Origin of the sequence: Microcoleus vaginatus PCC 9802, assembly GCA_022701275.1 — a bacterium.
Classification (GTDB): domain Bacteria; phylum Cyanobacteriota; class Cyanobacteriia; order Cyanobacteriales; family Microcoleaceae; genus Microcoleus; species Microcoleus vaginatus_A.
The window spans coordinates 135001-365686 of record CP031740.1; the positions used below are offsets into that span (position 1 = coordinate 135001).

General features: G+C 45.7%; 174 protein-coding genes, 4 tRNA genes, 1 rRNA gene and 8 pseudogenes (2 of these 187 running past the window's edge). 92 read left to right on the top strand and 95 right to left on the bottom strand.

From position 1 onward, the window contains the following. From D0A34_00620 to D0A34_00630, 3 genes are all read right to left on the bottom strand, one after another. Positions 1-1019: ribosomal RNA gene (locus D0A34_00620) — 16S ribosomal RNA — on the bottom strand; it reaches 489 nt to the left of the window's first position. A 157-nt stretch (positions 1020-1176) separates the two neighbouring features. Continuing rightward, positions 1177-1395 (bottom strand): hypothetical protein, encoded by a 219-nt coding sequence (locus D0A34_00625; protein UNU17552.1) that lies wholly within the window; start codon positions 1393-1395, stop codon positions 1177-1179. Positions 1396-1807: 412 nt separating this feature from the next. Continuing rightward, complete coding sequence (locus D0A34_00630) at positions 1808-3745, bottom strand: serine/threonine protein kinase (GenBank protein ID UNU17553.1); 1938 nt, start codon at positions 3743-3745, stop codon at positions 1808-1810. A gap of 500 nt (positions 3746-4245) precedes the next feature. On the opposite strand from D0A34_00630, the gene D0A34_00635 reads away from it, so the two are divergent. Together D0A34_00635 and D0A34_00640 are read left to right on the top strand one after the other, a co-directional pair. Beyond that, a complete protein-coding gene (locus D0A34_00635) occupies positions 4246-4728 on the top strand; it encodes a (2Fe-2S)-binding protein (GenBank protein UNU17554.1) in 483 nt (160 codons plus the stop codon). Between the two features lie 38 nt (positions 4729-4766). Further along, a complete protein-coding gene (locus tag D0A34_00640; GenBank protein ID UNU17555.1) occupies positions 4767-5237 on the top strand; it encodes a phycobilisome protein in 471 nt (156 codons plus the stop codon). Positions 5238-5254: 17 nt separating this feature from the next. Here D0A34_00640 and D0A34_00645 read toward each other — a convergent pair whose 3' ends face one another. The 5 genes from D0A34_00645 to D0A34_00665 form a co-directional block, all read right to left on the bottom strand. Further along, a complete protein-coding gene (locus tag D0A34_00645; GenBank protein UNU17556.1) occupies positions 5255-6421 on the bottom strand; it encodes a low-complexity protein in 1167 nt (388 codons plus the stop codon). A gap of 241 nt (positions 6422-6662) precedes the next feature. Continuing rightward, complete coding sequence (locus D0A34_00650; GenBank protein UNU17557.1) at positions 6663-7325, bottom strand: 4-vinyl reductase; 663 nt, start codon at positions 7323-7325, stop codon at positions 6663-6665. Between the two features lie 50 nt (positions 7326-7375). Then, positions 7376-7846, bottom strand: a complete 471-nt coding sequence (locus D0A34_00655; protein ID UNU17558.1) for a phycobilisome protein — start codon at positions 7844-7846, stop codon at positions 7376-7378. Between the two features lie 170 nt (positions 7847-8016). Beyond that, entirely contained in the window at positions 8017-8283 is a 267-nt protein-coding gene (locus D0A34_00660; protein UNU17559.1) for a hypothetical protein, read from the bottom strand. A gap of 94 nt (positions 8284-8377) precedes the next feature. Then, on the bottom strand, positions 8378-9079 hold the full coding sequence (locus tag D0A34_00665; protein ID UNU17560.1) for a 4-vinyl reductase: 702 nt from the start codon (positions 9077-9079) through the stop codon (positions 8378-8380). Positions 9080-9361: 282 nt separating this feature from the next. On the opposite strand from D0A34_00665, the gene D0A34_00670 reads away from it, so the two are divergent. The 7 genes and pseudogenes from D0A34_00670 (at position 9362) to D0A34_00700 (ending at position 17055) form a co-directional block, all read left to right on the top strand. Continuing rightward, a complete protein-coding gene (locus D0A34_00670) occupies positions 9362-11194 on the top strand; it encodes a peptidase C14 (GenBank protein ID UNU17561.1) in 1833 nt (610 codons plus the stop codon). A gap of 1508 nt (positions 11195-12702) precedes the next feature. Continuing rightward, entirely contained in the window at positions 12703-12927 is a 225-nt protein-coding gene (locus D0A34_00675; protein ID UNU17562.1) for a hypothetical protein, read from the top strand. Between the two features lie 627 nt (positions 12928-13554). Then, the gene (locus tag D0A34_00680; protein ID UNU17563.1) at positions 13555-13806 is read left to right on the top strand and encodes a TIGR02450 family Trp-rich protein; all 252 of its coding nucleotides are present in this window, start codon (positions 13555-13557) and stop codon (positions 13804-13806) included. A 65-nt stretch (positions 13807-13871) separates the two neighbouring features. Next, positions 13872-14543: a hypothetical protein gene (locus D0A34_00685; protein UNU17564.1), complete on the top strand. Its 672-nt coding sequence runs from the start codon at positions 13872-13874 to the stop codon at positions 14541-14543. A 365-nt stretch (positions 14544-14908) separates the two neighbouring features. Next, positions 14909-15712 (top strand): annotated as a pseudogene (locus D0A34_00690) (ATP-binding cassette domain-containing protein). A 437-nt stretch (positions 15713-16149) separates the two neighbouring features. Continuing rightward, positions 16150-16665 (top strand): SMC-Scp complex subunit ScpB, encoded by a 516-nt coding sequence (gene scpB / locus D0A34_00695; GenBank protein ID UNU17565.1) that lies wholly within the window; start codon positions 16150-16152, stop codon positions 16663-16665. A 42-nt stretch (positions 16666-16707) separates the two neighbouring features. Continuing rightward, positions 16708-17055, top strand: a complete 348-nt coding sequence (locus tag D0A34_00700) for a DUF760 domain-containing protein (GenBank protein ID UNU17566.1) — start codon at positions 16708-16710, stop codon at positions 17053-17055. A gap of 305 nt (positions 17056-17360) precedes the next feature. Here D0A34_00700 and D0A34_00705 read toward each other — a convergent pair whose 3' ends face one another. Together D0A34_00705 and D0A34_00710 are read right to left on the bottom strand one after the other, a co-directional pair. After that, positions 17361-18581 carry a PDZ domain-containing protein gene (locus D0A34_00705; GenBank protein ID UNU17567.1) on the bottom strand — a complete coding sequence of 407 codons (1221 nt, stop codon included), beginning with the start codon at positions 18579-18581 and terminating at the stop codon, positions 17361-17363. Beyond that, complete coding sequence (locus tag D0A34_00710) at positions 18582-18863, bottom strand: hypothetical protein (protein ID UNU17568.1); 282 nt, start codon at positions 18861-18863, stop codon at positions 18582-18584. It abuts the gene before it with no gap. 34 nt (positions 18864-18897) lie between these two features. Between D0A34_00710 and D0A34_00715 the strand changes: the two genes are divergently transcribed. Beyond that, positions 18898-19812: a M23 family peptidase gene (locus tag D0A34_00715; protein ID UNU17569.1), complete on the top strand. Its 915-nt coding sequence runs from the start codon at positions 18898-18900 to the stop codon at positions 19810-19812. Positions 19813-20238: 426 nt separating this feature from the next. Here the strand turns inward: D0A34_00715 and D0A34_00720 are convergent. From D0A34_00720 to D0A34_00730, 3 genes are all read right to left on the bottom strand, one after another. Beyond that, a tRNA-Thr gene (locus tag D0A34_00720) sits at positions 20239-20310 on the bottom strand. A gap of 70 nt (positions 20311-20380) precedes the next feature. Beyond that, positions 20381-20465: transfer RNA gene (locus D0A34_00725), tRNA-Tyr, on the bottom strand. Positions 20466-20664: 199 nt separating this feature from the next. Continuing rightward, positions 20665-22482, bottom strand: coding sequence for an ABC transporter ATP-binding protein (locus D0A34_00730; protein ID UNU17570.1), 1818 nt, complete (start codon positions 22480-22482; stop codon positions 20665-20667). A 23-nt stretch (positions 22483-22505) separates the two neighbouring features. Between D0A34_00730 and D0A34_00735 the strand changes: the two genes are divergently transcribed. From D0A34_00735 to D0A34_00760, 6 genes are all read left to right on the top strand, one after another. Next, complete coding sequence (locus D0A34_00735) at positions 22506-22736, top strand: hypothetical protein (protein UNU17571.1); 231 nt, start codon at positions 22506-22508, stop codon at positions 22734-22736. A 174-nt stretch (positions 22737-22910) separates the two neighbouring features. Then, a complete protein-coding gene (locus D0A34_00740) occupies positions 22911-23117 on the top strand; it encodes a hypothetical protein (protein ID UNU17572.1) in 207 nt (68 codons plus the stop codon). A 13-nt stretch (positions 23118-23130) separates the two neighbouring features. Then, a tRNA-Gly gene (locus D0A34_00745) sits at positions 23131-23202 on the top strand. 249 nt (positions 23203-23451) lie between these two features. Continuing rightward, on the top strand, positions 23452-23856 hold the full coding sequence (locus tag D0A34_00750) for a hypothetical protein (GenBank protein ID UNU17573.1): 405 nt from the start codon (positions 23452-23454) through the stop codon (positions 23854-23856). A gap of 4 nt (positions 23857-23860) precedes the next feature. Then, a complete protein-coding gene (locus tag D0A34_00755) occupies positions 23861-25126 on the top strand; it encodes a glutamate-5-semialdehyde dehydrogenase (GenBank protein ID UNU17574.1) in 1266 nt (421 codons plus the stop codon). 321 nt (positions 25127-25447) lie between these two features. Then, complete coding sequence (locus D0A34_00760; protein UNU17575.1) at positions 25448-26587, top strand: fatty acid desaturase; 1140 nt, start codon at positions 25448-25450, stop codon at positions 26585-26587. A gap of 117 nt (positions 26588-26704) precedes the next feature. Here the strand turns inward: D0A34_00760 and D0A34_00765 are convergent, their stop codons facing one another. The 3 genes and pseudogenes from D0A34_00765 to D0A34_00775 form a co-directional block, all read right to left on the bottom strand. Continuing rightward, positions 26705-28420, bottom strand: coding sequence for a lipoxygenase (locus tag D0A34_00765; protein ID UNU17576.1), 1716 nt, complete (start codon positions 28418-28420; stop codon positions 26705-26707). 309 nt (positions 28421-28729) lie between these two features. After that, positions 28730-29863: pseudogene (locus tag D0A34_00770) on the bottom strand (methyltransferase domain-containing protein). Positions 29864-30232: 369 nt separating this feature from the next. Continuing rightward, positions 30233-31501 (bottom strand): IS701 family transposase, encoded by a 1269-nt coding sequence (locus D0A34_00775; protein UNU17577.1) that lies wholly within the window; start codon positions 31499-31501, stop codon positions 30233-30235. Positions 31502-31782: 281 nt separating this feature from the next. Here D0A34_00775 and D0A34_00780 point away from each other — a divergent pair, with 281 nt between their 5' ends. From D0A34_00780 to D0A34_00790, 3 genes are all read left to right on the top strand, one after another. After that, complete coding sequence (locus D0A34_00780; GenBank protein ID UNU17578.1) at positions 31783-32838, top strand: adenylate/guanylate cyclase domain-containing protein; 1056 nt, start codon at positions 31783-31785, stop codon at positions 32836-32838. Positions 32839-32910: 72 nt separating this feature from the next. Continuing rightward, positions 32911-33303, top strand: coding sequence for an NUDIX domain-containing protein (locus D0A34_00785; protein ID UNU17579.1), 393 nt, complete (start codon positions 32911-32913; stop codon positions 33301-33303). A 65-nt stretch (positions 33304-33368) separates the two neighbouring features. Continuing rightward, positions 33369-33824, top strand: a complete 456-nt coding sequence (locus tag D0A34_00790; GenBank protein UNU17580.1) for a bifunctional (p)ppGpp synthetase/guanosine-3',5'-bis(diphosphate) 3'-pyrophosphohydrolase — start codon at positions 33369-33371, stop codon at positions 33822-33824. A gap of 164 nt (positions 33825-33988) precedes the next feature. Here the strand turns inward: D0A34_00790 and fabG are convergent, their stop codons facing one another. Beyond that, a complete protein-coding gene (fabG, locus tag D0A34_00795; GenBank protein UNU22111.1) occupies positions 33989-34753 on the bottom strand; it encodes a 3-oxoacyl-[acyl-carrier-protein] reductase in 765 nt (254 codons plus the stop codon). A 73-nt stretch (positions 34754-34826) separates the two neighbouring features. Between fabG and trxA the strand changes: the two genes are divergently transcribed. Further along, complete coding sequence (gene trxA / locus D0A34_00800; GenBank protein UNU17581.1) at positions 34827-35144, top strand: thioredoxin; 318 nt, start codon at positions 34827-34829, stop codon at positions 35142-35144. A 175-nt stretch (positions 35145-35319) separates the two neighbouring features. Here the strand turns inward: trxA and ltrA (D0A34_00805) are convergent, their stop codons facing one another. Continuing rightward, positions 35320-37065 (bottom strand): group II intron reverse transcriptase/maturase, encoded by a 1746-nt coding sequence (gene ltrA / locus D0A34_00805; protein UNU17582.1) that lies wholly within the window; start codon positions 37063-37065, stop codon positions 35320-35322. A gap of 959 nt (positions 37066-38024) precedes the next feature. On the opposite strand from ltrA (D0A34_00805), the gene D0A34_00810 reads away from it, so the two are divergent. Then, a complete protein-coding gene (locus tag D0A34_00810) occupies positions 38025-38618 on the top strand; it encodes a hypothetical protein (protein UNU17583.1) in 594 nt (197 codons plus the stop codon). 54 nt (positions 38619-38672) lie between these two features. Here D0A34_00810 and D0A34_00815 read toward each other — a convergent pair whose 3' ends face one another. After that, entirely contained in the window at positions 38673-39563 is an 891-nt protein-coding gene (locus tag D0A34_00815) for a 50S ribosomal protein L11 methyltransferase (protein ID UNU17584.1), read from the bottom strand. A gap of 184 nt (positions 39564-39747) precedes the next feature. Then, entirely contained in the window at positions 39748-41331 is a 1584-nt protein-coding gene (locus D0A34_00820) for a phosphoglycerate dehydrogenase (GenBank protein UNU17585.1), read from the bottom strand. 290 nt (positions 41332-41621) lie between these two features. On the opposite strand from D0A34_00820, the gene D0A34_00825 reads away from it, so the two are divergent. The 3 genes from D0A34_00825 to D0A34_00835 all read left to right on the top strand — a co-directional run bounded on the left by D0A34_00825 (position 41622) and on the right by D0A34_00835 (position 43592). Beyond that, the gene (locus D0A34_00825) at positions 41622-42128 is read left to right on the top strand and encodes a hypothetical protein (protein UNU17586.1); all 507 of its coding nucleotides are present in this window, start codon (positions 41622-41624) and stop codon (positions 42126-42128) included. Between the two features lie 74 nt (positions 42129-42202). Further along, positions 42203-42793 (top strand): Uma2 family endonuclease, encoded by a 591-nt coding sequence (locus tag D0A34_00830; protein ID UNU17587.1) that lies wholly within the window; start codon positions 42203-42205, stop codon positions 42791-42793. Positions 42794-42806: 13 nt separating this feature from the next. Beyond that, positions 42807-43592 carry a photosystem II S4 domain protein gene (locus tag D0A34_00835; protein UNU17588.1) on the top strand — a complete coding sequence of 262 codons (786 nt, stop codon included), beginning with the start codon at positions 42807-42809 and terminating at the stop codon, positions 43590-43592. Between the two features lie 250 nt (positions 43593-43842). Here the strand turns inward: D0A34_00835 and D0A34_00840 are convergent, their stop codons facing one another. The 3 genes from D0A34_00840 to D0A34_00850 all read right to left on the bottom strand — a co-directional run bounded on the left by D0A34_00840 (position 43843) and on the right by D0A34_00850 (position 50455). Continuing rightward, positions 43843-45318 (bottom strand): hypothetical protein, encoded by a 1476-nt coding sequence (locus tag D0A34_00840; protein ID UNU17589.1) that lies wholly within the window; start codon positions 45316-45318, stop codon positions 43843-43845. 90 nt (positions 45319-45408) lie between these two features. After that, entirely contained in the window at positions 45409-48537 is a 3129-nt protein-coding gene (locus tag D0A34_00845; protein ID UNU22112.1) for a CHAT domain-containing protein, read from the bottom strand. Positions 48538-49666: 1129 nt separating this feature from the next. Beyond that, positions 49667-50455 carry an SDR family oxidoreductase gene (locus D0A34_00850; GenBank protein ID UNU17590.1) on the bottom strand — a complete coding sequence of 263 codons (789 nt, stop codon included), beginning with the start codon at positions 50453-50455 and terminating at the stop codon, positions 49667-49669. 97 nt (positions 50456-50552) lie between these two features. Between D0A34_00850 and D0A34_00855 the strand changes: the two genes are divergently transcribed. Further along, the gene (locus D0A34_00855) at positions 50553-51887 is read left to right on the top strand and encodes a hypothetical protein (protein ID UNU17591.1); all 1335 of its coding nucleotides are present in this window, start codon (positions 50553-50555) and stop codon (positions 51885-51887) included. A 58-nt stretch (positions 51888-51945) separates the two neighbouring features. Here D0A34_00855 and D0A34_00860 read toward each other — a convergent pair whose 3' ends face one another. From D0A34_00860 to D0A34_00870, 3 genes are all read right to left on the bottom strand, one after another. Further along, entirely contained in the window at positions 51946-52182 is a 237-nt protein-coding gene (locus tag D0A34_00860; protein UNU17592.1) for a (2Fe-2S)-binding protein, read from the bottom strand. 82 nt (positions 52183-52264) lie between these two features. Beyond that, positions 52265-53731, bottom strand: a complete 1467-nt coding sequence (cobQ, locus tag D0A34_00865; protein UNU17593.1) for a cobyric acid synthase CobQ — start codon at positions 53729-53731, stop codon at positions 52265-52267. 340 nt (positions 53732-54071) lie between these two features. Then, on the bottom strand, positions 54072-55709 hold the full coding sequence (locus D0A34_00870) for a hypothetical protein (protein UNU17594.1): 1638 nt from the start codon (positions 55707-55709) through the stop codon (positions 54072-54074). Positions 55710-56081: 372 nt separating this feature from the next. Between D0A34_00870 and D0A34_00875 the strand changes: the two genes are divergently transcribed. Next, positions 56082-56264 carry a hypothetical protein gene (locus tag D0A34_00875; protein ID UNU17595.1) on the top strand — a complete coding sequence of 61 codons (183 nt, stop codon included), beginning with the start codon at positions 56082-56084 and terminating at the stop codon, positions 56262-56264. Between the two features lie 373 nt (positions 56265-56637). Further along, complete coding sequence (locus D0A34_00880; protein UNU17596.1) at positions 56638-57075, top strand: hypothetical protein; 438 nt, start codon at positions 56638-56640, stop codon at positions 57073-57075. 120 nt (positions 57076-57195) lie between these two features. Here the strand turns inward: D0A34_00880 and D0A34_00885 are convergent, their stop codons facing one another. The 3 genes from D0A34_00885 to D0A34_00895 form a co-directional block, all read right to left on the bottom strand. After that, positions 57196-58698, bottom strand: a complete 1503-nt coding sequence (locus tag D0A34_00885; GenBank protein UNU17597.1) for a high-affinity nickel-transporter — start codon at positions 58696-58698, stop codon at positions 57196-57198. Between the two features lie 242 nt (positions 58699-58940). After that, a complete protein-coding gene (locus tag D0A34_00890) occupies positions 58941-60347 on the bottom strand; it encodes a hypothetical protein (GenBank protein UNU17598.1) in 1407 nt (468 codons plus the stop codon). Positions 60348-60449: 102 nt separating this feature from the next. Further along, positions 60450-61664, bottom strand: coding sequence for a DUF4331 domain-containing protein (locus tag D0A34_00895; GenBank protein ID UNU17599.1), 1215 nt, complete (start codon positions 61662-61664; stop codon positions 60450-60452). Positions 61665-62282: 618 nt separating this feature from the next. Between D0A34_00895 and D0A34_00900 the strand changes: the two genes are divergently transcribed. The 4 genes from D0A34_00900 (at position 62283) to D0A34_00915 (ending at position 65288) form a co-directional block, all read left to right on the top strand. After that, entirely contained in the window at positions 62283-62849 is a 567-nt protein-coding gene (locus D0A34_00900; protein ID UNU17600.1) for a sigma-70 family RNA polymerase sigma factor, read from the top strand. A gap of 143 nt (positions 62850-62992) precedes the next feature. Continuing rightward, positions 62993-63613, top strand: coding sequence for a cupin-like domain-containing protein (locus D0A34_00905; protein UNU22113.1), 621 nt, complete (start codon positions 62993-62995; stop codon positions 63611-63613). A 212-nt stretch (positions 63614-63825) separates the two neighbouring features. Continuing rightward, complete coding sequence (locus D0A34_00910) at positions 63826-64299, top strand: hypothetical protein (GenBank protein UNU17601.1); 474 nt, start codon at positions 63826-63828, stop codon at positions 64297-64299. 170 nt (positions 64300-64469) lie between these two features. Next, entirely contained in the window at positions 64470-65288 is an 819-nt protein-coding gene (locus tag D0A34_00915) for a hypothetical protein (GenBank protein UNU17602.1), read from the top strand. Between the two features lie 92 nt (positions 65289-65380). Here D0A34_00915 and D0A34_00920 read toward each other — a convergent pair whose 3' ends face one another. Next, complete coding sequence (locus tag D0A34_00920) at positions 65381-65968, bottom strand: acireductone dioxygenase (protein ID UNU17603.1); 588 nt, start codon at positions 65966-65968, stop codon at positions 65381-65383. 221 nt (positions 65969-66189) lie between these two features. Beyond that, positions 66190-67398 carry a NupC/NupG family nucleoside CNT transporter gene (locus tag D0A34_00925; GenBank protein ID UNU17604.1) on the bottom strand — a complete coding sequence of 403 codons (1209 nt, stop codon included), beginning with the start codon at positions 67396-67398 and terminating at the stop codon, positions 66190-66192. Positions 67399-67643: 245 nt separating this feature from the next. On the opposite strand from D0A34_00925, the gene D0A34_00930 reads away from it, so the two are divergent. The 7 genes from D0A34_00930 (at position 67644) to proC (ending at position 73639) form a co-directional block, all read left to right on the top strand. Continuing rightward, positions 67644-69005 carry a ribosome biogenesis GTPase Der gene (locus D0A34_00930; GenBank protein UNU17605.1) on the top strand — a complete coding sequence of 454 codons (1362 nt, stop codon included), beginning with the start codon at positions 67644-67646 and terminating at the stop codon, positions 69003-69005. Positions 69006-69166: 161 nt separating this feature from the next. Continuing rightward, positions 69167-70162: an energy-coupling factor transporter transmembrane protein EcfT gene (locus D0A34_00935; protein ID UNU17606.1), complete on the top strand. Its 996-nt coding sequence runs from the start codon at positions 69167-69169 to the stop codon at positions 70160-70162. Between the two features lie 181 nt (positions 70163-70343). Then, positions 70344-70817 (top strand): holo-[acyl-carrier-protein] synthase, encoded by a 474-nt coding sequence (gene acpS / locus D0A34_00940; protein UNU17607.1) that lies wholly within the window; start codon positions 70344-70346, stop codon positions 70815-70817. A gap of 27 nt (positions 70818-70844) precedes the next feature. Beyond that, on the top strand, positions 70845-71114 hold the full coding sequence (locus tag D0A34_00945; protein UNU17608.1) for a DUF3539 family protein: 270 nt from the start codon (positions 70845-70847) through the stop codon (positions 71112-71114). A gap of 72 nt (positions 71115-71186) precedes the next feature. Continuing rightward, positions 71187-71852, top strand: coding sequence for a YggS family pyridoxal phosphate-dependent enzyme (locus D0A34_00950; protein UNU17609.1), 666 nt, complete (start codon positions 71187-71189; stop codon positions 71850-71852). Positions 71853-71969: 117 nt separating this feature from the next. Beyond that, positions 71970-72587 (top strand): cell division protein SepF, encoded by a 618-nt coding sequence (locus D0A34_00955; GenBank protein UNU17610.1) that lies wholly within the window; start codon positions 71970-71972, stop codon positions 72585-72587. Between the two features lie 206 nt (positions 72588-72793). After that, positions 72794-73639 (top strand): pyrroline-5-carboxylate reductase, encoded by an 846-nt coding sequence (gene proC, locus D0A34_00960; GenBank protein ID UNU17611.1) that lies wholly within the window; start codon positions 72794-72796, stop codon positions 73637-73639. Between the two features lie 36 nt (positions 73640-73675). On the opposite strand, the gene D0A34_00965 is transcribed toward proC, so the two are convergent. Next, complete coding sequence (locus D0A34_00965; GenBank protein ID UNU22114.1) at positions 73676-76084, bottom strand: serine/threonine protein kinase; 2409 nt, start codon at positions 76082-76084, stop codon at positions 73676-73678. A 168-nt stretch (positions 76085-76252) separates the two neighbouring features. After that, positions 76253-78601 carry a serine/threonine protein kinase gene (locus D0A34_00970; GenBank protein ID UNU17612.1) on the bottom strand — a complete coding sequence of 783 codons (2349 nt, stop codon included), beginning with the start codon at positions 78599-78601 and terminating at the stop codon, positions 76253-76255. A 178-nt stretch (positions 78602-78779) separates the two neighbouring features. Between D0A34_00970 and D0A34_00975 the strand changes: the two genes are divergently transcribed. Next, positions 78780-79580, top strand: coding sequence for a calcium-binding protein (locus D0A34_00975; protein ID UNU17613.1), 801 nt, complete (start codon positions 78780-78782; stop codon positions 79578-79580). A gap of 97 nt (positions 79581-79677) precedes the next feature. Here the strand turns inward: D0A34_00975 and plsY are convergent, their stop codons facing one another. The 4 genes from plsY to D0A34_00995 all read right to left on the bottom strand — a co-directional run bounded on the left by plsY (position 79678) and on the right by D0A34_00995 (position 83166). Then, positions 79678-80358 (bottom strand): glycerol-3-phosphate 1-O-acyltransferase, encoded by a 681-nt coding sequence (plsY, locus tag D0A34_00980; GenBank protein UNU17614.1) that lies wholly within the window; start codon positions 80356-80358, stop codon positions 79678-79680. 167 nt (positions 80359-80525) lie between these two features. Then, positions 80526-81857, bottom strand: coding sequence for a DUF3086 domain-containing protein (locus tag D0A34_00985; GenBank protein ID UNU17615.1), 1332 nt, complete (start codon positions 81855-81857; stop codon positions 80526-80528). A 58-nt stretch (positions 81858-81915) separates the two neighbouring features. Then, positions 81916-82308, bottom strand: a complete 393-nt coding sequence (locus tag D0A34_00990; protein ID UNU17616.1) for a DUF3119 family protein — start codon at positions 82306-82308, stop codon at positions 81916-81918. Positions 82309-82371: 63 nt separating this feature from the next. Further along, on the bottom strand, positions 82372-83166 hold the full coding sequence (locus tag D0A34_00995; GenBank protein UNU17617.1) for an MlaE family lipid ABC transporter permease subunit: 795 nt from the start codon (positions 83164-83166) through the stop codon (positions 82372-82374). A 185-nt stretch (positions 83167-83351) separates the two neighbouring features. Between D0A34_00995 and D0A34_01000 the strand changes: the two genes are divergently transcribed. The 14 genes from D0A34_01000 (at position 83352) to D0A34_01065 (ending at position 100210) form a co-directional block, all read left to right on the top strand. After that, positions 83352-83639 (top strand): hypothetical protein, encoded by a 288-nt coding sequence (locus D0A34_01000; GenBank protein UNU17618.1) that lies wholly within the window; start codon positions 83352-83354, stop codon positions 83637-83639. Between the two features lie 495 nt (positions 83640-84134). Beyond that, on the top strand, positions 84135-84578 hold the full coding sequence (locus D0A34_01005) for an Hsp20/alpha crystallin family protein (protein UNU17619.1): 444 nt from the start codon (positions 84135-84137) through the stop codon (positions 84576-84578). Positions 84579-84856: 278 nt separating this feature from the next. Beyond that, complete coding sequence (locus D0A34_01010) at positions 84857-85198, top strand: hypothetical protein (protein UNU22115.1); 342 nt, start codon at positions 84857-84859, stop codon at positions 85196-85198. Then, the gene (locus D0A34_01015) at positions 85191-85628 is read left to right on the top strand and encodes a hypothetical protein (GenBank protein UNU17620.1); all 438 of its coding nucleotides are present in this window, start codon (positions 85191-85193) and stop codon (positions 85626-85628) included. The genes D0A34_01010 and D0A34_01015 overlap by 8 nt, the downstream gene beginning before the upstream one ends. A gap of 306 nt (positions 85629-85934) precedes the next feature. Further along, on the top strand, positions 85935-86336 hold the full coding sequence (locus tag D0A34_01020) for a fasciclin domain-containing protein (protein UNU17621.1): 402 nt from the start codon (positions 85935-85937) through the stop codon (positions 86334-86336). A gap of 189 nt (positions 86337-86525) precedes the next feature. Beyond that, positions 86526-91634: a PAS domain S-box protein gene (locus tag D0A34_01025; GenBank protein UNU17622.1), complete on the top strand. Its 5109-nt coding sequence runs from the start codon at positions 86526-86528 to the stop codon at positions 91632-91634. 317 nt (positions 91635-91951) lie between these two features. Further along, positions 91952-92179 carry a hypothetical protein gene (locus D0A34_01030; GenBank protein UNU22116.1) on the top strand — a complete coding sequence of 76 codons (228 nt, stop codon included), beginning with the start codon at positions 91952-91954 and terminating at the stop codon, positions 92177-92179. A 321-nt stretch (positions 92180-92500) separates the two neighbouring features. Continuing rightward, positions 92501-93586, top strand: coding sequence for an amino acid ABC transporter substrate-binding protein (locus tag D0A34_01035; GenBank protein ID UNU17623.1), 1086 nt, complete (start codon positions 92501-92503; stop codon positions 93584-93586). Positions 93587-93773: 187 nt separating this feature from the next. Beyond that, positions 93774-94988 carry an ABC transporter permease subunit gene (locus D0A34_01040; GenBank protein ID UNU17624.1) on the top strand — a complete coding sequence of 405 codons (1215 nt, stop codon included), beginning with the start codon at positions 93774-93776 and terminating at the stop codon, positions 94986-94988. Between the two features lie 170 nt (positions 94989-95158). Continuing rightward, on the top strand, positions 95159-95680 hold the full coding sequence (locus D0A34_01045; GenBank protein ID UNU17625.1) for a DUF29 family protein: 522 nt from the start codon (positions 95159-95161) through the stop codon (positions 95678-95680). 112 nt (positions 95681-95792) lie between these two features. After that, complete coding sequence (locus tag D0A34_01050) at positions 95793-96992, top strand: amino acid ABC transporter permease (GenBank protein UNU17626.1); 1200 nt, start codon at positions 95793-95795, stop codon at positions 96990-96992. A 75-nt stretch (positions 96993-97067) separates the two neighbouring features. Further along, positions 97068-97820 carry an amino acid ABC transporter ATP-binding protein gene (locus D0A34_01055; GenBank protein ID UNU17627.1) on the top strand — a complete coding sequence of 251 codons (753 nt, stop codon included), beginning with the start codon at positions 97068-97070 and terminating at the stop codon, positions 97818-97820. A gap of 116 nt (positions 97821-97936) precedes the next feature. Further along, entirely contained in the window at positions 97937-99988 is a 2052-nt protein-coding gene (gene uvrC / locus D0A34_01060; GenBank protein UNU17628.1) for an excinuclease ABC subunit UvrC, read from the top strand. Positions 99989-100139: 151 nt separating this feature from the next. Continuing rightward, a tRNA-Gly gene (locus tag D0A34_01065) sits at positions 100140-100210 on the top strand. Positions 100211-100744: 534 nt separating this feature from the next. On the opposite strand, the gene mutS is transcribed toward D0A34_01065, so the two are convergent. Beyond that, positions 100745-103372 carry a DNA mismatch repair protein MutS gene (mutS, locus tag D0A34_01070; GenBank protein UNU17629.1) on the bottom strand — a complete coding sequence of 876 codons (2628 nt, stop codon included), beginning with the start codon at positions 103370-103372 and terminating at the stop codon, positions 100745-100747. Positions 103373-104027: 655 nt separating this feature from the next. Here mutS and D0A34_01075 point away from each other — a divergent pair. The 4 genes from D0A34_01075 to D0A34_01090 all read left to right on the top strand — a co-directional run bounded on the left by D0A34_01075 (position 104028) and on the right by D0A34_01090 (position 107567). Then, positions 104028-105194 (top strand): glutathione-dependent formaldehyde dehydrogenase, encoded by a 1167-nt coding sequence (locus D0A34_01075; GenBank protein UNU17630.1) that lies wholly within the window; start codon positions 104028-104030, stop codon positions 105192-105194. A 27-nt stretch (positions 105195-105221) separates the two neighbouring features. Next, positions 105222-105431 carry an acetyltransferase gene (locus D0A34_01080; protein ID UNU17631.1) on the top strand — a complete coding sequence of 70 codons (210 nt, stop codon included), beginning with the start codon at positions 105222-105224 and terminating at the stop codon, positions 105429-105431. Between the two features lie 366 nt (positions 105432-105797). Next, positions 105798-106652, top strand: coding sequence for a manganese catalase family protein (locus tag D0A34_01085; GenBank protein ID UNU17632.1), 855 nt, complete (start codon positions 105798-105800; stop codon positions 106650-106652). A gap of 228 nt (positions 106653-106880) precedes the next feature. Continuing rightward, a complete protein-coding gene (locus tag D0A34_01090) occupies positions 106881-107567 on the top strand; it encodes an HAD family hydrolase (protein ID UNU17633.1) in 687 nt (228 codons plus the stop codon). Between the two features lie 34 nt (positions 107568-107601). Here the strand turns inward: D0A34_01090 and D0A34_01095 are convergent, their stop codons facing one another. Further along, positions 107602-108762 carry an HD domain-containing protein gene (locus D0A34_01095; GenBank protein ID UNU17634.1) on the bottom strand — a complete coding sequence of 387 codons (1161 nt, stop codon included), beginning with the start codon at positions 108760-108762 and terminating at the stop codon, positions 107602-107604. A 15-nt stretch (positions 108763-108777) separates the two neighbouring features. Next, positions 108778-109572, bottom strand: coding sequence for a DNA ligase (locus D0A34_01100; GenBank protein UNU22117.1), 795 nt, complete (start codon positions 109570-109572; stop codon positions 108778-108780). A 132-nt stretch (positions 109573-109704) separates the two neighbouring features. On the opposite strand from D0A34_01100, the gene D0A34_01105 reads away from it, so the two are divergent. The 3 genes from D0A34_01105 to hpxZ all read left to right on the top strand — a co-directional run bounded on the left by D0A34_01105 (position 109705) and on the right by hpxZ (position 111710). Further along, positions 109705-110574: a prohibitin family protein gene (locus D0A34_01105; GenBank protein UNU17635.1), complete on the top strand. Its 870-nt coding sequence runs from the start codon at positions 109705-109707 to the stop codon at positions 110572-110574. A gap of 236 nt (positions 110575-110810) precedes the next feature. Continuing rightward, on the top strand, positions 110811-111230 hold the full coding sequence (locus D0A34_01110) for a peptidylprolyl isomerase (protein UNU17636.1): 420 nt from the start codon (positions 110811-110813) through the stop codon (positions 111228-111230). Between the two features lie 93 nt (positions 111231-111323). Next, the gene (gene hpxZ, locus D0A34_01115; GenBank protein UNU17637.1) at positions 111324-111710 is read left to right on the top strand and encodes an oxalurate catabolism protein HpxZ; all 387 of its coding nucleotides are present in this window, start codon (positions 111324-111326) and stop codon (positions 111708-111710) included. Between the two features lie 276 nt (positions 111711-111986). Here hpxZ and D0A34_01120 read toward each other — a convergent pair whose 3' ends face one another. The 4 genes from D0A34_01120 to D0A34_01135 all read right to left on the bottom strand — a co-directional run bounded on the left by D0A34_01120 (position 111987) and on the right by D0A34_01135 (position 117873). Beyond that, a complete protein-coding gene (locus tag D0A34_01120; GenBank protein ID UNU17638.1) occupies positions 111987-113111 on the bottom strand; it encodes an RNA methyltransferase in 1125 nt (374 codons plus the stop codon). 240 nt (positions 113112-113351) lie between these two features. Beyond that, entirely contained in the window at positions 113352-114698 is a 1347-nt protein-coding gene (locus tag D0A34_01125; GenBank protein UNU17639.1) for a TldD/PmbA family protein, read from the bottom strand. A 125-nt stretch (positions 114699-114823) separates the two neighbouring features. After that, a complete protein-coding gene (locus tag D0A34_01130; protein ID UNU17640.1) occupies positions 114824-116302 on the bottom strand; it encodes a TldD/PmbA family protein in 1479 nt (492 codons plus the stop codon). 266 nt (positions 116303-116568) lie between these two features. Continuing rightward, positions 116569-117873, bottom strand: coding sequence for an aspartate aminotransferase family protein (locus D0A34_01135; protein UNU17641.1), 1305 nt, complete (start codon positions 117871-117873; stop codon positions 116569-116571). 23 nt (positions 117874-117896) lie between these two features. Between D0A34_01135 and D0A34_01140 the strand changes: the two genes are divergently transcribed. Further along, the gene (locus D0A34_01140) at positions 117897-118115 is read left to right on the top strand and encodes a hypothetical protein (protein ID UNU17642.1); all 219 of its coding nucleotides are present in this window, start codon (positions 117897-117899) and stop codon (positions 118113-118115) included. 7 nt (positions 118116-118122) lie between these two features. Here D0A34_01140 and D0A34_01145 read toward each other — a convergent pair whose 3' ends face one another. Then, positions 118123-119160 carry an adenosine deaminase gene (locus D0A34_01145; protein UNU17643.1) on the bottom strand — a complete coding sequence of 346 codons (1038 nt, stop codon included), beginning with the start codon at positions 119158-119160 and terminating at the stop codon, positions 118123-118125. Positions 119161-119415: 255 nt separating this feature from the next. On the opposite strand from D0A34_01145, the gene D0A34_01150 reads away from it, so the two are divergent. From D0A34_01150 to D0A34_01165, 4 genes are all read left to right on the top strand, one after another. After that, positions 119416-120753 (top strand): adenylosuccinate synthase, encoded by a 1338-nt coding sequence (locus D0A34_01150; GenBank protein UNU17644.1) that lies wholly within the window; start codon positions 119416-119418, stop codon positions 120751-120753. Between the two features lie 193 nt (positions 120754-120946). Beyond that, positions 120947-121552 (top strand): 50S ribosomal protein L25/general stress protein Ctc, encoded by a 606-nt coding sequence (locus D0A34_01155; GenBank protein ID UNU17645.1) that lies wholly within the window; start codon positions 120947-120949, stop codon positions 121550-121552. Positions 121553-122020: 468 nt separating this feature from the next. Continuing rightward, complete coding sequence (locus tag D0A34_01160; protein UNU17646.1) at positions 122021-126622, top strand: tetratricopeptide repeat protein; 4602 nt, start codon at positions 122021-122023, stop codon at positions 126620-126622. A gap of 489 nt (positions 126623-127111) precedes the next feature. Next, positions 127112-128749 carry a tetratricopeptide repeat protein gene (locus D0A34_01165; GenBank protein UNU17647.1) on the top strand — a complete coding sequence of 546 codons (1638 nt, stop codon included), beginning with the start codon at positions 127112-127114 and terminating at the stop codon, positions 128747-128749. A 55-nt stretch (positions 128750-128804) separates the two neighbouring features. On the opposite strand, the gene D0A34_01170 is transcribed toward D0A34_01165, so the two are convergent. From D0A34_01170 to D0A34_01250, 17 genes and pseudogenes are all read right to left on the bottom strand, one after another. Continuing rightward, positions 128805-129857 (bottom strand): glycosyltransferase, encoded by a 1053-nt coding sequence (locus tag D0A34_01170; protein UNU22118.1) that lies wholly within the window; start codon positions 129855-129857, stop codon positions 128805-128807. A gap of 198 nt (positions 129858-130055) precedes the next feature. Further along, positions 130056-130850: pseudogene (locus D0A34_01175) on the bottom strand (glycosyltransferase). A 753-nt stretch (positions 130851-131603) separates the two neighbouring features. After that, positions 131604-135065 (bottom strand): annotated as a pseudogene (locus D0A34_01180) (glycosyltransferase). 603 nt (positions 135066-135668) lie between these two features. Beyond that, positions 135669-136295: pseudogene (locus D0A34_01185) on the bottom strand (FkbM family methyltransferase). 146 nt (positions 136296-136441) lie between these two features. Then, positions 136442-137554 carry a glycosyltransferase family 2 protein gene (locus D0A34_01190; protein UNU17648.1) on the bottom strand — a complete coding sequence of 371 codons (1113 nt, stop codon included), beginning with the start codon at positions 137552-137554 and terminating at the stop codon, positions 136442-136444. A 9-nt stretch (positions 137555-137563) separates the two neighbouring features. Beyond that, positions 137564-137962: a hypothetical protein gene (locus D0A34_01195; protein UNU17649.1), complete on the bottom strand. Its 399-nt coding sequence runs from the start codon at positions 137960-137962 to the stop codon at positions 137564-137566. 122 nt (positions 137963-138084) lie between these two features. Continuing rightward, positions 138085-139104, bottom strand: coding sequence for a glycosyltransferase (locus tag D0A34_01200; GenBank protein ID UNU17650.1), 1020 nt, complete (start codon positions 139102-139104; stop codon positions 138085-138087). A 79-nt stretch (positions 139105-139183) separates the two neighbouring features. Next, complete coding sequence (locus tag D0A34_01205; protein ID UNU17651.1) at positions 139184-140713, bottom strand: hypothetical protein; 1530 nt, start codon at positions 140711-140713, stop codon at positions 139184-139186. Positions 140714-140728: 15 nt separating this feature from the next. Continuing rightward, positions 140729-141742, bottom strand: a complete 1014-nt coding sequence (locus D0A34_01210; GenBank protein ID UNU17652.1) for a sulfotransferase — start codon at positions 141740-141742, stop codon at positions 140729-140731. 923 nt (positions 141743-142665) lie between these two features. Further along, positions 142666-143787, bottom strand: coding sequence for a DegT/DnrJ/EryC1/StrS family aminotransferase (locus tag D0A34_01215; GenBank protein ID UNU17653.1), 1122 nt, complete (start codon positions 143785-143787; stop codon positions 142666-142668). Positions 143788-143789: 2 nt separating this feature from the next. After that, entirely contained in the window at positions 143790-144485 is a 696-nt protein-coding gene (locus tag D0A34_01220; protein ID UNU17654.1) for a cephalosporin hydroxylase, read from the bottom strand. Between the two features lie 37 nt (positions 144486-144522). Further along, a complete protein-coding gene (locus tag D0A34_01225; GenBank protein UNU17655.1) occupies positions 144523-145182 on the bottom strand; it encodes an acetyltransferase in 660 nt (219 codons plus the stop codon). Positions 145183-145187: 5 nt separating this feature from the next. Further along, positions 145188-145739 carry a dTDP-4-dehydrorhamnose 3,5-epimerase gene (rfbC, locus tag D0A34_01230; GenBank protein UNU17656.1) on the bottom strand — a complete coding sequence of 184 codons (552 nt, stop codon included), beginning with the start codon at positions 145737-145739 and terminating at the stop codon, positions 145188-145190. Then, positions 145736-146968 carry a class I SAM-dependent methyltransferase gene (locus D0A34_01235; GenBank protein ID UNU17657.1) on the bottom strand — a complete coding sequence of 411 codons (1233 nt, stop codon included), beginning with the start codon at positions 146966-146968 and terminating at the stop codon, positions 145736-145738. The genes rfbC and D0A34_01235 overlap by 4 nt, the downstream gene beginning before the upstream one ends. 67 nt (positions 146969-147035) lie before the next feature. Next, positions 147036-148034 (bottom strand): NAD-dependent epimerase/dehydratase family protein, encoded by a 999-nt coding sequence (locus D0A34_01240; GenBank protein UNU17658.1) that lies wholly within the window; start codon positions 148032-148034, stop codon positions 147036-147038. Further along, positions 148031-148807 (bottom strand): glucose-1-phosphate cytidylyltransferase, encoded by a 777-nt coding sequence (gene rfbF, locus D0A34_01245; GenBank protein ID UNU17659.1) that lies wholly within the window; start codon positions 148805-148807, stop codon positions 148031-148033. The genes D0A34_01240 and rfbF overlap by 4 nt, the downstream gene beginning before the upstream one ends. Before the next feature lie 139 nt (positions 148808-148946). Beyond that, positions 148947-149186, bottom strand: coding sequence for a hypothetical protein (locus D0A34_01250; protein UNU17660.1), 240 nt, complete (start codon positions 149184-149186; stop codon positions 148947-148949). Positions 149187-149209: 23 nt separating this feature from the next. On the opposite strand from D0A34_01250, the gene D0A34_01255 reads away from it, so the two are divergent. Together D0A34_01255 and D0A34_01260 are read left to right on the top strand one after the other, a co-directional pair. Next, the gene (locus tag D0A34_01255) at positions 149210-149893 is read left to right on the top strand and encodes a methyltransferase domain-containing protein (protein ID UNU17661.1); all 684 of its coding nucleotides are present in this window, start codon (positions 149210-149212) and stop codon (positions 149891-149893) included. 176 nt (positions 149894-150069) lie between these two features. After that, complete coding sequence (locus tag D0A34_01260) at positions 150070-150858, top strand: class I SAM-dependent methyltransferase (protein UNU17662.1); 789 nt, start codon at positions 150070-150072, stop codon at positions 150856-150858. Positions 150859-150915: 57 nt separating this feature from the next. On the opposite strand, the gene D0A34_01265 is transcribed toward D0A34_01260, so the two are convergent. The 6 genes from D0A34_01265 to ltrA (D0A34_01290) form a co-directional block, all read right to left on the bottom strand. Further along, positions 150916-155388, bottom strand: coding sequence for an FkbM family methyltransferase (locus D0A34_01265; protein ID UNU17663.1), 4473 nt, complete (start codon positions 155386-155388; stop codon positions 150916-150918). A 73-nt stretch (positions 155389-155461) separates the two neighbouring features. After that, complete coding sequence (locus D0A34_01270) at positions 155462-155746, bottom strand: hypothetical protein (GenBank protein UNU17664.1); 285 nt, start codon at positions 155744-155746, stop codon at positions 155462-155464. Between the two features lie 22 nt (positions 155747-155768). Next, a complete protein-coding gene (locus D0A34_01275) occupies positions 155769-156722 on the bottom strand; it encodes a GDP-mannose 4,6-dehydratase (protein ID UNU17665.1) in 954 nt (317 codons plus the stop codon). 409 nt (positions 156723-157131) lie between these two features. Beyond that, positions 157132-158151 carry a type I glyceraldehyde-3-phosphate dehydrogenase gene (locus tag D0A34_01280; GenBank protein UNU17666.1) on the bottom strand — a complete coding sequence of 340 codons (1020 nt, stop codon included), beginning with the start codon at positions 158149-158151 and terminating at the stop codon, positions 157132-157134. A 190-nt stretch (positions 158152-158341) separates the two neighbouring features. Next, a complete protein-coding gene (nadD, locus tag D0A34_01285) occupies positions 158342-159058 on the bottom strand; it encodes a nicotinate (nicotinamide) nucleotide adenylyltransferase (GenBank protein UNU17667.1) in 717 nt (238 codons plus the stop codon). 506 nt (positions 159059-159564) lie between these two features. After that, positions 159565-161412, bottom strand: coding sequence for a group II intron reverse transcriptase/maturase (gene ltrA, locus D0A34_01290; GenBank protein UNU17668.1), 1848 nt, complete (start codon positions 161410-161412; stop codon positions 159565-159567). 1345 nt (positions 161413-162757) lie between these two features. Here ltrA (D0A34_01290) and D0A34_01295 point away from each other — a divergent pair. From D0A34_01295 to D0A34_01310, 4 genes are all read left to right on the top strand, one after another. After that, positions 162758-164314: a UDP-N-acetylmuramate--L-alanine ligase gene (locus D0A34_01295; protein UNU17669.1), complete on the top strand. Its 1557-nt coding sequence runs from the start codon at positions 162758-162760 to the stop codon at positions 164312-164314. Positions 164315-164464: 150 nt separating this feature from the next. After that, positions 164465-165421, top strand: a complete 957-nt coding sequence (locus D0A34_01300; GenBank protein UNU22119.1) for a UDP-N-acetylmuramate dehydrogenase — start codon at positions 164465-164467, stop codon at positions 165419-165421. Positions 165422-165483: 62 nt separating this feature from the next. Then, on the top strand, positions 165484-165834 hold the full coding sequence (locus tag D0A34_01305) for a YbaB/EbfC family nucleoid-associated protein (protein UNU17670.1): 351 nt from the start codon (positions 165484-165486) through the stop codon (positions 165832-165834). Between the two features lie 173 nt (positions 165835-166007). Continuing rightward, positions 166008-166511 (top strand): low molecular weight phosphotyrosine protein phosphatase, encoded by a 504-nt coding sequence (locus D0A34_01310; GenBank protein ID UNU17671.1) that lies wholly within the window; start codon positions 166008-166010, stop codon positions 166509-166511. A gap of 1 nt (position 166512) precedes the next feature. Here D0A34_01310 and D0A34_01315 read toward each other — a convergent pair whose 3' ends face one another. From D0A34_01315 to D0A34_01325, 3 genes are all read right to left on the bottom strand, one after another. Beyond that, complete coding sequence (locus D0A34_01315; GenBank protein UNU17672.1) at positions 166513-167913, bottom strand: hypothetical protein; 1401 nt, start codon at positions 167911-167913, stop codon at positions 166513-166515. Between the two features lie 58 nt (positions 167914-167971). Continuing rightward, complete coding sequence (locus D0A34_01320) at positions 167972-168706, bottom strand: DNA-binding response regulator (protein UNU17673.1); 735 nt, start codon at positions 168704-168706, stop codon at positions 167972-167974. 63 nt (positions 168707-168769) lie between these two features. Next, entirely contained in the window at positions 168770-170362 is a 1593-nt protein-coding gene (locus D0A34_01325; GenBank protein ID UNU17674.1) for a glucose-6-phosphate isomerase, read from the bottom strand. Between the two features lie 462 nt (positions 170363-170824). Between D0A34_01325 and dusB the strand changes: the two genes are divergently transcribed. Both dusB and argF read left to right on the top strand, forming a co-directional pair. Beyond that, positions 170825-171835: a tRNA dihydrouridine synthase DusB gene (dusB, locus tag D0A34_01330; protein ID UNU17675.1), complete on the top strand. Its 1011-nt coding sequence runs from the start codon at positions 170825-170827 to the stop codon at positions 171833-171835. Between the two features lie 99 nt (positions 171836-171934). Then, positions 171935-172855, top strand: a complete 921-nt coding sequence (gene argF, locus D0A34_01335) for an ornithine carbamoyltransferase (GenBank protein ID UNU17676.1) — start codon at positions 171935-171937, stop codon at positions 172853-172855. 210 nt (positions 172856-173065) lie between these two features. On the opposite strand, the gene D0A34_01340 is transcribed toward argF, so the two are convergent. Together D0A34_01340 and D0A34_01345 are read right to left on the bottom strand one after the other, a co-directional pair. Next, the gene (locus D0A34_01340; GenBank protein ID UNU17677.1) at positions 173066-173650 is read right to left on the bottom strand and encodes a Uma2 family endonuclease; all 585 of its coding nucleotides are present in this window, start codon (positions 173648-173650) and stop codon (positions 173066-173068) included. Positions 173651-173855: 205 nt separating this feature from the next. Next, positions 173856-175469 (bottom strand): hypothetical protein, encoded by a 1614-nt coding sequence (locus D0A34_01345; protein UNU17678.1) that lies wholly within the window; start codon positions 175467-175469, stop codon positions 173856-173858. Between the two features lie 175 nt (positions 175470-175644). Between D0A34_01345 and D0A34_01350 the strand changes: the two genes are divergently transcribed. Further along, positions 175645-176775, top strand: coding sequence for a hypothetical protein (locus D0A34_01350; GenBank protein ID UNU17679.1), 1131 nt, complete (start codon positions 175645-175647; stop codon positions 176773-176775). On the opposite strand, the gene dcm is transcribed toward D0A34_01350, so the two are convergent. From dcm to D0A34_01365, 3 genes are all read right to left on the bottom strand, one after another. Then, positions 176772-177956: a DNA (cytosine-5-)-methyltransferase gene (gene dcm / locus D0A34_01355; protein ID UNU17680.1), complete on the bottom strand. Its 1185-nt coding sequence runs from the start codon at positions 177954-177956 to the stop codon at positions 176772-176774. The genes D0A34_01350 and dcm overlap by 4 nt on opposite strands. Positions 177957-178078: 122 nt before the next feature. Further along, positions 178079-178360: a type II toxin-antitoxin system RelE/ParE family toxin gene (locus D0A34_01360; protein ID UNU17681.1), complete on the bottom strand. Its 282-nt coding sequence runs from the start codon at positions 178358-178360 to the stop codon at positions 178079-178081. Beyond that, positions 178350-178592: a CopG family transcriptional regulator gene (locus D0A34_01365; protein UNU17682.1), complete on the bottom strand. Its 243-nt coding sequence runs from the start codon at positions 178590-178592 to the stop codon at positions 178350-178352. Before D0A34_01365 ends, D0A34_01360 begins: the two co-directional genes overlap by 11 nt. 107 nt (positions 178593-178699) lie before the next feature. Here D0A34_01365 and D0A34_01370 point away from each other — a divergent pair, with 107 nt between their 5' ends. Further along, complete coding sequence (locus tag D0A34_01370; protein UNU17683.1) at positions 178700-181264, top strand: adenine methyltransferase; 2565 nt, start codon at positions 178700-178702, stop codon at positions 181262-181264. Between the two features lie 128 nt (positions 181265-181392). Further along, positions 181393-182757 (top strand): MFS transporter, encoded by a 1365-nt coding sequence (locus D0A34_01375; GenBank protein ID UNU17684.1) that lies wholly within the window; start codon positions 181393-181395, stop codon positions 182755-182757. 212 nt (positions 182758-182969) lie between these two features. Here D0A34_01375 and D0A34_01380 read toward each other — a convergent pair whose 3' ends face one another. Together D0A34_01380 and D0A34_01385 are read right to left on the bottom strand one after the other, a co-directional pair. Further along, positions 182970-184328 (bottom strand): calcium-binding protein, encoded by a 1359-nt coding sequence (locus D0A34_01380; protein ID UNU17685.1) that lies wholly within the window; start codon positions 184326-184328, stop codon positions 182970-182972. 215 nt (positions 184329-184543) lie between these two features. Further along, entirely contained in the window at positions 184544-185905 is a 1362-nt protein-coding gene (locus D0A34_01385) for a calcium-binding protein (GenBank protein UNU17686.1), read from the bottom strand. 135 nt (positions 185906-186040) lie between these two features. On the opposite strand from D0A34_01385, the gene D0A34_01390 reads away from it, so the two are divergent. The 4 genes and pseudogenes from D0A34_01390 to D0A34_01405 all read left to right on the top strand — a co-directional run bounded on the left by D0A34_01390 (position 186041) and on the right by D0A34_01405 (position 188783). Continuing rightward, on the top strand, positions 186041-186244 hold the full coding sequence (locus tag D0A34_01390) for a hypothetical protein (protein ID UNU17687.1): 204 nt from the start codon (positions 186041-186043) through the stop codon (positions 186242-186244). Positions 186245-186248: 4 nt separating this feature from the next. Further along, positions 186249-186785 (top strand): GNAT family N-acetyltransferase, encoded by a 537-nt coding sequence (locus tag D0A34_01395; protein ID UNU17688.1) that lies wholly within the window; start codon positions 186249-186251, stop codon positions 186783-186785. A 330-nt stretch (positions 186786-187115) separates the two neighbouring features. Then, entirely contained in the window at positions 187116-187862 is a 747-nt protein-coding gene (locus D0A34_01400) for a HEAT repeat domain-containing protein (GenBank protein UNU17689.1), read from the top strand. Positions 187863-187901: 39 nt separating this feature from the next. Next, positions 187902-188783: pseudogene (locus D0A34_01405) on the top strand (Rpn family recombination-promoting nuclease/putative transposase). Positions 188784-188894: 111 nt separating this feature from the next. On the opposite strand, the gene D0A34_01410 reads toward D0A34_01405, so the two are convergent. The 6 genes from D0A34_01410 to D0A34_01435 all read right to left on the bottom strand — a co-directional run bounded on the left by D0A34_01410 (position 188895) and on the right by D0A34_01435 (position 193567). After that, entirely contained in the window at positions 188895-189668 is a 774-nt protein-coding gene (locus tag D0A34_01410) for a class II aldolase/adducin family protein (GenBank protein ID UNU17690.1), read from the bottom strand. A gap of 132 nt (positions 189669-189800) precedes the next feature. After that, the gene (locus D0A34_01415) at positions 189801-190535 is read right to left on the bottom strand and encodes a hypothetical protein (protein ID UNU17691.1); all 735 of its coding nucleotides are present in this window, start codon (positions 190533-190535) and stop codon (positions 189801-189803) included. A gap of 61 nt (positions 190536-190596) precedes the next feature. Continuing rightward, a complete protein-coding gene (locus D0A34_01420) occupies positions 190597-191856 on the bottom strand; it encodes an NAD(P)/FAD-dependent oxidoreductase (GenBank protein UNU17692.1) in 1260 nt (419 codons plus the stop codon). Positions 191857-191868: 12 nt separating this feature from the next. Continuing rightward, positions 191869-192027: a rubredoxin gene (locus D0A34_01425; protein ID UNU17693.1), complete on the bottom strand. Its 159-nt coding sequence runs from the start codon at positions 192025-192027 to the stop codon at positions 191869-191871. A 259-nt stretch (positions 192028-192286) separates the two neighbouring features. Continuing rightward, the gene (locus tag D0A34_01430; protein ID UNU17694.1) at positions 192287-193054 is read right to left on the bottom strand and encodes a hypothetical protein; all 768 of its coding nucleotides are present in this window, start codon (positions 193052-193054) and stop codon (positions 192287-192289) included. Positions 193055-193372: 318 nt separating this feature from the next. Beyond that, the gene (locus D0A34_01435; GenBank protein UNU17695.1) at positions 193373-193567 is read right to left on the bottom strand and encodes a DUF433 domain-containing protein; all 195 of its coding nucleotides are present in this window, start codon (positions 193565-193567) and stop codon (positions 193373-193375) included. Positions 193568-193646: 79 nt separating this feature from the next. Between D0A34_01435 and D0A34_01440 the strand changes: the two genes are divergently transcribed. From D0A34_01440 to D0A34_01455, 4 genes are all read left to right on the top strand, one after another. Then, positions 193647-194336 carry a polysaccharide deacetylase family protein gene (locus D0A34_01440; GenBank protein UNU17696.1) on the top strand — a complete coding sequence of 230 codons (690 nt, stop codon included), beginning with the start codon at positions 193647-193649 and terminating at the stop codon, positions 194334-194336. A 4-nt stretch (positions 194337-194340) separates the two neighbouring features. After that, entirely contained in the window at positions 194341-195327 is a 987-nt protein-coding gene (locus D0A34_01445; protein ID UNU17697.1) for a hypothetical protein, read from the top strand. Positions 195328-195493: 166 nt separating this feature from the next. Then, entirely contained in the window at positions 195494-196975 is a 1482-nt protein-coding gene (locus tag D0A34_01450; GenBank protein UNU17698.1) for an S-layer homology domain-containing protein, read from the top strand. Between the two features lie 629 nt (positions 196976-197604). Continuing rightward, positions 197605-198279 (top strand): acetoacetate decarboxylase, encoded by a 675-nt coding sequence (locus D0A34_01455; GenBank protein ID UNU17699.1) that lies wholly within the window; start codon positions 197605-197607, stop codon positions 198277-198279. Positions 198280-198504: 225 nt separating this feature from the next. On the opposite strand, the gene D0A34_01460 is transcribed toward D0A34_01455, so the two are convergent. Beyond that, positions 198505-198984, bottom strand: coding sequence for an Orange carotenoid protein (locus tag D0A34_01460; GenBank protein ID UNU17700.1), 480 nt, complete (start codon positions 198982-198984; stop codon positions 198505-198507). Between the two features lie 285 nt (positions 198985-199269). Here D0A34_01460 and D0A34_01465 point away from each other — a divergent pair. Beyond that, positions 199270-199409: pseudogene (locus D0A34_01465) on the top strand (Uma2 family endonuclease). Positions 199410-199507: 98 nt separating this feature from the next. On the opposite strand, the gene D0A34_01470 reads toward D0A34_01465, so the two are convergent. After that, entirely contained in the window at positions 199508-202639 is a 3132-nt protein-coding gene (locus D0A34_01470) for an MFS transporter (GenBank protein ID UNU17701.1), read from the bottom strand. 515 nt (positions 202640-203154) lie between these two features. Continuing rightward, positions 203155-203460 carry a hypothetical protein gene (locus tag D0A34_01475; GenBank protein ID UNU22120.1) on the bottom strand — a complete coding sequence of 102 codons (306 nt, stop codon included), beginning with the start codon at positions 203458-203460 and terminating at the stop codon, positions 203155-203157. An 85-nt stretch (positions 203461-203545) separates the two neighbouring features. Between D0A34_01475 and proS the strand changes: the two genes are divergently transcribed. The 3 genes from proS to D0A34_01490 all read left to right on the top strand — a co-directional run bounded on the left by proS (position 203546) and on the right by D0A34_01490 (position 210940). After that, a complete protein-coding gene (proS, locus tag D0A34_01480) occupies positions 203546-205351 on the top strand; it encodes a proline--tRNA ligase (protein ID UNU17702.1) in 1806 nt (601 codons plus the stop codon). Positions 205352-205790: 439 nt separating this feature from the next. After that, positions 205791-208766 (top strand): PAS domain S-box protein, encoded by a 2976-nt coding sequence (locus tag D0A34_01485; GenBank protein ID UNU17703.1) that lies wholly within the window; start codon positions 205791-205793, stop codon positions 208764-208766. Between the two features lie 113 nt (positions 208767-208879). Continuing rightward, positions 208880-210940, top strand: coding sequence for a PAS domain S-box protein (locus D0A34_01490; GenBank protein UNU17704.1), 2061 nt, complete (start codon positions 208880-208882; stop codon positions 210938-210940). Positions 210941-211024: 84 nt separating this feature from the next. On the opposite strand, the gene D0A34_01495 is transcribed toward D0A34_01490, so the two are convergent. From D0A34_01495 to D0A34_01520, 6 genes are all read right to left on the bottom strand, one after another. Beyond that, the gene (locus D0A34_01495) at positions 211025-211261 is read right to left on the bottom strand and encodes a 50S ribosomal protein L28 (GenBank protein UNU17705.1); all 237 of its coding nucleotides are present in this window, start codon (positions 211259-211261) and stop codon (positions 211025-211027) included. Positions 211262-211415: 154 nt separating this feature from the next. Next, the gene (gene htpG / locus D0A34_01500; protein ID UNU17706.1) at positions 211416-213404 is read right to left on the bottom strand and encodes a molecular chaperone HtpG; all 1989 of its coding nucleotides are present in this window, start codon (positions 213402-213404) and stop codon (positions 211416-211418) included. A gap of 264 nt (positions 213405-213668) precedes the next feature. Then, positions 213669-215000 carry a two-component sensor histidine kinase gene (locus D0A34_01505; protein ID UNU17707.1) on the bottom strand — a complete coding sequence of 444 codons (1332 nt, stop codon included), beginning with the start codon at positions 214998-215000 and terminating at the stop codon, positions 213669-213671. A gap of 20 nt (positions 215001-215020) precedes the next feature. Continuing rightward, on the bottom strand, positions 215021-215368 hold the full coding sequence (locus D0A34_01510) for a type II toxin-antitoxin system PemK/MazF family toxin (GenBank protein ID UNU17708.1): 348 nt from the start codon (positions 215366-215368) through the stop codon (positions 215021-215023). Further along, entirely contained in the window at positions 215365-215604 is a 240-nt protein-coding gene (locus tag D0A34_01515) for a hypothetical protein (protein UNU17709.1), read from the bottom strand. Before D0A34_01515 ends, D0A34_01510 begins: the two co-directional genes overlap by 4 nt. A 77-nt stretch (positions 215605-215681) precedes the next feature. Continuing rightward, positions 215682-216371 carry a DNA-binding response regulator gene (locus D0A34_01520; GenBank protein ID UNU17710.1) on the bottom strand — a complete coding sequence of 230 codons (690 nt, stop codon included), beginning with the start codon at positions 216369-216371 and terminating at the stop codon, positions 215682-215684. A 308-nt stretch (positions 216372-216679) separates the two neighbouring features. Here D0A34_01520 and D0A34_01525 point away from each other — a divergent pair, with 308 nt between their 5' ends. The 4 genes and pseudogenes from D0A34_01525 (at position 216680) to D0A34_01540 (ending at position 221005) form a co-directional block, all read left to right on the top strand. Continuing rightward, on the top strand, positions 216680-217684 hold the full coding sequence (locus tag D0A34_01525; protein ID UNU17711.1) for a copper oxidase: 1005 nt from the start codon (positions 216680-216682) through the stop codon (positions 217682-217684). Between the two features lie 160 nt (positions 217685-217844). Next, complete coding sequence (locus tag D0A34_01530; protein UNU17712.1) at positions 217845-218873, top strand: helix-hairpin-helix domain-containing protein; 1029 nt, start codon at positions 217845-217847, stop codon at positions 218871-218873. A 78-nt stretch (positions 218874-218951) separates the two neighbouring features. Next, positions 218952-219896 (top strand): FTR1 family iron permease, encoded by a 945-nt coding sequence (locus tag D0A34_01535; GenBank protein ID UNU17713.1) that lies wholly within the window; start codon positions 218952-218954, stop codon positions 219894-219896. Between the two features lie 232 nt (positions 219897-220128). After that, positions 220129-221005: pseudogene (locus tag D0A34_01540) on the top strand (IS630 family transposase). A 344-nt stretch (positions 221006-221349) separates the two neighbouring features. On the opposite strand, the gene D0A34_01545 reads toward D0A34_01540, so the two are convergent. Both D0A34_01545 and D0A34_01550 read right to left on the bottom strand, forming a co-directional pair. Then, the gene (locus D0A34_01545; GenBank protein ID UNU17714.1) at positions 221350-225624 is read right to left on the bottom strand and encodes a non-ribosomal peptide synthetase; all 4275 of its coding nucleotides are present in this window, start codon (positions 225622-225624) and stop codon (positions 221350-221352) included. Then, positions 225621-230686, bottom strand: the 3' portion of a protein-coding gene (locus tag D0A34_01550) for a non-ribosomal peptide synthase (GenBank protein ID UNU17715.1). The gene runs 1693 nt beyond the window's last position; the window shows 5066 of its 6759 coding nt (coding positions 1694-6759); the start codon falls outside the window, past its right edge; it ends in the stop codon at positions 225621-225623. The genes D0A34_01545 and D0A34_01550 overlap by 4 nt, the downstream gene beginning before the upstream one ends.

Genomic DNA, 230686 nt, shown 5'->3' on the forward strand with positions numbered 1-230686 from the left:
ACAGCCATGCACCACCTGTGTTCGCGCTCCCGAAGGCACTCCTCTGTTTCCAGAAGATTCGCGACATGTCAAGTCCTGGTAAGGTTCTTCGCGTTGCATCGAATTAAACCACATACTCCACCGCTTGTGCGGGCCCCCGTCAATTCCTTTGAGTTTCACACTTGCGTGCGTACTCCCCAGGCGGGATACTTAACGCGTTAGCTACGGCACTGTCCGGGTCGATACAGACAACACCTAGTATCCATCGTTTACGGCTAGGACTACTGGGGTATCTAATCCCATTCGCTCCCCTAGCTTTCGTCCCTGAGTGTCAGTTATGGTCCAGCAGAGCGCCTTCGCCACCGATGTTCTTCCTGATCTCTACGCATTTCACCGCTACACCAGGAATTCCCTCTGCCCCTACCATACTCTAGCTGTTCAGTTTCCACTGCCTTTCCGAAGTTAAGCCCCGGTCTTTGACAGCAGACTTGAACTGCCACCTGCGGACGCTTTACGCCCAATCATTCCGGATAACGCTTGCATCCTCCGTCTTACCGCGGCTGCTGGCACGGAGTTAGCCGATGCTGATTCCTCTGGTACCGTCAGGTTGCTTTCACAACTTTCTTCCCAGAGAAAAGGGGTTTACAACCCAAGAGCCTTCTTCCCCCACGCGGTCTTGCTCCGTCAGGCTTTCGCCCATTGCGGAAAATTCCCCACTGCTGCCTCCCGTAGGAGTCTGGGCCGTGTCTCAGTCCCAGTGTGGCTGATCGTCCTCTCAGACCAGCTACCGATCGTCGCCTTGGTGGGCTTTTACTCCGCCAACTAGCTAATCGGACGCGAGCTCATCTTCAGGCTATAAATATTTTCCCTTTCGGTACATCGGGGCTTAGCAGTCGTTTCCAACTGTTGTCTCCGTCCTGAAGGCAGATTCTCACGCGTTACTCACCCGTCCGCCACTAAGTATTTCTACTCCGTTCGACTTGCATGTGTTAAGCAGACCGCCAGCGTTCATCCTGAGCCAGGATCAAACTCTCCGTGTTGTTGAGTTTTTTTGGCTACAATCAAGTTCTTTCCACTCAGCCCTTAAGCTGGTTTTTTTCCCTTGACTTTTTTCTCGTTGTTTGTGATATTGAGTATTAGCTCTCGCTTCTACTCTCGATCTTAATTTTTTGACGAGGTTAATAGTGCTTTAAGCTTTCAAACTATTCTTTTTTCTAGGTTCAGTTTTTTGTCTTGCTTTTTTGCCTTTAGTCCGCGGTTCAGTGAACCGCTTCTCTTCTGGCGCTTTATTAATGTATCAACTCTCCCCAGAGTTGTCAAGCGTTTTGTGAAAATATTTTTGATTTTTTTTGAACCTATACACACCAAGGCTTTCGCCTGTCCTTCACCGCTCCGGTATCCGAGCGCTGACTCCATATTTTAACTATGAGGTCTTTTTTGGCACCAAAATACGGCTTTTGGGCGGACTATTTCCCGCGCATGGGTAGAAGAACTCTGTGGTTCAACATGATGGGGCTTACTTGGAGTATAGGTAAGGCAAAGTTAGAGTGTAAGGTGTGAGGCTGCATCATGAGGTTAGGATGACAGAAGCAGGCTGGTGCATGAGTCATATATCATATATATGTAAGTGGTGTCTGCATTTCTTGGACTTCACTGAGGGACGTTTGGGTCTCAGATTGAGCCGATCGCCCTTAACAATTCCTCTGATTCAAAATCCAGAAGTTGACACGACACGGTACTCTAACCCTGATCAAACTCCCAGGAATCGATCACCCGCAAATACACTCTCCTGAATTACACGCCCAAACTCCTTCAGTTACGCCAGTTATCAGCCTTTGATAATCGAGCGCGAGTTGCTCTCCTCAACACCTACATCTAAAAAGTGCAAGTGACTCTCTTCCTCAGTATTGACAGCAATCACCAAACCTCTATTCCCCCAGGGGGCTATGGCCCTGGGTGAGGTGGGGCTGCTAAAACTCCCTACTTGAATCCCTTGACTGTTTAACACTTCTATCTGCCCCCCAACATCTGCCAACACCCATCCCCAATTAGCCACACAAGCAGACACGGGCAAAGTTTCAAGAGGAATTCGTGCTACCTTGAGTGGCGACAATTTCATCAACAGCACCGCCGCTTTACCACCTTGAGGAATTCCCAGCAAAGTATAAGGCTCAGGTGTCAACAGCATCTGTCCGATGCTGGCAGACAACCGCACAGAACCCACCGGGGTGCCGCGGCGAGTGTAAACTCTAAAAATAGTTTGGGGATTTTTTGGTTCGTTGTCCGGCCAAACTGCTAAGACGTGTCGCCTATCCAAAAACATTAATTCTGGTAAATAGTGTTCTGGTAACGGCACAGTAGCAATCAGCTTCAGGGCTTTTTTCTGAGCGCCCGCAGTGCTGTTTGCACCTAAAGAATAAAAACGCAGTTCGCCGGGAACCGCTACTGTCAACCAGTTGCCGTGAGAGTCTACAGCTGCTTTTAAAGCATCTGGACCTTGCCTCAAACCCATATCCAGCAAGCACTGAGGCTCCCAAGAGCGCTCATTGAGCCAGTAAAGTTTTTGCGGAGTGAGAACGCAGCAGCCGTGGGAAACAGGTAAAATGCCGCGCACGATTTCCGGCATTAATGAAATAGAAATAGACATTTCTTCTGTAACTAGCTGTTTTCCCGGCTGAGACCAAACCTTCACCTCTGTACCTACAGCAGCATAGAGATATGTTTCAGTGGCAATTAAAGCGGTCAACGGTGCTGGAAGTATCAGTGGCTTGGGCTGCGAAAGCGAATAGCGCACAGTCCGAAGTAAATTAATCGCCGACAGTGATGCTTTTTCCTCTTCAACTTCTAGCAAAGACTCAGTTTCAGACTTCAGACTTTTATCACCACTGGTTGTGGGGTTTTCCCAAGGAATAATGCAGTCGCCCAATTGCCTGACAGCGGGGTCGTACATGATCAGCCGCAGAGCTTGAGCCATTTGGGAAGCACTGGCAAAACGGCGGGCTGGCAGCTTTTCTAAAGATTTTTTGACTATTGCTTGCAAAGGTTCGGGGATGGCGTCGGGAAATTGCAAGCGTTGATTCAGGTGCGCCCACCTCAAGTCTCCGGGGGTTCCCCCGAAAGGGCGGTAGCCCATTAGCAATTCAAACAGCAGAATTCCTACTGCATATATATCTGACATCGGGGAAAAAAGACCGTAAAACCGCTCAGGGGCCATGTAAGCGGGGGAACCTACGGTAGCGTCGGGAGAAATTTCTTGGTGGAGGCGAGTGGTACCAATTTCTGGCAGCCGACGCGCGATGCCAAAGTCAGAAAGCCGGGGCGACCAACCTTTTGCTCCTAAAGTTAGGAGGATATTTTCGGGTTTGATGTCGCAGTGAACAACGCCTCGGCGGTGGGCGTAGTCTAAGCCGGCTAAAACTTCCATAACTAGCTGTAAACCTTCGAGCAGACGCAAGGGGCGGTCTTGTTTGAGCAGGTTGCGGAGGGTTCCTCCCTCGCAGTAGTCCATAACCAAGTACCTGCCTGTAGCTGTGTGTTCTAGAGCTCGGCAGGTAACAATGTTCGGGTGCTGCAAGGTGATCAGAAACCACAGCTCTCGCAAGAATTCGCTAGTTGGGGCTTTTTGATGACTAAGTTCTTTGAGAGCAACCAGTTGGCTGGTGAGGCGGGAGTCCTGGGGGGGAGCTTCTCGAACGCTGGCACAAAAGACTCGACCAAATTGTCCTTGTCCGACTAGCCCTAAAATGCGGTACTTAGAATGTTGCATCGGTCTAATTATAGAAAAAGCTTGAGCTAGTATTAAAATATGTAAATAATTCTGACAAAAATTCAAATTTTTGAATCGCTCGCCAGGTACAGCCTATGTTATCTCAGGTTCATTCTCAGCCTCCTTGAGAGCGATCGCACAGTCGCACCTACTAAAATCATTGAGCTTCGGAATCACTATCAATCTTGCCGGATGCCGAGACCTGCTCGGGAACTACCTGTGGCTGCTATTTTAGTCGATCGCGACTATTACAGTTTTTTCCATGCCATCCAGAAAGTATCTAAGGTTTTAGCTTTTCAAGGCTAAGCTGGGGAATCGGGGCGAGGGAACAGCGATGACCAAAACAGAAGTGCGGTTATGCCATAGGGGTTAGAGAGCCAGAAGCCGATGCTGTCGTCAAGGCATCTTAACCTTTTTGAGTGTTAGCCAAATTTTTTTGCGCTTTGAATAAGTTGATCGTAACTTGCTAAATACTGAACTTGACAGGAGCAAACATCAATATGGTTAAAATTATAAAACTAGATCCAATTGCGGAGGAAATAGCAGTCGAAACCCGATCAAATATCCTGTCTGCCTTACTTTCCAAAGACTTAGACGTTCTCAAGGAATGCGGGGGGCGGGGAATGTGCGCTACCTGCCATGTTTACATTAAAGAAGGCATGGAAGGCTTGTCGGACATGAACCGCCGCGAGAGAAGGACGTTGGAAGTCATTACTACGGCTAAAGCCAATTCGCGACTTGCTTGTCAAGCTCAAATTATGGGCGAGGGTGTGGTTGTACAGTTGCCTGCGGGGATGTACATTAATGCTATTGAAAATGTCGAAGCTCTGATCGGTCGCCGGGCCCAGCAAGATTTATTACACCCAATTACGGGTCAAGTAGTTGTAGAATCAGGTAAGTTAATTACTCGTTCTATCGTTACACAGCTTAATGAAACCCGCTTTCAAGTAGGACAGTATTTAGTTCGGACTAAAGAAGCTTAAAACTGATATGTTTGTATTTTAGTAGTAGAGAAAAATCTATGTTGAGCCAACTTGCGCGTTTGAGCATGGAAGCAGACGGACGCTACGCCAGTGCAGAAGAACTCCAATTTTTGAAAGACTACTTTCAGTCTTTGAATCACCGGATGAGTGCTTATAAAAAAATTCAAGCCTCTGAAACAGAAATTATGCGGCAAGTGGAAGCACAAATGCTGTCTCTAGACCCTAGTTTATTTCGGCGGGGGGCTAACGATGTCACTGAAAAGTGCCGTGGAGATATTGTGCAGGTGTTGAGGCATTCGGCGGCAGCACTGTTGATTAATGATACGGAACGATTGCGCGATCGGCTACTACTTTGGTTGCAAACTATTTTAGGCGCTGTTCAAGTTAGAAATAGTGCAACCGTGACCTACGATGTGATGAAAAAGGTTCTCAAACAATATCTCACCGTGGAAGAAAGGAACCTATTTTTTCCAATTCTGGACATCAACCGCACTTTACTAGGCAAATAATCAAGGGGGTTGACAACTTAACGCCGATAAACTGTGCCATTAGGAAGAGTGGCTCCAATCAACTTCGCTCCCGTCAAATCCGCCTCAGTGAGAATGGCCCCCCGGAGGTTGGCTCCTGTCAAGTCAGCTTTCTGCAAGCTGGCTTTACTCAGGTTAGCTTTGCTCAAGTTAATTTCATGCAGACAAGAATTAGAAAGGTCGGCATTGATCAGGTACGCTAGACTCAAGTTGGCTTTGCTGAGGTTTGCCCCGCTCAAGTTAGCTTCCATCAGATAAGCACCGCTCAAGTTGGCTTCGTTCAACAACGCCTCTGCCATATTAATTCCAGTTAAAAGTTTGCGGCTCAAGTCTACACCGCTGAGGTCGGCCCCGCTGAAGTTAATACCGCTTAAGTGGCTGCCATTCAAAGTAATATTTCTCAGGTAGGTTTTGCTGAGGTCTGCTTTGCACAAATTGGCTCTATCCAAGCAAGCTTCGCTAAGGTCTGATCCGATCAAGCACGCGCCGTTTAAATAGGCTTGAGTGAGGTTAGTTCGCCTGAGATTAGCTTTCAACAGGTTGGCTTTGCTGAGGTTAGCACGGGTTAAGTTGGCTCCGGCTAGGTTGGCTTTAGATAATTCGGCTCCGGTGAGCTGTGCTTCGGTCAAGTCTGCCTCTTTGAGACTCGCTAGACTTAAGTAAGCATCTTGGAAGTTTGCCCCGTTGAGATTGGCTTTAATCAGATAGGCTTTACTGAGATTGGCCTCGGTGAGAACGGCTTTGGTGAGGTTAGCGGCGCTCATATCTGCACCTATGAGATTAGCATTGGGAAGAATTGCTCCGGTCAGGTTTGCCCAATTCAGATGAGCTCCGGCGAGGTTGGCGCCGGTGAGATTGGCACCGATGAGATTGGCGCCGCTCAGACTAGCTGCCATGAGGTTAGCACCGGTGAGATTGGCTCCGCTGAGGTCAGCTTTGCTGAGATTGGCTCGGCTCAGATGGGCTTTGGTGAGGTCGGCCCCGCTGAGGTTAGCACCAATTAAGTAGGGTCGTTGCTGGTGTTGGTTGAGGTTTGCCAAAATTAGAGTTGGGGCATCGTTGGAACGGAATAAATCGATCGGACTCAACACAATGCCGCGCAGATTTGCCAGTCTAAAATCTCTTTCGCCGGCTGCATATCGAGTTAGAAGTTCATTGGCGTCCATTAAGTTCTAGCAAAATGTTTGAGGTTTTGATTGCTTTTAAATTTTATGAGTTTCTAGAGTAAGTTATGAATTTTCTAGCTGCTCGTTATAATCAGGTTTTATTTAAATTGCTAAAACCGGATTTTTTGAGTCAGGCTCTTTTTTATTATTTAACTCACAGTTTTGATGATACAGTGGATAATATGGCTGCCCAACAATCATTTGACAGCTATTAGCAACACAGTAATAGCTGTCAAATCAGTCAGTTTTTTTGGAAAAGTTGACTGAGAATAGCTTCATGGTCTTTTCCTTCTTCGACCATAGAATCGCCAGGTTGTAGGCGATCGCGCAGCCCTAAAATAAAGCGGTTGCAGTCCGCACCCAATGATTCGCACGATGTTTGCAGGCAGTGAAGTTCTCGACCCGTAAGCTGACTAAAGAACGCACTTAAAATACCTGCTTCTAAAAAACAGGCTGGTCGCTTAGACTTGGGAGCTGTTTTAGCAAAAAGAGAGTTAGCAATTTTTACTATTAAAAATCCATGTTCGGAATAGCTGGGATCAAGCTCAAATGTTCCCCATCCATGAGTTTTCCAACACTGCTGCAAGGACTGAAGAAATTCTACCATTTCCATTTCAGAAACTGGCTGACCGTAGTATTCGCTGACTTCTTCGCAAAAACGCACGTAGAAGTTTTTACCCCACCAGCGACCGCAGTTGAAAAGCACGAGGCGGGAGGCTTGACCTGTTTCTTGTTCTAAGCCGATATAAATGGCTTGAATCAGTGTTTCTGGGAGTGCTAAGAGCCGATCACCCCGGCGGTTTTCGAGGAGGCCGAGTTCGAGGTCGCCTCGGACGTAGGCATCGCTGGCAAAGTAGTTTCCAGGGAGTCGGGGCTGTTTGAGTAAGTCGGCAATATTAATCATCGGAAATTAGGAATTGGGAATCGGGAATTGGAAATTGGGAAGAAAGCTGATTATTTATTACCTTGGTCAATAATAATTGACTGTGCTTGGTCGAAAAATGGTTGCAATATAGCCCGGGCTTGCTCGGAAAGCAATTCTTTTAAACGAGTTTGGAGCAGATTGCAAACAGTTGCTTCGATATTTTGAGTTTGGTGAGCTTCGACTATGCCGGAAAGCCAGTCTACCAGCCGCTCTTCGAGAAAATTTTGATCGTTCAGGAGCATAGCCATAGCGCAGTACCGCAAGACTAAAACCCAGTGTTTGAGCGATCGTTCTAAGGTTTCTTGTTTTTCGTCGGGGAATGTTTCTTGTAGTTTGGTGGCTACTGGTTGGAAGATGCTTGCTTCCTTCTCTCGCAAAAATTCGTAAATTTTTAAGCGCTGGACAAGGGTTACAGCTTGACGCTTAAAAGCTATGAGTTCTTCGCCTTTTAAAAAGCGGTTTTCTGCCTGATCCAGCAGCGCCTCAATCTCAGGGTGCATGATTTTAATTAAGTGGTAATCGATAATTGATAAAAGGAAGGAAGTTCGGCAACGAGCAATGTACGGGATTTAACGGATTTAACTAATGGATTTTGAAGGATGAGGAAAGAGGGGTGAGGGAAGATGGATGAGGGATTGCCCTATTTTTTATTTTTTATTCCCTACACAAATTAAAAGAGGTCGAATAGGTCATCAATGGTGACTTCTGCTTGTTCAGAAATAGAAATTACTGGCAAGGGTGGCGGTAGGGGGAGGGCACCTACTTCCGGAATTCCTTCCCAAGAAATAGCTTGAAAAAAGTCTGCTACTGGCTGGGTTAAACTCAGAAGTTGACCGGGGGTAGAGCCAGTTGGGGTTTCTAAAGATTTTCCCAGCCAATTATAGTGACCAAAGAATTCTTGGACAGATTGGCCCAACCATGAAGTTTGACTTTTCATCTTTCTTCCTGCCTGGAGAAATCCACCATCGCACTTTCGATCGCGAAATTGGTGGGAGGAAAGGCAGGGCAGGGGATGTGCCTTTCCAGGTTGTTTACCGCAATATTTCACCGTGTTGCAGTCGATTTTGAATATCGCGGGCGTTGGCACCTTCGTTGAGCCAGAATGCTGCTGCATCAATTTTATCTGGGTTGCCAAGCAGGAACTTGCAATAGGTTTCTCCCATTGAGTAACATTGGAGTTCTATGCAGCTCAGAGGCTTTTTGACTAGAGAGCCGAAAAAACCGGCGAACAAACCAGCGTATAGGTGACAAACCGGTTTGCCTACGTCGCCCAAAGTGCGAGCAACTGCTGAGTCAAAGAGGTTGATGAAGATGCAGCCGTGTTTGCGATCGCTCATGTCCACTTCCCAGCGACCCCAACCTTGAGCTGTGAAAGGCCACCACCAAGTTTCTAGCAGAAACATGAGATTTGACTGGCGAATGTTCTGGCTGTATTCGGCACTAAACCATTTTTGAAAAAATTCGGAATCTTGGAGTCCCCACTGGCAACCAATAGTATACATGATGACAGAGGACGCGGGGCCGACTTCTTCTTCAAGCCCCTCCACCAAACCGATAATGAAGTCTTCACTGGTAAAAATGTTGCGCGACTGATTCCAGTCGTCAATTGTACCCATCTGGCGGTCGAAGGCAAAAAAATCCTGAAACCTATAGTGGCTGTGAGTTTTAGGATGCTTTTGCTTCAGTAGCGATTCGCTGTGGGTGGAGATTTCTTTTTTAGCGGTAGAGACCATTGGCGGGTTATTCCTGTTTGGTGTAGTTTGGTGAAAATTAGAGTCAAATAGACTGACCTGTGTATCCAATTTAACTTTATTTTTCTAAAGGCAGGCACAGGGTATAATTTTTCACTGCAATATAAAAATTAAAAATTCTAGGATGCTAAATTTGGGGGCTAGTTGGGAGTTCTGCCTTTGGACAACTGCTCTCTGAGTGCTGACGAAAGTGGGTATAACCTTAAACGGCTATGTGTTATCGTTTTGTGCAAGCTGTCCACTATATATATAGGGCATATGGGGATGAAAAATCACGCTTGTATTGCAATAGGCATCAATCAATATCAGTTACTCCAGCCTTTGAATTATGCCCAAGAGGATGCAGAGGCCCTGTACGGTTTTTTGACTGAGGAGGCGGGTTTTGCGCCGGATGGATGTCTGCTGATGACCGATAGCTCGCCGTCGCTGTGGGGTCAATCTACGTATCCAAATCGGGAAAATATTCTGAGATTGACACAAAGCCTCTGCGCGGAACATGTGCAACAGGGAGATTTACTCTGGTGTTTTTTTAGCGGCTACGGTGTCAGCTATGAAGGTAAAGATTATTTGATGCCGGTTGACGGAAATCCGGCTGACATTCAGGGTACGGGGATTCCGGTAGAGTTGCTGTTGAATACTCTGAAAAACGCTCCTACGGAAACGGTATTGGTGCTGGTTGATATGAACCGCAGCCAGATTGTGAAAGCGGGGGAAACGATCGGCTCTCAAACGGTCGAGCTGGCGCGGGAACTGGAAATCCCCACGGTGCTTTCTTGTCGCCCGAATCAAGTTTCGCGGGAAACTTCGGCTTTGCGTCAGGGGTTTTTTACGACGGCGCTTTTGGAGGGGCTACGCTCGGGACAGTGCATGACCATTAAGGGTTTAGACCGTTTTTTGAGCGATCGACTGCCGGAGCTGTGTGACCACCATTTGCGTCCGAAACAAGAACCTTTGATGGTGGTGAATCCTCCGGGAAAGGCTAATTTGGTGATTTTGCCGGATGCTTCAGGGGTACCAACTGCTGCGTTGGCCGGACGCAACGGCAATATGACGGTTGGTACGGCTGATGGGTTCGATCGCCCGCAAATGGCGACAGCTACGGCTCGAATAGATCTGCCTCCGGCAGTTCGCAACGCTCAGGATTTGCCGGTTGAGAAGCCGCCTGTGTCGCAGCCAAATGCTGTGGCCCCTGCCGATCGGGGGGGCGATCGACCGAACTTGCAAAAGCCGCAGGATGAGCATAACGGGGGATCGGATAAGTCATTTTTGCAGCAGCTAATTTTGTGGAGTTCAGCTACGGCTTTGGTGCTGCTGTTGGGTGTTTTTGTGACGAACAAATCAATTTTTATTGGTCAGCAGGAAGGAGATCCTCGATCGCCTGCTGAAAATGCCCAAAACTCTGGATCTCAAAAATTTACTGGTACTGGGGGGTCGCAGAACCAACCGCGGGCGGTGCAAGCAGGGACTGGAACCAAGCAGCCACCATCGAGCCAGCAGGTGTGGGCTGAGGCGAAAACTTTCCTCAAGGATGGTTCGGCTTCTAGTTTTAATAAAGCAGTGGTTAAGGCTCGAACGATTCCGGCTAACGATCCGCTCTACCCGCAGGCTCAGCAGGATATTGAGCGCTGGAGTTTGACAATTTTGGATATAGCTAATGGGCGGGCTGCTCGGGGCGATTTCCAGGGGGCGATCGGGGCAGCTAAATTGATGCCTGATGTCAATCAGCCTGTTTACAATCAGTCGAAACAGGCGATCGCTCAGTGGGAGGAGCTATCCAAAGACCAGGATGTAAATATTGCTTTGCTATCGGCTGCTAAGGGTCAAATTAAGCGGGGGGTTGCCTCTTCTTACAGTAAAGGCATCCAGCAAGCTAATAAAATTGAACCCGGTCAGCCGAAGTATGAAGAAGCTCAACAGTTAATTGGAGAGTGGAGCGAAAGTATTCTCAAAATTTCTCAGTTGCGCGGCTCTCAAGGAAAGCTGAAAGAGGCAGTTGAAGCTGCTTCGCTGGTGCCGTCGGGTACTAAGAGTTATCAGCCTGCTCAGAAGGAGATCGCCAATTGGAAAACTAAGCTGCAACGCCAGAAAAAAGGTTGATTTAGTTGATAATTTCTCGGTTTCCCACCGGGAAATTATCTTAGCGACTGGCCGCAATAGGTAGATAGGGCGCTCGATACCTCTTGACACTGCAAAAAGAGATCTACACATCGATAATTTAAAACCAATAATTTTATTAAGCATTGCCCCTCGCGCAGAAGCTGCGGAGGGGATTTTATATGCTGCCTGGTCGGTTCCTCTTTGTAGAGTGAAAGATATCTTATGGGTTGGTTAATTGGGGTTGCGTAATAGCGGGATGATTTTAATTTTTTTTATGGGATGGGCTCTCGTATCCCGAAGGCGTGTATTTTCACAGCAGGTGGGACGCCTAACCCCTACTCCCCACAATAATCCTCAAATGGTGTAACGTCGGTTAATTAATATTTTTAATTCACGTGCAGAGTTCCCTAAATCCACGCCTCCAACGTCAAAAACCATTGTTTTTAACAATAAGGATGGCTGTAAAGATATTTTTTTGAAACACTAAGTTGATAAATAAACCGTAAATTAGTTAATTTTAAGTTTCAATTAAAAGAGCTAATTAGTGAATTTATCAAGTTGAATTATTAGCTTAATCTAGAGTTAATTCTAACTTTAGTAAATAGCTCATGTGGTAAGAGTGAATTGCTATTAAACGCCAATGGCAAAGGCAAAATCGCCTTAAAAAAATAGGGTATGCAGAGTTAATTTGTTTTACCCCTATTGGTGGGCTATTAGGAGCGATCAACGGATGGAAGACTGTTTAAACGGGTGCTGTTTTTAAATTCTTAGCAGTGAGGGATATGTTATGAATTATACAAAATGAGCACTTATTGGCAATTATAGCGGACGAGCGATCGCTCCTAAGGAATTCAGGAAACAGATTCACCGCCACACAGCACAAAATATCTGGATTGGCAAGCTGCGAGTCTTCCTTTCCCCGGACATCGCTAAGGTGCCTTAATTAACACAAATAAGGGCTTTGCAAGAAAATCCAAAAAATATATCCTTGAGAAACAAGAATAAAAACTTACTCGCTTATTGTAGCCCCGGTAACAACACGTATGCCTGAAGTTGTAGTCCACAGCCAAGCCGACGGGACGATCTAAATCAATAGGGTGATGTGGCAGTGTCCGGGTGTTAAGAGGGGCGCTCGAAGAGGAATGTTCCCCGAGGGATCACTTCCCAATCGGGGAGGGTAAAACCTATGAAGGCAAGGAGTTGGAGACAATGCTGAACTTTTTGAGTTCCGGAGAGTAGCGTTAGCACTAAACTCTGCCGTATTGTGGAAATTGAGCCAAATTTGTAACAGTTCTTAACTATAAATAATTCTGCCAAAACTGCTAGCATAGTGACACTTTTGCTAGCAAAAACAGATAAAGTAAATAAAGTTGGCTAGCTCTAGACGCCCCGATCCCCATCCTGGGGATGTTGAATCAATTTGATTCATACCAAGTGGTTTTAGAGTTACAATCGGAACCAAAGCATCGCTATTTAACTGAGTTCTTTACTTACTTTTACTTTCAGCTATGAACGTGGATTTTATCAAAGCCCAAGTCAGGTTGCTACAGGGTGCAAGTTCATCGGAGCGAGAAACCCTTATTAAAAACATCGGCGTCTGTGCTGGCGTGATCCGACCGGGAGAGTATGTGACTCCGCAACGGAAGCACGCCATCACTCTGTGGCTGCAAACAAATGCGGTTCGCCTCCGGCTTCCCCAACTTCCTCTGGACTTATCCGGCCAAAAGCCTTAACAGGGAAGTAATCAAGAGGTAGGGACAGAATCAAAGAAATTAGTCAATCTTACCTAAAAGTGCTTTTTTATTGAGCTGTACAGGATCAATGAAACACGATTAAGATTGAAAAAATGTTTGTAGGGAAAGTTGGGCTCGAAAACGCGCCTGGGGACAAGAAGCGCCCGACCGCCTTGGTCGAACAGGAAGTGAGCGTCAAACCTGCTCTCAAAGTAGATTTGACTAAGTTTCACAGAACGGATTATTGTGCACAACTATAACCTGGGTTATTTGCTTTTAGATTTGAGATTCACGATTTAGCTCGTATTGGATAAATAGGCTATTTGTGGATCGCCTGAAAAATTATCCTATTCAATAGGTATAACTAATTACAGGGGCAGTCATTGAACTGCCCTTACTTTTGAACCTCGGGGGGGAAATGCTGCCAGTTACAATAAACGCATCTACTTGCAGATAGAGTTTAGGTAAACTCTCATGTAAGCTGCAGCGCCTCTATATTATCTGTTATGTTCGAGATGGGGAGAGGGGGAGAGGGTTGGACGAGCTTTAAAAGGGAACTAATATCATCAAACAGAACGAGTTATTACAATTCACTTGCTTTCTAATATATTTTTCCACAAAAATACTGTGAGCAAAAAACAAAAATTTCCTTATTTAGTTGGTTCCCGATGGACTTCACACCAAAAAACTTGGGGGTGGCGACACTTTCAAGTGGTCAACCGAAAAAACGAAGGTAAATGGGTATTTGCAGAAATGGTGGCGGCTTGCGATCCAAGTGTCCGTTTTTGGCTCAACGCCGCACAACTCAAAGACAGATCGCTCTGGCAAGCTGGATGGCAGTCTACGCAAGAATTAGAGGAATTAGAAACAGCAGACTAAAAGACAGCGCTGTGGGGTAGAGTGAGGTAGACAGGGGTAATGACTAATAGCAACAGGGTAAAATAATGAAAAAAAAAGTTGTCTTATTGGTGTGTTTGCTAATTAGTGCTGCATTAGGCGGTGGATTTTCCGAAGTGTCGATCGCAATCAAGGCGATCAATCGCAGCAATATTCTGTCTGCCGATATTCCAACTCCTGCAGCGGACTTGTCCAGCCTAGCCCTTACCTTACAAGACTTGCCCGCAGGTTTTACAGAGATGCCACCTGCCACTATCAAAAACATAGTCAGCCGTACCCCAAACTTTAAACCAGCAAGCGTTTTTGGTTATTACAAGAACGATGACCAGCAGTTTCAAGTAGTCACAGGATTTACAGCGCAACTGCCCAACCGGATCGATCGAGCTAAATTTGATGCTGAAATCGGTGAAGGGAGTTTTGCACAACAGTTCTCCCAAGGTTTAAACACTCGTAACAAGGAATTTCAGTTTGCTAATCTTACCGCTTTAACCTTAGAAGACAAGATTGGCGAGGTATCGGCTGGGTGGAAAACTCAAGGAAAAATACAAGGTGTAACCATGAATGTCGAACTCGCGCTGTTTCGGCGGGGAAAAATAGGAAGTTTTATGGCGATTATGTATCTCGACGGCACTAAACCGACTATCACGATTAGCGATGCAGCACGCAAATTAGACAGCAGGATGATGGAATTGAAACCCGACTTAACTCAACCGCAATAATTGGGTCCTGCAAGCTGTAAAAAAAATCAGTTTTCTACCTGCAGATGGCCCTGAGATTAGTTACACTAAAAAAACTCGTGTATAAATAGCAAATAAACTGGGTTTTTCTGGTATCAGTACCGATGAATATCAGCAGAGATGTTAGTAGATAGAACCTGGTTTCTGCGTCCAGGAATGATATCATCTGTGTTGAATTGACCGTTATAAAATTTTGTCGCCTCGTTGGGGCGGGTTTATAAATATGGTGGATGTGAATTACAGATTATTGGTGAAACTCGCCACAACAAGTATTGTGGTTAATTTACCCGACATGATATGACTGAGAAGAAAGAACCTTGTTTCCAGTAAATTATACCGAAATACCTATATCTGTGTCTCTTTCTCTGCAAAAAGCCTGCAATATTTACAAGAAAATCCTCGTTCTCAATGACCATTCGGTCAGGATTGAAGCCGGAGAAATGTTCGGTTTCCTAGACCCCAACGGTGCCGGAAAATAGACCACAATTCGGATGCTGACTACCCTGACTAAGCCCAGCAGCGGTCAAATCCAGGTAGCTGGATATGACGTGATGCGGCAAAGCTTGCAAGTGAAACAGTGCATAAGCGTCTTGATCCAACAAATCAGTGTTGATAATCAGCTTTCAGTATGGGAAAATATGGAGTTTCACGGCTCGATGCACCACATTCCCAACCAGAAACGGCAACAGTTCATTAAACAGTGGTTGGAATATGTAGGATTAGCAGAAAGGCGAGATGATTTAGTAAAAAAATTGTGGGGAATGAACAAAAGGTTGCAAATTACCAGAGGACTTTGGCACGAGGCGCCAATCTTATTTTTGGAGGAAACGACGGTACGGTTAGACCCGCAAAGGCTGTGATTCTGGGAAATTATTTGAGATTTGAACAAGCAGGGAATGAAAATGCTGTTGACAACGCATTATATGGATGAAGTGGAGTATTTGTGCGATCGCATCGGCATTATGGACGGCGGCAAGCTAATTAAACTAGGAACGTTGGATCAACTGCAGCAGGAACATGACCAAGAGTTAGTGATGAAACAAATATGCGTTCGCTGGAAATATAAGTTTTTTCCTACTCTGGAAGAAGCCGATTTATATCTGGATGGCAAAGATGATAAAAAGGGAATGATGGTTCTTCCTTCTAATTGAGAGGATATTTTTGTAGAATAGCGGAGGGGCAGACAGTTAGATTGATAAATAGCTAATCGCTAAGTTTGATACTCAAACGTGGTAAATTGGCGATTAACAATGCTATTTTTTTAGCAAAAACATCGGAATCCTGGGAAGCAAAAAAAGTTGAACGCTCTACTTCTAGCCGTTAGGGCCGCCATGACGCACCCTATATATAAATTTTATGCGTCCCGGACTGAGATAAAAAAAAATAAAATTGAAATAGTTGGGTTTTGTTCCTCCACCTAACCTACACTATTAATCATTTGTGTAAGGGCAATGTTTATTACCAATTCTCATTATTCACGACACGGAAGTTAGTGAGATACGGATAGCTGTTGTTTTCCTGATTCCTTCTTCTTTCTTGCTTTCTCCTTCTTCTTTCAACGTCCCAATTCCTAATTACTAATTCCCAAATGACTCGCTTAGCCACAACAATAGAAGCCATACTTTACCTAAAAGGTCAGCCAGTGTCGATCGCCGAAATTGCCGAGATTGCCAAATGCGATCGAGCCGAAGCCGAAGACGCCATCATCGAACTCATGTCTGACTCGTCCCACCGCGACAGTGCATTAGAAGTCGTCGAAACCCCCACGGGATACAGTCTGCAACTCAGAGAAGAGTTTGCCAGTTTAATGCAAACTTTAATACCTCCAGAATTAGGTGTTGGAGCTTTGCGGACGCTGGCTGCGATCGCGCTCAAAGGCGGCATCGCTCAGCCAGATTTAGTTAACTTGCGAGGTTCAGGAGCTTACCAACAAGTGCAGGAACTTGTTGAAATGGGTTTCGTCCGCAAACGGCGGCCTGCTGAGGGGCGGTCATATTGGTTACAAGTTACCGAGAAATTTCATCGGTACTTTCAAGTAGACCAACTGCCAAAACAATTGCAAATTGACTTTCAGGCAAATTTGTACCCAAGCAATGACGAGTAGTTTGAAGTAGAATGTAACCAGCCAGAAATTAAGAATCGCCAAATGGTTTTTCACCCTGACTTTGACACATCCAATGCCCAACAAACGGCAGTCAATCCACTGCTGAAGTACCTCCAACACCAATCCCCGGAGGTTCTAGCCCGAGTCGCCAAGTCCGTCAGCCCCGACATCAGAGAAATAATCTCTCATAACGTTCAAGGACTTGTCGGCGTTTTGCCTTCAGAAAATTTTAACGTCGAAATTACCACAGACCGCGAAAACTTAGCAGGTTTGCTAGCTTCAGCGATGATGACAGGCTATTTTTTGAGGCAAATGGAGCAGAGGATGCACCTAGAAGAAAATTTAGCAAGCACCAGCTCGATTCAACCCAACTCGCCCAAAGACAAGTAAAAAGATCAACGGGTTGGGGAAGCCAGAAAGATGAAAGTTGTTAAGAAAAACCCATAATCCTGAATCAGGGAGGCACAGGGAATTAAGAAACCGGGCTGTTAACCGGGTATCCCTCGCCCTACACTGAGGATTTTGGTGAAAAAACCCGGTTGCTGCATCCAGGACTATAAAGCATCAGATTTATCTTTCATCCTCCACCGTTTGCAACTAATAGCAGTTTCCAAAAAGAATGCAACTGTAGGTAAGCTCCAAATCCTTATCCCGTAAGTCATTTCCAATTCTTTAATTGAAAACCTCAAATGGTATTACCCACCGGCGGAGCTACCCGATAGGGGAAAAGCACCCGGACGTACTTTTATATTCTGAACTTGACCCAAACGGTTAATTTCCAGTTCGAGTTCTTTGCCCACAACAGTGTTTTCCACCCGTTCTTGCACGTCCCCGGGAGTGTTGACTGCAATTCCGTCAACTTTTTGAATGACATCTCCGGCGCGCAAATCGGCTTTTTGAGCGGGGGAATTTTCTACGACTCGCGTCACGGCTACGCCTAGATCGAGCGTAATTTTATTATTATCGAGCTGTTTGTTGAGTTCTGCCTTGGTGGCGGCCGTCAAGCTGACCATTTGAATGCCGAGATAGGGATGTTCGGCTTTACCTTTGGCAAATAACTGATCGGAAACTCGTTTGGCCGTTTCGATCGGAATTGCAAATCCCAAGCCCTGAGCGTCCGCGCGGATAGCGGTATTGATGCCAATTACTTCGCCTTGGTCATTGAGTAGCGGCCCGCCAGAATTGCCGGGGTTGATGGCGGCGTCGGTTTGGATGAAGCGGACTCGCTTGTCGGGGATGCCGACTTGGGAACTCGATCGACCCGTAGCGCTGATAATGCCCACAGTCACGGTATTGTCGAGACCTAAAGGATTGCCGATCGCGATCGCCCACTGTCCCGGTACAATATTGTCCGATCGACCCAAAGCCACCTGCGGCAGTTCCTTAGCATTAATCTTAACCACAGCGACATCCGTCAGCGGATCGACTCCCTGCACCTTACCCTCAAACTCGCGGCCGTCTTTGAGCGTCACCTTGACAGTATCCGTTCCGGAGACAACGTGAGCATTAGTAACGATGCGGCCGTCAGAAGTGAGAATAAACCCGGAACCCGTACCTCTCTTGACTCGTTCTTCCGGCTGCGGCAAATTTTCCCCAAAAAACCGACGAAACAAAGGATTTTTGAAAGCTTCCGGCACTTGATTCGCCACCTTGCTTGAGGCGTCAATCCGCACTACAGCCGGGCCAACTTTTTCGGCTGCTTCAGCAATAAAATTGGGATTGCTGCGATCTACCGCCCGATTTTCCTGAACTGGAGGAGACGCATAGGGGGGGAGTTGCTGGCGCACTACTGGCAAAACTAATCCGGTTTCCAGATTGTTGGAGCCTTGCAGATAGCGATTGCCCAACCATCCCAGGCCTCCCCCGATCGACAGCAAAGTCACATAAAGGGTCGTTTGCTTAAAAGATAAACTCATTTAATAACTCCCGTTAAATACTTCATCCCCGCAGACACGTTCCGAATCAAGCATTTTTGTCTTGACGACGGGAAGGAAGCGGGGCGGGGCGTACCGCTTCCTCAAGAACATAGCTGTTAACAGGCAGGCGCTGATGGGCATCACAAGCAATTTTTGCCTGATTTCCCCAGAGCGACCAAAACTAATAATTCTCATCCTAACTTGGCTTAGCCTGGGATTTACAGTATGGGGGACGGCTAGAGCTTTCAAATATGCAGTTTCACTCGACTTGAAAACTGTCAAGTATCCACAGTGAATAATTTTTTCTTTACAGATAATGGCTTTTAAACGCTTATTTCCGCTGATTTGTGCACTAATTTGGTCGATCGCACCTGTTGGGCAAACGGCGGCAAATACGGAGATTCCACCTGCAAATCTTCCCTCAGGTACACCTCTAGAAAACCCCGACCCCGCCCGCGATTGCCCGAGTCCGGCTATGTCTCGATTGCGCCGCCACACTGTGGCCCAGGGCGAAACAATAGAAAGCATCGCGCGGCAATACAATGTGATTCCTGCAGCGCTGATCGGGATAAATCCGACGTTGCGGGGCGGTCGAGTATCTGCTGGAAGTGCGATCGTCATTCCTCCCTACAGTGGAATCGAGGTAAAAGTGCCTGCGGGCTGGAATTGGCAAAAACTGGCAGAAGCTTACAAAGTGCGCGCAGATTTGCTATTTGAGGCGAATGGGTGCAGGGCTTTGGGACAAACCGTGTTTGTGCCTGCGGTGAATAGATCGATCGGGCCTTCTGTAAATCCCGATACAACGCCATCGGTGCAAAGATTTCCGCTGCCCGCCCCAGCAGTGGAAGCTTTGCGTTACGGGCGGCAATTGCATCCGGCGCGGCGCGAATTTTTTTTCCACAGCGGCGTAGATTTTTTGGCGTCGGAGGGTACGCAGGTTTTGGCGGCTGGGGAGGGGACTGTCGCCTTTGCCGGGCCGCAGGGGGATTACGGGAATTTAGTTGTGGTGAACCATCAAGCAGGGAAGCAAACGCGCTACGCTCATTTGAAAGATATTGCCGTAAAAGTCGGCCAAAAAGTGCTGTCTGGAGAAGTTTTGGGAACTGTCGGGACGACGGGAAAACGGGACATTCCGCCATCTCATTTGCATTTTGAAGTTCGGTACAATTCGGGTTTGGGTTGGGTTGCTGAAGACCCGCTGCTTTATTTGCAAGCGACTATTAAAAAATAGGATTGTTAGTGTGAGCGAAATATGAGCGATTTACTGTAGACAAGCAAGCTTTAGAAATTACGATGCACCATAGCACAATGAGGACAAGTCCACCATATTGGGAGCAGACGGCAACTGTCCGCTGGTTAGTAGGGCAAAAGCTACTCAAAAGAGCTTCTAGCCCGTATTTTCCAGAATTTTACGAAACTGATGAGGAGCTCATTAGCGACTATAATCGCTGCGATTGTTTTCGGGATAGATTTAAGCTTCTCTGGTTTCGCATAAAGGGAACCGATACGTACCACAGCGTTACACAGCATCCCTACACACCTAGCGAAGATTTAGCAATTGGTACTTATGTATCACCTTGTGGTAACTACTCTGCCAAAGTAACCAAGCTCTAGAATATTCTGAGCTGCCGTAAGGAAATCTATGAATTAGAATGCAAGCCCGTGACGAGATTTGAACTCGTGACTTCCTCCTTACCAAGGAGGTACTCTACCACTGAGTTACACGGGCATAAAAAATTAAGAACCTCCAATTAAAAAATTAATTTTTAATTCTTAAATTTTAACTTTTTATTAAATTGAGGTGGGCCGAGCTAGATTTGAACTAGCGTAGGCGTAGCCAGCGGATTTACAGTCCGCCCCCATTAACCGCTCGGGCATCGACCCATTTCCATCACAGTTATACATCCTAGCACCATAATCTTTATTTGCAACATTATATTTAAAACTCTAATCATTAAGTTGAGAAGGCATAAGTCAGTTAGGGGCAGACCGGAAAAGTAAATACTGTTTAAAGTGCCCATTGCTAAGTCTAGGCTTGGTGTCGGCCCGGAGCACGCGCCCCGCCTAGACTTAGCCCACATCCCTAATTCACTAATTCCCCGGTTTCTTGCAGGGAGTGCAGGCGACGGTAAATGCCTTGTTGACTCAAGAGTTCGTCGTGACTGCCAACTTCGACGATTCTACCGCCGTCGAGCACGACGATCGTATCGGCTTCGCGAATTGTACTCAGTCTGTGGGCAATAATTATGGTGGTGCGCGTACCGAGGATATTCTGCATGGCTAGCTGGATCGCTCGCTCCGACTCATAGTCCAAACTAGAAGTAGCCTCATCAAAAATTAACACATCCGGCTCCACCAACAGCGCTCTCGCAATGCCCAACCGCTGTCGCTGACCGCCGGACAACCGCATTCCTCTCTCCCCGACCACGGTATAGTAACCTTGGGGCAATAGCCGCACAAAATCGTCTACTTTGGCAATGCGACAAGCATCCTCAACTTGCTCGAAAGTTGCATTTCTGTTTCCGTAAGTCAAATTTTCCAGCAAAGTACCGTTAAAAACGTCTACTTCTTGGTGAACAATGGCTAAACGCTGACGGTAGCGAGTCACGTCTAAGCTGCGAATGTCTTCGCCGTCGATCAGAATGCTGCCGGAGTTGGGTTCAAAGTAGCGAAACAGAAGTTTAACTAAAGTCGATTTTCCGGAACCCGATCGCCCGACTAATGCTACAGTCTGACGGGGATGAATCAATAAATTCACATCCTGCAAAACGGGTTTTTGACTGTCGTACCCGAAGGTCAAACCGCTGAATTCAACTTTGCCGGTAAATTTATAAGGCGACGCCGATCGAGCATTTTCTGCTAAATTAACCGCATCAACACCGTCTGGCGTTTGCATAAACTCGTGGAACCGGATCATTGAAGAATAACGCCGCGCCAATAATTCGGCGATAATGCTAATCGGACGCAGTTGGGAATATGCCATGCTTGCCAACGTGTAGACGGTAACAAAATATCCGAGGGAAATTTTGCCTGCAACCGTGGCGGCTAGGCTAAAACCGAGAACTGAAAACAAACACAACTGGACGATCGTCTGCTGGTATGCCCCCAAGGTGACGTATCCTTTGTGAATGCGGTCGATCACGACTTTTAATTCGCGATCGAGTCTGGTGGTTTGCCTTTTGAGTTCATCGCTTTCTGTGGCAAAAGCTTTGACTGTTTTGATGTTGGTGATAATTTCCGAGTTGCGGCTTTCGGTATCTTCGATGTATTCGTCCAGAATTTCTTCGCGCGCAGTCACTCCTTGCAGGCCTTTTAAGGTGAAACTGAGGATAAATAGGAATGAAACCAAAATTAATAAGCCAATCCGCCACTCAATTAAGCAGATAACGGCAAAAATGCCGATTAAGCGGACGACTTCGGGGATGAATTCGCCGGCAATTTCTGGGTAAGTCCAAGTATGGTTGGCGATGCCTTTGGCGATGCGACTGGCAATCCGTCCGGCGTTGTTTTCGTCGTAAAATTCTAGGGGCAAGGTGAGGATTTTGCCGATCGCGCTTCTCATTTGATCGCGCCTTGCCCTCAATGGTATCGCCCAGTGGAACCAATTTGCTACCCAAGGCTGTACCGGTGCTTTGGCGACTGTTACCAGAAAAATCATGCCCAGCAAGACGGATAGCGATAATATTTTGTTGGGTGAGTGCTGGGTAACAGAGGCGATCGCTGTTATGAGTGTTTTCGTTACTGTATCTGTAGGTTGATCCGACAATACGTTTAATATTTGACCGATCGCGTAGGGAACAAGCAAATCGGCTAGCGCCAAAACGCTCGATGCGCCTATGCTGTAAACTGATATTTTCCAGTAGCGACTGTAGTATTGGAAAATGTCCTGAAAGCTTGCCATAAATTTTTGTTGAGATACAACCCTTGCAAACACTTGCATCTAAAACTGCGCTCTCGGCGCGATTTGTTTACAAGTGTACTACAAAAGTAGTTGATCGGGGAGTCATCTCGGCTCATGCTAGCGACTCGCCCGATCAGGTGATTTATGGCAATCATTCAATCGTCAGCAATCGATCCGCATTCCTGGGCAATAAATTCAAGACGAAGGGCAAAAAAATGCAAAAGACAGAATTTTTCTTAAATTCTGCCTTCTGAGCAAGGTCTTATAAGTTTTACGTTTGAGTAGTCTGTTAGCTGAGGGTGTAGGCTGATTGCAGCGCCCACCAGATCAAGAAGCCGATTCCGCCGGCAATGACAATCGCCGAAATGGCGATCGCTATAGGACTGTCAGCGCCCTTGAACTTCATGATTCCGCGATTTAAATCTGACATGACAGTGTTCTCCGACAATTCCAGCTTGATTGTAGCTTTGCCGTCGGCGGATGGCGGTCAATTTTCACGGCAATTACTGATTTGGTTAAGAATCTGGGTGCTGAAATTTCAGGTGGGGATAGGCTTTGGGGGTTTTTACTGGGTTTGTGAAAAAAACTTAGTAAAAAGACTTGACAAATTTCGAGAATTGAGACAATATTGTTAATACCGCAGGAAATGCGGGTGTAGCTCAGTGGTAGAGCGTCACCTTGCCAAGGTGAATGTCGCGCGTTCGAATCGCGTCACCCGCTTTAGAAAATAAAAAAAATCAAGGAAACCGGAAAGTATATCAAGAAAGTTTTCGGTCTACTCCTAAGGATGGTTGAAAATACCTAAGTTAGTGGTAAGATTGAATCGAGAACTTGCAAGTCAAAATTGCCGATCGGGCGATACCTCGGAATAGGCAGTTGAAAGCCTCGCTAGGGCGGAATTGACAAGTTTGATTAAGTGGATATGTTAACGATTATTTTTGCAAAAACGCTTTTTTTATCCGATCGCTAGTGCCATCTCAAAAAGCTCCAAAGATTGACTTAAACGATGAGTACCCCTGTCCTTGCCGACGGCGGGGTCGTCTAGTGCCTATAACGTTGACAGAAGCCTTTGGCTGCAACCGCTGTCAACAAATATTTGTATTGGACGAAAGTGGATACGTGATCGAGCAACTATCAACGAACTATCCTTACAAACAGGCTTGGCGGTGGACAGGGAACCAGTGGAACCGAGCCCATCCGGGCTTGAAGGCCCATTATTTGCCACTGGCTTTGGGTATGATATTGGTGCCGCTAGTGATTTGGTTGCCCTTGGCGCTACACTCGCCGGGCCCGAATATTATTCTGTGGGCAATGGTCGCCGTGCTGCTAGCAATGCTGCCGGCGCTGATGGTATGGCTCGCTTACAGACGTTAGCTAGATGATAATAGAGGATTTTACCCATTCATCAGATGCCGCAAATGTCGCGCGTCGCGCTTATCAAGCTTCTTTGGAGTTGGCTGCGACAAAGAGTGCCGATCGTGCGGCAGGTTTGCAGGCGATGGCGGGCTGGCTGAAACGCCGGCAAAATGACATTTTAGAAGCAAATACTCTGGATCTAGAAGCAAGTCGGGACATGGCGATTCCCGAGTTGATCGTGGAGTGGCTGAAGCTGACGCCGGAACGGATCAAGACAACTGTGCAAATTCTGGAACGGTTGGGGGAAATGCCAGATCCGATCGGTAGGGTGATCAATGCTTCTTATCAGGTCGATCGGTGTCAGGTTTACTGTCAGTCGCTGCCGCTGGGGGCGATCGCTCTAATTTACGAGGCGTTTCCCGAGTTGGGGGCGATCGCCGCGGGTTTGTCTCTCAAAAGCGCTAACAGTTTGATTCTTAAAGGTGGCAGCGAAAGCTGGCAAACTAATACAGTAATTGGAGAAGCTTTGGTTTCGGCGATCGATGAGGTAGGTTTGCCCTCAGGATGTTTGCAGGTACTGCCGCCGGATCGGGGCGCTTCGATCCGAGAATTGGTCACTCAAGACCAATATCTCAATTTAATTATTCCCTACGGCAGACCAAGTTTGGTGCAGCAAGTAGTAAGGTTATGCACAGCACCAGTTTTGAGGTCGGCCATGGGAAATTGTTACCTTTATTGGTCACCGACTGGCAGTTTGGAGATGGCAAGGTGGATGATTTTGGACAGTCATCAAAGCGTGCCCGATCCTGTTAATGCGATCGAGAAAGTGCTGATCGATCGCAACCAAAAGCCTTCTTCCTTAGTCAGGCTGTGGAACAGTTTAAAAGAAAAAGGCTTTCAAATTAGCGCTGATGCGGATCTCGTCGCAGATTTCCCAGACTTGAAGCTGGCGGAACCATACGAGTGGACTCAACCTTATTTAAACAAAACCATCGCGTTTAAAGTTGTCGATAGTTTAGAGATTGCGATCGGCTGGATCAACCGCTACAGCAGTGGCCACGCTGACTGCATCGCCACTGAATCTTACTTAGAAAGTCGCCAATTTGCTCTGGATGTTAACAGCGCCTCAACTTTTATTAATGCCTCACCTCGGTTTTGGCGCTATCAAAATCGTGGAGATGCGATATTTTTGGGAATGTCCAACCAAAAAGGTTATCGTCGAGGATTGATCGGGTTAGATACGCTGACGACAATCAAAGAAATTGTTCAAGGAAACGGACTTTTTTAATTTTATAGATTATTTATGATTGGTTATTGAGATTAAAGCCAAGTGAAAAGTGGGAGAGTATTATCGATAGGTAAGCCTTTAAGACCTGTTCCAAAATTATTTTTATAGGATACAATAATATCTTGGTACAAAAATCAGGCAGCCTTGATCTAAAGCAATTTGATCACAAACTCCCAGATAGCCGCAGTGGAGACAGATAAAATCTCCGCAGCGTGACAATAAGCCGTCGGATTTATGTGTGGGTTCCATCTAAAATTGGGTACGGGATCTAATTAAATTTAGCAACTTATTAAGTCACATGAAAATCCTCTTAGCGAGCACATGAAATCAGAAAAATTACTCCATACTCTAGACAAGACGGCAACGCCGACTGTAGGCGCAGAAACGCTAATTCACCACTCAGTATATGTTAAAAAATTGCGTCCGCTACTGCCATCCGATGCCTTTGAGCCGAATTCAAGCAAGTTAGGGATACTGCTGATAAATATCGGAATTTTATTGTTAGGATGGGGAATTGCCGACTATCTCGATCGCTGGCCTGTCTATCTTTTATGGCTTTACTTACCTTTAGCCGCGATTATGGGCAATAGTATCATAGTTTTGCTATTTAGCTCCCACGATTTGATGCACGGCAGCGTTCAGAAAAAGTCTCGCCTGACTTATCCGATCGCCTTTTTGGGTCTAAGTATGCTGTTCATGCCACCTACTCAGTGGAAAAATCTGCACAACCTCGTACATCACAATAACACGAATTCTTTGGCAGACCCCGATCGCAACTATCTGTACCAGCAACCAGATACTTGGGGAAAATGGATTCAAAATCTGTTTGTACCGTCAGTTGAGGTCAATCCGCTGTGGTTAATTGTAGGGATGGCCGGTTCGTGGTTAGTGCATAATTTCCGCAATCTAACCTCGGTACTTTTATTTAATGATAAATCAGTTGATTATGTACCGGCTGCTTTTACAGTTAGTGCTAAAGATAGAGTGGCTATCGCCTTTGAATGTGTGGGAATTTTAGGAATTCATGCCAGCATTTTGTTCTACCTAAATTTTCATCCCCTCAAAATTGCCCTAGCCTACTTTTTGCCGATCGCGATTGGTCATGCAGGGGCAATGTTTTACATCTATACCAATCATATGGGTTGCCGGATGACCAGCATTAATGACCCGCTGATCAACAGTGCTTCAGTGCGGGTTCCTAAAATATTTGACCTGTTGCACTTGAATTTTTCTTACCACACAGAGCATCATATTTTCCCCAGCATCAACTCAGACTATTATCCGATGGTGCAAGAGTTGTTGCAAATTCACTATCCCGATCGCATGAATTTAATCGATGCTGGTGAAGCTTGGCGGTTGCTGCTGCAAACACCCCGGCATTATCAAGATGAAGTGACCTTCACCGATTCGTCGGGTACAATGTGCGTGAATTGCTCGATCGCTGAAGAATACAAAAGCTGAGAATGTCCAGGGGCTCTTACATCTTCTACCATGCTTAAGAACAGGCCAGAAAGCCTGTTCCACAAATAATGAATTTTAGTCTGGGGTGGGTGTTTCGCCCACCCAACCAATACACTCCTACATACTGATGCTATTTAGTACCAACGAAGGCTTGAGAGCAAAATAAGGGATGACTCGTTTTTGATTGTTGGCATCAATCTTTTGTTCTGCCATATTCAAATTTTGCTGGAACTGTCTGGCTAAAAGTTGGATCGGCGTTCCCGCAAAAACTTCATCGAAGCTCATCCGGTAGAGTTCTCGGAAAGATTTATCGTAATAACCCAAACGGTCATATCGATAAGCTGACAAAATAAACAGAATTTGCAGTTGGTCAGCAGCTCGTTTGTACGGAGGAAGCAACCGTAAAATGTCATTTTCCGTAATCACTTCTAGATGACCCGAGGCGGTAATTCCAGGAATGTCCCGGTAGGCTGCCAAGGGCATATTGGCCGCAAAACTCATATAGTCATACTGGGGAAAATTGACTGCTGAATGTTGTGGACCACAGGTAAAAATTACAGTTGTGACAATTGCAATTAATTGTTCAACTGTGTCGATGTGGTGTGGCATTCCTTTGACTTTACCGCCGTCATCAGACGCTAATTCTTTAGCCCAGGTTTGCAGTTCCACATCTTGTACGATCCCCTCATTCGTCGGGTAAAAGAATTTCAGATAGCCCGATACAAAGGTTTCAATCGCATCCCAAAGCAACAATCCATCATCTCGGTAAGGATAGTGAGGCAGTTGATTGGGGTCATCCATTCCCCGATTTTTCAGTTCAGCGGGCAAGGCAAATTCATCGAGACTCCATGTACTGCACGCCTCTCTAGTCAGTTCCATTGTCTCAGCCAAGGTGCCGCCTAGCAATTCATCGACGGGCCCGCCGGGAGCGATCAAGTGAGAACGCGCCAGATCGTTGTTGGTCAACATAAAGCGAAAGTGCGGTTTCAGCAGCAGGCTAAGCGGGTGATTTTTAGCCAACTGTCGGGCGGTGACGATCGCGATTGGTTCCATCACCAGATGAGTTCGACCTAAATGGGAACTCATTTCATGGTGATTAGCATCTGCCACTTGTACGCAGAGTTTCGCATACAGCCAATCGATAGGAGGATCGAATGGGGTATACAGATGGCTACCGGGCTTAGGATCTAGTTGAATGGCAATAGGTGTCATTTCACCGCGATCGCGGATTCCTGTCCACCGCCAAGCGAAAAAAGCCCGTGGTTTCGGCAAGTATTTTCTGCCTTTTTCATAGGTTCCTCCTGCAACTTTCGCAGGCCCGCGATAGTGTTCGTCAGTACCTGTATAATCGGCAATGTAAATGTTTTTGTCCTGTAACTCTTTGCGAAGATCGAATAATGGCTGCAAACAGCAAAGTTGTGCCAGTGTTTCTGCCCGAGAGTCCTCCTGATGTAACAGGCGAAGCACCATGGGATTTGCTCCAGACAGGCGCTGTTCTGCAAAAGAGCGATCGGTTTGGTAAATTTTGGCCACTCCAGGTAGCGGCAGCCAAGTAAAAAAGTCTTCATAGTCTTGGAGTTCGTCGAGAGGATCGAGAAAAGTTCTAGAATCGGCTGCCAGCATATTTGCTGGAAGTTCCGATGTTGCTAATATGCGTTCTGCAAGATACTTACTCGAAAAGTTCTCGACTGCGGGCACATCTTTCAATAATGCCAAAGGTGATAAACTCTCATAGTCAAACTGATAAGCTTGTTGCTGACGATTCAAGGAATCGTGGCGCTGTTCTGGGTTCGGGTCGTCTTGAGGAAGAAGAGGTTTCATATTGTCTACCATTGTATAAATCAACTCTCTTTTGGTAGTAAAATATCGGAGATCCTCACTACCAATCGAGGAGGGAATTTAAAAAGTATTATGCGGGATCAGGCTTGATATAGGTCTTCTTCGCCGATCGATAATCTTATTCCGGATTTTTTTAAACTCAGAAAAATTCCTCAAAAGAAGGCAACACTTCTCGATCGCCCTAAATTTAGGTTGAAAGGTTTCATACTCCCGATAAGTAGCTCGCACTCCAGAACCCCGACTTCTTTGAGATGTCGGGGTTCGGGGTGTTCGGTTTTTTGAGGTGGGTCTACTCATTAGCGGTTAGGCACGAACCATTAAATATTGGCCGTTGCCGTTATATTCGCCGTCGCAACTCGCGAAACTAGCCACAAACCAAATCAAGTAAAACCGCCAGATGCGAAGAAATTGGGCATAGTCGATGCCGTAGTCCAAATGTTTAACTATTGCCTGAGAATCGTCAAAGTTTTTCAGCCATTTAGCAAATGTTTTGGAGTAATTATATCCGTTGATATACCATTTTTTAATCGTCTTGAGGTCTTTATTGTGGCTGGGAAGGGCATCGTATTTCCAGTAACGACCGTGGGGGAAAATTTATTTGTGGGTAAAAACGCTGGATATATTGTTGGGAGTGCGAACTGTGATGATATGAATGAAAACTTTGCCGTTATCCTTCAGGAAAGATGCCAGCTTTTGGAAAGCCTTGGTTAAATTACCTACATGCTCAAAAACTCCGATGGAGAGAATTTTGTCAAATTTTGTCTCGAAGTTGGCGTTGCTCAAATCGCCTTCATATAGTGTAAATCGACCGGAACTAAGGTAGCTTTCTGGGTCGTGCATCTTCTGACGCATATACTCGCATTGGTGGTGGCTGAGGCTAATGCCAGTAAAGGTGACATTGGGGAATTTGGAAAGAATGTAATTAGGAACACAACCCCAACCGCAGCCAAAGTCTAAAATATTGTCGCCATCCTGAATCTGTAGCTTTTCAATCACATCATCAATGCTCTGCATTTGCGATTGTTCAAGGTTGGTGGCTCCTTTTTCCCACAATCCCATGCTGTATTTAGGATAAATGAGTTTGCCGTCGCCTAACATGGGATTCAGCATTGCTTGAGGCAAGTCCTACTGAATTTTCATTAAATCCCGGGGCCCTTCGGCGGTACGATCTGTTTCTGTCAGTATCCATTCGTAGGCCGTAAGCAGAGAGGGAAAGTACCGAAATAATACGGGCATACAGGTATCAAAAAGCGATCGCAATACAGAATCCGGTACTTCTAAGCCGTTGATATAAGACTCTGCTACTGCCATGTGCAGCGTGTTAACTGCACTGGCTGCGAGGCGGGTTGCTCCGTAGGCGATCGGACTTTTGGTATGGATATTTCCCACGATGGGAATGTGTTTTTCGATGCTTTGTAGGGCTGTTGATGAAGTCAGGGCTATATTTGTTTTAAAGATGCTGCTATTCTATCTCACGAAAATTAGCTGGTTGTTAGAGAGCAAAAAAGCTGAAACTATTGCCAAGTAAGGTTTGCATACTAAAACTCCCCAAAATCCTAAAAATATATGGCGGTTGAAGGGGATTTGATAACGGATTTATAGGGGTTTGGGCGATATAAATTTTATTAAGAATTATGTCAGTCCATTTTAGATTTTAGATTTTAGATTTTAGATTAGCTCCACAGCTTGAATGGGGCTATTTTCACGGTGCGATGGCGATTTTAGTGCTCAGTTATACCATTTTAGATTTGAGAATTGGGAATGACTGATGAGCTAAGAGTTGGACTATTGGGACTTAAACAAGTTTTAAGCCCAAACAAAGCCCAAACTGGCTTTATATAAAGTAAATAGGTCCCTGTTTTCTTGCAACCAGCCAAAAAACCTGTAAGATATAGCTGTTCTAAAAGCTGACAAAGCTTCAGTAAATGTTGTTAAAGGTTGGTTAGCCCACTGCCGACGCAATCCTCCTGTTAACTGATGCCAAATGATAAAAGTATAAGCACAAAATACTAATATTAAATGTCGATAAAGGCTTCTCTTTCCTCGGATTTGATATTCTTTTAACCCTAGCCATCCTTTAGCTTCACGGTAAAACACTTCTACCCAATTACGTTGGGAGTAAGTTGTTACTATCCATGATGCTGTTGCCCGCTCACTGGCAGCGTTAGTCACTAAATAATCAACTTCTGTGGCGGTAGAACAAGTCGGAGCATTCATGACGATAGCGACTGTTTTTGGCCCGGACATGGTTGAGAATTCTACTGTGATAGTTGCTACCCACACAGTTCTGGGCTTTTCCCGATTTAGTGTAATAGCACTTAAAGCCTCTGCTGGTAAACGTTTTGCTAATTCTGAGAGTTTGAGTTCTTCGGGTTGTCGCTCGGGTTCTATTTGACAGACTACTTTTCGATTTTTGGCTAATCCTCCTACATAGGTTAACTTCCTTTTCTCTAACTCCTGCAAAAATCTACTATTATTCCCATAGCCTGCATCGATTAAAACTACTGCTGGTCGCTCTTTCCTTTCTAAGCATTTGTCAATTAGTTTGATGGCTATATCGGGTTTTTTAATAAATTCTGGATTTTCTTTTCCTTGAGGTAACGAATGAGCGTGTTGATATAATTCAACATCAAGTGGTAGGCTTTTCACTCCATCATATAAGTGTGTAGTTACCACTACTACACCATTATCTGTTTTTCCGATTTCTCCAATATATTGCCGACCAACTCCTGCTGTTAAATTGCCACTTTTTCTGTGACCGGAATCATCTATTATCAGAGTAAACCCTCTGCTGATATGAGTCTGCCTACACTGCTGCATCACCTGCAACCGTCGTTGGTTAACTTGCTGGGCATTCCAAGGAGCTTCTGTCAAAAAATGATGCAATCGGTTGTATGTAACTCCTATACAGTCTCTTGACATCTGAGTCAGGTTTTTTCGCTCACTTTCTCCCAATAATCCCCCTAAATAGTGCTTAAACCCTGTTTTTTGGGCTTGATGGCTAAAAACATCGTCAAAACGACGACACCATCGATCGAAGCATGGTGGCATGGCGCTAGGAGTTGTTTCTTTCATTGCGCGTTTTTGACGTAAAAAGCTTAACCTGACTACATTATACTATTTTTAGCACAATTTTTTTGTTTAAGTCCCGCTATTGCTGAGAGTTGCATTCTTTTTTTAAACTGTTGTCAGTTGGGCGCTTGAGCTGACGAAACGAGAAGCAAATGCCGATCGCGACTTATAGTTAAGGAATCAGGGGATGCAGAAAAAATGCCGAGAAACCGGGTTTGCATAAAGGTTCGCTGCAATAACAGATGTCCGCGAGATTCCTCGCTAATTAGCTAGACGCGCCACATATGCCACAGATTCACTATCTGCCGGACGATCGCACGATCGAGATAGACGACGACGATATAATTCTGGAAGCTTCGCTGCGTGCAGGCATTCCCCACACCCACATCTGCGGCGGTAGTGCCCGGTGTTCGACTTGCCGGGTATTAGTTGTCGAAGGTTTAGAATTTTGTTCTCCGCGCACTTCGCCGGAAGAGGAGCTCGCGAAAAAATTGCGCCTAGAACCGGAAATTAGGCTAGCTTGTCAGACACAGGTTGCAGGTGGCAAGGTGATTTTGCGCCGACTGGCGATCGATTCTGAAGACTTGGAATCATTTAACGACGAAATGGCAGGAAAGTTGATTTCTGCTCCTGTGGGTCAAGAGAAAAAAATTGCAATTTTGTTTGCAGATATTCGAGGGTTTACGGCGTTTGCAGAATCGCTGTTACCCTATGATGTAATTTATATTTTAAATCGCTATTTCCAAAAAATGGGTTATGCGATCAACCGCAACGGCGGGATGATTAATAATTATATGGGAGATGGTTTTATGGCTCTGTTTGGGTTGGAAAACTCAGACAAGGCGGCGGAACAAGCGGTGAGGGCTGGGGTGGAGATGCTGGAGGAACTAGAGAAACTCAATCCCTATTTTGAGACTTTATACCGTCATCGTTTGCGGATCGGGATTGGTATTCACTGCGGTTTGGTGGTTGTGGGAAATTTGGGGGCGTCGAAAAATCAGACGGTGACGGCGATCGGAGATGCGGTGAATTTTGCCAGCCGGATTGAAGCTGCGAACAAGCAAGTAGGAACAAGTTTACTGATTTCCGAGGATACTTATCAGGAAGTGAAAGAATTGGCGATCGTCAATCAGTGCGTATCAGTGCAAATTCCGGGAAAAAGTGGCGAATATCCGCTCTATGAAGTAGTGGGGATGCCGCCGCTGCCCGTGGAAATCGAAGATTTTTCTGAGGTAAGGAAAGTTTCTATTTGGCAATTTTTTGTCAATAAGTTGCTGGCTTTGTATGCTGCGCTGTACAATTGGATTAGGAAAATTTGGCGTCAAATCAAAAAACTCTAGAGCAACTTCTTTTAATTTTGTGATGCCATCGATAATAGGAATATTCCCAAGTCAATAGTTCGCGTTTTTGTAATGCTCCCGAACCGCCAGATGGGGGTACAACTGCGAGATAACATTGCCGGTATTGCCAGTCAAGGAATGCTTTCTACTTTTGGTGGTGGCGTGGACATTGGAGAAACTTCACAGCAGGCAGCAGTGCGAGAAATAGAGGAAGAAACTGGCCTCACAATCAACTATTACACAATGAAATTTATCGCAACTTTTACTCACCAAAAGACCAAAAATGATAGAAAAATTTTACAAAAAAACCACCTATTTTTGGCGAAAGTGAGCGATTGTGATAAAAGAGAAATCAAAGAAGGTGTGGGTTTGGTAGTTTTGAGAAAAGATGTAGACTTTGAAAAAGTCAACGCAGGTGATGGTACTCAAATGGCTTGGAAATTGTTGCAGGAATATTTAAAATAAAAAGTCACACCCGGTCTTGAACCCCCGAGGGACTGAAACTTTATTTAATAGAGAACTTCTTTACTATGTTGTCAAATACGAACTCAGAGTACCAATCATTATTAAAACGAGCGATTGCGCTCGCAGCCAAAGCTCATGAGGGGCAGGTTGATAAAGCAGGCAATCCGTATCTCGATCATCCGCTATTTGTGATGGAAAATGTAAATTCTCTAGAGGAGAAAATCGTAGCGGTTCTACACGATGCGGTCGAAGATTCGGAACTTACACTTGAGCAACTTAGAAGCGAAGGTTTTCCTGAAGCTCTAGTCTCGGCGATCGCGGCGATTACAAAAATAGAAGGAGAAGCTTATCCAGCTTATTTAGAACGTGTGATTGCCAACCCAATCGCACTGCAAGTCAAAATCGCTGATGTTACTCATAATCTCGATATTAGTCGCATCGCCAATCCCACAGAAGCCGATTTTCAACGCATTGCAAAATACAAAAAAGTCCTCAATCAGTTGTGTGCAGCTTTAAAGTAATTATTTTTTATTAAATAAAGTAAAAATAGGTAAATTCAGCCTAATTAATTTCAGTTCAAATACGCTAAGAGACATAAATTTAACCGCAGATATCCGCGTTCATAGTGGCACAGGTATCTTGCCTGGGCGATATCTGATATCTACGGTTAAAAAAATCCTCCAATCTAAGCCATCACCATCCCCCCATCCACATTAAAAACCTGCCCCGTTATATAAGCCGCCGCCGCATCCGCCGCCAAAAATTTCACCATTCCCGCAACTTCCTCAACTTCCCCATATCTCCCCAGCGGAATATACTTCAAAATCTCATCAGACTTGACATCTTTAGTCATATCTGTAGTGATAAAACCCGGTGCAACCGCATTCACAGTAATCCCGCGACTGGCCAACTCTTTGGCCACAGTTTTAGTAAACCCAATTACCCCAGCCTTTGCCGCACTGTAATTAGCTTGTCCGGGATTGCCCATTTGCCCAGCAACCGAAGCAATATTAATAATTCGGCCGCTTCGCTGTTTCAGCATGATTTTACTCGCAGCTTTCGCACACAAAAACACGCCGGTTAGATTCAAATCAATTACCGCTTGCCAATCTTCCAACTTCATCCGCAACAGCAAAGTATCGCGAGTAATGCCTGCATTGTTCACCAAAATGTCAATCCGTCCCCATTTTTCCATGACATTACTGGTGAGTAAATCTACTTGGTCAGTTTTCGAGACATCTGCTGCAAGTGCCACAGCTTCTCCTCCAGCAGCGACTATTTCTGCTACCACCTCATCAGCAGCAGCACTCGAACTCGCATAGTTGACGGCGACTTTAGCGCCTTCTGCTGCTAGTGTTAAAGCGACGGCGCGACCGATTCCCCGCGACGCACCGGTCACGACAGCAACTTGACCCCGCAATCTCTGAAAAGTCTCTGGTAATAATTCCATAATTGTATCCTCGCAATCTACCAGAGAATTTTGCACTAAAATCGAGCCAGAACCCAAAAAATTATTTTGTCTTATGGCAGTTCAAAAACAGTTCAGCAGTTTTGAAGAGTTACTATCGGGCTCCGATTTGCCGGTGTTGGTAGATTTTTACGCTACTTGGTGCGGGCCTTGTCAGATGATGGCACCGATTTTGGAGCAAGTGAGTGGTCAGATGAAAGACAAGCTGATGGTTGTCAAAATTGACACGGATAAGTACGAACACTTGGCGTCGCAGCATCACATTTATGCTTTGCCGACTTTGGTGCTGTTCAAAAATGGCGCTGAGGTCGATCGCATTGAGGGAGTTATGCAACCGGCGCAGTTGATCGATCGACTGCAACCTCACTTGTAGCACGAGCCAATTATCTCACGCATAGGGTGTGTCAGCTCATATCTGATTAATTATGAATAAGATAATCGTAGTTGACGCACCCTACTTTTGACATACTCAGGTAGCTAAGGTCAGGAAGTCGCCTACCTGCCTCGCCTACAAAACCGGACTTGAGACTTTCACCTCATCCGGCTCCTCAGTGACTTGGGTAACTGTCTATACTACCCCCAGCCAAACCATCTTTGGCTGTTTTTACATCGTGGCAATGTTTGTGTAAGAGCTGAAGATTGGTATATTCATCCCTACCACCTTTGGAACGGGGGATTTTATGGTCGATTTCCCATTTATCTTCAACTCCGAAAATCAATCCGCAATGGTTACATTTACCCCTTTGACTCTTCATTAGAGTTGCCTCCTTTGTTGAGATTTCAGGGTGTTTTCCCCTTCTTGTACTCCAGTAAACCAGGTTTCCGTCGTATGGAGACGATTCGCCTTTAACTTTCACATGGCGGACTATTGGAGTCTCGCTATGCGTTCTTAACCGCATTAAGTTTTCACTTTTTGCATTGGTTGCGAATACCCAGTTATTACCGCCAATGGTCTTCCAATATCTATTGATGATCCACTGGATAGACTTTTTGGGATGACGGCGTTTTGCCCAAGCCTTAAGTTTGCAAAAGATTAAATGGTCTTGAGTTTCGTAAGCATCACTGCTCACGACGGTTGAGTAGTAGTTTGCCCATCCTCGGATAATTGGATTAAGTTTTCCAATTAGCGCTTCTTGAGTCGCTGTTCTATGGGCGTAGATGATGTTTGCTACTTGCTCGTAGTGTATCTTCTGCTTCTCTTGGCTTGGGGTGATGATTGTTTTGAAACCTAGCAATTTTCCGTTATTCTTCCCAGAGTGATACTTTCCAACTGGGAATTGCCGTATATTAAACCCAAGGAAGTTGAAACCTGGGGTATTTCCCTCGTATTCCTCAAGGGTATGGGCTAGGCGAGTTTTACTAGGCTTCAATTCTAAGCCCATGCTTTTTAACCATTCGGAGATTATCTCCTTACATCTTTGAACAACGGTTATATCTTCGTGGAGAATTACGAAGTCATCGGCATATCGGATTAGGTGGGCAGCAGAGATGAATCCTGCGTACTTTCCTTCTTTATAAACCTTCCTTTTTGGGAAAGCTTGAGCTATCCGGTTTTCCATCCCGTGGAGGGCGATATTTGCTAATAATGGGGAAATAACCCCACCTTGAGGCGTACCCTCAGATGTTGGAAACAACTGCTTACCGTCCATCACTCCCGCTTTTAACCAGGCTCGAACTTGTCGGCGGATGGTGGGGAATGTATTTAATTTTTTGAGCAGTGCTTCATGGTCGATGCGGTCGAAACATTTGGCAATGTCAGCATCTAGCACGTATTTAGCTTTCCTACTAATTACCGTGAATATTTGCTCTATCGCATCATGGCATGAGCGTCCGGCTCTGAACCCGTATGAGTTAGGTTCAAATCGCGCTTCCCATTCTGGCTCTAGTGCCAGCTTGACAAGTGCTTGCAAGGCTCGGTCATTTATTGTCGGGATGCCTAATGGTCGCTTCTCCTCCGTACCTGGCTTGGGAATCCATACTCGCCTGGTTGGAGCGACTTTTGGGCTTAATTTAAGTTTGGCAACAAGGGCGAGACGTTGTTTTGGGGTCAGGCTCTTAAGCCCATCCACACCAGCCGTCTTCTTGCCACTGTTGTCTTGTGTTACCCGCCTGACCGCTAAGCACCTTGCTGACCAGGACTTCATCAACGTCTTTTGGAGTCTGCGTATTGCTTTAACATCACCACGTTGAGAGGCTCGATAAATTCGTTTTTGGAGCTTATAGACAGACCGTTCCAGCTTTCGCCAGTTAATGTGTCTCCATTCCACCATCGGTTGTGACCGTGTTTTAGACATATATACTCGGACTTTCGACTTTATCTTCCATATCACCGTGAGTCTGTCTGCGTATCCCTGTCATTACAACAGGACATTGGCTTCTGACTCTATCCCACCTGTTCGCAGCATCCGGTTAGCACCTACTCTTGGTTTTCGACCTCCAAGAGAGCATACGAAAGGTTACTTCGTTCCTGGTAGCCATTGATTGAATCTTTAGAGTTGATGCTTTCCACCGGGTTATTGGGAGTGCTGCTGATACGGTCAGATTTATCAGCCCCTAATCCGTTACCTTTTGGTTCCAGCGCATAAAGCCTTATTTCGCTGGTTGCCTTTCACGATGGTTCAAGCGCATCTTCGCTTTCGCTACTCATGGATTCTTGCTAAAGGGATTACCGACTTAGGCTGTCAGCTACCTTCTTTCGTCCCGCTTTACCAATTTGACGGCTAGTCTCCTTAGTAGGGATCGTGCTTTCACCACTGCACCTGTGGGGTAGGATTTGGGAGGAACCCTCACCTACATGGCTATCAAGTTGTCAAGGTTATATTGGGATTGTTCCCTCTTTTTTTTCCCTTGCCTCTCATCCTTAAGTATTGCTACTCATTTCGAGAGAACGAATCGCACCCGACCTGAAGGTACGGTGATTCTTAAGCCTCGCGACTTAAGTTTCTGCTTCTTCGCAACTGCCTCCACCCTCAAAGAGTTTTGGTCTTATGTTCGCTCCACAGACTAACCCCGCAAGAGAAAGCGGTTTTTACGTGTCGAATACCAAACGGAATTCTTCTTCGTTTTGATTCTAGGGTTAGACTTCCATTGCCCTATCCTCTTTTCCCGGTCTACCGATTTTGCTTCCCCGCCAGCACAAGGCTGAACTTCGCTCGTATAGGCTGTTTGAGCCATCGTCTCGGGTGGGTCGTTGACCAATTACATTCTAATATAAAGCCGTCCTAAAAGGACGGGGGTTCTACCCAAATTTGTGATGAAGACTCCCAGCCACGCTATTATCAATCTCGCAATTCTGGGCAAAGCGCAACTGCCGCAAGCTAATCTAATTATTGCGATCGGCGGAATTTTGCCGGATATTCCGATATTTTTATTTTACTTTTGGGCGAAATACATTGCTCGCTTGCCCGCAGCTACAATTTGGTCAAAAGCATATTATGAGCCTTTTGTGCAAAATATTGTGGCTCTGTTTCATTCAATTCCCCTTGCGGTTATTGGTTGGCTAATTGCTTATTACTTTGGCTGGCAAAGTGTGCAAATTCTGTTTATCAGCATGATACTACACTCTCTGGGAGATTTACCAGTCCACAATGACGACGCTCACCGACACTTTTTTCCGTTCAGCAATTACCGTTTTATCAGTCCGATTTCTTATTGGGATAGGAAGCACTACGGGTCAATTGTTTCTCTAGTGGAAATGTTGTTAGTGCTGCTCTCAACTTACCGCGTTTTTGGTTTTGTTAATTCTTATGCTGGAAAAACGCTGTTGATTTTGGTGAATGGTTTTTACTGGGCTGGCGCGGTTTATTTTCAGGTGCGAGATTTATTTAAATTCACTTCCCAAAGATGAAACCTGAACTCAAAATTACCAATTAGCAATTAGGAATTAGCAATTACCATATTGTTAACTACGCCGAATATTAAAACAACACCAATCTTGGCGCTTCCATAGAGTAGCCACAATCCAGCCGTGCTGTTCTAGAGTGTCGGCAATTGGCTTAGCTTGTTCGAGCAAAATGCCGCTGAGCACGCCCCAAGTAGTTGGTTTGCTAATTGCAGTGAACTGCGGGATTAAATCAATGATTACTTCTGCTAAAATGTTGCAGATCAAACCGTCGATCGGCTCATCTACCATTTCTTTCAACCGATCGATACTTCCGAGCTCTGCAACTAACTGCTGAGAATTAACGCGGTTGAGTAGTCGGTTGCTAATGGTCGATCGCACTGCCAAAGGATCTGTATCCAAAGCATAAACTTTTGTAGCGCCCAACAACACCGCGCCGATCGACAAAATACCCGATCCGCAGCCGATATCGGCAACTACGCACTTGCTGTCATCAAAACCGAGCCGCATTTCCAGCGACTCCAGACAAAGTTGAGTAGTAGCGTGAGCACCTGTACCGAAAGCCACACCCGGATCTAAACGCAAAATGACGCGATCAGTATCAGTCGGTAAGGGCAACCAGGCCGGGTTAATTAAAAAGCGATCGCCCACTTCTTGAGGCTGCCAGTGCTCCTTCCAAGTGCTGCCCCAGTCTTCGTCTTCAATCAAATCCCACTGCATCGCAGGTAGGGGCAAACCTGCACACAGAGCATCTTGGCGCAGCCACAGAGACAGAGCAGCCAAATCCAGCAATCCTGCCTGTTCTTCGGGCAAATAAGCCGACATCAGGCAGGAATTGCTTTTGATCTCAGTAGCAGTTCCCCGACAGTTAAATCGTTCCAGACGCCAAAAGATGATATCTTCCAGCGCCGGATCGCAAAGAATTCTAATTTCCCACCAGCTATGTGCCATAACGATTTTAGATTTTAGATTTTAGATTTTAGATTTGCCCAGGGGAACTGGAGACTAGGAACTGGGGACTGAGGAAGGAGGATTGGCTAATAGAAAAATTCCCGCTTTCTTGCCAATGACCAATGACCAATTACCCATTACCAATTATCAGCCCTTGCATCCAAAATCTAAACTCCAAAATCCGTCAAAGATTTACCGTGTAAGCATCCCGAATTCCCGGAACTTTTAGGATCTCAGCCAGTATCCCCTCTGGTAGAGGGTCATCGAGGCTCAAAACCATCACCGCATCGCCTCGCACGATTTTACGGCCTACTTGCATACTGGCAATATTGACATTAAAACTGCCCAATTGGGAACCAATTTTGCCAATAATCCCCGGCATATCGCGGTGCAGGGTAAACAGCATATGGTGAGTGGGGGAAACGTTGACCGGGAAATCGTCAACGCTGGTAATCCGAATTTCGCTTTCGCCGAGCACTGCACCTGTCACGGTGTGTTCACCGAGGGTTCCCTTGGCCGAGAGGTGCAGGGAGCCGGTGTAGTCGCGAATTGAGGCGTCTCTGGTTTCGACGACGCGAATTCCGCGTTCTTTGGCTTCTATGCTGGCGTTGACGTAGTTAACGCGCTCTCGCAGGGCTTGGGAGAGCAGGCCTTTGAGGGCCGCGACGACTACGGGCTGACCTTGGTTGGTGGCCAATTCGCCTTGCAGTTGAACGTTGAGGTAATCGACTCGGCCTCCGGCTAGCTGGCTGACGAGGTTGCCGAGGGTTTCGGCGAGTTGCAGGTAGGGTTTGAGTTTTTCGATCGAGTCTGGGAAAATGCCGGGTATGTTGACAGCCGATCGCGCGGGCAGTCCCAACAGCACGTCGCGAATTTGTTCAGCCACGTCGATCGCCACATTTACCTGAGCTTCCGCTGTGGATGCTCCCAAGTGGGGCGTCAGCACGATGTTCTGGCCCACATTCCGCAACGGGGAATCGACTTCCAGCGGTTCGTGTTCGTAAACGTCCAAAGCTGCGCCGGCGATCTTGCCTTCTTTGATGGCTTCTGCGAGGGCTGCTTCGTCGATGATGCCGCCTCTGGCGCAGTTTATGATGCGGGCCGTCGGCTTCATTTTCGAGAGCACTTCAGCGTTAATTAAGTGCAGGGTTTCCGGCGTTTTGGGGATGTGCAGGGTGATGTAGTCGGATTCGCGCATCAGCAGTTCGAGTTCTACCAAGCGGCAGCCCAACTGGTCGGCTCTTTCGGTGGAAATGAAGGGATCGTAGGCCAGCAGTTTCATGCCCATTGCTTTGGCTGCGGCGGCGAGGTGGGAGCCGATTTTGCCCAAACCAACGATGCCGAGGGTTTTTTTGTAAACTTCTACGCCGATAAAGCGGTTGCGTTCCCATTTACCACCTTTGACGGATGCGTTGGCTTCTGGGATGTGGCGGGACATGGAGAGCATCATGGCGAGCGCGTGTTCGGCGGCGGCGATCGTGTTGCCTTCGGGGGAATTGACGACTACAATTCCTTTGCGGGTAGCGGCGGGTACATCGACATTATCTACGCCGACGCCGGCTCGGCCGATGATTTTGAGTAGATTGCCAGCTTCTATGATTTCTTTGGTAACTTGGGTACCAGAACGGATCATTAAAGCGTCGTAATCTGGAATAATTCGTACCAGTTCTTCGGCTGAGAGTCCTGTTTTTACGTCAACTTGCGCGACTTGGGAGAGGATGTCAATTCCGGCTTGGTCGATCGGATCGGATACTAGAACTTTAGGCATAGCAAGCAATTGAGTGCAATAGTAAAAATAGACCGAGCGTTGGCGAGCTCAAAGTTGAGACTTATGACTTAGAGCAGTATCTAACAGCTCAGCTCAAGCTTGCCTTTGTGCAGTTTGAATTGTATCTGTATTCGGTCAAGGTCGGCCGTTTTTTGCGTGAAATATTTTAGCTCTGGGGGCGATCGGACTCTCTGACCGTGTTAAAATCCCCCAACTGCTTAGCTAGTATGTCTTTTCGGGCTATAATAGACTTTGGCTATTCAAGCCTAATTATCAGGAATTGTTTTCTAATGAATTATCTTATCGCCGTACTGCCCGATCGAATTCAAGCCGAAGCTGCCTACTCTGCTCTGGAAAAAGAAGGCTTGCCCATGAAGCAAGTGAGCATTTTGGGCCGCGGCTACAAAACTGCTGATGAATTTGGCTTGATCGACCCCAACCAGCAAGCGAATAAACAAGCTAAACTCATGGCTGTTTGGCTGGTGCCGTTTGGCTTTATTGCTGGCGTTACTTTCAGTCTGATGACTCAGTTGAAGACTTTTGCGTGGGCGGGCGAAATTGGCGATCACGTGATCGGCGGAGTGCTAGGTGCGATCGCCGGCGGGATGGGCAGCTTTGTTGTTGGCGGAGCCGGGGGTATGGCTTTTGGCAGCGGCGATGCTTTGCCCTACCGCAACCGTTTGAATGCGGGTAAATTTTTGATTGCGGTTAAGGGTACTGATGATTTGACTGGGAAAGCTGCGAAGATTTTGCAGCAGTTTGAACCGGAAAATATCCAAGGTTATACAGAGACTTAGTTATTTGTTTGTTAACAGTTGACTGTTGACTGTTGACTGTTGACATTCAACTCGTGTAATATTTGGAGGCAGTTATGGAATCACAAACTATCCCCCTACCTTCTCCCCTAGAATTAACGCTCGAATTAACTGATGAGCAGTTTTTTCAGTTGTGTATAGACAACCGGGATTTAAGATTTGAACGCACTGCAACGGGAGAATTAATTATTATGCCGCCTGCGAGTAGCGATACAGGCAGACGGAATGCGGATCTAAGTTTTCAACTAGAAGGTTGGAGCCGTCAAAATAAGCATTTGGGAATTGCTTTTGATTCTTCAACTGGATTCAAACTGCCCGACGGTACTGATATTTCTCCTGACGGTGCTTGGATTCGGCGGGACAGGTGGGATGCTTTAACTTCGGAAGAAAAAAAGAAATTTGCGCCGATTTGTCCCGATTTTGTGGTGGAATTGCGATCGACCACTGACTCGCTTGAAAAATTGCGGGCTAAAATGAAAGTGTATGTGAAAAATGGAGCGAGGTTGGGATGGTTGCTCGATCGCAAAAATAGAAAAGTTGAAATCTCCCGTCAAGGTTCAGATGTGGAAATTTTAGATGCGCCTGCAACTCTCTCAGGTGAAGATGTATTACCCGGTTTTGTTTTGGATTTAAGCGATATTTTGTAGGTTGATATTAATTATGGCCAATTTGCAAAGAGAAGAACTGTTAAAAGGCATCGAAAACCGCGACTGTGTGGCACGGGCACTCGACCAAGCCGAACAAGCAATTAAAACTTGGGAAGTTACTCAGACTGATTTTTTGTCACCTCCAGAATTGGCGGACACTCTGACGGTATTTAAGCGCTTAACAGACGTGGAATTAGTGGCTTGGGGCGGCTACCCGCAAGCTGAAAGACAAAGAATTGCGATCGCGCGATCGGATATCCCGATCGACTCTGCTAGCGTTAACGTTGCTGCAGTAGAAATCGCTGGCAATTTCTTGTTTGATACAGCTTCTCACCGCGACTTTTTGGGGGCGATGTTGGGTACGGGAATTGTCCGCGAGAAAACTGGGGATGTGATTGTTTTGGGAGAACGCGGCGCGCAGGCCATTGTCATGCCCGAGATGGTAGAGTATTTGGAGATGAGTTTGCAGCAAGTGCGATCGGTTCCTGTACAAACGCGCCGTATTGAGTTGAGCGAACTCAAAATTAGAGAACCCAAAAAGAAAGAAATGACAACCGTTGAAGCATCCATGAGATTGGATGCTGTCGCCTCGGCTGGGTTCGCAATGTCTCGCAGCAAAATGGCCGATTTAATTGATAGTGGCGACGTGCGAGTTAACTGGAAAGACGTTACTCAAGCTAGTTATAATGTCAAGTCTGGAGATTTAATTGCTGTTACGGGCAAGGGAAGATTGGAAATTGGGGAAGTTGCTGTTACTAAGAAGGAACGCTATCGAGTCCAGTTAACTCGATATTTGTAATTTATGGGTGGCATCTTCGACCCAACCCCTACTCCCCACAAAAAATTGACTCTTTGTGGAACAGGCATCTTGCCTGTTGTTAAGAATGCTGAGGCGGAGATGCCCAACGCCTACTCCCCACAAAAAATTGACTCTTTGTGGAACAGGCATCTTGCCTGTTCTTAAGAATGCTACAACATATGAGTTATACCACCCAAAAACCCTGAAAAACCCGGTTTCTTTGGTTTTATGCGTAAGTCCTAAATCCAAATTATCGGGGAAAAGTTTTCCTTACCCACACGGCGATACCCAGCATTAACAAGCCAAATAGTAAGCCAAACAGCAGACTCAAGATAATTGTCGCAGCAAAGGGATGCAGCGGTAGAGAAAAATCGGGTTGCCATTGAATCCGTGTATCCTTAATTAGAGGATAGGCGGCCGAAAATATTTGTCCGCCGCCGATCGCAGTTCCGACAAAAAAGATGATATTCTCAAGCTGGCGATCGCGCTTTTTCTCCCTGTCTTCCTGTTGCTTGTATAATTCCATCTGTTCCCTGTCCAATTCCACCTGTTCGATTTCCACCATCCCCCGCACAGTGGATATCGACTGCTGGAACAAATTTTGACTAGCAATCAGGTAATTTAAATCTATTTCAATTTGCCGCTGATACTTATCCTCAGCTAAATCTAGAAACCTCTGCCAAAAATCCAGATTGTCGCCTGCGATGCACAAACCTCTAATTCTTGTCAACGCCTCACCATAATTTTCAGCATTAGTATCAATGGTATTTCTGTCTTCTTGCAAATATCGCACCTGCTGAGCAAAAGCCAACATTTTAGTGTGAACTTGAGCCAGCAACTCCTTTAATTTCTTCAACTTAACTTGTCGATTTTGTTCGCTTTCTATTGCACGCAATTCGGGAAGCTTCTTTTCTAACTCGCTCACTATTTGCTGTGCTTGGCGATACTTTTTCCGAGCTTCGCCATACACAAATACAATTTTAGCCCGAGAACACAGCAGATTCATCAAGTAAGAATAAAACGCCGGCGTTGCGGATTTCAAAGTTTGGGAATTGTCTTGCAACCATACTAAAATGTGACACCGCTGACGCGCATCATCTTCTCGGCTGTCATACTCAAAAATCGGACTACCGAATAACTTTCCTTCGGCGCGAAAGTCTACTGATGCTGGCTGTTTATCCTGTACAAAAGCTTTAACAGATTCGTCAGCTAGTTTCCGGTAACTATTATAAACTGCTGGTGTGGCGTATAATAATAATGTCTGTCCCAAAGACGGTTGAATTGCATTTGGCAACAAGCAACCTTCGGGATTTAATTGAGTTAAGTCAGCTAGTTTTATTGTGACATTTTTATAGTAAAATGTCAAGTCTGCCGTGTAAGTATCCTGAAGTCGCAGAGCATAGATAAAACCATCCAGTTTCGGGTTATCTGGCTGAGTAATTGGCTGAAAATTCAGAGTTTTTCCATCTAAAATTAGCAATTTTACCAGAGTCAGATTTGCCCCTTCGCCGTCTGGATAATACTCGCCGTTTTTGTAGCAAATTAGCTTGTCTCTGAGCGAGTTTAGTTCGTTGATGTTAAATTCTTTGCCGACCTTATCGGCTAGATTTTCCCACAAATTTTGGGCATTTTTTGCTACTTGCTGATAGCCTTCGTCCCTATCATCCCGCAGGTGGAAAGGATAGAGGCTAATGCTGGGATTTTTAAGTTGCCATTCTTGGCTCATAATCAATTTTGTGAGATGTTTTCAAGTATTTGTATCAGATATTTGGGGCGGGCAAGATGCCCAACCCACAAGATTTTTATGGTTTCTATCCTAGGAAGGTGTTTGTGGATTATTTGTTGGCGATGCAGGCGGCGCAGACGACACAGGCAAACCCAGTCGAATCTTATTTTCCTTCAGGGTTTCATAAAACTCCCTGACGATTTCCTCCGGTGCATCACTATCAGTCCCGCCCGCACCCATTTGATCTATTTTGCTTTCTAAATTCAGTTCAATTTTAGGTCTTGTTTCGCACCATTCCTTGATTTGTTGAGCTATAACATTCACGTTATCTGTCACAGAATCATCAAGCGCTGATAAGTGTTCGGCAAATAGCTTCGGATCGGATACTTTCAATAACTTACTTAAACCAGCCACGATTTGTTCGGGTGTAGCATTATCAGGAAGTGACATTACTAATCTCCTTAAATCTATTTTGTCAGTTGACAGCGGTAAAGTTTCTGTTTCGCCAATTAAGGTGAATGCTGCCCAATCTAGGGGACTCAGAAATTCATCTTTTGTGGTTAGCATAGCACACCGCAAGGCGGCTGCTCGATTGTCGCCCCGTGCTAAATTTTGGTAGAATTCAGTCATTAGTAATTTGGCTGAAATCGCTCCCATATTCCACAGGGAAACGATGATGCTGGGGACTCCGGCGAGGATGAAGCAGCGCGACAATCCGATGACTCCATCTCCGTTGATTTTACCGCGCCCGGTGCTGCACGCGCTTAATACTACGAGTTCGGAATCGAGTTTTAATTGCAGGATTTCTGCGGCGTTAAGCGCGCCGTCGTCGGTGTCTCCTGATGGTGCTAAAATTATCGCGCCGGGGATGCCGGAACCTTGGAAATCGTCGAGGAGTCCGTGGGCGGATAAATGCACGATGCGGGTGTTTAGCATCTTGTCTAAAATGGCGATTTTTGTGGCATTTTCTCCGCTAATTGCTTGGGTTCCTAAAGTTGCGGCGATGGCTTCGGCGGCTTCTTTTGCCCTGGACAGTTGTTTGAGTTCGTAGGGCTTTTCTTTGAATTTGGCGGCGATAGTTGGATCGCCGACAATTAGGGCGGCTTGTCTCAATCCTCGCACTCGGTTTTGATGTTCGCGGGTGATTTCTAATACTTGGATGGATGGGCTGGTGAGGATGGTATGATTTTCGATTAGGTAGCGGTTGTTCCTATCTTGCAAGGCGGCGAAAGGAACTAAAAATAAGTCGTAGTGCGGGACGAAGATGATGGGGGAATTGGCATCGGTTGGCAGTAAGTCTAGGATGGGTTCTATCAGGATTTGATGGAGGAATTGCAGTAGGGGAAAGCGGCCTGTTTCGTCTCGATTGTACTGGGATTCTAGCTGAATTTTGTTGCCTGCGTCGTCGGTTTCTACGGTGCCGATGGAGACGCGGGTTTGGAGGATGATTTGTTTGAGGGTTTGGTTTTGTTGGTTGAGGGGTTCGAGGTTGGTGGCGCGATGGGTGATGTTACCGTTTGGTTGGATTACCCAGATGTAAATATCTGGATTGACAATCGAATATTCAACTATTGTGGAGTTTCTGTCGCGGGCGATTTGTTGGATTTGGGGAATTGATAACCCCCCCAACTCCCCGTTGCTAAGGGAGAAGTTAAAGGAGTTTGCTGATACCCCCCCAAACAGCCTAGGCAACAGTTTATTCCACAATGCTAAAAGGGGAGATTGAGAGAAGTCGGTTAATACTCCCAGAAACCCTGGGGGGTTAAGAGGGAGAGATTGAGATAACTCTTCTTCCCCCCCTTGATAAGGGGGGGACTGAGGGAAGGTTGTTAATAAGGTTTGTCGCAATAACTCGACGAAGGCACGGGTACGCCCCATTTCGGATATTTCTAAGGCTTCATCAAATCTAGTTTGGGCGACTAGGACTTGTTGCAGCAGGCGATAGGCAGATACTTGGGTTTCAAAGATTGAGACTTTGTGATCGTTACTTACTAATTCGGAACGCAGAGTTTCCCTAATTGCGATCGAGGCACGGAGTGCTTTTTCAGCTTCTGTGAGTAGGTTGATTTTAAGTAAAGTACCTCCTATATTGTTTAAAACAAGAGATTCTGCCACGCGATCTTTGATTTCCCGTTTAATCTCTAAAGACTGTGCAAGAAACTCGATCGCCCTGTGGTATTGCCCTAGGAATTGGTAAGCATTGCCCAAATTGCCGAGGACAAGAGCTTCTCCTTGGCGATATCCGATTTCCCGTGAAATCTCTAAACACTGTTGGTGAAATTCGATCGCCCTGTGGTATTGCCCTAGGGAAGCGTAAGCTGAGCCCAAACTGCCGAGGGAAATAGCTTCTCCTTGCCGATCTCCGATTTCCCGTGAAATCTCTAAAGACTGTTCGTGAAATGCGATCGCCTTCTGGTATTGCCCTAGGGAATCGTAAGCATTGCCCAAATTGCCGAGGGAATTAGCTTCTCCTTGGCGATCTCCGATTTCCCGTGAAATCTTTAAATGCTGTTTGTGAAATGTGATCGCCCTCGGGTATTGCCCTAGGGATATGTAAGCTAAGCCCAAATTGCCGAGGGAACCAGCTTCTCCTTGGCGATCTCCGATTTCCCGTGAAATCTCTAAAGACTGTTCGTGAAATGCGATCGCCTTCTGGTATTGCCCTAGGGATTTGTAAGCTGAGCCCAAACTGCCGAGGGAAATAGCTTCTCCTTGGCGATATTCGATTTCCCGTGAAATCTCTAAATACTGTTCGTAAAATGCGATCGCCCTCTGGTATTGCCCTAGGAAATAGTAAGCATTGCCCAAATTACCGAGGGAAGCAGCTTCTCCTTGGCGATCTCCGATTTCCCGTTTAATCTCTAAACACTTTTCGTGAAATGCGATCGCCCTCGGGTATTGCCCTAGGGATATGTAAGCTGAGCCCAAATTGCCGAGGGAAGCAGCTTCTCCTTGGCGATCTCCGATTTCCCGTGAAATCTCTAAAGACTGTTCGTGAAATGCGATCGCCTTCTGGTATTGCCCTAGGGATATGTAAGCTGAGCCCAAATTGCCGAGGGAATTAGCTTCTCCTTGGCGATCTCCGATTTCCCGTTTAATCTCTAAAGACTGTTCGTGAAATGCGATCGCCCTGTCGAATTGCCCTAGGGAATCGAAAGCATTGCCCAAATTGCCGAGGGAATTAGCTTCTCCTTGGCGATTTCCGATTTCCCGTGAAATCTTTAAATGCTGTTTGTGAAAGGCGATCGCCCTCTGGTATTGCCCTAGGGATTCGTAAGCATTGCCCAAATTGCCGAGGGAAGCAGCTTCTCCTTGGCGATATTCGATTTCCCGATAGATAGTTAATGCCTGTTTCCAAGACTGCAAAGCTTCTCCAAATTGACTGATGTTATGCTGCTGAATTCCTTGTTCTAACAGTCTGTCTGCTTCCGCTTTTCGGGTGACTGCCACTGAGGTATTGTCATTCATCCCCAGCACAAGCAGTATCCCGGCCCAATTCATCAACCAATTAGCATTATTTAGTTTGCCAAATTCTCTAAGACGCTCGGCCTCTTCTAGCATTACCGCCACCAAGCCATTATCCAGCAATTCCGGGTGAGTTTTGAATATCTCCGTTTCTTCGTCGCTGGGACAGGTTAGCAGTTGATTTATCAGGTTGAGATAGGCTTGTTCGCGTTCTGAGTTCATGGCGATTTAGGATTTTGGATTGTGCGATCCATTAATTTATGATCGGTTAAACACATCTGTTTGGGGCCCAGTTTTTTGTAAGGGTTCTCGCATTTGGGCGACAAGATGTGCAACACCAGGAGGATTTATCCTTTATTCGTCGGTTCGATGGTTTGTCCGGGGGGTCGTTTGTTTGTCCGGGGGGTTGTTTGTTTGTCCGCGAGTCCGCGAGTCCGCCAGGGGTTGAAACCCCTGTCTCATAGCTAAAGTCGGTTGAAACCGACTGAATAATGGTGAGAAATAATCGATTATGGTGACAAATATTTGAGTGTTTATTTAAGTTGCTTTTCAGTCCTCTTTTAGAGGACTTTCGCTATGAGACGGGGGTTGAAACGAACGGCGGACTTGTGGAGTAGCGTAGGGGATTTTGGTGGCGGGGATTTTGGTGGGGCGAATGTGCGATCGACCTTTTGGGAAAATTTGGGTTAGGGGCGATCGAATGTTTGTCGTTGGGTGGGGGCGGGTTTATCTAGATTGTTGCTGGGAATTGGGGATGGTTGGTAAAACCCGCCCCTACAGAATTATCGGGAGGTTTGATTGTTTTGGGAAAATTTGGGTTAGGGGCGATCTAATGTTTGTCCTTGGGTGGGGGCGGGTTTATTTATATTGTCAACGATCGCGATTATTCGTCTTTCGCCCGAAACACCTTTTCTACCGACTTCACCAAAAGTTCTCGCGGCATCAATCGAGGCAGATTGGCGATGATTTGATTGGGAATTCCCCCTGTCACAACATTAGACTCATTTTTGTCTAAAGCTTTCAAAGCATCTCGCACTACTTCCGCTGCGGGAACGAGTTTTTGCCCGCTGCTGGATGCCATTGATTGAGGGAATTCAGCTACTGCGAAAAAGTCCGATTCTGTCGGCCCTGGACAAAGGCACAAAACGCCAATTCCTAAATCTTTGTTTTCCGCCCAAAGCGCCTCACTGAAACTTAAAACAAAGGCTTTAGTTGCTGCATACATCGACAAGTACGGCATCGGTTGAAAAGCTGCGATCGAGGCAACATTGATGATACCTCCTGTTTTTCGCTGCCGCATTCCCTGCAAAAATAAGTGCGAGAGTTCAACTAATGCTACAATATTTAGTTGCACCATTGTTAGTTGTTTCGCAAGCGGGCGATCGGCAAAAACACCGTAATCGCCAAAACCCGCATTATTCACCAACAAATCAACCGTCCAACCTTTTTTAACAACGGTATCAAATACAGCAGTTCCAGCGCCCGGTGCGCTCAAATCTTGCACGATTACTTCTACCCGAACCTTGAATTGTTGTTGCAGTGTAGCAGCTAGCTGTTGCAATTTGTCTTCGGAACGAGCTACCAAGATTAGATTGTGCTGGCGTTTGGCTAATTCGGCGGCAAAGGCTGCACCAATTCCGCCAGAAGCACCAGTGATTAAAGCAGTGGGCATGAACTTAATTCGCATTATTTAAGGGAAAATTTATATATTTTAACAATTATTGTGACGGGGAACCTATAAAATAGTTAAAAGGGAATAGGTGAGTTTTATGGCGCGTCTTACAGATCGAGCTTTTGAAATTTTGCGGGCCGAAGTTGACAAGTGCGCGGCGGCTGATAATCTAACCGGTAATGTCTACCGACGGATGGTAATCAAGCGGTTAGAGAAATTACGCTTGCAAAACGGCACTTTCGCCTCAATAGAAGAAATCCGCGATACCTTCCAAGAGGAATTTCCCAACTTCAGCGAAAAAGCTCTCAAAGCAGCCGTCAAAGCCAACCGCCCGCCCGGATTGTTCGATAAAATTATTTTTGCTGGGAGTTTGTTGGGAAGTGCTGCGGGGATAATTTGGCTGCTAAATCTACCTTTTCCGATGATTCGCTGGCCCGTGGCCAAAACAATGCCGATATTGTTGCTGCCGAGTTTTATGAGTATGGATCACAATTACCGGCAGGCGATCGCCCTTGTGGAACAATCCGATCAACTGGTGAATAAAGCCACGGCTGTCGCGGATTTTGACTTGGGCGAAATAAAAGCAAAACAAGCGCAAAAACACCTCGACGCCTTGCCGGTGTGGTTCCTCGGCTACTATCCCCAAACTTACTGCAATTTTTTTGGCTGCAGTTGGCGCTTTACAGTCGATGAATTTGAAGCCGCCCGCAAAAATGTCGGGCGGATGGAGGCTCAGATTTTCCAGCAAAAAAATGCTTTTACTCAGTTAAATCAAGTCGAACAAACGCTAAAAGCCGCGAAACAGGAGTATCAGCAAGCCAAAACGGCTGCGGATAGACAAAAAGCGACGGTAAATTGGCAAAGTGCGATCGACCAACTCAATCAAATTCCAGCCGAAACCCTCGCGGGAGAAACGGCTAAGAAAACACTCAAAGCAGCAGAAAGAGACTTTCAAGAAATGGGCGGCGTCGCCACCGGTTCTGTACGGGCCGACAACTTAATTGAAGCTGCCAAAGAATTTGCTCTCTCCGCCGCCGTCGCCTCCCAAAAACCGCCACATCCCGCCGCACACTGGGAGCAAATAGCAGAATTGTGGCAAGAAGGAATTAACAGACTGAAATTGGTTTCTGTCGATAACCCGGGCTATCTCGACGCTCAAACTAAACTCGCTGAATATCAAAAAAATTTAGGAATTACCCAGATTAGATTGGAAGCAGAAAAAGATTCTGCAACAGCTTTGCAAGAAGCTAAAAGCTTGTTGGCAAACTTGCAAAAAGAGGTGAATTCTCCAAATCCCGCTTACTCCCTCAGCCAGTTGCAACAAATTATCAATCAATTAGAATCTGTCAAACCCGGGACAACGGTTTATCCCGAATCCCAAAAATGGCTGCAATCTGCTCGCAAGAAACAGCAAGAATGGCAAAAAAATTAGTCAGTTGTCAGTTAACAGTTAACAGTCAACAGTCAACAGTCAACCGTCAACTAACAAATTACCAAGTCGGGTCAACATACAGATTAATTGTCACTTGCTTCTTCCCTGAAGGGATGCCGGAAATACAAGCACAAATCGTATCTCCGCCATCAATTTCTACTTCGCAAGCGTGACAAGAACCCATGAGACAGCCGGTAGGAATAGAAACCCCTGCACGTTTAGCTACATCTAGCAAAAGCTCTCCTGGTTCAGCTTCAACTGTCACGTTATCAGGTAAAAAACAAACTTTTGTCATTAAATTTTAACCTCAACTCTAACAAACAATAATCAACAGTCAACTGCCAACAGTCAACAGTCAACAGTCAACAGTTAACTAATCAACCTAAAATATGCTTGATATCTAAATGCTTTTCCACTGTATCTGCTAGAGAGTCTAACAGAGTTTCTCGGTGTTCTCGGTAATTAGGAATACCTGTAGGCAACGCGCGGAGTCCCCGCTGCTGCCGCAAGTGATTTAACCAAGCTCGCCGCCAAGCTCCGTTGTCAAAGATGCCGTGCAGGTATGTACCCCAAATTGATTGAGAAGTATTGACAATGCCTAAACTAGCATCGTCAAATAGCGGTTGAGTCAAATCTGATTCTAGGATTTGCGTTTTTCCTTGATGAATTTCGTAACCGGAAACGGGCAAACCCGGTTGAGGATAGTTAGATGTTACGATTCGTTGGCGGGCAATTTTGTTCGGTGCCATCGCAGTCTTCAAAGGCAGCAACCCCAATCCTGGAAATTCTCCCTTTTCTCCCTCAACCCCTTCTTTATCGGTGATACTTTGTCCCAGCATCTGAAAGCCGCCACAAACTCCCATGACTGTACCGCCAGCTACTAAATAATTTTGAATAGCTTTTGCCATACCTGTTTGGCGCAGCACCTGCAAATCGGAAATTGTAGTTTTAGAGCCTGGTAAAATCACGGCGTCTGGATGACCTAAATGGTCTTTTGGGCTGACATATTTGACGGTGACGGAAGTTTCCGACTCTAGGGGGTCAAAGTCTGTAAAATTGGAAATTCGCGGCAGGCGGATGACGGAAATATTGATGTCGGTTTGGGAATTGGGAGAACGCCGATCGAGCAAATCGAGAGAATCTTCTGAGGGAAACACTTCGTCTATCCAAGGAATCACCCCAACTACCGGGATTCCCGTCCTTTCTTCTAGCCAAGTCAGGCCCGGATCTAAGATCGATTTTTGTCCTCGGAACTTATTAATAATGAATCCTTTAATTAAAGCTCGTTCGTCGGGATCGAGCAATTCCAAAGTACCGATAATGTGAGCAAAAGCACCGCCGCGATCGATATCAACTACTAGCAAAGTTCGAGCCTTTAAATATTTGGCTACCCGCATATTTGTTAAATCGCGGTGTTTGAGATTAATCTCAGCAGGGCTACCGGCTCCCTCACAAACAATCATGTCAAATTCTTGGCCGAGAAATTCTAAAGATTCCCGAATAGCTTGCCAGCCGATATCGAAATACTGCTCGTAATATTGAGATGCTCGCACATTGGCGATCGCCCGGCCCTTCACAATCAATTGAGAAGTCATGTCTCCTTGTGGCTTGAGCAAAATCGGATTCATTTCTACCCAAGGTGCGACGCCCGCAGCCCAAGCTTGCACTGCTTGAGCGTAACCAATCTCTCCGCCGGCTGCTGTGACATAGGAATTCAGTGCCATATTCTGACCTTTAAACGGAGTTACCCGCCAGCCTCGCCGAGAAAAGATTCGGCACAAAGCTGCAACGAGTAAAGATTTCCCTGCGTGAGATGTTGTTCCCACGACCATAATTGCTTTCATAATATTAAGGGAGAAGGAAGTTCGGCAACGAAGCAGTGTAAGGGATTTAATATCTATTCCGGTTGCACCGTCCGTGATTGTTGATTGTTGAGTGTAAACTGTTGACTCGGAGTCTAAAAACTAAATGGTTGAGTGTTAACTGTTGACTCGATTTTATTATTCCGATGCAACCGGAAACGATATAACGGATTTAACGGATTTAACGGATGGATGTTGAGGACTGAAGTCAAGCGTGAAGAAGGAGGAAGGAAGAGGGCATAAGTAAGAAGTAAGGAGTAAGAAGTAAGAAGGCAGAAAACAGAATCAAAAAAATTCTGGTTTCTACCTTTTGCTTTTTGCCTCAAGATAACGGCTTATCTTCGCCGGATACATTCTCAGACTTGGATTCATGGGCCGCTTGAGCAGCTTCTACTAGATCCGGAGGGGGGGGATTCGGGCGAATCAATTCCGGGTGTTCTCCCTCAGAAGATGGTTTTTTATCTGTTGATTCGATCGAGATCACTGATACTGAAACCGTTTCCACCTGCACGCTCAACCCAGGTTCTCCCGGTACTTCTATCTCTACAGGCTGTGCCATTTCCACCACAGTCATTTCTATCGATGCTGCAGGGGCTTCTGCTTCCGGTACGCCTGCTGCTGGTTCCGGTTCACCAACCGCAGCCAGCGGTGTCTGGGTTTCCAGAGATACAGCAGGGGCTTCTGCTTGTAGTACGCCTGCTGCTGCTTCCGGTTCACCAACCGCAGCCAGCGGTGTCTGGATTTCAGCGGACGATCGATCTTCGATCGGAGTTTCCCCTATTTTGTCAGAACTCGCGGTTTCTGTGGCCATCAAGTCGGCCATTGCTTCAACATCGTTGGGAAACGCCACTCCAAGACTTGTTTCAACAGCAGTGTTGCTACTTTCGGCTGCCACTTCCGCAGCCACCTCGGCTAATTCGGATTCGAGAATTTGGTCGATACCCGCTGCAGGAGTTGCCGTTATTTTAGATTCAGGTACGATCGATTCTGGAGTCGCTGAAGGTTTTGGCGTCTGGGGAGTTGCATCAGACTTGTTTTTACCCGCACCTCTTCCCAACATACCGCCGAGACTATTTTTGATATTGTCGAACAGACTTCCGAAACCGCCGGATTTTTTAGCTGGTTTAGGAGGAGTAGGAGGAGTTGGGGCCACCGCCGCCGCCGCTGCCGCTGCCGCCTGCGACTCTTTAACGGCTGTCCTCCATTCTGTTTCCTCGTCAAAATCATCTGCTTCTGGCTGCTGTGGAAGCTGTGGCTGAGCCTCTGCTGGCTCCACACTTGGTGGAACGGCAATTTCAGAAATTTCTAGAGGTAGAGGTAGAGGAGTGAAACTGCTGGCTAATTCTGCTGGGGTTGGTGAAGTCTCAGCAGCAGGAGTTTCGACTGAAAACACGGGTATTTCTGCAATTGCAGGTGGTTTCGAGTCGGGGATTTTCAAGTCAGGGGCGATCGCACTTTCAGTCGTCGGAGCGATCGAACTTTCAGCAATAATTTCAGCTATGGGGGGAATCGCCGGCTGTTCCTCTAGCTTTACCTCGCTCTTATCCACAGCGGGTGCTGGAACCACATCCGTTTTCGGTTTGGGCGATCGAACAAACTTAGGTTTTTTCGCTGCGGGTTCTTTTTTCTTAGGAAACAAGCCCGCCAACAGTCCACCTGCAGCCCCCGGCAAAATTATCGACTGAGGAATCGGCGTTTGCTCAGCAACGGGGGTCACCTGCCGGCGCAAAGCCAGAGTTTCCCAGGCAAACCAGCCCAACATCGCCACGCCGGCCATTTGACCAAGCAGGAGAGCACCAGTAATTCGTCCCGCACAAGCCCATAAAATTAACGCATAAAAAAGCCCTACCCCGCTCCAGGTAAAATCACTTTTGCGGTGCACTTCTGGAAAAAAGAACGCCGCCATGTAAATACTGAAGCTGCCTAGACCGACCGCCAACGCCAGAATGTATGCAAGCATATTGTCGGTACCTCCGCTGTGTCAAATAACTTCTACGCGCTAATTCTACCTTTGAGAGAGACTCAACGGCTTCTTTCTCTAGGACAATTCTTGATTTGGGGGGAAGTTCGGCAACGAACCGATGTAAGGAATTTAACACGCTCCACGGATGTTGACGGTAGAAGTGCGAGGAAAGATTTCCCACTCTCCCCCACTTCCCTACTGCCCATAACCCCCTATCCCCACACCCCCTATCCCCATCACCCCCTTCTCCGTGGTGATAGATGTCACTTAAACTATGCCCGTGCGATCGCACCAAGCGACTGAGGATGTTTATATGTTGTAGGTGTAAGAGGAATTATGCCCTAGGGCATATGTAGTGGAGACAGTGCCATGTTAGAAAAACTATTGTTAGCTGCCGGCTTAACCTTATCGCTTCACATATTTCCCGGACTCAGCACTTCGGCGCCGTTACCGAAAAATTTGGTATTGCGAGCGAGCGATCGCCCGGCTCAAACCCAGAAAGTTCCCATTGTTGCAGTACCTGCGGCCCTCAAGCCAAACGTCCAATCCTAATGATACGTGCCCGATCATACGTGCAAGTGCGATCGGACTTACGCAGAGCCTTTCTAATATTTTTTTCGAGCTGTTCTCTTTTTTATGTGACTGTTCACAACTCATCAGTTTGTAGTCAGGGCTTTAGTCCTCATTAATATCACCTAATAAGGACTAAAGCCCTTACTACAAACCGTAGCCAAATAATTAGTAGCAGATAGAACATTAATTCCCATAACATACTAAACAAATCTCAACATTAGGTTGTGTCATAGACACATTCAAACCTTAAAAAACTTGGGAAACCTTGAATAAAGGCTCAAAATAGATATATGATGTCAGATTGAGCTCAAAGCTAATAAGCACATTGACTATTAAATCAAGGAAAGTGAAAATGGGACTTAGTGATATTCTCTTGAATGAAAACCACAGAGAAACTTTTGTTGATGACTGTGTAAAGTTGATAGACCAACAAGTTGCAGCAGCGCCCGGATTGGGTGGTATGGCTCTTAAAGCTGCCTACTCTACTGTCAAGGGGATACGGGCTGACTATTGCGCCCAAGTCGTCGATCAACTTCTGCCAGAAATCTCGATCGCACTCGATCCGATGTGGACTGAAGCGGTAAACAATGGCAACCCAGTCCAATATTTTGCTGAAAGAAAAGCTGAAGTAGCACACGAATTGCTCCAGATAAGTGACAAAAGGGTCGAGAAAAGCACAAGATCCGTTGTTAAAGGCGCCTATGCCAAACTCCGCCCCTCAGCTAAGACTTACGTAGAAAAGGGAGTACCGGATTTAGCCGAAATTATTAATAAACATAGTGCGGCCTGATAAGTGAGCAACGGCTAAAAAACAGGATAGCCAGATACCCGGCTTCTTCTAGAAATCGGGTATCTAAAATCAGACTTATTCGTCAGTTGGTAGTTAGGAGGGAGAGTCCTAATTTTATACTTATCCATTGCCAATTACCCACTGATTTGCAGCCAATATTTTCAACATCGCCTGTCCGGTAATTCCCAACCCCAAAAACATTACAAACATCGCACTAATCGCCGGCAGAAATTTGACTGCTGTTATCTGTTTTGGCAATTTATCAAAATTTCGTTTGGCATAAACTAAGATTAATCCGATCGCACTCAGCACTAAAGCCAATCCCAAACTAAACGCTACCACTAACGTCATTCCCAAACCAACATTGCCCAAAGCCGACGCGCTCAACAGCATCACCAAAGCGGAAGGACAAGGCAACAAACCGCCGGAAATTCCCAACGCTAATAAGCTTTTCCAAGTAATGGGAGAACCGTCAGTACCAGGTGGCAAATGGGAGTGAAGGCGGCCGTCTCCGTGATCGTGGTAGTGGTGAGATATATCGGGTTTTACAGGTTTAAATTCTCTCTCCCAACTTCCCCTACTCAAAAGATTCACTGGTTCTTCACATTCCGCAGTAAGGACTTTACTCCTTAAAAACCAGTTTTTATTAAAAATTTTAAGTTTGATTTTTTTGAGAACTTCAGTCCTCACTACCAACCTAGTCTTAATTTTTGATAAGAGTAAGTTAAACCCGATTACGGCTACTAATAAACCAGAGATTAAACTCAGCCAAGGATCTAATTTTTCCGGGTCGATCAAGTTAGAAGCAAACAAAGTAATTCCGCCCACAGCAAACACGCCGGCAGTGTGAGTAATTGTAGTGGTCGCTGCTAGAAATAAAGCGTGTACCGGAGTAGCCCGCGAACCAACTAAATAAGCGCCGACTATGGTTTTTCCGTGTCCGGGCGACATCGCGTGCACGCATCCCCAAGCAAATGCTCCCGCTACTGCTAGCAGTAAACTCCAACCTGAATCCCAGATAGATTCCTTTCCTGCTAACAAAAAGTCGCGGTTTTGTGGCGTAAACACAAAGCTTTTTACAGCACCCGCTTGTACAATCGTAGCTTGGCAGCTAGCTGTCGGAACTCCGGGCAAAAACAGATTGTAATTAATCCGCAATTTCTCTAGTTTGGAGATGGAAATTGAGTCAGGTAAACCGGGGGTTTTATCTTGAGAAGGTGCGGGCCAGGTGTAGTCTAAAATTAAGGTGCTGTGGGTATTGGGCTGCTGGATAACACTGGCGCTTTTAGCTGCTATTTCTAGCGGTTTTACTGCTACCGAGCCTTGAAGGTTGCTACTGTTGGTGAGGCGAATTTGTTGGCTAAAAAACTTTTCTAGCTGTGTTTGGTGGCTGCGAACTTCAGCAGGTTGTAGCTGGCTGTCTCGATTGTCGTCGGCGAAGTTTGTTAAGCCGGTTGGGAAAGTTAATGTTATTTCGGTTTGCAAATCGTTGACTACTATTTCTGCTACGGATAAGTCTGACCAGTGCGAGTAAACTGGTCTAGTTGAGGTTGTTAGTAACAAGGAAAGTGTCAGAAAAAATAGGAGAAATAATTTTGAAATTCGGTTCAGTTGGTACTGCATAAATACATTTTTATCGGTATCTTTTTTGGTTGTTTGTGATTTTTTATGCGCGCGATATTTTCGTGAGTCTCACAGTCCGCCAGGGGTTGAAACCCCTGTCTAATAGCGAAAGTCGGTTTCAACCGACTAAAAGATTTTCTACTTTTTAGTGAAATCTTTTAGTCCTATGCAACAGGGCTTAAGCTTTTAGCCAAGAGTTGAAACCACTGGTGGGCTGGGGGAGTTGCAGCTATTAGCTAATCTCAAAATTCATAACTTCCCAAACCCAATGCTTGGCGAGCTCGATCGTCAAAACTCGGGTCAATTTCCTTGGACTTTTGAAAATAAGCGCGAGATTCAGCATCCTTACCTAAAGTCCGGGCGATCGCACCAGCCCGGTAAAACATCCCCGCATCGCGAATGCCCGATCGCACTATTTCCGCCATCACTCGATCGGCCTTTTGCCATTCACCAGCGGCGGAAAGCGCCCAAGCCAAAGTATCCAACGTCACAGCATCCCGCCGAATTTTCACCTCCTCCTGCATTAACGCCAGCGCTTCCGTTACATCCTGCGATCGACCTTTTTCCAGCAGCAAACTTGCCAAATCCCTGCGGTGTCCGAAACCGCCAGATCCAGAAACCTGTTCCTGTCGCAGCCCCGCTTCTGCTTTGTCGCGAAGTCGCCGGGATTCGATCGCATCTCCCTGCAAATCCTTCACCCTCGCCATACCGCGATCGACAATGCGATCGAACACAGTCTCAACCCCGCCAGAATAAGCAGAAACCTTGCTGTAATAGCCTTCCGCCTCCCGATAATTGCCCTGCCGCGTCTCCAAATCCGCCAAATAAATCAGCGCCAGCGGGTATCGCGGCACCAACCGCAGCGCCTCCAAAAACAGCGCTTTCGCCTGCACAAACTGCCCGCGACGCGCGTAAAATCGACCCAAGAGCGAGCGGGCCCGCGCCGAACCAGCAACCTCTCCCGGTTCCTCCGCCACCATTGCTTGGCGGTAATCCTGCAAAACCTCAGCATCTCGGCCCTGAGACTCTCTCACTAAAGCTCTCAAAGTGAGAGAACCCAAGTTGGGAATCCGTTTAACTAAGGCTTCTGCGGCTACATTTGCCTCGCTCACTTTACCCATCGCTAAGTGAGATGTAACTGAAAGGGCGATCGCCTCTTCATTGTCAAAACCCACCTGTTTAGCAAAGCGCAAAGCAGTAGCAAAATCGTGTCTGGCCTCGGCAATTCGAGCTAAAACTAACAGCGCACCTTTGTTGTCAAAAGGCAAATCGGCGATCGACCTTTGAGCCGCCTGTTCTGCCAATAAAAACCAACCTCCCTCCCCAGTAGCGCGAGCCATTTTTAAATAAGATCCCGCCAGTGCCGCCCGGTTCAAACCGCTGCGGGAATCAACGGCCAACCGCTGCTGGTAAAAAGCAATCTCTTGCTGAATTGCTTCCTTTTTATTGGGATTATTTCTCAAACTTTCCGAGAAATGATAGCGGTAACTAGCGTCTAGATTCGCCGGACTATTGTTATAAAGTTTATCTGAAATAAAACGCAAATTAGGAGGTAAATTCACTACTACCATCCCAACTAAAGGAACTACTATCAGCAGCCACCACGAGAAAATATCCGATTTTATTTCCGGTTTAGTCTTAGTTTTCATACATCCGCGTTAATCAGCGTTCATCTGCGGTTAAAAAAAGGATTTTACATCTGTCATTAGTCAGTAAACCCTGACTAATGACAGATGACTAATGACTAATCACTAATTAGGCTCAGCCAAATAAGGAAAACTCGGTTCTAAAGGTTTGTGTCCCTGAGCCGGATTTCCCGGAGTTCCGTTATATGAAACGTTATCGCTAACCGGAGAACCCACCAAAGCTCCCAGAGTGATATCCACAACGTCATCCATAGGCAAACGACCTCCGATCAAGCTTCCTTGAGCATTTGTAGCGCTAGCGTAGCCGCTGCGTTTTGTGGTATCGATCCGCATGACATCGGGTAAGAAAGCTCCGGCGATCGCATTTGGATCGACATTATCCCGACCGTCCAAAAGATCGAGAGCATTCAGAGTAGCAACAGCTTCCTGCCGCACCGGAGCAGCAGCAGGGCTCAAATCCAATCTCGGAGGAATATTATTGAATGCTTCCAGGAAGTCGGGAGTAACTATCAAACCCTCATTAATTAGAGGTCTCGCCAATCGCTCAAACTGTTTGAAACCACCCGCTCCATCCCGGATCGAAACAGTTGACCAAACATCAAAAGTATTCGCCCCAGTTCCTGCTTGCAAAAACGCTTTCGGAACGCGCACAGCAATTGAATTGACGTTGTAACCTTTAGTAAAGTCGATCGCTTGATTCGGTTCCCTGAAACCTACTTTCGGGCCCATTCCCAAAGCTCCAGCGCGGGCTCGGAAAAATTGTTCCACATCCAAGAAAAACGGGTCTTCCCGTAAACCGGCAAATACAGTCAAGTTAGAACCGCCCACAGGTACTGTATTCAAAACAGGATTAGAATTCAGCGGAGTTGTGGCAATTAACCCGCCGTTAACTGTAGTCTTAGCAACAGTCTCCGTGCCGTTGCGAATAACAGTTACAGCTACCGCTTGCATACCTCTATTGTTAGGCGGACTGAAGGCAAACCGCAAGATAATATCGGAGCGTCCAGTAGGTGTAGAATTCACGTCACCTACCTGCGTGATGTGAAATTGGTAGAGGGCTGTAGTGCTGAAATAATATTGAAAACGGGCTAGAGACCTGGGATTTGAATTCATGGTAAATACTAAATCCCCCTCCGCAGCACCGGGGTTTTGGTCTTTTTCGCGATATACGAACACGTCAGTTAAATTGACAGCGCGACCTTTGATATCTACTTCGCCGTCGTCGTGGTCGGAAGCGACAATTATCGCTGGAGTTAATAGAGCAATTAGAGCTACTTCAATAGCTAGTATGGTTCGGCGAATTTTTTTTGTGAGCTTCACTCTTAGCACCTGTATTTCAATGATATTTTTGCACAAATCAATGGTAAAGAACCTGCCTTCGCGGGTTTTACTTTTGGAGCAACAGGTTGAAATCTGTCAACCTCTCGGGCTTTTGCGCTGTTGCTGAGCCTTCTCCTATTGGTGGTATACGAAGGTTTGGCGATTTTGGATCTGTGCTGCAAGGTTAATTTATGTAAAAAAGTGCGTTATTAAGGATTTATTCGTTCCCCGAGTATTCTTGGGAATGCCTGCTCGGAGACAGAGCCTCCCTCGATCCAGTAGAGCCAGAGCCTCGCTTATATGAATTTCCAGGCTCTTCTTGGGAGCGAGCGAGAGATTGGGAACGAGTGAATAGCGCGGTTTTGACTCTTCAGGCTCACGGCATTTCTCCGTTCTGCATAAAGCGGATTGCTAAGTCTGAAAAAATCACTAATTCGGTGATAAAATTCAAGATGACTTGGGATTTTTAAAATTCAAAGCACGACAAAATTAGGCCGAAAAGGCATACTCTAGCTGGTACCCCCAACTTCAAACTTACAATTATGTTCTGTAGGGATATACGCCGAATTTTTAATTTTGGATCTGTGCAGTCAAAACAAAAATTTTCGGTACACTGAGATGACAGGCCAGAAGTCAGGCGATGAATCGCTGCTTTTAGTGCAGATTGCCCGGAAAGACCAAACGGCATTAGCTAAACTTTACGATCGCTACGGTCGCCCAAGTTACGCTCTCGCTTACAAAATCCTGGGTTCGGTAGAAGAAGCTGAAGAAGTGGTACTCGATGTTTTTTCCCAAATTTGGCAAAAAGCAGCAACTTACGATCCTTCTCGCAGTCGAGCAGATACCTGGTTGTTCATGCTGACCCGCAGTCGTTCCCTCGATCGGCTGCGATCTGTGCAGCGAACAGTCCGGGCTGCTGAAGCTTGTCTGGAAGAGGCTAAAGTACCCATCTTTAGCGTTGCAGAACCGATGGAAGATGCAATGTTTAAAGAACGCCGCGAACAAGTCAAAGCGGCCTTAGAAAAACTGCCAAAGGAACAGCAACAGGCGATCGAACTCGCCTACTACCAAGGATTGACTTGCGCGGCGATCGCGGCTAAAACTGGTATCCCGACAGGTACAATCAAAACCAGAATTCGGTTGGGTATTTCCAAATTGCGTCAGGCTTTGAGCGAACAATTTTAGATGGTCAAAAAACACAATTTAAGTTGTTTAACATCAATCTAAAATTGTGGCATCTCCAATCATCCATCTTGAGTGCGAGGGCAGCAGACAATCTCAAATTTAAAATCAACTTAGGCGCAATTACAATTATTGGCGAAAAACAGATGGAAATGATGCCAGACGAGGAATATAACATCCTTGCAGCCCTTCAAGCTCTCGATATCCTCGACGAGTCAAAACGTGGCGCATTTGCAGAGAAATTGAAAGAGTCCGCAGAACTTAAAAGTGAATTAGCTGCTTTGGAATCAACAATTGCCGCGATCGCCTACACAGCCCCCCCAGTTCCTGTCGCCCCCGACCTCAAAAACCGCCTGTTACAGCGCATAGCCGAACTGCCACTAACCCCGCCAGAATCAGTCAATTTAAAGCCGAGTGTTACCTCCCCAACGGAGAACAATACTCCATCTTTAATTGTGCGATCGAACGATGTCCAATGGAAATCTTATGGAGTTCCGGGAGTCTCCTTCGGCAAGCTTTACATTGACAAAAAAAAGCGCGAAATTACCTGCTTGATGCGACTAGAACCTGGAGTAACATTTCCCATGCACCGACACGCTGCCTCGGAGGAAGTGCTTGTATTAGAAGGAGACTTAATTGTAGAAGGGGAAATTTGCCATCAAGGCGACTACATTCGCTCGGTTCCAGGTTCCACACATTCGCCCCTCACACAAGGGGGATGTTTGCTGTTAATGAAAACTTCCCTAGACAACGAAATGTTCGTCTGATATTATGTCGCTTGATTTTCCTGCAAGGATTTATTTTCGCTTAGTCGGGGCTGGTTTATGTAGACCGATTTTTAGTTGAAATTATAGAGTGTGGGTGAAACTAGCCTTTCCAAGTATTTCGTCGGTTAATTGACCGGATACGCTCTAACTCAAGAATACCGCATTGCTCCGCATTCGGCGGTTAAAAATTCCAACTATATCACGTAATTCCCATGCTAAAATACTCGCGTTTAACTGCTGTTCTGTCCGCCGTTATTATACAATTTGTACCCAGCAACCAAAGCGCGATCGCCCAAGAACGCGAAGGATGTTTTCTTGTTAATTCAGTGGGAGAAGTAATTAACTTAAATTTGTTGTGTTCGCCTCAAGAATCCGAGATTAAGCTGACAGGAAACGATGGGAAATTTCTCGAAGACTACAAACGCTTAGCAAAAAGCTACTCTCCCGAAGCAACGGATAATTTATTGCAAGCAATCCAAAGGGCACCTGGTCAAAAAATTGCGGCCGCTAAAAGAATGTGTGCGGAAGCAAAATCTGGAGTTTCTCTGCCGGAAGTTAAATTAAGAGCGATCGGGCAAGCTGTCAGTATCGAAAATCCCACTGTCAAAGAAAGTTTTCTTGCGGATGCCGATATTATTACCACTCTTGCCGCCAACCATTATTGCCCGGAGTTAGCCAGTAAGTAATATCATGAAATTTGGAGAGACACGCTAAGCGAGCATCTCAGTTTTGCTTTTACTATCCGTGTGCGATCGTCCCCCTCCCACTCCTAAAAAATACTTGTTACAAAACTGAGATGTTTCCCACGGTAATGCCGCGTCTCTACTTGCAGCAACGATCCATGAAATTACCGGACATGAAACATTTAAAATCAAGTTCCGCCGACTTGCAAAATTTATTCAAGGACAGCATTACAGTTAAATACCTCGCGGAACCGTTGAAATCTGTCCCAGCTTGCGAAGATGCAGCCCAATTGCGATCGTGGATGGAAGCCCGCGATTTTGACGTGCTCGGTATCGAAGAAAACGGCACGGTTTGTGGCTATGTAGAACGATCGCACTTAATGACCGGCAAGTGCAGCGACTACGAGCAAATTTTTCACCCCTCACAATTAATTGCCGCTTCAACTCCTTTGATGGAATTGCTGCCGCTGCTGCGAGAAAAACCGAGATTATTTGTATTGGAAAGCAACAGGATCAACGGGATCGTTACCTGTGGCGATTTGCAAAAAGCACCGGTGCGGATGCTGCTGTTTGGCTTGGTGACGCTTTTGGAAATGAATTTATTGCGGATCGTGCGGATTTACTTTCCCCCAGATTCTTGGCAGAAATTGCTTAAGGGCGATCGCATCTTAGCGGCAAAACACCTGTGGGAATTGGGGCGATCGCGAAATGAAGCAATTGACTTAATCGATTACCTGCAATTCTGCGATAAGCGAGATTTAATCCTGACTTCTGCGGAAATAGTCGATCGGCTGGGGCTCAAATCCAAACGCTACGGGGAGCGTTTTTTAAAGTCCGCAGAAGCATTGAGAAACAAATTAGCTCACGCTCAAGATTTAATTAACGGTTCTTCTTGGCCGGAAGTAATTTTTTTAGCCCAGGAAATAGAAGCGCTTTTGCAGCGTTGCGAAGAAATTGAAATGACCACACCTCATGAAACAGAAAGCCTTTAATCCTAGTCTCTTAGAGAGAAATTTTGTTTGTTGAGTCGCCCTTTCAAGCGCCTACTTCGATAGAGGAAGGTGCGCCGAAGCGCACCCTAAATTTAGTTTTTAATTTTTAGTTTCCTGTTAGTATACTGAGGAACCCAGCCTTGAGCACTGGTGTAATACTGCAAGGCTTTCAAGTACAGCGACGGAGTGAGATAAAACCAATGTTCGGTATTGGCAGGCACTTTAATGTATTCTTCAGCTTGCAGCATTAATTGTACCTGAGAGCCGTTAGAATACACAAACCCAAAAACGCATTCCCCAGCTAAAATGTGAAGAACTTCTGCATCTGTGTGGGTATGAGTGCGATCGCTTTGAGTCATCAGCGCGTAAATCTGCTGCGAACCTGGATGCAGGACTTTTAAGTCGCACCACTGATATCCGCTGGCGCGCTTAAACTGTTCAAACTCGCTATTAAATGCTGCGAGAATCTGCTGTTTTTCTGTAACATTGAGAATGTCTTGAACGAGCAGTTCTTGAAACGCCGGATTTTCGTTTGTGGGCAGAGAATCGATCTCAATATTTAAAACGGCCAGTTGACTCGCGATCGCCCGGATATCCGTATATGTTCTACCGTCTTCTAGTTGCAGAACAGCCATATTACCACCTAATGTTTTGAGCTTTGAGGGAAATTTAGTTTCCATTTTTAAGCTGCTGTTTTAAGCTTTGGTCAAAAACTAAACTCCTGCTTATTTCCAATAATAGCCGATCGCTAAAATTCCATGTCCTGCCTCGCCCATCATCAAAGCAATACCACTCATCAAATAATTTGGTGTTTTTTTTAACTTTTATTTAATAACATTTACTGGAGTTAATGTAAGGTGCACCATAAGCACGGCAAAGCTTAACTAAAAACTCACAACTTTCAAATCAGCATCCCCGCGATACAAGCAGTCATAAAACAAGCCAAAGAGCCAGCAATCATCGCCCTCACGCCCAACCTCGCCAAATCGCCTTGCCGCTCCGGAGCCATCGCGCCAATTCCCCCAATCTGAATCCCGATCGAACCAATGTTAGAAAACCCGCACAAAGCATAAGTCGCGATAATTTGCGATCGTTCAGAAATCGCCTGTTGTTTCACCAATTCCATCAAATCTAAATAAGCAACAAACTCATTCAAAATCGTTTTTTTTCCCAAAACAATCCCCACCTCTGCACAATCAGCCCAAGGCACCCCCATCAGCCAAGCAACCGGAGCCATCAAATAAGCTAAAATTAATTCTAGCGACAACTGAGGCAAACTAATTAGCCCTCCAAACCACCCCAAAAGCGCATTAAAAAAAGCCAACAAACCCAAAAAAGCAATCAGCATAGCGGCCACATTCGCCGCCAACTTCAACCCGTCGCTAGCACCCGAAGCCGCCGCATCCACCGCATTAGCATAAACCTTTTCCACCTTCACCTCCACCCCCCCAGCAGTCAGCGACTTTTCAGTTTCTGGGTACAGCAATTTAGAAATAGCCAAAGCTGCTGGTGCAGACATCACCGACGCCCCAATTAAATGTTGAGCCGGTACTCCAAAAGAAATATAAGCTGCCATGACTCCGCCGGCAATTGTGGCAAATCCTCCCGTCATGACAGCATGGAGTTCCGAGAGCGTCATCGCGGCCAAATAAGGTTTAATTAACAAAGGAGCTTCCGTTTGCCCGATAAAGATATTCCCAGCACAAGAAAGCGTTTCTGCGCCCGACGTTTTCATGGTTTTCATCATCAACCATGCCACTGCTTGCACAACTCGCTGCAAAATGCCGTAGTGATAAAGTAGGGTGATAAACGAAGAGAAAAAAATGATAGTCGGCAGCACTTTAAAAGCGATAAAGTGGTCGGCAAAATTGTCTCCAAATATAAACTTTGCCCCCGCATCAGAAAAATTGAGAAACTGCGTTACCAAATCTCCCAAAAATTTAAAGACAGCCAAACCAGGAGCAGTTTTGAGAATCAAAATAGCAAAAATTAGCTGTAAAGCAATTCCCCACAATACGGGCGGCCACTTGACAGCGCGCCGATCGACTGAAAAGGCGTAGGACAAACCGACAAAAACAGCTAACCCGAATACAGAAATAAGTCGTTCCATTTAGCAATTTTTAGAGAATGTGCAGCAAGCATTTCTCGTTACCAGGCTCTGCCTGGTAATCCAATTTAACAGTCCGATCGTACTTTATCTCGTTTCCGGAGGTCGCCATGAGTTCGCGGCGTGGGCCGCACAGCCCCGGAGGGCCTATCATACACGATGCAGCCCGATCGCAATATCAGCCAGTTTCGCTTACAATAAAAGGCTAAACCTCAAAATTACGGCGCAGCCTAATTGCTGCTACTTTTATGTCTCTACCTATAGTTGCTATTATTGGACGCCCCAATGTAGGCAAATCGACGATCGTCAACCGTTTAGCCAACACCCAAGACGCGATCGTCCACGACGAACCAGGAATCACGCGCGATCGCACTTACAGACCGGCTTACTGGGGCGATCGGGAATATCAAGTCGTAGACACCGGCGGGCTAGTATTCGACGACGAAACAGAATTTCTGCCTTTAATTCGCGAACAAGCAATGGCAGCCCTCGCAGAAGCCAGCGCAGCCATTTTCGTAGTAGACGGACAAACCGGGCTCACCGGCGGCGACGAATCGATCGCATCTTGGCTGAGACTGCAAAAAGTCCCCGTCATTCTCGCCGTCAACAAATGCGAATCGGAAAATACAGGACTCACCCAAGCAGCCGACTTTTGGCAATTGGGACTCGGAGAACCTTACCCAGTTTCCGGCATTCACGGCAACGGTACCGGCGAATTGCTTGACAAATTAATAACTTATCTTCCCACCGAAGTATTACCAGAAGTTGAGGAAATTAAAGTAGCAATTATCGGTCGTCCCAACGTCGGCAAATCGAGTTTGTTAAACGCATTTCTCGGAGAAAACCGCGCCATAGTCAGCCCGATTTCCGGCACAACCCGCGACGCGATCGACACCTTAGTAGAACGCAACGGTAAAACCTACCGCCTGATCGACACAGCCGGAATACGCAAAAAGAAAAACGTCGAATACGGTGCAGAATTTTTCGGGATCAACCGCGCTTTCAAAGCAATCCGCCGGGCCGACGTAATACTGCTAGTAATTGACGCAATTGACGGCGTTACCGACCAAGACCAAAAATTAGCCGATCGCATCAGCGAAGAAGGTCGAGCCTGCATCATAGTCGTCAACAAATGGGACGCCGTAGAAAAAGACTCCGACACCATCTACGAGTACGAAAGAGAAGTAAGAACCCGACTTTATTTCCTCGACTGGGCAGAAATGATTTTTGTTAGCGCCATGAGTGGACAGCGAGTTGAAAAAATCATTGAATTAGTAGACAAAGCCTCCGACGAACACAAACGTCGCGTCCCTACCGCCGTGATTAACGAAGTCATAGAAGAAGCCACAAGCTGGCACTCAGCCCCAGTTACCCGCCAAGGAAAACAAGGCAAAATCTATTACGGTACTCAAGTGCGATCGCAGCCACCGACAATCGCCCTGTTTGTCAACGATCCCAAACGCTTCACCGAAAATTACCGCCGCTACATGGAAAGCCAATTCCGCAAACATCTAGGCTTTACCGGTACACCAATGCGGCTACTTTGGAGAGGCAAAAAAGTTCGCGCCAGCGAAATCAGCACAACCAACAGAGCACTGCGCGTGAAGTAATTCGAGACTTTATATTAAAGAAAAAACGCAGTTTAATAATCAAAGCAAATTGCGTTTCTTTCTTTTCTCTTCCTTCGCGTCCTAGCGCTTACGCGCGGCTTCGCCTAACGCGTCTTCGCGGTTCAATAAATTTATATTATTAAAAATCTAAAATCGACAAAATGGATTTATTGCGATCGCTCCCAATAGGACTCTACCTAGAACAACCAGTAACCTGGCTTCACCGGCTAGACTCCCGCGTAAAACTAGCCTGGTTGATGACATTTCTGATTGCGCCAATACTCGCCAATCCCATCTGGCGGTTGATGCTAGTAGGAATGTTAATCGTACTGACACTAACAGCAGCAATTCCCTTGCGCGTGTGGAAACAGCAAATGGGACTGCTGCTGCTATTCTGTCTATTAGTATTTTGCCTCAGCGCGATCGCCCCCGACGGACTCCGCTCAGAACACCAGCCCCGCATCCCCGCCGACGAATTAACCTTTTCCCAACAGCCCGCAACCCTTCCACCCCGTCAAGAGCCCAAACCCTGGTACAAACCTTTTAACTTAGGCTCAAACTCTCCAATCCCCAATGCCAAAGCCCAAAGCCCAAATCAACTCCCCCCACCCACAAACTACCGTTACGTTGTATTCAAACAAGGCCCGATTAAAATCACCCGCCAATCCCTAGATTTAGCTATCAACGTCAGCACCCTATTTTTCACAGTAATTTACAGCACCAACCTCTACCTTCTCACCACAGCCAGCGAAGAAATCACCGCCGCGATTGAAAACTTAATGCAGCCTCTGCGCCGCTTGAACTGGCCTATTACCGAAATAGCCTTAACATTAACTTTATCTTTGCGATTCATTCCCCTAGTATTGGAAGAAATACAAAATTTAGTGCGATCGGTCAGAACCCGAGCGATAAACTGGAAAAAACTCGGATTTCGCAGCGCAGCTCAAGTGTGGTTGATGATAGCCGAGCGACTGTTAGAAAACTTGCTCCTGCGAGCTGAACAAATTGCCAGCGCCATGAAAGTTCGCGGCTTCACCAGTCCCGATCGACACCGTGTAGAATGGCACCAGTTGCAATTAAAAATCCGAGACTGGATCGCCCTCGGCTGCTTGCTTGTCCTCTGGAGCGCCCGCTTTGTTTGGGGTTGGGACACTTGAGATTTTAGATTTTAGATTTTAGATTTTAGATTGATGAGATTTGAGATTGAATAATATTGAAGAATTGGGAATGACTGATTCTAGCGGGGTTTCGATCACTGGCCTACATTTGAGTAAGTTTTGTCTGGTACGCGAGAGTCCTGCTAAAGTAATGGAGGCAAATATTTAGAGAGCCAAGACCTTGAACATCTATCTTGGGACAGATATCGTATATGTTCCGCGCATACAAGCCGCATTAGACCGGTTTGGGGATCGCTTCCTCGAAAAAGTTTACACGCCCGCCGAACAAAGGGATTGCGGGCAACTAAATTCTCAACACACCAGCATTAAAGGTAAAATGAATCGAGTTTCCTGCAAGCAACTAGCGGGGCGCTGGGCAGCAAAAGAAGCCGTTGTCAAAGCTCTAGGCACGGGATGGCGGGGAATACGGTATGCAGATGTGGAAATTCGGCGCTCCGAAAACGGTGCTCCCAATGTGCAACTGCACGGAACCGCAGCAGCACAAGCCTCTGTTTGGGGAAATTGCCAGTGGCAATTAAGCCTCAGCCACGACGGAGACTATTGCACGGCTACGGCTATCGCCCTTTGTAGCCCGCCGTCAAACAACGCCGTCGGGCGATCGAGCGAAACTAAAATCTCAAATCTAAATCTTTAATCTAAAATTGATCGATTGTGAGCGTGAATGACTACCGAAACTTACCTGAATCATCCAAACTTTGGCCTCCTCTTCAGGGTATCCCAGGTTGAAGACAGCCAAGAATTATTTACCACCCTATACGCCCAGCGCCTGTTTTTTTTGGTGACAAACGGCCCAGGCGGGCTGAGATTTGAACCAATCAGTCGCTCCGACGCTCGCCTCATGGTCGAAATTCGCCTGCGAACCCTGCGTCGCAGCGGTCAATATCAGGAGTACGACCAATTGCAGACCATTCACCAGCGCACGTTTCAATAACGAAAATCAGTAATTTGGTAATTGGTAACTGTCTTAATTTTCCTTCCCTCCCGTTCCCAGCGTTGAACACCCATGACCATTGCCTCTCGAATTAACAGCATTCGCCAACACTTGCCTGAATCAGTGCGGTTAATTGCCGTTACCAAACAGGTACCGACTGATGCTATCCGCGAAGCATACGACGCCGGTATCCGGGATTTTGGCGAGAGTAAGGTTCAAGAGACTGCCGACAAACAAAGCCAACTGCAAGATTTGCCGGATATCAACTGGCACTTGATCGGCCACTTGCAAGCCAACAAAGCCGCCAAGGCCCTAGAGCATTTCCAGTGGATTCACTCTCTCGAGAATTTAAAACTCGCTCAGCGAATGTCGCGCTTGGCGGGCGAACAGTCCTGCTCTCCCCAAGTCTGCCTGCAAGTCAAAATGTTGCCCGACCCGGACAAATACGGCTGGAGCGTTCCAGAACTGCTTGCAGACCTTCCAGAACTCAACAAATGTCAGCATATCAAAATTCAAGGTTTGATGACAATACCCCCACTGGGGTTAAATGACTCGCAAATCCTAGAATTATTTAACAGCACCCGCGAACTTGCTGAGAAAATCCAGCAGCAAAATTTGCCCTGCATTCAAATGCAGCAGCTCTCGATGGGGATGTCGGGAGATTATCATTTGGCAATTCAAGCAGGTGCTACTATGGTACGGCTAGGACAAACCTTATTTGGCTCTAGGAGGGGATAAATAATTCAAATCTTCTAATAAAGACAATTTAGGTTAAATATATAGTAGTCAGCCACCCGCGACTAACGCGCGACGCGAGTATAGTCGGGGCAGCAAAGTCGTGAAGGAGAGTGAATCATGAATATTTTTTCTAAACTGCGAGATTTTGTAGGCATCAACAATGAGCCTGAGTACGATGACGTGTACGACGAAACGGAAGGGGAGCGCTATCAGAACTTCTACCAAGCGCCTGAACCCAACCCCGCTGCCGTCGCAGCAGCAGAAGAAGAACGTCGTCAAAATCGTAGAATGCGAGAGCGGTCAGTAGTAGGATCGACAGGTATGGATGTCGTTGCACCAACCGGGGGAGTAGGGTCAGTAATGAATAACGTGATTGGAATGCCTGGAGCTATGAACGGGATTTCGGAAGTAGTAGTAATGGAGCCGCGCACTTTTGAAGAGATGCCGGCAGCAATTCGAGCTCTTAAGGAACGGAAGTCTGTGGTTTTGAACCTGACGGTGATGGACCCAGACCAAGCGCAAAGAGCTGTGGACTTTGTGGCGGGCGGTACTTATGCCCTGGACGGTCATCAAGAGCGAATTGGCGAAAGTATTTTCTTGTTTACGCCTAGCTGCGTGCAGGTGAGAACTCAGTCTGGTGTGGTTCACGAAGTGCCTCCTGCTCAAGGACGCCCTCGTCCTGCTGCTCCTGCACCAACAGTCTGGCCGGCAGAACAAGCTCCAATCGCTCAGTAGTCAGTAGTTAGTAGTCAGTTGACAGTGGTGAGTAGTCAGTAGTCAGTAGTCAGTAGTTACTAGTCAGTAGTCAATAGTTAACAACTAATAACTGTGGAATAAACACTGCGGATTAATAACATTAGCTAACAACTAAGTAACCAATGACAACTGACAACTGACAACTGACAACTGATAACTCAAAAGTGACAAGTGACAACTGACTAATGACTAACATAAAATTTGGTACGATCGGCGGCGGGGTAATGGGAGAAGCTCTCTTATCCCGCTTAATTGCACAAAAAGTTTATTTGCCTTCTGAAATATTGGTGAGCGACCCACAACTTCAACGCCGCCAATTTTTGACGGAAACCTACGGGATTGGAACAACAGCCAGCAATCTAGAAGTTGCTGCCGCTACAGAAGTGCTGTTTTTGGCGATTAAACCGCAAGTTTTTGATACGGTAGCTTTGGAATTGGCCGTGGCGGCAGATCGCAAACAGGGAAATAATGGAGAAACGGCTAATTCCCAGCCAGAAGCGCTGGTAGTGTCGATTTTGGCAGGAGTGCCCCTGAGCAAGCTAGAACCAGCCTTCCCGGGGCGGGGAGTGCTGCGGGTGATGCCGAATACTCCAGCAACGGTAGGAGCGGGAATGAGCGCGATCGCCTCGGGAAAACTCGTGCAACCGACTGATTTAGAATTGGTAAAGCGCATCTTTCAGGCCGTGGGAGAAGTGGTAGAAGTGCCTGAGAGTATGCTGGATGCGGTGACGGGGCTTTCGGGTTCCGGGCCTGGTTATGTAGCAATTTTAATTGAGGCCTTGACAGATGGCGGAGTTTGTGCAGGACTGCCACGGGCGATCGCCTCTCAATTAGCTTTGCAAACAGTATTCGGTACGGCGAAGCTAATGCAAGAAACGGGAATGCACCCGGCACAATTGAAAGATCAAGTTACAAGTCCCGGCGGCACGACTATTGCGGGAATTGCTAAATTAGAGAGTAGCGGCTTTCGATCGGCCCTAATCGAAGCAGTGAAAGCAGCTTGTTTGCGTTCTCAAGAATTAGGGAAATAAGTCAGGAATGACGCACAGAAACAATCAGAAATGAGTTCAATCGCACTTTAAACCTGCCGCTGCCGCTGTCGGATACTTGACGGGAACAAAAGCGAGGCCGAATCGCTCTTTTGGACACTTGACAATATGTACTAAGTCCGGTCGAAAATTTTGGCGATCGCCCTTCGCATCAAACTCAATAGTTCCGGTTGCTCCTTTGGCGCTAAAATTCTGACTCGCAATAGTGTGCTGCATCCCTTCGTGGCTGGGTTGCTGTTGCATTTCTATTGCTGTAATTAGCGTCCGAGTTGCATCGTAGGTTAAAGCTGTGCGGTGGTTGACGTTTCCTCCCCAAAGCTTTCGAGAATTTTCGGCAAATGTGGGGTTGGGAGCAGCTAAGGGATGCCAAGAGGATGATGTCACCAGTTTATCAAAAGACTGTAACTGGGAGGCAGTTTCTAAGGTTTTCTGGCTGTAGATTCCCCCGGTTCCCACTACCCAATTGCGAGCGCCATTGCCTTTAATAAGTGCCATCGCATTTTTGACTGCATTCGGGACATGACTCGTACTTAAGACAATCGCTGTTTTCTCAGTTCGCTCGATTTCTTGTAATGCTAATTCAACGTTAAAATTTTTCTTACATAAATCGAATTCAGTGATGCTTAAAATATTTCCTCCTGCTTGTCTAAACTGTTTTCTGAATTCTTCCCACAATGAAGAAGTAGCTTGAATCTCAGGACAATAGAAACCCGCCGCTTTTTTGGAACCTGCGTTTTCAATCAGATAGTTCTTGAAGTTTTCAGCAGTAATTTGATGTCTAGGGACAGTGCGAAAGAAAAACTTCCGACGTTTTTCTGTTAATTGTTCCGTTGTACTCCCAGGCGAAATTAAGACTAAGTTATTTTTGTCATAAATATCGACTGCATGCACAGTCATCTCGCTAGTATAGTGACCGACGACGCCCAAAATCTCGGTTTGCTTCACGAGTGAAGAGGCTCTAGCTTGTGCCTCTGCTTTCAGATTGGCATCGTCAGCGATAATGACTCTAATACCCTTGCCCTTAATGGCTTTCCCTGCTAAAAAACCTTGACCGGGAAAGTCGTTATTGCGATCGGAATTAAAGAGTCCTAGGTTGACTTCTGTTTGGGCGTGGGCAATGCCGCGCAACATTTCTCTAGCCAAATCAGAATTGACACTACCTCCTTCGCTGTTGCTAATGGGAACGGCAACTGCAAGGGTGTAATAATCAGCTTTTTTTGCTTTCAAAAGGGCATTATTCATGTAAATTAAAGTTTCGGGATCTTTACGTTCTTCTTCGTTCCACGATTGTTTAAATAAATTAAAAGCTGATTGATAATTTGCATTAAAAAAATCATCTACTCCCCTTTCTTTTAAGCGAGAACCCGATGTTTTTATCAGGATTTCCTCGCCACAACTCGCACCATCTCCCTTGATTAAAGGACAAGTTTTAGGTGTAAAAATTTTGTGTATTAAAAATACTGCTAGCCCGAGGAATCCTGCGATCGCGATCGGCAAGCAAACTCTCAATGTATCTTGCCGGCACTGAGGCTTCGGCAGCAGAGGTTGTTGTGGAGGGGGCGCAGGTGAGTGCAATGCTGTTAGCGCTCGCAAATCCTGTAACACTTCAGCAGCGGATTGATAGCGATCGTTAAAGTGGTAGCGCACCATCTTATTTAAAACTTTTTTTAGCTTGTCGCTAATTTGTACCATCGGGCGATCGTCAGTTGAGTAGTGCCAGACGAGTTCCCCAGTTTTTTTATCATTAAAAAAGTCTTCAATATCTAAACCTGCGATCGCTTGAATGCCAATGATTCCCACAGCATAGATATCGCTGTTAAATCTGGGCTGATTTGTCCACTGTTCGGCTGGCATATAACCGTCTGTACCAACGGCACGAGTTTGAGTTATTTGACCGTTCTCGATCGCCAAAGTGCCGATCGCTTTTACCGCCCCAAAGTCAATCACCGCAATTTTGCCGTCTAGCTTGCGCCGGATTAAGTTTGACGGTTTAATATCTCGGTGAATAATACCTTGAGAGTGTACGCACTCTAAAACTGACAAAATGTCCAGCAATAAATCAATAACTGCTGACTCCTGAAACTGCTGGCCTGAAATTAGTTCTTGATTCAGCGGATTTCCGTCGATGTATTCTTGAATTAAGTAAAATTTTCCCTTTTCCAGAAAGCGATCGATAAACTTGGGAATGCGCGGACACTTATCGAGATACTTCAGGGTTTTAGCTTCTTTTTCAAATTGCTGTTGTGCTTCTTCCAACAGCCGCGCATCCTTAGATTGAGGCGGCTCAATTTCCTTGACGACGCACAGGGGATTTCCAGGGCTGCCCAAAGCGTCGTTAGCCGTATAGGTTCTGGCAAAACCTCCCTGACCTAATTGACCGATAATTCGGTAGCGCGCGCGCAGAATATCCCCTGGTTTTAGGCACATAAATTCTCCGATTCCCCGACTGGCTGCACTCGTTGAGGTTGATTTTACCATCGGGCGGGAACGGGTTTATATAGTTTACTCATGAGTATGTAACCCCGCCCTCTGGCGGTTCATGTATCGCGAGCGAGGGCGGCTAACGCAAGAAAATTGAATCAATCAGAAACGAGTTCAATCGCACTTTAAACCTGCCGCTGCCGCTGTCGGGTACTTGACGGGAACAAAAGCGAGGCCGAACTGCTCATTTGGACACTCTACAATATGTACTAAATCGCTGGGATGATTTTTCCGATCGCCATTTTCCGGCGAGTTAAACTGAATGGTTCCTGTTGCTCCGTCAGCGCTAAAATCTGGAGATGAAAGCATTTTTTGCATTCCTTTGCGACTGGGTTCCTGCTGCATTTCCAATGCTTTTATGAGTGCGCGCGCTGCATCGTAAGCTGAAGCTATACGAGTATTTCCCTCTTCTCCCCACAGCGATCGAGCTTGTTGGGGAAATTCTGGGTTGGGGCTGTTTAAGGGATGCCAGCCGACAGAAAGGATTAGTTTATTAAACACATTTTGCGGTTGCCCAGATACAAATTCTAACATTTGCGGACACATCAGCATCCATGCCCCGGCAATCCAATTGCGAGAGCCGTTAAGTTTTATTATGTCAAATGCGCTGTCTAGCGTTCTGCTATGATGGGGATCGGGAACTAGCACGATCGCAGTTTCTCCCTTTGTCTGGATTTCCTTGATCGCTCTTGCGGTGTTGAAGTCTTTTTTAAATAAATCGAAATCTTGAATTCTGACTATTGTTCCCCCTAGGCGTCGAAAATAGTTTTTATAACCTTTCACAAAAGATGCGCCGAATGGGCTTCGCGGATTGTATAAAATTGCTACTTGTGTTTGATTTTGTTTTCGGAGGTACTTCGCTAAATCTTTAGCGATTAAACTGCTCGTATATTGAGTGCGAAAAAAAAATTTCCTAGGTTCATGCGTCAGCTCTCCCGTGGCTGCACCCGGAGACATCAAAACGAGATTATTGTTGTTGTAAATATCTACAGCGTGCATCGTCATCTCGCTACTAGCGTGACCGATAACTGCTAAAATATCCGGTCGATCGACCAGCGAAATTGCTCTTTGTTTTGCCTCCTCTTCATCGTTGGCATCGTCAGCAATAATTACTTTAAGTCCTTTGCCCTTAATGGCTTGACTTGGTAAAAAACCTTGACCTGGAAAGTCCCGATCGCTAGAATTTGATAGTCTCAAATTAACTTCTGTTTGCGCTTGAGCCACTCCGCGCAGATATTCTTTCGCCTGCTCGCCAAGCTGAGAAAAACTGTCGGGGTTTCTCCGACAAACGGAAAGGACGACAGCAATTGTGTAATAAGGAGCGTTGCTGACTTCCAGAAAAGCATTGTTCAGGTAAATTAAAGTTTCTGGGTCTTTGCCGTCTTCGTTGTGCCACGATTCTTTGAAGGTATTAAAAGCTTGCTTTGAATTTGAAGCTGCAAATTCTTTAACTCCTTTTTGCTTGAGCCAAGGTTGAGAACTTGTAAATAGAATTTTTTCTCCGGCACTTAAACCATCTGGGAGGTTTGGGGGGGAAGGTGTTTTGCTGTCACGGGCGATCGAATATTCCACTCCCACCTGCGTCGCAATCTCAATCGGCGGTGAGGGCGATACCGCCTCCGATCGCAAATGGTCTAACACTTCAGCAGCGGATTGATAGCGATCGTTAAAGTGGTAGCGCACCATCTTATTTAAAACTTTTTCCAGCTTGTCGCTAATTTGTACCATCGGGCGATCGTCAGTTGAGTAGTGCCAGACAAGTTCCCCAGTTTTTTTATGATTTAAAAAATCTTCAATATCTAAACCTGCGATCGCTTGAATGGCGATGATGCCCACAGCATAGATATCGCTGTTAAATCTTGGCTGATTTTTCCACTGTTCGGCCGGCATATAACCGTCTGTACCGATGACACGAGTTTGAGTTATTTGACCGCCCTGCATCGCCAAATTGCTAATACCTTTGACTGCCCCAAAGTCAATCACGGCAATTTTGCCGGTTCTTTGGCATCGGATTAAGTTTGACGGTTTAATATCGCGGTGAATAATATGTTTTTTGTGGACGCAATCTAAAACTTCTAAAATGTCCTGCAATAAATCAATAACTTCTGATTCCCTAAACTGCCTGCCTGAACCGATTTCCTTGTTCAGCGGATTTCCTGCAATATATTCTTGAATTAAGTAAAATTTTCCCTGTTCTTGAAAGTGCTCGATTAACCTGGGAATGCGCGAGCACTCTTCCAGAGATATCAGGGATTCAGCTTCTGTTTCAAATTGCACCTGGGCCCTGTGCAAAACATCGGGATCGTTCGATTGAGGAGCCTGAATTTCCTTGACGACGCACAGGGGATTTCCGGAGCTGCCCAAAGCGTCGTTAGCCGTATAGGTTTTAGCAAACCCTCCCTCACCTAATTGACCGATAATGTGGTAGCGATCGCGCAGAATATCCCCTGGATTCAGACACATAAATTTTTACAATGCCTTAACTCGCTGCACTCGTTGAGGTCGATCGTACCACAAATATGACTTTTATGAACTCAAAGTTATGACTTTTATGAACTCAAAGTTATGAATATATGAATTGATTTTGAGAGTGGCTTATTTAATAATCTTGGCATCTGAGATTTTAGGGAGAAAATATTTTATGGCTTTACAAAGAGACCCAGCAGGAGTGCCTCGCTTAGTTGGCGACAATACATCGGAATCAGTTGATTTATTCATCGATAATTCCCGATTCGGAGGTGTAACTAATTTCCCTTCAGGAGTAGGGATGCTCGGAGGTGACGATACAGTGGCCGGCTCAACCGCTAATGATTTGATCTTTGGCAATGAGGGCGAAGATATTATCACAGGGTATTTTGGTAACGATTCTTTATTGGGGGGAAAAGGGAAAGACCTAATAGGTGGAGGGGACGGAAATGACTCTCTAAACGGAGGTTTAGATGGAGATATGCTTTTGGGTTTGGGTGGAAATGATATTTTATTGGGCGGTAAAGGCAATGATTTTTTAGTAAGCGGTAACGGAAATGACACTCTAGTGGGAGGTTTGGGTCGAGACTTCTTAGCAGGTTTTGATGATAATAATTCTATCAAACTCGGGGGCAGCAACTTGTACGTCCTCCAAGCAGAACCCGGAGTTACAGATGTCAATAATACCGATCTCATTGTAAGTTTCAGACCTGCTTTCGATAAAATTGGATTAGCAGACGGTTTGACGGTTAACGATGTAGTTTTGGAAAGCTTGACAAATGCGTCCATTACAATACAAGCGGAAGTGCCGCAAGCTCTGGGTTCTTTTCTTCCGCCCGATCTATTAGGCTCCAAATCGATCGTGACTTCAGGGACTCTCATCAAAGTCAAGAATTCCGGAGATTTAATAGGTTTTGTTGAGAGTGTAACGCCTGCTCAACTGCAAAACAGTATTATCTCTACTCAGGGATTCTAAGCTGTAGAATGCGCTGCCAAGCCTCCTGCAAAAGCTTAAATCGAAGATTGGACAGAGAAATAGTAATCTGCAACCAGCGGTACAACAATACTAATTATCAATCGCTACCTGCTGTTTCCAATTTCTCTCCAATCCTCGGTTCCGTACCATTCAACAGCCGCTGAATATTGCTCCGATGTCGCACAATTACAAACACACCGCCCGCAATGCCAAACAATACATAAGCTAGCGGCTGATGTAAAGTAAACATCAATCCAGCAACGCTAATTGCCCCGATAATCGAGCTTAAAGAAACAATTCGCGACACTGCAAACACGATTCCAAAAATTCCGAAAGTTCCCAAACCTACTGGCCAGTACAAACCAAGCAAAACTCCCAAACTCGTAGCGACAGATTTACCGCCGGTAAACCCCAGCCAAATAGATTTGCTGTGGCCCAAAACAGCAGAGAAACCCGCCAAAGTTGCCATCCAAGGGATGACAGTTGCAGTATTTTCTAAACCTGCGGCGGTTGCTAGCTGCTGGGTAAAACTGAGAGAGTAAATGTAGCGGATTAGGACGATCGCACTTACCCCCTTCAACACATCAACCAGCAACACCCCCAACCCCGGCCACTTACCCAAAGTCCTCAGTACGTTAGTCGCACCCGTCGAACCCGAACCAACCTCTCGAATATCAATTCCTAGCATCCATTTCCCCAAGGCGTACCCAGTAGGAATCGAACCCAGCAAATAAGCTGCTATTAGCAATGCGCCATTTAAAATTATCCAGCTAGCCATTTTTTAATTTGAGATTTCGTGTACAGCAGAAGGAAGAAGGAAGAAGGAAGAAGGAAGAAGGAAGAAGAAGAAACAACCAATTCCGGTTAATTTCCCTCTGAGTTTCTTCAGTCCGCGCAGGCGGACGAAAGTTTGTATAGCAGCGAATTATATTCGCCCGGACTTGCTCAAAAATCCTTAGCAGTCGTCAAAGTTTGCGGGTCAGAAGCAAAAGCCAACCACAGCGGAAATTGCAGCAGTGACAAACTAATTAAATCCTCAGTTTCATCAATGACAATTAGTGGCAATTTGCCCTCTTTCACCAGTCGATCGGCTTTTTGAGCTAAAGCTTCCGCAGACTCAAACATAATAATCCCCCGTTCCGGGCCAAAATCGTTGCGAGTAATGCCCAAACAGTCCTGCAAACCCCGGCGCCACTCTCCTAAACGTTCGGGACTGTTGGCGAGCACCAAAGTCCGCACCCGTCCACCGTAGACGCTTCTGAGTACAGAAATAATAGTCGAAGTAATCAAGATATTTTGCAAGCGCGAACCCATAGTCCGCAAAGCACCCCTTCCTCCTTGAGTGAAAAACCAGTTAGAAACTCGTTCCGCGTGGATGGGTTCAAAAGTGCGGCGAAGTTGCCAAGGCGGGCCGTAGTAGTCGGGGAGAGTGCGATATTGATCGAGGGTGCGGCGAATTTGTTTGGCTTGTTCTTGAAATCCCTGTTCCGCAAATTTGGGATTTACTGGTGCTGAGGATTGAGACTCCTCAGCAGGAATTTGCCTGGGTGTCTCTTGCACTGGTGGCGTCAAATCTAAGAGTTCGGCGGTAGCGGCCAAATCCTGCAAACTGCCTACTAGATAGTCTTTGAAACCCTGGACTCGAATTGCTAAATCTTGGGAAACGCCGGCAAAAGTGGTTCGCATTTCCTTTTGAATTCGATCGCGCCGGCGTTCGAGTTTTTCTACTTCGATTTGTAGCGCTTGTTTGCGGTGATCTAGTTGAATCAAGCCGTCTTGTACCAAACGCCCGATCGATGCTTGAGCCTGGCCCAACGCTTCTAAAGCATTGGCTTTGTCGGCTTCCAATGCGGCAATTTTTTCAGTCAAATTTTGTTCTTGCTGCTGCAATTCTTTGACTCTCTGTGCCAACTGTTCGGTAACATTTTCTGGGATGTGCGTTACCGTTTCTGGGGTTGCTATTGGCTGGGAGTCTGCTGGAAGCTCAATTTGAGCGATCGGACTTTCTGATTCGGCATCGTCGGTGTTGGGCGGAATTTGGGCGATTGCGCCTGCTTCGTCCACGAATTGGGCGATTTCGGCATCTTCCTCGCCCAGCGGCGGGTCTGTTTCTGGCGGGAGTTGGGCTGGCAGTTCATTTTCGTCGAGCCACAAATCTCGTGTTTGAGATAGAAGTTCGTACTCCGTCTCATTCACGGGTAAATCGACTTCGCCGTCACCGCTTGGGGCGGGTGGTTGGGCTTGCGGTTCTTGGGTTGGAGATTCGTCTGAATTCATGGGAAATTTTGTTCGGCGTGGGCACGGAAAAGTTAAAAATTAAAAATTAACAACTTTTTTAGTCTTGACGGGGACAGCGCTGTTCTAAGCAGGTCTGTAGCATTTTACGATCGAACAGAACCGGCAGAAAGTGAATGCTGTTAATTTCTTTGAAATAGAACAAAATCGGCACAGGGGGCCAAAATATCCGCCAATTTTGCCATTCTCGGTAAGGAAAGCGGCGGATTAATTTGGACGATCGATAAATGTCCAAATCTGTTGGGGTAAATTGTAGCCGGATGGTGGCGGCTTGGTACATCAGAAACAAGCCGAACACAGAAAGCGGCAAACTCACCCACTTCTGAACGAACAGCAGCGGTACGGCCGCCAGTACCAAAACTAGGGGAATCGCATAACTCGGAGCGAGCTCGATCGTATTTGTCGGCGCAGTAGAAGAGGCAGTGGTATTCACGGGTTTAAATCAAGGGTAGTAAACGAATGTTGCCGATTATTCATATTTTATCTGTTTCCTAGCTTACAAGCCTTTGAGTACGCTAGAGCCCGTCCCCTGAAACATCAGCCAAGTCATGAAAAAGTTCACAATAAAAATAGCCAGTAAAGCCGTCACCACCGCCGTAGTAGTCGATTGACCGACGCCTTTTGCCCCGCCGGTGGTGGTCAAACCCCAGCTAGTGCCGATTACAGCAATCAAGCCACCGAATACAAAAGCCTTAATTGCCGCGCTGCAAATATCCCACAGACCCAAGAAATTGCGGACTGATTCTAAAAACACGCTTTGAGAGATGCCGTACATCGTCGTAGCAATCAGCAGTCCGCCGAGGACGCCGGTGACGAGACACATGATGGTTAAAATTGGCAGCATCAAGCAGCAAGCAAGGACGCGGGGAATGACTAAATAGTCGATCGGGTCTGTTCTGAGCATCAGCAAGGCATCTATCTGTTCTGTTACCTGCATTGTGCCGATTTCCGCTGCAAAAGCCGAACCTACCCGTCCCGTCACGATGACGGCTGTTAAGACGGGGCCGAGCTCGCGAGTCAAAGACAAAGCTAAAACGCCACCTACGACATTGGCGGCACCGAGGTTAATAAATTCCCTGGCTACCTGAATAGTAAATACCATGCCGACAAAACCCGCCGTCAGCAAAGCAATCAGCAGAGATTCCGGGCCGACTGCTGCCATTTGGTCGATGGTGTTGCGGCGGTGAATTTTGCCTTTCAGCAAGTGCAGCATGACTTGGCCGCCCAATAAAGCTGCTGCCAGCAACCGCTGACTCCACAAACTGAGGCTCGAAGATGTAGTGGTGCTCAAGGGATTTCGACTCTATAACAACTGCAAAAAATGAAATTTATCTACAAATCTTAAACAAGTTTTTTCTATAACATTTAAGATTTCTGACAGAACTGGCCACTGAGGGCGATCGCTGCCTATCGTAGAAAAGAACAAGTTTTGTTTGCTTGTACCTTTCGGCAGTTTAGCTGAATTTACTGACTCTTATGAGCATTTTTCCCAATTTTCTTCGTTCTGTACTGCTGACCAGCCTGTTGAGCTTTGTCGCCCCCGTATTGTTAATCGGCGCGGGATTGGCTAGCTTTTTGCTGATCGGCTTCGTGCCTGCTCTCCAAGGAGTTGGTCGTTCTGGAGAAGACCTGATTTTGCAGTTCTTAGCTACTTTCGGCAGCGGCTGTCCCCTCCAGGGCTTTTTCGTCATTGGTCTAACTTTTGGTTTGGTGGGTGCTTTGTTTGATACCTACGCTTCTTATCAGCATTCGCGGTGGAGTTAATTTTGTTTCGTTATATGTGGGATTTGAGATTTTAGGTTGGGAATTCTAAATTAAATCTAAAATCTCAAATTGTTGGGTTCCGATGCGATCGAATAGCGCCACCTGTAATAACTTCGCCTACACACGGATAGTTGCTAGCAGACAGGAGTGGTGGAGAGCAAAAAATTTTAGACCACAGTTAAAATTTGCCGAGTCATGTGTGGAGTCAATCTCAAATCTAAACTCTCCAACCTCAAATCGGCTGACTTCGCCCAAAAACGGATACTTGAAATTTTAGACTCTTGGTCAAAGTTCCAGATTCATCTGTAGAGTCAATCTCAAATCTCAAATCTCAAACCGACTCACTCAACATTATTGCTCGCAAATGTTCGGTAATGCGATCGGCCTTTTTGCGGAAAACCGAATCCCCCTATTTCTGGAGCTGGAATATATTAAATACAGGTTGAGTCAAGTGTTTCTCAACCCTAAAAACTTCAGATAGTCGAGGTATTAGTTATGGCACTTATTCGTTGGGAACCTTTGCGGGAAATGGACTCCTTGCAGCGAGAAATGAATCGGTTGTTTGATAGCTTGACTCCGGCAACCGAGCGCGCATCTAACGGTGTTGCTTTTCTACCCCCCGCCGAACTCGATGAAACTCCCGAAGCCATCCACCTTAAATTAGAAGTTCCGGGCATGGAAGCTAAGGATTTGGACGTACAAGTAACCGCAGAAGCTGTTGCTATTAGTGGCGAACGCCGTCAGGAAACTAAGAGTGAAGATAAAGGCATGACTCGCTCTGAGTTCCGTTACGGTTCGTTCCGCCGGGTGATTCCCCTACCCGCACGGGTTCAAAATGACAGCGTAGAAGCTGAGTACAAAAATGGAGTTTTGCACCTGAATTTGCCCAAAGCGGAAGCAGAAAAGAACCGCGTGGTGAAAGTGCAAATCGGCGGCTAATAATTGTTGGCTAATTGCTGATAGATAGGGCGTGCGGTGCGCGCCCTATTTGTTTGGAAAATTGGTAATTGGTAATTGGTAAGTGAGCCGAAAAGCATTGGGCATTGCGAGTTTGAGGAAGGATTCTTCCATCGTCCTTCTTCGTTTTTCCATCGTCCTTCTTCCTTCTTCCTTCCATCCGTTACATCCTCAGAAAGCGAATCCGTTACCGAACTTCCTTTTTCCGATTCGGCAACTGTGCTAAACTCGAAGATGCGATGGTTGGTGAGGAGACTTGCGTGCCGAGTCAGGGAGTTGGAGGAAATGGAATTGCATCGGAGTTTGGAGACTTAACCGGGATGACCCGCCAAGAAGTCGATGATTTTTTGCGCGGATTAGGTGCCGAAATCAAAACTACTAGAGATGGTTATGTTGCATATAAATTTTTTGATAAGTCAACAGTAATGATCCGTCCTAACGGTGAAGTGATTAGAACGCCTGCACCGAAATCGGGATCAGATGGAAGAAATATCAACAAAGCTTTGCGTCTCGATAGAGAGGGTAATTTATTGCGGACGAGAGACGAATTTGGTAATTTAATTCCAGGTACTCACAATACGGGGGAAAAATTAAATGAGTGATTGGAAGGATGACTATAACTTGCTTGGATTGGGTGGTTTTACATCTTTAATCACAAAAGTCAACGTATCTTTATGGGGAAACGAAGTATTAATTGAATGCGTCTACAATCCAGAAGAAAGATTGCCTTATATCCTGGCATTCAAAGACTGTCGCGATATCAGTTGGACTGTACACGATGAAGAGGCAGTTGGCGAACTGGAAGCTGAATTCTTCGGAATTTCATTGGGCGAGCCGGAACACCGCAAGCCTGCGGTGATTACTACAGATATTTTTGAAATTTCAATTTTGTACGGCAGTTTTAGCATTCACAAGGGAGAAAACCTAAATGCTGAAGTAGAAGATTTAGAAACAGAGGAGTGGGGTATCACAATCGCCAGCAGTATTGTACCAATTGTAAACCCCCGCGCGGTTAAATTGCCAAGGCGTTAGTAATATTATCTCGGGTAAAATAACTATTACAGGACTTACCCACTCCGACTCCTCGAAACTGGGTTTTTTACATAATCTGCGGGTTTTAACGAAGTATTTTCGTAAAAAACCCGGTTTCTGGGCCCCCATGCGTAAGTCCTATATTATTAGGTTTGTAGTGAGGACTGAAGTCCTCATCAAAAATCTGAGGATTGAAGTCCTCACTACAAAATAATTACCAATTTTTCAAAAAAGACAGTAGGTATTGTTGCCAGCCTCAGTTTACGATACTTAAGAGAACATTTTTTGCAAATGAGGTAAAACACAATGCCTGATATTGTTGATATTGCTGTAGGTGCGGGTTCCTTTCAAACCCTGGTAACGGCGGTGCAAGTAGCTAATTTAGTAGATGCGCTCAAAAGTCCGGGCCCTTTCACTGTCTTTGCACCCACTGACGATGCTTTTGCGAAATTGCCGCCGGGAACTATCACCACCCTAGTCCAGAACGTTCCCCAACTGACTAGGATTTTGATGTTTCATGTCGTCTCCGGCAAGTTTATGAAAGCTGATTTGGCCAAACTCGGTTTTGTTACTTCCTTAGAAGGTTCGCCGATTAAAATTGATTGTTCTGACGGTTTTGAGGTGAAAAATGCTACAGTTGTCGCTGCAGATATCGAAGCAGACAATGGCGTCATCCACGTCATCGATAACGTGATTTTAATGGGATAATTTCGCTGGGGGAGCCAAGCAGGTGCTTTGCGGTGCCGCTTTGCTCCCGATCGCACGCTTTTTTTTATTGGTTGAAGGTAATTTCAATATAAAAAAGTTGTTTTTTCGGCGGATGTATTTTAAGATGATTGTTTGAAAAAGTTTAAAAATCAATAATTATAATATAAGCAAACCAGTTTGGTGAGCACTATGCAAATCCTAGCCGCCAGCCTCAAAGCAAAAGTCCGCCAGCGTACCTTGGAACTGCAAGTTCTCAACGAACTTACTGCAAAAGTTCAAGCCGCTCTCAGTGTTGAGGAAATTTTGTCTGCGTGTCTGGCACATCTCGATCGCCTGATTCCCACAGAGGCGATCGCCATTTTGACGCTACCGGACGATCAAATATACCTGGAACACTTACAGCCGTTAAGTGCTAGCACCAAAGCCGAAATGGAAGGCCGCTTGCAAGCTGCTCGTGCTGAATGGCTTGCTGGCAATCGGGACTGGGCGCACAACATCAATCCGCCACCAATTGCTCAGTTTCAGTCGGTCTTGATGGCACCCGCCAACCTGGATGAAAGTGAAGAATTGTTGGGAGTATTTTTTATCGGTGCAGAGCAGGCAACTGCTTTTGATTTGGAACACCTTTGTTTGCTCCACACTGTAGCTCAAATTTGTGCAAAACAGTTAATAACTTTAGCACGTCAAACGACCAGTGTCAAGCATATATTTCAAAATAATTTGGCTGTGGATTCGCAAAGTCAAGAACTATTGTTGCGGGCTGTAATGGAGGAGGCTCCGGATAGAGTTTTTGCGAAAGATAGAAACTTTAGATACATTTTTGTAAATCAAAGTTTTGCTGAATATGTGGGGAAAAATGTTGAGGAAATTATAGGCAAAGATGATATTGAATTAGGGTTTTCAGCCGAATTAGTATTTGGCGATCGCAACAGCCAAATTAGGGGCATCCGCGAGGAAGATCGAGCTGTGCTGGCTGGGGAGAGGGTTCGCAATCCCTACCAGGCAATCCTCTTTGAAGGCGGAAAACAGCACATCTTTGACACGCAAAAAGTGCCACTGTGCGATGCAGAGAGTAATATATTTGGGGTTTTGGGTTTTTCTAGAGAGATTGGTCAATTGCAGGCCACAGATGAAGCCAGGAATCAAAGCCAAGCCAAACTGCAAAAAATTACTGCTAGCGTACCCGGTACGGTATATCAAATTGACTTGCATCCAGACGGCTCAATGGCTTTCTCATTTGTGAGCGCGGGCTGCCGAGAATTGTATGAAATAGAACCAGAGGTGGCTCAGCAGGATTTTAATGTAATTGTTGACATGATTCATCCCGAAGATCGAGATGATTTCCTTAACTCGGTGACGCTTTCTGCTGAAAATTTGCAGCCTTGGCGGTGGGAAGGAAGAATTGTTACTCCGTCGGGAAAACTTAAATGGGTGCAAGGAGCTTCGCAGCCAGAATTTCAAGCATCGGGAGAGATAGTTTACTATGGCTTGTTCACGGATATTAGCGCCCGGAAACAAGCAGAATTGAAGCTGCAACTTTATCAACAAATCTTTTTAAAATCCAACGATGCGATCGCGATCTTAGACCCCCAAGGCTATTACTTAGAAACAAATCAAGCTCACACGGCTTTGCTGGGTTACAGTGCGTCGAAATTGTGGGGGAAAACCCCGGCAACTCACATGGGAGAACCGGCATTTGCCTCCCTAATGCAAAGCTTGGCAGAAACTGGGAGTTACCGAGGCGAAATGACGTTTATTAAGGCTTTGCAAGAAGGAACAGTTGAGGTGGAGCTTTCGGCTTTTGCGGTTCTCAATGATGCTGGGGATGTAGTTTGTTACGTAAGCGTCAAAAGAGACATCACCGAACGCAAGCGAGCTGAGGATAAATTAAAACTTTACCGACAAATATTTTTAAACTCCAACGATGCGATCGTCATTATCGATGCTGACGGGTTTTTCCTCGAACAAAATCGTGCTCACCAAACGCTTCTAGAATACACTGACGCGGAATTAGAAGCAGAAGCGTCGCCGCTGGTTGCGGGCGATCGCTTTTTGGCAATTGCCCAAAGTTTAGCGCAAACTGGAAGTTTTCGGGGCGAAATTACTAACTGCACTAAAAAAGGCCAGACGCTGGCGATCGACGTTGCGGCATACTCTGTGATTAACAACGCCGATGATGTAATTTGTCACGTCTGCGTCAAGCGCGACATTACCGAACGCAAAAAAGGAGAAGAAGAACGGCAAAAATTTGTGTCGCTGATTGAAAACAGCAGCGATTTTATCGGTATGGCTACCCTCAAAGGCAACACGCTGTTTGTCAACGAAGCCGGACGAAAACTGGTGGGTGTAGAGAATCTTTCGGCAGTGCTTGATACAGAAATATGGGATTATATTGGGCCCACTTTTAAAGAGAAATTTAGTCAAGAGATTTTGCCAACAATTATCAGTCATGGCCAGTGGCAAGGAGAAGGTCAAATGCGGCACTTGCGAAGCGGACAACCAATTGATGTTGTGATGAATGCTTTTCTGGTCAAACACCCTCAAACCACCGAACCGCTGTGCTTTGCTGCGGTAATTCGCGATGTCACCGAACGCAAGAAAGCTGAGAGAATGCTACGGGAACAAGCAGAACAAGAACGCCTGGTTTCGGCGATCGCCCAGCGAGTCCGGCAGTCTCTCAACCTCACTCAAACTCTGATCACTGCTGTACAAGAAGTGCGGCAGTTGTTGGCAACTGACCGCACGGTAATTTATCGTTTTGAGTCCGACGAAACAGCGGTTGTTGTTGTGGAATCTGTAGGGGATGATTGGATGCCACTGCTGGGCAGAGAAGTTCCAATGACATCCTTTGGGGAAAGTTATGTATCTCTATATAGTGCTGGACAAATTCAAGCAATGGCAGATATTTATACTGCCGGTTTGAGTGAAAAACACCGAGATTTACTTGCTAGTTTGCAGGTCAGGGCTAATTTAGTAGTACCAATTTTTATAGGCGATGAAAGTCAGGAGTTGGCAACAGATTATTTGCCAAAAATTTCCCGAATTGGCTCCCATGGAAGGAGTTTGGAAACGAGTCAAAATCGGTTGTGGGGATTGCTGATTGCCCATCAGTGCAGAGGTCCGCGCGTTTGGACTGATTCTGAGGTGGATTTACTAGGAAGGTTGAGCGTACAGTTGGCGATCGCCATTCAGCAATCTACTCTTTTTGAACAAGCGCAGCAAGCCCGAGAAGCCGCCCTAGAAGCGTCTCGAATGAAGTCGTTATTTTTAGCAAATATGAGTCACGAAATCCGTACTCCCATGAATGGAGTGATGGGGATGACTGATTTGCTGCTGAAAACGAATCTTACTCCCGAACAGATTGACTTTGTGCAGACGCTGAAACTCAGCGGTCAAAATTTACTCTCCATCATTAACGATATTCTAGATCTCTCCAAACTAGAAGCAGGAGAAATGCGCTTAGAAATACTAGAATTTAACCTCAGTATCTGTATGAATGAAGTGCTGGATTTGTTGGCAACTCCCGCACAAGAAAAAGGTATAGAAGTGGTGGCCCTGATTGACACCGACGTGCCGCTACAAATAAAAGGTGATGCAGCGCGGTTGCGGCAAATACTCACTAATTTAATCAACAATGCTATTAAGTTTACAGAAGCAGGAGAAGTGGTAATTGAGGTTGCTGATGCTAGTAATCCTGGGTTATTGGCAGCCAGCGATAATCAGAAAATTTTAGAGAAGATCGAACCGTTAAAAATAGAAAACAATGACTCGATGCTCCTGCTGTTTAAAGTCACCGATACAGGAATTGGGATTGCTACCGAAGACCAAAAAAAGCTGTTTCAATCTTTTACTCAAGTTGATGCCTCTACAACAAGAAAATATGGTGGCACAGGTTTGGGGCTGGCTATTTCTAAAGAGTTGGTGGAGTTAATGGGTGGGCAAATCGGTGTGGAAAGTACCCCAGGCCAAGGCTCGACTTTTTGGTTTACTGTGCCGACAGTTAAGGAAAATTTAACTGGTGTCGGGACAGCGTGCGAAGTGAATTTGGAAACGGTGCTGGCGGGGCGAAAAATGTTAATTGCTAGCGACAAGCCGACAGTGCGAAAAGTGTTAGTGAGAATGGCTGTTGTGTGGGGAATGGAGGTTGAGGAGGTTGAGAACGGTTGGATGACGATCGCATCTCTGTACAAAGCTGTCAGCCTTAATTCCCCTTACGATATCGTTTTGGTTGATATTCAGTTGCCGGAAATGGTGGCGGGAAGTCTCGAACGCTTGAGGATTTCTGAGCCGGCAATGCAGCAGACAAAGTGGGTGGTGCTGACTTCAATGACTCAGCTTGCAGAGGCGAAACGCTTGGTAGATAGCGGTTTTAGCGGGTATTTAACTAAACCTGTGAAAGCTCACCGACTATTTGATTGCTTGGCGAATGCGATCGCCCCGAGTACGCTGATTGATGAGTCGCAGGCGAATCCAACGTCCAATCGAGCCTCGGCTATTGACAACCGAGACTTAGCAAGTTTAAAGATTTTGTTAGTGGAAGATACTCCTATCAACCAAAAAGTGGGTCTGAATCAACTCAGAGTTTTGGGATGCGCGGCGGATGTGGCCAATAACGGTGCAGAGGCGCTATCTATGGTTGCTCTGAAAAAGTATGACATTGTGTTGATGGACTGTCAGATGCCGGTTTTGGACGGTTACGAAGCAACGCTGCAATTGCGCGGCCTAGAAGCGGCAGATCTTGCTGCTGGCAAGATGGAGTCGCATCAAAAGACGGTGGTGATTGCGATGACGGCGAATGCTTTGAAGGGCGATCGCGAAAAGTGTCTGGCGGCGGGCATGGACGATTATATTAGCAAACCTATTTCGATTGAAAAGTTAAAATCGGTACTAGAAAATTGGTCGGTCAAGCTAAAAATTGAAACTCCCAAGTTTAATGGCGAGGAACTTCAAAATTCTGAGCCAGATCTCGAATCGGTAGTCGATATGGCGCGTTTGCACGAAATTTCAGGCGCTGATTTAGAGTTTGAGCGGGAAATACTGCAAGCTTTTGTGGTGGATACTGGTAGTTATTTAGAAGCTGCTAAGGAGGCGATCGCCTCGGGAGATATGGAGACACTCGCCCGCCACGCTCATCAAATTAAAGGTGTCAGCGCTACGGCGGCGGTGCGGTTAATGCCCGAGATGGCAGATCAACTTCAAAGTCTGGCTGAATCAAATGATTTGGAGGGGGCTACAAAAATCATCGCTGAATTAGAAATAATTCTGGCGGGGGTTCAAAACTTGATGCCTACTGAGTAATCAATCAATTTTCTTTTGAACCCGACTCTCCAGCCCGATCGCGGACGGCTCTTGGCAGCCCCCCACGAGCGAGCGCGTGTAAAGATTTTTAATCTTTTATCAAGATGTTTATCTCAATGTGAAGGAATTGGGAACTCTTATAACATCTTGTGTGTTGTAACTTATGACACTACTGTATTAAGTTATTGTGGTCAAATATAAAATAATCATTAAGCCGATCGACATGAGGGTGCTTTTCGTCGATCGGCTTGAGACACCAAGACCAGCTTTTCGCTATGCCCGCCCATTAGGTGCGTATTTACGCTCAACGAGGTTTTATGACTCCAGTCATGTTACGCCAACTCTGGTCCTTAATTGAGACCACCCAAGCTACTGTGTTAGTCAATTTAGACGATGCGACCTTGGTACAGTGGCTGCTAAAGCAGTTAAAAACGAACTCTGCGCTTAATGGCAAAGAAGCAGATGTGTTGGACGAATACATCCAGTCTCGGCTTTCCCTAATCCGCGATTTAGCTGAGCAGCGGCTAGCACCAGAGCTACTGTGAGCGCATTCAATCAAAATCGGATAAATATTCCAGGGAAGGGCGATGCTCCCTCGCGCTGGGCAGAAATACCAGAAAAGAAACCGGGTTTCAAGGATAAATCTTGGGTTTGACGACGAGGCCTCCAGCCGGAAACCGGGTTTCTAACTCTGGGCTCCCAGTTTGCTCAAAAAAAAAACAGGCGGGTAGTCGGTGCAGTTGCCGCAGTGCAGCACCGGATGCAGAACGGCTAATTTGAAGCCGGAGGCTTTTGTAGTTCGCAGATCGCCACAGTTCTCGACAGCTACAAGGTAGGATTGTCAGGAAAGCGTTCTACTAAAATCTATGCGTAAATGGGGATTTCTGTTACTAGCAAGTGTGTTATTTGTGGCACCGTTGGCATCTTGTAGGGATCGATCGGCACAAACCGGACAAACAACAGCAACAACTACTGCTCAAGGCCAATCGCAACAAGGTTCGAGCCGGATAGATACAATTGTCAGCCGCGGCAAACTGATTTGTGGCGTCAGCGGCGAACTGCCGGGTTTTAGCTTTGTAGACGAAAAAGGCAAATATTCGGGACTGGATGTGGATGTGTGCAGGGCTGTCGCGGCGGCAATATTTGACGATCCCGAAAAAGTCGAGTACCGAAAACTCAACGCTAAAGATAGATTTACAGTTTTGCAGGCCGGAGAAATCGACATTCTCAGCCGAAATACCACCTACACGGCCAGCCGCGACACCACTACCGGACTGGAATTTGCCCCGGTGATCTTTTATGACTCTCAAAGCATCATGGTCAAAAAAGACAGCGGCATCAAAACCTTACAAGATTTTGCGGGCAAATCTATCTGCGTGCAGACAGGTACGAGCACCGAACAAAATTTATCTGACCAAATGCGAAAATTAGGAGTTAAATACACTCCAGTCGTGTTTGAAGATGTGAATGCTACGTTTGCTACCTATCAAGAAGGTCGCTGTCAAGGTGTTACTGCCGATCGATCGCAGCTAGTCTCGAAGCGGACAACTCTGCCGAATTCCGAGAATAATGTTGTTTTGCCGATCGTGATGTCAAAAGAACCGTTAGCCCCAGCGGTGAAAAGCGGCGATCCTAAATGGGCGGAGGCGGTGAGATGGATAGTTTTTGCGGCGATTGAAGCTGAAGATTTGGGAATTAATTCGGGAAATGTAGACAAACTTGTGGCAAGCACTACAGACCCGAACGTCAAACGTTTGCTAGGAAAAGAAGGAGATTTAGGTAAAGGTTTGGGACTTCCGAACGACTACGCCGTCCGCGTTGTTAAGAAAGTGGGGAATTACGGGGAAATGTACGATCGCAACCTCGGGCCCAAAAGTACACTTAAGTTAGAACGGGGTCAAAACAGACTCTGGAAAGATGGCGGTTTGCTTTACTCGCCGCCGTTCCGCTAATTTTAGTTGACTGTTGACTGTTGACTGTTAACTGTTGACCGTTGACTGTTAACAGTTAACCAACAAGATATTTTAGACAGCAAGGTACTCCGCGCTTACCCGACTTTTAAGGTGCTTGTTAGGCGCACCCTACAAGATATTTTAGGCAGGCTAAAGTTAGGTAGAGTTCGCTCCACATTAAACAGTTATGAACCCAGAACCTCAACCGGGCAAATCGCAGACATTGCCCAAATTTAAAGATCTATCAAAACTGCTGCGGGACGATCGCTTCTGGAAAATAGCCGGACAGGCGATCGCCCTAATTTTAGTAATAGTTGTTATCGCCATTCTCTGGGACAATCTCAGTGCCAATTACTCGCAACTGGGGATTGCATTTGGATTTGATTTTCTCAATTCCCAAGCATCTTTTGACATCGGCGAAAGCGTGATTCCCTACAGTCCCGAAAACACTTACAGACAAGCTTATTTTGTCGGTTTAATCAACTCGCTGCGGGTGATGGGTCTCGGCATTATTTTCGCAACAGTTGCGGGTTTGACTGTAGGAATTGCGCGCCTTTCCGACAATTGGCTGCTGCGGAGTTTGGCTGGTTTGTATGTGGAAGTTTTGCGAAATACGCCGTTATTGCTGCAATTATTTTTCTGGTATTTTGCAGTTTTCATTTCCCTGCCAAAACTGGAAGACAATCAGCATATGAGGGGGCCGATTTACTTGACAAATCGCGGCATTGCTGTACCTTGGCCTGTGGCTTTGCCGGGTTTTGAGATTTGGGTGATTTTGCTAACAGTCGGAGTTTTGGCTGCGGCGGGGCTGTGGATGTGGCGGGCGCGGGTGATGTTGGAAGAAGCTAAGCCGGGAAGACAGTTGTTTTGGGCTCTAGGTGCGATCGGGCTGAGTGCAATCTTAGCTTTTATTATCACCAAAAATCTGCCTTTTCGTCTAGATTTCCCCCGCCTGACACCAGAATTGCAACTCGAAGGAGGATTAAAATTAACTCCTGAATTTGCAGCCCTGGTGACAGGACTCAGCTTGTATACTGGCAGTTACATTGCAGAAATTGTCCGGGCCGGAATTCAGTCAGTATCGAGAGGTCAGTGGGAAGCGGGAAAGTCTTTGGGGCTGAAGTCTGGAACAATGATGCGGATGGTAATTTTGCCGCAAGCTTTGCGGGTGATTGTGCCGCCTTTAACCAGTCAGTATCTGAATTTAGCTAAGAATTCGAGTTTAGCGGTTGCGGTTGCTTATCCCGACGTTTATTTTGTTGTGGGGTCTCCGACGTTGAATCAGACCGGTCGGGCGATCGAAGCAATGTTAATTATCATGGTAACATACCTAACAATTAGTTTGATAGTTTCTCTCTTCATGAATTGGTACAATAACACCGTACAAATTAAGGAAAGGTAAATAGTTGAGGTTAAATCTATTTGAATTGGAATAAAAGGATCTCGCGTCCAATGGCTTACAGTGAATTTAGCTTAGACCGAGTAACTAAAACTTGTGAATAGACGATTAAGCAATAATAAATAAGTCACAACTATCTTTGGGTTGCTAGTATCAAATTGGAGGTGGATCAAATGACACAAGAATTAATTGCTCTTAGAAAGAGCATATTGGAAGGGAGGTATAAGGATGCTTTGGCAATAGTCGATGAGTTAGATGGAATGAGCAAACAGGCAATTTTGCGACAAATCCAATGTTTTTTAAATGTTTTGCTGATTCACTTGATTAAAAATCAAGTTGAACAGCGATTAACTGGTTCTTGGGCAAGTTCGATTCGCAATGCAATCCGAGAAATTAAAAAGGCAAATATTAAAGATAATAAAACATCTTATTACATCAATTCTGATGAATGGGAGAGTTTTATAGAGGAGGAGGTGATTGAGGATGCGATTGCAGAGGCGGCGGAGGAAGTATTGAATGGTGTTTATACTCAATTTCAACTTGCAGAGATGATGGATAGAAACCTGATTCTTCAAACTGCTGTGAGGTTATTGAACTTGACTTATATCCATTCCGCCAAAGATTTACCCGCAGTGTTAGCCCAGCATTTAAGTCAGTTACCAGGTGGAGAAGATTGGATAAATCGGCGAAAATAAGATTTTTTTAGCCTTGGCAATTGGAAATCGCGTCTACACAAACAAAACTTGCCTACGCGGGTTAATAAAATAACTGGTTGTTACTCTACGTCATAGGATTGAAAACCGCTATATGGAAACTGTCCCAATATTACCGCCCCCAGCCACCGAATCGCCTACCCCTTGGAATTGGGCGCGCAAAAATTTATTTAGTACCTGGTACAACAGCCTTCTGACAGTAGTGTGCCTAATTATCGCCTTCCAAACTATTAAAGGAATTATCGTTTGGTCAACAACAAAAGCTCAATGGCGCGTGTTAGAAGCGAACTTGCCACTATTTTTTGCCGGCAGATTTCCCAGCGAATCCTACTGGCGGCTGTGGATAGTAACGGCCATAATTGCCTTCTTGGGAGGATTAACTTGGGGAAACATTCAGCGGCAAGAACGTCTCTGGAATCCCCCTTTACTAATTATACTCGGTGCTGCGGTTGTGGGTGCGGTCATTTCGCCGATCGACCTAACCTCTCGCCTCTACCTCTTAGGAATTATTATCGCAGCCGCCGCCAGCTATGCCATCGGAAGACAAATTAACCCTAAAATAATGAGTTGGATGCCTGCAATCTGGGTTCTTTCCTTCCCAATAGTTTTGTGGTTAATTAAAGGAGGGTTAGGTTTGACAGAAGTGTCAACAAATGATTGGGGCGGTTTAGTATTGACGCTGTTTTTAGCAGTTATTAGTATTGTGCTTTCCTTTCCTTTGGGAGTATTGCTAGCACTTGGCCGACAAAGTTCTTTGCCCGTTGTGAGACTGTTATCAACATTATACATTGAAATTATTCGCGGTTTACCATTAATTGGCATTTTGTTTTTAGGTCAAGTGATGCTGCAACTATTCTTGCCGCCAGAATATCCGAAATTGGATAGAGTAATTAGAGCGATTGCTGGATTAACGTTATTTAGTGCAGCTTACTTGGCGGAAAACGTGCGCGGTGGCTTGCAGGCCGTGCCCCGGGGACAAATAGAAGCAGCTAGGTCGATCGGACTCAATACACCCCTGCTTACAATTCTCATTGTACTGCCTCAAGCACTGCGAATCGTCATTCCGGCGATCGGCGGTCAATTCATCGGATTATTCATGGATACATCCCTGCTGTCTCTATTCGGAATGTTAGAATTAATCGGAATATCCCGCGCAGTTTTAGCAAATCCATCCTATATTGGCAGGTACGCCGAAGTTTACATATTCGTAGGCATCATTTATTGGATATTTTGCTACTCAATGTCCCTAGCCAGCCGCAAAATCGAGCGAACTTTAGGAGTAGGCCAGCGCTAAAAACTCATCTACTTTCATCTGCGTTCATCAGCCTTCATCTGCCTTCATGTGCGGTTAAAAAATAAAAAAATTATTATGGAAACTCAACTAACGGCCCCAGAAAAAGTAATCGTAGCAGAAAACGTCCACAAATGGTATGGACAATTTCACGTACTGCGCGGCGTCAGCATGACCGTAAACCGAGGCGAAGTCGTTGTCGTGATGGGGCCATCCGGTTCAGGGAAATCGACATTTATTCGCACATTCAACGCCTTAGAAGAATACCAACAAGGTAAAATTACGATCGACGGAATCGAACTTTCCCACGACTTACGCAACATCGAGACAATTCGCCGCGAAGTAGGAATGGTGTTTCAGCAATTCAACCTGTTTCCCCACTTATCAGTCTTGGAAAATGTCATGCTAGCGCCAGTATGGGTGCGCCGCTGGCCAAAGAAAAAAGCCGAAGAAGTGGCAATGCAACTGTTAGAAAGAGTGGGGATTTTGGAACAAGCAAAAAAATATCCTGGACAGTTGTCTGGGGGACAACAGCAGCGGGTCGCTATTGCACGTTCTCTAGCCATGCAACCTAAAATCATGCTGTTTGATGAACCGACATCAGCATTAGACCCGGAGATGGTGCGGGAAGTTTTAGATGTAATGCGAAATTTGGCTCAAACGGGAATTACAATGGTAGTGGTGACTCACGAAGTCGGGTTTGCGCGGGAAGTTGCCGATCGCATTGTATTGATGGATGGCGGCGTTTTAGTTGAAGAAGCGAAGCCGGAAGAGTTTTTTCAGAATCCGAAGGAAGAACGCACCCGCAAGTTTTTATCTCAGATATTGTAACGGATTTTCAAGTTTAATAGGTGGGTTGGGCGACGGTAGCAGCCGTCAAAATAGACATAATTAAGGTAAAATAAAAGAGTGTACAATCAGTCTCTATTTTGCTGAGATAGCTTGCAATGCCATCCACAAAAACTCTGCCGTTAGTTAAAGACTCGGAACGCCTAGAAAGTCGCCTCAAAGAAATCCCGGCGGTTCCTGGTGTATATTTAATGCGCGATGAGAGCGATCGCATCCTTTACATCGGCAAATCAAAAAAACTCCGAAACCGCGTCCGTTCCTACTTCCGGGAAAGCCAAAATCTTAGTCCCCGCATCGCGATGATGGTGCAGCAAGTGCGCGAAATTGAATTCATCGCCACCGACACAGAAGCGGAAGCTTTAGCGTTAGAAGCAAACCTCGTAAAACAGCACCAACCTTACTTTAATGTCCTCCTCAAAGATGATAAAAAATATCCTTATTTGTGCATAACTTGGTCGGAGGAATACCCGCGCATTTTTATCACCCGCAAGCGCCGCGCAGGTAGTGCAAAAGACCGCTATTACGGCCCTTACGTCGATACAGGAGCGCTGCGGAGTACGCTACATTTAATTAAGCGAATTTTCCCGCTGCGGCAGCGCCCTCAACCGCTGTTTAAAGACCGTCCCTGTTTGAACTACGACATCGGCCGCTGCGTTGGCGTTTGTCAAGGGTTAACTTCGCCGGAAGAATATCGAAAAATCATCCAAAAAGTAGCGATGATTTTCCAGGGGAGAACTGAGGAATTGCTCGATATTTTGCAGCCCCAAATGGAAGAGGCAGCCGAAGATTTAAACTTTGAAACGGCGGCGCGCCTTCGCGATCAAATTAAGGGTTTGCAGTCTTTGAGTGCGGGTCAAAAAGTATCTTTGCCAAACGATACGGTTTCTAGAGATGCGATCGCACTTGCGGCAGACACCCAGCACGCTTGCGTCCAATTGTTCCAAATTCGCGCCGGTCAACTGGTCGCAAGGTTGGGATTTATGGCGGAAATACCCTCCCAACTCCCCCTTGAAAAAGGGGGGCAAGAGTTATCTCAATCTATTGTAAAAGATGGGCAAGAGTTATCTCAACTTTCTCTTTCCTCCCCCCCTTCCCAAGGGGGGGAACGAGGGGGGGTAGAGGCCGGAGCGATTTTACAGCGGGTGTTGGAAGAACACTATCAAAATGTCGAATCTGTAGAAATTCCCAGCGAAATTTCAGTGCAGTACGAATTGCCAGAAGCGGAAATATTAGCAGATTGGTTGAGCAACCGTAAGGGGCGAAAAGTTACAATTTTGACGCCGCAACGGCAAACTAAGGCTGAGTTGATTGAGATGGTGGAACGCAACGCTGAGTATGAATTGGCGAGAATGCAAAGATTGAGCGATCGCAATTCTCAAGCAATGGAAGATTTAGCAGAAATTCTCGATTTGCCAGAAGTTCCTCGCCGCATTGAAGGTTACGATATTTCTCATATTCAAGGTTCAGACGCCGTAGCTTCCCGCGTCGTATTTATTGACGGTTTGCCCGCCAATCAACACTACCGCCATTACAAAATTAAAAATCCTGAAATTAAATCGGGTCATTCTGATGATTTTGCTAGTTTAGCAGAAGTTATCGGTCGCCGATTCCGAGGATTGAAGGAAGAGGGAAGAGGGAAGAGGGAAGATGGGTTTAGCGATTTAGAAGAACCGGAAGAAATCAGCAATTTATCCTCGGTTTCTCATACTATTTCCGACAAACCAGACTTAATTATGATAGATGGTGGCAAAGGTCAACTCTCAGCAGTTGTGGCTGTTTTGCGGGAGATGAATTTGCTAGAAGAGTTGCGCGTTGTCAGTTTGGCAAAGCAGCGAGAGGAGATATTTTTGCCGGGGGAATCTTTGCCGCTGCAAACTAATTCTGAGCAACCGGGCGTACAATTATTGCGCCGGGTGCGGGATGAGGCGCACAGATTTGCTGTGAGTTTTCACCGCGATCAAAGAAGCGAGAGAATGAAGCGATCGCGCCTTGATGAAATTCCCGGATTGGGACACCACCGACAAAAACAATTGTTGGCACATTTTCGGTCGATCGACTACCTCCGTTTAGCGACTCCCGAACAGTTGGCAGAAGTTTCTGGGATTGGCCCGCGTCTGGCGCAGCAAATTTACGATTATTTCCACCCGTAAAGTCTTACGCAGCATGGGAGACGGGGATTTTTGGGGCGAGGGGGCGATCGGGCCGCAAGTCCCTATTCCGCCACTGTGAGGGAGGTCTTCAAAATTTTTGCACAGGCCTATTGCAATTCCCAGAGGCTTGTGGTATGTTTAGTTTCTGTGCGCGGGCATAGTTTAGTGGTAAAACTTTAGCCTTCCAAGCTAACTATGCGGGTTCGATTCCCGCTGCCCGCTTACTTCTATAAAAAACCTCAAACCCACGAGAAATCAACGGTTTGAGGTTTTTTATTGCTAATTTTCTGGGTTGTCAAGGGGTCGGATTGACTAGAAATTGGATACAAATTGGATACAATTAGCCTCGTTTGAATACAAATTGAATACAATCCATGCCTACACTAGGTTTGAGCCGTTCTCTTCTGCTAGCAGCCCCAGAATAGCGTCGATATCAGCCAAGTCCGCCCTCGACTTTTTGGGCCGCGCTTTCAACTGGTTAAGCAGGTCGGCAGACTCTGGAATACGGGCGCTTGCTGAATGAGGCTTTGGAAATTGGGATGAGCGTACACAAAGAGGTAAGAAAGTTGCAAAATGGAAAGTGAAGTTGAGTTGCAGGTTTGTAGTAAGGACTTTAGTCTTTAAATCTAAGCTTTTAAGGCAGATGCAAGTGTCGCAGGGGTATGATGCGTCAGAGATCGATGGTTTCGATTTTAATAGGTTTGGACGATCTGACGCACCCTACGCATCTACCAACTTTTTTATCAACTTAAAGTTTTAATCATCAAAAATATCCAACTGTTCGCCCTCCGACTCTTTTCTACCATTTTTTTTAACACCTTTCCGCAGCCCGATCGCAATTTTGCTATGTTTCTCAATCTGCTTCATCACCTGTCTCGCCCTGTCAATCACCGACGGTGGCAAACCGGCCAATCTGCCCGCTTCAATTCCGTAAGATTTGTCAGCACCTCCCGGCTGAACTTGGTGCAAGAATACGATTTGATCCGGTAATTCTTTCACTGTCACCTGATAATTGGCGACATTATCCAAAATAGAAGCTAACTCATTTAACTCGTGATAGTGAGTCGCAAAAATTGTCCGCGCCCGAATCTCAGTTGCTAAATATTCTGCTACAGACCAAGCAATCGAAAGTCCGTCAAACGTCGCCGTTCCCCTGCCAATTTCATCTAACAAAACCAATGATTGCGGCGTCGCGTGATTGAGAATATTTGCAGTTTCGTTCATTTCTACCATAAAGGTAGATTGACCAGTTGCCAAATCATCTACTGCGCCGACGCGGGTAAAAATGCGATCGCAAATTCCCAAACTCGCAGCTTTCGCCGGCACATAACTGCCCATCTGCGCCATTAACTGGATCAAACCCACCTGCCGCAAGTAGCAGCTTTTCCCGCTAGCATTCGGCCCGGTTAAAATAATTAAATCTGGGCGGTTTAGCGATTCTTCCCGACCCAAAAAAGCAGAATTAGGTACAAAAAATCCCGGCGGCAAAGACTTTTCCACGACAGGATGACAACCTTCAATAATTTTAATTTCCCGACTTTCTGTCATAGTCGGGCGGCAGTAATTCTGGTAAACTGCTACTTCTGCCAAACCGCACAAAACATCGGCCGCCGCCACCGCGCGGGAAACGTTGCGAATAATTTCGGCGTGTTCTCCTACCTCCGATCGCACTTGAGCAAAAATATCGTATTCCAATTGATTTAAATCTTCCCGCGCTGTCAGAATTCGCACTTCCCTTTCTTTTAATTCTTCAGTGCTGTAGCGTTCTTCATTGGTGAGAGTTTGCTTGCGGATGTAGTCGTTCGGCACTTGGTCTACTTTCGATTTGCTAATGCTGATGTAATAGCCGAAAGCTTTATTGTAGGCTACTTTTAAATTAGAAATTCCGGTGCGCTTTCTTTCATTTTCCGCCAAGTTAGTAATCCATACCAAGTCGGCTGATGCAGTTTCCCGCATTTCATCTAGCATGGGATTGATTCCCGGTCGAATCAAACCTCCTTCTTTTAAATGAATCGGCGGTTCATCAACTAAATGAGCGTGAATTTTAGTTGCTAACTCTTCTAAAATGGGCGGTACATTTTGCAGCGCTTTCAAATAGGGCGAGATCCCTTGGGCTGCGATCGAGGCTAATGCCGGCAGTTTTCCCAGAGAATCAGCTAAAGCGACCAAATCCCGCGCGCTAGCTGTTCCCGAACCGGCGCGGCCGGTCAGTCTTTCGATGTCGTAAATTTGGCGCAGCAACTGCTGCAAATCTTGGCGCAGGGCGTTATTTTCTACTAATTCTTGAATCGTGTCGTGTCGGGCGCCAATGCCTTTAATGCTGAGCAAAGGTTGCAGCACCCAGCGGCGCAAAGCGCGGCCTCCCATTGCGGTGCTGGTTTTGTCTATAGCCCACAGCAGCGAACCGTGAAAAACCCCATCTCTCACTGTTTGAGTAATTTCGAGATTGCGGCGGGTTTGGTAGTCGAGTATGAGAAAATCGGTGAGAGTGTAAGTGTGCAATCTTTGCAAAGAAACTGCTTTTTCTTTTTGAGTTTCTTCGAGATATTGCAGCAAACCGCCGGCGGCGCGCACTGCAAGGGAAAGGTGCGCGCATCCCATGCCTTCGAGCGATCGCACTTTGAACTTTTGCAGGATTCTCTGTTTTGCTTCGGACAAACTAAACGGAATTTGCGATCGCAAAGAATAGCAAAACGAATTCGGCAAACACTCTGGTAAATGCTCGGATTTCTCTCCGGGTCTCAACATAGTCACCAAATCCGGCGCATTAGTCGGTACCAAGACTTCCGAAGGCTGCAAGCGCAGCAATTCTAGGGTTAATTGTTCTAAACTGTCTGCTTGGGTAGTGACGAATTCTCCCGTAGAAATATCTGTATAAGCTAATCCCCAATGTTCCCCAGCAATGACGACTGCTGCTAAAAAATTATTTTGTCTGGGTTTGAGCATTCCGTCATCAGTCAAAGTTCCGGGAGTGAGAATGCGGGTAATTTCTCGCTTGACTTGGCGACCTTCTTTAGCAGCAATCGAGGCATCTTCCACTTGGTCGCAAACTACCACAGCATAGCCTTTTTCTACTAACATTGACGTGTAGCGATCGAGGGCGTGGTGTGGCACTCCTGTCATCGGCACTCTGCCGATTTCTTTGCCGCTTTCTTTACTCGTACAAACAAGTTCTAATTCCCGCGAAATCGTAACTGCATCTTGGAAAAAACACTCAAAGAAATCTCCGACTCGAAACAATAAAAGTGCGTGGGGATACTGTTCTTTCACTTCCACATACCGCTGCATCATCGGCGTTAGCTTGGTGAATTCTAGTAGGCGGTGGTCGGCATTGCGGATGTTGGCTTGATTGGGGTCTGTTGGGGTAGATGCAGTGTAAGGCATAAAAGGCGATCGATAAATTTTAATCTTTAACAACTTTAGCGCAAGCTCGGCTTTTAGCTCTAACTAATATACAATATTTGACGATTAATCCTCCTTAAGCAGGGTGCGTGATTCTCAATATTGGGAAAGAGTGTTGAGCTATACAAAAGTCACGCACCCTACTTAATAATCGATAAACCCGCTTTTAGTTGAGAATTTTTAGGTCGCTACTTATCTCATGTGAGGTATTAGAACCGCTGTAGTGAGGTTAAGGGCGAAATTTTTATCACTTGTGAGAGGGGAGCGCTCGGCGATCGACAAAAACAATCTCATCCATCTCGCTGTTAGCTGTTATGGCAGAAGGAAGAAGGAAGAAGGAAGAAGCAAGGATTTCAGCAATTAAGAGCGTCCTAACCGTCGGGCGTGGTTGCTATAAATGTTGGTGGTTAACAGAACAATGGGAAATCTCCCGCACTTTAGTTGGAGGATAAACTTTACATTTTTGTTATTGAAAACAGCCGGAAGATAGATTTATAAATTATACCTCGGATAGAGAGAGAATATATTTTATATGCTTAAAATTAAAACATCCAAGCAGATAATTTATCGGCGTAGTAAATTTAAGATTTAGAATCAAAAATCTGCTAGCTAGTAGTTAACTAGAGGAAAAAAAATAATGAAAGCTCTTTGCTGGCACGGAGCAAATGATGTGCGAGTTGATAATGTACCAGACCCAACAATTATCAACCCGCGCGATGCGATAGTTAAAATAACGTCTACAGCAATCTGTGGCTCGGATTTGCACCTCTACAATGGCTTCATCCCGACAATGCAATCGGGTGACATCATGGGGCACGAATTCATGGGGGAAGTAGTCGAACTCGGCAGCGAAGTCAAGAACTTAAAAAAGGGCGATCGCATCGTCATTCCTTTTACTATTTCTTGTGGCAGTTGCTTTTTTTGCAACCGCGATTTGTGGTCGCTGTGCGACAACTCCAACCCCAATGCAGGATTGGCTGAAAAACTCTACGGTCATTCGCCGGCAGGACTGTTTGGCTTCTCGCATTTAACGGGCGGCTATGCAGGAGGTCAAGCAGAATACGCGCGGGTTCCCTTTGCAGATGTCGGCCCTTTAAAAATTCCCGACGGACTTTCGGACGAACAAGTATTGTTCCTCACCGATATCTTTCCTACCGGTTACATGGCGGCCGAAAACTGCAACATTCAGCCGGGGGATACTGTAGCTGTTTGGGGATGCGGGCCGGTCGGACAATTTGCGATCAGAAGCGCGTTTATGCTGGGGGCCGATCGAGTAATTGCGATCGACCGCGTACCGGAACGCTTGCAAATGGCGGCCGCGGCCAACGCTGAAATCATCAACTACGAAGAAATGGACGCGGGGGAAGCCGTCACTGAAATGACGGGGGGACGCGGGCCCGACTCTTGCATCGACGCTGTGGGAATGGAAGCCCACGGCACCGGCCTCGACGCTTTGTACGACAAAGCCAAGCAAGCCGTGCGCTTGGAGACCGATCGACCCACCGCCCTGCGACAAGTGATCGTAGCTTGCCGCAAAGGTGGCACAGTCTCAATTCCCGGCGTTTACGGCGGCTTCGTAGACAAAGTGCCCTTAGGTGCAGCTTTCAACAAAGGCTTGACCCTGAAAATGGGACAGACGCACGTTCACCGCTATTTGCGGCCTTTGCTCGATCGCGTTCAAAAAGGCGAAATTGACCCGTCATTCGTAATTACGCACCGAATGAAGTTGGATGAAGCGCCCCACGCCTACGAGATTTTCCTCAACAAAAAAGACAACTGTATCAAAGTTGTCCTCAAACCCTAATTCGCATTCAATTGACAAGGAGAAACTATGCTTTTACAAGAAAAAGAATCAGGCGACTTGATAGAAATCCTTGATGTAGAGGCTTTACTCAGCCCTGCAAAAAATGAAGTGCCGGGAAAAAATCAAGCTGGTCAAGAAGAGCAAGAGACAGCAACTTTTCCCAAGAGTAATTTAGTGTTTCCTTCCGGTGAAGCTCTACCGCGCTGTTGGACTGAGGAAAATTATCAAACTCATTGATTCAACTGATTCTCCCCATCCCGCTTAACAAGGGGGGGACTCGAAGCTAGGGGGATGGACACAGCACATAAGTGTCCGCTAAACCCGAAAAACCGCTCTCCGATATGGGTTAAAACCCCTGCAGGAGAGGGGTTTTGACTTGTTTTTGGACAGAGGACACGGCGCCGTGTTTCGATAAATATAATGTACGATCGACCAAATTTAATATGGTCTTTAGTTCGCGGGCGCGAGAAACCGCATTAAACCAAAGTGATAGAAATAACCGGATTTGATTTAATTTCTTTATGACTAAAAGCTGATTCCCTGCCTCACTAGCAGCGTTACAAATAAGGAAAGTCAATCAAAAACCTCTGGTAGGAATTCTCCATGTTTTACCATAAGAAGCCACTACAGTATTACAAAAGACCAGAAAAGCCAGATGCCGTTTACGCCAAGCAAATACAAGAACTAATTGGCGGTACATTTGGCGAAATGACCGTGATGATGCAGTACCTATTTCAAGGTTGGAACTGCCGAGGTCCAGCGAAATATCGAGATATGTTGCTTGATGTCGGTACAGAAGAAATCGGGCATATCGAGATGTTAGCAACTATGATTGCTCACTTGTTAGATAAAGCTCCTGTATCTATGCAAGAAGAAGGTTTCAAAGATGCTGTGGTGGGTGCTGTGATGGGTGGAAGCAGCCCGCGAGATACGATCATCGGCAGCATGAATCCGCAGCACGCAATTGTATCGGGTTTGGGCGCACTTCCTAGCGACAGCGTAGGGTATCCCTGGAACGGCCGTTATATCGTTGCTAGCGGCAATCTTTTAGCAGATTTTCGCTCGAATTTGCACGCCGAATCGCAAGGAAGATTGCAGGCTGTGCGGCTGTATGAAATGTCAGACGATGCGGGCGTGAAAGACACCCTGAGTTTTATGATCGCCCGCGACACGATGCACCAAAATTTGTGGCTGGCGGCGATCGAAGATTTAGAAAGTTCGGGAATGGAAACAACCCCCGTTCCGAGTTCCTTCCCGCAAGAGTTGGAAAAGTCAGAATTTGCTTATCAGTTTTGGAATCATTCTGAAGGTACCGAAAGTAGCGAGGGACGTTGGGCGAAAGGCAAATCAATGGACGGCAAAGGCGAGTTTGAATATGTAGCCAATCCCCAACCGTTAGGGCCAGAACCAGTACCGCCGCCGCCCGAACCAAAATTGCACGGCACCGGCATGAAATAGGCAATCAAAAAGTTAATAGTAAGCTTGCCAGTCCCCGATTGACTAATTAACTAATTAAGGACTAAAGTGCTTACTCATAACCTAACAAAAACTAAAGTTCTTACTACTAACCAAAGGTTAGTGGTAAGAACTTTACTCGCTAATTTGCTTATTAATTAGTTAAGGACTTCAGTCCTTACTACAAACCAGGTTTTGACAAGAAGTCTAATAACTAACCACAAATAAGTTATGCAATTGCAAGCAGTAATTCTCGATATTGACGGTACTCTGACGCTCAGCAATGACGCCCACGCTCAAGCTTGGGTAGAGGCATTTGCCGCTTACGGCTACGACGTGCCGTTTGAGAAAGTGCGCCCGCTAATTGGTATGGGAGGCGACAAAGTTATACCGAAAATGGTATCAGAACTTTCCGACGAAGAAGGCGACGGCAAAAAGATTGCACAGCGGCGTAAAGAACTGATTATTAACCGCTTTTCTCCTGAGCTTTCTCCAACCCCCGGTTCGCGGGATTTGCTGTTAAAAATGCAGAAAGAAGGATTGCGGCTAATTATTGCTACTTCAGCTACCACCGAAGAACTTTCCGGTTTGCTGAAAGCTGCACAAGTTGACGATTTATTGGATCAAGGGCAAGCGGCGACATCGAGTGATGCAGAAGCTTCTAAACCGGAACCGGATATTGTGGAAGCTGCTTTGAGCAAATTGAAGCTGGAAGCGAGCCAGGTTGTGATGTTAGCTGATACTCCTTACGATATCGAAGCGGCGGGCAAGTGCGGGGTGCCAGTAATTGCTTTTCGGTGCGGAGATTTCGATGATGCTTCCCTGGCAAATGCTGCGGAAATTTACGATCACCCTGCAGATTTGTTGGCGCATTATGACGATTCTCTTTTAGGGAAAAAGGAATTGGTAGCGCGTTGAAGAAATAAGAGCGATCGCGGGTGGATTGGCACTATTAAGCGCGATCGCTCACAATCCACTCGACTTGATGTGCTTCTGTGATATCTGGAATATCCAGTCGCGCAGCTAACTTGCGAATGACTGCTTGCGGTACTGTTACTGTGCGCGATCGATTCCGCTGCAATATTTCTTCTAGAGACCCTTCTAGATAAACAATGCGAACTCGCGCTTGATAAGCAGCAAAAAAATCAATTAATTGCTGCCGCATTTGTTTAGTTGTATTCGTGGCGTTCCACACAAAAGAACGCCCCTCATTCATGTATTCGCGCGCTCTTTTTTTGGCTGCTGTCACCACATTTCCCGGGGTTTCGTCTGGAGGGACATTCATCTCTTTTCGCAGTGCATCCAGCGAGATTACTGGCAAATGTGGGAGATTTTTCTGAATCCAATAATCTTTACCGCTTGCCGGCAAGCCAGACATCAAGATTACTTCGCATCGAGTATCGTCAAATGCTTCGTAATCGGGATTTCCGTTCTCTTTGCGGAAGTAGATAAATCGGCTGTGTGCTGATGGAAACAGTCGGGGAGAATCCAAACAATTATTTTCTTGACAAAACTCGCGAAATAGTTCTATTTTATCGAGCAATTCTTGTCTGTCGCTACACTGTCGGCCGCGCACGTCTGCTTCGGCTAAAAGTGCGAGAAAATCGCAGCGGACAACTTGACTAACTTTAATTACAGACTGCTGCGGGTTGGGTTTGTCGATTAGCCAGATGGGTAAACTGCCGAATTTGACGATCGCCACAACTGTTTCGCGAATCTCAAACTGCACGGGCGGCTCGAATTGAGATAAAATTTGTCTGACCATTCTCGCACCTTGGCGGGCGTGACCTTTTGAGCTAATTCTCCCGTCTGCTTCTATTTTTGTAAAGGCTGGTTTGGCGACATCGTGCAGCAAAGCGGCCGCAAAAAGTATCGATCGTTCTTCTTCGTGAAGTTGCCGCCAATTTGGGGAAGATATTAAGGCTTCGCAGACCCTTCTGGTGTGAATTAAAACGTCTCCTTCGGCGTGATAAATCGGGTCTTGCTGACATCCTTTTAAGTTTTGAATCCAATCGAAATGATTTTGAATGCTGTCCCAATCCAGAAACCAATCGGGCGGTTCGGGACAAAAGGGAAAAGTCCAAGTTGGCAAGGGCGATAACAGTGTATTCATAAATTCACCTGCTGGTTAATTAAATTTAAATAAATCGGTACCCGGACGCAGAATATTGGGTATGATTGGGCGATTTAGCCAATGTCCTTCGGCATTCTTAATAGCTGTCAAAAAACTGGCACGCACGTATTTATAACGCGCTTTTACTATGCCATATTCTTCGACTTTAATGTACAAACCTTCCATAATCTCGCTCTTGTCAGTCTCTTTCAAACACCGTTCTTCATCTAACCCCAATTCCCCGCAGTACAAACGCAAGCGTTCCAAATGTCCGGGTTGAATAAAATTAGACTTTTCCATAAACTGCATCATTTGCTTGGGAGATTTTAAAACTCCAGAAAACACCACGGGAACGGACACTAACGGCAGTCCATTTAACAACTTGCGGCGGGATTCTGTACTCAAAAAGTGATTTGTTTCTAAGTCCAGCACGTCGTATTCCATAAAATAGTGCGGCAAAAAATCATAAAAAACAGTGTGTTTGGCATAAAGCCATTCGCCGTAAAGAATGTAGCGATTTCCCAGCACTTCTCCCAGGGCTCCGCTGAGACTGAAAGCCCACTGTTTGAATAAGTTAAAATGTTTTTCTCTGGGCCCACCGGTGAGATAGTGGCCGCGACTTTGCAGCAGCATTTGTCCATCTGGTGCAAAGCAGATGCCTGTATTAGCGCCGTCTACCTTTTCTTCAATCACTGTCGGGCGATCGTTCAGGGCGCTAAATGGCACGCTGTCGAGGTCTTCATCACCCGGTTGGAAACGCGAACCTTCGATGTGATAAGTTCTAGGATATTTAACAATTTTGAGCATCAGCCCATCCATTTTAGATTTGAGATTTCAGAGGCAACCCCATCCATTTTAGATTGTAATTTTAGATTTTAGACTTTAGAGGCGACCGAATCTATTTAACCATTATAATGGAATGAGCACAAAGGAGCCTGTAAGTTGAAAAATCAAAGTTTCCAGAGCATATCATCAGCAATCGCTGGGATTCTATTAGTAGGCGCGCTACTCCTCGGATTAAACTCTTTTGTCGTCATCAATCCAGGCGAAGCAGGTGTTGTCAGCGTTTTAGGAAAAGCCACAGATGGAGCATTGTTAGAGGGGTTTCACCTCAGACCCCCGCTAATATCCAAGGTAGATGTGTACGATGTAACCGTGCAAAAATTTGAAGTTCCCGCCCAAAGTGCTACTAAAGACCTTCAGGATTTAAATGCCAGTTTTGCGATCAACTTTCGCCTCGATCCTGAGAAAATAGTGGAGATCAGAAGGACTCAAGGAACTTTGGAGAATATAGTCTCAAAAATTATTGGTCCTCAGACGCAAGAAGCATTTAAAACAGCGGCTGCACTGAGAACCGCCGAACAATCTATTACTCAAAGAAGTGAACTGAAGCGAGACTTTGATACTGCGCTGAAGGAGAGGCTATCAAAGTATGATGTAATCGTGCTCGATACGAGCGTGGTTAACATTCGATTCTCCACAGATTTTGCGAAAGCGGTTGAGGAGAAACAGGTTGCTGAACAGCGGGCGCAAAGAGCTGTTTATGTGGCTCAGGAAGCAGAACAACAGGCTCAAGCTGATATTAACCGCGCTCAAGGTAGGGCTGAAGCTCAAAGGCTGTTGGCGGAAACTTTGAAGGCTCAGGGCGGCGATTTAGTTTTGCAAAAAGAGGCGATCGAAGCTTGGAGAAGTGGCGGCGCTCAGATGCCAAAAGTGCTGGTGATGGGCAGCGGTTCGAGTCGGGTTCCTTTCATTTTTAATATGAGCGATATTCAGGAAGAACCCGAGCACCCGCAAGTGACCAACAATTAAAATATGACTGAGGGTAACCAACCCGGTGTCTGGGAAAATATTGGCTTTGCTAACCACAAATCTCGGAATAAACCGGGTTTCCTGAGAAGGCACACATAAGTCCTATGAGAGTTGCCGCAATATGCTACACTTCTGAAAGCCACAATATAACGACAGTTTGAAACCTGTCGTTATAAAAGCGAAGTCCGCAATTAACACGCAGGCAACACACTCATTTTAGGAAGCAAGGAAAAATCATGACCCGCGCTATTATGGAAACCGACAAAGGCACAATCAATTTGGAATTGTTCGATGCGGATGCGCCTAACACAGTGAAGAATTTTGTTGACTTGGCGGAAAAAGGTTTTTACGATGGATTGGCCTTTCACCGAGTCATTCCTAACTTTATGATTCAAGGTGGCTGTCCCAAAGGCAATGGAACGGGCGGGCCGGGCTACAAAATCAAGTGCGAAATCAACTCCAAAAAACATTTGGCAGGCACTTTATCGATGGCTCACGCAGGCCGGGATACGGGTGGCAGCCAATTCTTTATTTGCCATTCTCCCCAGTCTCATTTAGATGGAGTTCACACAACTTTTGGCCAAACTGAGGATATGTCTGTCGTCAATGCTATCCGCCAAGGTGACAAGATTATCTCGCTGAAAATTGAGCATTAATTTTCAGTAATTTAGTGGCGTTTGTAGTAAGGACGAAGAGTCCTTATTGCAAACAAAACTTGTGAAAGTTAAGAGTTTTAAAATCTACAATTTATGACTGTTATCAATGATTCGGCTGTGGTGGCTGAGTTAACTGAACTATATTTAAAATACGAAAAAGCTCTTTGTACGAACGATATTGAAACTCTCGATAACTTGTTCTGGGATGCGCCGGAAGTCGTGCGGTTTGGGGTGACGGAGAACCTGTACGGGAGCGATGAGGTGAGGGCTTTTCGCAAAGGGCGATCGCCTGTAAATGTCGATCGAGAAATGTTCAATCTCAAAGTCGTGACTTTCGATGCAGACACGGCGGCTGTGACGCTGGAATTTCGCCGTGCTTACGATGGAGTGGTGCGGCTGGGGCGGCAGAGTCAGATGTGGCGCAAGTTTCCTCAAGGCTGGAAGATTGTTTCCGCTCACGTTTCTTTTTTGCCGCTGTAGATGTTATGTCATTTCCGTTGAATTTCCCGTAATGAAATTCTGTCGATCGGGCTGGGCGGGTTTATAGATATTATGGATGTGAATTACAGATTGTTTGTGAAACCCGCCCCTACAAGTATTGTGGTTAATTTACCTAACAGGATATTAAAGCTAAGAAAACAATATATTCAAATGTAAAATGAGTATTTTAATTTGATTATTGTTGAGTTCTTTAATTCGGCCTATATTTTTTTTACTTTACTATTAGTACCTCTTTTTTTTACCATATCCCCTTCCCTAATACAGTTCATACTTGAGCAAAGTACACGGAATCGATCCATTAAAAACCGGAATTCGTCGCGATGTCCTGAGTCCAACCTTTTTACCCAACTCCTTATTTCCTGTCAAAATAAACGCATTCCAACCTTTAAAACGATGCTTAAAAATATCCCCCAACATCTTGTATAAATCTCCCAATTCGCTAGCATCTCCCAGGCGCTCTCCGTAGGGAGGATTGCAAATCAAAACGCCTCTGTCTGCGGGGGCTTCCAACTGAGATAATTCGGTTTGAGCAAACTGAATCTTACCGGAAATACCAGCTTGCTGCGCGTTCGTGCGAGCTTGAGTTAACATATCGGAATCGCGATCGCACCCTGCAATCACCTCTTTAAGCTCCGGTAACTCACTATTTTCAGCTTCGGCCCACAATTTATCCCACAAAGGTTCGTCAAAATCCCGCCAAGTCATAAATCCAAAATTTTCTCGAAACAATCCCGGTGCAATATTCAAGGCCTTTAAAGTCGCTTCCAAAGGCAAAGTTCCAGAACCGCACATCGGGTCTAAAAACGGCAAATCTGGCGTCCATTCTGCCATTTCCAACAAAGCCGCAGCTAGGGTTTCTTTGAGGGGAGCAAGTCCCATCGCCGGTCGATATCCCCGGCGGTGCAAACTACCGCCAGAACTGTCTAAACTTAAAATAGCTCTATCTTGATGAATGTGAATGTTAATTAGCAAATCGGGATGCTCTACATCGACATTAGAACGCTTGTTAAATTGAAGGCGCTGTTGGTCGGCGATCGCATTTTTGACCTGCAAAGCTGTAAAGTGAGTGTGGTTCAAATTTTCGTTGCCACCGGTGCAGTTTACTGCTAAAGTATTTTCGGGATCTAAGTATTCGTCCCAAGGGATTTTTTGCACTTCGCGGTAGAGCATATCCGAGTTGTAACACCGGAATTCGGCGATCGGCATTAGCACTCGAAAAATTGTTCTCGACCACAGATTGACGCGGTACAATAAAGCACGATCGCCCGCAAAGTAAACCCCTGTAAAATCAGGCTTGACATCCTGGGCCCCTAAACGTTCTAATTCTTGGGCGGCAATAGTTTCTAAACCGCGCGCAACTGTAGCAAAATATTGATTCATTGATAATTGATAATTGGTAATTGCTTTTTCTCGATCACTCTAAATTAGATAGTAGCTGGTTTAAATCCTAACTCTCACAAACAATACTCTACCTTAAGCTAGATGCCTCGGTAAAAAAAATACTAATTTTCCGAACAGCTTTGTCAACAGGCGATCCCCCCAACCCGCACCCAATCTACCTTTCCCTACACAAAAACTCACGCCCAGAGGGTGCGCCTCCGCGCACCTCACCGCTGCAACTCACAAACTGTCAGTAATACTGGTGAAATTAAAAGCTTTCACGCGCACTCCGGGCACGACACTACCGCCATAACGCTTCACCGCACTAACTGCATCCACATCGCGCAACATATCAGGTAAAACTTGATTGAAACGCAGGTTTTTAATCGGGTAAGCAATTTTGCCATCCTCAATCCAAAAAGTACCGTCGCGAGTCATTCCCGTTACTTCCAATGTTTTCGGATTAACGTAGCGCACGTACCAAGCTCGACTGACGAAAATTCCGCGCTCGGTTTGAGCAATTAAATCTGCTAAACTTTGGTCGGAACCTGTCATTACGATCGGGTAATAAGCACCTTTTGCCTCTTTGCCTTTTTGTGCGGCCCAGTAGCGGGAATAAGACAAACTTTGAGGGACGCCATCTTTGATGATTTCCAAATAGTTATTGCTCAATCCGTCGCCGAAAAAAGTATTCGATCGCAACAAAGGATGAGCCGGATCGCGCTGCACTTGCACTAACGGGCTGAAAAGTTGTTCCCCCGCGCGGTTTCCCGCTGGTTTTCCCTCTGCATCGGCGATCGACATAAACGATCGCCCCTCATCCGCCGCCCTCGCATCCAGCCCCCAAATCACCCACGGTAGCAAGCCTGCAAAAGCAGCGCCCTCAAGGATTACCGGATAAACGCCCGGAGTGATGGGGCGCGGGTTGCGGGATGCGATCGCCCGATCGAGCACTTGTTCTGCTAATTCGGCGATCGGCAATTCGTTGATACTCCAAGCAGTGCTCTGAGCCCAACTAGAACCGTCTTCAACGCGAGCAGTAAAGCTGAAATCCGCCTTTGTAGACTGGTTGCAGGCGTGGAGTCCGGTTGACGAGGCGATCGCGTACAGCGACGCCTCAGTGCTCAAAGTGCCCGAACCATGAGCGCCCCCCTGGGAGGATCTCGCGCAAGCTTGCTGCACCAATTCGGCCCGCGCTAGAGGCGATACAGTTGCGGTTGCTGCGTCGAAGGCGGGCGATCGCAAATCGTAGGTTTGAGGCGGCAGCAGCGGCATCCATTCGGGGTCTGCCGGCGCAATTCTGGCCAATTCTTCCGATCGCTTGACTGCGGAGGCGATCGCATCTTCATCAAATTCTGTAACAGCAGCAGAGGCGCTTTTGTTGCCAAAATAGCTAGTAATGCTCAGGCTAAATACAGTTTTGCTAATATTTTGGCTGATTTGATTTTCCGAGAAGCGGGAAAGAGATTCCTCGCCAGTAGAGAGACTGACAAACACTTCCTCTGCTTTGGATAGTTTGACTGCTTTTTCTACTACAGATAAGGCTTGGTCTTCACTTAAAAGTGCGGGCGATGTTGTTACAATCATGATTGGTAATTAGGCATTGCGAATTGGGCATTGCGAATTGGGCATTGCGAATTGGGCATTGCAAATGGGGCATTGTTAGCAATTAACTAATAACTAAGAACCGATCCCCCATGTCCCATGTCCTATTACCCAATTTGAATATTCCTCACTCGCACTGGTACACAAGCGTGAGTCATCTGAGCAACCTGCATCGGCTCGCCCTTGCCACATATATTCGTACCGCACTGAACCAGCTCCGAAGCCGGCCCGATCGCATCTATTTGATTCCAGAAATCAGTAGTCATCGCCTGATAAGTTACATCCTTCAACATACCGACAACTTTACCTTTTTCCACCTTCCAAAAAGCATCGCCGCCGAATTGAAAATTGCGCCGCTGCTGGTCTATGGAATAACTACCCATACCGTCGATTAAAATCCCGTCTTCCGTATCCGCAATCATCTCTGCCAAAGTAGCAGTATGGCTGCCGCCATCCGGGCCCGGCTCCAATCCCAAATTGGGAATTCTCACCATCGGCACGCTCGACCAACTGTCAGCGTAAGCAGAACCGTTGCTGCTACCGCGTCCGAGGCGATAAGCCGTCTCTCTGTCAGTGAGATAATCAACTAAAATTCCATCCTTGACAACGTACCAATCTTGTGACTTTACGCCCTCATCATCGTAACCCATTGTACTGCGGCCACCTGGTTGAGTGCGATCGCACTTAAAATTCACCCAAGGTGCAGCGTATTGCAGTTTATTTAACTTATCAGTAGTAGCAAAGCTCGTGCCAGCAAAATTAGATTCGTAGCCGTAAACCCGGTCTAATTCAGTTGGATGTCCTACTGATTCGTGGATGGTCAAATACAAATTTGTCGGCTTAAGAATCAGGGATTTGCAAATACCAGCAGGGATTTTGGTAGCGCGGACTTTCTCAATAGCTTCGGCGGCAACTCTTTCAACTTGACTCAACAAATCATCGGGATTAATATGTTCGTAACCGATATTAAGTGGGGGGCGTTCGTAACTGCGACTTTGGGCATCGCCGCCTGCAATTGCCGTACAGCTAAAACCCGGATAGCTGCGGTAGATTGTTTGTTCGATTAGCGAGCCTTCTGTAGAAGCAAAAACCTTGTCTTCGCGGCTTGACTGCAAAAAAGAATCAGCTTTTTTGATGCCTTGTGCGCCGTGTGCTAGCAGCTTCTCGTTGATAGTTAGCAGCAGTTCCGCTTTATCAGCAACCGGTACCGAAAAAGGGTCAATGGCGATGGGAGTTATATAGGTATCGACATATTTTTCGACTGGTACTAACCGCACCGGTTCCTTCTGAGTTAAGCGGCTGCCTTTAGCGATTTCTACAGCCAAAGCGACTATTCTTGCAACCTCTGCCGGCGTTTTGCTGTGACTGGCGGCAAACCCCCAAGCGCCGTCTAGAAGCACTCGCACGCCAAAACCGGAACTTACATTATCTGACAGTTGACTTAAAGATCGATCGCGCGCGTAAAGATTCTGCCTTCGGTAACTGCAAAAACGCACATCACCGTATTCGCAACCTGTTTTCCGAATCAAATCTACAGCCAAATTTGCTAACTCGTTAGCAGAGATTTTTGCAGTTAATTGCACCATAGTTATTTGTCATTCGTCATTAGTTGTTAATTATTATAGCGCTTTTTAATTATTTGAACCATTTTCAACAAGCCTTGTATGGGCGGGCAGGATGCCCACCCCACAATAAATTCACTCTTTGTGGAACAGGCATCTTGCCTGTTCTTAAAAATAGTACAAAGAGTGAGTTTAATCGCGGGCAGGATACCCACCCCACAATAAATTCACTCTTTGTGGAACAGGCATCTTGCCTGTTGTTTATTTTTGGGCAATATCTCAGTTTAATCTCACTCCATCTCCTGCAAAACCCCTGTCAAAATTTCCACAATGCGATCGATATGTTCCTTCTCAATAATCAACGGTGGCGACAAAGCAATAATATCACCCGTCGTCCGAATCAGCAACCCTTTTTCATAGCACTGCAAGAAACAATCAAAAGCCCGTTTCCCCGGCTTCCCAGCAATAGATTCTAACTCTATCCCGGCGACAAGTCCCAGATTCCGAACATCAATTACGTGCCGCACTCCCTTCAAAGAATGCACCGCATTCTCCCAATAATCTGCCATCTTATCGGCCCGTTCAAACAGCCTTTCTTCCTCATAAATATCCAGCGTCGCCAAAGCAGCCGCACAAGCCAGAGGATGACCAGAATAAGTATAACCGTGAAAAAGCTCGATCGCATTTTCAGGAGCATTCATAAAAGCATCATAAATGCCTTCTTTGACAAACACCGCCCCCATCGGCACCGTACCGTTAGTTATCCCTTTCGCCGCCGTCACAATATCGGGAACCACCCCAAAATATTCCGTAGCAAAACTAGAGCCTAGCCGTCCGAATCCGGTAATTACCTCATCAAAAATTAGCAGAATTCCGTACTTGTCGCAAATCGCCCGCAGCCGCTCCAAATAACCTTTCGGGGGAATCAAAACCCCTGTAGAACCAGCCACAGGTTCGACAATTACCGCTGCAATATTCGACGCATCGTGCAAAGCGACAATCCGCTCCAATTCATCCGCCAAATGCGCTCCCCATTCCGGTTGTTTGCGGCTGAAAGCATTGTGTTCGAGATTGTGAGTGTGAGGCAAATGATCGACTCCCGTCAGCAAACTGCCAAAAAACTTGCGGTTTGTACCGATACCGCCGACAGAAATTCCCCCAAAACCAACGCCGTGATAGCCGCGTTCCCTACCGATCAATCTTTGGCGAGTTCCTTCACCTTTCACCCGGTGATAAGCAATCGCAATTTTCAAAGCAGTTTCTACAGATTCCGAACCCGAATTAGTAAAGAAAACGCGATCGAAATTGCCCGGAATCATCTTTACTAAACGTTCCGCTAATTCAAAAGCCCCCGGATGTCCCATCTGAAAAGCCGGAGAGTAATCCAAACGCAAAACCTGCTGTTTAACTGCTTCGGCAATTGTCTCGCGGGCGTGCCCTGCATTCACGCACCAAAGCCCCGCAGTACCATCTAAAATTGAGCGGTTATCATCGCTTGTAAAGTGCATATCTTTCGCCGATACCAGCATTCGCGGATTGGCTTTAAACTGTCGGTTGGCCGTGAAGGGCATCCAGTAAGCGTCCATATTTGTCATCGTTTTTTTATCTTTTTATATTGATGATTCTCCCTCCAAACTATAACTTGCTACCGATTGCAGAGGGCCCGACACTTATTATAATTTTACAAACATCTCTTTTAAACGAACCGCGAAGACGCAAAGAGCGCGAAGGAAGAGAAGAAAGAGGTTTTTATCATTTTGAAGTAGAGTATTTGCCTGAAGACATCTACCTATCTTCTTCTTTCTTTTCCTTCGCGCCTTTGCGGTTAATTAAATAGATATTCTTTAATTAACGATCGCCTCCACAGACTCATGCTGCAACAAACCAGTTAGCATTTTCACAGGCCGCTCCCCGTAGGGCCAGGCGAAAGCATGGCGGAAAGCAGCTTCTTGACACGCTTGCAACTGCCGAAAATCAATGATATCCAAAGTTAACAAATTCTCGTACTCGAAAGGCAATCGCACGTTGTGCAATCCCGCGTTGTCAGTACAAATGGCAATATCGACGCCAGCTTCAAAACATCGATCGAACACAACCTTCAATTCGCGCATATCTTGCAAGGTTCCCGTTTTGAGATAGGTAGTCGGGCAAACTTCCAAGCATTGACCCCTGCGCGCGACTTCTGGCAGCAGTTCGGGATATTTTAAGGGAATTTGAATCCCGTGGCCGATACGCATCAGATAGGGCAAAAGTTCGGGATAACAGCCAGAGGTAGTTTCGTAGAGGTGGCCGGTAGTTTTGATGCCGATCGACCTCGCGTACTGGTACAATCCGACAAACTCCTCCAAACGTTCCCCTATACAATCATCGCCGCCAGCTATATCGATCGCGCAAACATATTCTCCCATCCCGGCCGCCAAATCTACGATCGCCCGATTCACCTCATAAGGTAAACGCGAGTGCATACACAAAATTTGGCTGGTAACAATCGGACAATCGCTAATTTGACTTGCCTTGCCCACAACCTTTACAATTTCTGCCATCAAATCAATGCGTTCTGACTGATTCAAATGTTCTGGAGTCCGCAAATAAGGCGTATAGCGCAACTCCAAATAAGCCAGATTTTCAAACACGTAAGCGCCCCGCATCAACCGATAGATAAAATAAGGCAAAGTCTCAACAGTTTGAACGCTTTCTACCAGTGTGTGCAGTTCCAAATACTCATTGAGAGTATTGCGCGGACGAGTGTAAAACTCCTCAAACTCCGAGTATTCTTGAAATCGATTAACCATCTCAGCATTGTGGCGATCGAAATACCGCCACAGCACCCTAGGAACAACAGAACCACCCAGATGGCGGTGCAACTCAGCGTGTAAAGTCATGGCAACAAAGCCTCTATTTTCTCAATCTTAACAAAAATTAATTTGACCGAAAATAATGGGGTCTGTTGCCCCCGGACTCGTCTGTGGCTCGCCTCTCACTAATATGCGTAGCCGATCGACCTGTGAACCGATGTATGCGGGGCGTAGCCTCTAAAATCTAAAATCCAAAATCTAAAATCTAAAATTGATTGACATTTTGGACGTATTCATACATAATCGGAGATTGTGTCAACCTGAACTGAACGCGAGAAACCCTTGGCTAACGTAGTTGTGATCGGCGCCCAGTGGGGCGATGAAGGAAAAGGCAAAATTACCGATTTGCTCAGCAAATCCGCAGATATCGTTGTCCGCTACCAAGGGGGCGTCAACGCGGGTCACACCGTGGTAGTTAACGGTCAGACTTTCAAGCTGCACTTAATTCCGTCCGGAATTCTCTACCCTGATAAAGAGTGTATCATCGGCTGTGGCACGGTCATTGACCCGAAAGTTTTAATTGCAGAGTTAGATCAGCTAGAGGCACTGAATATTTCGACAGCCTCCCTGATGATTTCGGAGACGGCTCACGTGACGATGCCCTATCATCGATTAATTGATGTAGCATCGGAAACCCAGCGGGGAAATTATAAAATCGGGACCACGGGACGCGGAATTGGCCCTACTTACGCCGACAAGTCCGAACGCACTGGCATTCGGATGCTAGATTTAATGGACTTGGAAGGGTTGCAAGAACAATTGGAATGGACGATTAATTGTAAAAATGTCCTTCTCGAAAAACTCTACAATTTGCCGCCTCTAAATCCGCAAGAGGTAATTGATGAATATCGAGTTTATGCGGAACGTTTGCGGCCGCACGTAGTAGATAGTTCGCTGAAGATTTATGAGGGAATTCACAAGCGGAAAAATATTCTGTTTGAAGGCGCGCAAGGCACTTTATTAGACTTAGACCACGGCACTTATCCTTACGTTACTTCCAGCAATCCCATCGCTGGCGGTGCTTGTGTGGGAACCGGAGTCGGCCCAACAGCAATTGATCGCGTAATTGGCGTAGCAAAAGCTTATACAACCCGCGTCGGAGAAGGCCCTTTCCCTACCGAAATGGTAGATGGAATAGGCGCAATTTTGGGCGATCGAGGTGCAGAATTCGGCACAACAACCGGTCGCAAACGCCGCTGCGGTTGGTTCGACGCAGTAATCGGCCGCTACGCAGTCCGCATCAACGGCCTTGACTGTCTGGCAATTACCAAACTAGATGTTTTGGATGAATTAGAAGAAATAAAAGTTTGCGTTGCTTACGAAATTGACGGCGAAAGATGTGTTGATTTCCCGAAAAGTTCCCGGATATTTGCTCACTGCAAACCTATTTACGAAAGCCTTCCCGGTTGGAAACAGTCTACGGAAGAGTGCCGGAATTTGGAAGATTTGCCGCAGCAAGCTTTGGATTATCTGAAGTTTTTGGCAGATTTGATGGAAGTGCCGATCGCCATTGTTTCTCTCGGTGCCAGCCGCGACCAAACTATTATTGTAGAAGACCCGATTCACGGCCCGAAACGCGCTTTGCTTTCTGCCGACGGCCATCCCGCCAAACCATTTTAGGTTTGAGATTTTAGATTGGGAAAGATTGATGGGGAGATTGGGAGAGTTGAAGAGGCCGAGATTCGGAGAATAGCCCAATTCGCAATTCCCAATTCCCAATTATTATTATCAAATATTCAGCGAATTTAATTAACTTCGATCGCTGTAGCATAAATTTGATAAAATGTAAAAACAATCAACAGAAAGTCATAAAATGGAACTCGCAGTAGAATGTCAAAAGCGGGCAGAAGGCAGCAAACCTAACGCCCTCCGCCGCTCTGGATTGATTCCCGCCGTCCTCTACGGCCACAAAGGCTCTGAATCCATTTCCCTTACCATCAAAGCCAAAACAGTTGAACACCTGCTCAAAAAGCACGTAGTCAACAATGCCCTAATTGACCTGAGCATTCCCGACCTCTCTTGGAGCGGAAAAACCTTGCTGCGGGAAGTTCAAGTTCATCCTTGGAAAGGCTATCCTTACCACCTGAGCTTTTTCTCCGTGGCGACTCAAGACAGCCTGGAAGTTGAATTGTCACTGCGTTTTGTCGGCGAACCAGTCGGCGTCAAGTTAGAAGGCGGCATCTTGGATACCGTGCTGACGCAACTGGCAGTTAAGTGCAAACCTGACAGCATTCCTGAAGCAATTGAAGTAGATATTTCTAATTTAAAGGTTGGGGATGCGGTGCACATTCATGAATTAGTTTTGCCTGAGGGAGTGGTAGCTCTCGGCGAACCAGATCAGGTGGTTGTTACGGTGCTGGGAATTCAAGCAGGTTCTGAACCAGAAGACGCAGAAGAAGACGCAGAGGCAGCAGCTTGATTAGTAATTGCTAATAGTTGTTAACTAATTGTTGAAAAAAAAAGGGCGATCGCTTTCTCCCAAAAGGGCGATCGTTTTTTGCTAAAAAGGCTATTCTCCTTTGGGTTGGCTCGCACATTTTCCGCCGTTTGTAATATTTTTTAGGCGGACTCCCTTGCCCAGTCCACAAGAAAGCCTCGCACAAGCAAGAACCGGCATGGTTTACTTTACTTTACAAAAGGGGCGATCGACCCGAAGGTACAAAAGTCGGGACTGGCGCACAAATCTCCCAGAAACCTTACTGATTCTTACATATTTAGCCGTACAATCAAAAAATCAGCCGAGAATCCCGGTTACTCGCCAGCACCGAGAGTCAAAAAAATTAAGAATTGGGGGAACAAGCCCGCTACTCTTAGTGTCAAACGCGAGTATAATTGTGAAACGTTTTGACTACCCTATTTAATTCCTGCCTCTGGAGCCGCCGCCCATATGCCATCAACAGTGAGTACAGAATCAACAGCGGTTCAATTTAACCAACAGGGAGAAATATACTTATCCCAAGGAAAAGTAGAAGAAGCGATCGCATCCTGCGAGCAAGCTTTGAAGATTCACCCCAATTTTGCACCAGCTTACAAGACTTTGGGCAACGCGCTGCAAGCTCAAGGCAGGATGGAAGAGGCGCGGCACTGGTACGCTAAAGCGATTGAAATAGAACCGAATTTTGCGGAAGTATACGCGAATTTGGGCAGCCTGGGCGCCCAGCAGCAAAAATGGCAGGAGGCGATCGGATTTTATCAAAAGGCGATCACGATTAAGCCGAATTTCGCGGGAGTGTACCGGAATTTAGCAAAAGTATTTGGACAAATTAGCAAACCGGAAGAAGCGCAGCAGTGCTGGTATCAAGCATTTAGTTTGGAACCGGAAAAAGTAGCGCCTGGGGAACACTTGAATATGGGCGACGCTTTTTTTCGGCAGGAAAAATTCCCCGAAGCGATCGCTTGTTACGATCGCGCCATAAAATTAAATCCTAATGTGGCGACTGCTTACCAAAATTTGGGCGAAGCGCTAAAAAAACAAGGCAAGTTAGAGGAAGCGACAGCATATTATCGCAAAGCAATTGAACTCAACGCAGCTCATGCGAGAAACGGTAGCGAGGGACAGCAAAGTTTAGGGGGTGCAACTGCGACAAACGGTGCAGTTAAGCAGCAGCCCGCAGCCACCCCAGTGAAGCCGCCAGTTAAGCCACCAGTGCAGCCGCCAGTGCAGCCGCCAGTTCAGCAGGCAGTTAATTCTACAATTAATATAGAAGATCCAGAAGCATACAAAATACTGGCAGAAGGCTATTTTGCTCAGGGTAAATTGGAACAGGCAATTTCTGCTTGCAAGAAGGCACTGCAAATTAAGCCGGAAGCACCGCTTTATAAAATGCTGGGCAACGCCCTACAAGCTGGTGGCAAAATTGATGAAGCTAAAAGTTGCTATGTCAAAGCAATAGAAATTAACCCAAATTTTGCCGAAGCATACGCTAATTACGGCAGCATCTGCGCGCAGCAGGAACAGTGGCAGCAAGCGATTTCTGCTTACGAAAAGGCGATCGCCCTGAAACCGGATTTTGCAGGTGCTTTCCGCAATTTTGGGAAACTGTTAAGTCAGTTAGGCAAGTCGGAGGAAGCGGCTGAGGCTTGGTATCGCGCATTGGCGATCGACCCGAAGTCTGCCACCGCCGAGGAACACGAGAATTTAGCCAAAACTTTGATCGAGCAAGGTAAGGTAGATAAGGGAATTGAGTGTTACCGGCGCGCGGTTGAGTTGAACCCAAATGCTGGCGCCGCTTATCATGAATTGGGCGAAATTCTCAGAAATCAAGAACAGTGGGAAGCGGCGGTAGATGCTTACAGCAACGCCATTAGAAACAATCCCGAACTTTCTTGGTCGCACAACAATTTAGCTGAGTCACTGGTTAAGTTGGAACGGTGGGAGGAAGCTGTAAATGCTTACCGCAAGGCGATCGAATTAAATCCTGATTTTAGCTGGTCGCACAACAATTTAGCAGATGTGTTGCTCAAGTTGGAACGGTGGGAGGAGGCGGTAAATGCTTATAGGAAAGCAACAGAATTAAATCCAGATTTCAGTTGGTCGCACAACTATTTAGCAGACGCGCTAATTAAACTAGGAAGGTGGGAGGAGGCAATTTCGGCTTACCAAAGGTCGATCGAACTCAATCCCGACCATTTTTGGGCGCACAATAATTTAGCAGAAGCGCTGGTGAATTTGGAACGGTGGGATGAGGCGGTTGTTGCCTACCGGCGTGCTAACGAAGTTAATCCGAATTTCTTCTGGTCGCAGAGCAAATTGGGCGACGCGCTGCTAGAAATGGAAAGGTGGGAGGAAGCGATCGATGTTTACCGACGCGCAGCCGAGTTAAATCCCGATTTTCCGTGGACTTATTACAACATGGCAACGGCTTGTGAGAAGCTGGAACGGTGGGATGAGTCGATCGCCGCTTACCGCCGCGCTGCGGAAATTCAGGCTGATTTGCCGTGGCTTTCGCAAAAGTTGGCTGATGCTTTGAGGATGCGATCGCAGTGGGATTTGAAGGAGGCGATGCGTTTGTACCGGCGGGCGATTCAAGAGAATCCTGATGACGTGCAGTTGTATCACAAGGCGCTGGAGATTGCGCCGAATGATGCTGACCTTTATGTTGAGTTGGCTGATGCTTTGGTGCGGCACAGTTGGCCGGATGGGGCGATCGTCTTTTATCAGATGGCGTTGCAGATTCGGCCTGATGACAAGGCTATTTCTGGGCGGTTAGAAGAGGTGTTAAAAAAAAAGGGTGTAAGTAGGGGGGCGGAAAAGAGCGATCGCGGTGTTCGCGGACACTCTGGAAAGGCGATCGAACACAGCCCTGGGATAGCTGCGGAGTACCACGAATTAGGGGCGTCTCTGCAAGAAGAAGGTAAATTGACCGAGGCTGTGGCCGCCTACCGCAAAGCAATTTCAATTAATCCGAATTACTTTGGAACTCACCACAATTTAGGCGATGTCCTGAAATGGCTCGGTAAAGTTGATGAGTCTATTAAAAGCTATCAGAAAGCTGCAGAACTGAATCCAAGTTTTGTTTGGGCGCACCACAACTTAGCTGATGTATTTCAAGAAGAAGGTCGGCTTGATGAAGCTGTTGCTGCTTATCGGAAAGCGATCGAGGTTGCTCCTGACTTTGGCTGGTCTCACTACAATCTAGCGAAAACTCTAGCTAAACAAGATAAGCTTTCGGAAGCTTTGGAAGAGTATCAGACGGCAAGCAAACTCGATCCGAAACTTTTTGGTTTGGATTATCAAAACGTACGAGATTCGCTATTCCTCGGTCAAGACCCAGCTTACACCAAGTGGCGCGCTAAGAACAGCCCCAGAGAAGCTGACTTGCGAAAAATGGCGGAAACATTAGAAATCTTTAACTACAAGCCGCTGATTAGCATTGTCATGCCGGCTTACAATACGCCAGAAAATTATTTGCAGGAGGCAATAGAATCAGTTCTCAATCAGATATATCCTTATTGGGAATTGTGCATTGCGGATGACTCATCAACCGCGCCTCATGTCAAGCAAGTTTTGCAAGAATATGCAGCCAAAGATAGCCGGATCAAAGTAGCTTACAGAACCAAAAACGGTCACATTTCTCACTGTTCTAATTCTGCTTTGGAGTTGGCGACGGGTGAATTTGTATCTTTATTAGACCACGACGATACGCTGACACCAGAGGCTTTGTATGAAGTGGTGCTGCTGCTGAACCGCCACCCGGAAGCGGACATGATTTATTCAGATGAAGACAAGATTTATCAGGATAAAGAACTGATAAACCCTTTCTTCAAGCCAGAATGGAGTCCGGATTCATTTTTATCTCGGATGTACACTTGCCATTTGGGAACTTACAGGCGATCGCTAATTAATGAAATCGGCGGTTTTAGAGCGGGTTTTGAGGGAGCTCAGGATTATGATTTGGTTTTGAGGTTTACGGAAAAAACTGACAAAATCTTTCACATCCCTAAAATTCTTTACCACTGGAGAATGCACGCAGGTTCAGCGGCTGGCGGTGTAGAGGCTAAACCTTATGCCTATGACGCAGGGCAAAAAGCTTTGCAAGAGGCGATCGAACGCCGGGGCGAACCGGGGAAAATTGAAGGCGTTCCCTACTTTTTGGGACACTTTATTGCACGCTACAAAATTGCCGATTACAAGCGGGTCAGCATCATTATTCCGACGCGGGATTTAGGCGATGTTTTGGACAATTGCTTGGAGTCTATCTTTACTAAGAGTGTCTACCCCAACTACGAAGTTATCGTCATCGATAACGGCAGTCAAGAGAAACACACGGCGGAAATTCTGGCTAAATGGACGGCTAAGGAATCAGCGAGGTTTAAAAGTTATCGCCTAGATATTCCGTTCAATTTCTCTAAGATTAACAACTACGCTGCTAGCAAGGCGGAGGGAGATTACTTGCTGTTTTTGAATAACGATACAGAGGTAATTACTCCCGATTGGATTGACGGGATGGTTGAACAAGCTCAGAGAAGCTCGATCGGGGCTGTGGGCAATTTGTTGATATATTCAGACAACAAAATCCAGCACGCGGGAGTGGTGATGGGACTCGGCGGCGGAGTTGCCGGTCACAGTTATTACCATATGCCGCGATCGATTCCTGGCTATTTCGGGAATGTGGTAGGCATGAATAATGTTTCAGCGGTAACTGCTGCGTGTTTAATGTGCCGCCGCGAAGTATTTGAAAGTGTTGGGGGGTTTGACGAAGAACTAACAGTGGCGTACAATGATGTGGATTTGTGTTTGAAAATGCTAGAGAAAGGGTACCGAAATATTTACCTGCCTCATGTAGTTCTCTACCACCACGAATCTAAAAGCCGGGGTTACGAAGACTCGCCTGAAAAGAAAGAGCGGCTGAGGAAGGAATCGAAGCTGATGGAAAGCCGGTGGCAAAAATATATTGAGAATGACCCTTACTACAGCCCTCATTTAACCAGAGCTTGTCAAGACAGCGGTATTAGATTGGAGGACGAGAATTGGCGGCCGACGAATTAGGAACATCCCCATGAATTAAGGGTGTCAATTTAAGACTGAAACCCTCTGTATCTCTGGTTTGTACCAAAGTCTTGATGCCCCTCGCATCCCCCTTAAGAAGGGGGAATTTGAACGCTTATTGTTCACCCCTTGTAGAGGCCGGGCCCCCGTACCGGGTCTGGACTAGGGAAATAGAGAGGATTGTGACTCAGACTCAAGAAGAGGGACGTTGAACGCTCTTGTCCCCCCCTTGCTAAGGGGGGCTAGGGGGGATCGAGAGGATTGTGACTCAGACAGAAAACCGATACAATTCACCTGAGGGTACCAATGTCAAAAACCTGTAGGGGCGGGTTCACCGATAGCTTCAAGGAATACCCAAAGACTAAAAAACCCGCCCCCACCCCGCGCGAGAATCCTGAAGATTGACATTGGTGCAAGTTCTCAGATACAAGGTAGTTATAAACCCAGCCTCAACCAAGCTAAAAAAAATGAAATCTCCGGTAGAAAATTATGAATAACTCATTACAAGTGCATGAAGAGACAGCTTCTAATTATTTTCATAGAGGCAACCTCCTAAAGCAGTCGCATAAATTAGAGGAAGCCGCCGCCGCCTACCAGCGCTGTACAGAACTCAACCCGGATTTTTCCTGGTATCACCACAATTTGGGTGAAGTTTTGGCGAAATTGGGGCAGCGGGATGGGGCGGAGAAAAGTTACCGCAGGGCCTGCGAACTTAACCCGAATTCGGCTTGGTCTTGGCATAATTTAGGGGAGGTTTTGGAACAGCAGGGCAATCTTGATGAAGCGGTGGTGGCGTACCGCAAAGCTGTGGAAATATATCCAGATTTTTATGAGTTTTATAACAGCTTGGGTAAGGGTTTGTGTTTGCAAGGTCAACTGGATGAATCTATAAGTTGTTTGCAAAGAGCGATCGAGCTTGACTCGGAATCGGCTTTGCCTTACCAAAATTTGTGGGAGGCTTTGGCAAGACAGGGACGGGTTGATGAAGGGATTGAGTGCTTGCGTCATGCGATCGAGCTAAATCCGGGCGAGGGAGATTTGTACCTGAAGTTGGCAGAGGCTTTGCAAGGTAAGAATGAATTAGCAGAAGCCGTGGGTTATTACCGAAAGGCGATGCCGTTGAAGCCTGATTTCCATTGGCTTTACTATAAATTGGGAACGGCTTTATCGGCTCAGGGTCAATGGGAGGAGGCGATCGCATCTTACTCGAAAGCTGCTGAGTTGGAGCCGGGTTCGGCGATCGTCCACCACTATTTGGGGCATACTTTGTCGATCGTGCAGCGCTGGGAGGAGGCGATCGCATCTTATCGGAAAGCGCTTGATATCGTACCGAATGCGGCAGTGATTTACCAGCATTTGGGCGATGCTTTGGCGAAACTGCAAAAGTGGGAGCAAGCTGTGGGGGCTTACCGCAAGTCGGTTGAGTTCGAGCCAAATTCGCTGGAGGCTCAGGATCATTTAGGGTTTGCTCTATATCAGTTGGGGCGTTACGATGAGGCGATTTCTGCCTATCGCAGAGCGCTGGAAATTGCTCCTGATTCGGATGTAGTTCACTGTCATTTAGGGGAAGCCCTGCAAAAAAGAGCTCGCGTCCAACCGCTTCAGAAAGATGTTGAGCTGGATTTAGATGAGGCGGTAAAGTGTTATCGCAGGGCAAGCAAATTGAATCCAAGTAATTTGGAGGCGGCTCAAAAGGCTGTGGAGATTAAGTCTGAGGACTCGGAGCTTTATTTGCAGCTAGGTAAGGCTTTGGCAGAACAAGGGCAGTTTGATGGGGCGATCGCTCAGTACCGCCGCGTTCTCGATCGAAATTCTGACTCTTGGGAGGCGCAGCATTATTTAGGCGAAGCTTTGGCAAAACTGGGGCGGTGGGATGAGGCGATCGCTTCCTACGATCGGTGTGTGAAGCTTCACTCTGAGGATTTTATGTCTTACGCTGGTTTGGGTGATGTTTGGCTGGGTAAGGGAATGCCAGAGAGGGCGATCGAGTTTTATCAAAAGGCGATCGATCTTAATCCTAATTTAGCTGAGGTTTATGATAAGTTGGGTGATACCTTGGCTAAGGTGGGGCGACAAAAAGAGGCTAGTGTTTGTTATCGTCGGGGGCTGGAATTAAAGGCGAAGTAATAGACTTGAGCTTTTTTGTGAAACCCGGTTTTTGGCAAAAACCGGGTTTTTTGGGCTAGGATTTACCGATGGGGAAAGCCGATCGATCTAATTGTGACTGGGCTTGTTTCAGTTTTGAGCGCGATCGATCCAATTCTATCTGCATTTCTTCTGCTGTTTGTTTCCAGCTATTCAACTGAGATTTCACCCCTTCCTTTTCCGATTGAGTCGCCTCTAATTTAGCTTTTACCTCCTGAGTCGATCGCTGCCAAATTTCCACTTGCGCTGATAACTCAGATTTTTCTGCTTGATTTTGCTGTAAATGTGACTCTTTTTCTTCTAACTGAGACTGTAATTTATCCAGAGATTGGGTAAATTGTGCTTGTATCTGCTGTACTTGCTGGGCTAACTCTTTTGCTTCTGCGATAAAAGCCTCTTTTTGAGCCTCTAAAATAGCGGGGTTAGCCTCAGCATAGTGGCGATATTGGTTAAAAATAATCTCCCTAGTGCGAGTAAAATCGCCTCGATTATGGCTACTGGTGTTAGTGCCATCATTTCTTTGGGTAAATTCGCAGGTAGTTTCCTTAATATGGGCTATGTCAAATTTGCGAGATAGCCGAATTATTAAATCCCAATCTTCATGGGTTGATAGGGTTTCATCAAATAAGCCCACTTCATCTAAGCAGGATTTTTCGTGCATTAGACATAAGTTAGGAGTGCAGTTACTCACTAAGATTTTGTCCTTGTCAAAGTCTAGGGAGTAGGGCACACTACGGTGAAGTGTCACATATTCACCATTTTGTTTTTCCTGTTGCGCCATGACAGCATCGGTGTAGGCGATTTTATATTCGCCATTTTCTAGGAATTTGACTAGGGTTTCGATGTGATTGGGGTAGTAGTTATCGTCGTCGTCTAAGTAGGCGATGTATTTACCACGGGCGGCGCGGATGCCAGTGTTACGGGCGGCGGATCGCTCGAGAGTGCGATCGTGTTTTTTATAGACAATGTTACCTTTCGCATTGAGGCGTGAGATGACTGATTGTACGTCAACGCCCCCATCGTTGACAACAATGATTTCTAATTCTGTAAAGGTTTGATTGAGAACGCTTTGGATAGCTTGGGTAAGCATTTCGGGGCGGTCTTTAGTGGGGATGATGACGCTCACAAGCGGGCGACCTATGTTAACAGTTGATTGCCCTATTTGGCGATAGGGTAGTGCGTTTAGTTCTGATGGAGAAATAGCCACAGGGATGGAAGTTTTTGGGATGACACCCCGTTGGGTAATACCATATTCTTCTAGTATCTTTTGTGTTTCTTGTTGTCCGACGCTTGAAGAATGTTCTAACCCTTGTGGATTTTCGTAGTATAATCCCAGGGGTTCGGGAATGCGAGCAAAGTTTTCTGTTTTGCCAATTCTCAGCCAAAATTCGTAATCACCAGCCGATGTAAATTCTGGGCGGAAGTAACCATATTTTTCATGCAGAGATTTTCTCCACATTGGTTGAGAACCTATAATACAGCGGCTCTCTAATTCGTTGTAGTTAAATGATGGCCAATTCCAGCGCCGATTAGCCTTAGTTGTTGCCCAAGTATCATTGGGAGTATTAGTGATTAATTGATCTGGATATATTAGGCTAACTTCTAGGTGATTATCTAGGTAGTTAGCCATGATTTCTAAAGCATCTGGGCGCAGGATATCGTCCGTATTGGCATTAGTAATGTAAATTCCTCGCGCCATCTTAATTGCTCTGTTCCAGGAGGCGTAGAGGGTTTCCCGTTGCGAGGTTCGTTCATAAATAATGTTGGGATATTGCGCCTGGAACTCTTTGACAATGGATTCCTCGTTTTGTGGCGATGCACTATCAATAACAACAATTTCTAGTTCACCTTTTTGATAAAGAGTTTGGTTGACTAGATTTTCTAAACAACCGCGTATGAATTTAGCAGAATTGTAAGTCGAGACAATAGCTGACACTTGGATGATTTGTTTAGCTTGCTGTTTGACCGCGACAATTTCTTCCGCACTCAGAACTACTCGATGAGGTGCGGGTAAAGAAGTTTGATGGAGTCCACTAGCAATAAGAGCTTGTTCTTTCGCCAGCACTTCATCAATTTCCTCCATGCAACGCTCCCAAAACACTCTTGACCGTTGTTTTTCATGCCAACGAGCCCCGCCTAGCAAAGTATCAATGAAGTAAAGTTGTGCATGGCGAGAAAACCTCACCCATAGTTCAAAATCTGCTGTTACCATAGGCGGATCTAACTGCAACTGACCGCCTGCTTTGTTCCATAAACAGCGTTTCCAAAATGTACTTTCTTGTTGAATCCACTGACCGCAGGATTTCCATGTTTTACCAAGGAGAAACTCTCGTGACCATTGTGGTTCATATTCAGCAATAAACTGTGCATTGCCATTTAGTCCATCCCAAGCATTCGGACGACCCATTAGCCATTCCATTTGGGGGTACTTATTGAAAGCTGCTGCTACTTTTAAAAAGGCATCAGGGTGATATTTATCATCAGAATTAATCCAGGCCATAATCTCGCCATTTGTTTTAGCGAAACCCTGATTAATCCCGGCATACTGACCCCCATCTGGTTGACTTTGCCAATAATTCAGATGCTTTTCATACTTTTTAATAATCTCTACCGATCCATCTGTGCTACCGCCGTCCATAATTACATATTCAAGATTGGGGTAGCCTTGACTGAGCACCGAATCAATACATTCTTCTAAATACTCTCCCTGATTAAAGGACGGAGTAACAATTGATATTTTCGGCAAATATTTGCTAATACGAATATTGAAACTAGAGGCTAATTTTTTAATTTCCTTGGTGGCAATAATAGCACTATCACTGCTAGATTTATTAGTAGCATTGAGTAATGCTTCTCTAACTATCTCTGCCATTTTAGACCAAGAAAACTTCTTAGCCTGTTCTAAGCCAGCAGAAATTAGTTGATTGCGTAATTCGGGTTTTTGTACTTCTTGCAAAGCATTAACTAATTCACTGACATCAAAGCCACTTATATATAAAGCTGCTGTCCCTGCGACTTCTGGAAGTGATGCCCGTTTAGACGCAATTACTGGACATCCACAAGCCATCGCTTCTATAACTGGCATCCCGAAGCCTTCATAAAGTGAGGGATAGACTAAAACAACCGCACCCGAGTAAGCAACTCTTAGCTCTTCATCCGTCAAATACAACTTATGTACTTGAACACCAGAAGTGTACTGCCAAAATTGCTCCTCAATAGTCGGTTCCCCACCTGTGCAAACAATTTCAAAATCATGCTTGTTAGCTAATTGGGCAAATGCTTTAAAGAACAATATGCCATTTTTGTACCCGCACCAGCCCGCTCTATCTCCTACCAATAAAAAGTATTGCTTAGAAATGCCATATGTACTCTGAAAAGCAGAGATCTCTTGAAAATTTGCAGGGAATAAGTTGGTTTTTACACCGCAATGTGCGACAGTAATAGAACTTGGTGAAATGTGGGGAAAACAACCAGCCAAGTTATAGGCGGTATTTTCAGAAATGGTGATGTATGCAGATGCGTGTTTAATCCCATAATGCTTTTCTCTCCACATAGGCTCATTATCAAGATTCTTCCCAATTAGTTCTGGAATCATGTCATATCCCATGAATACAGAAGGGGTGGATAGGGGAGTTGTATAGTATGTGGAGATAAAGATATCTGCACCCTCTTCATCACATATTTGCTGTAGGATTTGTCGATCGGCATCAGTAGCGCCATAATTATAAGCTTCTACAGTTCGATATTGGACACCATTAATCTTAGGAGCCGTCCCTGCGCGATCGAGAACTAGCACCTGTTTAGCAAATCCACTGATTACCCACTCTTCTAGCAATGAATTCCACAGACGGGCAATACCCGTGTGATTTAGCTGGAAAAAGACACCATCAACTATTACCTTTATAGAATCTTTAATCTGAGCTTTACTCTGTTCTGAGATGGCAATTATTTCACTATCTTTGGCCAAGACTTCTTGAGAGCCTATTTTAAACCGCCAGTTAATCCCATCTGCTGCTTTGGATAGAATTGGTAACAGCCCCATTGAAGTAGCTGTGTTAACCATTGTCTCATCGTGTACCCAACCCACATACTGACGCAAAAGAACTGGGAATTGAGTTTGTTTCTGTAATTGACTCCATTGCAAGACAGCATCTTTATAACCGTAGTATATTTCTTTAAACTGCAATTGCTTAATCATCACATAAGCAAAGTGTTGAAACACTAATCCCTGTTGTTCTGTTTCCTCATGTCGGAATGGATTAACAGCAGCTACATCATGCCATTCTCCATCACCACCTAATTCTTCTAAGCAGGGCGGTTCATGTTTTTGCCACTTCATACATGGTTTGAAACGCCAAGTTCTTAACCACTCTTGATTAGGATTATGAGCGTAACAGTTCCGGGTACTGATTACCAGGTTTTCTCCCACAAAATACCAGCACCAATACCATGCTGCTGTTTTAGTTGGGTTATCAATGAACATCTGTCGTGTGGTGCAAATCTGCTGTGTTGTCCATAGTTCATCTACATCTACTTGCCATAGCAAACATTCCTCATTTATGCGACCCAAAGGAGCATTTACCATTTCCCGTTTACCATCCCAAAAGATACCTTCCGGCTTGCGGTAAATTGTAATATTGTCTGGATACTCTTGTTTGAGTTTGTCTAAATATTCAGTAGTGCCGTCATTGCTACGACCATTTCGATGAATTTCATTAGTAACTTTTCCCCCCAGTGATAAACTCCAAGCTGTGTCGTGCTTGAGTTCTGCCACACCTTCAACTATATGCCAATGCCATTTGAATGGGAGTTGCTTGAATACTTGGATATGATAGCGGATAAATGGTTCACCGTTAAGGACTATCGTGAAGAAATTAACAGGTAGAGATGGAGAACTTAAAACTGTATTTGCTCCCCTTGCTTCTGCTAAAGAATGTTGAGCGATTAAACTTTCCCGCAAAATTGGGTAGTCATTCCAAGGATCAAAAGGAATTAGTTTTTCTTGAAACAAGTGAGGTCTAACAAACAACTTGCCCTCCTCATTAAGCATACAAGCTGCGAAGGAAAACGAGCTATTCGAGATAGCGACTATATCACATTGACTCAATAAATAGAAATCTGGATAAAAGGGGGCTTCGGGTAACTCAATGCCTAAATCTTTCGAGGTAATCGGATTATACTCTCTAAAATCACCGATAACTTTGTCAATTTCATCACTAGCAATAAACAAGACGGGCTGTTCTAAATTTTCCCATATTTCTTGCAGCCATTTTTTGTACCATTCATTGGGAGTAAGGAAAAATTCATTATATCCATAGTCACCCCGACGCAAATGCAAACCAACTACTGTTTTACCTTTTGCATGAAGAGACTGGACAGCTAGTTGCAACTTAGTTGTGACTCCGGGTACGGGCTGAAAAAGACTACAAAAATAATCTTTGTGGGGTGCGTAGCAACTTGTATGGTATTGGAAATAACCCCAAAAGTCCACATTAGTGTATGGTGTTGTAGAGTTTTCCTTGAGAGATTTAGCAAGGTCATCAATCTCACTGTATGGGTCTTTAACTTGAGGTAACTCACGCGAAACTACTGGTTCTTGATGACCAAATAAATATTGACCAATCCATTCAGAAGTTTGTAGTTTTAATTGGTGTTCTTTAGCATAGATTCTTAGGAAAGCATATTGAAATATTTGATTAGCAAAACGCCCATTTGTACCAAGAGTTGACATAGTGATTACTGCTGGCAAGGCAGGTGGAGTGATATCTCCCCATGAAGGATAAAATAATTCAGAAGGATAACATGGATTACTCTCTATTAATGAAATTGGACGTGATTCCAACACCTCAGAATACCAAATTTCTTTCCCTTCACCCCAAATATAATTAATATCTTTTTCACTAATTAAGTATTTAAAAGGAAGAAGAACCTGTGCTATTTTTAGGGAAATCTTGTGTTCTTTTGAATAGCGAATATAATAAGACTCCCAGCCTTGACGATGATAATAACAAGAATTTGGCATCGACATCATTTTCGTACCAGTTGCCAATTGCCGCAAACCAAATCCGTGGGTATCATAACCACCTGCAAACTCTGGATAACCACCCGCCCGCATCCAACTTTGTTTAGTAAACAGATAGTTACCACTAGCTCCTGGAATCATGTGAGTTTTAAGAGCATCAGCCCACGTAGTGATATCTTTAAACTCCCACTTGTTGCCTTCTGCATAGTTTTCTATTCTTTCGTTAAAAAACCTTTTTTCCTTAAAAACAGCAACATCAGCTCCTGAAGTCAACATAAACTCTTTTAGCTTTGGTATACTTCCTGGTACTAATATATTGTCTGAATCTAAACAAAAAATAAGTGAGTGTGTAGCGTTTCTAACAGCAGTATTTCTCGCTGGTGCCCCACCCCGGTTTTGAGGATGGTGAAAAGCTTTGATCGATGGGTAATTTCTTCTTAATTTTTCTAAAACCTTCTCGGTATTATCTGTAGAACCATCATTGACAATAATTAGTTCATCACCTGCGATGAAATTACCATTCATTATCGAATCAACAGACTCTTCTATTGTGTCGGCGCAATTATAGGCTGGCATGATAAAACTGATATTTGTTTTCATGTCCTGAACCTGCTGGTTGTGAGTTGTCAACTGATTGAGTCTGGCTTTAGACTTTGCTAATTCAGCTTTAATTTTTTCTAAATTAGACGCATCTTTCCTATTAATTGGTATTTCCTTCACGACAGGGCTTGGGATGGTAATAGTTACATCGGGCCGATTACCTGAAACAAATGAGTGGACTCGCTCGCCTACGGCTAAAAAATTATTGTACCCATAGTTTTCATGTTGCTCCAAAAAAAATGGTTTATCCTCTAATCCTTGAGGCAATATTTTAAATATTGAGAAACCGAATTCATGTAAGTAATCAAAAACATCCTTTAACGTTATTGAGGCGTCAATGAAAGTTGCACCGTACTCGAACTGAATGTAATCCACTTCGCCTCTGCGTAATAAGTTCCTTGCTCCATAAAGCACATCTAACTCAGCGCCTTCCACATCTATTTTAAGAAAGTTGATTCGCTGAATGCCGAGTCGCTCGCAGTAACTATCAATATTTAATGTCGGAACAACAATTTCATTGGGAGCTTTATGCCATCCCATTTGTTCTACAACCTCTCTGCGGTAAAATGTACTCCAAGCGGAAGCATTCTCGTAGTAATAAAATGTCTTATATTCATCATTTTCATTTTTAGTTAATGCTAAGTTGTTAGCGGTAATTTTTGGCGCGTTTGTATTTTCTGCGAGGTTTTCTAAAAGGGTATTATATACTTGAGGAATTGGCTCAAATAAATGCACTTCTACATCTGTGAGTCTACTCAAAACTTCTTTTGTCCAATCACCAACATTGGCACCTACGTCAAAAACAACAGATCCCTCGGAAATAAACTGTTGGATAATCGCAGTTTCGCCGCTGGTTTCTACACTGCCTTGGGAGCTTTGATTAGACTGGGGCTGTTCGATTTTCATTGCTATTTTCCTGTTTTTAAGTTTATAAAATTAAAGCCTTGGTTTTTGACCAAAAGTGAGACATCCTACTTGATGGCAATTAAGTAGTAGTGGTTTAGCTTTTTCTCGCCCAACTCGTCATGGCCAGAAGAGTGGCTAGGCCCACGTCATGAGCCTCCCCCATTAGTGTCAAGGGTTGACATAGTGATTACTACTGGCAAGACAGGTGGAGAGATATCTCCCCATGAAGGATAAAATAATTCAGAAGGATAACATGGATTACTCTCTATTAATGAAATTGGACGTGATTCCAACACCTCAGAATACCAAATTTCTTTACCTTCACCCCAAATATAACTAATATCTTGGTCGGAAATTAAATGTTTAAAAGGCAAAAGAACCTGTGCCATTTCCAGGGAAATATTGTGTTCTTTTGAATACCGAATATAATAAGACTCCCAGCCTTGACGATGATAATAATAAGAATCGGGCATCGATACCATTTTCGCACCAGTTGCCAGTTGTCGTAAACCAAATCCGTGGGTATCATAACCTGTCAACTCTGGATAACCACCCGCCCGCATCCAACTTTTTTTGGTAAACATATAATTACCACTAGCTCCTGGAAATATGTGAGTTTTGAGAGCATCATCCAACGTAGTGATGTCTTTAAACTCCCACTTGTTGCCTTCTGCATAGTTTTCTATTCTTTCTGTAAAAAACCTTTTTTCCTTAAAAACAGCAACATCAGCTCCTGAAGTAAACATAAACTCTTTTAACTTTGGTACAGTTCCTGGTACTAATATATTGTCTGAATCTAAACAAAAGATAATTGAATGTTTAACATGACTCACAGCCATGTTTCTAGCTGGTGCCCCCCCTCGGTTTTGAGGATGGTGAAAAACTTTGATTGAGGGGTAATTTCTTCTTAACTTTTCCAAAACCTTTGCTGTATGATCCGTCGAGCCATCATTAACAATAATTAATTCATCACCATCTGTAAAGTTGCCGTTAAAGATTGAGTTAATAGACTCTTCTATTGTGTCGGCGCAGTTATAGGCTGGCATGATAAAACTGATATTTGCTTTCCTCGCCTGAATTTGCTGGATGTGAGTTTGGAACTGATTAAGTCGGGCTTGATAACGTGCTAACTCAGCTTTAATTTTTTCTAAATTAGACTGTGAATCTTTTATTTTAATTGGTATTTCCTTTTGCATTGCTATCTCCTTGCTTTTAAGTTGATAAAATTCAAGGCCAGCTTTTTGACCAAGCCAAGGCATCCAAAGGGATTACCCTTTATTAATGTACAAACTGACTAATTGCTTCATCTCCTCTCTTTGAACAGGGTCTACGATCTCTTTTTGCAATTGCCCAATTTTTAATAGCATATCATCTGATGGAACACGATGATATCTGTCAATGTAATTGAGGAGTAGAAAGAGGGTTTTATTCCACGTTATACCATGTCGCTCACATATTATTTTTTGAACTTCTGTTGCAAAATCAAAACGCTCTGATGGCTCTAAGCATTCATATATAGGCGAAAAAAGAATGTCATTAAAAGCCGATATTGATGTACTCAAATGTGGATACTCTCCCTGAAATCTTGGAAGACCACTCCGCGCAGCCCCATGTTGGTAGCCACCATTTGTTGGGCCATACTTTGAAAGATGAATGTGTTCAACCATAAATCACAGATATTGCATTGAATGAACAATTAACTGGAATTAATTAGAGTTGAAAGTTTTTAGGACATTTCAATTTCTAAAAAAATTACCGGGAAAGTTTTATAGTTGCCTCCCATGAAAAATCATTGACGTGATCTCTTAAGAGAGACATTTTCCAGGGTTTTCACTTTCCCCAAAAAAGCAATTGATGCTATAAACAGCCAATCTCCTCCCATTGTATGATTCATAGAACCCCTCAATAATTGATTGCGACGATACAGACCATAAAACACTCCATTATCTAATACCTGTTGATAATAAGCTTTAACTCTTTCTGTTGCCTTCTCCTGCCAGAGATTGAGTCTTTCACCTTCAAAAATAAACTCTTTTTCACTGAAGTCTTGTTCGTTGTTTTCTCGGAAATAGAATGTTTGTCCACAGACTAAAGAATAATCTGGATTTTCTTGTAAAAAATTGACACACTTGCTGACATAAGAAGAATCTAAGTAATCATCATCAGCAAGCCACATAAAAAACTCTCCATCAGAATGAGCTAAAACTTCTTTAAAGTTCCTTGTTGGCCCATAATTAGTAGGTTGACGTATATATTTAATTCTTTCAGATTGTTTACACAATTCTTGACACATCAATGAAGTGTCATCCGTTGAGGCATTGTCTGAAATGACTATTTCAATATTATCATAGTCCTGGTTAATAAGTGAATTAATAGAACGTTTGATTAGATGAGCACGATTGTAAGTTGGAATGCCAACACTAACCAAGGGCTTAATATTTAGCTTTGTTTTTGGCACATGACTAGAGGATGCGATCGCATCTTTTATCCTACCTACTTTAGCTAAAGCAATACCCAATTGTTGGTAATATTTGTGACAGTTAGGCTCAATCTCTATGGCTCGTTGGTAGTAAAGTATAGCCTCTGACCATCTTTCTAAATTGGCTAAATTATCACCAGCCTTCACCCAAACTTCCGCTTTATGATAAATATCCTCACTATCGTCTAATTTTAGCTCTAACGCGAGCGCTTTTTCTAACGAGGCCATCGCCTCTGTTTTTTTGTCCAACTGTAACCATACTTGCGCTAGTTCAGCATAAAGCATCGCCATTTCAGCATGGGCTTCCGCTAATTGTTGGTTTATTTCCACGGTTTAATCACTGTGCGAATTACTTAGTTTGTTGTTTGTTTTTCCCAGTATATTGACGCAATCGCGACCCGAAGATGACTCAGGCATGACTGATAGTAAACCTCCCTTGCATCAGTTGTTTCCACTCTTGTGAGTTAGTCAAAGTGTAGGTATCAAAGGGCTGTCCCTTTTCCTCCGATAATTTGCCAAAACTCTCTAACCAGTTGACTACACACTCGGTTCGTGAAATAGGTGTGACTTTCAAAGACTCCTGCAAACACTGTTGCATTCTCTTTAAATCACCACTTTGATAAGCATACCACGCATCCCAGACTAGAAGTGTGTACGGCATCTGACTCTCGACACCTCGATCACTAACCGCATATTGCTGGAAATGCGATCGATCCAACTCTTCCTGAACTTGGACAAGTTGAGACTGATAATGCTGGGACTCTTCCAGAACTTGGGCAAGTTGAGACTGATAATGCTGAGATTCTTCCAGAACTTGGGCAAGTTGAGACTGATAATGCTGAGATTCTTCCTGAACTTGGACAAGTTGAGACTGATAATGCTGAGATTCTTCCAGAACTTGGGCAAGTTGAGAGTAGGAACGCTTCAATTTATTTTGAAGTTGATGCTTTTGAGACTGTGACTGCTGCAATATTGCTTCTGCCTGACGCTGCTGAACTTGGGACTGTTCCAATTCTCCTAGAACCTGGACAAGTTGAGAGTGCGATCGCTTCAATTCCATGCTGCTGCTGCGAAGTTTAGACTGCGAATGTTCTAATTCTCCCTGAACTTGTCCAATTTGAGAGCCCAATCGCTCCGCTTCCAACTGAATATGCTCTACTTTGGAGTTGCACTGTGCTAATTCTGCCTGAGACTGTGCTAATTCTGCCTGAGTTTGATGCAGTTGAAAACGAGTTCGCTCTAATTCCCACTGACTCTGATGCAGTTGAGAATTCTTGTGTGCTAACTCTGCTCTATTCTGATGCAGTTGTGACTGCGACTGTTCCAATACTACCTCAGTGGAGTGCAGTTGTGACTGCGACTGTTCCAATACTGCCTGAGTCGAGTGCAGTTGTGACTGCGACTGTTCCAATACTGCCTGAGTCGAGTGCAGTTGTGACTGCGACTGTTCCAACTCGGCCTGAGTCGAGTGCAGTTGTGACTGCGACTGTTCCAACTCTGCCTGAGTCGAGTGCAGTTGTGACTGCGATTGTTCCAACTCTGCCTGAGTCGAGTGCAGTTGTGACTGCGACTGTTCCAACTCTGCCTGAGTCGAGTGCAGTTGACCTTGATACTCTTGCAACAGTGTCTCAGCTTGTTGAATTTTATCTTGGAATTGTTCCAATACTTCCTGAGTTTGATGCAATTGACTTTGATACTGCTGCACTTCCCCCTGAGTTTGATTTAGCCGAGCCTTATGCTGTTCCAACTCCTCCTGAGCCGCGTGGAGTTGACTCTGCGACTGCTGCAATTCCTCCTGAGTGGCGTGGAGTTGACTCTGCGACTGTTGCACTTCCCCCTGAGCCGCGTGCAGTTGCGCCAGATAGTATTGCCATTCCCCCTGATTATGCTGGGGAAGTCCATAAGGCATAGTCGAAAACTTATTTTCTGAATCACTCATTATTATTTCCCCACTCTACTCAATGAATTGATGAATTGATGAAATTAGTTTTGTAAAATACTGTTGATCTTTCCAGTCTTTACTGTTTTGCGGGTCTTCTACCAGTACGTCTAGGGGAAGTGTTCGCCATAAATCAAACCATTGAGGACGTTTTGCATCTAGGAGATTTCGCATCTCTTCGTAAGAATAACCCAGTTGAAGGAATTTTTCCACTCCTAAAAATTCTAAATAATCATTTACTATTCTCCAGACTTGAGGATTTTCTAGAGCCATAATCCATTTATCTAAATTTTGGGAATCTGGTTTGGTGTCCTGGTAAACCTTATTCTGATCTCCGTATCTCCACACAGGCTGATCTTTGGTCCTTCCATAATCTATCATTTCTGGTGAAAATTGAAGTCCTAACCAGCTACAAATCTTATTTACTTCCGATTCGGGATTCAACAGTAACCATTCATAATGTAATACCATGCAGTTATTATTTAATAAGTTTCTACCAGCGATTAATCGAGCGGGAGCTTCTAACAAATCTTGCTTATACAGATGGAGTCTAAAGTAGTCGTCTTGCGTCCAAGTATTGATCATCGAACATAAAACTGCTAAAGGATTTCGCAGTAAAATAATAAAATGCGCTTCTGGAAAAGTTTTGTAAAGTTCGGATATTATCAAATAGTAGCGCGGTGTTTTATCCAAAAAAAAATTTTTTCCTGAACTGGTGGCTGCACAGTTATACAAGTAAGAATACATTCGGCGCAAACCATTGAAATAAGCTTCTTTCCCATCTGGTAATTCGTCCACAAAACCTTGGACAGCATTCCTAGCCCATTGAGCATTATACTCTACTTCATATCCCTCTGAGCGCAGAGCATATAAAGGATGAAGCATTAACCAAGGTTCAGAAACTGTATGAATTTCACAGTGGCGGCCCAACATCCGTTGTGTTAATGTTGACCCAGCACGAGGCTGAGAAATTAAAAAGATTAGGTTTTTGCCTTGTAAGAGACTCTCGTCAGAAAATCCAAGTGTCATATTTTTTTTATGTTTCCCGATGCTTTCACCGTATATTCCTGTCAATCCAACCCCAAACAACGAAACGCTTCGGTCACAAAATCCTCTAGAGTATAACTTTCCCTATTCCCCCCGAGCGCACTTTCGTAACCGATTCTACTACAACCTCAAATAACGACCTCTACATATCCGTCTCAAACTCATTCCCGATCAACAGAAACATCACCTAACAGGAATTTTTCAACTCCCTGTCGCCCTTGGACAACCTACTCCTAAACATGGTTTCTCAAAAGCTTACCACAAATGAGGGTAATTTTTGCCCGATCGCGCGCAATGAACTCAAGCCATCGCCTCCCCAAGAATATCAGACTTCAGCTCTCTGAGGATGTTCCCGCACGCACCAGGCATTATGCACAAGCGATTTGTGCGAAGCGCTAGGTACTCTAGCTTGGCGCAGTAAATTTATCCACAAAATAAATAAGCGATTGACGAACATCCGCGATCGCTACATTCAGCGCGATCGGTGCTACAACTTATGAAACAGTCGTTTGGGCTAAGGCTATAGATTTACACATATCACCAGTCGGAGCGGGACTGATTTATCCAGTATGGATAGGTCACCAACCAGGGGTGTTATATGCACACACTCAAATACTTAATGACTTTGGACAATCCTATTATGCGACCTCAAATGCACCCCATTTGGAAAAAATGTTAGCACAGGTATTTATACCCAAGGATAGTATCGTTGATTTACCAGGCTTTAACTATAATTGTAATTGGCAGGCAATTTATACAGAAGTTATTAAAATATTAAACCAGTTGAATGAGAAAAAATAACCATATGATAAAAAATCTTGTGAGAGGGGTATTGACTTTTCAACCATCCCCTCTATGAAACACTCTTAAGGTCAGTCTAACTTCTTCTCAAGCCCCCATTTTTTTCATGGAGATGCCAAGCATTTCGTTAAAGAATCCGTAATATAGTTGACTTGCTCTTGAGTGAGATTCAGTGCTGAAGGTAAATTTATGCCGAAGGGCGATAGACTCAAAGATACCGTATTTTGGGGTTGAGGTTTTCGTAAAACTCCTTGGTACGCTGGTAGAGTGCTGAGGGGATTAAAGAAAGGTCTAGCATCAATACCTTTTTCCTTGAGCCTCTCAATCAACTCTGGGTTTTGAACTCCCAACTTTTCATCCAGAATTGCTGTCACCATCCAGTAAGTATTTTTTACCCACTCTGCCTCATGGTTGAGATTTATACCCGAGAAACCGCCTAAAGAGTCTTTGTACCAATCAAAAATCTCGCGCTTGCGATTAATCAACTCTTCAATCCGCTCAAGTTGAGCTAACCCCAAAGCTGCTTGCATACTGCTCATTTTGTACTTGTACGCCACTTCGGTATTCCAAAACATTTTACTGTGGGGATCTCTACCGTGATCCCGAAGGAAAAGACAACGCTGATAGATATCGTCGCTGTCTGTTACCAGCATCCCCCCTTCACCAGTCGTCAAAGTTTTGGAGCCATGAAAGCTAAAGGTACTCACTTCACCAAAACTGCCAGCTTTTCTACCCTTATATTCAGAGCCGATCGCCTCTGCTGCATCCTCTATCACAGCAATACCATGTTTGTCAGCAATTTCCTGAATCGCATCCATATCTGGCATATTGCCATATAAATCAACGATGATGACTGCCTTAGTTTTCGGTGTAATCCGATCGGCAAAAGATTGAGCTGAAAGACACCAAGACAGCTCATCAATATCTGCAAAAACAGGAGTAGCACCCACATAACTAACAGGTGCCGAGGTGGCTATCCAAGTAATATCAGGAAGAATCACCTCATCTCCAGTTCCTACGCCAACAGACAGTAATGCTAAATGCAGACCTGATGTACAAGAAGGTAAACTAATCGCGTATTTTCGCCCTACATAATTCGCAAAAGCTTTTTCAAACCGATCGTGGTAGATATTAGCGTTGCTGTACCAAGCATTAGTAACAGCATCAGTAACATAGTCAATTTCTTTTTGAGTGATCCAAGGGCCAGCAACAGGAATACGTTCCATTTTTAATCCTCCAGACACTTAAGATAACCGTCAGGCGCAACACTAATTAGCAACTTAGCTTCTATATCTTTATCAACTTTAAAACGTTTATTCTTCTTAAGAAATTCCCAGACAGCGGTTTTAGGATTGTTGCCTTTTCCCCAAGGTCTATCTGGGAAAAAGTCTTCAGGCATATCCTCTACCACTGTATCGAAAACGACTAAGTAACTATTTTTAGTTACCAGTGGCGAGTAAAGTTCCAATTCTTTCAATACATGGTCATGGGTATGATTGGAGTCCAGCACTAGCAGTATCCGACTTTTGCCTTTTGCTAAATCATAAACCTGCTTTGCTATTTCTTCATCAATGGACGAACCCTCAATCATTGTAATGCGTTTAAACATCGGATGTTGTTCAATTTCCACCCGATTGTGCTGGCGGATGTCAACATCAATACCCAAAACTTGCCCTTCACCAATCAGCTCAAGCATTGAGGCATAAAATATCAGGGAACCTCCATGAGCAATTCCTGTTTCGACAATCAAATCCGGCTTAACCTGCCAAATAATTTCCTGCATAGCCATAATATCTTGAGGAAACTGAATGATTGGACGTCCCATCCAGCTAAAGTTGTAAGAGTATTTGTGTTTACAACTTTCAACAAACCACTGATTCGTTAGTTCTTGTAAATTGTCCTTGTTATTCATCGTATTCATCATTTTTTGAATCCTTGTTTAAACTTGTGCATTGATTACTTTACTTTCTTGGGAGTTCCTTAATAACTCTAGCTGGATTTCCTACAACAACACTATAGGAAGGAACATCTTCTATGACTACAGCACCAGCACCAACTATAGCCCCTTTACCAATCCTGATCCTTGGCAAAACAACTGCACCAGTACCAATCATCGAATAAGGTTCAACCTGGACGCAGCCAGCTAAAGTAGCGCCCGGACAGACATGAACACCATCATCAAGATAGCACTCATGGTCTACAATTGCACCTGTGTTGACAATACAACCGCGACCAATTGTAGTTTCTACACAAAGTGTAGAATTTGCTAATATCTGAGAACCACTCCCAATTTTTACATTATCTGCTATGACGGCAGTTGGATGCTTAGCAATCAGTGCAATCAAACCATAGGACTCTAAGTATTCTTGTATTTCTATTCTATCTTTACCCTTGTCTCCTCCGATAGCCACCAAGAAACCAACAGGGTTGTTGAGTTTTCTTCCTGTTATCCAAGCTTCCAACTCTTTTTTCCCGAAATATAGGGGGACATCCTCAAATGGTGCTACCAAACTTTCATTATTGTCAAATAAAGAAACCAGTTTTATTCCCGATAATTTTAGACACTCTCTTAAAACTTTAGCTTGTCCAGTGGCCCCCCAAAAAATCATTTCTTTAAGCATGGTAACTACTCATTCTCACCAACCACAAAATCATTGAATAGTGAATGACATCGATCCGGGGCTGAGATGACTAACACTTCGTTGGGCCATTCCACTCCAAAAGTAGGATCGTCCCATCGCAGACCCTTGGCAGACTCAGGATGATAAAATTCAGCCATCTGATAGAAAACCTCCGTATTATCCATTAAAGTTTGAAACCCACTGGCCATGCCTTTAGGAACGTAAAGCATCTTACGGTTTTCAGAAGTTAGCTCAACTGCTACCCACTGCTTAAATGTAAACGAGTCTGGTCGGATGTCGATCACTACTTGATAAATAGCACCTCTTGTACACCTAATCAACTTCGCTTCTTGATAGGGCTTAGCCTGGTAGTGCATCCCCCGCAAAGTACCTTTCTTCAGGTTAAAAGAAATATTGCACTGCACTAGATTAGGATTCAAACCATGTTCTGCAAACTCCTTTTGACACCAACTGCGGCCAAAAAATCCTCTCTCATCTGCTAGGGGTTCTACCTCAATAACATAAGCTCCCTTAAGCTTCGTTTCAGTAAACTTCACCCTATCACCTCCACTTGAGGAATCAGCACCACAAACTTACCTCCCCACTCGCGGATATAATCCATCTGACTTACTATCTCATCTTTAATGTTCCAAGGCAATATCGCCAAATAATCCGGTTTAGTCTCCCGAATTTTGTCGGGATGATATATCGGAATCTGAGTTCCAGGCAAAAACAAACCCTGCTTGTGCGGGCTTAAATCCACCGTATAATCAATCAAATCCGTGCGGATACCGCAATAGTTCAGCAGCGTATTAGCCTTCGCCGGCGCACCGTAGCCCGCAATTGATTTGCCCTGGTTTTTGGCATCTATTAGGAACCTGAGCATTTGGCGCTTCGTAGACTTAACCTGTTCGCAGAATCCTACATAAATTTCAATCTGATTTAGCCCTGCTTGCACTTCCTTAGCTTTCAGTTGGGAAATGCGATCGCCAGCTGCTATACTATCAAAACCCTCATGCCTCCCGTAAATCCGCAGAGAACCGCCGTGCGTCGGCAATTCCTCCACATCAAACAAAGTTAAACCGTGACTTGCAAAAACTTTCTCAACCGTCAACAGCGAAAAATAAGAGAAATGCTCGTGGTAAATCGTGTCAAACAGATTGTATTGAATTAGTTGCAATACATGAGGAAACTCCATTGTCAAGACGCCGTTTGGTTTCAGGAGAATTTTCATCCCCGCCACAAAATCATTCAAGTCAGGCACATGAGCCAACACATTATTTCCCAGCAACAAATCTGCCTTTTTGCCTTGTAACACCAACTCTTTAGCCGTTTGAGCGCCAAAAAACTTTACTAAAGTGGGAATCCCTTTTTCCTCAGCCACCTTAGCTACATTTGCAGCAGGTTCAATCCCCAATACGGGAATTCCTTTCTGCTGAAAATACTGGAGTAAATAGCCATCATTGCTAGCGAGTTCAATTACCTGACTGGTTTCGTCAAATCCAAAGCGCTCTACCATCAAATCAGTGTATTTCTGAGCATGACGCAACCAAGAGTCTGAATAGGAAGAAAAATAAGCATAATCGCTAAAGATGCTATCCGGGGATTCAAACTCTTCTAACTGCACTAAAAAACAATTAGCACACACATAAGTATGAAGCGGATAAAATTTCTCTGCACAATTCAGATGCTGTTGAGATAGAAAAGCATTCGCCAGCGGCGACATCCCCAGATTTACAAAAGTATGCTCCAATGGGTGACTGCAAAAACGACATTTAGATGGCACCGAATTAGCCCCCTTGACTATCCAATAAGAGAAAGAAAATTAAAACCCCAGTCACAGAACTCCTCCATCACACGCTGATGACACAGGTGTTTTCCTCCATCAAAAAGTTTTTATACCATTCAATTGTTTCTTGCAACCCTTCTTCTAGAGGATACTTAGACTCCCAACCGAGCATTTTTCGCGCCTTATCTGCCGAGAGATACTGATGTTTGATTTCATTCTTGGCCCGATTCAATATGACAGGCTCTAAATGAGTCTTATCCATCAATTCCAAAACCTTATCTACCATGCCCCGCACTGAAATTTGCAATTCGTTGCTGAAATTAAAGGCCTCTCCCAAAATTTCTTTCCTGTCCATTTGTTCAGCCAAATGGAGATAAGCTAAAACCCCATCCTTCGCATAGAAATAGTCCCGGATAAAAGTGCCATCACTGCGAATGACTACCGGCTTGTCTCGTAATGCTGATCGAATAGTAGATGGAACGATGCGATTAAAATTCAAGTCTCCGCCGCCGTAAAAGTTGCCGCAGCGAGTAATGCACACAGGCAAACCATAACTGACGTAATAAGCCCGACTGATTAAATCAGCACAGCTTTTAGAAACATCGTAAGGGTGTTCTCCTTGCAGCGGAGTTGTTTCGCTGTAAGGCAACACTAGCTGGTCTCCATAGGCTTTATCGCTGGATGCTATGACAATTCGACTCACACCACCGACGCGGCGACAAGCTTCTAGAATATTCCAAGTACCTTTAATGTTCGTTTCAAAAGTTGCCAGGGGCTCTCTATTTGCAACTCCCACAATTGTCTGAGCTGCTAAGTGAAACACTGTATCTACTTCATACTCATTAATCGCTCGTTCTACCGTTGACAAATCTTCGACACAACCGCGAACGATATTAATTTGCCGATACCACTCTCCAGCATAAAGTCGGGATTGGGGCACCAAGTCACGGACTAATCCCGTTACCAAGGCTCCTCTTTCCAGCAACTCAGCCACTAACCAGTTACCCAAAAGGCCTGTGCAACCAGTCACCAATACCGATCGATCACGCCAAAACTCACTCATTCCCACACCCTCCAAGGAGCCTCTCCATTATCCCAAAGTTCGTTCAAATATTTATACTCGCGGTAAGTATCCATCGCAAAAAAGAAACCTTCGTGGCGGTACGCCATCAATTGTCCCTGGGCCGCTAACTGCTCTAGTGGCTCTCGCTCAAAAAAACAATCATCCCCGCTCAAAGCCTCAAATATGCTGCGGTGAAGTACCAAAAATCCTGCACTAGCCCAGCCATCTATTTGAGGTTTTTCCGTAAATTCCAGAACTTTGCCTTGGCTGTCCACATCTAAAATACCATATCGGGATATCGGACGAACTGTACTAACAGTTGCCAGCTTACCATGAGCCTTATGAAAATCCACCAAAGCTCCAATATCGATATCAGCAACTCCATCACCGTATGTCACCATAAAGGTATCATCAGTGATGTATTTCTCCACCCGTTTCACCCGCCCTCCCGTCATAGTGTCCGAGCCAGTTTCTGCCAGTGTCACCTTAAAATCTTGTTCTTTATGATCCTCGTGATAAGTAATGCAATTCTGGCGGCCCAAGCAAATAGTAAAGTCATTATTCATCGCTTCATAATTGAGGAAATACTCCTTAATCATGTTGCCTTTGTAGCCCAAACACACAATAAAGTCTAGGAATCCGTAGTGGGCATAAGTCTTCATAATGTGCCAGAGAATCGGACGCCCGCCCACATCAACTAGGGGCTTGGGACGAAATTCTGTTTCTTCTCGGAGACGTGTCCCCAAACCGCCGGCTAATATAACTACTTGCATTGTTTCACCGTTTTAAAATGGTAGATAATTTTCAGTTCCTAGTTGCCCTGACACAAGCGACTGGCACAAATCTTTTTGAGGAGTCTACCACAACTTTGGGGGAATTTTGTCCGATCGCCCCAATGAACTCCCAATGAACTCAAGCCGTTGCCTTGCCAAGGATATCAGACTTCAGCCCTCTGAGGATGTTCCCGCACGCACCAGGTATTATAGATGGGCGATCGCCCGCAAGCCCTAAGCCATCGAGCTTAACAATAGATATTACCCCAAAAATCAACACACGAAGACGATCGTACTCAAGCGATCGACCAACACGCGCGATCGGGTAAACTAGAAAGGTCGATCGGGCTCCACCCTGTACTGAGGAGTCAAATCCCAAATCGCAAGACAAGACAATAAATTATGGATTTGTACGCAAAAAGAAGAGAAATAGCTTCTCAATACTTAAAAGGTGAGGGAATTGAGGTGGGCCCGCTAAATGCTCCCCTCGAAGTTCCAGCAGGCGTTAAAGTTCATTACATAGATCGGATGTCGGTACAAGAATTAAGGAGACACTACCCGGAGCTAGCTGGGGTCAATCTCGCAGAGGTTGATATTATAGATGACGGTGAAACTCTTGCAGGCACACCAGATAACTCCTGGGATTTTGTCATTGCCAATCACATGATAGAACACTGTCAAAATCCGATCGGCGCTTTGGAAAACTTTTTGAGAGTTGTCAAACCCGAAGGAATTGTGTACATGGGCGTGCCGGAAAAACGTTATACATTCGATCGCGATCGGCCCCTGACTTCCCTGGACCACCTAATTCGGGACTACAAAGAAGGGCCGGAATGGTCAAGAGTGCCTCATTATGAAGAGTATGTCAGGCTCGTGGACAAATTTCCTGAAGCACAGGTGGCTGAGCGGATGCAGTATTTACTTGACATAGATTACAGCATTCATTTTCACGTCTGGACGGCGGAGACTTTCCCAGAATTTCTCGACTACTGTCAAAAAAATCTATTTTTTAGTTTTGATATTCAACTTTTCCAAGAAAATTTTGGAGAACTTATTTGTATTCTCAGAAAAAGAACAAAGGAGTAGCTTGTGCAATATCTTAAACTGGATATAGACTGTGGTGGCAACAAAAAACCAGGAACACTTGGATTGGATTATGTTCAACAACCGGGTGTTGACTATGTAATAGATTTGCAGACTTAGAAATTACCCTTTGCAAGTCTGAGCGTTGAATATATTCACTCTTCTCATTTTTTAGAACAATGGAAATCCTAGATTATTATGTTAAGTCCGCCCCTAGTGTACAGAATACGCTGGATATTTTTCAAGGTGAATGGGCATCTAAGTTGCCGGGGGATTTGTCATTACTAAATGCAGGACAAAGCGGACTGTTTGAAGATGCTCGCATCACTTGGGCTATTGAGCAATTAGGGGGAGTTACAGGTCAAACAATCCTCGAACTCGGACCACTGGAAGCGGGGCATACCTATATGTTGGAGAAACTGGGAGCAGCATCGATTACGGCAGTTGAGGCCAGCACTCGCGCTTATCTAAAATGCCTAATTGTTAAAGAAGCTGTAGGACTTCGCAATGCTCGCTTTCTGTGCGGTGATTGTGTAGAATATCTGCGGTTAAATCCCGGCAAGTTTGATACTTGCTTCGCCAGCGGCATACTGTACCACATGACAAACCCTGCTGAGCTGATCGGCTTGATTGCTAAAGTTTCAGACCGAGTTTTTATATGGACTCACTACTATGACGGGAATATAATGCGCAGCACTCCTTACCTTTCCGCAAGGTTTGCCGAGAAGACTGCTGCTGAGTATCAAGGCTTTAAACATATGCTTTACCGTCAGGAATATGGAGAATACAAAGGTGAAGTAAAAGCTACTGGTTTCTGCGGGGGCAGCAGTCGATTTAGTAACTGGATGAGCCGTGAAGATATCATGTCATGTTTGACCTATTTTGGGTTAACCGACATCCGCATCAACTTCGATCAGCCTCACACTCCTCACGGGCCGTGCTTTGCTTTAGTAGCAATGAGGCGGTGAGTTCTAGATTGGTGCTGGAAGTTCGATCGCTTTTTGAGAATAAGCGATCGCTTTACCCTACTCCCCAACAACAGACATAACTTCACTTAACTTGTCATGAGCCTCAGACAAATTTGGGTTTAAATAAACAGCCCTGCGGTAACATACGATCGCCCGCTCCTGCTTACCTTGCTGTAACAGAGTATTGCCAAGGTTAAAGTATTCCTCTGCCGTTGTTTCCGGTTCCAAAATCACGGCTGCATAACAACACTCGACAGCTTCATCTGGCTTGCCAATTTGCGAAAATACCCTAGACAAGTTCCGGTAAGCGCCAGCAAAATTCGGTTGAATCGCGAGTGCTTTTTGGTAACAGGCGATCGCCTCTTGCCAATGTTGCTGCTGTGCGTTAATAGTACCCAGGTTTGCTAAAGCTGGAGCAAAATCCGGCTGAATTTCCAGAGCGCGAAGGTACCAACTCTTGGCCTCCTCCAGTTTACCCTGAGCTTGCAAGGCATTCCCCAAAGTCTTGTAGGGTGGAGCAAATGTGGGTTGAATCTTTAATACTTGCTCACAAACTGCGATCGCATCTTCTAACTTTCCTTGAGTCAAATACAATTCGGCCAGTTGACTTAACGGAACCGCTGCGCTCTCAATCTCTTGCATTTTAGTCTGAATTGCCCTTAGCTGACACTTAGTTTTTTCTAGTTCTTCCTGAGTAAGACGGTCCTTAACCTGCCGGCATTCCAGTTCCTCTTTAATTGGTTCAAGTTCATCTTTAACTTGTTGCAGTTGAGTTGTAAATTGCTCAAATTCCCCCGAAGTTTGGTATGGTGTTGTCAGAGATTTTTCTAATTCAATTTGCATCTGGTACAGCTTAGATTGCAAGCACCACTGTGCCCTTAAAATCTGCGCTATTCGAGATTGAGATATAATTGAATCAACAGCTTGCCTCAACTTAGGAACAAAACGTTGAATCGTTAAATCTTCAACTTCATTGCGATCTGTGGTATCAAACATCCAAGGTCGGGGAACAAGTGCATCGGCTATACCTCGAAGCATTTTTTCTTTGTTTTCTTGTAACGAGCGAGTCGTATAATGATTTATCCGTATCTTTTGCACTGAATTTGTTGTAGACCAAGGCCCCACTATTGGTTCTTTATTTTCTGTGATGGCAACCCGATCGTTCAAGTATGTAAAATCGTGAGGTGAAAGAGGGCGCATAGCCTCTACAGGACGCACGATTGATTTGATATGCTTGTTGATTTCCCACTCGTTTACACCTCGTTTAGTAAAATTTTCTATTTGCAAGCCCTCAGGTCTAGTTTTGTGACCCGAAGAGCCAAAAACCAGCCAATTAACTGCTACTGCTGGACAATCATAAAACTCCTCTAATACCTCTTTGAGATCGTCCTTTTCTGTCGGAAATAAAAACTCATCCAAATCAATAAAAGCTATCCACTCCGAGCCTTGTCTGTAGGTTTCTAGACAATGTTCATAAGCTTGAAGTTGTCCGGGTATCAACGGCCAATCGTGCCAAATAACTTCCCCTGATTTAATGTAAGGTTGAACAATATCAAAAGGGTTGTCTGTGCTGTTGTTGTTGTATAAATAAAACCTTTCAACACCAACTATTTTATGAAACTCCAACCACTCTATCAAATATGGAGCTTCATTTTTAAGAATCGCGCATACACTCAGTTTGCACTTATTTCTGATATTTTCTTGATCCGGCTGAGATGCTGGTTCCCCATGAGGATTATCCCGCAGCAACGGCTCGCTATTCCAAGGGTCAAAGGGAATCAGTTTGTTTTTTTGTAAATTCGGCCGGAAGAAAAATTTGCAGCGTTTGTTCAGCATTGCTGCAGCAAAAGAGAACGTGCTATTTGAAGTAGCCAAAACATCGCATTGACTCAATATGTAAAAATCCGGATAAAAAGGTGCTTCTGGCATCTCTACACCCAAATCTTTGACTGTTATGGGGTTGTAATCCGCAAAATCCCCGACCACATTTTCAATTTCATCGCTAGCTATAAACAAAACTGGTTCATCTAGCGTTTCCCACAAACCGTCCAACCATTCTCTGTACCATTCATTTGGAGCAATAGAAAGATATGGAACTATATCGCTTGCCCAGCTATAGTCGCCGCGACGCAAATGCAATGCCACAACTGTTTTGCCTCGTTCTCGCAAGCGGTTGACAGCTTCTTGCATCTTAGCTTCAACTTCCGACACTGGTTTGAACAGCGAACAGAAATACTCTTTGTGCTGAGCGTGATACTTAGTGTGAAACTGAAAAAATCCAAAAAAATCAGCGTTCCTAATTGGTTCCGGTGAATTCAGTATTGCCGATTCTGAAAGTTTATAGGGATATTGTTGCTCCACAACTTGAGGTAATGGATGAGCAATTGGCGGCTCATTGTGACCAAAAAGATATTGACCGGGCCACGCTGGCAACTCAAGCCGCATCCCGTGTTCTTTGGTGTACATTTTCAAGAAAGCATAGTCAAATATCTGATTGCCAAATCGCGCTATCTCAAATGCTGCCATCGTAATCAGAGGCTTCTTGACATAGAAAGCATCGCCCCAGTAGGGATGGTGGGTTATCGTCGCCACCCGCTGAAAGCCGTGCTTTTCGAGAAATTCGTCCAACTGGTCAATTAAAGCGCAGCCGTCATACAGTTCTTCATAATTAACCTCGGTGTTAATTCCTGCCACATATTTCAACCAGTTAGCTGCTCCTTGCAAAGCCAACAGTTCTGCCCCTTGAATATCTATATTTAAGATATTAAAGTCATAAGGGTTGAGTTGCAGTTCTTCCAGCAGCGTATCAATCGTTCTTGACTGTACTTCAACTTGATGCGTTTCTTGAATGCTTGGATAAAGTTCTAGATGACGCTTCAGTTGCAAAATAGAACTGCTTTGATCGATCGAAGTCACGCGCAAGTTTACCGTACCATTTTCATTGCTAACAGCACAGTTCACGGCTTGAACATTTTGCACCCCAACAATATTAGCTTGCAACCGTTCAAACACAACCGGGTTAGCTTCCACAAACAGCACTTTTTCCACACCCATTGCTTGATAAGTGCTGATTTCTGTGCCCTCGTGAGCTCCAACGTGAATAACTCCGTGCGGCACGATTCCATATTGGCGGAAAATTTGCTGCAAGTCCAGCATTCGGGGTACTTCACCCAAAACATTTTGGCGGAATCGCTCATTTACTGCCAAAAAATTACTGAACTCAAAATTTTCATCCTCTGGCTGCCAAGTAGGTTTGTATTCTAACTTATCAGGGAAAATTTTGAAAAGTGAATACCGGAATCTTTGCAAATACTCAAATGCTTCTTTCAAGCTCGTTTTAGCATCTAGATAAGTTCCTCCATATTCAAACTGCACATAATCTATTCGGCCTGTTTCTAGAAAATATTTTGCTCCATAAAGAACTTCTAATTCGCCACCCTCAACATCTATTTTGAGAAAATTAATTCTCTTAATGCCGTGGCGCTGACAGTAATTGTCGATATTAGTGGTCAAAACAGTAATTTCTTGGGGTGTATTGAGCAACCCTTGTTTTTCAACATCTACTCTGCGGTAAAAGGTACTCAATAGTGGATTGACTTCGTAATAATAAAATGTCTTAACTTCTTCCTTCTGCCCTACAGCTAGATTGTTGGAAATTACTTGTTTATCCAGGTTCTGAATCAGCTTTTTGTAGACATGAGGAATTGGTTCAAACAGGTGAATTTCTACGTCATGTCCTTGGCTCAACACTTCCGCTGTCCAATCCCCAGCATTAGCACCTACATCAAAAACCACATTCCCTGCATTAATAAATCTAGCGATAACTTGGCTCTCACCACTACCTTGAAAGCTGCTATTTATTATTTTTTCTGTTTCTTTTTTCTCTTCTGGATGCTTTGGCAAAGCAGTAGCTACCCGGAACTCACCTGTTCGCGAAAACTCTTCCCATGCCTTAGTATTAGCATCTTGACAAAACTGAGCTAAAACTGATTTTGCTCGTTCAGGCACAGAAACTATGGCATCTTCAAAAATAACGGTATATCTGCTTATTTTCGCCGATAGTGTAGCCATTATTTCATTAAGGCTTGGCCACTGTTCTATACGGTGAGGACTTGGTGGGGGAGACAAAAACAATCGAGCATCGTCAATCAGGATAAAATGTTCGCATTCAGAATTATTGATTATTTCCAATTCTTCAAGTAGCGGACACTCATCATTTTCTCCCGCTGTACCACCGCCCATCCAATGAGCATCCAACCAAAACAGAGCAGGCTCATTGAGTTGAGGAACGACTAATTTAAGTTGTTCTTTTGTATGACCCCACAAAAATTCTATATTTTTTACATGGCTATAAGCACTGGATGTAGATTCGTATATATGCTTAGCAAATTCTATTGTGAATACCTTTTGAAAATGCTCTGCCGCCCACACAGATGTGCTGCCTTGAAAAGTCCCCGTCTCTACAAATGTTGGCAAATTATATTCATTTTTCAGCACCAATATTAGCTGTTTGCAATCTCCCAAACCCATCTCAATTACTCCTATACATTTTTTTTCAACACATAACTACAGTCTTTCTGAACCAGCTTTTTTTTTGCACTGTTTAGAGATTAACATATCTTGGCTGCCAATCATGAGATTTCAAAGACCTCATCGTGACAGGATAAAACCTAACTGGTTCCACAAATTCACTTTCATATACGCGCTCGAGCGCGTAACCCAATTTATTATGTAGATCAGCCGGAATCCCGTCCTTCATCTTTCGATAATCGCGATCGCGACTAATCACCCCTTGATGATTATAAGCTATCCACTCACCTGGATATTTTTTTAACTGACGGCGATTGGCTTTATACCACTCCTTAGCCGTTGGATATTCGCCCTCCATATTTTCACCCCATACTTTTCCCTCACATCATCCTCGCTTCGACCATCATCCGCACCACATCGGGCATTTTATATTTTGCCTCCCAGCCCAATTTTTCTTTTGCCTTACCCGGATTTCCCCTCCCAACTGCAATCTCCGTCGGTCTGTAAAGACTCGCATCGGTTACTAAATGTTCCTGCCAATCCAAACCTGCAGAAACAAACGCTGTCTGCACAAACTCCTCCAAAGGATAACTTACACCCGTGGCAATTACATAATCGTCCGGTTCTTCCTGCTGCAACATCAAGTACATCGCCTCCACATATTCCGGCGCCCAACCCCAGTCCCGCTGCACTGAAATATTTCCCAAATGCAGTTTTTCGGAACTACCCGCAGCAATTCGGCACACAACAGATACAATTTTTTGGGTGACGAACCTCTCCGGCCGCAGCGACGACTCGTGATTGAACAAAATACCAGAACATGCAAACAAATTGTACGCTTCCCGATAATTCGCTACTTCCCAAAATGCCGTTGCTTTCGCCACCGCGTAGGGACTTCTGGGGCGAAAAGGCGTATTTTCATCGGCTGCACTGCCTCCGGTATCGCCAAAACATTCGCTAGAACTGGCATTGTAAAGTTTAATTTTGCCACCTGTAAACCGAATTGCTTCTAACAGATTCAATGTGCCTGTGGCAATGCTTTCGAGGGTTTCTACGGGTTGTTCAAAGGACAGACCGACGGAACTTTGACCCGCTAGATTGTACACCTCATCTGGCTCTATTTTGGCAAGCACTTGCAAGACGCTGCGAAAATCGTTGAGAGACATGGACTCTAGTTTTACTCTGTCTCGGATGCCCAAACGGGCCAGGTTTCCGAAACTAGACATTTGGGCGTCCCTGGAGGTGCCGCAAACTTCATAACCTCGATCGAGTAACAGTTTAGCTAAATAAGCTCCGTCTTGACCTGATACACCACAAATTAGCGCTTTTTTCATATCAGATTTTGTTGGCAAAACTACACGGTAGCTGTTGCTATTTTTCCAGTTTTTTAAATTTTATAGTCGGAATTTTTATTTTTTTAATATTTGGGGTTGTCCGAGAACTTAACTAAAGCAATTTTAAGCGCTTACTACAAACAACAAATTTATCATCCAGCAGACCCGAAAGGCCGAGCTATTATGGCAAAAAGTTCGATAGCTGGGAGTAGCAGCTTACCACTATCGTAGGGACACGGGACTGCCCTGTCCCTACGATATTTCATCTTCTACTCGCCAACTATCAACTGCCAAAAGTCTCTACCGCTCGAAAACAGAAATAACCAGTCACCTAGAAATCGACTCAAAAGTACAAAATATCAGGATTTTTACCTTCTGCCGAATGACTAAAGCCTTCTGCCTTCGGGTACTAGGCTTCCCAACGTTCGGCAACCAATTCAGCCAAGTCAACCACCCGCTGACTGTAGCCCCACTCATTGTCGTACCAAGCCAAAACCTTTACCATGTCGCCATCCATCACCAGCGTTAAGCTGGAATCCAGAATCGAAGAAGCATCACTTCCGCGATAGTCGCATGAAACTAAAGGCAAATCGTTGTACTCCAAAATCCCTTTCATGGAGCCAGAGGCAGCTTCTTTGAACACTTGATTTACTTGCTCGGTAAAAGTCTTTTTCTCTACCTGAGCCACAAAATCAACTACCGACACATTAGGAGTCGGGACGCGCATGGCGATACCATTTAACTTGCCTTTCAATTCCGGAATCACCAAAGCCACAGCTTGGGCTGCTCCGGTAGAAGTCGGCACAATATTCATTGCTGCCGCCCGGGCCCGCCGCAAGTCGCGGTGGCTGGCATCCAGCAAGCGCTGGTCGCCAGTATAGCTGTGGGTAGTGGTCATCATGCCTTTGACGATGCCAAAATTTTCGTGCAGCACTTTCAGTACAGGAGCCAGACAGTTGGTAGTACAGCTAGCATTGCTGATGACTGTGTAGTCACTGTGCTTGTAGTTGTGGTGGTTGACTCCCATCACATAAGTGCCAACTTCCGAACCCTTGCCGGGAGCAGTAATTAGCACTTTTTTAGCGCCGGCAGTGATATGCTTCGATGCACCAGCTTGGTCAACGAAGACGCCGGTCGATTCAATAATCAGATCAATACCCCAATCTTTCCAAGGCAAGTTTAGCGGGTTGCGATCGCTCACGCATTTAACTGTCTTGCCGTTGAGAGTAATGGAATTTTCATCCGCACTGATGTCCACATTCTTCAACGTTCCCATCATGGAATCGTATCTCAGCAAGTGAGCATTACTTCTGGGATCGGAAGTGTCATTAATAGCTACCAACTCTAGCTGGCTGTTTTCTCTGCCCAGCCAGCAGCGCGCAAAACTGCGCCCGATACGTCCAAAACCATTGATCGCGACTCTAATCACCTTGTACCTCCTAACGATGGCAGCCTCTAGCTCAGGCTTAAATTTTGGAAAAATTTAAGAATTGACTTATGAGACAAGATCATATCGCAAAGGTCGATCCTTTCTAACTTTTTGTGTCAATCAAAAAAGCTTGAACTTTTCTAGAAGGCTGAAATTGCAAGGCAGAAGGCATTAGGCTTTCTGCCGCTGGTTACTGGTAAAGCTGATGGGCTGCAATATAAGTCCCGACAACTTCCGGGACTAAGTAGCGGAGGTCGATCCTTTCGGCGCAGCAGCGGCGGATGTGGCTCGACGAAATCTCGATCGCAGGCATGGACAGCACCTGCCAGCGAATTTCCACGTCCAAAAGAGCCATTTGTTCGGCAACTCGTCGGCCCACAGCATTTGCCTGAACCTGCATCCTGTCCCCCGCGGACGCGAGGGGTTTTCCACCCGGACAATCTCCCCACTCGGACAGTTCCTCAATCTCCCCGCTTTTTGCTGTCTCTCGATCTCCCTGAGTCGGACGTGGGGCCACCAACCAGTCGCACAACCCGGCAATTTCGCCGCACCGGTGCCATTTGGGGAGAGTAAGGAGTGCGTCACTACCAATAATCCAGTACCAGCGATGATCGCCTGGATACAATTTTTGCAAATACAGCAGGGTGTCGATCGCAAAAGAACTGTCGGAGGGATTTGCCGACCGCGGCGAAATTAGGAAGTCGGGGCGATCGCCGATCGCCAGAGCGAGCATTTCCCGCCGCTGCTCAAAACTTGCCAAATCCGGGCGCCACTTGTGAGGAGGAGAGCGATCCGGTACCCAAATGACTCGATCAAGAGCAAATTGACTCGCAGCCGTCTCGGCTACCAACACGTGACCCCAGTGAACCGGATCAAAAGTCCCCCCCAAAATCGCTATTTTCCCCATATTTCCCCAAAATCAGGATTAATACAGACATCGCGCCAATTTTATGTTTATACACTTTTAACCATAAGCTCGTTTATTAGAAAACCCTCGCTTTACATCGGGGACCAACCCCTGGACGACCCTAGTTTCGACGATCGTCCTGGACGCTAAAACCGATTTTGTTAACCCCCTTAATTCGTTCAAACCTTCAATCCGAGTTCAACAACCCGGTTCTGAGCGTCGGAGTGGTTCCGGGACTCGGTGATTAACCTTGGCAATATTAATCCCAACTTGTTTTGATTGCGCGATCGACCGCCTGAGCATTCGTTGGTTGGCGGGTCAAAAAGTTGTGACAGTAGATATACTTTTTAGCGCAATGGTAAAAACTTTCAGGGCTGCCAAGAGGGTTCATCGGCTTCTCGATCAAGCCCATGATTTGGTTTGCTCAATGGGGTAGGGTCGAGAGAGGATATTACTACCCTCTCCCTCCCATTCGGAACCGTGCTTGCAACTTTCACTGCACAGGGCTACTCGGGTGTACTCTTGTCATTTGAGGGCTTCCCCTTCTTCCGACTTGCTTGAGATTTCTTTCCTGAAGATACGATTTCCAGGTTGTGTTTCCTGATTGATTCCAAGTCGATTTTAGTTTTAACATCGTGACAATGCCGATGCAATAGTTGAAGATTTTTGTACTCATCCTTACCTCCAATGGCTCTGGGGACGATGTGGTCAACTTCCATTACATCTTCATTTCTGAAAATAAATTCGCAATGAGGGCATTTCCCTTTTTGCCATTTTAGGAGTTTTGATACTGACGTAGGCAAATCAGGATTTTTCCCCATTCTTGAACTCCAATAAACTAGGTCGCCATCATAGGGACTTTTATCACCTTTAACTTTCACATAGTCGGTGCTGCTACACTCGAATTTACCATGTCTTAGTAACCGAAGGGGGTTCGATCCCTCTTCTCTGGTTGAGAATGCCCAGTTTTTACCGCCAATGGTGTGCCAATACAGTTGATGTCCTGTTTTGATGTTTCCACATCGGCGTTTTGCCCAACGTCGAAGTTTCAGGTATGTGAGGTTATCTTGTTTAGATAGTTCTCCAACGGTTTTAGCGTCAGAGTTTGTATAGAAAGAAGTCCATCCCCTTATTACAGGGTTTAAGTCTCTAATTAACGCCGATTGTGGCGATGACCTATGTTTTTTGATGATTCTTCCGATTTCCTCTTGGTGTGCCTTACTTGACTTCTTATTTGGGGTAATGAGTGTGTTAAAACCTAATATTTCACCGTGCGTACCTAAACTGCTTCGGTGTTTTCCGGCAGGGTATTGCCTTATGTGATGACCTAAAAAGTCAAAACCAGCTTTACCATCCTCACTTAATTCATCCTTGAAAGTGTGAGTTAGCCTCGTCTTCTCAGGTTTTAATTCTAAGCCCATGCCAGCTAACCATTCCGAAATTATCTCTCGGCATCTTTGGACTAAGCTTTTTTCTTCACATAGAATTACAAAGTCATCAGCGTACCGGATAATATTTGGTCTGCCTACAAATTTCCCAAATCTGGAAATTGACTTTTTTAAGTATCCATTTCCATTTACAGGAAACTCTTTTTCTATGTGTTGCTCCAAACCGTGGAGGGCAATGTTCGCCAGTAACGGAGAAATGACCCCACCCTGTGGCGTACCCTCAGATGTTGCAGTGAATACTCCATGGTCAATTACTCCAGATTTTAGCCAGGATTTTACTTGCCTCCTGACTTTGCCTTTTATGTTCAACTTTTGGAGTAGTTCATAATGGTTGATGCGGTCAAAACACTTAGCTATGTCTGCATCTAATACAAACTTCGCTTTATGTTGAATACAGGCTTTAATTTGCCAAATCGCATCGTGACATGACCTGCCGGGTCTAAAACCATAGCTGTTTGGCTCAAAAATTGCCTCCCATTCCGGCTCAAGTGCGGATTTTACTACGGCTTGTAAGCCTCTGTCGTACATTACAGGTATTCCTAGTGGGCGTTTTTCCTTACTTCCTGGTTTTGGTATCCAGACTCTTCTAGTAGGTTTGGATTTTCCGGTTAGTTTTAATTCCCTTGCCAGTTCTAGGCGAGCTACTGGGGATAGGCTTTTCAACCCGTCCACTCCTGCCGTCTTTTTTCCCTGGTTGTCCTGAGTTACCCTTCTGACTGACAAAATCCTATTAGACCATGACCTCATCAGCGTCTTCTGAAGTTTACGAACTTTCTTGACATCTCCACAACGGTTAGCCGCGAAAATGCGCTTTTGTAACTTGAAAACATATCTTTCGGCTTGACGCCAATTGATAGCTTTCCATCCCTCTGTATTTGTTTCCAAATCAGACTTAGGTTTGTGCATTACTAATTACACCTTTTCACTTAATCACCTTAGCGGTTTACGTCAGCATATCCTGGGCATTACCCCATCCCTTTTTCGGCATTACCTGTTATTTCAGGTTAGGCATTAGCTTCTTAAACCATCCCAGCCTTTTGCAGCTTGTAGCCTGACAGCCTACCTCAACAATGATTTGATGGGGAGCGTACAAAAGGATTACTTCGTTCCTACTATCCATTGATTAAATCCGTTAGGGTTTATCTCTCCGCCCGGGTTATAGGTTGTGCGCTATCTCGGTAGTAGAATACTGATAGTCCTTACCCTTTTCAGATATTCCTGATCCAGAAGCTCAGATTTCTCTGATTAGCTTATATCCTCTGGTAATAGTTTACGACGGTTGTATTGATAATTCGTTAGCTTGCGCTTCTACCCCACGACTTCATTACTTTCGCAATGATTCGGTTATAGGATTTTTGCTTGCGGTGTCGGTATTCAGCTATCCCGATTGACCGCTTTCACCCTCGCTTTACATAAAGGTTGTCAATCTTTGTGTAGAGGAAACCAGATTTTATCTCTGGTTCTTTGTGTGCTTTCAATCACGCACCATGATGTCAGGACTTGATTTATTTTGGATTTTGGTTATGATGTTGGTTTGCACTTTCATCTTTCCCGTTTTCCCCTAATTGTCTTAGCTAGATTGCTCGACTAGGTTTTCTCACCTGCATGGATAGTAAGTTGTCGGCGATAGGGGATTAAAGTGCGAACTCTAACCCTGATGGGTTTACCCTATCACTGCTAGTCATCCCCCCTTTCGGGTTTCGACTAAACGAATCGCACCTATTCGACTATTCCGACTAACTACATAACTTATATATACAATATAGTAAAAATATATACTATAGCTGCGTTCGTGTCAATCTCTGACTTGGGGGAGAAAAGGACTGTAAAGGTAGATTTATCACTATAAAAGGAGCGAAATTTGGTCATACGTGGTAGTGTTTGTAAATCCTTATGGGTTTTACCCTCAATCTTGGTAAAAAGGTTGTGGGGCTTTTGCTGCCGTATCCGAGCACAGCAGGCGGATAGAAATAGAAAGAATGCAGGAGTATGCAAGCACCCAAAATTAGTCTGTTGGGCCAGACCCCAGACCCCGTTTTCTGTTACCTGCTATTTTCGAGCTGTGACTGTTCCGGAAAACTACTCGGTACTAAGTCATATAGGATACAAGACAAACATCTCTACAAGTCCCGCAAATCAAGGGACGCGCAGAGAATTTTGTACAAAATCTCTAGCGAACTGTATCCTGAAAAAACAATTCTTGATATGATATCGCGTGTTATTGGCGTGGTGTGGTGTGTGAGGAGCAAAGATGCCGAGTTCTGTTGATTTTAGCGGTAGACCATTTCATTTCATCGGCATTGGTGGGATTGGGATGTCAGCCCTTGCCTACATTCTAGCTAAACGCAAGTTGCCTGTGTACGGCTCCGACATTAAATCGAGTCACATAACCGAGCGCTTGCAAGGAATGGGAGCTCATATTTTTTGGAGTCAAGACGCCAGCAATTTTGAATTATTTCAAACGGCTCTTAACGGTAGCAGTCCCGACTGCGGCCAACAGGAAAGGGCAGTATCCTCGATAGTCGCGGGTACGGTAGGGACTTCTGTCGCGACAGCCGAAACTCTCCAATTGAACGGCAACGGTTCAAGCGCCCAAGCAATTGGAGGATTGCCTCAAGTAGTATGTTCGACGGCTATTCACCCAGCCAATGCCGAATATCGAGCTGCTTTAGATTTGGGCTGTCCGATTTTTCATCGATCGGATGTGTTGGCAGCGTTAATTCAAGATTACCAAAGCATAGCGGTAGCCGGGACTCACGGCAAAACTACTACTAGCAGCTTAATCGGCTTCATGCTGATGGCGGCGGGTCTAGACCCGACGATCGTGGTAGGAGGCGAGGTAAATGCTTGGGAAGGCAATGCCCGTTTGGGAGAAGGCCCCTACTTAGTTGCCGAGGCTGATGAATCCGACGGTTCTCTCGTCAAGCTGGTTGCCAAAATTGGCATAGTGACGAATGTGGAACTGGATCATCCAGACCATTACGATACCCTTGACCAGGTAATAGACACATTTAAGGTGTTTGCCCAAAACTGTCAAACCTTGGTGGGCTGCATTGACGACCAAATCGTCAAAGACTGCCTTCAGCCTCATGTCAGTTATAGCTTGCAGCCGGACAGCGGTGCTGACTACACGGTTTCGGGCGTGGAGTACGGAGCAGAAAGCACCAAAGCACGGATTTGGGAGCGAGGAACTTTCCTAGGGGAAATCGAGTTGAAGTTGCTGGGCACACACAATCTCAGCAATGCCCTAGCTGCGGTAGCGGTAGGCCGATTGTTGGGGTTAGAGTTTTCGGCGATTGCCAAAGCGATTGCTGGCTTTGAAGGAGCTCGTCGCCGTTTTGAGGTGCGGGGTTTTCACAATGACATCCTGTTTGTGGACGACTACGCCCACCATCCTAGCGAAATTCGTGTCACCTTGGCGGCGGCTCGCTTGCGGATCGAAGGTAGCGAAAAAAATCCCAAATCCCGAAGAGTAGTGGCAATTTTTCAACCCCACCGTTACAGCCGGACTCTGACATTTTTGCCAGAATTTGCTCAATCTTTTGGGGATGCTGATTTGGTTGTGGCTTGCGATATTTATAGTGCTGGGGAACCGAATTTAGGAGAGATTAGCGGGCAGCAGGTTGCTGATTTGATTGCTAAAGAAGGCCGAGAGGTTGAGTTTGCGCCTTCCCTGGAGTCAGTCACTAAGTTTTTAACCAAAAATCTGCAACCGGGGGATTTGGCTCTGTTTTTGGGTGCTGGTAATCTGAATCAGATTATTCCAGAGGTTATGGCTTTTTATCAACAAGCCGAGCGCCCCGATTAGCTCGCGAACTGAGTAGAGTTGATCGACATTATGGCGTGGCACGTTGTGCCGAAACTTCTGTCGGGCGGCTCGCTCAAACGGGCGACATAAGTTAGCTAAATGGATTTTCAACCACGTCTTCGAGCGAAGGTATTTTTAAGGATTTTCAAGATGGTGACTATCTCGAATGACTCCTCTGTTAAGGACAATCGGCGAGTGTATTCTCCTATTTCTTTGCGGGGAACTGATTGCAAGATTAACTCCCAAGTTTCGCTGGCTGGCCTGACTTCCTTCCGAGTCGGTGGCCCCGCCGAGTGGTACGTTGCTCCCCGCAGTATGGAGGCTTTGCAAGCGAGTTTTGCCTGGGCTGACTCTGAAGGACTGTCCGTGACTCTGCTGGGTGCGGGTTCTAATTTGTTGGTGAGCGATCGGGGTTTGTCCGGTTTGGTCGTCGGCACTCGCTACCTGAAACAGGTGAATTTTAATCCAGAAACAGGTCAAGTTACAGCCGGGGCCGGGGAGTCAATTCCCCGCCTTGCTTGGTTGGCGGCTAAACGGGGCTGGAAAGGTCTAGAATGGGCAGTTGGCATACCGGGCAGCGTGGGAGGGGCTGTGGTGATGAATGCAGGCGCTCACAGAGGCTGTACTGCTGATATTCTAGTCAACGCTCGCGTCCTATCCCCCGGCGGCAAGATGGAAATTCTGACTCCCCAAGAGTTGGAGTACCGCTACCGGACTTCGGTGCTGCAAGGGGGCGATCGGCTAGTAACAGAAGCGACTTTCCAGTTGCAGCCGGGATTCGACCGATCGCAAGTAATGGCAGAAACTAATGACCATTTCAGCCAGCGGCGGACAACTCAACCTTACCACTTACCGAGCTGTGGCTCAGTCTTCCGTAACCCTGGCCCCAAGACGGCAGGTTGGTTCATCGAACAAGCGGGACTGAAGGGATATCAGATCGGTGGCGCACAAGTAGCTCAGCGCCATGCTAATTTTATTCTTAACTGCGGGTCGGCAACGGCCAATGATATTTTTCAAGTGATCCGCCACGTTCAACAGCAAGTCGAGCAGCGGTGGTCGCTGTTGTTGGAGCCAGAAGTTAGAATACTGGGAGAGTTTCCCTTCTAAGGCATCATTGAAGTAATACGGAAACGGCAGACTGCCAGCCCACACACCATCACAAAGTAGTTATGACAAAATCAGGACAAGGATTTGGCTTCGGCCTGGGAAAAATGAAAGAACTGACTGAAGCTTTCAAAAAAGCTCAGCAGGTTCAAGAAGGAGCTAAAAAGCTCCAAGAAGAGTTGGATGTAATGGAAATTGAGGGAACTGCCGGCGGCGGCTTGGTCAAGGTTTTTCTCAGCGGCAACCAAGAACCCCGCCGCGTGGAAATCTCACCGGATGCCCTCGGTGAAGGTGCTGATGTGGTTTCTGAACTCGTCACGGTGGCGATGCAGGATGCTTACGCTAAGTCTACGATGACGATGCGGGAGAAAATGGAAGAACTCACCGGTGGACTAAATCTCCCCGGTTTCGGTTAATCATGAGTCATCAGTCATGAGTCATCAGTCATTAGTTGTTAGCTATCTCTGTTTAAAAAGGAATCTATAACTAATGACTGATTGATTTCTATGATGCACGAAACTTTGGGAAAAAGGGGAAAGGAAAAATTTTCTTTCTTCCTTCCCATTAAAAATTACTAATTATCAATTAAATGTCTTATAAATTATTGTTTGTCTGCCTTGGAAACATCTGCCGATCGCCCTCAGCAGAAAATATTATGAATCACTTAATTGAACAAGCTGGTTTGAGCGATCGCATTACCTGCGATTCCGCCGGAACTGCTAGCTATCACATTGGCCGTCCCCCTGACAGGCGGATGGCCTTAGCGGCAAAGAAGCGGGACATTGAATTGTTAGGCGAAGCCCGCCAATTTGCCAGGAAAGATTTTGAAAATTTTGATTTGATTCTGGCTATGGATCGAGACAATTATCGCAATATTCTTGCCCTGGATGGGGCTGGAAAGTATAAAGATAAAGTACGGCTGATGTGCGAGTTTTGCCAGAAATACGACCTTAAAGAAGTGCCTGATCCTTACTACGGTGGCCCGGAGGGATTTGATCGAGTAATTGATTTGCTGCTGGACGCTTCCGAGGGTTTGTTGGAGTACGTTGCCAGTCAAGAAAAATTAAGAGTTGGCGGTCAGCAATCAATTTAAATTAAAAAAGTTCCTTTTTCCGCCCGAATATTAGCAATGCTGTAGGGGGGACAACGCTAACAAAACTCGTAACTAGGGATATCACAGTTGTTCCCGATCCCGCGCCCAAAATGAGACTGGGTGACAAAGAAAAAGTTAAACTTGTCAATACAAAATGGGGATAATTGATACTCAAGGCAGCAATTGGCAACAAAATAGATGGATACCAAGGCATTAGCCAAGGTGTAGCAAACAAAAACAAAGTCAGAGTCGTCCATCCAATATCTGATACCAAAGTAATTTCCGAATCTTTTTTGCGGAATAAGGATTTAATTAACGTCCCTGCATAGTAAACAATCCAGCTTAAATACGCAAAATATTTGAGGAATGATAGAATACTTTCCCTAGTTTCAACACTTACACTTGGCAAAAAATTCAGAAATAAATTGATCCCATGGTGAAAAGATCGAGCCGTCGCCCCGGCGGTTCCCGGATTTAAAAGACTTCTCCAAGCTGAAACTGTTGGCATAAATGTATAAGTTATCACCCCGATAATTAATAAAGAAAGCAAGACTGATGCTGCTAAATCTTTCCACCGACGCTGCTTGCAGAGGAAAGCAAAAACTAAGGGTAGCCAAATTATAGGTAAGGTTTTTACTAAAAAACCTACCCAAATTGCAAAAATTGCCAAAACATAACGTTGGTAATAAATACATCCTATTAAAACGATCAATGTATTGGCAAGAAGAACGTCAAGGTGAGCATTAGCTATTTGCTCGTTCAATAGCATGGGATTGACTAAATAGGCCAGTGTTATGAGGTTACGGTTTTCAGCATTTGTTAGCAACCGCCAAATTAAGTAGCCATTGAGCGTGTGTACCAACACGCAGATTATTTTAAAAATATAAACTGCTAGTAAAGGGCTAATTGATCCACCAAGTGCTGATAGGGCAAAAAAGAATAAAGAAACGGGGCCGTAGGTAGAAGTTTGCCCCCAGTGGAGGAAGGGAGATACGTTAGAAATTAAGGTATCAGGATTATTCAAATAAGGATTAATTTTTTGTAAGCTCATCGCTCCGTAATGCAAGTACATATAAATGTCACTGCTTTGGGGATAAGCTATGAGGGCAAGTGCCAGAAAGGGGATTGCATACTTGCAAATGTCTAGAAAGCTGTAACTTGTCTGTTTTTTTTGAATTAACCAGATAATATATGTAAATGTTGCTATCCAGTAGGAACCGTTAATTAGAACTCGGATGAGGCTGAAACCGCTGGTAGGGAAATCGTTATAGTTGTCTCCACCCTGTAAAACGCTGTAATACTTGGTGATTCCCATGGAGGTCATGGCTATACAGAAAATTATGGAAGCTGCTAATGCTGCAGCATATAGAATTTTCTGATTTTTTAAGTAATTGTTGACCATGATGTTATTTATTCAGCGTGGTAAGTGCAGGTAATTTTCTTGCCCAGAGCGTTGGCGGTTATCTGACTAAATGGTGTTCCATCGCAAAGCGAACGAGTTCTGCTCGGTTGTTGCTGTCAGTTTTTCTGAACAAGCTGCTGACGTGCTTTTCGACAGTTCGAGGGCTGAGGTGGAGTGTGGAGCCTATTTGAATATTAGAAAGACCTTCTGTCAGCAAATCTAGCACTTGTCGCTCTCGCTGGGTCAAACTCGGGGCATTTTGACTTGGAGATGCCCGTGAAGCGGAGCTATCCCGTAGGGAATCGCCTGTGTTTGACTTTTGAGTTAAAAAATCTTCTTCTGGCTTGTCATTAGCTCTGCTGCGTGCCTCTGTTGGCGTCGGTTCGGGTTCCGGGGAACGAGAGGGTGCCTGAGCGATTAGAGCGTAGCGATCGAGCAAGGAGCGAATAACGGCCCCCAATTCCTGGAGTTCAAAAGGCTTAGCCAGATAATTGTCGCACCCCATCTGATAGCCGCGAATCCGTTCTTGCGTGCTCGTGCGTTCCGTCAAAAAAATCACCGGCAGCAAGCGGAAAGCGGGACGAGTCCGAACTCGCCGCACGAATTCGTAGCCATCCATCTCGGGCATTGTAATGTCGGTAACAATCAAGTGAGGCTGAAATTCATCTACCAAGCCTAAAGCTTCTTTGCCGTTCTCAGCAGCGATTACAGAGTATCCGGTAATTTCTAGATAATCGGTAATTGACAAGCGAGTCGCGAAATCGTCGTCAGCAACCAGAATAGTTAATGGCATGGGGGAATTAAAAATTAAACATTAAAAGTGACTAATTTCACTTTTAATGTTTAATTCTACTGTTTAATTTTCTTGATAACTTGCAGTTAAAGTAGCCGGTTGTCCTAATTTGCCCTCCAAAGCTACGCCACGCCCGTTGGCTGCTAAATGTCGCAGAGTTTTGTAAATTGTCTCGATTTGCTCTGGTATTCCTGCTTTTTTGGCTAGTTCTTCTATAGACAGAGGTGTTTGAGCGTCTTTGAGCACTTGCAGTACCCGCTGCTGTAAGTCCAATACAGCAGCGGCAGCTTTTTTGCCTGCTTCGACGCCCGGCTGGTGATAGGCATTGACATTCACCAAGGAACCGTAAAAACCTACGGCTCTTTCGTAGAGGGCGATTAATGCTCCTACTGTCCGAGGGTTGACTTGGGGAATTGTGACAGTAATGGAATCTCGGTGATTTTCGTACAAAGCTTGTCGAGTTCCCTGCAACAAACCTGACAAATAATCTCCGGAAGTCACGCCGGTTTCTACTTCTGGGGAAATGCCTTGCCTGTCTTGCAAAACTTCGATAAATGTTAGGAAGAAATTCGGCACGCCGTCTCGCAGTTGCTGGACGTAAGCGTGTTGGTCGGTGGTGCCTTTGTTGCCGTAAACTGCGATACCTTGATGAACTGTATTGCCGTCTAAATCTTCCTGTTTGCCTAGAGATTCCATGACTAATTGCTGCAAGTAGCGGCTGAACAATAGCAGTGAATCTTTGTAAGGCAAAACTACCATATCTTTTTCGCCACGTCCGTTGCAAGCAAAATACCAGGACATTGCTAACAAGGCAGCGGGATTATGTTTGATTTCGGTGGTTCTAGTAGCTTCGTCCATGACTTTAGCGCCGTCGAGCATCGCCCCAATGTCGATGCCTTGCAAAGCTGCTGGCAAAAGTCCTACTGCTGACAGTTCCGAAGTGCGTCCTCCCACCCAGTCCGCCATCGGGAAGCTGCCAATCCAGCCTTCGGATTTGGCTAATTTGTCTAGTTTGCTGTCTGTTCCAGTGATGGCAACTGCCTGTTTGGCGAAGTCGAGTTTTTGGGCGGCGAAGGCTTTTTGAACTTCAATCATGCCGTTGCGGGGTTCGGGGGTGCCGCCGGATTTGGAGATAGTAATTACTAGGGTGCTGACGAGTTTGTCTTTGATTTTGTTAAGGATTCGATCGATCCCAGCCGGATCTGTGTTGTCGATAAAATGTATTGCTAGGGGCGGAATGTCTGGGGATAAAGCTTCGGAGACAAATTGGGGGCCGAGGGCGGAACCGCCGATGCCGATCGAAATTATGTCGGTAAATTGCGGAGCAAAGGGCGGTTTAATATCGCGGTTTTGAACTTTCTTGACAAATGCTTCGACTTGTGCTATGCCTTCGACTATTTCTTGTTTTAATTCTGGAGTGGGAGCTAAATCGGGGTTTCGCAGCCAGTAGTGGCCCACCATCCGGTTTTCGTCGGGATTGGCGATCGCACCTGCTTCCAAAGCTGCCATGTCTTTGAAAGCTTTGTCAAATTTGGGCTTCAGTGCTGCTGTGAAAGCGTCGTCGAATCCCATGCGGCTGATATCGAGGTAAAGTCCCAATCCCTCGTGATAGTAAAGCCAGTCTTGATAGCGTTGCCAGAGTGCTGCGGCGTCCATAGGAATTCTCTACAATTTTTTTAATGTTCGATCGGCGTCGTCAGGAATCCACCAATTGTAGTTTAAAACGATCTGATGTACGGCTTTTGCAGAATCCCAATAAATTTAAGCATTAGTCGTCTGAAGATAGCCGAAGCCAAAGGCAGGCAGAGCATTCGGCAGAATTAAACAATAAAAATATGACTTGGGCAACACTCTTAGTAGGTAGATCCCTCATTAATGGTCACACCCCATAGATAGATCCAAGCGGCACAGAGATTTAACTGTGGTCGGCGTTGGCGTTTGGGCCTTGGTTTCACAATATTCAAATTCGGGCGATCGGGATGTGTAAAATAGGCATTGCGGTCAGGTTAAATATACTTTTAGCTTCACTCAATAATTGGCTAAAAATATAATTAACAACTGTCAACTATCTGAAGTGTAGTATAATATACAGATATTATAATTAAAGTGCGATCGACTATGCTTGCTCTATCTCCAGAATTAAAAGAAAGGTTAGCAACTCCGCTCAAAATCGGCGATTTTGAAGTTAAAAGCCGCGTCCTGCAATCGCCCTTATCCGGCGTTACCGATTTGGTATTTCGCCGCCTGGTGCGCCGCTACGCGCCGGATTCGATGATGTACACGGAAATGGTGAACGCTACGGGTTTGCACTACGTGAAGCAACTGCCGAGAATTATGGAAGTTGACCCGAACGAGCGCCCGATTAGCATTCAATTGTTTGACTGCCGACCGGATTTCTTGGCAGAAGCGGCCCAGAAAGCAGTGGCAGAAGGAGCCGATACTGTTGATATTAATATGGGCTGTCCGGTTAACAAAATTACTAAAAACGGCGGCGGTTCTTCCCTGCTGCGAGATCCGGGAACGGCCGAGGCAATTGTGCGGGCTGTTGTGGAAGCAGTAGATGTTCCTGTCACCGTTAAAACTAGGATCGGTTGGACTGACAAAGAAATTAATATTTTAGAATTTGCGAAGCGGATGGAAGATGCGGGAGCAAAAATGATTACCGTACACGGCCGCACTCGATCGCAAGGTTACACCGGCCCGGCAAAATGGGAGTGGATTCGCCGAGTGAAAGAAGTTTTATCGATTCCAGTTATTGCTAACGGGGATATTTTTTCAGTGGAAGCAGCGATGCGATGTCTGGAAGAAACCGGCGCAGATGGAGTGATGTGTTCGCGGGGAACTTTGGGCTATCCTTTTTTGGTGGGAGAAGTTGATTATTTCTTGAAAACTGGTGTGGAAAAGATAGCTCCGACACCAATTGAACGCCTCGAATGTGCTAAGGAACATTTGCGGGCTTTGTGGGAATATAAAGGTGAAAGCGGTGTCTCCCAAGCGCGCAAGCACTTAACCTGGTATGCTAAGGGTTTCCCCGGCGCTGGGGAATTGCGGGGCGTGTTGGCTGTGGTAGAAACGGTTGAACAAGGTTGCGATTCGATCGATCGCGCGATCGAGCAATTGCCCGCATAAACCTTACCCGCAGATGTCAACTAGGGATTACAGAAACAAAACCCACCTCTGCGGGCTAAGATTTAAGACACAGTTAAAAATTTGTGTGTGGGGGAAAGCATGGACTCATTAAAAGGGCGAGATTTATTAAGTCTGGCAGATTTAAGCATTGACGAATTAAATTATTTGCTGGATCTAGCAGCCAGTTTAAAATCCGGAATGGTCAAGCTGAAACGCAATAAAGTTCTCGGCTTGTTATTTTCCAAAGCTTCAACGCGAACGCGGGTAAGTTTTACGGTGGCTATGTATAAATTGGGAGGGCAAGTGATTGACCTCAATCCCAACGTTACACAAGTCAGCCGCGGTGAACCGTTGGTAGATACAGCCAGGGTTTTAGACAGATATTTAGACATTTTGGCGATTCGGACGTTCGAGCAAAAGGATTTAGCAACTTTTGCTAACTATGCCAAAATTCCTGTGATTAATGCACTGACAGATGACGAACACCCATGCCAAGTGCTGGCGGATTTAATGACAGTAAAAGAGTGTTTTGGCAAGTTGGAAGGGGTGACTTTGACTTATTTGGGCGATGGTAATAATATGGCAAATTCCCTGATGTTGGGCTGTGCAATGACGGGAATGAATGTAAGAATTGCTTGCCCTCAAGATTTCCAGCCCAATGCTGAGATAGTGGAAAAAGCTAAGAATATTGCTAATGGAAAAACAGAAGTTACTGTGACTGCTGATGCGGAAGCTGCTGTGAAGAATGCTCAAGTGATTTATACTGATGTTTGGGCGAGTATGGGACAGGAAGAGGAAGCAAAAATCAGGATTCCTTTGTTTAAGCCATATCAGGTAAATCAACAATTGCTGAAGTTAGCAGATAAGAATGCAATTGTATTGCACTGTTTGCCCGCACACCGGGATGAAGAGATTACGGATGACGTGATTGAGGGCAGTCAATCGCGCGTTTGGGATCAAGCAGAAAATCGGATGCACGCTCAGCAAGCTTTGCTGGCAAGCATTCTGGAAAGCGATTAAGAATGGACAAGAGGAAGGGGAAGGATAAATCAAACAAGAATCAGCAGTTGAAACCGCGTCTCCACAAACTCTCATCCGCCGACGCTTACTGAAAAGGGGAAAGCCATTCTCTCTATCTCTATCTCTTCTCTTTCTCTGCGCCCTCTGCGCCCTCTGCGGTTAATAAAAAAAATCTTACTCACAAATGAAATAGAATTGATACAGCCGTTTTCAATTTGATACCAGAGGGGGCAACATGGCCTGAATTGCGATATTGAAAGCGGGAAATTCTATCGGTGAAATGCTCGCAGTTTCCCCTAAAATTACTTCGCTTTGATAGCCATTTTCAGTAGGTTCTCGAAAAACGTGGAGTTGTCGCTCATTCACATTTAATACCCAATAATCGGCAATTCCCGATCGCGCATAAGCTTTGGCTTTAATTTCGCGATCGAAAGTTAAGCTGCTGTCTGCCACTTCGATAATGAGATATACCTCTGAGGGAGTGGGATGGTGAGTCGCATAGTCAAACGGATCAATTCTGACTACGGCGATATCCGGTTCGGGTTCGGAATTGTCATCAAGGGCGATCGGATCTTGCATACGTACCCAGGCCAGATTTCTAAAAATGTATTGCAGCAATCTATCTGTACGCCCTAAAGCGGAGGTGTGAGCAGTTCCTTTTGCACTCATTTTGATGATATTTCCTGAAAGTAATTCGACTCGTTCCTCTGGGTGAAAGAATCCCAACTCTCCCAATTTATGATACTCTTTAACTGTCCATTTACGGAGCGTGAAAGCAGCTTCTGTTGTTAGCATATTTCGATTGATAAATTTATAATTTGATGTGGGATGATTTTATTTTAGCTTATGATATCAAGTGGTTCCCAGGGTAGGCCTGAGAACCGAGATATAGAGGCTCTGCCTCGGAAGGTTTTAAGGAAATTGGAGGCTCTGCCTCCGGATATGCTTTACCAGGCAGAGCCTGGGAACCAGTTGATACGTCGATCGCACTACAAGTTGATTAAGACGCTCCAAAACTGATTTTTGTGACTTCGCCCGCGACAACATTAACTGTTTGTTGAATTTGACTACCGTCAACTTTCAACTGATAAGTTCCCGGAGAAAGCTCGATCGCCCCAAACCATCCTTTACCATCGGCGCGCAGTTGACGCACCTGGGCACCAGCATCGATCGACTGCAATGTCAAGCTCGCACCGTCGCAAGTTTGAGCGCACCGCTGCAAATTTCCGGCGATCGCACCTGTAGTCGGCCGCGACTTCCAAGGCATATCGGGAACCGCTGCTGCTGTCGCCCACACAGGCTGAGTTTCATAGGTTTTGCCCGTCGCAGCGTCAACGTATTGACTCGGCTGCGACAGCGCGGTGTAAAACAAATCGTTGCTTTGAGGAACGTATTTCCAAGGCTGGCGGGGCAAATCACCGCTGCCGCCCGATCGCAGTTCCACATTCGTGTACACGTTGCTGCTAGCGTAGGAATAGAGCACCGTACCTGCGACGTGATTTCCTTTCGCAGACGGCTGTTCGGCGCGACGAATCTGGTCTAGAGTGTCTTCGATGTAGTTGAGGTAATTGCCGGGGCCGATCGCAATTTGGCGGTTGTACTGGTGGTCTTTGGCGTACTCGATCCAGTTGTCGTAAGCGAGTTTTTGCTGCCGTTTGTACTCGCGCTGGTAAGTCATCGGCATCGCCATGTCTACGATCCCTTCTTCCAGCCAAGCGCGCCAATCTTGCAATACTTCTTTGTAAGGCTGCGTTTGATACCATCCTGCATCGTTTGTTGGGCCGTCTCCCCAGGCGATCGTGGCGGCGGTAATTTTAACACGCGGTTTAATCGCAAGGCTTTCTACATAAAGCTTCCGCACTAAATTTGTCACCTGTTCGCGCCGCCACTGCATCCACGCGGGATCTGTGGGTGCGGGTTTGCCCGATCGACCTGTTTGCTGATTGAAACGGGCGATCGCAGTCGGATTGTAGCCCCAAGTCGGCCCACCGTAACGCACATAATCCAACTGTACGCCGTCCACATCGTAGCGCTTCAGCAAGTCCAAATAGACGGAAACAGTATAATCTACGGCGTCTGGATGGCCGGGATCGAGATAGCCTTGGGCTTCCCCACCGTAAGTCAGCATTGCCCAATTGTCGCTGCCGGGGGCCGAAGGCCCGTGTTGTTGCCAAACGTGACCGGCGGGAAGTTTGGTACCCGAAACCACAGGCAGCGTCACCATCCAAGCGTGTACTTCAATGCCTGCGGCGTGGGCTTTGTCAATCAAATCTTGCAGGGGATCGAAACCGGGGGGAACGTTGGGATCGAGGGTGCGGGGTTCGATCGCACTCGTGTAAAAAGCATCGCCACGGCGGCGGACTTGGGCGACGATGGCGTTGGCATTTGCCCGCTGCGCGTCTGCGATCAATTTTGTGACTTCTTGAGGGGTTTTGAAGCCGGGGTTGAAGGCGTCCACCCAGAAGGCGCGAAATTCGGCGGTTTGGGTTTGCGGGGGCATAGTTGCGTTAGCGCGGGATGGGAAGTTTGAGAACCAACCAGGAGCCAGCAGAAAACTAATTGTTAAGCCAATCAGGAACAAGCTTGACAAAAAGAATGTTTTGGTATTTCGCATCAGAAATGTGTGAGAGAGCGTTTAACAATCCTTTACGGACTTTTAGTTTGAGCGTCCGCTTGACATTTTCGCACATCTTTGCGTTAAAGCAACTTATGGGGCCAAGCTGTGTTCTGGAATAGCGATCGCTTATACTGAACTCTGGTATTTTGTATACGATCGCTCTATTTTTTCAATGTACGAACGCACTGATAGTGAGATAGAAGCAATTCAAGAACTTCTTTCGCCACACTTTGGGACTGGCTTTGAGCCTGGCGAAGTAGCAAATAGCGAACAGATAATAATCCAACAGGTATTGGAATACGTAGGTAGCCGATTTACCCGGATGAAGTATATCCTCGGTCTTGCCCTTGATTTTGCGATCGTCGCACAGCGTCTATCTAATGTTGATGACTCTGCCAAAGAATTAAGAGAGCAGCTTACAATTGAAGAATTATTTAAACGTTACCAAGTTGTCACTGAACGGGGAGAACAACAGGCAAATACACTAACTTTAAAATTTGCTCAATCTACTCAAGTAGGTATCCGACGTATAGAAGAGTCAATTGTTCAATTTTTTCACAGTCTAAATCGTTCTAAATATCCCAGTGCTTATGTTTACAATACAGGTCAATGGCAAAAGTTTCAAGACCTGCTGATTCTCTGTTTTCGTCTGTCCGAGTCTGGACGCTTTCAACTCTGCCAAAAACTTATTGATTTTGGTCTTGAACGATTGCAAAAGAACATATTTGTTACTAGAGAATCGTTACGAGTTCGTTTATTTCCCGAAATAATAAACAATTACCCGCGCAGCGATCCAGATGAGAATGGGGGTTTAGTTTTTCAAGCCATTGCTTGCGGCTATTTCAAAGCCGATCGGCCTCATCTCAGCTTTGTCGTTGATAAGGTACGAACAGGGTCGTCCAGACAGCGCCGTTTTGGAGATATTGACTGTTATTACGGTCTGGATCTAGAAATATCAATAGAAGTAAAAGACTGCCACATTTCGCTTAAAAACCTCAAGCAACAATTGGGAAGTTTCCAGAAACAAGTAACAGGTAATCAAATTCTTGGCGTGGCTTTTGTACTTTCCATAGACAGCGAAGCGCGTTCTCTACTTAGCGACGACGGCATCATTTCGTTCGCACAAGACGAGCTAATTAGATCCGTGAGGATCTGGGATTGGCAAAAGCAGGATGCTGCAGTGCATGAAATGCTTCACTATCTTGCTCACGTTGAACAGAATCCTAGTGCTGTTGCCAGGCTACTGGCATTTATCGGCGAGCGAGATCCCGAACACAACTCTCTTACTTATTATCAAAGTTAAACTATGATTTCAAGAGCAACCTGAATGGGAAACTTTAAGTCTGCATTGAGCGACTTTACTTTTTGCGATCGGGCTCTAAAAATTTCATCATCTGAGTGGCTTTGATAAGCCTTGACAACTTCCTTGCCTACCGCCAATCCTAGTAGTGGCGGTACGGCATTTCCGACTTGAAGGTACTGTGATGTTCTCGAACCCATAACCTCAAAATCATCATCAAAAGATTGCAGCCTCAATCCTTCGCGGACAGTCAATCCTCGATGCTGACTAGGATGAGTAGCTCGTGCAGACGAAGGTTTTCTCATGTTAGATGTTACAGCAATAGCTGGTTTATTACTAGCTAGTCGAGCATAGCTATTGTGAAAACCGCTGGCTGGTTGAAGGCGATCGGGAATAGACTTTCGGTTTCCACCATCTGGGATATACTTCAGAATTTCAATTAACTTTTGTGAATGATTGGCAGCCTCGTGATGTAGCAGTATGTTGGCGGTCTTGCGCCTAGCTATTTGATAGTCAGTTTGTGGCATACTCTGGTAAGATTTACATATTTCTCCAGCATTTAATGGCGGTAGATCTGAAATGGCATCAGCTACAGTCACATAATAGTGAGAAATTGGCACTGGAAACTCAGGCGGCAGCAATCCATCAAGCCAACCTATAAAAAAAGCACGTTTTCGCAGTTGGGGTACGCCGTAGTCAGCCGCCTTTAAAAGGCGACATTTCATGTGATAGCCGATATCAGCAAAGCTAGCGATGACTGAATCGCGCACTTTGCCTCCCTGCATTACCAGCATTCCTTCAACATTCTCGATAATGACATAAGCAGGACGAATTTCAGCCACCAAGTCGCGAAAATTGCGCCATAAAGAATTGCGAGGATCTGTTATCTCTCGCTTGCCAACAGTGCTGAATCCTTGGCACGGTGCTCCCCCCGTAATAATGTCGATTTCTGCTGCCGAAATTTTAAAGAATTCCTCTATTTCGGAAACAGTTGTCTGCGTTAAGTCAGATACCAGACACGGAAGGGGAGATAGGTTGCGTTCAAAAGTTTGTTTGGCGTTTTCACAGTAATCTATGCCGCCGATCGCTTGGATGCCAGCACGTTTAAAACCCAGAGTTAACCCTCCCATGCCGCAAAATAAGTCAAGGCTACGCGGAAAACGCTTGGTTTGAGTTTTTGTCATCGTCAGCTACCTCCTAATAGTTTCCACCGGGAAAGTTGTAGATTTTCGCGTCCGCTTGACATTTTCGCACATCGGTGAAATTTTGGGCGAAAATAAACTGAACTGGCGATCGGCAGCATCACCTAATTTTCTGGATACTTTCTTGAACTGTGAAGGATACGGAGAATTTCTACGTTTTCTTCTTTTACTCGATAGATGATGAGATAAGAGGTATTGGAAATGACAAGTTCTCTAGTAGCTTCTACGCGACCAACTCGACCCATAAAAGGAAATTCGGCGAGTTGACCTACAGCACTCTGAATCCTTAAAATTAATTGCCTTGCTGCTTCTGGATCGTCTTTGACAATATATGCGTGAGCCTGTTCTAGATTTCGCAAAGCTTGTCGCAGCCACTTAATTTTCATTAGTCAATTTGGCAAAAACTGCTTGAACTTCATCATCGCTGGCAAAGTCTCCAGCTTCGGCCTCGGCAACGCCTTTATTAATCTCATCAAGCAGCCATTGATAGATGTCCAGGTAAGAAGCGATCGCTTCGTTCAAAACATAAGTTAAATCGCGATCGGTGACAGTAGCGATCGCCTTCAGCGCCTCTTTTTTTTCGCTATCAAGGAGAAATGTAAAACTTTCTTGACTCATGGCTGCCCTTTGCTGTTATGGGAAGAGAGTAAACTGGTACTATGATAGCGTATAGAGTCCTATTTTGGCGAAAATAAACTGAACTCGCGATCGCACTTTTTGAACAAATGATAGTACAGAACTTTCAAACCCTAGCCCTTCCGGGTAACAGCTACTCAACTGCAAGCAATTTACTCGATCGAGTAGATGGCTGGCGCCAAGAAGCAACCCGAAAGTTGCAGCAAAGCCAGAGAGGAGAAAAGGGACAATTTTTAACACCTTCCTCAGTCGCAAGTTTGATGGCGGGAATGTTTGAATTTAACTGTCCCGATATATCGCTTTTAGATGCTGGTGCTGGTATTGGTTCCCTGTTAGCAGCCGTTGTTTGCGAACTTTGCCAGCGCCCAAACAAACCGCGCAGCCTGCACGTTACAGCTTATGAAATAGACCTTATTTTGATTGAATACCTCAAGCAAACTTTAGAATTATGCAGTATTGAATGTCAGCGTTTTGGGATATCTTTTACCTGTGAGGTTCGCGAAATAGATTTTATTCAAGACAGCGCCGATATGTTGCAGCCCAATCTATTTACACAACCAGTAAAACTGGAATTTACCCATGCAATTATCAATCCTCCCTATGCCAAGATAGACGCTAAATCCCAAGCCCGAACCTTGCTGCGTTCTATAGGACTAGAAACCAGCAATCTCTACGCTGGTTTTACAGTTGCTGCTGCTCACCTGCTCAAACCAAACGGTGAATTAGTGTCGATTACTCCCCGCAGCTTTTGCAACGGTTTATACTTTCGAGATTTCCGCAAAGTATTCCTTCAAATGATGGCTTTACGCCAAGTACATATCTTTGAATCCCGACAGTTGCAATTTCGCGATGATGCGGTGCTGCAAGAAACTATTATTGTTCGCGCCACCAAACAAATAGAACCACCAGATACTGTACTAATTACCTCAAGCAGCAGCGTGGGCGACGACCTGGTATTGTCTCACCAACTGCCCTATACCGCCCTAATTAATCCCAAAGACTCCGAGCAATTTATTCGGATTCTACCGGATTCGGTCAGCCAGAAAGTAGTCGATCAAATGGCTCAATTTACTTGCACCCTAGAGGAATTAGGTTTAACAGTTTCTACCGGGAAAGTTGTAGATTTTCGTGTTCGCTCTGACTTGCGGCTAAAACCTGAGAACGGTACAGTTCCGCTGATTTATCCCGCACACTTCTCGGCTGGCGGTGTTGAATATCCCACCGCAACGAGAAAGCATCAAGCTTTAGCTGTCACGGAAAAAACTGCTGCACTCCTCGTACCTAACGAACATTATGTTTTGAGCAAGCGCTTCTCGTCAAAGGAAGAGAAAAAGCGAATTGTTGCAGTTGTCTGGGATGCCAATAAAATTAATAGTTCTAGCGTGGGTTTTGAGAACCATTTGAATTACTTTCACCAACAGGGACGCGGATTAGACCTCACCCTCGCGCGGGGATTGGCTGTTTATCTAAATTCGAGCTTGGTAGATGCGTTTTTCCGACTGTTCAACGGACACACTCAAGTTAATGCTACGGATTTACGCACTTTGAAGTATCCTAATGTAGAGCAATTACTTTTACTTGGCGCTCAAATAGGAGAAATATTTCCTACACAGCGGGAGATTGATCAACTTGTCGAGAGACAACTGCTGAACGCGACAAATCCGTTAGAAAATAGCCCAATGACAATCAAGAACCGTATTGATGAATCTCTAGAAATACTTGCAGCGCTGGGTTTTCCAAAAGGTCAGCTTAACGAACGTTCCGCCTTAACCCTTCTGGCTTTGCTTGACCTCAAGCCAAAGGATGCTTGGGAATTGGCAAAATCTCCACTTCGGGGAATCACACCAATTATGGAATTTATGGAGCAGCAGTACGGTAAAAAATATGCACCAAATACGCGGGAAACTGTGCGCCGCCAGACTGTGCATCAGTTTCTAGATGCAGGTTTAATTGTTGTTAATCCTGACAGTCCCGAACGTCCGGTGAATAGTCCAAAAACTGCATATCAGATAGAAGAAAGTGCTTTGGAACTACTGCGAACCTATGGCACTTATGATTGGGACAAGAATGTTCGCGCTTACCTCGCCTCCGTCGAAACGCTGAAGAAACGATATGCACAAGAGCGAGAAATGGCGCGAATCCCAATTACAATCGCAGGTGATGTAAAAACTCTTTCGCCAGGAGGTCATAACGTCTTAATATCAAAGATTGTCAGTGAGTTTGCTGAGCGATTTACTCCTGCTGGCAGCCTCCTTTATGTCGGAGATACCGATGAGAAGTTTGCTCATTTCAATGAAGCATCGCTAACTGCATTAGGGGTTACAGTCGATGCTCACGGTAAGATGCCAGATGTAATTGTTCACTTCACAGAAAAAAACTGGTTGGTGTTGATTGAAGCTGTTACTTCTCACGGCCCGATTAATCCAAAACGCAAAACAGAGCTTGAGAATCTTTTTAGAAGTTCGACAGTACCTCTGGTGATGGTGACAGCTTTCCTCAGCCGCAAGGCAATGGCGGAATATCTATCTGATATTTCCTGGGAAACTGATGTCTGGGTAGCAGAAGACGCTACTCACCTGGTTCATTTTAACGGAGAACATCTTTTGCAGGCTTATTCCAAAAATGAAAATATTTGTGAGTCAGAAGGATGCTAAAATACACTGTTTATATGGCTGCCGCTGGCATCGGAATGACATATACTGTGATGCAAGCGGTTTAATTGACCGGAATTGTCGATCGCACTCAGTAAATCAAATAAGTAACTAGGTAAAATATCTCTGCAATGGAAAAAAAGCATAACGCTGGATTGTGGGTATCAGTATTATACTTCGCTCAAGGTCTCCCTTACACCGTCGTTAATTTAATGTCGGTGATTTTTTTGAAAGGTATGGGAACCAGCAACGAACTCATCGGATTGACAAGTCTGTTGTCTTTTCCTTGGGTTTTAAAAGGTTTGTGGGGACCCGTCGTTGATTTGTATTTCACAAAACGCAAATGGATTTTAACAACCGAAATCATTTGTGCTTTTCTGTTTGCTTTCCTAGCTTTTGGTGTATTGACGCCGACACCGATTATTATATCACTTGTGATCTTTACGGCGATCGCCTTTGTGTCCGCTACTCACGACATCGCCATTGACGGATTTTATTTAAACACTCTCAATAAAGACCAGCAAGCCTTGTTTGTCGGGGTTCGCAACACCGCTTATAGAGGTGCTGTCATTGCCGGTAGCGGTGTATTGGTGTTCTTAGCCGGGAAACTGGCCGAAAACCATTTAGTCACCGGAAATACAGGCGACACCAAAATATATCAAGACATTCCGCTGTCACTTTTCGGTTCCTCTTTTAGCGTGTCTGCGCTTAACTACGGATGGGCGACAGCCTTTGGCATGTGTGCGATTATGTTTGTGCTGATATATCTCTTTCAGCGGTGGTATCTTCCCTATCCTAGAAATTACGCTCTGGAATCCGACGCCCCCCAACAAACAACAAGCTTTCTCGAAGCATTTAAAACTTATTTTCAGCAAGATAAAATTGGTTGGATTGTGACTTATGTCTTGATTTTTCGCTTGGGCGATGCCTTGACGTTTAAAATGGCTCCGCCATTTTTAATGGATAAAGTGGAGAAAGGAGGATTAGCAGTTTCTACATCGGACATGGGTCTGTTATCGGGTACGATCGGGGTAATATTTCTGTTAATTGGAGGGTTGCTGGGCGGCTATTTGATTGCCAAACAAGGATTGAAAAAATGGATGTGGCCGACGGCAATTCTGCAAAATTCAACTAACGTGCTGTATTGGCTGTTGGCAATCAATCAACCGGGGATTGAATGGGCTTATGCTGTAAATTCGATCGAGCAATTTACCTATGGACTGGGCGTAGCTGCCTATACAGTGTTCTTGATGCGGACTGTCCGCCCGGAATACGAAGCATCCCACTACGCGATTACAACCGCCTTCATGGCCGCCGGAGTGCTGATTCCTGGCGTTTTTAGCGGCTACTTGCAGGCGAATCTCGGCTATCAAAATTATTTTTTGATGAGCGCGCTGGCTGTGATTCCCGGTATGCTAACCATTTTCTTTCTGCCCCTAGAAGATGAGAAAAAATTAGCATCCATGCCCAGGCCTGGACTGGACGATTTCGATTAATATCAAGTCCGGTCGTTATAACTATAAGATTCGGGCGGGGGTGGGTTTACCAATATCTGCACTACTTTTTCGATATTCAGCCGAACCTGCCCCTACAGGAATATGGATGTTTTTAATCACTAACTGGTATAAATTGTGCGTGCCTTCATAAGATAAAATAAGGACACAACATTGTTGTGTCCCTACGGAATATCTGTATTGCCAGCGCCCAACTAAATCGCAATAAAATCAGTGGCTGTTAGCGGACTACTTAGAATGCTAGGAATACTGGCAAGAAGTTGGCCGTTACGGGCAATTTCAATCGTCGTTGAAAAATCGCCTTCAGTAACTCTCAGTTGGTTGAAGGTCAAACCTCCGCTCAAACCCATTAAATCTTGACCCTTTTGAAAGTCTACAAGTGTATCTGTACCGGCACCTACTCCTAACACCAATACGTCGCGTCCAGCGCCACCAATTAAGAGATCTGTACCCCCTGCGCCAATGAGCGTATCGTCTCCTTCTCCCCCGCTCAAATTGTCATCCCCTTTGCCACCTAATAGCTGGTCGTTGCCGGTGCCACCGCTGATAATATCGTTGCCTTGGTTACCGCTGAGACTGTCGTTTCCTGCATTGCCAGTGATAATATCCTCCCCTGCAAAACCAGAGGCTGTATTGTTGGCACCATCGCCGACTAAATTATTAATTTGGGATGGACCGAGAGCAGTTTTCATTGCCACAACGTTTCCTAAAAAGGAGGTTCCCGGAGTGGTTCTTAATTGCTCTAAACTGCTGCGCGATTCCAGCGATGTTCCCAAGGCAGGCAGTGCAAAGTCTAAGCCAGCTAACAGCTCTAAATAATCGGAATCTGTGAAAGTGAAATCCGGGCGGTTCAACTGGTCTACAGAGATTTCAGTCTGAGTCAAGCCGGGAGGAGGAGAACTTAACAAACCGCTTTGGGTGTGCTTGTCTAAGACAAGTAGCGGGTCAATAATCGGGTTAGTAAATGTTTGAAGAACTACTTTTCCTGGGAGAAAAGCTTCTCCTCCCAAACTCACAAAATCGCCGCTAACGATGTAGTGAGTTACATTTTTTCCGGCACCGACTTTCTGCTTGAATGTATTGACAGTGTTCTGATCAACTCCGGGAGAATTGAAGGTGACAACATCTCCGATAGTAGAGGTAAATTCAGTGGCGGCTAGTTGCGTTATGGCGCCGCCCAAGCTGTGTCCGAGAAGGTCTGGTGGCAAGCGGCTGGGGTTTTTGGCTGTATCTTGACTGATTTCTGTCAACCAATTTCCTAATGCTTGTTTGTTGGCTTCAAATTGGTTGAAACCGGCGCCGCGCGGGTCTGCGTTGGCAAGATCGTCTACGGGCGAGTCGGTGCCCCGAAATACCAAAAGGGGCGGTTTGTCTGGGGTAGTGGAAATTAAGCCGATCGCGTGAAATCCAGTCGCCGGATCGTCAAAAGTGCGATCAATTTGGTAGCCAGCAGCGCTCAAACCTGTTTGAACTAAGGTTTGAGACTGGGGGTTGTTATCTATGTAAACAAGTTGCTTGGCTATAGTTTCGTAAGCGGCGGGGGATGAGGGCATATTTTTTTATTTCCTGTCGTTTGATGGGGAATTAGTTTTTCAGCTACTTAACTAAGTTTACAATAAACTTCGTTTATTAACCATATTAATGGGTCATTTTTAGTAGCTTTTTAGGGGGAATTCAAGCGCCATTTTTTTGTTAAAAACAACAATATCGCTACAAAACCCACCCGGGTTTCGCGCTACCAAAACTACAAATTTTTCTCGCTCTAAAGCTATACAAAATCTACCCGCGTAATATCGCTTGCCACTACGCCTCTGAGAGTAGCAAGAACTTCACCAGTAATCGGGATAGTAATTAAAGCTCCGTCACCCGCTTGGGTTACTCTAATTTGAGGAAAAGTTAGACCCCTCGACAGTGTAATTAAATCTTCACTATCTTGAAAATCTAAAATCACATCTTCTCCGCCGCCGGATTCCAATACAAAGCGATCGCGCCCCGCACCACCAATTAAAAAATCGTTGCCAAACTCGCCGGAAACCAAATCGTTTCCGTCGCCACCCTCCAAATAATCGTTATCTCTGCCACCGTACAAGAAGTCGTCGCCATCACCACCAGTGATGCTGTCATTACCTCGATTGCCTCTGAGAGTATCGTTACCGCGATTGCCGATAACTGTATCCTCTCCAGGGCCGCCGGTAGCAGTATTGTTGCGATCGTCCCCTGATAAGTAATTCGGTTGTAAGGGAGCTAAACCGTATTGCATTTGTCTGATTAACTGCACGAAAGAAAATTCTGGTGCTGTTCTCAAACCCTCTGCACCGCCTCTGGTTCTGATTGGGATTGACACATTGGCCAAGGGAAAATTTAGGGCAGCGATAAATTCGTTAAAATCCGAGTCGTTGTTATAAGTAAATTCGGGACTGTTTAATTGTTCTACGGAAATTTGCCTCTGCAAAAAACCCACGGGCGGAGTAGTTAACAAATTTTCAGCTCGATGTTTTGCCAAAACAGTTAAGGGATTAATACTCGGGTCTGTAAAACTTTGGATAAATACTTTACCCGGAATAAATGCTTCCCCAAACAAGCTAACTACATCTCCGCTGACAATGTAGTGAGTGACATTTTTGTTGCCTGCCCTGCTGAGATTTCTCCGAAAACTGGTGAATGTACTCGCTGACACTCCCGGAGAGTTGAAAGTAAAGATATCGCCGGTCAGAGATGTGTATTCGGTTGCTACAATTTGAGCGACTGCTCCGCCCCAACTGTGCCCGATGACATCGGGCAATAATTTGCTGGGGTTTTTACCTGTATCTTGACCGATTTCTGTTAGCCAGTTTTTGATATTATCTTTGTTCTTTTCAAATTCAGGTAAACCAATGTCTCGGGAGTCGGAAAAGATAGGGTCGCCGTCGATGAAGTCTGTACCTTTAAATACGAGGGCGGGCGGGTTTTCAGGATTGGAGGAACCGAACCCGATCGCATAAAAGTTTGTTTCTGGGTCGTCGAATATGCGATCGATATAGTAGCCATTAGTATCTAGGAAACGCGAAACTTCATTGGCTGCGCTTGGCTTTTGATTCAAAAAAACAATTGATTTAGCCAGAGCTTCATAAACAGCAGGCGAGGCACTCATAATATTATCTTTTCTGTTTGTTGGTATTGGCGATCGCTCAGGCTTGAGCTAATTGTCCAATGGCAGCCATTATAGCTGACAAGATTTGTATGGTACACTTGATAATATCAACTCAAGAATTAAGTTTTTGCGGTTATGGCTATCATTCGTCAATACATTGCTCCATTTATAGCGATATTAGTATTTTTCCTGGCTCTGGTAGCAGTCAGCGCTCGCATCTTTTTGCCTGCTGACATGGCTGCCCCGGCGCCGATTGAGGAAGCGATCCCCCAAAAGCAAGCGGCAGTAGTGAATCCAATTTTCTTGGGGCTAAATTATTCCGCTTTCGGTGTCCGGTGAGCTGATGTCTGGTCAACTAATACCGGGCTATCGGCTGCGCTCAGGATCGGGACTCGATCGAGCAAAACTGGTAAAGTTTATGCACCGGACATACCAAGAGCTTTACCCCAATGGCGAATTGGGACATTTGGCTCAAACTGTCGAGCAGTATTTTTCTAACCAGACGCCGGTTTGGTGGGTAGAGTGCCAGAAAAACAGCCAAGAAGAGGCAGAAATTTTGCCGGCGCTTCCCTCGCAGTATCTCAATCCCCAATCTCAAGTCCAAAATCTAACATCGGTTGTCGGATGTTTGTGGTTGGGAAATGCGATCGACCAAACCACGGGAGAACGCTACGCTCACATTTTTTTGCTGTACGTAGCACCGGAACATCGCCGTCTAGGAGTGGGTGCAGCTTTAGTTATTCATGCTGAAAATTGGGCGCGGGAAAGGGGCGATAGGCAAATTGGTTTGCAAGTATTTGTGAGCAATCAGCCTGCGGTGAATCTCTATCAAAAATTAGGATATCAAAGTCATTCCCTCTCGATGCTCAAATCCCTTTAAAATATAAATTCTACTGGTTTGGAATCAGGGCTAAAGCCCTGATTCATCCCAATTATGAGGACTTCAGTCCTCACTACCAACTTAAGTAACAGCAGAGATATTGGTTTGTAGTAAGGATTTTAGTCCTGATTCATCCAAATTATGAGGACTTCAGTCCTCACTACAAACTTAGGTGACAGCAATTGTGAGGACTGAAGTCCTCGCTACCAACTGAGGTGACAGCAGAGGTATTTGTTTGTAGTAAGGTACTGCGCGTGCACCCTACAATTATTGACTGCTGAGTGCTGACTGAGTTGCTTAGGAGCATCCTCTGTGCGGTAAAGTTTTTTTATGAACAATAACGACTACTCCAACGCCCTTGATACTGACACGGAACTGGAAAGCCCTTTGGATCAAATTTATGAATCCGAACCCCCGCTGCCAGATCCCGAGGAAATGCTGCCTTTGCTGGAATCCCCGGAACCTCAGCACCGGATGATTGCGGCGCGGGCTTTTTGCGAACTGCAGGACGATCGAGCAATTTCGCATTTAATTAATTTGTTGAGAGACGGTTGCCCCTTGGTGCGGGTGAGCGCAGCTTATGCGTTGGGGCGAAATCCGAGTCCCGATGCTGTGGAACCGCTGATTCTTCAGCTTAACTGCGACTGGAACGGTTACGTTCGCAAAGGGGTAGTTTGGGCCCTGGGAAATTGCAGCGACCACCGCACTTTGCCATCTTTAATTGATGCTCTGAAAACTGATATTTCGGCGGTGCGTTTGTGGGCGGCGAGTTCTCTGGGTCAAATGGCAAAAGTTGGTTACTCTGTGGTGATTGCTGCGATTCCGCCGTTGATTGAAGCGCTGCGCGGAGATTCTGTATCTGCAGTGCGGAGCAACTGCGCTTGGGCGATCGGGCAACTGGCTCGCGAATTACCGAATAATATAGTGTACGCTGGGGCGATCGACGGTTTGATTGAAGCTTTAGAAGAAGATGAAGACATGGGCGTGCGGGAAGATGCTAAATCTTCGCTCTTGCGAGTCGGCGACCCGCGCGGATTGCAGATAATTGAAGATTTAGAAATGGAAGGACTTTTGTGATATCATTAACAATTAAACACCACTTACTAATTCTCAATTATCAATTTCATCAATCCTAAGACCGAATTTGGTTTACCCCAGAGCAAAGACATTTTGATTAGCTTCCTCAATGCTATGCTGTATGACGCACAGCCAACCATTGAAGACTTAGAAATTATTGGCCCTTACGCCGCGCCGAGCGTTACTGGATTAAAAGACACTTACCTGGATGTTAAAGCCAAAATTACAGGCAACAAAACTGTGATAATCGAAATGCAAGTAATAAATGTAGAAGCTTTTACTAAACGGGTAGTTTCCAATGCCGCCCAAACTACCCAACTCTACTCAGACCCAGGGAAGGATACTCTAAATTAAATCCTTTAATTGCTTTAACAATTACTGATTTTATTCGGTTTGAAAATATCGAAAAGTTTCTCACCCCTTTTGTATTTAAAGATCTCGAAGAAAACTTCGAGTATTATAACAGAGAAATCGAATTAGTGTTTGTCGAACTGCCCAAGTTTAACAAAGAACTAGAACAAGTCGAAAACATAATTCAAAGCTGGATTTATTTTATCAAAAATGCTCCCCTATTCGATGCAATTCCTGAAAAATTTACATCAATTCCCGAAATTCACACAGCTTTCTCCATCGCCAGCAGAACTAATTTAACCCTTAAGGAATTTGAGGAATTGGAAAAGCGGGAAATGTTTTTTGAAGACCAGCGCGGTGCTATTCTTAAAAGCCACCAAGAAGGCATAATTGAGGGGCAAACAGCATTAATCCTGCGTCTACTCGTGCGCCGACTGGTGAAATTTCGCCGAAATTAAAACTCGCATCCAGCAGCTATATCCCGAACAATTGGATAATTTAGGAGAAATATTGCTAGATTTTACCAGTCAAGAGGATTTGATAGCTTGGTGGGAATCGGCTTCAGCATGAATTTATAACTTTTGCACTCCTGATACTAAATTAGGCTTTAATACCCCCTTCATTCTTTATTAGCCACAGGCGGGCTGTGTTTGTGTAGTAGCGGTTTCAACCGCCGAGGTTCTAATCTAATAAGTCGGGTTCCCGGCGCACTATCATGTCATAAAGGGGTTGAAAGCTAAACCATCCCATGCGGTGAGACCCTACTTGTTGCTGTGTCAAACGCGCACATTCTGGCTGGATGAGAATTGGTTTTCCCGCAGCTTCGGCCATTAACTGCGCTTGACAAGAACGTTCCATTGAAATAAACCACCAAGCCGCTTCATCTACTGTTTGACCTACTGTTAACAGTCCGTGATTTTGTAAGATAACGGCTTTTTTCTCACCTAAAGTTTTGGCAATGCGTTTAGCTTCTTCGATTTCCAAAACAACTCCGGTGTAATCGTCAAATAAAGCTTGGTCTTCATAAAAAGAACAAGCATCTTGCGTCAGCGGGTCAAGCAGGCGGCCCAAACTCGACCAACTTTTGCCGTAGGGAGAATGAGCGTGGGCTGCTGCGATTACGTCGGGGCGGGCGCTGTGCACTTGGGAATGAATGGCAAATGCTGCTTCGTTTACGGGTTTATTTCCTTCAACAACTTCGCCTTTGTGGTTGACTAAAATTAGGTCGCTGACTCGAATTAAACTAAAGTGCATTCCAAAGGAATTGACCCAAAAATGGTCGAGGTGTTCGGGGTCGCGGACGGTGATATGTCCGGCGACTCCTTCGCTGAATCCGAAGCGGGCAAATAATCGGAATGCGGCGGCTAAACGCTGTTTGCGGTGGCGGCGTTCTTCTTCAAGTGAGTTGAATGTTGGGGGTTGAAAAGTGACTTTTGGGATTTTTAGGGCAACCATATATTTTATTAGTGAAAAGACAGGAGGCAGAGCCTCCGAATCGGCATTCCCAGTCAGAGACTGGGAACGAGATAAATTTTGAATTGGGAAATTTGAATTGGGAACTGTGGGTCAGGCATCTTGCCTGCCTTACTAAACTGCGATTTCACTGAGGCGCAAACCTGCTATGTTTTTGCAGTCAAAGGTAGCGTTGTTGCCGGGGCGACGTTCTATTAATTCGATGATTTGTCCGGCGGGGTTTTGCAGAAACCACTGGGTTAATGAGCCGGAGTTTAAAGGACGTTCTGATAGCGGTTTAAAGTTTTTGTTTTGCCATATTTTAGCAGCATTCTGCACGTTTTCCACTCGAATCGCGACGTGGTGAACTGCTTCTAATCCTCTTTCTTGCTGGAAGCGGTCTGTTTGGTCGCCGGCTGCGTGGGGCGCATCTAATACTACTAAGCCGCCTGCTGGCATTAATAAGGTCATTAAATGCAGCCACAAGTCGGAGGGAACATTAATGTTTTCCGCACAAAAGTTGAGCGGGAACAAGTCGGGGCCTTCAACTGTTTTGGCGCCGAAAGGGCGGAAAGATGCGGCGTAGTTTTCGAGTTCGGTTCGGGTGGGAAATGTGATGACAAAGTGGTCGATTGAAACTGCTTCGCCGTACAGGTTTGTCTCAAAAATCCAGTTGGTTAAAAATTCAGGATTTGTAAATTTTGGGTTAAGTTCCACCAAGCCATTTTTTTCTATCAAAGGTGAGTCCAGATGGCTGTCAGTGGGGTTCGGGAATTTTAGGGTTTTCAGCTTAAAGTTTTTCATGTGTTTGACCCCGATGTGGAAGGAGGCAAAACTGCGAATTTCTTCTACAGGCTCAACAGAAATCACATTTTGTGCCTCTTAATTCAAAAATAACACAAAATTTAATAATTGCCCGTCTAAATCGAGTTCATTTGCCGATCGCCAAACCGGCCAACCACGCCGTAGTCCAAGCACTTTGGAAGTTGAAACCGCCCGTCACGCCGTCGATATCCAAGATTTCGCCAGCAAAGAAAAGTCCGGGACAGCGGCGACTTTCCATTGTCTTAAAATCGACTTCTTTGAGGTTGACACCGCCGCAGGTGACGAACTCTTCCTTAAATGCCCCTTTTCCGGCAATCTGATATTCGCCTTGAACGAGTTCTTGCAGGAGGCGATCGAGGGTTTTGTTAGATAAGTCTGCCCAGCGTTTTTGCTCATCAATGCCGATCGAACTTGTCAAACGTTCCCAGAGGCGGCGCGGCACCGGAAACGGACAGCTAGAGACAATCAATCGGTGCGACAACTGCGACTTAACCGCTAGCAGTTGCTGCCGCAAAACTTCCGCATTGTACTGGGGAAGCCAATTAATCAGCACAGATGTTTTATAATGGCGATCGTGCAAAAATCTCGCACCCCAAGCCGAAAGTTTCAGTACAGCAGGCCCGCTTAAACCCCAGTGAGTAATTAGCAAAGGCCCGCTTTGTTCTAATTTAGCTCCCGGCAATTTCACCTTAGCATTAGGAACAGAAATTCCAGCTAATTCTTTGATTCTGCTGTCGGAAATATTAAAAGTAAATAGAGAAGGAACGGGCTGTTCTACAGTATTACCTAACTCTTTTGCCCACTTATAACCCGAAGGATTGCTGCCTGTAGCGAGAAGAATGCGATCGCACTTCAATTTCTCCCCGGATTTCAACTCAATTTCAAAACTAGGGGCGGTGTCTCCGTGTTCGCCCTCTGCCGTATTTCCTGTTAATTTCTTTACAGAAACTACTGCATCGCCGGTGCGAATTTTTACGCCTGCATCCTCAGCCGCCCGGATCAAACAGTTAACAATTGTCCCCGAATCGTCGGTGGTCGGAAACATTCGGCCGTCTTCTTCTGTTTTCAACTTCACACCGTGACCTGCAAACCATTCTACAGTATCGCGCGGTTGAAATCGAGTAAAAGCACCGCGCAGAGCTTTTCCACCTCTGGGGTAATTCTGCACTAAAATACCGGGATCAAAACAAGCGTGAGTAACGTTGCAGCGCCCGCCACCAGAGATGCGAACTTTTGCCAGAAGTTGCCGGCCAGCTTCTAGTAAAGTGACGCGGGCCTGCGGGTAGGTTTTGGCACAGGTAATTGCACTAAAAAAACCAGCAGCACCGCCACCTATAACTGTAATTTTGAGCATTCGATCGGACAAATTATTTCTCGCTTATTCTGGTTGAAAATCGGATTTTTTCGCCCCGCAAGTGGGACAAACCCAATCGTCGGGGATATCTTCAAAGGGTGTACCGGGAGCTATGTCTCCGTCGGGGTCGCCTACTTCTGGATCGTAGACGTAATTGCAAACTGTACAAACGTATTTTTGCATTTGCTTAACTCAATTTTATATTGTAAGCCTATAGATTGTACTTGACAACGCAACCTAGTGCAATACCACTTTCAAAAAGTAATGAGACTTTCGACCCTTCCCAAATTATTAAAAATTTAATTTTTCACAAATCTAAAATTTAAAATCTCATTAAGTCTTGCACAATTATAAAATCTCAAGTCTCAAATCGTCAAAGCCTCCAGAACCGCAGTTCTAGAGGCTAGATTGTATTTTTTATTAGTTTACTGCGATTGGAAGACTAGACTTTCGCTAAAGGCTTAGTCCAAACGCCGCTTTCATCTTCTTCGTACTGCTGGTGAATGGCGTCCCAAGCGGTGTGTTCCGCTTGTATCGAGTCGTTGCTTTCGTCAAATGCGGCGTTGTAGGATTCCATAAAGGTTTTTTGAGCTGCTTCCGACAGGTGCGATCGCGCTTCTGGAGACAAATCTGCCGGACTATTGCAGCGACCTTTAACGGCGCGCGGCAGGGTCATCTCGCTAACTGAAACTTCTTCGCCACCTGCACTTTCTAGCAAGAGTTGAAATTCGCCTGATTTATCTGCGGCAACTTCTGCCATCACGAGAAATTCGCCTGCTTCAACGCGGGTTTGATAGATAGTTGCTTTGTCTTCGGGCATTCCCAAAGTGACTAAAGCGGAAACTAGACCAGCACCGGCCGAACCTGCGATCGCCCCGCTAGCTGCACCCAACAGTGCAGCACCCAGCGGGCCCGCCGAGACTACTGTACCGACAAAGGGAATAACCAGCAGGCCGACGCCAGTTAGCAAAGCCAAAAAAGAACCGAATAAGGAACCAAAAATCGCCCCGCTTCGCAGACCGCCTAATATCACATCTTTTTTAGTAATAAAGCCGGCAATTTTAGTTTTAGATTGAAAGTTTTTTCCCATTACTGAGATGTGGTCGCGGGAAACTCCGCGATCGAGCAACCGCCGAATTACGCCGTCTAATTGTTCTTCTTCCTTAAATACGGCTGAAACTGTGCGTTCGGCTAAATATTCCTCGGTCATTTTTCCTCCTTGATGATTGGTCGATTAGTTTTGATAGTGTTCAGTATAGGAAGACACGGTAGGGCAAGCGCATCGACCGCGAGATAGAGGTCGATTTCTAGGATATACTTTGAGGATCTATCAAAAGACTTAAAGATTTTTTGAAGTGCGATTGCTCATCTATTAGAGACAGTTATATAGATACAATCTAACCTTTTAACTATTGCTATTTTACCCTATTTTAACGGCTTAAATTTATCGTACATTCCGATTACAAGCGCTTTTCATCAGCGTTGTCGGCTGCTATATCTGCGTCAACTTGTCTGGCTTCGCCTAATATTAGGCTACTACACCATAAATTTGCGATCGAGTCAAATGCGGTTTTTCATCAAAGATTTTTTCTGGAGGCAGCCCAGCATTAAAATCAATAGCAATATTTTTTACGGTTATTCGGGTTTTGGGGATGCGGGGGCGGCAGTCGCCAGTTCCCGGCGTGCTGACAATTAGCGTTCCAATATCAACGGCAGTTGTCATATTTACCTCGATTGAGTTAACTTTATTCTATTGTAACGCAGCTTCATTTCTACCCGATCGCATTTATCAAGGTTAATCAATGCCCTTAGCACCTTTGTTTCCTGTCGTTCATCCCATCCTCAAATCTGCTTTTCCCAGATGTCTGTGGACGGGAGATATCAACAGCCGAGAAATTGCCCTCACATTTGACGACGGGCCGCACCGTCAGCATACACCTCAACTGTTAAAAATTTTAGATAAATACGACATCAAAGCTAGTTTTTTCTGGCTAGGTTTTTGCGTTGACAGGCATCCAGAAACGGCTAGAGAAGTGTACGAGCGCGGACACTGGATCGGCCTCCACGGCTATCAGCATATATCGTTTCCCAAACTCAAAACCCACGAACTCAAACAAAGTTTAGAAGACACGCAACAAGCAATTGCCAAAGCTTGCGATTTAGACCCAAAATTAATCCTGGACGTGCGACCGCCGAACGGCATTTTTACGCCGCGAACATTAGAGTTATTGCAACAGTGGGAATATCGCCCCGTAATGTGGAGTGTGGTCCCAGAAGATTGGGTGCGACCAGGGGTTAAGAAAGTTATTAGTCGCATCGTGCAGCAAACTGAAAACGGATCTATTATTGTACTGCACGACGGCTATTGCGGCGGCGAAGATGTTGCAGCTTCGGCGGATAAAATAATTCCATTGCTTTTGTATAAAGGTTACAAATTCGTGACAGTCGATCGACTGTGGGAACAGGCCAACATTCCAATAACAGGAAAATAAATCCATGAAAAAAACACTGTTTCTAGCATCTCTTTGTTTGGCGAGCGCCGGATGGGCGATCGAGCTTTCTCCTGCTTCTATAAGTGCAGAAACTCCCCTTGTAGTGCAGCAGCCAGCCCCTGGCGTATCCGCGCCTGCCGCCAACTCGAAAACCCCGCAAGTGGAACTGCTAAATCCGGGAGTGGAACCCCGACAGCAACTGCGTTTAAAGCCAGCTATCGATGTCAAACAAACAACTGTGATGACCGTAAAAATGGATATGGACATATCCGCGTCCGGTCAGTCTTCGGCGGCGGCTAAAATTCCAGTATCGGTGATGACTTTCGAGACCAAAGTCACTAAAATCGCTCCCAACGGCGATATTTACTACGAGTTTGCTTACACTAATGCAGATATCGTCGGTGATACTGGAAATACCCAGCCCGCCGCCCTAAATGCCATGCGTTCTGCACTCAAAAACATGGTGGGAGTGAAAGGCTCTTTCATCATGGACAATCGCGGTTTTCATAAAGGAGGCGACATTATTTGGCCCGAAGGAGCTGACAATAACGTCAAACAAATGGTTCGACAAATGTCTAACTCTATAGAGCAACTTGCCTCGCCGCTGCCTGCCGAAGCCGTCGGAAAAGGAGCCAAATGGCGCGTTTCTTCTTCCTCTAGTTTCAGTGGTATTAATGTGAAGGACGTTGCTACTTATGAATTGGCTAGCTGGCAAGATGGAGTTGCTTCTATGAATGTAAGTATAGAGCAGCAAGCAAACCCCCAAAATATTACCTCTCCCCAACTGCCTCCGGGAACTACCTTAACCCTAAAATCTTTTGCTTCTCAGGGTCGGGGAGCAGCCACAATGCGCTTGGATAGATTAATTCCTTCTCGCTCTACTGTGTCTCTTAGTTCAAATAGCGAAATGAGTGCTAAAAATGCTGGCAGTTCTCAAGAATCAACAATCAAAACAAAAATGGCGATGGAGATGACTTTAGAGTCGAAGTAAGCTTGATTATACCAGCTCTAAAAAGTAGGGGCACGGCAGTACCGTGTCCATAGTCGTCGGTAGATTTTTAATAAATGGTATTAAATCTGGTTAATATAGCTGATATTATATAAACAAAGTTTCCGAAAGTTTCGATCGCCAATTTGTAAGTAGAGGAGTCTGTTCTATGATTCGATCGCACAGACGGCAAGCTATTATCGGTTTAGTGGTAGCCCTAGGGATAATCATCGGGAATTTAATGTTTCCGGGCCTGAATGTAGCGCCGGCATTTGCTCAAGCCAAATTTAAGGATGTTAACGACCATTGGGCGCAAGCTTGTATTGAGGAGTTAGCAGAGAAAAAAATCATCAGTGGCTACTACGAAGACGGCACTTTTCGCCCGAATCGCCCAGTTAGCCGCGCTGAGTTTGCGGCGATGGTTCGCATGGCTTTTCCCGATGCCAAAACCGTCCGCGCTCCGATCGACTTTGCAGATATTCCTACAAATTACTGGGGTTTTAAAGCAATTCGAGAAGCTTATCAGACGGGTTTTATGTCTGGATACAGTGGCAGTATCTTTAACCCGACTTTGAATATTACCCGCTGGCAGGCTTTGGTAGCTTTAACCAGCGGCTTGAAATATACACCTACGGGGTCGGCGGCTGAGGTTTTGGAGGCGACTTTTGAGGATGCGTCGCAAATTCCCGAACTGGCAAGAAATGCGATCGCCGCCGCCACAGAAAAACAACTTGTGGTCAATTATCCGGCTGTTAAACAGCTAGAACCTACTCGGAATGTTACTCGCGCAGAAGTCGCAACTTTTTTCTGTCAGGCGCTCGCTAAACCCGGCCAAACTGCCTTAGTTCCTGCCGAATATATTGCCCAAGTTCCGGCGAATATCGGCCCGCCGAGAACAACAGAAATCTCGGAAGCGGGGAAAGTTAGGGCGGAAGTTTCTTTCGTAAAAGAAGCAGAAAATGCTAAAAATCTCCGCATCACAATTATCCGCGACGGTAAAAGTTTATTAGAAGAACCAGTGCTGATACCGACTCGTTCTCTAGTAGATAATCCAGACAAAAGAGCCAGCGAAGAAATATCAGAAGGACGTTTTTTATCGCTGCGAATCCGTGATTTGGACGGCGACAAGGAACCGGAAGTGCTGGCAGATTTAGTGTCAATCAAAAGCGGCGTCCGCTGCTGCAATTATTCGTTTATTTACCGCTACGACTCAGCAGCTAACAAATACACTCATCTCAAGCATTTCTGGGGCAATGTGAGTTACGAAATAGTGGATTTTGGCAAAAATGATATCCCAGAGTTTAAGAGTCAGGACGGCAGATTTTCCGAGGCTTTTACAAATTACGCTGATTCTCGCTTTCCGCTGCAAATTTGGCAGTACCGCCAAGGTAAAATGCAAGATGTTAGCAAAGAGTATCCGGTGGAAGTATACACGAATTCTGCTGAGCTTTGGCTAGAATCTAACAAGCGTTTGAGTGAAAATGGAGATGTGAAGGGGGTTTTGGCTGCCTTCATGGCGAACAAGTATGTCATGGGCCAGGAGGCGGAAGGTTGGCAGTTGTTGGAGAGAGTTTATCAAGGGCGCGATCGCACTCAATTCTTTGGGAAGTTGCGGGAGTTTTTGGTGAGCACGGGTTATGCTAGTAAGTAGATTTGCAGCTCTTTAAGCGCAGATGAACGGGGATTAACGCGGATAGTGTCTGTAGGGCGGGTTTTACGAATAATATCTAATTTTCACTAACAATATTACTAAACCCGCCCCCACACAACAGATAACCCACGTCAATTTTTACTTCGATACTAATCCAAAAAATGTACATGATGATTTACCGCTTTGTGGGGCCGGGTTTATTTAAATCTTTAGTTACAGGCACGTATTGTGGGTAAAACCTGCTCTTACAGATAGCAGGAAAGTTGACATTTCGATTTAAATCGCCGAGTTATATAAAAAAATAATTTTCCCCCCAAGTTTAGTATTAAGCTAATCCGCATTTAAATTGCATGGTAAAATAAATTTACACTCTTGTGGGTGGGCAGGAGACCCCGCTCTCAACATACAATTTAAATGCACAACAGCTTATACGTCCAGATAGTACCGTAAAATACATACTTTTTAGCAGCTAAATTCCCTCTTCAAATATTCATCTAATTTATGCCCACATATTAATTTCTTTAAATAAACTAAATTTACTAACCAGGTGTGAAGAAATGCAAAGGGCTGTCGCTTTTTAGACCCTAAGCTAAAATAAAGATAAAATCTCAGATATTTAATGAGTGAAAATGGTATATCCACCTGCACCTTGGAATCTGCAAGGTTATGCTGTTCAGACTTTACAATTGGTAGATGTGGCACGAGTGCGCCCCTTGGTTCCCTCTGAGTTAGAAATTGTCTCTTTATTGCCAGGAAAAACCCTAGGTGGCATTTATATATCCTCCTACGGGTTGGGTTCGGTGATGGAGTACAATGAGTTAATTGTAGTTAGCGCGATCGCCAATTATGCAGGAAAATGGGGCGCTTGGATTTCCCACATCTACGTAGACAATCCTAACTCGGTAGCCGGCGGGCGCGAAATTTGGGGGCTTCCTAAAGAATTAGCTCAATTTAGTTGGGAAGGTAGCCATTCGGTAAAGGCAGCACCGCTAGGCTACCGCGTCACAGTTCGCCAAGAAAACCGTCAACTGTGCAGCCTCAATTACAGCCAGCAAAGTTTAGCCTTACCGCTGCCTTTTAGCGGAAATGTTTTCAGCGCTGACCGCAGCAATTTGCTGTTGTTTAAAGGAGGATTAGAGTCTCGCATCGGTTTGATTAAAGGCGAATTAGAAGTGGCAGAAGAAAGTCCTTTTGCCAGTTTAAACTTAGGTCAGCCCTTGCTAACAGTTGCCTGCGAAGATATGCGTTTAACAGTCGGTGCGCCGGAATTGGTGGGAAACAGAGCCGTTGAATTCAGTTATTAGCTGTAAAGTACGGAGCTTCCCCGTCAACCTAAAAAAACAGAACAGCCAGAAAGCCGGTTTCTTGAAGAAGCCGGGTTTCTGGCGCGGCGTATTAGTTTGAGCTACTTACTAATCTTTTTGAGGACTTACGCATCAAACGGCTAAAAACCGGGTTTCTTCCTAAATGCGTCGTTGCCACACCCAATATTCTCCGAGAAACCGGGTTTTTTTTCGTAAGTCCTATTTTTAAATGCCAGCCCCCGGAGCGGCTTCAGCACCCATTACTAAAACTGTACCGCGAAGGAAATCAATTTGCTGCTGAAAGTCCATCGCCTGAACCTTTCCTAATAAAGCTTTTCCTGCTTCTGGAAATTCATAGTCGGGAGGCATGGGTATAATAGTTCCTTCGTCCATTCCTAATGCTAGAAAATACCAAAAAGCCAGCTTGGTTTCAGGACTCATTGAGCCGTACATCCGGCTGATTTCAGTATTGGCTTTTGAGGCAATGTCGCGCATTACTTGTAGTTGTTCTTCGTGGGACAGCGGTTTGACTTGATCGAACAAACCCTGAGCGATTTCGGAACCGGAAGCACCGGGAGCCGCTGGCGTTATTGACTTGCCCATTTCGGTGTAAACAAACCACAGCAAAGCTAATTGGTCGTCTACACTCAAGCTCTGAATATCTGCTTTTCCTTGGTCGTAAGCACCGGAAGTAGTAAATGTCATTCAAGCCTCCAAAATAATATGTATTGCTCAGCTTTCTTAGTTAGAAAACTTTTTTTTTGCTACTTAGTTAAAGTACCTAATAAATAGTGATGCTAGAATCTTGCTTAAGGCAGATATGATCCCGGACATAAGTTCGTCGAGTAAACTCACCAAAATTTGGGAAATTTGCAACCAAAGGATGAGGCAAATTTGACAAGATTGTTGTGAGCTGTGCTCATGATTAGCATTGTTTAGCCGATCGACGATCGCCTATAATCGCCACAGACCTGTATAGAGGTGGCTGTTATGTCGATCGCAACTGCCAAACGCTTCACCATAGCGGAATATCAGCGCCTGACAGAACTGGGGTTCTTTGGTGAGAACGAGAGCGAGTTGAGTTAATCAAGGGAGAACTTGTAAACATTGCTGCTAAAGGTACCGCCCACATTGAATTATAAAAAACTTTGATATCTTTCCAAAGAAAATAGGCTGGCAAACAGCCAGCCTAGAATCAGGAGAACTTTAATTGAAACTGGTTTAAGCTCTAGCTAAACAAACCAGAAATACCGTTGACTGCTATTGCTCCAGCCAAAGCGGAAACAACCACAGAAGTCAGAGCCGTACCGAACAGCCACCAAGCAGCAGTTGCTGCGGCTTCCCGCGCATCTTCTGCTTGCTGCTTGGTCTTGTTCTTGAGCTGTTTAATGCGTTTTTTGGCTTCATTTTGCAGGCGCTCCGATCGCAATAAAACGCTGTCCCGGGCTCCTTCCATTTGGTCAACAATTCGGTGAGCGTCAGTCTCGGAAATATCGGAACGAGAACTCAGCAGGGCAACTAAAGTACCACGATCAAACTCACCTAAACGCTCTTTAATCGCGTCAAATCCGGCCTGCGGGTCGTCAAACACTTTGCGGAAGTCCCGCTTGATGCCTTCGTAGTTGAGCTCTGGTCGATCGAGCGAATTCAGGTAATCCCGGATTTTCCCGAAGATACCATCCATTGCTGACTGAAACTTGTCCTGAACCATTTGAACTTGTTCGACAATTTGGTGGCGGACAGATTCCATTTGGTCGGCAATTCTGTTAGCTTCCTCTTCCGAGATGTCTTCTCGCTGCGACAGCAATGCTACCAGAGTCGATCGATCGAAGTGCTTCAGGCGATCGCCCAAACTTTGCATCCCCATTCCTGGCTCGCTAAACAGCAACTGCAAATCGCGTTTGATGCTTTCAGGATTGAGTTCTTCCTTGTCCGTATTCCGCAAGTAATTTTCCAAACTACCTTGGAAATCCCGGACTGTTTTTTGAGCGCGAGATGCCAAGCGGCGGGGCGATTTCACGATGCTGCGAATCGAATCTTGCACGCGATCGATCGTCCGATTGATCTGTTCTTCGCTCAAATCTTCCCGCTGAGACAGCAGCTTGACCAAAGTTTCGCGATCGACCTGAGAAAGTCTATCCCGAAGTGCCAAAGCACCCTCTTTGGGATTTTCAAACAATTTGGTCAAATCTCGATTGATGCCTTCTGGATCAAGTTCATCGAGGTTTGTATTCCGCAGATACTCGCCAATTTTTGCGGTAACTTCCTCGTACTGCTCCTTAGCTTTATCTGCTACCATTTGTGGCGCGTGGATAATGTTATCACGCACAGATTCCATCCGGTCGATCGCCTGATTGATCTGTTCTTCACTGAGGTCTTGGCGCTGTGACAGCAACTGCACCAGCGTATCGCGGTCGAATTGAGATAAGCGTTCTCTCAGCGATTTAAATCCGGCTTCCGGGTCGCTTAAAAGCGTTTGAAACTCGCGCTCGATCGCTTCTGGATTGAGTTCTTCCTTATTAGTATTGCGGAGATAGTCTTCTACTTTTTGCCGCAATTCTTGCGCTTTGGATTTCGCTTGCTCTTGCAATTCTTGAGCTTGAGAAATCACGCGATCGCGCGAACTCTCCAGTCGCCCGATTAACTGATCGGCTTCCTCGGGACTGAAATCTTCCCGCTGACCCAGCAACTGTACCAAAGTATCGCGGTTAAACTGCGAAAGGCGATCGCGCAAAGCCTCAAAACCAGCATCCCGGTCTTCCAAAAGCGCTTGGAAATCCCGCTCTATACCTTCAGGATTCAGCTCATCTTTGCCAGTCGATCGCAAATAATTCTCAATCCGGCTCCGCAAATCTTGAGACTGTTCTTCACCAGCAGCAGCTTGCACAATTTCCAACACTTCTTGTCGGACACCTTCAAGCTGTTCGGCAATTTCCGTCACCTGTTCCGGAGCAAACCCCTCGCGGCGGCCTAGAATCCCTACAAAATAATCGGGATTAAACATCTCTAACTGGCGCAAAACAGCCCCAGGAGAGGCTTCCGGGTCGTAAATCACATCCCTAAATTCTTGCTTGATTGTCTCCCGGTTGAGATGCCACGGTTGGGCATTCATCAAGTAGTTTTCCACATCAGCCTTAGCTGTATTGAAAGGCAGCGCAGGCACTTTGTCGCCCACCTTAGAAGCCAAAGATTTAGCTTGTTCCGTCCCTTTGGCTGTCAGTTGCTGCAACTGACCAGTGATTTTTTCAACATCCAAATCAGACAAATCCGTCCGCGACAAAACAGTGTTCACAAGAGAACCCATACCCAACTGCATTGCTCGCTTCATGCCGCTGCTGGATTCCGATTTGTTTTCCCTACTTTCCAGAATTTGAGACAGCTTGGCGTTGAGTTCGTCAGACTTCAGCAAATCGGGAGCCGCAAACTTGAGAAAATCAACCAACTCTAAATTCGGGTCTTTCTGCTCTTGCTGCTTGCCAAATGTTTGCTTCCAAACCCCTTCGAGTTGGTCAGCAACTTGAGTTATTTCCTCTTGAGAAAAGTCTGTGCGACTCTTAACTAAATCCACAAAAGTCTGGCGGTTAACATTCTTCAGAACGTCGCTTCCCGCAAGAGATTTGATATCTGCATCGCCCAGCAACTTTTCAAATTGACCGCGAATTTCCTTAACATCTAGTTTCGGTAACTGCAAAGAACCCACATAATCTTGCAGTGTTTCGCGAATGCTATCCGGGTCTACCGCCGAACTCAACTCGCGACGTACAGCGGCAACAGATGCCTCTACAGTATTGACCATTTGGTCGCTAGCCATCTTGCCACTGATGGCTGCACCAGCAGTACCCATGACGCCTTGAACGCCTGAAAAAGCAGTTTTTATCAAGGAACCGATCATGGAACCAACGGCGCTAGAACCGAGCCACACCAGCGTTAAAAAGTACGCAGCCCAGATTACCACACCAATAATTGCCGCTCCGTCTACCGAGGCAATTGAAGTTAGTTTGACTGCCAGAAAACAAGCCAAAAATAAAGCCAGGTTAACGGTGACTAAAATCCAACCCCCGACTAAACCTTCGATTTTCCGAACTTTAGTGCCTAAACTTTCGGACTCATCATCATCGTCACCGTCGGGTAAAGCCTCGTCCCAATTTGAGATTTTGGCAGCTATCGAGAAATTTGTTAACAGGAATTGGAAGCCGAAAGCCATAATGACTCCGGCGATTAAGGCTACGAAAAACTGAGGGCTTAAAAACATCAGCCCTCCGATATCGGGGTGGTCAAATGGCACATCTATTTCTACTGGCATTTGGGAAATATTGAGTTTGGGACTGTACAGCGACATTAATAACTCGCTTTCTAACATAAATTACCTCCTACACTTTTATGCCGAGTTAGGCATAGCAAAACTTGACCCCAACTTTCTTTAGAGGGGATTTTGTAATCTTTAGATGATGGTTTGTTTTGGTCAGGCTTAATCTTACGGAAGCCCTTATTAGTGAAATTGGGATGAGCCGTAAATCACTTCTCTAGTGATCTCATCCTTAATTGTTATTATGCCTGCAGAAGGTAAAAAATAAATCCGTCTAAAGTCAGAAATTAGTTTTTATGCGACTGGTAGCAGCAGAGTTCGCATAAAAGGGGCAAGTTTGAGGCGGGGGGCGATCGCCACCCATTATCAATAGTAGTAAAGTGATCTTCGGTGCACCCAGATATCGTATAGTGCGTTACCGATTTAGGATTCAGTTTGATTTTTAGGCTCAAAACGAGCTAATAATTCCGAGCGATCGAGCTGCATAATCACTCTGGTGCGATCGAGGGTTTCTAAATCTAATTACAGGCAATTCAACAAACATGATATCGGGTGCGCCGCCGCCTAGGCTACGAATTTTTGCCGCAGCATTTACCCTCACAGTTCCGAATGCTGCGAATACAGCCGTACTCCTCGAAACGTTGACTGTGTTTGCGAACAGTAGGATAGGCTAGTAAATATAAGGGAATTCCGATTATTTTGTAAAGCAATCGACCAGCAGCATGAACAATATCCCAAATTTCGCTGAAATTAGGTTCTCGAACAAATTCTCCTATTTCATCTTTTAAGGCAAGCCACTGAGATTGCACAGTAGGAGAGTGACAATTATCAAATACTGCCATACCTTTTTCGTAGTTTGCCCAAATTTTATTCATATATTTAATCAAATCCGGCTCACGTCTGATAATATCAGAAGTTAATCTAAGATTACAATCATCCGGTATTTTAAGGAAATCAGCCATGCGACTCTCTCAAATGCTTTTTGTTACCCTGCGTGAAGACCCGGCAGAAGCAGAAATTCCCAGCCACAAACTATTACTCCGTGCCGGATACATCCGGCGCATCGGTAGCGGTATTTACGCTTATCTCCCATTAATGTGGCGAGTTCTCAAAAAAGTATCTCAAATTGTGCGCGAAGAAATGGACGCTACCGGCGCTCAAGAATGCCTCCTCCCGCAATTGCAACCGGCCGATTTGTGGCGGGAATCCGGCCGCTGGGATACCTATACTCAAGCTGAAGGTATTATGTTTGCAATGACAGACAGGCAGCAGCGAGAATTGGGACTGGGCCCTACTCACGAAGAAGTGATTACTACAATTGCTAAAGATATGATTCGTTCCTATCGGCAATTGCCTTTACATCTTTATCAAATTCAAACTAAGTTTCGCGATGAAATTCGCCCGCGTTTTGGGTTGATGCGCGGTCGCGAATTCATTATGAAAGATGGCTATTCTTTCCACACTAACGAAGAAAGTCTGAAAAAAACTTATCAGGATATGGCTCAAGCTTATAGCAATATGCTGCGCCGATCTGGCTTGCAATTCCGAGCAGTAGATGCCGATTCGGGAGCAATTGGCGGCTCTGGTTCTCAAGAGTTTATGGTGCTGGCAGAAGCGGGCGAGGATGAAGTTCTTTATACTGAAGACGGTCAGTATGCAGCTAATGTGGAAAAGGCTGTATCGATGCCTGCTGACGCCGAACCGTCGCCCTTTGCAACTTTTGAAAAGCGGGAAACGCCGGGAACGGAAACAATTGATAAACTTTGCAAATTTTTGAAATGTTCTCCGACGCAAGTTGTCAAAAATGTGCTTTACCAGGCTGTTTACGATAATGGCATTACAGTCTTGGTATTGGTAAGCATTCGCGGCGACCAAGATGTGAATCAGGTAAAGTTACTGAATGAATTGACGAAGTTAGCGGGTAATTATCAAGCTAAAAATGTTTTATTTTTGACTGTTCCCGATGCGGAAGCTCAGCGGAAATGGGCTGCTAAATCTTTACCTCTCGGTTATATGGCTCCCGATGTTGCTGATGATTATATCGCTGGAAGCAAGGAGGTAAACTCTAAGTTTTTGCGTTTAGTCGATCGCACTGCAGTTGACCTGACAAACTTTGTCACCGGTTCAAACGAATCAGGATACCACGTTGTCGGGGCGAATTGGAACAAAGAATTTCCCCTACCCGCAACCGTTGTGGGTGTCAGAACAGCCAAAAAGGGCGATCGGGCCGTGCACAACCCCGAACAAACCTTGCAAAGCGCCAGAGGCATCGAAGTCGGCCACATCTTCCAATTAGGAACCAAATACTCCCAAGCAATGGGCGCCACCTACACCAGCGAACAAGGCGAAGAAATGCCCTTTGTTATGGGCTGCTACGGCGTCGGCGTGTCGCGGCTAGCTCAATCGGCCGTAGAACAATCCTACGACAAAGACGGGATAATTTGGCCAGTGGCGATCGCCCCGTATCACGCCATCATTAGCATCCCCAATATTTCCGACGCCCAACAAGTAGAAGTCGCCGAAAAACTCTACGCAGAACTCAACCAATCTGGCATTGAAACCTTGCTAGATGACCGCGACGAACGAGCCGGAGTTAAATTCAAAGATGCCGATCTAATCGGCATTCCCTATCGCATTGTTCCGGGTCGTTCGCTGAAAGCCGGTAAAGTTGAAGTCGTGGAAAGAGCAACTCACAAATCCCAGGAAATTCTCATTGATGAAGTAAATTCTACTTTAAAACAGTGGATTGAAGCCGCCATCAGCTAAGACTTTTTAACCAGTAAGGTGCGCGCTGCACCTATATTTAGGCTCGCAATGTGCGCGGTATACACCCTAAATTAGCTCCCCTCTTGGGAGCATCTCAATGAAAGCACCCCCGCTAGAAATTGGAGTTTGGAGGCAGGAGACAGGAGGCAGGATGCAGGAGGGAAAGAGGAAGAAAGAAGGAGCCAGAAGGAGTGTTTTTACCAATATGATATGCTCCCCCCCTCTTCCTTCTTCCCTCTTCCTTCTTCCCTCTTCCCTCTTCCTTCTTCCCTCTTCCTTCTTCCCTCTTCCTTCTTCTCTCTTCCCTCTTCCTTCTTCCCTCTTCCTTCTTCCCTCTTCCCTCTTCCTTCTTCCTTCTTCCCTCTTCCCTCTTCCTTCTTCCTTCTTCCCTCTTCCTTCTTCCTTGAGATGTGAAATTATCTAAAACTTAAAACTCGGTATGAATCTGAACCTAAATCAGTTTCTTCGATTCCCTCAATCCCGAATTGGGCGGTACTTAGTTCAAGTAACTGTCGTTGCTGTCGCTTACGCCGTGGGGGCGAGGCTAGCAATGTCAATTCAAGGTGTTAGTCCCTTCGCTTCCTCGGTGTGGCCACCCGCAGGAATTGCACAAGCTGGACTTTTATTGTTTGGGAGAAAAGTCTGGCCTGCCATAGTTTTGGGTACATTTCTGCTAAATTTTGTTAACCCAAATGAACAGATATTCGCGGTTTGGCTGGGAGGAAACGCCGGGGCCATTCTGCAAGCTGTTTTTGCAGTAACTGCCCTGGGCAGGATGGGGTTTCGTCCATCTCTTGCTCGCTTGAAAGATGTAGTTAATTTAATCTTGTTTGGCGGTCTAATTTCTACTCAAATCAGTTGCACTATTGGCGTGTTTTCCCTATATTTAGCGGGGAAAGTAGATTTGGCAGAATATTGGTCGGTTCGATGGAATTGGTGCTTGGGAGACACAATGGGAGTTTTAATCTTAACTCCCTTAATTTTAATATTTTTTCGCCCTAAAGTAAGCGTAAAGCGTTTAAAAAAACCAACAAAAATTCAGCATAAAAAATATTTAATTTGGCGGGGAGTATGGTTAATATTATTAATTGGGGTGAGCTGGCTTGTTTTTGACTCGAAAAGTGAAGCTTCTATTTCTCGTTATCCCCTGGAATATTTGCCGTTTCCTTTGATAATTTGGTCTGCGCTCCAATTCGGTCAACGAGCCGCTGTCCTAGCATCGTTCATTGTCTCAAGCCTCGCAATTATGGGCAGTTCTCAGGGAGGGGGGCCGTTCATAGCCAAAGCCGACAATATCACTCAGGCTATCTTATTTTTGCAAGCTTTTATGGCTGTAGTTACAATTACCTCGCTCTTATTGGCAGCGACGGTAGCTGAACGCGCCGAGGCAGAAAATTCCCTGCGAAAAAGCGAAATTAAATATCGAGAATTGGTGGAAAATGCTAGCAGCATTATTCTGAAAGTGGATGCTAACGGCAATATTACTTTTTTTAACGAATTTGCGGAAATATTCTTTGGCTACACTCAGGAAGAAATCATTGGTAAAAATGCACTGGGAACAATTATTCCCCAGACAGACCTCGAAGGGAAGAACTTAGAGTTGGTTTATAATGAAATTTTACAAAATCCCGATCGCTTTACCAGCTATGAAAATGAAAATATCCGGCGCAGTGGCGATCGCGTTTGGGTATCTTGGGCAAATAAACCGCTGGTTGGTTCAGCGGGAGAAATCCTGGGAATCCTCTGCATCGGCACAGATATCACCGATCGCCGAAAAGCTCAAATAGCGCTGCAAAAGCTGAATGAAAAGCTGGAAATCCGAGTTGAAGAGCGGACAAATGCCCTAAAACAAAGCGAACTTCAGCTACAGAAACAGAAATCGGCATTAATTGATTTAGCCAAAAATAAAGCGCTGAATCAAGGCGACTTAACAAAAGCGCTTCAACAAATAACTCAAACTGCTAGCCGTACTCTGGAAGTTGCCCGATCGAGCGTATGGCTGTACGATCGCACTAAATCCAAGATGGAGTGCCTGGATTTGTTCGATCGCACTCTCAACCAGCACTCACACGGTTTGAAATTAACAGCAGCAGACTATCCTGTCTATTTTCAAGCACTGCAAGAAGAACGCGCAATTGCTGCCTTTGACGCGCACAAAGATTTTAGAACTAGAGAATTTGCGGAATCTTACCTAATTCCCTTGGGCATCACTTCTATGCTAGATACGCCGATTCAAATAGGCGGAGAAACAGCAGGAGTTCTCTGTTTAGAACACGTAGGAATCCCCCGCCCTTGGACGATTGAAGAACAAAGTTTCGCTCTTTCTCTAGCAGACTCTGTAACTTTCGCAATGGAAGCGCGAGAACGCCAGCGGGCGGAAGAAGCGCTGCGGCAAGCTGAAGAAAAATACCGCAGCATTTTTGAAAATGCGATAGTCGGCATTTTTCAAACTACTCCAGATGGGCAATATCTCAGCGCCAATCCTGCTTTGCTTCGCATTTACGGTTACAGTTCACGCGAGGAATTGCTGGGTACACTAACTGATATTAGCCAACAACTTTATGTTGACCCCGATCGCCGCGCCGAGGTAGTCCGCTTAATAGAACAACAAGGCAAAGTATCGGATTTTGAATCTCAAATTTACCGCCGAGATGGCAGCATAATTTGGATTTCCGAAAATACTTATACCGTGCGCGATTCCTACGGAAATTTGCTTTATTACGAAGGTACTGTTCAAGATATCACAACTCGCAAACAAGCTGAGGCAGCTTTGCGCTTAGAACAAGAAAAATCCGATCGTCTCCTACTCAACGTTTTACCGCAAGCGATCGCCGATAGATTAAAACAAGACCAAAGCATTATCGCCGATACATTTTCCGAAGTAACAGTATTATTTGCAGATATAGTCGGTTTTACTCAAATTACTTCCCAAATTTCTCCGCACGAATTAGTTTCCTTGCTTAACGATATTTTTTCCACATTCGATCGCCTAGCAGAAAAGCACGGATTGGAAAAAATTAAGACGATTGGCGACGCTTACATGGTAGTAGGAGGATTGCCAATGCCCCGCAGCGATCATGCAGAGGCGATCGCCCAAATGGCCCTGGATATGCAGCAGGCAATGATTGACTTCAGCAATACCCACAACAAAACTTTCAGCATCAGAATCGGCATCAACAGCGGCCCAGTTGTCGCCGGAGTAATCGGTATTAAAAAATTTATTTACGATTTGTGGGGAGACACAGTTAACACCGCTTCCCGCATGGAGTCTCACGGCTGGCCGGGGTGTATTCACGTAACAGAGACAACTTATGAGCGATTGCGAGAAAAGTATTTCTTTGAAAACCGCGGCGCGATCGAAGTCAAAGGCAAAAGCCAGATGAACACTTATTTTCTTACAGGTATCAAGTTATAGCATCAGGAAGAATGAAGAAGGAAGAAGCAATATAAGAAGTCATGTTTCACAATTAAGAATTTCCTAATCTTCGGGCGCGGTTGCTATAGTTAGTTAAAAATATAACACTCAGTATGATTCCCCAAAAAATTCACTTTCGGCGATTCCCTCAATCTAGAAACTGGCAATACTTAGCAAAAGTAGCTGCCCTTGCTTTTGCTTATGCTTTGGCAGCAAAAATAGCAGTTTCAATCCCAGGGGTAAATAAATTAGCTACCTGCGTCTGGCCACCCGCAGGAATTGCACAAGCGGCAATTTTATTATTTGGGCGGCGTGTTTTGCCGGGAATAGCTTTAGGTGTATTTTTTTACGATACTATTAATATTAAGGTTTCCTTAATAAGTGGAATAATTAGTGCTTTTTGTGCTTGTTTACAAGCTTTGTGTGCATTTACTTTGCTGCAACAGCTAAAGTTTCGCCCCTCACTCGATCGGCTGATCGATGTAGTCAATTTAATTTTCTGCGGGGCTGTAGTTGCCACTCAAATTAACTGCACTCTCGGGACGCTGCGCCTCTGTGTAACTGGTTTAGTGGACTGGAGCGAATATTGGCACATTCGATGGAATTGGTATCTCGGAGATACATTAGGAGTTTTAATTTTTACTCCCCTGCTGTTGATTATATACAACCACCAACAAGTGCCAATCCCTTCACCAATTACAGGTTCTCAAACAATTGTAAATCGCATCGGTGCCGGAATATGCCTGGTGTTATTAGTAACAGTCAGTTGGCTAGTATATAACTCAAAAAGTGAAGGTAGTCTCTCCGGTTATCCCCTCGAATACTTGCCATTTCCCTTAGTAATTTGGGCAACCATTCAATTCGGCCAGGGGGGGGCTGTTTTAGCATCTTTCATTGTCTCCACTATCGCCATTTGGGGCGGTTCTCAGGGAGGGGGTCCCTTTATTTCAAAAGCCGAAAATATCAATCAGGCAATCTTATTTTTGCAGGCTTTTATGAGCGTAATTGTAGTTACATCCCTGCTGTTGGCTACCACTGTAGCCGAACGCGCATCAGCAGAGGATTCGCTGCGGCAAAGCGAAATTAAGTATCGGGAATTAGTCGAGAATGCTAACAGCATTATTTTAAAACTAGATACGGAAGGAAATATTACTTTTTTTAACGAATTCGCACAGATTTTTTTTTGTTACGATGAAAAAGAGATAATTGGCAAAAACGCAGTGGGAACCATCATTCCCCAGAGAGATACAGCAGGAAATGACTTGGCAGCAAAGTTGAGAGATATTTTGGAAAACCCAGAACAATACACGCGAAATGAGAATGAAAGTATCCGGCGCAGCGGCGATCGCGTTTGGGTATCGTGGGCAAATAAACCGCTGTTTGACGCGGCAGGAAAGTTCGCGGGAATGCTGGCAATTGGTACAGATATCACAGACCGCAGGCGGGCTGAAATGCAGCTTGTAAAGCTGAATGACGAGTTAGAGTTTAGAGTAGAAGAACGGACTAATGCTCTTAATGATACTTTAAAAGCACTGCGATATCAGCAGGAACAATCCGATCGCTTGCTGTTGAATATTTTGCCTGAAGAAATAGCAAATCGGTTGAAGCGGGGAGACAGTACGATCGCAGACACTTTTGCTGATGTTACTGTCTTATTTGCGGACATAGTAGGTTTTACTCAACTCAGTTCGCGAGTTTCTCCAACGCAATTAGTTGCTTTGCTGAATGACATTTTTTCGACATTTGACAACCTAGCAGAAAGGCACGGTTTGGAAAAAATTAAGACGATTGGCGACGCTTACATGGTAGTTGGAGGGCTGCCCATCCCTCGCCCGGATCACGCAGAAGCGATCGCAGAAATGGCCATCGATATGCAGGAGGCAATTACTGACTTCAGCAATACCCACAATCAAGATTTCAGCATCAGAATCGGCATCAACACTGGCCCGGTTGTCGCCGGAGTCATCGGTATTAAAAAATTTATTTACGATTTGTGGGGAGACACCGTTAACACCGCTTCCCCCATGGAATCTCACGGCTTGCCGGGGTGTATTCAGGTAACAGAGACAACTTATCAGCAGTTGCGAGAAAAGTATTCCTTTGAAAACCGTGGCGCGATCGAAGTTAAAGGCAAAGGCCAGATGACTACTTATTTACTGCAATGCCGAAAATAGCTGTAGTAAAGGTTTTTTTCTAAAAATAAGGGCGATCGCACTCTCAAGTGTGCGATCGCCCTCATTTTAATTTACCCAAGGTTTTTAAAGCTTGTACAGGTTAATTCCAGCTTCCTTCGCCATGATTTCCAAACCCTTGTGTTGCAAGGTTTTAATTGCCTTTGTAGAAAGGTGCAATCTTACCCAGCGCTTCTCCTGCGGCCACCAAACCCGCTTCCACTGCAAATTGGCGTCTTGCAATTTGTGAGTGCGGTGGTGCGAGTGAGAAACTGCAAAACCGTTATTAGCCTTCTTCCCCGTTAGCTGACATTTCCGTGACATACTTCCCTCCAGATTACCGTTTTTTGCGTGCAGCATTTCATTATACCCGAAGGAAGAAGGAAGAAGGAAGAAGGAAGAAGGCTTGACTTATCCCTTTACCAATAGAAATAAACTCTTGCTTCCCCCCTTAGCAAGGGGGGGTTGGGGGGGATAATTACATTGCACGTTCAGTCAATTTTGTCAAGACTTGATTCGATCGCTCGACAAAATCTTTCATCCCTTCAGCATCGAAACCCTTCTGGGCCATCAAAGCCAAGTCGTAAACGTGGTGACAAATCATACTCGCCAACTGACTTGACGGAGACTCCCCGCCGCCTTGAATAATCGCACCCTGACTCAAACTAGCCAGATTTTGAATCAGCGGGTGAGAGGTATTCACCAGCAAAACGTGTTCTTCGGGGAATTCGGCGGCTTGCTGCTGCAAAAGCGCCGTCATATCGCGCATCCGGCGCAAAGCTTCCGGCAAAAGTACGATCGCAGGTGGCGTCGCCTCCGCAGAGTCAGACTTCAAAGCTTCTGTGCGAATGTTCACTTTCGGCTTATTGAGAGCTTTTTGGAACATTTCTTTAACTTGTTCGCTGCGAGTCTTATTCGTCGCCGGATCGACAATTTCCGCTTCTTTCTCTTTGTCAATTAGCGTTTCGTCGATGTCGGAATCAACCCGCGAGAATTTGACATCTGAGTATTCTCTTTCCAAGAAGCTGATAAAGTGCGTGTCGATGAAAGAATCCATAAACAGCACTTCTAAACCTTGGCTTTTGTGCATTGCCACGTAAGTTGCTTGAGAGGCCGGATCGGTACAATAAAACACGCGATTTTCGTGGCGTTTTTGATTGCGTTCCAAATACTCTTTTAGAGTCGTGTAAGGCTGCGTGGAACTAGAATTTTCCGACTTCGGAGTGACATCTTGCCACAAATCTCCTTCCTCTGTTTGCACCTGAACTTCTGGCGTTACAGTTTCTGGCTTCTCGGCGGTTGGTTCGTAGGTGCTGCGGTAGATTAAGATATCTTCGACTTGCTTTTTGAACTTGTCATCGTTGAGAGTTCCAAACTTGACAAAAGTGCCGATATCTTGCCAGCAGCGGATGTATTCGTCACGGTCGTCGCGGTAAAGTTCTTTCAGCCGATCGCCCACTTTTTTCGCAATATAATCAGCGATTCTCCGCACAGTGCGATTGCTTTGCAAAGAACTGCGAGAAACGTTCAGGGGAATGTCGGTACTGTCAATGACGCCCCGCAGCGGCATCAAGAATTTCGGGATAATTTCTTCGCAGTGGTCGCTGACAAAAACCTGGTTGCAGAATAGCTTAATATTGCCTTGCGTAACATCGACATCCGGCCGCAGTTTTGGAAAGAAAAGAATTCCGTTGACAATGAAAGGATAATCTGTATTCAGGTGTACCCACAGCAGAGGCTCGTCTTGGAACGGGTAAAGGTAGCGGTAAAGTTCTAAGTAATCTTCTTTTTGTAAATTGCTGGCTGAGTCCCGCCAAATAGCTTTGTGCTTGTTGAGTTCCTCTCCCTCAAATTTGATGGGAACGGGCATGAAATCGCAGTAAGTTTTGATTAACTGCTTAATGCGAGTGGGTTCTACATATTCTTGTTCTTCGTCTTGGAGGGTAAGAGTAATAGTAGTGCCGCGTTCCGTGCGGGAAGATTCTGATAGTTCAAAAGCGGGAGAACCGTCGCAAGACCAGTGTACTGCTTGGGAGCCTTCTTGGTAAGAAAGAGTATCAATGTCTACTTTCTTCGCCACCATGAAAGAAGAGTAGAAACCGAGCCCGAAGTGACCAATGATTGCGTCGTCGCCGCTGCCTTGGTATTTTTGAATAAATTCTTCTGCGCTGGAGAAAGCGACTTGGTTGATGTATTTTTTTACCTCGTCGGCGGTCATGCCGATCCCGTTATCGGAAATTGAGAGGGTTTTGTTTTCTTTGTCGATCGCTATATTGATTTGCGGTTCGCCCATCTCGCCGCTGTATTCGCCGGAACGAGAAACCATTTTGAGTTTGGCAATGGCATCGACGGCGTTAGAAATTAGTTCCCGCAAGAAGACTTCGTGGTCAGTGTATAGCGACTTCTTGATAATCGGGAAAATATTTTCGGTATGGATTGAGATTGTTCCCTGTTCTAAAACTGTCATAATTTTTCTCTCTGATGACTGCTAATTGCTTAGAAATAGCTATTTAATGATTTTCGGCGATCGTGCTCTCTTCTGCAAAAGGGATTACCACAAAAAGATGATTCGGTTTTCCCCACATCTTGCACAATTCTCAATCAGCCTTTCACGGGCGGGTTCTCCTGTCCAACCCCTACTCCCCACAAGATAATTCACTTTTTGTGGAACAGGCCGAAAAGCCTGTGAAGCGAACATGGTGCAAGATGTCCGTTGCCCTCACATAGTAGCTCACAAAGGCAACTGCAGGAGAAAGGTGCTGCCGGAACCCAATTCGCTGCGGGCGCTGAGGCTGCCGCGGTGTGCGCGGGCTATGGTTTGGGCGATCGCCAATCCCAGTCCCGAACCGCCAGTATGGCGCGAGCGATCGCTGTTGACTCGGTAAAAGCGATCGAATATTCGTTCTAAATCTGCCGCCGCCATCCCAATACCGGTATCTTGAACCTGAATGAGCGCATCTTGGTGGCTGCAATCTAAAATAACTGTTACTTTCCCGCCCGCCGGAGTGTATTGAATGGCATTAACAATTAAATTAGCAACTAAGCGATAAAGTTGGTCGGAATTGCCGACAACATTTAATTGCTGCTGCACTCGCATTTCGGATGTTAACGCTACCTTAGAAGCGATCGCCAAAGCTGCCAATTCTTCTACTAAATCGCTAACAAGGTCATTCAAACAACATAATTGAGGGCGATCGCGTATCGCTTGATTATCCATGCGAGCCAGCAGCAGCAAATCAGCCACTAACTGAGTTAATCGTCGGTTTTGGCGATCGATCGTCCGTAAAATTTCCCGCGCCTCTTTTTCATCCAATTGAGGCGTCAACAGCGCCGATTCTACAGTCGCTTGCGAAGCCGCTAAAGGCGTCCGTAATTCGTGAGCAGCATCCGCTGTAAACTGTTGAATTTGTCGGTAGGAAGAATAAATGGGCTTCATGGCTAATCCTGCCAATAACCAACTAGAAAAGCCTATCAAAATCAAGGCTGTAGGCAATCCTAATTTCAAAACCCATTTCACTGTACTGAGATAATCATTGAAGTCTTGCAGGCTCCGCCCAACTTGAAAATATCCCCAGTCTTGCTGGGTTTGGGTGTGTAGCGCTACAGAAATTTGGTGATAAACATTGCCTTGGGTGTCAGTTAGTGTTTGCCAATATTGCGAGTTAAATTCGGATTGTAATTCTTCGGGATAAGCGCCTGCTGTAGCAATTAATTTACCGGAATAATCAAATAAACGAATATAGTAATAGCCTTGGTTGATAGCGCTTAAAATATGACGGCTTGGCAACTGTTCTTTAATGCCTTTAACTCCAATTAGGCGGAGGTTGGGCAAAAGTTCGTTTACTATAGGCTCCAAGCGTCCGGGCTGCTGCAATTTGAGTTCTAGGCTGTCGTGTAGCGTCCCCGCTACCGATTCTAATTCGCGGTCTATGGCTACCCAGTGAGCGTGGGCGATCGCCTTATATACGCCCAATCCTAACAAGCTTAAAATCAAACCCATTACAGCCGCATAGGAAATGGCTAATTGCCAGCGAGTCCGGTTAAATAGTTTATTTTGATTCACATTGAGTCGAGCGCTTTTTTTTAAGGTAAATATCCCAAGGTAAATAGTACATTATTTTCTAATTGTACCAAGATATCTGAATTAACTTCACCAATTTTATTTCGCCAGCGTGTTTTATCCAAAACTCGCATTTGATGGCAAAATGCAACGGAATCTTGAGTCAATCCTCCCTCACCGCTGGGAATGAAAACACAGGAAGGGAGAGAGGCACGGCGCAGATTAGTTGTTAAAGGAATACTGAGAATAGTAGTCGTGTATCTCGAAATAGTATCGTTCTGGAAAATAATTATGGGACGTACACCAGCCTGTTCGGAACCTTGTGTAGGATCTAGGGCTGCAATCCAGATTTCACCTCGTCTGACTGTCATGCCAAATCCTTATGTTTTAGGAGTTCTGCATATTCGCTTATTCCGAGTTCCGCAAGTTGTCGGTCTTCTTCGGCAAATTCGCCGTAGAGTGCAGCTAAGTTAGTTTCATCGATTGCTGGAATAGTAGCTAATCTGGCACGGAATTTTAGGAAGGCAATAAATTCAAATACTTGTTTGAGTTGTTCTAGATCGAGCTTTTCTAACTCTTGTTGGATTAAATCTTTCATAGCAGCCATTTTTACGATCGAGTTTTCTATATTATAGCCAGATACTGGAAACGAGATATAATCCCCCCGCCGTTGCCCCTACAGCTTTAATGTCTCATGCGGTATCCGACGCCGTGAACGGTTTCAATTAAATTCGCGCCGCCAACCGACTCAAGTTTGCGCCGCAGCAAGCGCACTTGAGCTGCTACCACATTGCTAAAGGTATCTGCACTCGCCTCCCATAGTTGAGTCCGAATTTGGTCAGTGGTGATAATTTGGTTGGGATGTTTCATAAAGTATTCTAGTAGTTGAAACTCTTTGTTGGTCAGCGAAATTATCTGATTTGTGCCGTGGGAATCGAGATGACAAGCAGTGCGATTTCCGCAGTCGAGAACGAGATTACCTACCTGTAGCTGTTGCGGTTGAATTTGGGGCGATCGCCTTTGCAAAGCCCGCAATCTTGCTAACAGTTCCGCCATCCCAAACGGTTTAACTAAATAATCGTCAGCCCCTGCATCTAGTCCCGCAACTTTATCTTCCATACGGTCTTTTGCGGTCAGCATCAAAACGGGCAGTGCGCTATTTTTAGCACGCAATTTCCGCAGCAGTTCCAATCCTGACAATCCTGGTAGCAACCAGTCAAAAATAGCGAGGGTGTATTGCGTCCAGTGACTGTCTAAATATTCCCAAGCTTCATTGCCATCTAGGGCCCAATCAACTATATATTTTTCCTGCTTTAAGGTTCGATCGATCGCTTTCCCTAAATCTGGCTCATCTTCAACTAGCAAAACTCTCATAACTCTAATTTATAGCGGTAAATCCTTATACATTGTTAGCGATCGGCAGCATCTACCCCAACATCTAACCTCACATACTAAGATGAAATCAGCATGAAATTTTATGACCGAAACTAATTGGATCGCAAGCCCCCGGATTCATTCCAACGCGCAGGCTGACTGACGGGAATAAATCTAAAATCTAAAATCTAAAATCTAAAATCGATTGACTTTCCAGAAAAAGATAACTGTTGACAATAATTGACAACAAGCTAGTAATGTCTTATAATCAACCATGAGTAAATTTTTGAGAAAAATTATCAATAAGTATGACAGATTTATCCGATCGTCCCGCTATTAAAAAGGCTGGGCGCTGGAGTCGCCGCCAACTGCTACAGCTAGGAATAGCTGGGGCTGGGGTAGCGGGCGGCGCGATCGCACTTCAAAACTTGACTCGCAAACCGACATCAGTCGCGAGAATACCGCCCATCCCCGCAGATGCACTCACCGTCAGCAATATCAACCCGATGCAAATTGCGCGGGATTTTGATTACGGCACGGTGACGCGCGAAAATGGGCGCACGGTTCGGGAATTTCGCTTGGAAGCTAATACTTCGATCGTCCAACTTAATAGCGCCGTCACTTTCAACACCTGGAACGTCAACAATCGCGTGCCGGGGCCGACATTGAGGGCAACAGAGGGCGATCGTATCCGCGTCATTTTTTATAACAAAGCCGGACATTCTCATTCGCTGCACTTTCACGGCGTTCATACCAGCGAAATGGATGGCGTTAAACCAGTGAAAAACGGTTCTGTATTTATTTATGAATTCGATGCCAATCCTTACGGATTGCATCTATATCACTGCCATATTGAACCCGTAACTCGCCATATAGGTAAAGGACTCTATGGAATGTTCATCATCGATCCGCCAAAACCCCGTCCCCCCGCTGATGAAATCATGCTAATCATGGGAGGATACGACGTAAACGACGACGAAACAAACGAACTCTACGCTTTTAACGGCTTGCCTAATTATTACATGAACAACCCCATACCTATTTACAAAAATCAGCTAATTCGGCTGTACGTTCTCAACCTAATTGAGTACGAACCTGCCGTAACATTCCACTTGCACGCAAACTTTTTTGACGTATATCGCACGGGAATGACTTTGACTCCCAGTGAAAGAACCGATGTAATCACAATGGGAGTAGCTGAACGGCATATTTTAGAATTTACCTACGGCTACGCTGGAAAATTTATGTTTCATCCCCATCAAGATGCGATCGCCGAAGCTGGCTGCATGGGTGTATTTGAAGTCATCACTTAAACCCAATCCTACTACCAGGGTGTGGCGATTCAAATAAAGTATGAAATTATTTGACAAGCTCGATCGCAAATAGGTAGAATGAATAGCTCGCAAATAATTGAGAATTATTCTTAATAACTTGCGAAACCAAATGCACATAACGTAAAAATTAGCAACTGCCATGTTCTCCACATTTCGTTTATTACCTACAGTCACTGCTACAGCCATCCTCGTTGCTCTTGCTGGTTGCGCTTCCCCCACAACCAGCAACACCGACAGCACCACCTCACCCGCTGCCACAGCCAGTCCCGCATCCACAAGCGGTCACAGCGGGCATCACGGCGGCAAAGGCGGCATCAACATCAATACTGCCATTCTTTCAGAGTTAGATAAACTCGAAGCCAAGTTAGGAGTGCCGGCCCTTTCTAACAAAATTCAAGCCAGCCGCCCTTACGGAAAAGTCGAAGAATTGGTTTCCAAAAATGTCATTACTCAAGCGCAATTCGACCAAATCAAAGACTTGGTAACTATTGAAAATGTGGTGCTGACAGGCGAACCCAAAGATGTAGACTACATGACTAAACTTGGCTTGATGAAAGGGCATCTTATCGTAGCCCAAGAACTCTTGGATCAAGGCAAACCAGACCAGGCAGAACCGCACATCGGGCATCCAGTCGAAGAAATTTATGCCGATGTGGAAGATCAGCTAAACGAGCGTAAAATTCCTGAATTTAAGGCTACTTTAATTAAATTGCAGGATTTAGTTAAAGCGGGTGCAAAAGATCCGGCTCAAGTCAAGGCGGAATTTACCACATCAATGCAAGCAGTTGATGGAGCAATTGCCGCCCTTCCCGAAACGCAGCGAAAAGATCCGAAGTTCGTGCTGCAAGTGATTAACGGCTTGCTGGATACAGCTAATTCCGAATACGGAGCGGCAGTTGCTAACGGCAAAATTTCCGCAATTATTGAATATCAAGATTCGCGGGGTTTTGTCATGTACGCGGAAAGCCTGTACAAAGATATTGCCGCTCAAGTGGCTAAAACTAGCCCGGAAATTGACAAAGCAATTGTTGCCAACATGAATGAACTTAAGGCAAATTGGCCAACTGCGATCGCACCCGCCGCCCCCGTAAAAACCACCGAGCAAGTCAACCAGCTAGTTAAAACGATCGAAAGCGACAGCCAAAAAGTTGTCAAACCCGCATCTTAAAAAAGTTAACTCCAACCACCAACGGTAATTGGTAAAACAAATTATCAATTACCTCCAGATATTACCTCAACTAAAAAGATGACTTTTAGCGAAGCATTGCCCACATTTGTAATTACTCTCCGCGAAGGAGTCGAAGCCGCCTTAGTTGTCGGAATTGTTCTCGCTTGCCTCAAAAAGTCGGGACAAAGTTATTTAAGCCCTTGGGTTTTCGCCGGTGTTGGCGTTGGACTTATTGCCAGCGCTTTGATAGGGGTACTTTTCGGCTGGACTATTCAAATTTTGTCCGCATCCAATCAGCCTTTTGCACCGATTATGGAGTCGCTGCTAGAGGCAATCTTTGGGGTTATAGCAATAGCAATGCTGAGCTGGATGCTGATTTGGATGACCAAGCAAGCGCGATTTATGAAAGCCGAAGTCGAAGGCGCTGTGAGTGCCGCCTTAACGCAAAACTCTCATGCCGGTTGGGGCGTATTTAGTTTAGTTTTTATTGCCGTTTTGCGCGAAGGGTTTGAAACTGTTTTGTTTGTCGTCGCCAAGTTTCAACAAGGGATTATTCCGGCAATTGGCGCTTTGGCAGGCATTCTCTCAGCCACCGGACTTGGTGTCCTGCTGTTTAAATGGGGAGTCAAAATTAATATCCGCCTGTTTTTCAAATATATGGGCATTTTATTGCTCTTCATTGTAGCAGGCTTAGTGGTATCTACTTTGGGACTTTTTGACAGCGGGATGAATATTTTATCGCAAACAAATCGCGAATCAGCAGCACTGTGTTTCTATTACGAAAGATTTACTAAAATCCACTCTTGCATTCTCGGGCCGATGGTCTGGAATACGTCGCAACTGCTTCCCGAAGACAAGTTTCCAGGTTTGTTGTTGAGTGCGCTGTTTGGCTACACGGATAAGCTCTATGTCGTGCAGGCGATCGCTTATTTCGTCTTTTTAATTACCGTCGGTGGCATCTACTTCCAAAGTTTGGCAGGTCGAGTGTTTTTCCCATTCAAAAAAACCCAGGCAAGTAAATAGGAAATTAAGTACGATCGAAATACGATCGGCTTTTTAGCCTGAACTTCCCCCTGCAAATATACTTACACAAGCTCAAAAGCCTCTCACCACAAAGGTTTCAATTGTTTAGTAAAAAATTGTGTACCCATGTAGATGATTGATATCTGTTGGTAATCGGCAATTATAGCAACCGCCAAGGCGGTTAGGGTGTAAACTGGAAGTAGTCTCGGATGCTGCCCCGATCGCACGACCCATGCCAAAACCCTACAGTTACGACCTACGTCAGAAAGTCATTCAAGCTATCAAACTAGATGGCTTAAAGATTAGTGAAGCGAGTATACTGTTTAATATCAGTTGCAACACAATCGGCTTATGGTTGAAGCGACAAACCGAAACAGGAGACTTTTTAGCATTACCTAATAAGCCAAACGGTAACGGTCATAAAATTAGTGATTGGGACAAATTTCGTGAGGCAAGCCAAGACTCATGGGGATAAAACTCAAGTTGAAATGGCCTCACTTTGGGATGGAGAAATTAGCTCACGCACAATCTCGCGGGCTTTGAAAAAAATTGGTTTTACTCGAAAAAAAAGACCTACGGCTACCGTCCGCGGGATGAAGTCAAGCGGCAGGCTTTTGTAACCTCCTGGTCCACCATTCCCTCGGCTCAGATTGTCTATGTTGATGAATCTGGCATGGATAATAGAGACCAGTATGATTATGGTTGGAACGAACAGGGGCAACGGTTTCATGCACTGAAATCTGGGCGACGTGAGGGTAGGGTAAATATGATTGCTGCTCTATGTAACCAAAAATTGCTCGCCCCTTTTACCGTCGTTGGAGCGTGTAATCGAACAGTTTTTGAAATTTGGCCTTAAACTTGTTTACTGCCAACACTTGTGACAGGACAGGTGGTGGTGATGGACAATGCCACGTTTCATAAAGGTGGTCGAATTGAGGAATTGATTCAAAGTGTAGGGTGTAGATTGTTGTATTTACCGCCGTACTCCCCTGATTTGAACAGGATTGAACAAAGAAGAGTCTTGGCTCAAAAGTCGCATCCGCAAACAATTAAAGCGCTTTGACTGTTTACGTGATGCGATCGATGATGTCCTACGCCTTGCATCCTAACCGCCTTGGCGGTTGCTATATATTGAATCTACAACAATTGAGCGCGATCGCCTGCATCAGCTATTGCTGATAAATGGGTACAAATTGTCAGCTCAACAGTTGCATCCTTTGTTGAGTAAGACTTTTAGGACGGTTAGTATATTTTTATGGGGGAAGTCCAGTCTATTGGTGGCCGGAGGCAAAAGTTTAATCATGATTAATCGACCGGACATGATATAAGGTGGCGATCGCATCGCATCTAGTATCCCGCGCTCACCCAGTCTCTTAGAGAACCCATTTGGGTTCTCTATTTACCCCCATAAGCATGGATCTATCCACCGCCGATTCCAACCGTAAGCGGCAGATCACAAATGAGTTTCTGCCTGAGCCTTATCTAAGCAAGCTTTCAATTTTTCGGCTAGCACCTGTACATGAGGTTCTTGTAACATACCAAGGTGCGTACCAGGAACTTCATGGAATTCTAATCCTCCAGCAGCAAGTTCGCCCCAGCCCAATAGAGGATCTGCGTAAGAGCTTACACCGATAATCTGATCTGTAGACCGGAAGAGGACTACTTGACCAGGGTAGACTTGCGGTACATAGTTTCTTGATGCCTGAATGTTTTCCTGTTGAAAAGTGAAGTCTTGAAGATCCTTAGGCAAGGGTCGTCCGATACCTATGTAAAACTTGCAGCCAATCTCGTTGAGGCTATGATTAAGCTTATCGTTGAACCTCTGGATTTTTCCCTTCACGTTATCCTTCGCCTTCTTTAAAACATATGTTGGTCCGAGTTGTAAAAAGTTACTCCAGTGAGCAGAGAGGAGCTCTGTGCTTGATATTTGTTTGAGTGCCTCTGAAGTGTGTGTATCCAATAAGGCTAGTAGAGCTACCTTTTGACCTTGCGCGACTAGCTGCTGAGCCATCTCGAAGGCTACACTGCCCCCAAAAGATACGCCAGCCAGAAAATAAGGCCCATCGGGCTGAAGAATCCGCATTTCTTTTATATAGTGAGCGGCTAAGTCCTCAACCCGATTCGGGGGAGCATATTTTTTATCCATAATTTGTGCGGCTAGTCCATAAAGGGGTTGTTCTAGACCCAAATGATTTACCAAAGGGCGGTAGAATTTGAGACCTCTGCCAAGCACATGGATACAGAACAGAGGCGGTTTGGAACCCTTAGGTTGAATCACTATCAGTGAGGAACAAGGTGATGCCGTTCCAGACTGATTCAGAAGGTTAGATGCACTCTCAAGCTGCATTGTTGATTTCTTCTGTTCTGAGCTATGGTCTTCTTGGCTGAAAATCCTAGCTAGTTCCTCAATAGTCGGTGCTTGGAAGAGGTTAGCCAGAGGGAGATTTCTGCCCAATTTCTTCTCGATTTGTGCGAATAGGCGTGCAGCCAGCATGGAGTGTCCTCCCAAGTCAAAAAAGTTGTCTTTCACGCTGATGGGGTGGACACCTAAAACTTTTTCCCAAATCTGTGTGAGCTGGAGTTCTAATTCATTGCGGGGAGCTACAAAGGTTTCTTCTGGCTCTTTCCTGATTTGGTCGGGTGCTGGTAAGGCGCGGCGGTCTACTTTGCCGTTGGGAGTCAGGGGCAAAGCCTCTAGAAGTACGAAAGCTCCAGGCACCATATAGTCGGGCAGTTTCTGCTTGAGGAAGCGGCGCAGTTCATCGATTGTGGATGCTTGCTCTTGGTGGGAAACGATGTAGGCGACTAAGCTTTTGTTGCCGGAGATATCTTTTCTAGCTGTGACTACGGTTTCTTTTACAGTAGGGTGTTGTGCCAGCACCGCTTCAATTTCTCCCAGTTCGATGCGAAAGCCGCGAATTTTCACCTGATTATCGATGCGACCGAGAAACTCGATGTTGCCATTGGGGAGGTAACGGGCTAGGTCATTGGTTTTATAGAGGCGTGTTCCTGGTTCATCACTAAAAGGGTTTTGGAGAAATTTCTCTTCGGTCAAGTCTGGGCGGTTGAGGTAGCCTCGGGCTAAGCCGTCGCCGCCGATGTACAACTCGCCGGGAACTCCCATGGGGACAGGCTGTAGGTGGCTATCCAACAGATAAACCTGGGTATTGGTAATGGGGCGTCCAATGGGGACGGAGTTACCGAGTTGGTCAGGCTCTGTTATTGGGTAGCAGCAGGTGAAGGTCGTGTTCTCGGTTGGACCATAACCGTTGATTAGCTTACAGTCTCCTATTTTTTGGAGAAATTTCTGGACATGGGGAACAGATAAAACATCACCACCAGCCAAGAGTTGACGCAAGGGCTTTAAATCCTCCAGTCGCTCATCCACCATTAGGTGAAACAGACCCGCTGTGAGCCACAGAGTTGTGATTTGGTATTGCTGGATAACTTGTCCCAACTCTTCCAAGGATGGCGTATGGGGGGGAAATATCACCAGCCGCGCACCGTTAAGTAGGCTGCCCCAAATTTCTAATGTTGAGGCGTCGAAGGAGATGGGAGCTAGCTGTAGGAAGACTTCTTCTGCTGCTAGGTTGGCATAGTTGGCTCCTTTGACTAACCGCACTACACCTCGATGGATGACGCTAACACCTTTGGGTCTGCCTGTAGAACCGGAGGTATACATTACATAGGCTAGGTTGTCAGCCGTCACGCTGCTAATGGGGTTTTCCCGGCTCTCTCGGTTAATGGCCTCCCAGTCAGTGTCTAGGCAGACTACTTTGGCTCGATGTGAGGGAAGTTTCTCAACCTGCGGCTGTTGGGTCAATAGGACTGGGACTTGGGCATCCTCCAGCATGAAGGTGAGACGCTCTTGCGGATATGCCGGGTCTAGGGGTAAGTAGGCTGCACCGGCTTTGAGGATGCCTAGGAGTCCTACTAATATATCTAGCGATCGATCTACACAAATCCCCACGCATGTCTCTGGTCCTACCCCCAGCCCTTGCAGGTGGTGTGCTAATTGATTGGCACGGTGATTTAGCTCTCGGTAGGTAAGTTGCTCGCTTCCCAAGACTGCGGCAACAGCGTTAGGAGTTTGCTCGGCTTGGGCTTCAAATAAGTGATGAATACAGGTGTTACTTGGGTAATCTGTTTGGGTGTTATTCCACTCCACCAGCAACTGATGTTGTTCGGCTGCTGTCAACAGCGGTAAGTCTGAGAGACGCTGTTGAGGGTTGGCGACCATGCCTTCGAGTAAGGTCTGGAAATTCCCCAGCATCCGAGTAATGGTGGCGGCATTGAAGAGGTCGGTGTTGTATTCCAACGAGGCTCTCAGTCCTTGCGCCGTCTCCATTATGAATAGGGTTAGATCGAATTTCGCCGTTCCACTGTCAATATTCAGGGAGTTGACGGTCAAACCTGGTAACTCCAAGGCTGAGCTTGGAGTGTTCTGTAGAACGAACATCACCTGGAACAGCGGCGTGCGGCTTCGGTCTCGTTCGGGCTGTAGTTCTTCTACGAGCTTTTCAAAAGGTAGGTCTTGGTGGGCATAGGCTCCTAAAGCAACCTCGCGCACTCGACCTAGCAGTTCTTGGAAAGTTGGGTTGCCACTGAGGTAGGTACGCAGAGCTAGGGTATTAACAAAAAATCCAATCAGACCCTCGGCTTCCACTTGGTTGCGACCGGCGATGGGAGTCCCTACGATAATGTCTTCTTGCCCGGTATATCGGTAGAGGAATGTCTGGAATGCTGCTAACAGGGTCATGAACAGAGTGACCCGCTCCTGCTGGCTCAGGGCTTTGAGTGCCTGGGTTAGGTTGTTGGGTAATTCCAGAGATTGGTACCCACCCTGATAGGTCTGAACTGGTGGGCGCGGGTAGTCAGTGGGCAGTTGTAGTATGGGGAGGTTGCCACTTAGCTGCTGTTTCCAGTAGTCCCGCTGAGACTCTAGGACTTCAACCTGTAGCCACTCGCGCTGCCAGTGGGCAAAGTCAGCATATTGGATGGGCAGTTCGGAGAGGGGTGAGGGCTTGCCACTGGAGAAGGCGTCGTAAAGCGCTGCCAGTTCCCGTAAGAAAATATCGTAAGACCAGCCGTCGTAAACAATGTGGTGCATAGTCACGAGCAGCATATATTCCGCTTCTTCTAGGCGCAGAAGTTGGACGCGAAACAATGGTCCAGTAGCTAGGTCGAAGGGTTGTTGAGCCTCCTCGGTGGCAAGGCGTTGAGCTTTAGAAAGCCGCTGGTCTGGAGAAAGTTTTCTCAGGTCTATTATTGGCAGTGTTAAAGCTGTATCTAGCGAGATGACTTGCTTTGGTTGCCCATCCACCGATGGAAAAGTGGTTCTGAGGACTTCATGGCGTCGGACAATTTCACTCAGGCTCTGCGAGAGTGCGGTTTCGTTGAGTAAACCGATTAAGCTAAAGGCAGCGGGAATGTTATAGGCAGGGCTGTCTGGTTCCAATTGAGCGAGCAACCAGAGACGCTGCTGGGCAAATGAGAGGGGGAGGTTTCCATCCCTTGGGACAGGCAATATCGGAGAAAGATTGGAACTGGTGGCAGCATTAGCCTTGTGCAGAAATGCGAGGATTTCTGCTTTGCGCTCTTTTAGCTCTTGCAGCAGAGCGGGTGTCAGTGTTTCTTTGGGAGCTTTATAACGCAAGCGATCGCCTTCGTTCCATAGCTTCACGTCTAGACAGCGAAGCTCAGACAAAAACTCATCAATCGTTTTCATAGTTCTCCCTCTTCATAATCACCCATTGTGTCGCTCTCATGAGCTTGTAACTCTTGCACTGCCCAACGAACTGTCTCAAGGCGAGTGCCTAAGTCAGCCACGGTAGGTGCTTCAAATAAAGTACGCACGGGGAGTTCCACTCCGAAGGCTTGGCGCAAGCGAGAAATAACTTGGGTAGCCAGCAGGGAATGTCCCCCCAATTCAAAAAAGTTGTCGTGGATGCCGACCTGCTCCAGTCTTAGGACTTCAGCCCAGATATCAGCTAGCTGCTGCTCGATCGGGCTGCGAGGAGCCACAAACGTGACTGACTGGTCGGGTCGTGACTGGTCAGGCGCTGGTAGAGCGCGGCGGTCTACTTTGCCGTTAGGGGTCAGGGGCAGGGCATCTAGCAATACGAAGGCTGATGGCACCATGTAGTCAGGCAGTTTCTGCTTGAGGAAGCGGCGCAGTTCATCGATGGTGGGTGTCTGCTCTGGGTTGGGTACGACGTAGGCTACTAGACGTTTGTCGCCGGGGATGTCTTCTCTAGCTATGACTGTGGTTTCTCGCACGGTGGGGTGTTGGAGGAGTGTTGACTCAACCTCGCCCTGTTCGATGCGGAAGCCGCGAATCTTTACCTGATGGTCGAGGCGACCGAGAAACTCAATGTTGCCGTCGCTTAGGTAGCGGGCTAAGTCCCCAGTTTTGTAAAGGCGTTGCCCAGGTTCATCGCTAAAGGGGTTAGGGATGAACTTCTGGTTGGTTAACTCCGGGCGGTTGAGGTAGCCTCGGGCGATGCCTGCGCCGCCGATATAGATCTCGCCCGGTACACCAATGGGAACAGGACTCAAATATTTATCCAGCAGATATATCTGCATATTTGCAATGGGGCGACCAATCGGAACCTGTGTTGTGAGTCCCGAAGGCTGACAATGATATACACTGCTCCAAACCGTTCCTTCTGTTGGACCGTATTCGTTGAACAAAGATGTGTGAGCCAGCAGCTTAGTATGGCGTTCAACCAACTCTCTGGAACAGGGTTCGCCTGCCACAATAACAGTACGAAGACAAGTGAGCTGTTGTGGTTCCGCTTGCTCCAAAATCAGGCTATAGAGAGATGGAAGACTCAATAAATGCGATATTTGATGTTGAGCGATGAACTTTGTAAGCTGTAACAGCTCTTGTTGGAACTTATCTGGCGGTAGTACAAGGATGCCTCCCTGGCACAATGTCCAAAAGATGCCCGCGATCGAACTGTCAAAGCCAAACGACGAAAGTAATAGGAAACTGGTGACGGGTTCGCTGTAATAAGAAATACGAGCACTGGTGGAGTGGACTAGGTTTTGATGGGTTACCAACACTCCTTTTGGTTTCCCTGTAGAACCCGATGTGTAGATTGTGTAGGCGAGGTTATCGGTCATTACGCTGCTGACGGGTTTTTCCTCGCTTTCTTGGGCGATTACTTCCCAGTCGGTGTCCAAGCAGAAACGCTGTGCTTTGTACTCGGAAAAACCTGCGACTAGCTTCTGTTGGGTTAATAGCACCGACACCTGGGCATCTTCCAGCATGAAGGCTAGACGATCCTGGGGATACGATGGGTCTAAGGGCAAATAAGCCCCCCCAGCCTTGAGTATGCCTAGGAGTCCTACGACCATCTCTAGCGATCGCTCTACACAAATTCCCACCAGCATTTCTGGTTCCACACCCAATTTTTGGAGGTGGTGGGCGAGTTGATTTGCCCTTGCGTTCAGTTCCCTATAGGTGAGTTGTTCCCCTTCAAACACCACCGCTACAGAAGAGGGTATCCGTTCAACCTGTTCCTCAAATAACTGATGGATACATTTATCCTGCAGATAGTCTGTTGTGGTGTTATTCCACTCGACGTGGAGCTGGTGGCGCTCCGTTTCTGTCAGCAGAGGCAAGTCTGAAATTCGCGCTTGAGGATTAGCGACAATTCCTTCTAATAGAGCCTGGAAATGCCCTATCATGCGAGAAATTGTGCTGCTCTCAAATAAATCCGTACTGTACTCAATCCGCCCAATAATACCTTCTGGTCTTTCATCTAATTCCAAAGTCAGATCGAACTTAGTTGTACCAGTAACCACATCCAACTGACTCATGTTCCAACCAGAATCAAGGGCAGGCATGGGAGGTTCGAGGACAAAGGAAACCTGGAACAGGGGGTTCTGGCTCGAAGAACGTTCTGGTTGCAGTGTTTGCACCAGATGTTCAAATGGCAAGTCGCGGTGAGCGTCTGCCTCTAAAGTAACTTCCCGCACCCGCTCTAATAGCTGTTGGAAACTAGGGTTCCCCGATAAATCTGTACGCAGCACGAGAGTGTTGAGGAAAAACCCAATCGACCCCTCAAGCTCGGGTCGGTTGCGGCTTCCGGTAACAGTACCTACAGGAATGTCATCAGCTCCCGTATAGCGGTACAGTAATGTTTTGAACGCTGCCAGCAGCGTCATAAAAAGCGTCACCCCTTCATGCCGCGAGAGTGCCAATAGTTCGTCGGTCAAGTTCCTAGATAGCGCTAGACACTGCCGAGACCCTCTAGAGGATTGACGAGCCGTTCGCGGGCGGTCTGTGGGCAACTGTAGCACGGACAGGCCGGCTAGCTGCTGCTTCCAGTAAGCAATCTGTGGTTCCAGCACCTCTGATTGCAGCCATTGCCGCTGCCATACAGCAAAGTCTGCATACTGGATGGGTAATTCTTTTAGCGGCGAGGGTTTGCCAGCACAAAAAGCTTGATAAAGCGTTTGCAGTTCGGGAAGGAAAACACTGTAAGAGGAAATGCCATCGTCTACAATGTGGTGTGCCGTCAGGAATAACCTGTAATCTCTTTCGTCAAACCGCATTAAAGTAGCTCGCAGCAGTGGCCCAGAAGTGAGATCGAAGGGTTGCCGTGCTTCTTGTGTCGCCAGTCGGAAAGCTTCCGCCTCTCGCTCTGAAGTTGGAAGCGATCTCAGGTCTACTACTGGAAGTGGTAGACTCAAGGATGGGGCGATCGCTTGCATCGGTTGCCCATCAACCATCTTATAGGTTGTCCGCAGTATTTCGTGACGCTTGACAATCTCATTGAGGGCTTTTTCCAGGGCTGCTACGTTGACATTCCCAGGCAGGCGAATGGTTGAAGGTTCGTTATAAACGGCAGTATCTGATGCGAGTTGATGAAGAATCCACAGTTGTTCTTGGCCAAAAGACAGAGGCAGGTTCTGGGTTCGCTCGACAGGTTGGATAGGCGGAAAAATCAATTTGGGGTTTTGCTCTCCGACTGTCTCCATATGCTGGGCCAGTTCTGCTACTGTAGGCGCTTCCAACAGACAGCGCAGAGATAAATCTACCCCCAATGTGTCGCGCACTCGAGAAATAACCTGGATGGCTAGCAAAGAATGTCCACCCAATTCCAAGAAGTTGTCGGAAATGCCTATTTTTTGTTGAATTCCCAGTACATCTGACCAGATGTTAGCTAGTATTTCTTCAATCGGAGTACGAGGGGCGACAAATGTGAGTTCTTTGTCTGGTCTAATTTCAGGTGATGGTAAGGCACGGCGGTCTATTTTGCCGTTGGGGGAGAGAGGGAATTTGTCTAGTGTAACAAAAACACTAGGTATCATGTAATCTGGGAGTTGCTCTTTGAGGAAATGACGAAGGTCGCTAAGGCTGGGTGCTGCTTCTGATTGGGGGATAATATAGGCGACTAATTGTTTATTGCCCGCGAGGTTTTCACTGGCGATGACTGTTGTTTCTTTGACGGAGGCATGTTGAGAGATGGCGGTTTCGATTTCGCCTAATTCAATGCGGAAGCCACGAATTTTCACCTGATTATCGATGCGACCCAAAAACTCGATGTTCCCGTCGGGTAGATAGCGGACTAGGTCGCCTGTTTTGTAAAGGCGAGAACCCGGTTCGTTACTAAAAGGATTGGGGATAAATTTTTCATCAGTTAAATCGGGACGGTTGAGGTATCCTCTTGCTAGTCCATCACCGCCAATGTGCAATTCTCCCGGAACGCCAATTGGTACGGGTTGTTGATACCGATCTAATATGTATGTTTGCAAATTAGAAATTGGACGACCGATCGGCAACTCTGTCGATGTTAGGTCAGCAGTCGATAACTCGCATATCGTTGCCACCACAGTCGCTTCTGTAGGGCCGTAAGTATTCACCAGGGACACTCGCTGTCCTACATACTCAAGCCAAGTTTCGCATCGTTTGGGCAGTGCTTTTTCTCCGCCAATGATTACCAAGCGTAATGATGGGGGGAGTGCAATAGTTTCTTTGCTTAATATTGCTGTCAGTTCATGCCAGTACGCTGTCGGTAGACTTAGGACGCTTAAGTTCCAAGTTCTGCATTTTTGCAAAAATCCACCCACTGAGTCCAGCATGGAATCGGTTCGCAAGACGAGTGTTGCGCCAGAAGTCAGGCAGGGGTAGATTTCTTCGGCACTAGCATCGAAACTAATAGAGGCAAACTGGAGGATGCGATCGCCTTCAGATATTCTATATTCAGCACTCGCAGCCGTTGTGTAATTGACTAGCGACCCCTGTTGGATTAAAACGCCTTTGGGTTTTCCTGTAGACCCTGATGTGTAGATAACGTAGGCTAGGTTATCGGGGGTGACGCTGCTAGGGTTATCCTTGCTTTGTTGGACAATTTCTTCCCAGTCTTTGTCCAAGTTGACGAGACGCGCAGAATGGGGGGGAAGCTTCTCGACCAACTTCGACTGACTCAGCAGCACTGGTACAGAAGAATCTTCCAGCATGAAGCCTAGCCGTTCAGAGGGATACGCTGGATCGAGAGGAACGTATGCTCCACCGGCTTTGAGGATACCCAGAAGTCCCACCATCATCTCAAGCGATCGCTCTACGAAAATCCCCACTAAAACCTCTGGTCCTACCCCCTGTTTTTGCAGGTAGTGCGCTAGCTGATTCGCTCTTGCATTTAGTTCCCGATAGGTCAACTGTTTGTCTTCATAAACTACCGCCACCGCATCAGGTGTCCGCTCGACCTGCTCCTCAAATAACTGATGGATACACTTATCCTGGGGATAATCTACCTGAGTATCATTCCACTCCACCA

Excerpts from the sequence above, each read along its gene's own strand:
- D0A34_00625 (UNU17552.1), bottom strand. The coding sequence starts at position 1,395 with ATGGAGTCAGCGCTCGGATACCGGAGCGGTGAAGGACAGGCGAAAGCC.
- D0A34_00630 (UNU17553.1), bottom strand. The coding sequence starts at position 3,745 with ATGCAACATTCTAAGTACCGCATTTTAGGGCTAGTCGGACAAGGACAA.
- D0A34_00635 (UNU17554.1), top strand. The coding sequence starts at position 4,246 with ATGGTTAAAATTATAAAACTAGATCCAATTGCGGAGGAAATAGCAGTC.
- D0A34_00640 (UNU17555.1), top strand. The coding sequence starts at position 4,767 with ATGTTGAGCCAACTTGCGCGTTTGAGCATGGAAGCAGACGGACGCTAC.
- D0A34_00645 (UNU17556.1), bottom strand. The coding sequence starts at position 6,421 with ATGGACGCCAATGAACTTCTAACTCGATATGCAGCCGGCGAAAGAGAT.
- D0A34_00650 (UNU17557.1), bottom strand. The coding sequence starts at position 7,325 with ATGATTAATATTGCCGACTTACTCAAACAGCCCCGACTCCCTGGAAAC.
- D0A34_00655 (UNU17558.1), bottom strand. The coding sequence starts at position 7,846 with ATGCACCCTGAGATTGAGGCGCTGCTGGATCAGGCAGAAAACCGCTTT.
- D0A34_00660 (UNU17559.1), bottom strand. The coding sequence starts at position 8,283 with ATGAAAAGTCAAACTTCATGGTTGGGCCAATCTGTCCAAGAATTCTTT.
- D0A34_00665 (UNU17560.1), bottom strand. The coding sequence starts at position 9,079 with ATGGTCTCTACCGCTAAAAAAGAAATCTCCACCCACAGCGAATCGCTA.
- D0A34_00670 (UNU17561.1), top strand. The coding sequence starts at position 9,362 with ATGAAAAATCACGCTTGTATTGCAATAGGCATCAATCAATATCAGTTA.
- D0A34_00675 (UNU17562.1), top strand. The coding sequence starts at position 12,703 with ATGAACGTGGATTTTATCAAAGCCCAAGTCAGGTTGCTACAGGGTGCA.
- D0A34_00685 (UNU17564.1), top strand. The coding sequence starts at position 13,872 with ATGAAAAAAAAAGTTGTCTTATTGGTGTGTTTGCTAATTAGTGCTGCA.
- scpB (UNU17565.1), top strand. The coding sequence starts at position 16,150 with ATGACTCGCTTAGCCACAACAATAGAAGCCATACTTTACCTAAAAGGT.
- D0A34_00700 (UNU17566.1), top strand. The coding sequence starts at position 16,708 with ATGGTTTTTCACCCTGACTTTGACACATCCAATGCCCAACAAACGGCA.
- D0A34_00705 (UNU17567.1), bottom strand. The coding sequence starts at position 18,581 with ATGAGTTTATCTTTTAAGCAAACGACCCTTTATGTGACTTTGCTGTCG.
- D0A34_00715 (UNU17569.1), top strand. The coding sequence starts at position 18,898 with ATGGCTTTTAAACGCTTATTTCCGCTGATTTGTGCACTAATTTGGTCG.
- D0A34_00730 (UNU17570.1), bottom strand. The coding sequence starts at position 22,482 with ATGGCAAGCTTTCAGGACATTTTCCAATACTACAGTCGCTACTGGAAA.
- D0A34_00740 (UNU17572.1), top strand. The coding sequence starts at position 22,911 with ATGACAGTGTTCTCCGACAATTCCAGCTTGATTGTAGCTTTGCCGTCG.
- D0A34_00755 (UNU17574.1), top strand. The coding sequence starts at position 23,861 with ATGATAATAGAGGATTTTACCCATTCATCAGATGCCGCAAATGTCGCG.
- D0A34_00760 (UNU17575.1), top strand. The coding sequence starts at position 25,448 with ATGAAATCAGAAAAATTACTCCATACTCTAGACAAGACGGCAACGCCG.
- D0A34_00765 (UNU17576.1), bottom strand. The coding sequence starts at position 28,420 with ATGGTAGACAATATGAAACCTCTTCTTCCTCAAGACGACCCGAACCCA.
- D0A34_00775 (UNU17577.1), bottom strand. The coding sequence starts at position 31,501 with ATGAAAGAAACAACTCCTAGCGCCATGCCACCATGCTTCGATCGATGG.
- D0A34_00780 (UNU17578.1), top strand. The coding sequence starts at position 31,783 with ATGCCACAGATTCACTATCTGCCGGACGATCGCACGATCGAGATAGAC.
- D0A34_00785 (UNU17579.1), top strand. The coding sequence starts at position 32,911 with ATGCTCCCGAACCGCCAGATGGGGGTACAACTGCGAGATAACATTGCC.
- D0A34_00790 (UNU17580.1), top strand. The coding sequence starts at position 33,369 with ATGTTGTCAAATACGAACTCAGAGTACCAATCATTATTAAAACGAGCG.
- fabG (UNU22111.1), bottom strand. The coding sequence starts at position 34,753 with ATGGAATTATTACCAGAGACTTTTCAGAGATTGCGGGGTCAAGTTGCT.
- trxA (UNU17581.1), top strand. The coding sequence starts at position 34,827 with ATGGCAGTTCAAAAACAGTTCAGCAGTTTTGAAGAGTTACTATCGGGC.
- ltrA (UNU17582.1), bottom strand. The coding sequence starts at position 37,065 with ATGTCTAAAACACGGTCACAACCGATGGTGGAATGGAGACACATTAAC.
- D0A34_00810 (UNU17583.1), top strand. The coding sequence starts at position 38,025 with ATGAAGACTCCCAGCCACGCTATTATCAATCTCGCAATTCTGGGCAAA.
- D0A34_00815 (UNU17584.1), bottom strand. The coding sequence starts at position 39,563 with ATGGCACATAGCTGGTGGGAAATTAGAATTCTTTGCGATCCGGCGCTG.
- D0A34_00820 (UNU17585.1), bottom strand. The coding sequence starts at position 41,331 with ATGCCTAAAGTTCTAGTATCCGATCCGATCGACCAAGCCGGAATTGAC.
- D0A34_00825 (UNU17586.1), top strand. The coding sequence starts at position 41,622 with ATGAATTATCTTATCGCCGTACTGCCCGATCGAATTCAAGCCGAAGCT.
- D0A34_00830 (UNU17587.1), top strand. The coding sequence starts at position 42,203 with ATGGAATCACAAACTATCCCCCTACCTTCTCCCCTAGAATTAACGCTC.
- D0A34_00835 (UNU17588.1), top strand. The coding sequence starts at position 42,807 with ATGGCCAATTTGCAAAGAGAAGAACTGTTAAAAGGCATCGAAAACCGC.
- D0A34_00840 (UNU17589.1), bottom strand. The coding sequence starts at position 45,318 with ATGAGCCAAGAATGGCAACTTAAAAATCCCAGCATTAGCCTCTATCCT.
- D0A34_00850 (UNU17590.1), bottom strand. The coding sequence starts at position 50,455 with ATGCCCACTGCTTTAATCACTGGTGCTTCTGGCGGAATTGGTGCAGCC.
- D0A34_00855 (UNU17591.1), top strand. The coding sequence starts at position 50,553 with ATGGCGCGTCTTACAGATCGAGCTTTTGAAATTTTGCGGGCCGAAGTT.
- D0A34_00860 (UNU17592.1), bottom strand. The coding sequence starts at position 52,182 with ATGACAAAAGTTTGTTTTTTACCTGATAACGTGACAGTTGAAGCTGAA.
- cobQ (UNU17593.1), bottom strand. The coding sequence starts at position 53,731 with ATGAAAGCAATTATGGTCGTGGGAACAACATCTCACGCAGGGAAATCT.
- D0A34_00870 (UNU17594.1), bottom strand. The coding sequence starts at position 55,709 with ATGCTTGCATACATTCTGGCGTTGGCGGTCGGTCTAGGCAGCTTCAGT.
- D0A34_00875 (UNU17595.1), top strand. The coding sequence starts at position 56,082 with ATGTTAGAAAAACTATTGTTAGCTGCCGGCTTAACCTTATCGCTTCAC.
- D0A34_00880 (UNU17596.1), top strand. The coding sequence starts at position 56,638 with ATGGGACTTAGTGATATTCTCTTGAATGAAAACCACAGAGAAACTTTT.
- D0A34_00885 (UNU17597.1), bottom strand. The coding sequence starts at position 58,698 with ATGCAGTACCAACTGAACCGAATTTCAAAATTATTTCTCCTATTTTTT.
- D0A34_00890 (UNU17598.1), bottom strand. The coding sequence starts at position 60,347 with ATGAAAACTAAGACTAAACCGGAAATAAAATCGGATATTTTCTCGTGG.
- D0A34_00900 (UNU17600.1), top strand. The coding sequence starts at position 62,283 with ATGACAGGCCAGAAGTCAGGCGATGAATCGCTGCTTTTAGTGCAGATT.
- D0A34_00905 (UNU22113.1), top strand. The coding sequence starts at position 62,993 with ATGGAAATGATGCCAGACGAGGAATATAACATCCTTGCAGCCCTTCAA.
- D0A34_00910 (UNU17601.1), top strand. The coding sequence starts at position 63,826 with ATGCTAAAATACTCGCGTTTAACTGCTGTTCTGTCCGCCGTTATTATA.
- D0A34_00915 (UNU17602.1), top strand. The coding sequence starts at position 64,470 with ATGAAACATTTAAAATCAAGTTCCGCCGACTTGCAAAATTTATTCAAG.
- D0A34_00920 (UNU17603.1), bottom strand. The coding sequence starts at position 65,968 with ATGGAAACTAAATTTCCCTCAAAGCTCAAAACATTAGGTGGTAATATG.
- D0A34_00925 (UNU17604.1), bottom strand. The coding sequence starts at position 67,398 with ATGGAACGACTTATTTCTGTATTCGGGTTAGCTGTTTTTGTCGGTTTG.
- D0A34_00930 (UNU17605.1), top strand. The coding sequence starts at position 67,644 with ATGTCTCTACCTATAGTTGCTATTATTGGACGCCCCAATGTAGGCAAA.
- D0A34_00935 (UNU17606.1), top strand. The coding sequence starts at position 69,167 with ATGGATTTATTGCGATCGCTCCCAATAGGACTCTACCTAGAACAACCA.
- D0A34_00945 (UNU17608.1), top strand. The coding sequence starts at position 70,845 with ATGACTACCGAAACTTACCTGAATCATCCAAACTTTGGCCTCCTCTTC.
- D0A34_00950 (UNU17609.1), top strand. The coding sequence starts at position 71,187 with ATGACCATTGCCTCTCGAATTAACAGCATTCGCCAACACTTGCCTGAA.
- D0A34_00955 (UNU17610.1), top strand. The coding sequence starts at position 71,970 with ATGAATATTTTTTCTAAACTGCGAGATTTTGTAGGCATCAACAATGAG.
- proC (UNU17611.1), top strand. The coding sequence starts at position 72,794 with ATGACTAACATAAAATTTGGTACGATCGGCGGCGGGGTAATGGGAGAA.
- D0A34_00965 (UNU22114.1), bottom strand. The coding sequence starts at position 76,084 with ATGTGCCTAAAACCAGGGGATATTCTGCGCGCGCGCTACCGAATTATC.
- D0A34_00970 (UNU17612.1), bottom strand. The coding sequence starts at position 78,601 with ATGTGTCTGAATCCAGGGGATATTCTGCGCGATCGCTACCACATTATC.
- D0A34_00975 (UNU17613.1), top strand. The coding sequence starts at position 78,780 with ATGGCTTTACAAAGAGACCCAGCAGGAGTGCCTCGCTTAGTTGGCGAC.
- plsY (UNU17614.1), bottom strand. The coding sequence starts at position 80,358 with ATGGCTAGCTGGATAATTTTAAATGGCGCATTGCTAATAGCAGCTTAT.
- D0A34_00985 (UNU17615.1), bottom strand. The coding sequence starts at position 81,857 with ATGAATTCAGACGAATCTCCAACCCAAGAACCGCAAGCCCAACCACCC.
- D0A34_01000 (UNU17618.1), top strand. The coding sequence starts at position 83,352 with ATGAGCATTTTTCCCAATTTTCTTCGTTCTGTACTGCTGACCAGCCTG.
- D0A34_01005 (UNU17619.1), top strand. The coding sequence starts at position 84,135 with ATGGCACTTATTCGTTGGGAACCTTTGCGGGAAATGGACTCCTTGCAG.
- D0A34_01015 (UNU17620.1), top strand. The coding sequence starts at position 85,191 with ATGAGTGATTGGAAGGATGACTATAACTTGCTTGGATTGGGTGGTTTT.
- D0A34_01020 (UNU17621.1), top strand. The coding sequence starts at position 85,935 with ATGCCTGATATTGTTGATATTGCTGTAGGTGCGGGTTCCTTTCAAACC.
- D0A34_01025 (UNU17622.1), top strand. The coding sequence starts at position 86,526 with ATGCAAATCCTAGCCGCCAGCCTCAAAGCAAAAGTCCGCCAGCGTACC.
- D0A34_01030 (UNU22116.1), top strand. The coding sequence starts at position 91,952 with ATGACTCCAGTCATGTTACGCCAACTCTGGTCCTTAATTGAGACCACC.
- D0A34_01035 (UNU17623.1), top strand. The coding sequence starts at position 92,501 with ATGCGTAAATGGGGATTTCTGTTACTAGCAAGTGTGTTATTTGTGGCA.
- D0A34_01040 (UNU17624.1), top strand. The coding sequence starts at position 93,774 with ATGAACCCAGAACCTCAACCGGGCAAATCGCAGACATTGCCCAAATTT.
- D0A34_01045 (UNU17625.1), top strand. The coding sequence starts at position 95,159 with ATGACACAAGAATTAATTGCTCTTAGAAAGAGCATATTGGAAGGGAGG.
- D0A34_01050 (UNU17626.1), top strand. The coding sequence starts at position 95,793 with ATGGAAACTGTCCCAATATTACCGCCCCCAGCCACCGAATCGCCTACC.
- D0A34_01055 (UNU17627.1), top strand. The coding sequence starts at position 97,068 with ATGGAAACTCAACTAACGGCCCCAGAAAAAGTAATCGTAGCAGAAAAC.
- uvrC (UNU17628.1), top strand. The coding sequence starts at position 97,937 with ATGCCATCCACAAAAACTCTGCCGTTAGTTAAAGACTCGGAACGCCTA.
- mutS (UNU17629.1), bottom strand. The coding sequence starts at position 103,372 with ATGCCTTACACTGCATCTACCCCAACAGACCCCAATCAAGCCAACATC.
- D0A34_01075 (UNU17630.1), top strand. The coding sequence starts at position 104,028 with ATGAAAGCTCTTTGCTGGCACGGAGCAAATGATGTGCGAGTTGATAAT.
- D0A34_01080 (UNU17631.1), top strand. The coding sequence starts at position 105,222 with ATGCTTTTACAAGAAAAAGAATCAGGCGACTTGATAGAAATCCTTGAT.
- D0A34_01085 (UNU17632.1), top strand. The coding sequence starts at position 105,798 with ATGTTTTACCATAAGAAGCCACTACAGTATTACAAAAGACCAGAAAAG.
- D0A34_01090 (UNU17633.1), top strand. The coding sequence starts at position 106,881 with ATGCAATTGCAAGCAGTAATTCTCGATATTGACGGTACTCTGACGCTC.
- D0A34_01095 (UNU17634.1), bottom strand. The coding sequence starts at position 108,762 with ATGAATACACTGTTATCGCCCTTGCCAACTTGGACTTTTCCCTTTTGT.
- D0A34_01110 (UNU17636.1), top strand. The coding sequence starts at position 110,811 with ATGACCCGCGCTATTATGGAAACCGACAAAGGCACAATCAATTTGGAA.
- hpxZ (UNU17637.1), top strand. The coding sequence starts at position 111,324 with ATGACTGTTATCAATGATTCGGCTGTGGTGGCTGAGTTAACTGAACTA.
- D0A34_01120 (UNU17638.1), bottom strand. The coding sequence starts at position 113,111 with ATGAATCAATATTTTGCTACAGTTGCGCGCGGTTTAGAAACTATTGCC.
- D0A34_01125 (UNU17639.1), bottom strand. The coding sequence starts at position 114,698 with ATGATTGTAACAACATCGCCCGCACTTTTAAGTGAAGACCAAGCCTTA.
- D0A34_01130 (UNU17640.1), bottom strand. The coding sequence starts at position 116,302 with ATGGTGCAATTAACTGCAAAAATCTCTGCTAACGAGTTAGCAAATTTG.
- D0A34_01135 (UNU17641.1), bottom strand. The coding sequence starts at position 117,873 with ATGACAAATATGGACGCTTACTGGATGCCCTTCACGGCCAACCGACAG.
- D0A34_01140 (UNU17642.1), top strand. The coding sequence starts at position 117,897 with ATGATTCTCCCTCCAAACTATAACTTGCTACCGATTGCAGAGGGCCCG.
- D0A34_01145 (UNU17643.1), bottom strand. The coding sequence starts at position 119,160 with ATGACTTTACACGCTGAGTTGCACCGCCATCTGGGTGGTTCTGTTGTT.
- D0A34_01155 (UNU17645.1), top strand. The coding sequence starts at position 120,947 with ATGGAACTCGCAGTAGAATGTCAAAAGCGGGCAGAAGGCAGCAAACCT.
- D0A34_01160 (UNU17646.1), top strand. The coding sequence starts at position 122,021 with ATGCCATCAACAGTGAGTACAGAATCAACAGCGGTTCAATTTAACCAA.
- D0A34_01165 (UNU17647.1), top strand. The coding sequence starts at position 127,112 with ATGAATAACTCATTACAAGTGCATGAAGAGACAGCTTCTAATTATTTT.
- D0A34_01170 (UNU22118.1), bottom strand. The coding sequence starts at position 129,857 with ATGCTTACCCAAGCTATCCAAAGCGTTCTCAATCAAACCTTTACAGAA.
- D0A34_01190 (UNU17648.1), bottom strand. The coding sequence starts at position 137,554 with ATGCCTTGGCTTGGTCAAAAAGCTGGCCTTGAATTTTATCAACTTAAA.
- D0A34_01195 (UNU17649.1), bottom strand. The coding sequence starts at position 137,962 with ATGGTTGAACACATTCATCTTTCAAAGTATGGCCCAACAAATGGTGGC.
- D0A34_01205 (UNU17651.1), bottom strand. The coding sequence starts at position 140,713 with ATGAGTGATTCAGAAAATAAGTTTTCGACTATGCCTTATGGACTTCCC.
- D0A34_01210 (UNU17652.1), bottom strand. The coding sequence starts at position 141,742 with ATGACACTTGGATTTTCTGACGAGAGTCTCTTACAAGGCAAAAACCTA.
- D0A34_01215 (UNU17653.1), bottom strand. The coding sequence starts at position 143,787 with ATGGAACGTATTCCTGTTGCTGGCCCTTGGATCACTCAAAAAGAAATT.
- D0A34_01220 (UNU17654.1), bottom strand. The coding sequence starts at position 144,485 with ATGATGAATACGATGAATAACAAGGACAATTTACAAGAACTAACGAAT.
- D0A34_01225 (UNU17655.1), bottom strand. The coding sequence starts at position 145,182 with ATGCTTAAAGAAATGATTTTTTGGGGGGCCACTGGACAAGCTAAAGTT.
- D0A34_01240 (UNU17658.1), bottom strand. The coding sequence starts at position 148,034 with ATGAGTGAGTTTTGGCGTGATCGATCGGTATTGGTGACTGGTTGCACA.
- rfbF (UNU17659.1), bottom strand. The coding sequence starts at position 148,807 with ATGCAAGTAGTTATATTAGCCGGCGGTTTGGGGACACGTCTCCGAGAA.
- D0A34_01255 (UNU17661.1), top strand. The coding sequence starts at position 149,210 with ATGGATTTGTACGCAAAAAGAAGAGAAATAGCTTCTCAATACTTAAAA.
- D0A34_01260 (UNU17662.1), top strand. The coding sequence starts at position 150,070 with ATGGAAATCCTAGATTATTATGTTAAGTCCGCCCCTAGTGTACAGAAT.
- D0A34_01265 (UNU17663.1), bottom strand. The coding sequence starts at position 155,388 with ATGGGTTTGGGAGATTGCAAACAGCTAATATTGGTGCTGAAAAATGAA.
- D0A34_01270 (UNU17664.1), bottom strand. The coding sequence starts at position 155,746 with ATGGAGGGCGAATATCCAACGGCTAAGGAGTGGTATAAAGCCAATCGC.
- D0A34_01275 (UNU17665.1), bottom strand. The coding sequence starts at position 156,722 with ATGAAAAAAGCGCTAATTTGTGGTGTATCAGGTCAAGACGGAGCTTAT.
- nadD (UNU17667.1), bottom strand. The coding sequence starts at position 159,058 with ATGGGGAAAATAGCGATTTTGGGGGGGACTTTTGATCCGGTTCACTGG.
- ltrA (UNU17668.1), bottom strand. The coding sequence starts at position 161,412 with ATGCACAAACCTAAGTCTGATTTGGAAACAAATACAGAGGGATGGAAA.
- D0A34_01295 (UNU17669.1), top strand. The coding sequence starts at position 162,758 with ATGCCGAGTTCTGTTGATTTTAGCGGTAGACCATTTCATTTCATCGGC.
- D0A34_01300 (UNU22119.1), top strand. The coding sequence starts at position 164,465 with ATGGTGACTATCTCGAATGACTCCTCTGTTAAGGACAATCGGCGAGTG.
- D0A34_01305 (UNU17670.1), top strand. The coding sequence starts at position 165,484 with ATGACAAAATCAGGACAAGGATTTGGCTTCGGCCTGGGAAAAATGAAA.
- D0A34_01310 (UNU17671.1), top strand. The coding sequence starts at position 166,008 with ATGTCTTATAAATTATTGTTTGTCTGCCTTGGAAACATCTGCCGATCG.
- D0A34_01315 (UNU17672.1), bottom strand. The coding sequence starts at position 167,913 with ATGGTCAACAATTACTTAAAAAATCAGAAAATTCTATATGCTGCAGCA.
- D0A34_01320 (UNU17673.1), bottom strand. The coding sequence starts at position 168,706 with ATGCCATTAACTATTCTGGTTGCTGACGACGATTTCGCGACTCGCTTG.
- D0A34_01325 (UNU17674.1), bottom strand. The coding sequence starts at position 170,362 with ATGGACGCCGCAGCACTCTGGCAACGCTATCAAGACTGGCTTTACTAT.
- dusB (UNU17675.1), top strand. The coding sequence starts at position 170,825 with ATGCTTGCTCTATCTCCAGAATTAAAAGAAAGGTTAGCAACTCCGCTC.
- argF (UNU17676.1), top strand. The coding sequence starts at position 171,935 with ATGGACTCATTAAAAGGGCGAGATTTATTAAGTCTGGCAGATTTAAGC.
- D0A34_01340 (UNU17677.1), bottom strand. The coding sequence starts at position 173,650 with ATGCTAACAACAGAAGCTGCTTTCACGCTCCGTAAATGGACAGTTAAA.
- D0A34_01345 (UNU17678.1), bottom strand. The coding sequence starts at position 175,469 with ATGCGAAATACCAAAACATTCTTTTTGTCAAGCTTGTTCCTGATTGGC.
- D0A34_01350 (UNU17679.1), top strand. The coding sequence starts at position 175,645 with ATGTACGAACGCACTGATAGTGAGATAGAAGCAATTCAAGAACTTCTT.
- dcm (UNU17680.1), bottom strand. The coding sequence starts at position 177,956 with ATGACAAAAACTCAAACCAAGCGTTTTCCGCGTAGCCTTGACTTATTT.
- D0A34_01360 (UNU17681.1), bottom strand. The coding sequence starts at position 178,360 with ATGAAAATTAAGTGGCTGCGACAAGCTTTGCGAAATCTAGAACAGGCT.
- D0A34_01365 (UNU17682.1), bottom strand. The coding sequence starts at position 178,592 with ATGAGTCAAGAAAGTTTTACATTTCTCCTTGATAGCGAAAAAAAAGAG.
- D0A34_01370 (UNU17683.1), top strand. The coding sequence starts at position 178,700 with ATGATAGTACAGAACTTTCAAACCCTAGCCCTTCCGGGTAACAGCTAC.
- D0A34_01375 (UNU17684.1), top strand. The coding sequence starts at position 181,393 with ATGGAAAAAAAGCATAACGCTGGATTGTGGGTATCAGTATTATACTTC.
- D0A34_01380 (UNU17685.1), bottom strand. The coding sequence starts at position 184,328 with ATGCCCTCATCCCCCGCCGCTTACGAAACTATAGCCAAGCAACTTGTT.
- D0A34_01385 (UNU17686.1), bottom strand. The coding sequence starts at position 185,905 with ATGAGTGCCTCGCCTGCTGTTTATGAAGCTCTGGCTAAATCAATTGTT.
- D0A34_01390 (UNU17687.1), top strand. The coding sequence starts at position 186,041 with ATGGCTATCATTCGTCAATACATTGCTCCATTTATAGCGATATTAGTA.
- D0A34_01395 (UNU17688.1), top strand. The coding sequence starts at position 186,249 with ATGTCTGGTCAACTAATACCGGGCTATCGGCTGCGCTCAGGATCGGGA.
- D0A34_01400 (UNU17689.1), top strand. The coding sequence starts at position 187,116 with ATGAACAATAACGACTACTCCAACGCCCTTGATACTGACACGGAACTG.
- D0A34_01410 (UNU17690.1), bottom strand. The coding sequence starts at position 189,668 with ATGGTTGCCCTAAAAATCCCAAAAGTCACTTTTCAACCCCCAACATTC.
- D0A34_01425 (UNU17693.1), bottom strand. The coding sequence starts at position 192,027 with ATGCAAAAATACGTTTGTACAGTTTGCAATTACGTCTACGATCCAGAA.
- D0A34_01430 (UNU17694.1), bottom strand. The coding sequence starts at position 193,054 with ATGACCGAGGAATATTTAGCCGAACGCACAGTTTCAGCCGTATTTAAG.
- D0A34_01435 (UNU17695.1), bottom strand. The coding sequence starts at position 193,567 with ATGACAACTGCCGTTGATATTGGAACGCTAATTGTCAGCACGCCGGGA.
- D0A34_01440 (UNU17696.1), top strand. The coding sequence starts at position 193,647 with ATGCCCTTAGCACCTTTGTTTCCTGTCGTTCATCCCATCCTCAAATCT.
- D0A34_01445 (UNU17697.1), top strand. The coding sequence starts at position 194,341 with ATGAAAAAAACACTGTTTCTAGCATCTCTTTGTTTGGCGAGCGCCGGA.
- D0A34_01450 (UNU17698.1), top strand. The coding sequence starts at position 195,494 with ATGATTCGATCGCACAGACGGCAAGCTATTATCGGTTTAGTGGTAGCC.
- D0A34_01455 (UNU17699.1), top strand. The coding sequence starts at position 197,605 with ATGGTATATCCACCTGCACCTTGGAATCTGCAAGGTTATGCTGTTCAG.
- D0A34_01460 (UNU17700.1), bottom strand. The coding sequence starts at position 198,984 with ATGACATTTACTACTTCCGGTGCTTACGACCAAGGAAAAGCAGATATT.
- D0A34_01470 (UNU17701.1), bottom strand. The coding sequence starts at position 202,639 with ATGTTAGAAAGCGAGTTATTAATGTCGCTGTACAGTCCCAAACTCAAT.
- D0A34_01475 (UNU22120.1), bottom strand. The coding sequence starts at position 203,460 with ATGAATAAAATTTGGGCAAACTACGAAAAAGGTATGGCAGTATTTGAT.
- proS (UNU17702.1), top strand. The coding sequence starts at position 203,546 with ATGCGACTCTCTCAAATGCTTTTTGTTACCCTGCGTGAAGACCCGGCA.
- D0A34_01485 (UNU17703.1), top strand. The coding sequence starts at position 205,791 with ATGAATCTGAACCTAAATCAGTTTCTTCGATTCCCTCAATCCCGAATT.
- D0A34_01490 (UNU17704.1), top strand. The coding sequence starts at position 208,880 with ATGATTCCCCAAAAAATTCACTTTCGGCGATTCCCTCAATCTAGAAAC.
- D0A34_01495 (UNU17705.1), bottom strand. The coding sequence starts at position 211,261 with ATGTCACGGAAATGTCAGCTAACGGGGAAGAAGGCTAATAACGGTTTT.
- htpG (UNU17706.1), bottom strand. The coding sequence starts at position 213,404 with ATGACAGTTTTAGAACAGGGAACAATCTCAATCCATACCGAAAATATT.
- D0A34_01510 (UNU17708.1), bottom strand. The coding sequence starts at position 215,368 with ATGACAGTCAGACGAGGTGAAATCTGGATTGCAGCCCTAGATCCTACA.
- D0A34_01515 (UNU17709.1), bottom strand. The coding sequence starts at position 215,604 with ATGGCTGCTATGAAAGATTTAATCCAACAAGAGTTAGAAAAGCTCGAT.
- D0A34_01520 (UNU17710.1), bottom strand. The coding sequence starts at position 216,371 with ATGAGAGTTTTGCTAGTTGAAGATGAGCCAGATTTAGGGAAAGCGATC.
- D0A34_01525 (UNU17711.1), top strand. The coding sequence starts at position 216,680 with ATGACAGATTTATCCGATCGTCCCGCTATTAAAAAGGCTGGGCGCTGG.
- D0A34_01530 (UNU17712.1), top strand. The coding sequence starts at position 217,845 with ATGTTCTCCACATTTCGTTTATTACCTACAGTCACTGCTACAGCCATC.
- D0A34_01535 (UNU17713.1), top strand. The coding sequence starts at position 218,952 with ATGACTTTTAGCGAAGCATTGCCCACATTTGTAATTACTCTCCGCGAA.
- D0A34_01545 (UNU17714.1), bottom strand. The coding sequence starts at position 225,624 with ATGAAAACGATTGATGAGTTTTTGTCTGAGCTTCGCTGTCTAGACGTG.